Source organism: Pseudomonas sp. AC532, from assembly GCF_979258965.1.
This window is the reverse complement of sequence record NZ_OZ409888.1, coordinates 3,894,104-4,121,482: the sequence shown is the minus strand read 5'-3', so window position 1 is coordinate 4,121,482 and position 227,379 is coordinate 3,894,104. Positions and strand designations below refer to the sequence as shown.

Annotated in this window: 206 protein-coding genes, 1 tRNA gene, 1 other RNA gene and 3 pseudogenes (2 of these 211 only partly in view); 79 read left to right on the top strand and 132 right to left on the bottom strand. The window is 63.9% G+C overall.

The annotated features are described in order from the left end of the window. On the bottom strand, positions 1–157 hold the 5' end (the start) of the coding sequence (tcdA, locus tag ACZ0AV_RS19145) for a tRNA cyclic N6-threonylcarbamoyladenosine(37) synthase TcdA (RefSeq protein WP_499152497.1). It extends 656 nt beyond the left edge of the window; the window shows 157 of its 813 coding nt (coding positions 1–157); it begins with the start codon at positions 155–157; its stop codon lies off the left edge, out of view. Between the two features lie 228 nt (positions 158–385). On the opposite strand from tcdA, the gene ACZ0AV_RS19140 reads away from it, so the two are divergent. The 11 genes from ACZ0AV_RS19140 to ACZ0AV_RS19090 all read left to right on the top strand — a co-directional run bounded on the left by ACZ0AV_RS19140 (position 386) and on the right by ACZ0AV_RS19090 (position 13,169). After that, the gene (locus ACZ0AV_RS19140; RefSeq protein ID WP_499152496.1) at positions 386–2,983 is read left to right on the top strand and encodes a glycosyltransferase; all 2,598 of its coding nucleotides are present in this window, start codon (positions 386–388) and stop codon (positions 2,981–2,983) included. Positions 2,984–3,255: 272 nt separating this feature from the next. Further along, positions 3,256–4,398, top strand: coding sequence for a succinyl-diaminopimelate desuccinylase (dapE, locus tag ACZ0AV_RS19135; protein WP_499152495.1), 1,143 nt, complete (start codon positions 3,256–3,258; stop codon positions 4,396–4,398). Continuing rightward, complete coding sequence (locus ACZ0AV_RS19130) at positions 4,398–5,207, top strand: putative RNA methyltransferase (RefSeq protein WP_499152494.1); 810 nt, start codon at positions 4,398–4,400, stop codon at positions 5,205–5,207. Before dapE ends, ACZ0AV_RS19130 begins: the two co-directional genes overlap by 1 nt. Before the next feature lie 26 nt (positions 5,208–5,233). Further along, positions 5,234–5,605 (top strand): hypothetical protein, encoded by a 372-nt coding sequence (locus ACZ0AV_RS19125; protein ID WP_499152493.1) that lies wholly within the window; start codon positions 5,234–5,236, stop codon positions 5,603–5,605. 1,142 nt (positions 5,606–6,747) lie between these two features. Then, positions 6,748–7,869 carry a Re/Si-specific NAD(P)(+) transhydrogenase subunit alpha gene (locus tag ACZ0AV_RS19120; protein ID WP_499152492.1) on the top strand — a complete coding sequence of 374 codons (1,122 nt, stop codon included), beginning with the start codon at positions 6,748–6,750 and terminating at the stop codon, positions 7,867–7,869. 53 nt (positions 7,870–7,922) lie between these two features. Beyond that, positions 7,923–8,249, top strand: a complete 327-nt coding sequence (locus ACZ0AV_RS19115) for an NAD(P) transhydrogenase subunit alpha part 2 (RefSeq protein WP_070882185.1) — start codon at positions 7,923–7,925, stop codon at positions 8,247–8,249. A 3-nt stretch (positions 8,250–8,252) separates the two neighbouring features. Further along, positions 8,253–9,692 carry an NAD(P)(+) transhydrogenase (Re/Si-specific) subunit beta gene (locus tag ACZ0AV_RS19110; protein ID WP_499152491.1) on the top strand — a complete coding sequence of 480 codons (1,440 nt, stop codon included), beginning with the start codon at positions 8,253–8,255 and terminating at the stop codon, positions 9,690–9,692. 411 nt (positions 9,693–10,103) lie between these two features. After that, positions 10,104–10,316 carry a DUF1127 domain-containing protein gene (locus ACZ0AV_RS19105; RefSeq protein ID WP_499152490.1) on the top strand — a complete coding sequence of 71 codons (213 nt, stop codon included), beginning with the start codon at positions 10,104–10,106 and terminating at the stop codon, positions 10,314–10,316. 193 nt (positions 10,317–10,509) lie between these two features. After that, positions 10,510–10,827 carry a DUF2388 domain-containing protein gene (locus ACZ0AV_RS19100; RefSeq protein WP_499152489.1) on the top strand — a complete coding sequence of 106 codons (318 nt, stop codon included), beginning with the start codon at positions 10,510–10,512 and terminating at the stop codon, positions 10,825–10,827. 75 nt (positions 10,828–10,902) lie between these two features. Further along, the gene (locus tag ACZ0AV_RS19095; protein WP_499152488.1) at positions 10,903–11,223 is read left to right on the top strand and encodes a DUF2388 domain-containing protein; all 321 of its coding nucleotides are present in this window, start codon (positions 10,903–10,905) and stop codon (positions 11,221–11,223) included. Further along, entirely contained in the window at positions 11,220–13,169 is a 1,950-nt protein-coding gene (locus tag ACZ0AV_RS19090; protein ID WP_499152487.1) for a DUF7844 domain-containing protein, read from the top strand. The genes ACZ0AV_RS19095 and ACZ0AV_RS19090 overlap by 4 nt, the downstream gene beginning before the upstream one ends. Before the next feature lie 60 nt (positions 13,170–13,229). Here the strand turns inward: ACZ0AV_RS19090 and ACZ0AV_RS19085 are convergent, their stop codons facing one another. Then, on the bottom strand, positions 13,230–14,579 hold the full coding sequence (locus ACZ0AV_RS19085; protein ID WP_499152486.1) for an ATP-binding protein: 1,350 nt from the start codon (positions 14,577–14,579) through the stop codon (positions 13,230–13,232). Further along, the gene (locus ACZ0AV_RS19080; RefSeq protein ID WP_070882330.1) at positions 14,576–15,241 is read right to left on the bottom strand and encodes a response regulator; all 666 of its coding nucleotides are present in this window, start codon (positions 15,239–15,241) and stop codon (positions 14,576–14,578) included. The genes ACZ0AV_RS19085 and ACZ0AV_RS19080 overlap by 4 nt, the downstream gene beginning before the upstream one ends. 147 nt (positions 15,242–15,388) lie before the next feature. On the opposite strand from ACZ0AV_RS19080, the gene ACZ0AV_RS19075 reads away from it, so the two are divergent. From ACZ0AV_RS19075 to ACZ0AV_RS19065, 3 genes are read left to right on the top strand one after another with little or no spacing between them, the layout of a single operon-like run. Beyond that, positions 15,389–15,655, top strand: a complete 267-nt coding sequence (locus ACZ0AV_RS19075; protein WP_499152485.1) for a PepSY domain-containing protein — start codon at positions 15,389–15,391, stop codon at positions 15,653–15,655. Next, positions 15,655–16,194 carry a cytochrome b/b6 domain-containing protein gene (locus tag ACZ0AV_RS19070; RefSeq protein WP_499152484.1) on the top strand — a complete coding sequence of 180 codons (540 nt, stop codon included), beginning with the start codon at positions 15,655–15,657 and terminating at the stop codon, positions 16,192–16,194. Before ACZ0AV_RS19075 ends, ACZ0AV_RS19070 begins: the two co-directional genes overlap by 1 nt. A gap of 18 nt (positions 16,195–16,212) precedes the next feature. Further along, a complete protein-coding gene (locus ACZ0AV_RS19065) occupies positions 16,213–17,883 on the top strand; it encodes a phosphoethanolamine transferase (RefSeq protein WP_499152483.1) in 1,671 nt (556 codons plus the stop codon). A gap of 35 nt (positions 17,884–17,918) precedes the next feature. Here ACZ0AV_RS19065 and ACZ0AV_RS19060 read toward each other — a convergent pair whose 3' ends face one another. The 3 genes from ACZ0AV_RS19060 to ACZ0AV_RS19050 are packed head-to-tail and all read right to left on the bottom strand — an operon-like array spanning position 17,919 to position 21,427. Next, on the bottom strand, positions 17,919–19,151 hold the full coding sequence (locus ACZ0AV_RS19060) for a nucleoside permease (RefSeq protein WP_499152482.1): 1,233 nt from the start codon (positions 19,149–19,151) through the stop codon (positions 17,919–17,921). Between the two features lie 54 nt (positions 19,152–19,205). Continuing rightward, a complete protein-coding gene (locus tag ACZ0AV_RS19055) occupies positions 19,206–20,264 on the bottom strand; it encodes a sugar phosphate isomerase/epimerase family protein (protein ID WP_499152481.1) in 1,059 nt (352 codons plus the stop codon). After that, entirely contained in the window at positions 20,261–21,427 is a 1,167-nt protein-coding gene (locus tag ACZ0AV_RS19050) for a Gfo/Idh/MocA family protein (protein WP_499152480.1), read from the bottom strand. The genes ACZ0AV_RS19055 and ACZ0AV_RS19050 overlap by 4 nt, the downstream gene beginning before the upstream one ends. Before the next feature lie 167 nt (positions 21,428–21,594). On the opposite strand from ACZ0AV_RS19050, the gene ACZ0AV_RS19045 reads away from it, so the two are divergent. After that, positions 21,595–22,599: a LacI family DNA-binding transcriptional regulator gene (locus ACZ0AV_RS19045; protein WP_499152479.1), complete on the top strand. Its 1,005-nt coding sequence runs from the start codon at positions 21,595–21,597 to the stop codon at positions 22,597–22,599. 39 nt (positions 22,600–22,638) lie between these two features. Here the strand turns inward: ACZ0AV_RS19045 and ACZ0AV_RS19040 are convergent, their stop codons facing one another. Then, the gene (locus ACZ0AV_RS19040) at positions 22,639–23,763 is read right to left on the bottom strand and encodes a metallophosphoesterase (protein WP_499152478.1); all 1,125 of its coding nucleotides are present in this window, start codon (positions 23,761–23,763) and stop codon (positions 22,639–22,641) included. Positions 23,764–24,310: 547 nt separating this feature from the next. Between ACZ0AV_RS19040 and ACZ0AV_RS19035 the strand changes: the two are divergent. After that, positions 24,311–24,487 (top strand): annotated as a pseudogene (locus ACZ0AV_RS19035) (OprD family outer membrane porin); the annotation flags it as partial. Positions 24,488–24,643: 156 nt separating this feature from the next. On the opposite strand, the gene ACZ0AV_RS19030 reads toward ACZ0AV_RS19035, so the two are convergent. The 9 genes and pseudogenes from ACZ0AV_RS19030 to ACZ0AV_RS18990 all read right to left on the bottom strand — a co-directional run bounded on the left by ACZ0AV_RS19030 (position 24,644) and on the right by ACZ0AV_RS18990 (position 31,776). Next, a complete protein-coding gene (locus tag ACZ0AV_RS19030) occupies positions 24,644–24,940 on the bottom strand; it encodes a hypothetical protein (protein ID WP_499152477.1) in 297 nt (98 codons plus the stop codon). Positions 24,941–24,991: 51 nt separating this feature from the next. Continuing rightward, positions 24,992–25,996 (bottom strand): TerC family protein, encoded by a 1,005-nt coding sequence (locus ACZ0AV_RS19025; protein ID WP_499152476.1) that lies wholly within the window; start codon positions 25,994–25,996, stop codon positions 24,992–24,994. 228 nt (positions 25,997–26,224) lie between these two features. Further along, positions 26,225–26,764 carry a nucleotidyltransferase family protein gene (locus tag ACZ0AV_RS19020; RefSeq protein ID WP_499152475.1) on the bottom strand — a complete coding sequence of 180 codons (540 nt, stop codon included), beginning with the start codon at positions 26,762–26,764 and terminating at the stop codon, positions 26,225–26,227. Positions 26,765–26,784: 20 nt separating this feature from the next. Then, complete coding sequence (locus tag ACZ0AV_RS19015) at positions 26,785–27,753, bottom strand: XdhC family protein (protein WP_499152474.1); 969 nt, start codon at positions 27,751–27,753, stop codon at positions 26,785–26,787. Between the two features lie 418 nt (positions 27,754–28,171). Then, on the bottom strand, positions 28,172–28,495 hold the full coding sequence (locus tag ACZ0AV_RS19010) for a hypothetical protein (protein WP_499152473.1): 324 nt from the start codon (positions 28,493–28,495) through the stop codon (positions 28,172–28,174). Between the two features lie 119 nt (positions 28,496–28,614). Next, the gene (locus ACZ0AV_RS19005; protein WP_499152472.1) at positions 28,615–29,001 is read right to left on the bottom strand and encodes a response regulator; all 387 of its coding nucleotides are present in this window, start codon (positions 28,999–29,001) and stop codon (positions 28,615–28,617) included. A gap of 127 nt (positions 29,002–29,128) precedes the next feature. Then, the gene (locus ACZ0AV_RS19000) at positions 29,129–29,836 is read right to left on the bottom strand and encodes a methyl-accepting chemotaxis protein (RefSeq protein WP_499153401.1); all 708 of its coding nucleotides are present in this window, start codon (positions 29,834–29,836) and stop codon (positions 29,129–29,131) included. Positions 29,837–29,989: 153 nt separating this feature from the next. Next, positions 29,990–30,973, bottom strand: a pseudogene (locus ACZ0AV_RS18995) (nitrate- and nitrite sensing domain-containing protein); the annotation flags it as partial. A 398-nt stretch (positions 30,974–31,371) separates the two neighbouring features. Beyond that, positions 31,372–31,776 carry a GFA family protein gene (locus ACZ0AV_RS18990; protein ID WP_499152471.1) on the bottom strand — a complete coding sequence of 135 codons (405 nt, stop codon included), beginning with the start codon at positions 31,774–31,776 and terminating at the stop codon, positions 31,372–31,374. Between the two features lie 89 nt (positions 31,777–31,865). Here ACZ0AV_RS18990 and ACZ0AV_RS18985 point away from each other — a divergent pair, with 89 nt between their 5' ends. The 5 genes from ACZ0AV_RS18985 to ACZ0AV_RS18965 all read left to right on the top strand — a co-directional run bounded on the left by ACZ0AV_RS18985 (position 31,866) and on the right by ACZ0AV_RS18965 (position 38,826). Beyond that, positions 31,866–32,780, top strand: a complete 915-nt coding sequence (locus ACZ0AV_RS18985; protein WP_499152470.1) for an AEC family transporter — start codon at positions 31,866–31,868, stop codon at positions 32,778–32,780. Between the two features lie 307 nt (positions 32,781–33,087). Next, complete coding sequence (locus tag ACZ0AV_RS18980) at positions 33,088–34,392, top strand: CitMHS family transporter (protein WP_499152469.1); 1,305 nt, start codon at positions 33,088–33,090, stop codon at positions 34,390–34,392. 377 nt (positions 34,393–34,769) lie between these two features. Continuing rightward, positions 34,770–35,543 carry a TerC family protein gene (locus ACZ0AV_RS18975; protein ID WP_499152468.1) on the top strand — a complete coding sequence of 258 codons (774 nt, stop codon included), beginning with the start codon at positions 34,770–34,772 and terminating at the stop codon, positions 35,541–35,543. A gap of 245 nt (positions 35,544–35,788) precedes the next feature. Then, complete coding sequence (locus ACZ0AV_RS18970; RefSeq protein ID WP_499152467.1) at positions 35,789–37,432, top strand: Na/Pi cotransporter family protein; 1,644 nt, start codon at positions 35,789–35,791, stop codon at positions 37,430–37,432. Next, the gene (locus ACZ0AV_RS18965) at positions 37,432–38,826 is read left to right on the top strand and encodes a M16 family metallopeptidase (RefSeq protein WP_499152466.1); all 1,395 of its coding nucleotides are present in this window, start codon (positions 37,432–37,434) and stop codon (positions 38,824–38,826) included. Before ACZ0AV_RS18970 ends, ACZ0AV_RS18965 begins: the two co-directional genes overlap by 1 nt. On the opposite strand, the gene ACZ0AV_RS18960 is transcribed toward ACZ0AV_RS18965, so the two are convergent. Next, positions 38,823–39,794 (bottom strand): DMT family transporter, encoded by a 972-nt coding sequence (locus ACZ0AV_RS18960; RefSeq protein ID WP_499152465.1) that lies wholly within the window; start codon positions 39,792–39,794, stop codon positions 38,823–38,825. The genes ACZ0AV_RS18965 and ACZ0AV_RS18960 overlap by 4 nt on opposite strands. Positions 39,795–39,931: 137 nt before the next feature. Between ACZ0AV_RS18960 and ACZ0AV_RS18955 the strand changes: the two genes are divergently transcribed. Next, positions 39,932–40,837, top strand: a complete 906-nt coding sequence (locus ACZ0AV_RS18955) for a LysR family transcriptional regulator (RefSeq protein ID WP_499152464.1) — start codon at positions 39,932–39,934, stop codon at positions 40,835–40,837. A gap of 21 nt (positions 40,838–40,858) precedes the next feature. On the opposite strand, the gene ACZ0AV_RS18950 is transcribed toward ACZ0AV_RS18955, so the two are convergent. The 9 genes from ACZ0AV_RS18950 to ACZ0AV_RS18910 form a co-directional block, all read right to left on the bottom strand. After that, on the bottom strand, positions 40,859–42,034 hold the full coding sequence (locus ACZ0AV_RS18950; protein ID WP_499152463.1) for an L-rhamnonate dehydratase: 1,176 nt from the start codon (positions 42,032–42,034) through the stop codon (positions 40,859–40,861). Positions 42,035–42,542: 508 nt separating this feature from the next. Then, positions 42,543–43,502 (bottom strand): amidohydrolase family protein, encoded by a 960-nt coding sequence (locus ACZ0AV_RS18945; protein WP_499152462.1) that lies wholly within the window; start codon positions 43,500–43,502, stop codon positions 42,543–42,545. A 1-nt stretch (position 43,503) separates the two neighbouring features. Further along, positions 43,504–44,514 (bottom strand): TRAP transporter substrate-binding protein, encoded by a 1,011-nt coding sequence (locus ACZ0AV_RS18940; protein WP_499152461.1) that lies wholly within the window; start codon positions 44,512–44,514, stop codon positions 43,504–43,506. Positions 44,515–44,540: 26 nt separating this feature from the next. After that, entirely contained in the window at positions 44,541–45,470 is a 930-nt protein-coding gene (locus tag ACZ0AV_RS18935) for a YncE family protein (RefSeq protein WP_499152460.1), read from the bottom strand. 49 nt (positions 45,471–45,519) lie between these two features. Beyond that, on the bottom strand, positions 45,520–46,506 hold the full coding sequence (locus ACZ0AV_RS18930; protein WP_499152459.1) for a TRAP transporter substrate-binding protein: 987 nt from the start codon (positions 46,504–46,506) through the stop codon (positions 45,520–45,522). A 32-nt stretch (positions 46,507–46,538) separates the two neighbouring features. Beyond that, positions 46,539–47,819, bottom strand: coding sequence for a TRAP transporter large permease subunit (locus ACZ0AV_RS18925; protein ID WP_499152458.1), 1,281 nt, complete (start codon positions 47,817–47,819; stop codon positions 46,539–46,541). After that, positions 47,816–48,343 (bottom strand): TRAP transporter small permease subunit, encoded by a 528-nt coding sequence (locus tag ACZ0AV_RS18920; protein ID WP_499152457.1) that lies wholly within the window; start codon positions 48,341–48,343, stop codon positions 47,816–47,818. Before ACZ0AV_RS18920 ends, ACZ0AV_RS18925 begins: the two co-directional genes overlap by 4 nt. A gap of 137 nt (positions 48,344–48,480) precedes the next feature. Further along, a complete protein-coding gene (locus ACZ0AV_RS18915) occupies positions 48,481–49,497 on the bottom strand; it encodes a 4-hydroxythreonine-4-phosphate dehydrogenase PdxA (protein ID WP_499152456.1) in 1,017 nt (338 codons plus the stop codon). After that, the gene (locus ACZ0AV_RS18910; protein ID WP_499152455.1) at positions 49,494–49,883 is read right to left on the bottom strand and encodes a hypothetical protein; all 390 of its coding nucleotides are present in this window, start codon (positions 49,881–49,883) and stop codon (positions 49,494–49,496) included. Before ACZ0AV_RS18910 ends, ACZ0AV_RS18915 begins: the two co-directional genes overlap by 4 nt. A gap of 256 nt (positions 49,884–50,139) precedes the next feature. Between ACZ0AV_RS18910 and ACZ0AV_RS18905 the strand changes: the two genes are divergently transcribed. From ACZ0AV_RS18905 to ACZ0AV_RS18875, 7 genes are all read left to right on the top strand, one after another. Further along, a complete protein-coding gene (locus tag ACZ0AV_RS18905) occupies positions 50,140–51,150 on the top strand; it encodes a Bug family tripartite tricarboxylate transporter substrate binding protein (protein ID WP_499152454.1) in 1,011 nt (336 codons plus the stop codon). 65 nt (positions 51,151–51,215) lie between these two features. Further along, entirely contained in the window at positions 51,216–51,746 is a 531-nt protein-coding gene (locus tag ACZ0AV_RS18900) for a tripartite tricarboxylate transporter TctB family protein (RefSeq protein WP_499152453.1), read from the top strand. After that, a complete protein-coding gene (locus ACZ0AV_RS18895; protein ID WP_499152452.1) occupies positions 51,743–53,266 on the top strand; it encodes a tripartite tricarboxylate transporter permease in 1,524 nt (507 codons plus the stop codon). The genes ACZ0AV_RS18900 and ACZ0AV_RS18895 overlap by 4 nt, the downstream gene beginning before the upstream one ends. Positions 53,267–53,378: 112 nt before the next feature. Next, on the top strand, positions 53,379–54,317 hold the full coding sequence (locus ACZ0AV_RS18890) for a LysR family transcriptional regulator (protein WP_499153400.1): 939 nt from the start codon (positions 53,379–53,381) through the stop codon (positions 54,315–54,317). A gap of 153 nt (positions 54,318–54,470) precedes the next feature. Further along, positions 54,471–56,954: a glycerol-3-phosphate 1-O-acyltransferase PlsB gene (gene plsB, locus ACZ0AV_RS18885; RefSeq protein ID WP_499152451.1), complete on the top strand. Its 2,484-nt coding sequence runs from the start codon at positions 54,471–54,473 to the stop codon at positions 56,952–56,954. A 159-nt stretch (positions 56,955–57,113) separates the two neighbouring features. Further along, the gene (locus tag ACZ0AV_RS18880; RefSeq protein ID WP_499152450.1) at positions 57,114–58,139 is read left to right on the top strand and encodes a peptidoglycan-binding domain-containing protein; all 1,026 of its coding nucleotides are present in this window, start codon (positions 57,114–57,116) and stop codon (positions 58,137–58,139) included. 130 nt (positions 58,140–58,269) lie between these two features. Next, positions 58,270–58,947: a DUF4197 domain-containing protein gene (locus tag ACZ0AV_RS18875; RefSeq protein ID WP_499152449.1), complete on the top strand. Its 678-nt coding sequence runs from the start codon at positions 58,270–58,272 to the stop codon at positions 58,945–58,947. 330 nt (positions 58,948–59,277) lie between these two features. Here the strand turns inward: ACZ0AV_RS18875 and ACZ0AV_RS18870 are convergent, their stop codons facing one another. Together ACZ0AV_RS18870 and ACZ0AV_RS18865 are read right to left on the bottom strand one after the other, a co-directional pair. Next, complete coding sequence (locus ACZ0AV_RS18870) at positions 59,278–62,367, bottom strand: efflux RND transporter permease subunit (RefSeq protein WP_499152448.1); 3,090 nt, start codon at positions 62,365–62,367, stop codon at positions 59,278–59,280. A 6-nt stretch (positions 62,368–62,373) separates the two neighbouring features. Further along, on the bottom strand, positions 62,374–63,477 hold the full coding sequence (locus ACZ0AV_RS18865; RefSeq protein WP_499152447.1) for an efflux RND transporter periplasmic adaptor subunit: 1,104 nt from the start codon (positions 63,475–63,477) through the stop codon (positions 62,374–62,376). An 81-nt stretch (positions 63,478–63,558) separates the two neighbouring features. On the opposite strand from ACZ0AV_RS18865, the gene ACZ0AV_RS18860 reads away from it, so the two are divergent. Beyond that, on the top strand, positions 63,559–64,194 hold the full coding sequence (locus tag ACZ0AV_RS18860; RefSeq protein ID WP_499152446.1) for a TetR/AcrR family transcriptional regulator C-terminal domain-containing protein: 636 nt from the start codon (positions 63,559–63,561) through the stop codon (positions 64,192–64,194). 184 nt (positions 64,195–64,378) lie between these two features. Next, positions 64,379–64,771: a GFA family protein gene (locus ACZ0AV_RS18855; protein ID WP_499152445.1), complete on the top strand. Its 393-nt coding sequence runs from the start codon at positions 64,379–64,381 to the stop codon at positions 64,769–64,771. Positions 64,772–64,890: 119 nt separating this feature from the next. Here ACZ0AV_RS18855 and ACZ0AV_RS18850 read toward each other — a convergent pair whose 3' ends face one another. Both ACZ0AV_RS18850 and ACZ0AV_RS18845 read right to left on the bottom strand, forming a co-directional pair. Next, positions 64,891–65,187 carry a hypothetical protein gene (locus ACZ0AV_RS18850; protein ID WP_499152444.1) on the bottom strand — a complete coding sequence of 99 codons (297 nt, stop codon included), beginning with the start codon at positions 65,185–65,187 and terminating at the stop codon, positions 64,891–64,893. A 242-nt stretch (positions 65,188–65,429) separates the two neighbouring features. Further along, positions 65,430–68,414, bottom strand: coding sequence for a PAS domain-containing hybrid sensor histidine kinase/response regulator (locus ACZ0AV_RS18845; RefSeq protein ID WP_499152443.1), 2,985 nt, complete (start codon positions 68,412–68,414; stop codon positions 65,430–65,432). A 267-nt stretch (positions 68,415–68,681) separates the two neighbouring features. On the opposite strand from ACZ0AV_RS18845, the gene ACZ0AV_RS18840 reads away from it, so the two are divergent. The 4 genes from ACZ0AV_RS18840 to ACZ0AV_RS18825 all read left to right on the top strand — a co-directional run bounded on the left by ACZ0AV_RS18840 (position 68,682) and on the right by ACZ0AV_RS18825 (position 73,711). Continuing rightward, positions 68,682–69,191 carry a (2Fe-2S)-binding protein gene (locus ACZ0AV_RS18840; protein ID WP_499152442.1) on the top strand — a complete coding sequence of 170 codons (510 nt, stop codon included), beginning with the start codon at positions 68,682–68,684 and terminating at the stop codon, positions 69,189–69,191. After that, positions 69,188–70,177: an FAD binding domain-containing protein gene (locus ACZ0AV_RS18835; RefSeq protein WP_499152441.1), complete on the top strand. Its 990-nt coding sequence runs from the start codon at positions 69,188–69,190 to the stop codon at positions 70,175–70,177. The genes ACZ0AV_RS18840 and ACZ0AV_RS18835 overlap by 4 nt, the downstream gene beginning before the upstream one ends. After that, complete coding sequence (locus ACZ0AV_RS18830) at positions 70,174–72,369, top strand: xanthine dehydrogenase family protein molybdopterin-binding subunit (RefSeq protein ID WP_499152440.1); 2,196 nt, start codon at positions 70,174–70,176, stop codon at positions 72,367–72,369. Before ACZ0AV_RS18835 ends, ACZ0AV_RS18830 begins: the two co-directional genes overlap by 4 nt. A gap of 265 nt (positions 72,370–72,634) precedes the next feature. Then, positions 72,635–73,711: an ABC transporter substrate-binding protein gene (locus ACZ0AV_RS18825; protein WP_499152439.1), complete on the top strand. Its 1,077-nt coding sequence runs from the start codon at positions 72,635–72,637 to the stop codon at positions 73,709–73,711. A 93-nt stretch (positions 73,712–73,804) separates the two neighbouring features. Here ACZ0AV_RS18825 and ACZ0AV_RS18820 read toward each other — a convergent pair whose 3' ends face one another. Continuing rightward, positions 73,805–75,913, bottom strand: coding sequence for a TonB-dependent siderophore receptor (locus tag ACZ0AV_RS18820; protein ID WP_499152438.1), 2,109 nt, complete (start codon positions 75,911–75,913; stop codon positions 73,805–73,807). 522 nt (positions 75,914–76,435) lie between these two features. Here ACZ0AV_RS18820 and ACZ0AV_RS18815 point away from each other — a divergent pair. Further along, positions 76,436–77,908, top strand: coding sequence for an inorganic phosphate transporter (locus tag ACZ0AV_RS18815; protein ID WP_499152437.1), 1,473 nt, complete (start codon positions 76,436–76,438; stop codon positions 77,906–77,908). 99 nt (positions 77,909–78,007) lie between these two features. Here ACZ0AV_RS18815 and nhaA read toward each other — a convergent pair whose 3' ends face one another. From nhaA to ACZ0AV_RS18790, 5 genes are all read right to left on the bottom strand, one after another. After that, positions 78,008–79,279 (bottom strand): Na+/H+ antiporter NhaA, encoded by a 1,272-nt coding sequence (gene nhaA, locus ACZ0AV_RS18810; RefSeq protein WP_499152436.1) that lies wholly within the window; start codon positions 79,277–79,279, stop codon positions 78,008–78,010. A gap of 372 nt (positions 79,280–79,651) precedes the next feature. Next, a complete protein-coding gene (locus ACZ0AV_RS18805; RefSeq protein WP_499153399.1) occupies positions 79,652–80,119 on the bottom strand; it encodes an arsenate reductase ArsC in 468 nt (155 codons plus the stop codon). 26 nt (positions 80,120–80,145) lie between these two features. Next, on the bottom strand, positions 80,146–81,429 hold the full coding sequence (locus ACZ0AV_RS18800) for an arsenic transporter (protein ID WP_499152435.1): 1,284 nt from the start codon (positions 81,427–81,429) through the stop codon (positions 80,146–80,148). An 18-nt stretch (positions 81,430–81,447) separates the two neighbouring features. Further along, the gene (locus tag ACZ0AV_RS18795; RefSeq protein WP_499152434.1) at positions 81,448–81,804 is read right to left on the bottom strand and encodes a metalloregulator ArsR/SmtB family transcription factor; all 357 of its coding nucleotides are present in this window, start codon (positions 81,802–81,804) and stop codon (positions 81,448–81,450) included. A gap of 124 nt (positions 81,805–81,928) precedes the next feature. After that, positions 81,929–82,453, bottom strand: a complete 525-nt coding sequence (locus ACZ0AV_RS18790; RefSeq protein ID WP_499152433.1) for a nuclear transport factor 2 family protein — start codon at positions 82,451–82,453, stop codon at positions 81,929–81,931. 311 nt (positions 82,454–82,764) lie between these two features. Between ACZ0AV_RS18790 and ACZ0AV_RS18785 the strand changes: the two genes are divergently transcribed. Beyond that, positions 82,765–83,676 carry an AraC family transcriptional regulator gene (locus tag ACZ0AV_RS18785; protein WP_499152432.1) on the top strand — a complete coding sequence of 304 codons (912 nt, stop codon included), beginning with the start codon at positions 82,765–82,767 and terminating at the stop codon, positions 83,674–83,676. Here the strand turns inward: ACZ0AV_RS18785 and ACZ0AV_RS18780 are convergent. After that, positions 83,651–84,505 carry a LysR family transcriptional regulator gene (locus ACZ0AV_RS18780; protein WP_499152431.1) on the bottom strand — a complete coding sequence of 285 codons (855 nt, stop codon included), beginning with the start codon at positions 84,503–84,505 and terminating at the stop codon, positions 83,651–83,653. The two genes, ACZ0AV_RS18785 and ACZ0AV_RS18780, sit on opposite strands and share 26 nt — an antisense overlap. 96 nt (positions 84,506–84,601) lie before the next feature. Between ACZ0AV_RS18780 and ACZ0AV_RS18775 the strand changes: the two genes are divergently transcribed. Beyond that, complete coding sequence (locus ACZ0AV_RS18775; protein ID WP_499152430.1) at positions 84,602–85,513, top strand: DMT family transporter; 912 nt, start codon at positions 84,602–84,604, stop codon at positions 85,511–85,513. A gap of 51 nt (positions 85,514–85,564) precedes the next feature. Here ACZ0AV_RS18775 and ACZ0AV_RS18770 read toward each other — a convergent pair whose 3' ends face one another. Further along, positions 85,565–86,311, bottom strand: coding sequence for a class I SAM-dependent methyltransferase (locus ACZ0AV_RS18770; RefSeq protein WP_499153398.1), 747 nt, complete (start codon positions 86,309–86,311; stop codon positions 85,565–85,567). A 164-nt stretch (positions 86,312–86,475) separates the two neighbouring features. Between ACZ0AV_RS18770 and ACZ0AV_RS18765 the strand changes: the two genes are divergently transcribed. Next, complete coding sequence (locus ACZ0AV_RS18765) at positions 86,476–86,871, top strand: hypothetical protein (RefSeq protein ID WP_499152429.1); 396 nt, start codon at positions 86,476–86,478, stop codon at positions 86,869–86,871. Positions 86,872–86,903: 32 nt separating this feature from the next. Here the strand turns inward: ACZ0AV_RS18765 and ACZ0AV_RS18760 are convergent, their stop codons facing one another. From ACZ0AV_RS18760 to ACZ0AV_RS18730, 7 genes are all read right to left on the bottom strand, one after another. Further along, a complete protein-coding gene (locus tag ACZ0AV_RS18760; protein WP_499152428.1) occupies positions 86,904–87,593 on the bottom strand; it encodes an extensin-like domain-containing protein in 690 nt (229 codons plus the stop codon). Positions 87,594–87,595: 2 nt separating this feature from the next. Next, positions 87,596–88,426: an isocitrate lyase/PEP mutase family protein gene (locus tag ACZ0AV_RS18755; RefSeq protein ID WP_499152427.1), complete on the bottom strand. Its 831-nt coding sequence runs from the start codon at positions 88,424–88,426 to the stop codon at positions 87,596–87,598. Positions 88,427–88,538: 112 nt separating this feature from the next. Beyond that, positions 88,539–88,766: a hypothetical protein gene (locus ACZ0AV_RS18750; protein WP_499152426.1), complete on the bottom strand. Its 228-nt coding sequence runs from the start codon at positions 88,764–88,766 to the stop codon at positions 88,539–88,541. A gap of 206 nt (positions 88,767–88,972) precedes the next feature. Beyond that, a complete protein-coding gene (gene groL / locus ACZ0AV_RS18745; RefSeq protein ID WP_499152425.1) occupies positions 88,973–90,613 on the bottom strand; it encodes a chaperonin GroEL in 1,641 nt (546 codons plus the stop codon). A gap of 48 nt (positions 90,614–90,661) precedes the next feature. Then, positions 90,662–90,955, bottom strand: coding sequence for a co-chaperone GroES (locus ACZ0AV_RS18740; protein ID WP_042554944.1), 294 nt, complete (start codon positions 90,953–90,955; stop codon positions 90,662–90,664). A gap of 271 nt (positions 90,956–91,226) precedes the next feature. Next, entirely contained in the window at positions 91,227–91,691 is a 465-nt protein-coding gene (locus tag ACZ0AV_RS18735) for an FxsA family protein (protein ID WP_499152424.1), read from the bottom strand. A gap of 63 nt (positions 91,692–91,754) precedes the next feature. Continuing rightward, positions 91,755–92,486, bottom strand: a complete 732-nt coding sequence (locus ACZ0AV_RS18730; protein WP_499152423.1) for a HugZ family pyridoxamine 5'-phosphate oxidase — start codon at positions 92,484–92,486, stop codon at positions 91,755–91,757. A 91-nt stretch (positions 92,487–92,577) separates the two neighbouring features. On the opposite strand from ACZ0AV_RS18730, the gene ACZ0AV_RS18725 reads away from it, so the two are divergent. Continuing rightward, positions 92,578–93,336: an SDR family oxidoreductase gene (locus tag ACZ0AV_RS18725; protein ID WP_499152422.1), complete on the top strand. Its 759-nt coding sequence runs from the start codon at positions 92,578–92,580 to the stop codon at positions 93,334–93,336. 77 nt (positions 93,337–93,413) lie between these two features. Here ACZ0AV_RS18725 and ACZ0AV_RS18720 read toward each other — a convergent pair whose 3' ends face one another. Beyond that, positions 93,414–94,418: a DUF481 domain-containing protein gene (locus tag ACZ0AV_RS18720; RefSeq protein WP_499152421.1), complete on the bottom strand. Its 1,005-nt coding sequence runs from the start codon at positions 94,416–94,418 to the stop codon at positions 93,414–93,416. A 155-nt stretch (positions 94,419–94,573) separates the two neighbouring features. Here ACZ0AV_RS18720 and ACZ0AV_RS18715 point away from each other — a divergent pair, with 155 nt between their 5' ends. Both ACZ0AV_RS18715 and ACZ0AV_RS18710 read left to right on the top strand, forming a co-directional pair. Then, positions 94,574–94,942 (top strand): MGMT family protein, encoded by a 369-nt coding sequence (locus tag ACZ0AV_RS18715; RefSeq protein WP_499152420.1) that lies wholly within the window; start codon positions 94,574–94,576, stop codon positions 94,940–94,942. Positions 94,943–95,044: 102 nt separating this feature from the next. Next, the gene (locus ACZ0AV_RS18710) at positions 95,045–96,589 is read left to right on the top strand and encodes an AmpG family muropeptide MFS transporter (RefSeq protein WP_499152419.1); all 1,545 of its coding nucleotides are present in this window, start codon (positions 95,045–95,047) and stop codon (positions 96,587–96,589) included. A 60-nt stretch (positions 96,590–96,649) separates the two neighbouring features. Here the strand turns inward: ACZ0AV_RS18710 and ACZ0AV_RS18705 are convergent, their stop codons facing one another. Both ACZ0AV_RS18705 and ACZ0AV_RS18700 read right to left on the bottom strand, forming a co-directional pair. Beyond that, entirely contained in the window at positions 96,650–97,486 is an 837-nt protein-coding gene (locus ACZ0AV_RS18705) for a mechanosensitive ion channel family protein (protein WP_499152418.1), read from the bottom strand. Positions 97,487–97,598: 112 nt separating this feature from the next. Further along, a complete protein-coding gene (locus ACZ0AV_RS18700) occupies positions 97,599–98,078 on the bottom strand; it encodes a YajQ family cyclic di-GMP-binding protein (protein ID WP_499152417.1) in 480 nt (159 codons plus the stop codon). Positions 98,079–98,357: 279 nt separating this feature from the next. Here ACZ0AV_RS18700 and ACZ0AV_RS18695 point away from each other — a divergent pair, with 279 nt between their 5' ends. The 4 genes from ACZ0AV_RS18695 (at position 98,358) to ACZ0AV_RS18680 (ending at position 102,912) form a co-directional block, all read left to right on the top strand. After that, a complete protein-coding gene (locus tag ACZ0AV_RS18695) occupies positions 98,358–99,320 on the top strand; it encodes a GGDEF domain-containing response regulator (RefSeq protein WP_499152416.1) in 963 nt (320 codons plus the stop codon). After that, a complete protein-coding gene (locus ACZ0AV_RS18690) occupies positions 99,317–100,228 on the top strand; it encodes a putative 2-dehydropantoate 2-reductase (RefSeq protein ID WP_499152415.1) in 912 nt (303 codons plus the stop codon). Before ACZ0AV_RS18695 ends, ACZ0AV_RS18690 begins: the two co-directional genes overlap by 4 nt. Before the next feature lie 84 nt (positions 100,229–100,312). After that, positions 100,313–102,316: an ATP-binding protein gene (locus ACZ0AV_RS18685; RefSeq protein WP_499152414.1), complete on the top strand. Its 2,004-nt coding sequence runs from the start codon at positions 100,313–100,315 to the stop codon at positions 102,314–102,316. A 20-nt stretch (positions 102,317–102,336) separates the two neighbouring features. Beyond that, positions 102,337–102,912, top strand: coding sequence for a cob(I)yrinic acid a,c-diamide adenosyltransferase (locus tag ACZ0AV_RS18680; protein ID WP_499152413.1), 576 nt, complete (start codon positions 102,337–102,339; stop codon positions 102,910–102,912). Here the strand turns inward: ACZ0AV_RS18680 and ACZ0AV_RS18675 are convergent. From ACZ0AV_RS18675 to ACZ0AV_RS18645, 7 genes are all read right to left on the bottom strand, one after another. Next, the gene (locus ACZ0AV_RS18675) at positions 102,902–103,792 is read right to left on the bottom strand and encodes an RluA family pseudouridine synthase (RefSeq protein ID WP_499152412.1); all 891 of its coding nucleotides are present in this window, start codon (positions 103,790–103,792) and stop codon (positions 102,902–102,904) included. The genes ACZ0AV_RS18680 and ACZ0AV_RS18675 overlap by 11 nt on opposite strands. A 20-nt stretch (positions 103,793–103,812) precedes the next feature. Then, complete coding sequence (locus tag ACZ0AV_RS18670) at positions 103,813–104,742, bottom strand: AEC family transporter (protein ID WP_499152411.1); 930 nt, start codon at positions 104,740–104,742, stop codon at positions 103,813–103,815. Between the two features lie 73 nt (positions 104,743–104,815). Further along, entirely contained in the window at positions 104,816–105,760 is a 945-nt protein-coding gene (locus ACZ0AV_RS18665; RefSeq protein WP_499152410.1) for a Nudix family hydrolase, read from the bottom strand. Positions 105,761–105,764: 4 nt separating this feature from the next. Further along, a complete protein-coding gene (locus ACZ0AV_RS18660; protein WP_499152409.1) occupies positions 105,765–106,391 on the bottom strand; it encodes a glutathione S-transferase family protein in 627 nt (208 codons plus the stop codon). A 142-nt stretch (positions 106,392–106,533) separates the two neighbouring features. Then, positions 106,534–107,751, bottom strand: a complete 1,218-nt coding sequence (gene argJ / locus ACZ0AV_RS18655; RefSeq protein WP_499152408.1) for a bifunctional glutamate N-acetyltransferase/amino-acid acetyltransferase ArgJ — start codon at positions 107,749–107,751, stop codon at positions 106,534–106,536. Between the two features lie 105 nt (positions 107,752–107,856). Continuing rightward, complete coding sequence (gene secA, locus ACZ0AV_RS18650; RefSeq protein WP_499152407.1) at positions 107,857–110,592, bottom strand: preprotein translocase subunit SecA; 2,736 nt, start codon at positions 110,590–110,592, stop codon at positions 107,857–107,859. A gap of 169 nt (positions 110,593–110,761) precedes the next feature. Further along, positions 110,762–111,688: a M23 family metallopeptidase gene (locus ACZ0AV_RS18645; protein WP_499152406.1), complete on the bottom strand. Its 927-nt coding sequence runs from the start codon at positions 111,686–111,688 to the stop codon at positions 110,762–110,764. Positions 111,689–111,771: 83 nt separating this feature from the next. On the opposite strand from ACZ0AV_RS18645, the gene ACZ0AV_RS18640 reads away from it, so the two are divergent. Beyond that, complete coding sequence (locus ACZ0AV_RS18640; RefSeq protein ID WP_499152405.1) at positions 111,772–112,230, top strand: DciA family protein; 459 nt, start codon at positions 111,772–111,774, stop codon at positions 112,228–112,230. Positions 112,231–112,409: 179 nt separating this feature from the next. Here ACZ0AV_RS18640 and lpxC read toward each other — a convergent pair whose 3' ends face one another. The 18 genes from lpxC to rsmI all read right to left on the bottom strand — a co-directional run bounded on the left by lpxC (position 112,410) and on the right by rsmI (position 131,780). Then, positions 112,410–113,321 (bottom strand): UDP-3-O-acyl-N-acetylglucosamine deacetylase, encoded by a 912-nt coding sequence (lpxC, locus tag ACZ0AV_RS18635; protein ID WP_499152404.1) that lies wholly within the window; start codon positions 113,319–113,321, stop codon positions 112,410–112,412. A gap of 112 nt (positions 113,322–113,433) precedes the next feature. Then, positions 113,434–114,624 carry a cell division protein FtsZ gene (gene ftsZ / locus ACZ0AV_RS18630; RefSeq protein ID WP_499152403.1) on the bottom strand — a complete coding sequence of 397 codons (1,191 nt, stop codon included), beginning with the start codon at positions 114,622–114,624 and terminating at the stop codon, positions 113,434–113,436. A 79-nt stretch (positions 114,625–114,703) separates the two neighbouring features. Then, a complete protein-coding gene (gene ftsA, locus ACZ0AV_RS18625; protein ID WP_499152402.1) occupies positions 114,704–115,951 on the bottom strand; it encodes a cell division protein FtsA in 1,248 nt (415 codons plus the stop codon). Between the two features lie 22 nt (positions 115,952–115,973). Continuing rightward, positions 115,974–116,834, bottom strand: a complete 861-nt coding sequence (locus ACZ0AV_RS18620) for a cell division protein FtsQ/DivIB (RefSeq protein ID WP_499153397.1) — start codon at positions 116,832–116,834, stop codon at positions 115,974–115,976. Next, positions 116,834–117,784, bottom strand: coding sequence for a D-alanine--D-alanine ligase (locus ACZ0AV_RS18615; RefSeq protein WP_499152401.1), 951 nt, complete (start codon positions 117,782–117,784; stop codon positions 116,834–116,836). Before ACZ0AV_RS18615 ends, ACZ0AV_RS18620 begins: the two co-directional genes overlap by 1 nt. Next, the gene (gene murC, locus ACZ0AV_RS18610; RefSeq protein ID WP_499153396.1) at positions 117,781–119,187 is read right to left on the bottom strand and encodes a UDP-N-acetylmuramate--L-alanine ligase; all 1,407 of its coding nucleotides are present in this window, start codon (positions 119,185–119,187) and stop codon (positions 117,781–117,783) included. Before murC ends, ACZ0AV_RS18615 begins: the two co-directional genes overlap by 4 nt. A gap of 34 nt (positions 119,188–119,221) precedes the next feature. Further along, positions 119,222–120,292, bottom strand: coding sequence for an undecaprenyldiphospho-muramoylpentapeptide beta-N-acetylglucosaminyltransferase (gene murG, locus ACZ0AV_RS18605; protein WP_499152400.1), 1,071 nt, complete (start codon positions 120,290–120,292; stop codon positions 119,222–119,224). Continuing rightward, positions 120,282–121,508: a putative lipid II flippase FtsW gene (gene ftsW / locus ACZ0AV_RS18600; protein WP_499152399.1), complete on the bottom strand. Its 1,227-nt coding sequence runs from the start codon at positions 121,506–121,508 to the stop codon at positions 120,282–120,284. Before ftsW ends, murG begins: the two co-directional genes overlap by 11 nt. Further along, a complete protein-coding gene (gene murD / locus ACZ0AV_RS18595) occupies positions 121,508–122,854 on the bottom strand; it encodes a UDP-N-acetylmuramoyl-L-alanine--D-glutamate ligase (RefSeq protein WP_499152398.1) in 1,347 nt (448 codons plus the stop codon). Before murD ends, ftsW begins: the two co-directional genes overlap by 1 nt. A gap of 7 nt (positions 122,855–122,861) precedes the next feature. After that, positions 122,862–123,944, bottom strand: a complete 1,083-nt coding sequence (mraY, locus tag ACZ0AV_RS18590; RefSeq protein WP_499152397.1) for a phospho-N-acetylmuramoyl-pentapeptide-transferase — start codon at positions 123,942–123,944, stop codon at positions 122,862–122,864. Then, positions 123,945–125,324 carry a UDP-N-acetylmuramoyl-tripeptide--D-alanyl-D-alanine ligase gene (locus ACZ0AV_RS18585; protein WP_499152396.1) on the bottom strand — a complete coding sequence of 460 codons (1,380 nt, stop codon included), beginning with the start codon at positions 125,322–125,324 and terminating at the stop codon, positions 123,945–123,947. Continuing rightward, on the bottom strand, positions 125,317–126,780 hold the full coding sequence (locus tag ACZ0AV_RS18580) for a UDP-N-acetylmuramoyl-L-alanyl-D-glutamate--2,6-diaminopimelate ligase (protein ID WP_499152395.1): 1,464 nt from the start codon (positions 126,778–126,780) through the stop codon (positions 125,317–125,319). Before ACZ0AV_RS18580 ends, ACZ0AV_RS18585 begins: the two co-directional genes overlap by 8 nt. After that, positions 126,780–128,519 (bottom strand): peptidoglycan D,D-transpeptidase FtsI family protein, encoded by a 1,740-nt coding sequence (locus tag ACZ0AV_RS18575; protein ID WP_499153395.1) that lies wholly within the window; start codon positions 128,517–128,519, stop codon positions 126,780–126,782. Before ACZ0AV_RS18575 ends, ACZ0AV_RS18580 begins: the two co-directional genes overlap by 1 nt. After that, complete coding sequence (ftsL, locus tag ACZ0AV_RS18570) at positions 128,519–128,812, bottom strand: cell division protein FtsL (protein WP_499152394.1); 294 nt, start codon at positions 128,810–128,812, stop codon at positions 128,519–128,521. Before ftsL ends, ACZ0AV_RS18575 begins: the two co-directional genes overlap by 1 nt. Beyond that, positions 128,809–129,750, bottom strand: coding sequence for a 16S rRNA (cytosine(1402)-N(4))-methyltransferase RsmH (rsmH, locus tag ACZ0AV_RS18565; RefSeq protein ID WP_499152393.1), 942 nt, complete (start codon positions 129,748–129,750; stop codon positions 128,809–128,811). Before rsmH ends, ftsL begins: the two co-directional genes overlap by 4 nt. Before the next feature lie 2 nt (positions 129,751–129,752). Further along, positions 129,753–130,208 carry a division/cell wall cluster transcriptional repressor MraZ gene (mraZ, locus tag ACZ0AV_RS18560; protein WP_499152392.1) on the bottom strand — a complete coding sequence of 152 codons (456 nt, stop codon included), beginning with the start codon at positions 130,206–130,208 and terminating at the stop codon, positions 129,753–129,755. Between the two features lie 300 nt (positions 130,209–130,508). Further along, positions 130,509–130,866: RNase P RNA component class A (rnpB, locus tag ACZ0AV_RS18555), an RNA gene on the bottom strand. 41 nt (positions 130,867–130,907) lie between these two features. Next, positions 130,908–131,780 (bottom strand): 16S rRNA (cytidine(1402)-2'-O)-methyltransferase, encoded by an 873-nt coding sequence (gene rsmI / locus ACZ0AV_RS18550; RefSeq protein WP_499152391.1) that lies wholly within the window; start codon positions 131,778–131,780, stop codon positions 130,908–130,910. 182 nt (positions 131,781–131,962) lie between these two features. On the opposite strand from rsmI, the gene ACZ0AV_RS18545 reads away from it, so the two are divergent. The 4 genes from ACZ0AV_RS18545 to ACZ0AV_RS18530 all read left to right on the top strand — a co-directional run bounded on the left by ACZ0AV_RS18545 (position 131,963) and on the right by ACZ0AV_RS18530 (position 135,328). Further along, complete coding sequence (locus ACZ0AV_RS18545) at positions 131,963–133,741, top strand: penicillin-binding protein activator (RefSeq protein ID WP_499152390.1); 1,779 nt, start codon at positions 131,963–131,965, stop codon at positions 133,739–133,741. Next, positions 133,738–134,103, top strand: a complete 366-nt coding sequence (locus tag ACZ0AV_RS18540) for a YraN family protein (protein WP_499152389.1) — start codon at positions 133,738–133,740, stop codon at positions 134,101–134,103. The genes ACZ0AV_RS18545 and ACZ0AV_RS18540 overlap by 4 nt, the downstream gene beginning before the upstream one ends. Positions 134,104–134,204: 101 nt before the next feature. Continuing rightward, the gene (locus ACZ0AV_RS18535; protein ID WP_499152388.1) at positions 134,205–134,798 is read left to right on the top strand and encodes a phosphoheptose isomerase; all 594 of its coding nucleotides are present in this window, start codon (positions 134,205–134,207) and stop codon (positions 134,796–134,798) included. Beyond that, positions 134,795–135,328, top strand: coding sequence for a BON domain-containing protein (locus ACZ0AV_RS18530; protein ID WP_499152387.1), 534 nt, complete (start codon positions 134,795–134,797; stop codon positions 135,326–135,328). Before ACZ0AV_RS18535 ends, ACZ0AV_RS18530 begins: the two co-directional genes overlap by 4 nt. 347 nt (positions 135,329–135,675) lie before the next feature. On the opposite strand, the gene pnp is transcribed toward ACZ0AV_RS18530, so the two are convergent. The 14 genes from pnp to rlmE form a co-directional block, all read right to left on the bottom strand. After that, positions 135,676–137,781: a polyribonucleotide nucleotidyltransferase gene (gene pnp / locus ACZ0AV_RS18525; RefSeq protein WP_499152386.1), complete on the bottom strand. Its 2,106-nt coding sequence runs from the start codon at positions 137,779–137,781 to the stop codon at positions 135,676–135,678. A gap of 188 nt (positions 137,782–137,969) precedes the next feature. Next, positions 137,970–138,239 carry a 30S ribosomal protein S15 gene (gene rpsO, locus ACZ0AV_RS18520; protein WP_042554902.1) on the bottom strand — a complete coding sequence of 90 codons (270 nt, stop codon included), beginning with the start codon at positions 138,237–138,239 and terminating at the stop codon, positions 137,970–137,972. 140 nt (positions 138,240–138,379) lie between these two features. Next, on the bottom strand, positions 138,380–139,297 hold the full coding sequence (gene truB / locus ACZ0AV_RS18515; RefSeq protein WP_499152385.1) for a tRNA pseudouridine(55) synthase TruB: 918 nt from the start codon (positions 139,295–139,297) through the stop codon (positions 138,380–138,382). 4 nt (positions 139,298–139,301) lie between these two features. Continuing rightward, positions 139,302–139,709: a 30S ribosome-binding factor RbfA gene (rbfA, locus tag ACZ0AV_RS18510; protein ID WP_499152384.1), complete on the bottom strand. Its 408-nt coding sequence runs from the start codon at positions 139,707–139,709 to the stop codon at positions 139,302–139,304. Between the two features lie 108 nt (positions 139,710–139,817). Continuing rightward, positions 139,818–142,313 carry a translation initiation factor IF-2 gene (gene infB, locus ACZ0AV_RS18505; protein WP_499152383.1) on the bottom strand — a complete coding sequence of 832 codons (2,496 nt, stop codon included), beginning with the start codon at positions 142,311–142,313 and terminating at the stop codon, positions 139,818–139,820. 26 nt (positions 142,314–142,339) lie between these two features. Continuing rightward, the gene (nusA, locus tag ACZ0AV_RS18500; RefSeq protein WP_070882076.1) at positions 142,340–143,821 is read right to left on the bottom strand and encodes a transcription termination factor NusA; all 1,482 of its coding nucleotides are present in this window, start codon (positions 143,819–143,821) and stop codon (positions 142,340–142,342) included. A gap of 66 nt (positions 143,822–143,887) precedes the next feature. Then, positions 143,888–144,346, bottom strand: a complete 459-nt coding sequence (gene rimP, locus ACZ0AV_RS18495) for a ribosome maturation factor RimP (protein ID WP_499153394.1) — start codon at positions 144,344–144,346, stop codon at positions 143,888–143,890. 299 nt (positions 144,347–144,645) lie between these two features. Next, positions 144,646–144,731: transfer RNA gene (locus ACZ0AV_RS18490), tRNA-Leu, on the bottom strand. Between the two features lie 11 nt (positions 144,732–144,742). Further along, complete coding sequence (secG, locus tag ACZ0AV_RS18485; protein ID WP_499152382.1) at positions 144,743–145,129, bottom strand: preprotein translocase subunit SecG; 387 nt, start codon at positions 145,127–145,129, stop codon at positions 144,743–144,745. Between the two features lie 4 nt (positions 145,130–145,133). Beyond that, a complete protein-coding gene (gene tpiA / locus ACZ0AV_RS18480; protein WP_499152381.1) occupies positions 145,134–145,889 on the bottom strand; it encodes a triose-phosphate isomerase in 756 nt (251 codons plus the stop codon). 65 nt (positions 145,890–145,954) lie between these two features. Further along, positions 145,955–147,292: a phosphoglucosamine mutase gene (gene glmM, locus ACZ0AV_RS18475; RefSeq protein WP_499152380.1), complete on the bottom strand. Its 1,338-nt coding sequence runs from the start codon at positions 147,290–147,292 to the stop codon at positions 145,955–145,957. Positions 147,293–147,314: 22 nt separating this feature from the next. Next, the gene (folP, locus tag ACZ0AV_RS18470) at positions 147,315–148,166 is read right to left on the bottom strand and encodes a dihydropteroate synthase (protein ID WP_499152379.1); all 852 of its coding nucleotides are present in this window, start codon (positions 148,164–148,166) and stop codon (positions 147,315–147,317) included. A gap of 8 nt (positions 148,167–148,174) precedes the next feature. Further along, on the bottom strand, positions 148,175–150,091 hold the full coding sequence (gene ftsH, locus ACZ0AV_RS18465) for an ATP-dependent zinc metalloprotease FtsH (protein WP_499152378.1): 1,917 nt from the start codon (positions 150,089–150,091) through the stop codon (positions 148,175–148,177). A gap of 187 nt (positions 150,092–150,278) precedes the next feature. Then, positions 150,279–150,911 (bottom strand): 23S rRNA (uridine(2552)-2'-O)-methyltransferase RlmE, encoded by a 633-nt coding sequence (rlmE, locus tag ACZ0AV_RS18460; RefSeq protein ID WP_499153393.1) that lies wholly within the window; start codon positions 150,909–150,911, stop codon positions 150,279–150,281. Positions 150,912–151,009: 98 nt separating this feature from the next. On the opposite strand from rlmE, the gene yhbY reads away from it, so the two are divergent. Beyond that, a complete protein-coding gene (gene yhbY, locus ACZ0AV_RS18455; protein WP_499152377.1) occupies positions 151,010–151,321 on the top strand; it encodes a ribosome assembly RNA-binding protein YhbY in 312 nt (103 codons plus the stop codon). Positions 151,322–151,330: 9 nt separating this feature from the next. Here yhbY and ACZ0AV_RS18450 read toward each other — a convergent pair whose 3' ends face one another. From ACZ0AV_RS18450 to grpE, 8 genes are all read right to left on the bottom strand, one after another. After that, on the bottom strand, positions 151,331–151,786 hold the full coding sequence (locus ACZ0AV_RS18450) for a DUF4149 domain-containing protein (protein WP_499152376.1): 456 nt from the start codon (positions 151,784–151,786) through the stop codon (positions 151,331–151,333). Beyond that, the gene (gene greA, locus ACZ0AV_RS18445; protein ID WP_499152375.1) at positions 151,764–152,240 is read right to left on the bottom strand and encodes a transcription elongation factor GreA; all 477 of its coding nucleotides are present in this window, start codon (positions 152,238–152,240) and stop codon (positions 151,764–151,766) included. The genes ACZ0AV_RS18450 and greA overlap by 23 nt, the downstream gene beginning before the upstream one ends. Beyond that, entirely contained in the window at positions 152,237–155,458 is a 3,222-nt protein-coding gene (carB, locus tag ACZ0AV_RS18440; protein ID WP_499152374.1) for a carbamoyl-phosphate synthase large subunit, read from the bottom strand. Before carB ends, greA begins: the two co-directional genes overlap by 4 nt. A 173-nt stretch (positions 155,459–155,631) precedes the next feature. Then, positions 155,632–156,768, bottom strand: coding sequence for a glutamine-hydrolyzing carbamoyl-phosphate synthase small subunit (gene carA / locus ACZ0AV_RS18435; RefSeq protein WP_499152373.1), 1,137 nt, complete (start codon positions 156,766–156,768; stop codon positions 155,632–155,634). Positions 156,769–157,089: 321 nt separating this feature from the next. Further along, entirely contained in the window at positions 157,090–157,890 is an 801-nt protein-coding gene (dapB, locus tag ACZ0AV_RS18430) for a 4-hydroxy-tetrahydrodipicolinate reductase (protein WP_499152372.1), read from the bottom strand. Between the two features lie 68 nt (positions 157,891–157,958). Further along, complete coding sequence (gene dnaJ / locus ACZ0AV_RS18425) at positions 157,959–159,086, bottom strand: molecular chaperone DnaJ (protein ID WP_499152371.1); 1,128 nt, start codon at positions 159,084–159,086, stop codon at positions 157,959–157,961. Between the two features lie 123 nt (positions 159,087–159,209). Next, on the bottom strand, positions 159,210–161,129 hold the full coding sequence (dnaK, locus tag ACZ0AV_RS18420; protein WP_499152370.1) for a molecular chaperone DnaK: 1,920 nt from the start codon (positions 161,127–161,129) through the stop codon (positions 159,210–159,212). Between the two features lie 99 nt (positions 161,130–161,228). After that, the gene (gene grpE, locus ACZ0AV_RS18415) at positions 161,229–161,795 is read right to left on the bottom strand and encodes a nucleotide exchange factor GrpE (protein ID WP_499152369.1); all 567 of its coding nucleotides are present in this window, start codon (positions 161,793–161,795) and stop codon (positions 161,229–161,231) included. Positions 161,796–161,973: 178 nt separating this feature from the next. On the opposite strand from grpE, the gene recN reads away from it, so the two are divergent. Continuing rightward, complete coding sequence (gene recN, locus ACZ0AV_RS18410) at positions 161,974–163,647, top strand: DNA repair protein RecN (protein ID WP_499152368.1); 1,674 nt, start codon at positions 161,974–161,976, stop codon at positions 163,645–163,647. A 212-nt stretch (positions 163,648–163,859) separates the two neighbouring features. Here recN and fur read toward each other — a convergent pair whose 3' ends face one another. Then, a complete protein-coding gene (gene fur / locus ACZ0AV_RS18405; protein ID WP_131175373.1) occupies positions 163,860–164,273 on the bottom strand; it encodes a ferric iron uptake transcriptional regulator in 414 nt (137 codons plus the stop codon). Between the two features lie 96 nt (positions 164,274–164,369). Between fur and ACZ0AV_RS18400 the strand changes: the two genes are divergently transcribed. Beyond that, complete coding sequence (locus ACZ0AV_RS18400) at positions 164,370–164,879, top strand: outer membrane protein assembly factor BamE (protein ID WP_499152367.1); 510 nt, start codon at positions 164,370–164,372, stop codon at positions 164,877–164,879. A 106-nt stretch (positions 164,880–164,985) separates the two neighbouring features. Next, positions 164,986–166,406, top strand: a pseudogene (locus ACZ0AV_RS18395) (IS1182 family transposase). A gap of 140 nt (positions 166,407–166,546) precedes the next feature. On the opposite strand, the gene ACZ0AV_RS18390 reads toward ACZ0AV_RS18395, so the two are convergent. Together ACZ0AV_RS18390 and ACZ0AV_RS18385 are read right to left on the bottom strand one after the other, a co-directional pair. Next, positions 166,547–166,873: an RnfH family protein gene (locus tag ACZ0AV_RS18390; RefSeq protein ID WP_499152366.1), complete on the bottom strand. Its 327-nt coding sequence runs from the start codon at positions 166,871–166,873 to the stop codon at positions 166,547–166,549. After that, entirely contained in the window at positions 166,863–167,300 is a 438-nt protein-coding gene (locus tag ACZ0AV_RS18385) for a type II toxin-antitoxin system RatA family toxin (RefSeq protein WP_499152365.1), read from the bottom strand. The genes ACZ0AV_RS18390 and ACZ0AV_RS18385 overlap by 11 nt, the downstream gene beginning before the upstream one ends. 205 nt (positions 167,301–167,505) lie before the next feature. Here ACZ0AV_RS18385 and smpB point away from each other — a divergent pair, with 205 nt between their 5' ends. Continuing rightward, positions 167,506–167,988, top strand: a complete 483-nt coding sequence (gene smpB / locus ACZ0AV_RS18380; protein ID WP_042554876.1) for an SsrA-binding protein SmpB — start codon at positions 167,506–167,508, stop codon at positions 167,986–167,988. 60 nt (positions 167,989–168,048) lie between these two features. On the opposite strand, the gene ACZ0AV_RS18375 is transcribed toward smpB, so the two are convergent. After that, on the bottom strand, positions 168,049–168,831 hold the full coding sequence (locus ACZ0AV_RS18375) for an FCD domain-containing protein (RefSeq protein WP_499152364.1): 783 nt from the start codon (positions 168,829–168,831) through the stop codon (positions 168,049–168,051). 278 nt (positions 168,832–169,109) lie between these two features. On the opposite strand from ACZ0AV_RS18375, the gene ACZ0AV_RS18370 reads away from it, so the two are divergent. The 4 genes from ACZ0AV_RS18370 to ACZ0AV_RS18355 all read left to right on the top strand — a co-directional run bounded on the left by ACZ0AV_RS18370 (position 169,110) and on the right by ACZ0AV_RS18355 (position 174,556). Beyond that, the gene (locus tag ACZ0AV_RS18370; protein ID WP_499152363.1) at positions 169,110–170,804 is read left to right on the top strand and encodes an L-lactate permease; all 1,695 of its coding nucleotides are present in this window, start codon (positions 169,110–169,112) and stop codon (positions 170,802–170,804) included. 83 nt (positions 170,805–170,887) lie between these two features. Beyond that, entirely contained in the window at positions 170,888–172,027 is a 1,140-nt protein-coding gene (lldD, locus tag ACZ0AV_RS18365; RefSeq protein WP_499152362.1) for an FMN-dependent L-lactate dehydrogenase LldD, read from the top strand. 4 nt (positions 172,028–172,031) lie between these two features. Further along, the gene (dld, locus tag ACZ0AV_RS18360) at positions 172,032–173,744 is read left to right on the top strand and encodes a D-lactate dehydrogenase (protein WP_499152361.1); all 1,713 of its coding nucleotides are present in this window, start codon (positions 172,032–172,034) and stop codon (positions 173,742–173,744) included. A 332-nt stretch (positions 173,745–174,076) separates the two neighbouring features. Beyond that, entirely contained in the window at positions 174,077–174,556 is a 480-nt protein-coding gene (locus tag ACZ0AV_RS18355) for an Lrp/AsnC family transcriptional regulator (protein WP_042554872.1), read from the top strand. 71 nt (positions 174,557–174,627) lie between these two features. Here the strand turns inward: ACZ0AV_RS18355 and ACZ0AV_RS18350 are convergent, their stop codons facing one another. Both ACZ0AV_RS18350 and ACZ0AV_RS18345 read right to left on the bottom strand, forming a co-directional pair. Further along, complete coding sequence (locus ACZ0AV_RS18350; protein ID WP_499152360.1) at positions 174,628–175,236, bottom strand: pseudouridine synthase; 609 nt, start codon at positions 175,234–175,236, stop codon at positions 174,628–174,630. A gap of 63 nt (positions 175,237–175,299) precedes the next feature. Then, the gene (locus tag ACZ0AV_RS18345; RefSeq protein ID WP_499152359.1) at positions 175,300–176,226 is read right to left on the bottom strand and encodes a LysR family transcriptional regulator; all 927 of its coding nucleotides are present in this window, start codon (positions 176,224–176,226) and stop codon (positions 175,300–175,302) included. A gap of 133 nt (positions 176,227–176,359) precedes the next feature. Between ACZ0AV_RS18345 and ACZ0AV_RS18340 the strand changes: the two genes are divergently transcribed. Together ACZ0AV_RS18340 and lipA are read left to right on the top strand one after the other, a co-directional pair. Next, the gene (locus tag ACZ0AV_RS18340; protein WP_499152358.1) at positions 176,360–176,764 is read left to right on the top strand and encodes a RidA family protein; all 405 of its coding nucleotides are present in this window, start codon (positions 176,360–176,362) and stop codon (positions 176,762–176,764) included. 153 nt (positions 176,765–176,917) lie between these two features. Beyond that, positions 176,918–177,970: a lipoyl synthase gene (gene lipA / locus ACZ0AV_RS18335; protein WP_499152357.1), complete on the top strand. Its 1,053-nt coding sequence runs from the start codon at positions 176,918–176,920 to the stop codon at positions 177,968–177,970. A 119-nt stretch (positions 177,971–178,089) separates the two neighbouring features. On the opposite strand, the gene lipB is transcribed toward lipA, so the two are convergent. The 11 genes from lipB to ACZ0AV_RS18280 all read right to left on the bottom strand — a co-directional run bounded on the left by lipB (position 178,090) and on the right by ACZ0AV_RS18280 (position 188,286). Further along, positions 178,090–178,716 (bottom strand): lipoyl(octanoyl) transferase LipB, encoded by a 627-nt coding sequence (gene lipB, locus ACZ0AV_RS18330; protein ID WP_499152356.1) that lies wholly within the window; start codon positions 178,714–178,716, stop codon positions 178,090–178,092. After that, entirely contained in the window at positions 178,716–178,994 is a 279-nt protein-coding gene (locus tag ACZ0AV_RS18325) for a DUF493 domain-containing protein (RefSeq protein WP_499152355.1), read from the bottom strand. The genes lipB and ACZ0AV_RS18325 overlap by 1 nt, the downstream gene beginning before the upstream one ends. 63 nt (positions 178,995–179,057) lie before the next feature. Next, positions 179,058–180,233, bottom strand: coding sequence for a D-alanyl-D-alanine carboxypeptidase family protein (locus tag ACZ0AV_RS18320; protein ID WP_499152354.1), 1,176 nt, complete (start codon positions 180,231–180,233; stop codon positions 179,058–179,060). A 149-nt stretch (positions 180,234–180,382) separates the two neighbouring features. Further along, on the bottom strand, positions 180,383–181,402 hold the full coding sequence (locus ACZ0AV_RS18315) for a septal ring lytic transglycosylase RlpA family protein (protein WP_499152353.1): 1,020 nt from the start codon (positions 181,400–181,402) through the stop codon (positions 180,383–180,385). Further along, positions 181,399–182,412: a lytic murein transglycosylase B gene (mltB, locus tag ACZ0AV_RS18310; RefSeq protein ID WP_499152352.1), complete on the bottom strand. Its 1,014-nt coding sequence runs from the start codon at positions 182,410–182,412 to the stop codon at positions 181,399–181,401. The genes ACZ0AV_RS18315 and mltB overlap by 4 nt, the downstream gene beginning before the upstream one ends. Before the next feature lie 17 nt (positions 182,413–182,429). After that, positions 182,430–183,533: a rod shape-determining protein RodA gene (gene rodA / locus ACZ0AV_RS18305; RefSeq protein WP_499153392.1), complete on the bottom strand. Its 1,104-nt coding sequence runs from the start codon at positions 183,531–183,533 to the stop codon at positions 182,430–182,432. Between the two features lie 44 nt (positions 183,534–183,577). Further along, positions 183,578–185,482 (bottom strand): penicillin-binding protein 2, encoded by a 1,905-nt coding sequence (gene mrdA / locus ACZ0AV_RS18300; RefSeq protein ID WP_499152351.1) that lies wholly within the window; start codon positions 185,480–185,482, stop codon positions 183,578–183,580. Positions 185,483–185,494: 12 nt separating this feature from the next. Beyond that, entirely contained in the window at positions 185,495–185,962 is a 468-nt protein-coding gene (gene rlmH / locus ACZ0AV_RS18295; RefSeq protein WP_499152350.1) for a 23S rRNA (pseudouridine(1915)-N(3))-methyltransferase RlmH, read from the bottom strand. 12 nt (positions 185,963–185,974) lie between these two features. Continuing rightward, positions 185,975–186,334: a ribosome silencing factor gene (gene rsfS, locus ACZ0AV_RS18290; RefSeq protein WP_499153391.1), complete on the bottom strand. Its 360-nt coding sequence runs from the start codon at positions 186,332–186,334 to the stop codon at positions 185,975–185,977. Positions 186,335–186,376: 42 nt separating this feature from the next. Beyond that, complete coding sequence (gene nadD, locus ACZ0AV_RS18285; protein ID WP_499152349.1) at positions 186,377–187,021, bottom strand: nicotinate-nucleotide adenylyltransferase; 645 nt, start codon at positions 187,019–187,021, stop codon at positions 186,377–186,379. After that, positions 187,021–188,286 (bottom strand): glutamate-5-semialdehyde dehydrogenase, encoded by a 1,266-nt coding sequence (locus tag ACZ0AV_RS18280; RefSeq protein WP_499152348.1) that lies wholly within the window; start codon positions 188,284–188,286, stop codon positions 187,021–187,023. The genes nadD and ACZ0AV_RS18280 overlap by 1 nt, the downstream gene beginning before the upstream one ends. 276 nt (positions 188,287–188,562) lie before the next feature. Here ACZ0AV_RS18280 and ACZ0AV_RS18275 point away from each other — a divergent pair, with 276 nt between their 5' ends. Continuing rightward, positions 188,563–189,879, top strand: a complete 1,317-nt coding sequence (locus ACZ0AV_RS18275) for a bifunctional DedA family/phosphatase PAP2 family protein (protein ID WP_499152347.1) — start codon at positions 188,563–188,565, stop codon at positions 189,877–189,879. 52 nt (positions 189,880–189,931) lie between these two features. Here the strand turns inward: ACZ0AV_RS18275 and ACZ0AV_RS18270 are convergent, their stop codons facing one another. From ACZ0AV_RS18270 to ACZ0AV_RS18260, 3 genes are read right to left on the bottom strand one after another with little or no spacing between them, the layout of a single operon-like run. Continuing rightward, complete coding sequence (locus ACZ0AV_RS18270) at positions 189,932–190,522, bottom strand: LON peptidase substrate-binding domain-containing protein (RefSeq protein ID WP_499152346.1); 591 nt, start codon at positions 190,520–190,522, stop codon at positions 189,932–189,934. An 8-nt stretch (positions 190,523–190,530) separates the two neighbouring features. Continuing rightward, positions 190,531–191,244, bottom strand: coding sequence for an LrgB family protein (locus tag ACZ0AV_RS18265; protein WP_499152345.1), 714 nt, complete (start codon positions 191,242–191,244; stop codon positions 190,531–190,533). Then, positions 191,244–191,606, bottom strand: coding sequence for a CidA/LrgA family protein (locus tag ACZ0AV_RS18260; protein WP_499152344.1), 363 nt, complete (start codon positions 191,604–191,606; stop codon positions 191,244–191,246). The genes ACZ0AV_RS18265 and ACZ0AV_RS18260 overlap by 1 nt, the downstream gene beginning before the upstream one ends. 193 nt (positions 191,607–191,799) lie before the next feature. Between ACZ0AV_RS18260 and ACZ0AV_RS18255 the strand changes: the two genes are divergently transcribed. Further along, entirely contained in the window at positions 191,800–193,506 is a 1,707-nt protein-coding gene (locus ACZ0AV_RS18255; protein ID WP_499152343.1) for a C13 family peptidase, read from the top strand. Positions 193,507–193,586: 80 nt separating this feature from the next. Next, positions 193,587–194,228, top strand: a complete 642-nt coding sequence (locus ACZ0AV_RS18250; RefSeq protein ID WP_499152342.1) for a Rossmann-fold NAD(P)-binding domain-containing protein — start codon at positions 193,587–193,589, stop codon at positions 194,226–194,228. Between the two features lie 88 nt (positions 194,229–194,316). Here the strand turns inward: ACZ0AV_RS18250 and ACZ0AV_RS18245 are convergent, their stop codons facing one another. Continuing rightward, positions 194,317–195,630 (bottom strand): CitMHS family transporter, encoded by a 1,314-nt coding sequence (locus ACZ0AV_RS18245; protein ID WP_499152341.1) that lies wholly within the window; start codon positions 195,628–195,630, stop codon positions 194,317–194,319. Positions 195,631–195,838: 208 nt separating this feature from the next. Here ACZ0AV_RS18245 and ACZ0AV_RS18240 point away from each other — a divergent pair, with 208 nt between their 5' ends. Then, the gene (locus ACZ0AV_RS18240) at positions 195,839–196,522 is read left to right on the top strand and encodes an SDR family oxidoreductase (RefSeq protein WP_499152340.1); all 684 of its coding nucleotides are present in this window, start codon (positions 195,839–195,841) and stop codon (positions 196,520–196,522) included. 6 nt (positions 196,523–196,528) lie between these two features. Here the strand turns inward: ACZ0AV_RS18240 and ACZ0AV_RS18235 are convergent, their stop codons facing one another. Then, positions 196,529–197,623 (bottom strand): calcium:cation antiporter, encoded by a 1,095-nt coding sequence (locus ACZ0AV_RS18235; protein ID WP_499152339.1) that lies wholly within the window; start codon positions 197,621–197,623, stop codon positions 196,529–196,531. 143 nt (positions 197,624–197,766) lie between these two features. On the opposite strand from ACZ0AV_RS18235, the gene ACZ0AV_RS18230 reads away from it, so the two are divergent. Next, positions 197,767–198,714: an adenosine deaminase gene (locus ACZ0AV_RS18230; RefSeq protein WP_499152338.1), complete on the top strand. Its 948-nt coding sequence runs from the start codon at positions 197,767–197,769 to the stop codon at positions 198,712–198,714. A gap of 96 nt (positions 198,715–198,810) precedes the next feature. Here ACZ0AV_RS18230 and ACZ0AV_RS18225 read toward each other — a convergent pair whose 3' ends face one another. From ACZ0AV_RS18225 to ACZ0AV_RS18210, 4 genes are all read right to left on the bottom strand, one after another. Continuing rightward, the gene (locus ACZ0AV_RS18225; RefSeq protein ID WP_499152337.1) at positions 198,811–199,290 is read right to left on the bottom strand and encodes a copper chaperone PCu(A)C; all 480 of its coding nucleotides are present in this window, start codon (positions 199,288–199,290) and stop codon (positions 198,811–198,813) included. Between the two features lie 57 nt (positions 199,291–199,347). Beyond that, positions 199,348–200,712 carry a PepSY-associated TM helix domain-containing protein gene (locus ACZ0AV_RS18220; protein ID WP_499152336.1) on the bottom strand — a complete coding sequence of 455 codons (1,365 nt, stop codon included), beginning with the start codon at positions 200,710–200,712 and terminating at the stop codon, positions 199,348–199,350. 73 nt (positions 200,713–200,785) lie between these two features. Beyond that, positions 200,786–201,175: a DUF2946 domain-containing protein gene (locus tag ACZ0AV_RS18215; RefSeq protein ID WP_499152335.1), complete on the bottom strand. Its 390-nt coding sequence runs from the start codon at positions 201,173–201,175 to the stop codon at positions 200,786–200,788. 122 nt (positions 201,176–201,297) lie between these two features. After that, the gene (locus ACZ0AV_RS18210) at positions 201,298–202,215 is read right to left on the bottom strand and encodes a LysR family transcriptional regulator (protein WP_499152334.1); all 918 of its coding nucleotides are present in this window, start codon (positions 202,213–202,215) and stop codon (positions 201,298–201,300) included. A gap of 105 nt (positions 202,216–202,320) precedes the next feature. Here ACZ0AV_RS18210 and ACZ0AV_RS18205 point away from each other — a divergent pair, with 105 nt between their 5' ends. Together ACZ0AV_RS18205 and ACZ0AV_RS18200 are read left to right on the top strand one after the other, a co-directional pair. Then, complete coding sequence (locus tag ACZ0AV_RS18205) at positions 202,321–202,608, top strand: putative quinol monooxygenase (protein WP_499152333.1); 288 nt, start codon at positions 202,321–202,323, stop codon at positions 202,606–202,608. 14 nt (positions 202,609–202,622) lie between these two features. Further along, positions 202,623–203,639, top strand: a complete 1,017-nt coding sequence (locus ACZ0AV_RS18200; protein ID WP_499152332.1) for a zinc-binding alcohol dehydrogenase family protein — start codon at positions 202,623–202,625, stop codon at positions 203,637–203,639. Positions 203,640–203,737: 98 nt separating this feature from the next. Here the strand turns inward: ACZ0AV_RS18200 and ACZ0AV_RS18195 are convergent, their stop codons facing one another. The 5 genes from ACZ0AV_RS18195 to ACZ0AV_RS18175 all read right to left on the bottom strand — a co-directional run bounded on the left by ACZ0AV_RS18195 (position 203,738) and on the right by ACZ0AV_RS18175 (position 208,465). Next, on the bottom strand, positions 203,738–204,622 hold the full coding sequence (locus ACZ0AV_RS18195; RefSeq protein ID WP_499152331.1) for a ChaN family lipoprotein: 885 nt from the start codon (positions 204,620–204,622) through the stop codon (positions 203,738–203,740). A gap of 9 nt (positions 204,623–204,631) precedes the next feature. Beyond that, positions 204,632–205,399, bottom strand: coding sequence for a heme ABC transporter ATP-binding protein (locus ACZ0AV_RS18190; protein WP_499152330.1), 768 nt, complete (start codon positions 205,397–205,399; stop codon positions 204,632–204,634). Then, the gene (locus ACZ0AV_RS18185) at positions 205,399–206,436 is read right to left on the bottom strand and encodes a FecCD family ABC transporter permease (protein ID WP_499152329.1); all 1,038 of its coding nucleotides are present in this window, start codon (positions 206,434–206,436) and stop codon (positions 205,399–205,401) included. The genes ACZ0AV_RS18190 and ACZ0AV_RS18185 overlap by 1 nt, the downstream gene beginning before the upstream one ends. Next, the gene (locus ACZ0AV_RS18180) at positions 206,433–207,317 is read right to left on the bottom strand and encodes a heme/hemin ABC transporter substrate-binding protein (RefSeq protein ID WP_499152328.1); all 885 of its coding nucleotides are present in this window, start codon (positions 207,315–207,317) and stop codon (positions 206,433–206,435) included. The genes ACZ0AV_RS18185 and ACZ0AV_RS18180 overlap by 4 nt, the downstream gene beginning before the upstream one ends. Before the next feature lie 68 nt (positions 207,318–207,385). Next, entirely contained in the window at positions 207,386–208,465 is a 1,080-nt protein-coding gene (locus ACZ0AV_RS18175) for a hemin-degrading factor (protein WP_499152327.1), read from the bottom strand. 201 nt (positions 208,466–208,666) lie between these two features. On the opposite strand from ACZ0AV_RS18175, the gene ACZ0AV_RS18170 reads away from it, so the two are divergent. Both ACZ0AV_RS18170 and ACZ0AV_RS18165 read left to right on the top strand, forming a co-directional pair. Next, positions 208,667–210,874, top strand: a complete 2,208-nt coding sequence (locus ACZ0AV_RS18170) for a TonB-dependent hemoglobin/transferrin/lactoferrin family receptor (protein ID WP_499152326.1) — start codon at positions 208,667–208,669, stop codon at positions 210,872–210,874. A gap of 79 nt (positions 210,875–210,953) precedes the next feature. After that, positions 210,954–211,271, top strand: coding sequence for a Rieske (2Fe-2S) protein (locus ACZ0AV_RS18165; RefSeq protein ID WP_499152325.1), 318 nt, complete (start codon positions 210,954–210,956; stop codon positions 211,269–211,271). Positions 211,272–211,374: 103 nt separating this feature from the next. Here ACZ0AV_RS18165 and sfsA read toward each other — a convergent pair whose 3' ends face one another. Both sfsA and ACZ0AV_RS18155 read right to left on the bottom strand, forming a co-directional pair. Beyond that, on the bottom strand, positions 211,375–212,085 hold the full coding sequence (sfsA, locus tag ACZ0AV_RS18160) for a DNA/RNA nuclease SfsA (RefSeq protein ID WP_499152324.1): 711 nt from the start codon (positions 212,083–212,085) through the stop codon (positions 211,375–211,377). Next, positions 212,075–213,256 (bottom strand): pyridoxal phosphate-dependent aminotransferase, encoded by a 1,182-nt coding sequence (locus ACZ0AV_RS18155; protein ID WP_499152323.1) that lies wholly within the window; start codon positions 213,254–213,256, stop codon positions 212,075–212,077. The genes sfsA and ACZ0AV_RS18155 overlap by 11 nt, the downstream gene beginning before the upstream one ends. A gap of 329 nt (positions 213,257–213,585) precedes the next feature. Between ACZ0AV_RS18155 and dksA the strand changes: the two genes are divergently transcribed. The 3 genes from dksA to ACZ0AV_RS18140 all read left to right on the top strand — a co-directional run bounded on the left by dksA (position 213,586) and on the right by ACZ0AV_RS18140 (position 215,705). Then, a complete protein-coding gene (dksA, locus tag ACZ0AV_RS18150) occupies positions 213,586–214,029 on the top strand; it encodes an RNA polymerase-binding protein DksA (protein ID WP_499152322.1) in 444 nt (147 codons plus the stop codon). A gap of 203 nt (positions 214,030–214,232) precedes the next feature. Beyond that, positions 214,233–215,120, top strand: coding sequence for a tRNA glutamyl-Q(34) synthetase GluQRS (gene gluQRS / locus ACZ0AV_RS18145; RefSeq protein ID WP_499152321.1), 888 nt, complete (start codon positions 214,233–214,235; stop codon positions 215,118–215,120). Positions 215,121–215,171: 51 nt separating this feature from the next. Further along, entirely contained in the window at positions 215,172–215,705 is a 534-nt protein-coding gene (locus ACZ0AV_RS18140; protein ID WP_499152320.1) for a hypothetical protein, read from the top strand. Positions 215,706–215,806: 101 nt separating this feature from the next. On the opposite strand, the gene ACZ0AV_RS18135 is transcribed toward ACZ0AV_RS18140, so the two are convergent. Next, positions 215,807–216,697, bottom strand: a complete 891-nt coding sequence (locus ACZ0AV_RS18135; protein ID WP_499152319.1) for a lipase family alpha/beta hydrolase — start codon at positions 216,695–216,697, stop codon at positions 215,807–215,809. Between the two features lie 171 nt (positions 216,698–216,868). On the opposite strand from ACZ0AV_RS18135, the gene ACZ0AV_RS18130 reads away from it, so the two are divergent. Continuing rightward, on the top strand, positions 216,869–217,006 hold the full coding sequence (locus tag ACZ0AV_RS18130; RefSeq protein ID WP_499152318.1) for a hypothetical protein: 138 nt from the start codon (positions 216,869–216,871) through the stop codon (positions 217,004–217,006). 136 nt (positions 217,007–217,142) lie between these two features. Continuing rightward, on the top strand, positions 217,143–217,496 hold the full coding sequence (gene osmE, locus ACZ0AV_RS18125) for an osmotically-inducible lipoprotein OsmE (RefSeq protein WP_499152317.1): 354 nt from the start codon (positions 217,143–217,145) through the stop codon (positions 217,494–217,496). Positions 217,497–217,628: 132 nt separating this feature from the next. Here the strand turns inward: osmE and cysN are convergent, their stop codons facing one another. Together cysN and cysD are read right to left on the bottom strand one after the other, a co-directional pair. Then, positions 217,629–219,524 carry a sulfate adenylyltransferase subunit CysN gene (gene cysN, locus ACZ0AV_RS18120; RefSeq protein ID WP_499152316.1) on the bottom strand — a complete coding sequence of 632 codons (1,896 nt, stop codon included), beginning with the start codon at positions 219,522–219,524 and terminating at the stop codon, positions 217,629–217,631. A gap of 1 nt (position 219,525) precedes the next feature. Further along, positions 219,526–220,443, bottom strand: coding sequence for a sulfate adenylyltransferase subunit CysD (cysD, locus tag ACZ0AV_RS18115; protein ID WP_499152315.1), 918 nt, complete (start codon positions 220,441–220,443; stop codon positions 219,526–219,528). A 385-nt stretch (positions 220,444–220,828) separates the two neighbouring features. Between cysD and ACZ0AV_RS18110 the strand changes: the two genes are divergently transcribed. Further along, positions 220,829–223,522, top strand: a complete 2,694-nt coding sequence (locus ACZ0AV_RS18110; RefSeq protein ID WP_499152314.1) for an autotransporter family protein — start codon at positions 220,829–220,831, stop codon at positions 223,520–223,522. 54 nt (positions 223,523–223,576) lie between these two features. Here the strand turns inward: ACZ0AV_RS18110 and ACZ0AV_RS18105 are convergent, their stop codons facing one another. Continuing rightward, positions 223,577–224,335, bottom strand: a complete 759-nt coding sequence (locus ACZ0AV_RS18105) for a Nif3-like dinuclear metal center hexameric protein (RefSeq protein WP_499152313.1) — start codon at positions 224,333–224,335, stop codon at positions 223,577–223,579. A gap of 108 nt (positions 224,336–224,443) precedes the next feature. Between ACZ0AV_RS18105 and algW the strand changes: the two genes are divergently transcribed. Continuing rightward, positions 224,444–225,589, top strand: coding sequence for a Do family serine endopeptidase AlgW (algW, locus tag ACZ0AV_RS18100; RefSeq protein WP_499152312.1), 1,146 nt, complete (start codon positions 224,444–224,446; stop codon positions 225,587–225,589). A 140-nt stretch (positions 225,590–225,729) separates the two neighbouring features. After that, positions 225,730–227,379 carry the 5' portion of a TonB-dependent siderophore receptor gene (locus ACZ0AV_RS18095; protein WP_499153390.1) on the top strand. 405 nt of this gene lie beyond the right edge of the window, so 1,650 of the gene's 2,055 nt are visible here — the first part of the coding sequence; the start codon lies at positions 225,730–225,732; its stop codon lies beyond the right edge, outside the window.

Below are 227,379 nucleotides of genomic sequence, written 5' to 3'. Positions count from 1 at the left end.
AAATCTCCCCCACGCCGGAGCGCGCCAGCGCCTCGGCCACCCAGGAGCCAACACCACCGATGCCGACCACGGCCACGTGGGCAGCCGCCAGCCGCTGCGCGCCCTCGCGGCCATACAGCCGGGCAATTCCGGCGAAACGCTGTTCATCGAACGACATGGGGTCTCCCTCTAGATCGGCGCGCATTATAGGAAGCCTGGCCGCTCACCCCAAGCACCATCGAGCAGCCGTGCGCCAGCCTGGCCAGCGGCGGTGGCGCTCACGGCGCATGGACCCGAACGGTCGCTCCGGGCTGTGCTATACAGTCATTCAACGACGGAGTAGCATGCGCGCCAACCGGCGCTCGCCGGCCCTCTCCCCGTTCCACCTTTCGGAACCTGACACAGCATGCTTTCGCGCAAGTTCGGCCTCAATCTGATTGTTTTCCTGGCTATTGCTGCCCTGTTCACCGGCATATGGGCGCTCTACAACCGTCCCGTCACGGCACCGGACTGGCCCGAGCAGATTTCCGGTTACTCCTTCTCGCCGTTCCGTCAGGGACAGAGCCCGCAGACGGGCGTCTACCCCAGCGACCAGGAAATGCGTGCGGACCTCGAGCTGCTGTCCAAGCAGACCGACAGCATCCGCACCTACTCGGTGGACGGCGCCCTCGACAAGATCCCCCTGCTCGCCGAGGAATTCGGCCTGCGCGTGACCCTTGGCGTGTGGATCAGCCCCGACGAGGAGCGCAACGAACGGGAAATCACCAAGGCCATCGAGATCGCCAACAACTCGCGCAGCGTGGTGCGCGTGGTGGTGGGCAACGAGGCGCTGTTTCGCCGCGAAGTCACCGTCAAGCAACTGACCGCCTACATGGACCGGGTCCGCTCGGCGGTCAAGGTGCCGGTTACCACCTCCGAACAGTGGCACATCTGGGATGAGTATCCCGAGCTGGCCGACCATGCGGACCTGATCGCCGCGCACGTGCTGCCCTACTGGGAATTCATTCCCATGAAGGACTCCACCCAGTTCACCCTGGACCGCGCCCGGGACCTCAAGAAGCTGTTCCCGAAAAAGCCCCTGCTGCTTTCAGAGGTGGGCTGGCCGAGCAATGGCCGGGTACGCGGCGGCGCCGAAGCGACCCAGGCCGACCAGGCCATCTACCTGCGCACCCTGGTTACCACCCTCAACGCCCAGGGTTACAACTATTTCGTCATCGAAGCCTTCGACCAGCCCTGGAAGGCTGGTGAAGAAGGTTCCGTGGGCGCCTATTGGGGCGTCTACAACCTGGACCGCAACCCCAAGTTCAATTTTGAAGGCCCGGTCGTGGCCATCCCGCAATGGCGCATGCTGGCGGTCGCCTCGGTGGTCATGGCCCTGCTGTCGCTGGCGCTGATGCTCATCGATGGCAGCGCCCTGCACCAGCGCGGTCGTACCTTCCTGACCTTCGTCGCCTTCGCCGGCGGCTCGGCGCTGGTGTGGATCGGCTACGACTACAGCCAGCAGTACAGCACCTGGTTCAGCATGCTGGTCGGCGTGCTGCTCGGCATTGGCGCCATCGGCGTGTTCATCGTGCTGCTCACCGAGGCCCACGAACTGGCCGAGACGGTCTGGACGCAGCGACGGCGGCCGTTCACCCCGGTGGTCGGCGACAGTCATTACCGGCCCAAGGTATCGATCCACGTGCCGTGCTACAACGAACCGCCGGAGATGGTCAAACAGACCCTCGACGCCCTGGCAAACCTCGATTATCCGGATTTCGAAGTCCTGATTATCGACAACAACACCAAGGATCCCGCGGTGTGGGAGCCGGTGCGCGACTATTGCGAAGAGCTCGGCCCGCGCTTCCGCTTCTTCCACGTGGCGCCGCTGCACGGCTTCAAGGGCGGCGCGCTGAACTACATCCTGCCGCATACCGCGCCGGATGCCGAAGTGGTAGCGGTGATCGACTCCGACTACTGCGTCGATCGCAACTGGCTCAAGTACATGGTGCCGCACTTCTCCGATCCGTCGATCGCTGTGGTGCAATCGCCACAGGATTACCGCGATGGCGAGGAAAGCACCTTCAAGAAGCTCTGCTACGCCGAGTACAAGGGCTTCTTCCACATTGGCATGGTGACGCGCAACGACCGCAACGCGATCATCCAGCACGGCACCATGACCATGATCCGCCGTACCGTGATGGACGAGTTGAAATGGGCCGACTGGACCATTTGCGAAGACGCCGAACTGGGCCTGCGCGTGTTCGAGAAGGGTTACTCCGCCGCTTATGCCCATGACAGCTTCGGCAAGGGGCTCATGCCGGACACCTTTATCGACTTTAAAAAGCAGCGTTTCCGCTGGGCCTACGGCGCCATCCAGATCATGAAGGGCCACGCCCGCGAATTGCTGGCCGGCAAGGGCAGCGAACTCAAGCGCGGCCAACGCTATCACTTCGTGGCCGGCTGGCTGCCGTGGGTCGCCGACGGCCTGAACATCTTCTTCACCGCCGGTGCGCTGCTGTGGTCGGCGGCGATGATCATCGTGCCGCAACGGGTCGATCCACCACTGCTGATCTTCGCGATCCCGCCGCTGGCGCTGTTCCTGTTCAAGGTCGGCAAGATCATCTTCCTGTACCAGCGGGCAATGGGCGTCAACCTCAAGGATGCGTTCTGCGCGGCGGTTGCCGGGCTGGCGCTGTCGCACACCATTGCCAAGGCGGTGCTGTACGGCATGTTCACCAAGAGCATTCCGTTCTTCCGCACGCCGAAGATGCGCTCCAGCCACGGCCTGATGGTGGCCCTCGCGGAAGCCCGCGAGGAGGTCTTCATCATGTTGTTGTTGTGGGGCGCCGCAGTGGGCATCGCCATCGTGCAGGGCCTGCCCAGTTACGACGTGAAGTTCTGGGTGATCATGCTGCTGGTACAGTCGCTGCCGTACCTGGCTGCGCTGATCATGGCGCTGCTGTCGTCCAGCCCGAAACCGCTGGAGATTCCAGTGGTGCAGACCGAGGCGGAGAACGCCTGATTCCGGTGAGCGACACGCCAACGGCGGCCAATTGGCCGCCGTTTTCTTTTCGGATTGGTGAGCGGTAACCGCGCAAACAATCCCTGGGTATCGCTTCGCTCAACGCCAGGCTTCGGGGGCGCAGTGCATCGGCTCTTGTATCTGGTCGAGTGAAGCGCCTTTGCCTCTTGCGCCAAAAGGCTGAACGCCTACGAGGCGCGGGCGTTTTGCTTTAAGCTATGCGCCCTTTCCCGCCTGCATTGCTTTACGAGCATGACTTTACCGGAGTTCCCATGACGGCCCTGTCCCCTACCCTCGAGCTCGCCTGCGACCTGATCCGTCGGCCATCCGTGACGCCACTGGATGAAGGCTGCCAGGAACTGATGATGCGCCGGCTCGCTGCGTTGGGTTTCTCCATCGAAGCGATGCGCATCGAGGACGTGGACAATTTCTGGGCCAGCCATGGCAGCCAGGACGGTCCGGTGCTGTGCTTTGCCGGCCACACCGACGTGGTGCCCACCGGCCCGGTGCAAGCCTGGCAGCACGGCCCGTTCGAGGCGCTGATCGACGAACAGGGCATGCTCTGCGGCCGCGGCGCTGCCGACATGAAGGGCAGCCTGGCGTCGATGATCATCGCCGCCGAGCGCTTCGTCGCCGAGTACCCGAACCACAAGGGCCGCATTACCTTCCTGATCACCAGCGACGAAGAAGGCCCGGCCCACCACGGCACCAAGGCGGTGGTCGAACGCCTCGCCGCGCGCAACGAGCGCCTGGACTGGTGCATCGTCGGTGAGCCGTCGAGCACCTCGCTGGTGGGCGACGTGGTGAAGAACGGCCGCCGCGGCTCACTGGGCGCAACCCTTACCGTGCGCGGCATTCAGGGCCACGTGGCTTACCCGCACCTGGCGAAGAACCCGATTCACCTGGCCGCCCCTGCCCTCGCCGAACTGGCGGCCGAGCACTGGGACGAAGGCAACGCGTTCTTCCCGCCGACCAGTTTCCAGATCTCCAACCTGAATGCCGGCACCGGTGCGACCAACGTGATTCCGGGCGAGCTGACCGCGGTCTTCAACTTCCGCTTCTCCACCGAGTCGACGGTCGAGGGCCTGCAGCAGCGGGTCAACACCATCTTCGACAAGCACGGGCTGGACTATCACATCGAATGGGCGCTGTCGGGCCTGCCGTTCCTCACCGAGCCGGGTGCCCTGCTCGATGCGGTCAGCGCCAGCATCCGCAGCGTGACCGGCAGGGAGACCACGCCGAGCACCAGTGGCGGCACGTCGGATGGGCGCTTCATCGCCACCCTCGGCACCCAGGTGGTCGAACTCGGCCCGGTCAACGCGACCATCCACCAGGTCAATGAACGTGTGCTGGCCAGCGATCTCGATGTACTCACCGAGATCTACTACCAGACCCTGGTCAAGCTGCTCGCCTGATGCTCAGTTGCCCGATCTGCCAGGCGCCACTGCAGGCTGTCGACAACGGCGTGGCCTGCCCGGCCAACCACCGCTTCGACCGTGCCCGCCAGGGTTACCTCAATTTACTGCCGGTGCAGCACAAGAACAGCCGTGACCCGGGCGACAACGCGGCCATGGTCGAAGCGCGCCGGCGTTTTCTCGATGGCGGGCACTATGCCCCGCTGGCGGCGCGCCTGGCGCAGTTGGCGGCTGGCTACGCGCCGCAGCAGTGGCTGGATATCGGCTGCGGCGAGGGCTATTACACCGCGCAGATCGCCGAGGCGCTGCCAGAGGCCGACGGCTATGCCCTGGATATCTCCCGCGAAGCGGTGAAGCGCGCCTGCAAACGCGCGCCGCAGCTGAACTGGTTGATCGCCAGCATGGCCCGCGTGCCGCTGGCCGACGCCAGCTGCCAGTTGCTGGCCAGCGTGTTCAGCCCGCTGGACTGGCAGGAAGCCAAACGCCTGCTCGCTCCGGGTGGCGGCCTGCTGCGCATGGGGCCGACGCGCGATCACCTGATGGAGCTGCGCCAGAAGCTCTACGACGAAGTGCGCGATTACGATGACCAGAAACACCTTGAGCTGATACCGCCCGGCATGCGTCTGACGCACAGCGAAACCCTGAGTTTTACGCTGCTGCTCGACACGCCAGAAGCACGCGCCGATCTACTGGCGATGACGCCCCACGGCTGGCGGGCCAGCGCCGAACGCCGTGCTGCGGTGATTGCCGAAAGCTTCGATGTGACCGTCGCCATCCGCTACGATTGGATCGAGCGAGACGCGCATTGAGCGCCCCGAACGAATTGAGGATCCAAATGCGCCAACCGGATATCGAGATCTACCTGAAGGATGCCGATCACCAGGCCATTGCCGCCTGGCTGACCCAGGCCCTTGGCCCTTGCTCCGACTGGCAGCAGAAAGGCCAGACCTTCCAATGCCACGCCGGCGACGTACCGGTGACCTGGCTGCCCAAGGCGGTAGGCAAATGGCACAGCCTGTACCTGGAAAGCGACGCCACCCCCTGGGACGACGACCTGGCCTGCGCCCAGGCGGCCTATGCCGCGCTGGGCGTGGAAGTTCGCTGCGCACCGGGCAGTTGGGAAGAAGAAGAAAGCGATGAGCAGGCCGATCAATGGCTGCGCATCAGCGCCGACGGTGTGCAGGAAATCACCTGGCGCACCGGCTGACCGACCCTACCCTCGCCCAATCCCCTCATCCCACCCAAAGTCGACCCCTCGGCTTTGGGCGCTTTGGCACCCTTTCCTCACACGCTGCCTTGCTCCGCCTCTGCCCCTTCTCTCTTGCCGCCTCGTTGCATGAGCCTGTTCACGATCTTTCAGCTCGATTTCAGTGCTTTACCTGCCAAGTGGCGATAGCAGACGTAGGGTGGATGACGCTCTTTTCATCCACCATTGCGATCGGTGGACGGGTCGGGCCGCGTAGGTGAGGCGTCGTCCACCCTACGACTGTGGGAGCGGGCCATGCCCGCGAAAATAATGGGCATAGCCCATTCCTCCAGAATGAGTCCGCCAGCATTACCGAGTTGCTTGTGCGCTCGGTTCCGCTCTGTCGAGCGGGTTTCTTTTGGCATTGCCCGGATGGCCGGCCCCGCCAAAAGAAACCAAAAGGTCTAGTCCCGACATCCGGCCCCGGCTCCGCCGGGGTTCCCTCGTTCCATCATCGTTTCGGGGGCCGGCCTGGAAGGGCCATCCATGGCCCATCAGGCGGGGGCGCCTAGCCCTCTCGCCGCATCCATGCGGCTCGTCCCCCTGCAAGATGATTCCACTCGGCCTCCTGAAGGGACGATTGGCGTCGTCAGTTGCTTTTGCGCAAGAGAGACACTGCAAAGCCAAAGCAATGATCGTCCGCTTCTGCCTTGTAGCAGCCTCTTATGTCGCCTGGAAAATCGTGAACAGGTTCTAAGCCTGACTTCTTGCCAGAAGAATCAGGCTGACCTCTGGCAACCAGTAGCGAGCAATAAAAACGACTACAAAAATCTCAAAAACGCTGTTTTATGACCCCGTAAATGATTTTTAACGGTGCGACATCGCGCCGCACCACACCCTACAAAAGCTCATCATCTTTTCAGACATTTATTCACGATAGCGACAACTTAAAAGACAATGACAGCCAACTTGTATTATTTACCCGAACAGTTCTGCATGAAAAATAACAATATCTCCGATAACTTGTAGTCATGCGAAATAAACGCTCCATGAATATTGCTTACTGATCCTTTTCCTTTGCAGAATGCGGCCTATCGACTTTAGTCGATACCGTACCTCCGTCGCCCCCGGGTGAATCTGCAACGATCGCAGGAGATGCAAGCGTGCACATTGGTGTTCCCTTCGAAACCCATGCAGGCGAGACGCGGGTTGCCGCAACGCCGGAAACCATCAAGAAGCTGATCGGCCAGGGCCACCAGGTCACCGTCCAGAACGGGGCCGGCATTGCCGCCAGCATTACCGACGCTGCCTATGTAGCCGCCGGCGCCAGCATTGGCGATGCAGCGGCCGCTTTTGCCGCCGCACTGGTGCTCAAGGTGGTCGCACCGGACGACAGCGAACTGGCGCTGATGCAACCCGGCACCGTGCTGGTCGGCATGCTCAATCCGTTCAGCGCGCAGACCATCGAGCGCATCAACGCTCGCGGTGTCACCGCCTTCGCGCTGGAGGCGGCGCCGCGCACGTCCCGCGCCCAGAGCCTCGACGTGCTGTCGTCCCAGGCCAACATCGCCGGCTACAAGGCGGTGCTGCTGGCGGCCAACCATTATCCGCGCTTCATGCCGATGCTGATGACCGCCGCCGGTACGGTGAAAGCCGCTCGGGTATTGATCCTCGGTGCTGGCGTCGCCGGCCTACAGGCCATCGCCACGGCAAAGCGCCTGGGCGCGGTGATCGAGGCCTCCGACGTGCGCCCGGCCGTCAAGGAGCAGATCGAATCCCTCGGTGCCAAGTTCGTCGACGTGCCCTTCGAGACCGATGAGGAGCGCGAATGCGCCGAAGGCGTCGGCGGTTATGCCCGGCCAATGCCAGCCTCGTGGATGGAACGTCAGGCCAGGGCCGTGCACGAACGCGCAAAGCAGGCCGACATCGTTATCACCACTGCACTGATCCCCGGCCGCAAGGCGCCGACGCTGCTGCACGAAGCCACGGTCGCGGACATGAAGCCCGGCTCGGTGGTCGTCGACCTGGCCGCGACTCAGGGCGGCAACTGCCCACTGACCGAGCTGGACAAGGTGGTGGTCAAGCACGGCGTGACGCTGGTCGGCCACGGCAACCTGCCGGCCCTGGTCGCCGCCGATGCCTCGGCGCTGTATGCGCGCAACCTGCTCGACTTTCTCAAGCTGGTGATCGATGCGAACGGCGCCTTCCACCTCGACCTGGAAGACGACATCGTCGCGGCCTGCCTGATGTGCACTGGCGGCGAGATCAAACGCGCCACTAAATGATGATCTCCTCTCCTGAGCGAGAGGGCCAATCACAACAAAAAAGGATCTTCCCGATGGATCTGATTTCCGACGGTATCTACAACCTGATCATCTTCGTGCTGGCCATCTATGTCGGCTACCACGTGGTATGGAACGTCACCCCTGCCCTGCACACGCCGCTGATGGCGGTGACCAACGCGATTTCCGCGATCGTCATCGTCGGCGCCATGCTCGCCGCCGCACTGACCGTCACCCCTTTGGGCAAGACCATGGGCACCCTGGCCGTGGCGCTGGCGGCGGTCAACGTGTTCGGCGGCTTCCTGGTTACCCGGCGCATGCTGGAAATGTTCAAGAAGAAGGCCCCGAAAGCAGCATCGGCTGCCGCACCGGTGGAGAAGTAATCGATGAGCATGAACCTGATCACCCTCCTCTACCTCGTGGCGTCGGTATGCTTCATCCAGGCGCTCAAGGGCCTGTCGCACCCGACCACCTCACGGCGCGGCAATGCCTTCGGCATGATCGGCATGAGCATCGCGGTGCTCACCACCCTCGGCCTGATCTACAAGCTCGGTAGCGACCTGGCGGCGCAAGGTATCGGCTACGTGATTGTCGGCCTGCTGGTCGGCGGCACCGCTGGCTCGATCATGGCCAAGCGGGTGGAGATGACCAAGATGCCGGAACTGGTCGCCTTCATGCACAGCATGATCGGCCTGGCCGCGGTGTTCATTGCCATCGCCGCGGTGGTCGAACCGCAATCGCTGGGCATCGTCGCGGCCATCAGCGATCCGATCCCCCACGGTAATCGCCTGGAACTGTTCCTCGGTGCAGCGATTGGTGCCATCACTTTTTCCGGATCGGTGATCGCCTTTGGCAAGCTGTCGGGAAAATACAGATTCCGCCTGTTCCAAGGCGCGCCCGTACAGTTCGCCGGCCAGCACCTGATCAACCTGGCTGTTGGCCTGACCATCCTCGCACTGGGCCTCTACTTCACCTTCACCGGCAACCTGACCGCGTTCGCTGCCCTGGTGGCGCTGGCCTTCGTCATTGGCGTGCTGATCATCATCCCCATCGGCGGCGCCGACATGCCCGTGGTGGTCTCGATGCTCAACAGCTACTCGGGCTGGGCGGCGGCGGGTATCGGCTTCTCGTTGAACAACTCGATGCTGATCATCGCCGGCAGCCTGGTCGGTTCGAGCGGCGCGATCCTCTCCTACATCATGTGCAAGGCGATGAACCGCTCGTTCTTCAACGTGATTCTCGGCGGTTTCGGTGGTGCGACCGACGCCGGCCCAGCCGCCGCGGGCAGTGGCGAGCAACGGCCGGTCAAATCCGGCTCGGCCGACGATGCGGCGTTTCTGCTCAGTAACGCCGACAGCGTGATCATCGTGCCCGGTTACGGCCTGGCTGTGGCCCGCGCGCAACATGCGTTGAAGGAGCTGACCGAAAAGCTGGCGCACAAGGGGGTGACGGTCAAATACGCCATCCATCCGGTTGCCGGACGCATGCCAGGGCACATGAACGTGTTACTGGCAGAAGCAGAAGTGCCGTACGACCAGGTGTTCGAGATGGAAGACATCAACGCCGAGTTCGGCCAGGCCGACGTGGTGCTCGTGCTGGGCGCCAACGACGTGGTCAACCCGGCGGCGAAGAACGACCCCAAATCGCCCATCGCCGGCATGCCGATCCTTGAAGCCTTCAAGGCCAAGACCATCATCGTCAACAAGCGCTCCATGGCCAGCGGCTATGCCGGCCTGGACAACGAATTGTTCTACCTGGACAAGACCATGATGGTCTTCGGTGACGCCAAGAAGGTTATCGAAGAGATGCTCAAAGCGGTCGAGTGACCGATTCCCGACAAAGAGGCGGCGGGCTTCTGCCTTCGCCTCTTTTTTCATGCCCAACCGCAATTCCTAGCACAGGCCCTGCCAACAGGCACAGCCGAGGGCGTTTCAAACCAAATGCACAAGAAATCAAAATAGGGAGCAACGTAATGACTGCAAACAATTGCAACTGTATCGGTATATAACCGCTAAAAACAGGAGTATTTATAGAGCAAATCACTGCCAAACGCCGCGAGTCACGGCAAATCCACAAACACCGGTACAGTTGCAAGCTAAATTAACGCAACAGTTACGAAGCAACCTATCTAGTACGCAGCTTATTTACTGCAGCTGTGGCTACTGCAAACCCCGCGCGAGGACGAAAATAGGCACCAGAACCTAACCAATCCCGCCAAAAGCGGAAGGATGCACACCATGGAACGTACCCTCAGTTCCGATCTGCTTGTCGACAGCTCGTCCAAATCCGCCACCAGCTTGCCGCTCAACGTGCTGGCCACCCTGCTCCTTTGGCAGCGTCGCATCGTCAGCCGTCGCCAGCTGGCACGCCTCGACCCGCGCCTGCTGGCCGACGCCGGCATCAGCGAAAGCCAGCGTCACGCCGAACTGAGCAAACCGTTCTGGCGCTGATCGCGACCGTAGAGCTTCTCCCGCAAAACCCCGCCGGCATGCAGCGCCAGCGGGGTTTTGTCGTTATGGGGCCGCGTTAATCGAACAGTCACCTGCGTGCAAACAAAGCTACACAAACTGTGCAGGTGTTTTTCTACGCATGCCCGCGGAGCGGTTAGAATGCGCCTTTCCGTGAGCCGTAGAGACCCAGCCCATGCCCCTCGTTCGCACTCTTGCCTTCGTCAGCCTGTTCGGCCTGACCGCCGGCGCTTCCGCCAGCAGCTTCGTGGTGACCACTGACACCCTGGTCGACGCGCTGGCCGGCACCATCGATACCACCATCAATGCGACCTCTTCGGTGGTCGACAACAAGGTGGTGCTGGCTGCCAAGGACGACGCCGCCAGCTTCGTCGCCACCAACGGCGCCGTGCGTGGCGTTCACCTGGAAACCGCGCTGCAGCACATCCGTGAGCGCATGCCCGACGTGCAGGCCAATGATGCGCAACTAGCACAGGCCATCCTCGCGCATTAACCATTCGTCATTGCCGGAACTGCGGCAGGCGTTCCTCGTCCAAGCAGCCAATCAAATCCCATTCGGAGACCGTTCATGAAGCGTCCGTTGTTAGCCGCCACCGCCTCCCTGGCCCTGTTCGCCAGTGCCGTTGAGGCCCAGACCCTGGTGGCCACCAGCAACATCATCGTCCGTGCGCTGGATCGCACCATCGACTTCACCTCGGACACCACCACCTCGATCCGTGACATGAAAGTGGTGATCGAGGCTCGCGACGACGCCGCCAGCTTCGTCGCCAGCGAAGGCGATATCCGTGGTGCCCAGCTGGAGGTCGCCTTTGGCGCGCTGCGCAGCCAGGTCCCCGAGGCCCGGAACGCGTCCGATCAGGTACTCGCAGAAGCCATTCTCGCGCTGTGATGACCGCCCGCGGCTGGCTTCTGTTGCTGACCCTGTTGGTCAGCACGGCCAGCCACGCCCAGTTTCAACTTGCCCTGGACACCTCGGGGCTCAGCAGCGCCGAACGCCAAGCCAGCCAAAGCCTGCTCGACGAAGCCTTGGCGGCGATGCCTCCACGCCTGCGCGACGCCGTGGATCGCGAGGTCACCGTGCGCTGGGTGCCGCTTCCCGAGCAGATCTATGGCCGTGCTGGCCGCTTCAGTGGTGTAGAGCTCAATGCCAACCTGCTGCCCGGCCTTGCCGACGGCAGTGCGGCGAAAGCCGCCACCGGCCGCCCGCACGGCACGGTGCGCCGCGAGCTGCTGGCCACCGTGCTCCATGAAGTGACACACCTTTATGACCGCGGCGCTTTCTGGGGCACTGCGCAGCGCACGCTGCTGCAACGTTGCAAGCGCCAGAACAGCAGCATGGGTGCAGTCGGTTTGCCGGCCGAATGCCGTGGCCAGACCGAACGCCGCTTCACCCTCAGCGATGACCCCCGTCTGCTCGACCTGGCCGGCTGGCCGCAGCGCGTCGGCAGCCGTGGGCAACGCGATCTGCACAACGGTCAGGTGGCACGCAGCCCGGATATCTACGAGCTGAGCAACGCCCGCGAATTCGTTGCGGTGAACATGGAGTACTTTCTCCTCGATCCCGAATACGCCTGCCGCCGCCCTTCCCTGGCGCGCTTGCTCAGTGATCACTTCGGCTGGTCTCCGGCTGCCGCCACGCCCTGCGGCACCGGCTACGCCTACCTCAATGCAGGCCGCGACTTCGACAAGCAGGCGCTGGCCAGCCTCGATCCGGAACGGGTTTACGAGGTCGACTACCTGCTCGCCGAAGCCAACCAGAACATGGCCAGCCGCTGGGGGCACAGCATGCTGCGCCTGGTGATCTGCGCACCCGGCCGACCGCGCGGGCCGGACTGCCGACTGGACCTCGACCAACACCTGGTGCTGTCTTACCGGGCCTTTGTCGGCGATGTGCAACTGTCGAGCTGGGACGGCCTCACCGGCGCCTACCCGTCGCGCCTGTTCGTGTTGCCCCTGGCCCAGGTCATCGAGGAATACACCAAGGTGGAGCTGCGTAGCCTCGCTTCGGTGCCGCTGACGCTGCCCCGCGAGCGGCTCGAACAACTGGTCGCCCGCGCCGTCGAGCAGCACTGGAGCTACGACGGCGACTACTTCTTCGTGTCCAATAACTGCGCGGTGGAAACCCTCAAGCTACTGCGCAGCGGTACCGATCTGCCGCGCCTGCAGGACCTCGACAGCATCACCCCAATCGGCCTGCTGGAAGTCCTCGAAGCCCGTGGCCTGGCCGATGCCAGCATGCTCGAGGACTCCCGCGAGGCCCTGCGCCTGGGTTACCGCTTCGACTCCTTCCGCGATCGCTACCAGGCCATGTTCCAGGTCTTGCAACAGCGTTTGCCGATCCGCCAGCAGCGCGTCGAGGACTGGCTGGAGCAGCCATCCAGTGAACGCCGCCAGTGGTTCGAGAAGGCCGACCTGCGCGCCAGTGCCGCCATGCTGCTGCTCGAGCAGGCGGCCATGCGCCGTCAGCTGCTGCTCTCTCAGGACGAGCTCAAGCAGCGCTACCTGACTGGCCGCGCCGCCAAGGACCCGAACCTGAACAAGGCCGGCGATGCGCTGGAGCAGATTCTTGCCAACACCGGCTTCCTCAGCCGCCCGGCCGAATTGCTCGAGGGCGGCTATGGCCTGCCGCAGCAAGCCGAATGGCAGCGCCTGGAAAGCGAAACGCGCAATCGCCAGCAGCAACTGAGCCTGCTCAGCGCTGACCTCGACCAGGAAGTGCGGCGCCTGCTGGAGCCTCAGCGCCTGGCCGAACTGGAAGCCAACGAGGAAAACCTCAAGCTGCTCGGCGCCCATCTGCGCACGCTGCACAAGGCCAGTGGTGGGCTGCAGCTGTAGCCAGTCCATGGCGGCCCGGCTGGCGACAGGCCAGCCGTGTCGCGGCGCTGGCAAGCGCGCTCAGGGAAATTTCACCACGGCACGAAACCCCTGGGGGCTGGCGTTGCTGAAGCCGATGGAGCCGCCCAGATGGCGCGCGATCGTGCCGACGATGGCCAGCCCAAGCCCTGCGCCTTGGGGATTGCCAGCGCTGTGGAACCGCTCGCCCAGACGCGGCAGGCGTGTTTCCTCGACACCCGGGCCCTGATCGACCACCTGCAGTTGCACACCCTGGCCGACACGGCGCACGCGCACGCTCACCTCGCTGCCGGGGGTCGAAAAGTTCAGCGCGTTGCTGACCAGGTTCTGCAGCATGATCACGATCAGGCCGCGGTCACCCTGGATCACCGCGGTCTCGTCGGCGTCGAGTGCCAGGTCGATGCGCCGGTTCAGCGCCAGGGGTGCCAGGTCGGCCAGTTCCTCGCGCACCACAGCCGTCAGGTCAAGGGATTGCAGGCTCTGCGAAGGCGCTTCCAGGCGCGCCATGGTCAGCAGTTGGCTGGCGATGCGGGTGGCGCGGTGCACGCCCTGCTGCAGGAATGACAACGCTTCATCGCGCTCCTGCACGCTACCGGCCTGCAGCGCGTTGCGCACGTGGATATCGAGAATCGCCAGCGGGGTGCGCAGCTCGTGGGCGGCATCGGCGATAAAACGCCGCTCCCGCTCCAGCAGCGCGCGCAACTGGCTGAGCACGTCATCGAGCGCCAGACGCATCGGCTCCAGCTCCGGCGGCAACGGGCCGGCCGGCAACGGTTCCAGGCTGTGTTCAGGGCGCTCGCGCAGCTGCTGGGCCAGGCGCTGCAGCGGCTGCAAGCCCCAGCCCAGCAGCAACCAGATGAACGCCGCCAGCAGCGGCAGGCAGACCAGGGTCGGCATCAGCGTGTGCTGGAGAATCTGGTGGATCAGGTCCTGGCGCAGGTCCTCGCGTTCGCCAACCCAGATGCGCAGCCCCTGCCCGGCGTCCTCGAGCAGCACACCGCACCACTCCTGGTCATCGAGGAAGAAATCGTGGATGCCTGGCGCTGGCGGAGCAGGCAGCGCGGGAGCCTGCTCTGAGCGTACCAAGAGGGTGCCGTCCTCGGCCCACACCTGGAACGCCAGGTTGATTTCATAGGGGTGCGAGAACACCCCGTCGGCCGAGAGATCAAGGGCGCTGTCCAGTGCCTGCCTGACGAACGGCCAGTCGATCGGCTGGCCGTCCGGCTGTTGCAGCATGCCTTGCAGCACCCGCGCCGCCTGCACCAGTTGGGCATCATAGACCGCCTCGGTCTGCCGATGGCTGTCGCGCAGAGCGAGCAGCACCAGGGCCAGGCTGCCGGCCAGCACCAGGGCGATGGTCGGCGCGAGAATGCGCGTACGGATGGAAATCATGGCGTTCGCTCCACCAGGTAACCGACCCCGCGCACGGTGCGGATGAGGTCGCTGCACAATTTGCGGCGCAGGTTGTGAATCAGCACTTCCAAGGTGTTGCCCGGCCCACTTTCCTGCCAGCCGTAAAGGGCGTTGGCGAGCCGCTCACGGGTGACCACCACGCCAGGGCGGATCAGCAGCTGGTGCAACAGCTGATATTCCATGGGCGTCATCGGCACGCTGCGGCCCTGATAGCGCACCTCCTGGGTAGCCGGGTCAAGGCTCACCCCGGCGAACTCCAACACCGGCTGCGCGCGCCCCTGGCTGCGCCGCAACAGGGCGCGGATACGCGCCTTCAGCTCTTCGGGATCGAAGGGTTTGACCAGGTAATCGTCGGCCCCCGCATCCAGCCCCTGAATGCGGTCTTCCATGGCGTCGCGGGCGGTTAGCACCAGCACCGGCACGGCGTTTTCAGTACGGGCGCGCAACTGGCGCAGCAGCGTCATGCCATCCAGGCGCGGCAGCCCAAGGTCGAGCAGCACCAGGTCGAACTGCTCGCTGCGCAGCGCGTGCGCGGCCTCGACGCCGTCCTCCAGCCAGTCCAGCGTATAACCTTCGCCTCGCAGGGCGACCCGGATACCGCGCGCCAGGGCGCGGTCATCTTCAACCAGCAGGACACGCACGCAACGCACCTCGTCAGAATGGCGGCCGCCATGATGCGCTGCGCGCAGCACGATTGGCAGAGGCAGATGTTACCGACATTTGCCCATTAAGACTTTCCTAAGCTTCGCATCGCAAGGTGATGCTCACCATCACAGGAGAGTCCCACCATGCGCTACATCGCCCTTTTTGCCCTGATGCTCGGCAGCCCTCTGGCCCTGGCCAGCACCGAATGCACCACCGCCGACCGCTCGACCTGGCAGGACCCGGAGAAATTCCAGGCACAGCTCAAGGAGCAGGGTTACGAGATCAGCAAGTTCAAGGTCACCAAAGGCAACTGCTACGAGATCTACGGCTTCGACAAGGACAAGCGCAAGGTCGAGATCTACCACGATCCAGTCTCCGGCAAAGCGGTCAAGACCGAGATCGAAGACTGATGCACGCGGCGACGATACGACTCTGGGATCCCTTGATCCGGCTGTTCCATGTGTCGATAGCTGGAGTCTTCGTCGCCAACTATTTCTTCACCGAGGAAGGTGACGACTGGCACACCTGGCTGGGCTATTACGCCTGCGCCTGGCTGGCCATTCGCCTGGTATGGGGCTTCGTCGGTACGCGCAGCGCGCGCTGGAAAGACTTCTGGCCGACCCGCGCACGCCTGGCCGAGCATCTCGATCACCTGCGCAAAGGCCGGGTCTATCGGCGCCTTGGCCACTCGCCGCTGGGCGCACTGGTCATGCTGCTGATGATGGCGGCCATCGCCACGCTGGGCGTCAGCGGCTTCCTGATGCAGGAAGTGGACGCGCTGTGGGGCGTCGACTGGCCACTCACCCTGCATGGCTGGGCGGCCGATGGCCTGGCCGCGCTGGTCGCCCTGCACGTGGCTGCCGCACTGGTCGAGAGCCTTCACCAGCGCGAGAACCTGCCGCTGTCGATGATCACCGGCAGGCGCCGCGCCCCCTCCGAAGACCGCTGATACCTCAGGAACCCCACCATGCTGCCCGTACGTGCGCGTTTTAGCTCGGGAGCGCTGCGCTCCTGGTTGTCGCTCGTGGCCCTGGCCACCCTCAGCTGCCTGCTGCTGCTCGCCGATGATTTTCTGCAACAGCTGTTCACGCCCAACAACCATGCAGAACTGGAAGCCGGCTATGTCGCCGTGCTCTGGCTGTTCAGCCTCGGGCTTTGGCTGAGCAACCTGCGCTGGCTGAGCCTGGGCATCCTGGCGCTGTTCGCGGTGATGCAACTGATGCAGCTGGCCAACATCAGCTTCTTCGGCGAACCGCTGACCGCCATCGACATCCAGTCGCTGCTCAACGACCCTGGCGAAGTACGCGAAACCGCCGCGCACAGCCTCGCGGGGCATTGGCCGGTGCTGCTTTGCGTGGCCATCCCCTATGGTTTGCTGCTGGCCCTGCATTGGCGCCTGCCAGGGCGCGTCAGCCTGCCGGAAAGCCGCTGGGCGCTGGTGCTGATAGCGGTGGTGCTACTCTCCAAGCCTTACCGCGCCACCTACCGCAACCTCGACTCCTTCGCTGCCAGCCCCAGCCGCAGTGCACTGCACAACAACCTCAACGTGTTCTCTGCCTGGGCCGTGCACCTGGCCTTCAAGCCGGAGGTCGAGCTGCCGCCGACTGTCTACGCCCCCTACGGACTGAGCCCGAGCCTGAGCGGGGCGAAACACGTCTGGCTGGTAGTCGCCGATTCGCTGCGCAGCGATCGCCTCGGCGTATTCGGCTACGGGCGCGACACCACGCCGAAGCTGGCCGCTTACCTGCGCGACCACCCCAGCGCCTTCGCGCGACCCGGCATAGCCGCCGGGGTGGCCACCGACGTCAGCCTGCCGTACCTGATCAACCCGATTCGTGAACCGGGCAAGGACGCGCTGCTGCGCACCGGCGACATCAACCTGTTCCGCTTCGCCAAGCAGGCGGGCTTTCGAACCCACTGGATTTCCTCCCAGGAATCCAAGCTGCTGGCCAACCTGGGCAGCCGCTACCTGGACGTGTCGATCACCCGGGAAGACCACCCGATGCAATTCCTCAAGCGCCAGGATCGTGCCCTGCTCGACGTGCTCGACAACCAGCGCTGGGCCGAGCGCAACTTCGTGGTGCTCAACCTGCGCACCGCGCACCTGCCCTATGCGCAAAACTATCGCCATGAAGCCCAGCCGGCGCCCTGGGTCGACCAGGGGCCGAACGGGCAGAGCAACGCCTATGACAATTCGGTGCATTACCTAGACAGCCTGCTGGCCGAGGTGGTCGCCGACTTCGACCGCCTGGAAGGCGAGCGCTACCTGATCATCACCGGCGATCACGGCCAGCGCCTCGGCGAAGGTGGCCACTGGGGCCACAACGACCTGGTACCGGAAGTCAGCGACGTGCCGGTGATCGTCATTGGCCGCGAGGCGCAGCCGGAAACGATGGCCAGCCTGTCGGCGGAACGCTGGATCAGCCACTACGAGGCCGGCAAATGGCTGGCCGCACGCCTGGGTACGCGTATCGACAACCCCAACCTGCGCCCCAACGAGCACTTCGTGCATGGCAAGCTGCTGTTCACCGACAACTTCATCCAGCGGGTTTGCGAAACGCCCGGCGGTCTCATCCATCACCCGCCGCAGCAACTGAGCATGCTGCTCAAACAACCCCAGGCCCGCTGCGAAGGCTGACCCGCTGGCCGTCTGTAAAACCGAGGCGCCGTCAGTTACCCCCGCGACGCACCGACAGGCCTGGCCGAGGCGCGCTCGCGGAAGGTCAGCAGGAACGCCAGCAGCACGCCGGCCGAGAACACCGCCGGGAACAGCCAGATGCTGCGCCAGTCATGCAGGCCCTCGGCTGCGTAGTGATCGGAGACCACGCCGGCCACCCAGAAGCCGATCAGCATGCCGACGCCGTAGGTAGCCAGGGTGATCAGGCCCTGCGCGGAGCTCTTGATGCTCTCGCCGGCCTTGCCGTCGGTGTAGATCTGCCCGGACACGAAGAAGAAGTCGTAGCACACACCGTGCAGCACGATCCCCGCCACCAGAAAAGCCACCAGCTCACCGCTGTTGCCGTAGGCGAACAGCACATAGCGCAGCGCCCAGGCCGCCATGCCCACCAGCAAGGTCGCCTTGATCCCGAAGCGCTTGATGAACAGCGGCAACAGCAGCATGAACAACACTTCCGACACCTGGCCGAGGGTCATCATGCCGGTCGGGTTGGCGACGCCGATTTCGGTCAGGAACAGGTTGGCGTTCTGGTAATAGAAGGCCAGCGGAATGCAGATCAGGATGGACGCCAGGAAGAAGGTCGCAAAGCCGCGGTCCTTGAGCATCTGCAGGGCATCCAGGCCGAGCAGGCGCTTGATGCCGGTCTGCTGGCCGGGCACCGGCGGGGTGGCCGGCAGGCTGAAGCTGTACAGCCCGAGCAGCAGCGAGGCGATGGCGCAGAGCAGGAAGGTGTTGCGCAGCGCACCCTCGGCGATGGCTTGCTGGGCATCCCAGGCGAACACGAAACTGATCACCAGGCCGGCGACTATCCAACCCAGCGTGCCCCACACCCGCACCCTGGAAAACTGCGCCGCCGGGTCGCTCAACTGCCGGAACGCCACTGCGTTCACCAGCCCGAGCGTCGGCATGTACACCACCATGTAGCAGAGCACCAGCGGATAGAAAGTGGCGAAGTCCTCGGCCCGGTAGAGCTGGTACAGCAGCACGGCGCCGCCCAGGTGCAGTACCGCCAGCAACCGTTCGGCGTTGACGAAGCGGTCGGCGATCAGCCCGACCACGAAGGGCGCCAGAATCGCGCCCCACGACTGGGTCGCGTAGGCCATGCCGATCTGCCCGCCGCTGGCCTCCAGGGTGCGCCCGAGAAAAGTGCCCAGGGTGACGAACCAGCCGCCCCAGATGAAGAACTGGAGAAACATCATCACGCCCAACCTGACAGTCAAAGTGCTCATGTTCTTATCCTTGTTGTTGTTCACGAGACAGCGTTAAAGGGCACCTCTAAAAGTCTATTCGAGGCCAAGCAGCCCTCGGTTGCGCGAGGCGCTGGTGGTAACCCCGGCAAAATCGTCGAAGGCGCGTGCGGCGCGGGTGATCAGGTGGCGCTCGATGAAGCCGGCACCCTCGGCCGCACCCTGGGCCGAGTCCTTGAGGCAGCACTCCCACTCCAGCACCGCCCAGCCCCGGTAGCCGTACTGGGTGAGCTTGCTGAAAATCGCCTTGAAGTCGATCTGCCCATCGCCCAGGGACCGAAAACGCCCTGGCCGATCGACCCACGCCTGGTAGCCGCCATACACCCCGGAACGGGCATCGCCCCGGAACTCCGCATCCTTGACGTGGAACATGCGGATGCGCGGGTGGTAACGGTCGATGAAGCCCAGGTAGTCCATCTGCTGCAGCAGCATGTGGCTGGGGTCGTAAAGAATATGCGCGCGCGGATGATCGCCAACCGCGGCGAGGAAGCGTTCGAAGGTGGCGCCATCGTGCAGGTCTTCGCTGGGGTGCAGCTCGTAGCAGAGGTCGACGCCGGCCTCGTCGAAGGCCTCGAGGATCGGCAGCCAGCGCCGCGCCAGCTCGGCGAAGCCCTCTTCCACCAGGCCTGCCGGGCGCTGTGGCCAAGGATAGAGATAGGGCCAGAGCAGCGCGCCGGAGAAGGTCGCGTGAGCCGCCAGCCCCAGGCGCTGGCTGGCCTGGGCCGCCAGCTTCAACTGGTTGATGGCCCACTCGGTACGCGCCTGCGACCGGCCCCTCAGGTGAGCCGGGGCGAAGTCGTCGAACAGGCTGTCGAACGCCGGGTGCACGGCCACCAGTTGGCCCTGCAGGTGCGTGGACAATTCGCTGATCGCGACGCCGGCCTCGGCGCAGATGCCCTTAAGCTCGTCGCAATAGGTCTGGCTCTCGGCAGCGCGTTGCAAATCGATGCACTGCGGCCCCAGAGTCGGCAACTGGATGCCCTTGTAGCCGAGCGAGGCCGCCCAGTTGGCCTGGTTCTTCAGGTTATCGAACGGTGCGTCGGCGGACAGGAATTGCGCAAGAAAAATGCCCGGCCCACGGATACCAGAAGTCATCGCTGCGCTCCTTCACTGGATGCCAATGCAGTCCACTTGGCCTCACTGGCGTGGCTGGCCAGCGCCGCTTCGATGAACGCCATGCCGCGCATACCCGTCTCGATACCGGGCAGTGCGGCCGCGGCGCTAGGCGAGCCAGCAATCGCCTGGGCAAAATCGCTGTAGAGATTGGCCATGGCCTCCAAATACCCCTCGGGGTGACCGGCAGGTAGGCGAATGCGCTGCAGCGCCTCGTCACACAGCCAGCCATGGTTGGCCCCGGCACGCAGCACGCGCATGGGTTGATCGAGCGGGCGATGGACCAGGCTGTTGGGCTCCTCCTGGCGCCACTCCAGGCCGCCCTTGTCGCCGTAGAGGCGGATCTTCAGTGCATTTTCCTCACCAGCGCACACCTGGCTGGCGAGCAATACGCCGCTGGCACCCTGCTCGGTGAGGAACAGCATGGCGCAATCGTCATCCAGCGCACGGCCGGGCACATGGGTCGCCAGGTGCGCGCAGACACGCTCGATACGCTGACCACTGACGAACTCCGCGAGGCTGAAGGCATGGGTGCCGATGTCGCCGATGCAACCGCCCTGCCCGGCCAATTGCGGGTCGCCGCGCCAGGTCGCCTGCTTGTTGCCCTGGCCGGCGAGGTCGTCACTGAGCCAGCCCTGTGGGTATTCGACGTACAGCTTGCGCACCCGGCCGATCTCGCCGGCCTGCACCATGTGCCGCGCCTGCCAGATCATCGGATACCCCTGGTAGGTGTGAGCGAGGCCATACAGCGCCTGACCGTGTGTCAGTAGTTGCGCCAGCTCGGCGGTCTCGGCGCTGTTCAGCGCCGCCGGTTTTTCACAGAACACGTTGATGCCCGCGCCGATGGCCGCCACGGTGATGGGCGCATGCAGGTGGTTGGGCGTGACGATGGCCAGCAGGTTGATGCGCTGCTGCGCATCGAGTTGCGACTCGCCCTCCAGCAACGCCTGCCAACTGGGGTAAACGCGTTGCGGCGCCAAGCCGCAGGCGCTCCCGGTTTCTTCGTTATTGGCAGGGTCGCGGCTGAAGGCGCCAGCCACCAGGTCGATACCACCGGCCAGGGCGGCCGCCTGGCGATGGACCTGGCCAATGAACGCGCCAGCGCCGCCACCGATCATTCCCAGCCTTACCCGTGAAGCAGGCATTCAAACACTCCGTTTACAATATTTTGTTGATATTTTTTCAATGTAACCGGTTACATTTGAAACTGTATAGACCCCGCACGGGCACCGGTCAAGCGTACGGTGACAGCCGGGTTACGGTAATCTGGCGGCGAATCGGCATCCACTGCCGGCCAGAAAACAGAGGGCGCATGACCAATATTCGCAAGGTTGCCGCATTGGCCGGGGTCTCGGTTGCCACCGTGTCGCGCACCCTGAAAAGCCCGGCTCAGGTCTCACCGGAAACCCGCGAGAAGGTACTCGAGGCCGTGGAGCACGCCGGCTACAAACCCAACCTGATGGCCGTGCAGTTCCGCTCCCAGCGCACCCGCAATCTGGTGGTGCTGGTGCCGGACATCGCCAACACCTTCTTTGCCCAGGTCATCCGCGGCATTCAGGAAGCAGCCAGCGCCGCCGACTATCGGGTGCTGCTGTGCAACACCCTGGGCAACCCGGACACCGAGCGGCAATTTGCCGAGCTGGTGGACGCCAGGCAGGCCGACGGGGTGATTCAGCTGCGTGCCTTCGACCCGTTCGCCCGCGACGATCATCCGCCGCTGGTGAACATCTGCGAGATCGTCGACGACGCGCCCTGGCCCACGGTCAGCCTGAACAACCGTGGCGCCGCACGCACCATGACCGACCACCTGCTGGCCCTGGGGCACCGTCGCATCGGCCTGATCCAGGGGCCGGCAGACAGCCCATTGACCCGCGAGCGTTTTGCCGGCTACCGCGAAGCCCTTGCCGCGGCGGCCATCGAGTTCGATCCCGGCCAGGTGCAATACGGCCGCTACGACTGCCCGTCCGGGCATGCGGCGACGGCGCAGCTGCTGGCCAACGACCAGCGCCCGACAGCGATTTTCTGCGAGAACGACGAGATGGCCATGGGCGCCATTCAGTGCATTCGCCAGGCTGGCCTGCGGGTTCCCGACGACATCTCGGTCGCCGGCTTCGACGACATATCCTTCGCCGCCTTCTGCGATCCACCGCTGACCACCATTGCCCAACCGGCCGCAGCCTTCGGCCAGCACGCGGTGGCGATGTTGCTGGCGCAGCTCGACGGCAGGCGCCTAGCCGAGCATCACCTGATCCTGCCTTTCGAACTGGTCGTGCGGGCCAGCACGGCAGCCCGTTCGCAGCCCCCGGCTCAGCCCTAGCCGCGGCGCCCAGCCCGGCATTCGGAAGAGCACGGTCGCCTACCGTTCGGGTGCACGCAAAGTGATCCGGGTGATCTCCGAGGGCTTACCCAACCGCAACGGGAAGCCATTCCACAACCCGGCGCCATTGCTCACGTACAGGCGCATGTCGCCCACCTTGTACGCGCCAGACACGTACCCTTCGTTGAACGCCTGGGTGACCCAATGCATACCCAGCACCTGCCCGCCGTGGGTGTGACCGGACAGTTGCAGGTCGACGCCCGCCAGGGCATTGCCTGACGCGGCCAGCGGGCGATGGCTGAGCAGGATGACCACCGCCTCGTGCGTCACTCCGGCCAGGGCCGCCCTGACATCCGGCAGCGGCTGGCCGAAACGGGCGGCGGCCGGATCGGTAATGCCGGCGAGCACCAGGCTGGCGCCAGCATCCTCGATGGTCACGTGCTCGTTGAGCAGCATGGGCAGGCCCAGGGATTGGAAGTGCTCCAGCCAGCGCTGGTACTGCGCGTAATACTCGTGGTTGCCGGGGATGGCGTACACGCCAAGCCGTGCGGTGAGGTCGCGCAACGGCTCGACATCCTCGGCACGGGCAGCGACGGTGCCATCGACCAGGTCGCCGGTGATCAGCATCAGATCCGGCTGCAACGCGTTGGCCTTGGCAACCACCGCCTCCATCCACGAACGCTGTAGCAGGCGGCTGGCATGCAGATCAGTGAGCTGCACCAACTGCAGGCCATCCAGTTCGGCTGGCAGTTGCGCCAGCTCGATTTCCACATCACGTACATCCGGTAAACGCACCGCCTGCCAGACGCCAAGCGCCGACAGCGACATGGCAGCCAGGCCAACGCCTACCCGCAACCCAGGTGCATTGACGACACGCCTGACGGCTGGCGCACGAGCGAACAGCAGCGCTGCCGCATCCAGCACCAGAAGAATCAGCCCACTGACGATCACTGCACCGAACGCCCAACCAAGCACCAACAGCACGCCGCCGGGAATTTCCGGTGAGGCCATGCTGCCGAAGAAACGGCGGGTGATCAGGTGGTGCTCGGCAGCCGCCAGAATCAGCACACCGAGGGCGGCCTTGACGGCAAGCGGCCACCGCTGAAGCCCGACCATTCGCCAAAAAACGTACAGGGCTATAAAGCCCGTGACCAGATGGAACACGGTGATCTCGCTCGTTCAGATGGGTAAGTCGGCCGCAGCCCTGCTGTGACAACAGCATCGCCAAAGGGTGCTGCACATGCACAAGCAGGTAAATCACGACCTATCCGTCAGCGGACAGGCCAGTGCGCACTCCAAACGGCGAAAACGCGGAAGATAAAACGTCGGTAATCCTATGGATCCAAGCGTAACGATCATCAATGACAGGGCAACTTTCCGCCCATCACCGATCACCGGCTCATGACCTTCACCTGCAACTTAGCTGAACGTCCATCCGCTTTTTTGCAGGCAAAAAAAACCGCCTCATGGAGAGGCGGAAACCAAAGGATGATGAACTGGAGAGGGTCACCGGCTTCTCTCGAAAGCCCATGACCATGCGTTCATCATTGCGAATGGTAGCGATAAAAGCGGCTCCCTCCCGCATCATTCGCATCGATAGTGATAATCGACTCCTCTGGTTGGCTGGCTATCTGCCGCGCTGATAACTATCGCACGGCCTCGACACTGAAGAGGCCCACGATAATAACGCCTGGCATTCGGGCGCATGATTGAAAAGGACGGCACCGAGCGCGAGCCGTTCAGCCAGGTCGGCTACACCGTACAGAGCGGCGCGGCCAAGGAGCTGTCCCTGCGGCTGCGCAACTCCATCTACCGCTCCAGCAATGCGGTAGGTCCCGACCTCAACGAAACCCGGGCCTTCGTCGAATACCCGATCACCATTCTCTGATGGCGACGGGCGGCGGCAAGCCCTGAACGGCTTGCCGAATGGCTAAAAAAAACGGCGGCCCGTTGGCCGCCGTTTGCGTTGATCACGCTTCGGTAAAAAACTGCCCATGCCGTGGTTGCGCCTTGCCTGCCCAGGCGGGCGGCAGCCGCCGCAGGCTCAGGTTTCCACACCCTCGCTGATCAATTGCGGCATCTCCTGCTCGGTCTCGGGTGCACCGCCGCTCGCCTCGTCTTCGGGCTGGGCGAGCAGTTCGTTGGCCGACTCCTGCACCTGATCGATGTGCTCGTTGAGCACCCTGGCGGTATCGCTGACCGCTTCGCGCGCCAGCGCCTGCACCGCTTGCTCAGCCTGCTCCGTGAGTTTCTGGGCAGACTCTTCGGCGGCTTCACAACCGACCAGGCTCAGGCCGATAACGGCAACCAGGCCCCAGGCGGAAATCAGTGACGTATTCATTGGTTACCTCCTGCATCGTTCAAAGCCCCGGCATGCCGGGGCACAAGGACATCAATTACGGGGGCTTTCGGTGTCGACCACCGGCGGGTCGTTGCGGGTTTTCCACATCGACAGCAGCACACCACCGATCAGCAGGCCGAGCGTGACGCTCAGGGAAATCACCGGCGGGGTCTTGCCGATGATGCCGACCAGGAAGATCTTGCCGCCGATGAACACCAGCACCAACGCCAGGGCGTACTTGAGGTACGCGAAGCGATGGATCATCGCCGCCAGGGCGAAGTACAGCGCGCGCAGACCAAGGATCGCGAAGATGTTCGAGGTATAGACGATGAACGGGTCCTGGGTGATGGCGAAAATCGCCGGCACGCTGTCGATCGCGAACACCAGGTCGGCACACTCGATCAGCACCAGCGCCAGGAACAACGGCGTGGCCCAACGCACCATGCGCCCGTTTTCATCCGGCTGACGGACGAAGAAGCGGCCTTCGTGCAAACGATCGGTGACGCGCATGCGCTTGCGCACGAACTTGATCAGTTTGTTCTCGGACAGGTCGGGGTGGTCATCGACCTTGCTGAACAGCATCTTCACGCCGGTCAGCAGCAGGAAGACGCCGAACACGTAGAGAATCCAGCTGAATTCGGCGATCAGCGCGGCGCCCAGGCCGATCATGATCGCGCGCAGCACGATCACCCCGAGGATGCCCCAGAACAGCACCTCGTGCTGGTACTTACGCGGAATGGCCAGGAAGCTGAAGATCATCGCCATGAGAAACACGTTGTCCATGGACAGCGATTTCTCGATCAGGAAGCCGGTATAGAAATCCATCCCGGAAGCGGCGCCCTTCATGTGCCACACCCACAGACCGAACAGCAGGCCCGCAGTGATGTAGCCGCCGGACAGCAGCAGGCTTTCCTTTACTCCGATTTCGCGATGCTCACGGTGAAGCACCCCGAGGTCGAAGACCAGCAGGCTGATGACGATGGTGATGAAAATGAGCCACAACCAGGTGGCGGTGCCGAGGAACTCGGCCATCAGAAACGGTTCTAGGGTGCTCATAAGCCCCTCCTAAGTCAGAGTTGTACAAACTGCAACTCCGACATGGCAGCTCGATAGCTGTCAGAGGGGCCCGGCGTCACGGGCGCCAATTTATCAGGCGCCGCGCGCCGCTCAATGGTCGCCTGGTTGCAAAGTATTTCAAGAACAGGCGCACGTGCCCGTTAGCTGCTATGGCGCCCCGCCGTGAGTCCACGGCAATCGTTGCGCCTCGTCGGGAAAGGGGCGTCGCTAAGGCCGCTTATCGAGCACGTCCCGCAGCCGCTGCAGGTCGCCGAGGGTATCGATATCCGTGAGGATGCCCACATCGTCGACCTCCAGCTGCACCACCCTTCCCTCGGCCCGGTAGCGCCGTACCACCGAGACCGCGCCCGCCTCGCCACCAAGGGCCGCCAGCTCCGCGAAACAGTCCCGGGCGAACCCGACCGGATGACCGCGACGGCCGGCGCACACCGGCACCGCCACCATCGCGCCTTGCGCCAGCGCCGCTGCCACGCGGCGAATGCTCTCGGCACTCACCAGCGGCAGATCGCCGGGCAACACCAGCCAGCCGGACGCGCCCGCGGTGGCGCGCACGCCTTCGGCAATCGAGTCGGCCATGCCGTCGCCGCAGGCGTGGCGCACCACGTGAACGCCAAGCCCCGAGCGCGCCACCGTGGCCAGCACATGGTCCAGCACCGGTTTGCCCTGAAGGTCGGCATGCAATTTGTTGCAGGTGCCCCCGGACGCCAGGAAACGCGAGCCGCGGCCCGCCGCCAGCACGATCACCACGGGCGCGCCGGGCATCATCCCTACAGGCAGCCGCGGTCGATGCCGTTGGCGACGCGCAGCACATCGGCCATGGTCGCCAGGGCGATTTCCGCCGGTGACTTGCTGCCCAGCTGCAGGCCGATGGGCGCATGAATGCGGGCCATTTCATCAGCCCGCAGCCCTCCCAGGCGGGCCAGACGCTCCAGGCGTTTGCCGCTGGTGCGCTGCGAACCCATGGCACCGATGTAGAAGGCCTCGGTGCGCACGGCCTCGATCAGCGTCAGATCATCCATGCGTGGGTCGTGGGTCAGCGCCAGAATCGCGGTGGCGCGATGGGCGCCCTGCTCGGCCAGGAAACGCGACGGTAGCAACGCGAGTACCTGTACGCCAGGCAGTGCGATCTCGGCCACCACCTCCGGCCGCGGGTCGCAGAGCACCACGTCGTATCCGAGCGACATGGCGAAGCTTGCGCAGAACTCGGCAACCGGAGACCAGCCGGCAAGAATCACCCGCAGCACGGCACCGATCCTGATGGACACCTGCTCATCGCCGCGCTGGATCCGCGCATCGCGCATGCTGCCCGGCCGGCATTGGCTCGCCCCCGTGCCCAGCGGAACATCGCGAACCAGCAGCTCGCCTCCGCCAAGGGCCTGCTCGACCTGCCCCAGCATCGCCTGCGCCTGCTCGCCTGGTACCAGGTACTCGACCAGCACGTCCAGCACGCCGCCACAGGGCAAGGCGCGCGTGGGCGTCAACCCACCCTCACCGTACCGCACGATCTGCGTCCGCATCGGCAACCGGCCAGTGGCCACGCGTTCGAGGAAATCCTCTTCCACGCAACCACCGGACAGCGAGCCGCAAGACTCGCCGGACGGCAACGCCACCAGCATCGCACCCGGCGCGCGCGGCGCAGAGCCGTAGGTAGACAGCACGGTGCATAACCAGATTGGCTGACCCGCTACGAGCCAGGCCAGGGCCTGCTGAACGACCTGCAGGTCAAGTTGCTTCATCACACCACCTTGCTCGCGACGGATACCAGGCAAGGCAACGGCCTGCCTGTCAGGCCGGCGCGTAGAGCACGCGCCGGCGCCCTCCCACGAGAGGAAGGCATTGATCTTTGTAGAGACGAGCCGCGTTTCGGTTCAGTGTTTTTGCGCAGTCATGCAGCCAGCAGAACCGTGGAGACCAACCGGGTATGGCCGACCCGATAGCGACCCAAGAAGATCGGCAAGCGGGTCGACCGGGGCATGGACAGGTGATGTAGTGCGACGCTTTTTGCCGGCTCAACCTCGCACGGGGCCAACCTGCAATGCCAGGTGCCTGGTGCGTTGAATGAGTGCCGCTGGCAGCAGGCGAAGATGACCGCCGCCTGCAGGTGGTGCGCGGCCGGGGCCGAGCAAATCATCACTGCGCCCTGGCAACGGGCGCTTACACGTAGTTCTGACCTGCCGCGCCGCGTGGCAAGCGGTTACGGCCCGGCAGTTGCGCCAGCTTTTGCTGCCATGCGGCACGCACGCTGACAGCCGCCTTCGGCTCGGCCTGACCGGTCATCGTTTTTGCGGTGCGAGCGGCGGCGCGCAGTTGCGCCAGGCTTGGCGTGCGGTTGACCGCCGCGGCAGGGGCAGCCTCCTTCTCCAGCGAACGCAGGCACAGCTTGCAGGAAACCTGTGCCTGGTCCTCGGTAGCGCTGAGGCTCGAACCGGTGCGGCCACAGGCGACCGTGTTCCGGGAAGGGGAATAGTGAATGGCCAACGTGAAATCTCCAGCTGTAAAACGGGGCGGCGATTTTACATACCTGCCACCGTGTCTGGGCAATCACGTCATGCAATCGATGGGAAATGGCCGCCAGCGCCTTGGCAGCAGGGGCACGCTCAGGCCTGCTTGGCGTCAGGCAGAGGCGGTTTGGGGGTCATCGCCGAGCACATGTCGAGCAGTTGGCTGACGGTCCACGGCTTGGGAATCACCGCGACGTTGAGGCCTTCGAAATCGTTGGTTCCCTCGAGAAAGCCGGAGGAGATGATGATCGGCAGATCCGGGAAGCGATCACGAATCAGGTGAGCCAGGAAGATACCGTCGATGTCACCAGGCATGCTGAAGTCGGTCAGGACCATCTGCACCTGGCCGTCACAGCTGGAAAGGAACTCCCAGGCATCGTCGGCGCAGGGAAACGCCTTCACCTGATGACCTTCGTCTTCGAAGATTTCCACGAGCAGCTCGCGGATGGCGCGTTCATCTTCGGCTATGACTATCAGTGGCATTGCATGGACCTGAACAGTAGGGGTGAAGCTCTGACCCACGACCGCGCACAAGATTTCAAAAATATCGTGCGCTGCGACTGGTGGCGGCGCCACCCACCGCAACGGTGGGCAGCGCCAGCATGCGGCATCACTGCACGCGGAAGCGGCTCACCAGTTGCTGCTGGTGTTCGGCGAGGCGCGCCAGTTCCAGGCTGGTGGCTGCGGTCTGTTCGGCGCCGGAGCTGACCTGAATGGCCACGTCGTTGATCTCCACTACGTTGCGGTTGATATCCTCGGCCACCGCGCTCTGCTCTTCGGCCGCCGTGGCGATCTGCATGTTGCGATCATTGATGCCGGCAACGCCCGCGGCAATCGCGCCCAGCAGATCCCCTGCGCGCTCGATGTTGGCAGCGCCTGCGCGGGCCTTGCCGAGCGTTTCCTCCATGGAATGGGTGGCCAGGTCCGAGCCCTTCTGCAGGTTGGCGATCATTTCCTGGATGTTGCCGGTCGACTCCTGGGTCTTTTGCGCCAGCGTACGCACTTCGGAGGCGACCACCGCGAACCCGCGACCATGGTCGCCAGCACGTGCGGCTTCGATAGCGGCGTTGAGGGCCAGCAGGTTGGTCTGGTCGGCGATACCGCGAATCACGTCGAGCACCGTGGAGATCGAGTCGCTCTCGCGCTTCAGGTCGGCGATGATCCGCGCGGTCTCGTCGGCCTGGCTGGACAGCTCGCGGATCACCGTGACGGTGCGCTCGATCTCCTGGCGGCCCTGGGTGGTGCTGAGGTTGACCTGGCGCGACATTTCCGCGGCGTCGCTGGTGCTTTGCGCCACCTCGCGAACCGTGGCGCTCATCTCGTTGATGGCGGTCACCACCAGCTCGGTGCCCTGGCGTTGGCGCTGCAGGCTGTTGCTGGTCTGCAGGGTCACTGCCGAGGACTCTTCCGCGGCCGTGGCGACCTGGGCGGTGGCCGAGCCGATTTCTCGAATGATCTGCGTCAGCTCGCCGGCCATGGTGTTGAGGTTGCGGGTGATCTCGCCAAACTCGTCATTACCCTGGTAGGCGGAACGCGCGGTGAGATCGCGCTTGGAGAGCGCCAGCAAGGCGCCGTTGGCCTGGCTCACGGCGAACTTGATGTTGCTGATGATCAGGTACGACAGCAGGGCCACGACCACCAGCGCCAGCAGCACGCCGATCACCGTCAGCCACAGGACGGTTGCGGCATGGTCGCGTGCCTCGATGGCCAGGGTGCTGACGCTCTGGCCGAGTTCGCTCTCCACTTCACCCATCAGATCGATGCGGCTGGTGGAGGTCTGGAACCAGCTTTCGGACTTCACCCCTAGCGGTTGGCCAAGCGGCGTTTCGAAGGCCAGCTTCTGCAGCCTGGCGACCTCCAGCGCGCTGGGCTGCTGCATTTTGTTGTCGAGTTTGCTCACGAATTCCGCAGAGGCGGCACCGCGGAAACCTTCCGAATAAGCAGAGAATTCGCCGAGGTTGCGGCTGAAGGTGGAGAGCAGGTCGGCGTCGAAGCGATCCTGGTTGAACACCACGCCAAGCATGGCGCGCTCACGGCCCGCCCGCTCCTTCATCTCGATGAACTGGTTGAGAGAGGCCAGCGCACGCGCCAGCGACGGGTCGTCGACACTGCGCTCGAGGGCATGGGTGTAGCCGATCAACGTGCGAATGATGGCGGTGAAGCGAGCGCCTGATTCACGGTTGTTGATTGCCAGCTTGTCGATCTGCCCGCGGGTCGCTTCGAGGCCGTTCAACGCAGCCAGCGCCTCATCGAGTTGCGCCCCGCCCTGACCGGAGAGCGCGCGGGCTTCGGCCAACGCCGTGTCGGTTTGCCCGCGCATGCGCAGCAGAACGTCCTGCATGCTCTTGCCCTGGCTACCGAGAAATACGCCGCTGGCGCCGCGTTCGCGCTGTACCACGGTGATCAACTGGCTGATTTTCTGCGCCGCGGCGCTGGCTTCCTGCGTCCGGTCCATCTCCTGCAGCGTGTGGTAGCTACCCACCACCTGCAGCGCGGCCAACCAGACAAAGCCGAGGACGGGGCAAGCGAGGATCAACAGCAGCTTGAGACTCAAGGGAATGTTTCTGAGCACGGTGTCACACCTATTCATCAGCTTCGCCTGGGAGGCGAAGCGAAAACACTTGGCCTGCGGTCGCGCTTTTAAGGGTGGCGCGTTGGGCAGGGGAAACGCATGGAAATGCGGCACGCGAAAAGCTCTTGGATGCAGCTCGTCATCTGGTGATCGGCGTGGCGTGAGCATTCTTTAGGCGCCTGACGGGTAAATCGTCGGGATCCGGACAGCTCATGTCCCACCCGCGGGCGCGCCACCGATGAGTGCGTAGTTGTGCGCATGAAGCCCCGACAGTGGCTCGCTCAATCGAGTCGTTCCCCGGCTTCTTCAGGCAGGTGCACGTCAACCGCCAGCCACGGCAGCCGGCTCTGCGTCCAGATGTGCCGGTCGGGCGGCGCCTGCTCGGGGTGGTCGAGGGTCGCGATGGTCACGTCCAGCGAGTGCGGGCTCAGGGTCGTGAACAGCGCCATATGGGCGCCGCAGCTCGCGCAGAAATACCGCGTGCAGGTGGCCGACGAGGCGTAACGCGCCGGCTCACCCCGCAGCCAGCTGAAACACGCCAGCGGCACGGTGATCCAGGTGACCAGAATCCCGCCGGTGCTGCGCCGGCAAACCGAACAGTGGCAGTGGGCGATATCGCTCAACGGCGCCTGAAACTGGTAACGCAGCGCGCCGCACTGGCAGCCGCCACTGTGTAGATCATTCATGGTTTCGCTCCTGAATGCCTGACCGTATCGTGCTTGCCTGATCGGCTGGCACTGGCGAAGATGCACGCTCACCACCACCGGGGGCTCCCGTGACCGAATTGCTTCTGGCCCTCTGGCCACTCTTCGCACTGATTGTCGGCGGCTACGTACTGTGTCGTCGAGGCTTTCCCAGTGAAGCCTTCTGGCCCGGCGCCGAACGCCTCAACTACTTCATCCTGTTCCCGGCGCTGCTATTCAACAGCCTGGCCACCGCACCACTGGACAACCCGCAGCTGCCGCGCCTGGCGCTGGCCGTGCTGCTTGGCCTGGGCATCGCCTGGCTGGTCCTGATCATCGCACGCCGCCTGCGCGGCTGGCCGGCGTCCCGTTTCGGCGCCTTCAGCCAGGGCATCCTGCGCTTCAACACCTACCTGGGGCTCGCGGCGGTCGGCAGTCTGTTCGGCCAGCAGGGCCTGACGTTGGCGGCCCTGATGCTGGCGCTGATGGTGCCCACGGTCAACATCCTCTCGGTCTGGTCGCTGACCGCCGAGCGCGGCGTCAGTGCTCGCGGCCTGCTGCTGCCGATCATCCGCAACCCATTGATCCTCGCGTGCCTCGCCGGTGCGCTGTTCAACCTCAGCGGCCTGGGCCTGCCCGGCGGCAGTGACCGCCTGCTGGGCCTGCTCGCGGCCGCGAGCCTGCCCCTGGGCCTGCTGTGTGTCGGCGCAGCGCTGAAGCCGGAACAGCTCCGCGGGGAAATTCCCGCCCTGGCCTGGAACAGCCTGCTGCGTCTGTTGCTAATGCCCCTGCTGGCCTTTGCCGTGGCCTATGTATTACAGCTGCCGCCGATGGAAAGCACCGTGCTGGTGCTGTTCTTCGCACTGCCCACCGCGCCGACCTCCTACGTGCTGACGCGTCAGCTCGGCGGTGACGGAAATCTGATGGCTGGCATCATCACCCTGCAACACCTGTTCGCCGCCGCTTCGCTTGTCGGCATGCTGTATTTGCTGGAGCACATGCTCTAGCCCGCGGCTGCGGCGGGCTCGGCAGCCTGTATCGGCGCTGCCGGCCACCTGTGGATGAGGCCGTTCGGCTTGCTTTGGCGAAAGCTGGCTGAAAGCTTCGTGCTCTAGCATCCGCCTACTGACCGACAAAGATCGGTCGATGAGCTGCCGCCAGAGAGGCCCGCAGCTGCCGTCAACAAGAACAAAACAGGTGATTAACCATGCTTCCCCCCCGTTCCCCACGCCTGCTCCACCCCCTCCGCTCGCCCCGTCGCTAATGCTGACCTCTTTCCTCGCTCAGTAGCCGAATAACGTCCGGAGAATCTTCATGCTGACTTTCCTTGGCTTTGCCATGGTTTCGACTTTCATGTTCCTGATCATGAGCAAGCGCCTGTCGGCGCTGATTGCGCTGATCATCATTCCGATCATCTTCGCCCTGATCGGCGGGTTCGCCGCGCAGATCGGCCCGATGATGCTCGAAGGCATCACCAAGCTCGCGCCAACCGGCGTGATGCTGATGTTCGCGATCCTCTATTTCGCCATCATGATCGACTCGGGCCTGTTCGATCCGCCCGTGCGCCTGATCCTCAAGCTGGTCAAGGGTGACCCGTTGAAGGTCGCCGTAGGCACCGTGGCGCTGGCCCTGATCGTGTCTCTGGATGGCGACGGCTCGACCACCTACATGATCTGCGTCGGCGCCATGCTGCCGCTGTACAGCCGTTTGAAGATGAGCCCGACCATCATGGCCGGTCTGATCATCATGGCCGGCGGCATCATGAACATGACCCCGTGGGGCGGCCCGACCGCTCGCGCAGCCAGTGCCCTGCACGTCGACCCATCGGACGTATTCGTGCCGATGATCCCGGGCATGATCGTCGGCGCCATCGTGCTGTTCGGCGTCGCCTACCTGTACGGCCTGCGTGAGCGCAAGCGCCTGGGCATTCTGCAACTGCCGGAAGGCAAGATCACCCAGGACGAAATCAGCGTTTCGCAGTTCCCGGAAGCACGTCGCCCGAAACTGATCCTGATCAACGCCCTGCTCACCATGGTGTTGATGACCACGCTGATCGCCGGTTTGCTGCCGATGCCGGTGCTGTTCATGATCGCCTTCAGTATCGCGATGATCATCAACTACCCGTGCCTGCAGCAGCAGAAGGACCGCATCTCCGCCCATGCCGGCAACGTGCTGGCGGTGGTCGGCCTGATCTTCGCGGCCGGCATCTTCACCGGCATCCTGACCGGCACCGGCATGGTGGACGCCATGTCCAAGAGCCTGCTGGCCGTGATCCCCGATGCCCTCGGCCCACACCTGGCGGTGATCACCGCGCTGGTGAGCATGCCGTTCACCTTCTTCATGTCCAACGATGCCTTCTACTTCGGCATCCTGCCGGTGCTCAACCAGGCCGCATCGGGTTATGGCATCAGCGCCGTGGAAATGGCCCGCGCCTCGATCGTCGGCCAGCCGGTGCACCTGCTCAGCCCGCTGGTACCTTCGACCTACCTGCTCATCGGCCTGGCGAAGATCGAGTTCGGTGACCTGCAGCGCTTCACCCTGAAATGGGCAATCCTGATCTGCATGGCGATCCTGGCCGCTGCCCTGGTACTTGGGGTGTTCCCGCTATCCGGTAGTTAAAGGGTATGTTGGTGTTTCAGCGCGAGCCGCGTTGCAGCGTGAAATCTCGCCAGGCCGGGCAGCGATCCGGCCAGGCGGAGGGCTTGAAAAGGCAATGCCATTTCAAACCCTCCAACGCGCACGAGGTCACGCACCACCCCACAGCGTCAGGCCCTTTGCGGCGCGACGCGGTGATGCCAGGCGGCTCGTTTGGCCCGTTGAACTTCGCTCCTCGCGTCTTATCATTACGCAATAGAAAGGCCCCCGCCGTACTCGCGATGTAGCGTTAATTCGCCTTGCGCACACATTTTGACGAAATTTTCACATGACTAGCGTTAGAATTCGGCCCCCGGCCGCAGCTAGCGCCAGTCTTTTTTATCACCGTTAAGGAACCTCTAATGGAATGGCTGACCAACCCGGAAATCTGGGTTGCCTTCTTGACTCTGACAGCCCTGGAAATCGTCCTGGGTATCGACAACATCATCATGATCGCCATCCTGGTCAGTCGCATGCCGCCGCACCTGCAGGCGCGCACCCGCTTCTTCGGCCTGGCGCTGGCAATGGTCACGCGCATCCTGCTGCTGCTGTCCATCACCTGGATCATGCGCCTGACCACGGATCTGTTCTTCATCTTCGGCCAGGGCATTTCCGGTCGTGACCTGATCCTGTTCTTCGGCGGCCTGTTCCTGCTCTGGAAAAGCAGCACCGAGATCTACCACGGCCTGGAAGGCGAGGAAGAAAATGCCGACCAGCCCCAGGGCGCGGCCAAGCACTTCATCGGTACCATCATCCAGATCGCGATCATCGACATCGTGTTCTCGCTGGACTCGGTCATCACCGCAGTGGGCATGGTCTCCCATGTGCCGGTCATGGTCGCGGCCATCGTCGTTGCCGTCATCGTCATGATGATCTGTGCCGGTACCATCAGCGACTTCATCGAGAAGCACCCGAGCCTGAAAATTCTCGCGCTGTCGTTCCTGATCGTGGTCGGTACCGTACTGATCGCCGAAAGCTTCGAAGTCCACGTACCGAAGGGCTACGTCTACTTCGCCATGGCCTTCTCCCTGGGCGTGGAAGCGCTGAACATCCGCATGCGCACCGCGCGTCGCCGCGCCGAAGGCAAGGACGACGTGGATCCGGTGAAACTGCGCAAGGACGTTCCTGGGCAGTGATCGGCTGACGCTGATGCAATGAGAGAACGGGGCCTGGAGGCCCCGTTTTTTTTGCCTGTATCGCTCGTAACGCTGGCTGCTCCAGCAGGCGTGAACGCGCACAATGAGGCGGATATTTTCCGCGCCACCCTCGTCGCTACTACAGTTGAATTGACAGTGCCGGCGGCCCCGGGCCACCGCACAGGGCTGTCCGTGGCGGCGGTACCCCAATCCCGGGACCAGTTCGCGTGTCAGGGAGATGCGAGATGTTGACGCTGCTCAATCTGCTTTCCGCCATAGCCCTGCTGATCTGGGGCACGCACATCGTGCGCACCGGCATCCTGCGGGTGTATGGCTCGCAGCTGCGGCGCGTGCTCAGCCACAACGTCGGCAAGCGGCCCATGGCGTTCGTCGCCGGTATCGCCGTCACCGCGCTGGTGCAGAGCAGCAACGCCACGGCGCTGCTGGTCACCTCCTTCGTCGGCCAGGGGCTGATGGCGCTGACCCCGGCGCTGGCGATCATGCTCGGTGCCGATGTCGGCACGGCGCTGATGGCACGGGTGCTGACCTTCGACCTGAGCTGGCTGTCGCCGCTGCTGATCTTCCTCGGCGTGGTGCTCTTCCTGTCACGCAAGCAGACCCGCGCCGGCCAGCTCGGCCGCGTGGCCATCGGCCTGGGCCTGATGGTTCTGGCGCTGCAACTGATAGTCGCGGCTGCCACGCCGATCACCGAAGCCAAGGGCATCCACGTGTTGTTCGCTTCGCTGACCGGCGACCTGCTGCTCGACGCCGTGGTCGGTGCGCTATTCGCGCTGGTGTCCTATTCGAGCCTGGCCGCCGTGCTGTTGACCGCCACACTGACCGGCTCGGGGGTGATCGGACTGCCGGTGGCCATCGGCCTGGTTATTGGCGCCAATATCGGCAGCGGCGTGCTGGCCTTTCTCAATGCCAGCATGCAAAGCCAGGCCGGCCGGCGCGTGGCGCTGGGTAGCCTGCTGTACAAGCTGATCGGCCTGCTGCTGGTGATCCCGGTGCTCGACCCATTGGTGCACTGGCTTGACAGTCTAAAGTGGCATCCGGCGGAACTGGTCATCGGCTTCCACCTGCTCTACAACACCCTGCGCTGCCTGCTGATGCTGCCCACCATCGTTCTCATGGCACGCTTCTGCAACTGGTTGCTGCCCGATCGCCCGGACGTGAACGCCGTGGCCAGGGCCCGTCACCTCGACCCCACGGCCCTGTCCACGCCTAGCCTGGCGCTGTCCAATGCGGTACGCGAAACCCTGCGCATCGGCGACCTGGTAGACAGCATGCTCGGCCACCTGCTCGATGCCCTGCGTGGCAGCCAGCCGATTCTCGGCAAGGACCTGCGCCGCCTCGACGACGACATCGATGCCCTGTTCACCGCGGTAAAGCTCTACCTTGCCCAGGTGCCACAGGCAGACCTGAGCGACGCCGAGCGCCGCCGCTGGGCGGAGATCATCGAGTTCTCCTCGAACCTGGAGCGTGCCGGCGCCATCATCGAACGCATGCTCGGCAAGATCCAGGACGAGAAGACCGCCCAGCGCCACGCTTTCTCGGAAAGCGGCCTGCTGGAGCTCACCGAACTGCATGAACGCCTGCAAGGCAACCTGCGGCTGGGGCTGTCGGTGTTCTTCTCTGCCGACGCCGATGCCGCTCGCCAGCTACTGCGCGAGAAGCGGCGTTTCCGTATCCAGGAGCGCCGACTGACGCATTTACATGTCGAACGTCTGCACAGGCAGGTGGTCAAGAGTCTGGAAACCAGCTCACTGCACCTGGAACTGATCGACGACATGAAACGCCTAAACTCGCTGTTCTGCGCAAGTGCCTACGCTGTACTGGGCAACCATGAAACCGGCGCCCTGCTCGCCGAAGAAGGTGGCGAGTAGTGCGCTGCACCGCCCGCTCACTGGCGCTGCTGCTGGGCCTGTTGCTGTGCAGCCAACTGTGGGCGGCCGACCGCCTGAAGGTCGAAGGCTACCCGCTGGACAACGGCCTGCAGCTGATCCTCAAGCCCACCACCGAGCGCGGCCACGTGTCGATCCGCCTGGTGGTCGGGGTCGGCTTCGACCAGTTCGACTGCGACCACAAGGAGCTGCCGCACCTGCTCGAACACCTCTTGTTCAGCGGCATCGACGACAGCGGCGAAGCCGGGCTGGAAGCGCGCATGCAGGCGCTGGGCGGCGACTGGAACGCCTACACCCGCGACAGTGACACCACCTTCGTGCTGGAAGTACCGGCAGCCAATCAGCGTGCCGCCCTCGACCTGCTGCTCGCCGCGATCTTCAATACCGAGCTGAACCAGGCGCGCATCGAAGCCGCCAGGCGGGTGATCGGCCATGAGAATGGCGAACACCCGGCCGCCTGGCAGCGGTTGCTGGACGTCGCGTCCGGCAACGATGACGCCAGCGAACAACTGGCCGTGGAACTGGGCCTTGCATGTGCAACCCCTCATTCCCTCGACCACCTGGAAGCAGAGGCGCTGGAGCGCCTGCGCAGCGAGTGGTACGTGGCCAACAACATGACCCTGATCATGGTCGGCGACCTCGACCGCCGCCTGCCCGCCTACCTCGAACGGCGCTTCGGCGAACTGCCGCCCGGCCCCATGCCCGAGTTGCGCGAGCTGCCGGAAAGCACCGGCAAGGCCGAACCCGAACGCACGCTGCGCAACGGTCTGGTCGGCGAAACGGCCAAGGTGCACCTGATCTTCGCCGAACCCTGGGTCGGCGAGCTCGACCACGGCACCTGGCAGTTGCTGCGCGATTACCTGCAGTGGGCGGTGTACCGCGAACTGCGCCTCGAACACGGCCTGGCCTATGGGCCGAGCGTCGAGCGCAGCGGCTATGCCAGCGCCAGCTTCTTCAGCATCAACGCCGAAGTGGCGCGCGGCGATGTCGACGAAACCCTGCAACGCTTGCGCGCCCTGCTGCAGGGGCTGGCCCGCGACGGCCTCGACGCGGATACCGTCGAGCGCCTGCGCAACGTCGCCCTCGCCAGGCAGAGCTGGACGGTGCAGGGCAACACCGCGCTTGCCGATTACTACTGGAGCTCGCTCGGTGACTACGAGGACGGCCGCTTCGCCGACCCCGCCAAGCAATTGCGGCAGATCCACACCGCCCAGCTCGACGCCGCACTCAACCTGCTGCTGAAACAGCCGACCTACCAGCGGGTGGAAAAACCGCTGCTCGGCACCCACGGTCTGATCGCCTGCGCCGTCGGGTTCGCACTCTTGGTCTTGCTGGCCATCGGCGGGCTGGTCGGGCTGCTGCGCAGGCGCCCCTAAGCAGCCTTGCGTCTGCTGGGCGCGATGGCCTGCGGTATCCCAGGCGCTGGTCCAGCCCGGCGATTGCTCAGCAGGATGCCGAGGATAACCAGCCCACCGCCCAACACCATTGCCAGGCTCAGACGCTCGCCGAGCAACAGCACCCCCGCCACCACCGCGGTCAGGGGATTGAGCGCGATAAAGGTACCGGCCCGTGTCGCACCGATGCGCTGGATGGCGTCGTAATACATCACATAGGCCGCGGCCGAGCCCAGCACGCCGAGGTACAGCAGGCACGCGGCATCCACCAGGGACAGGCTGCGCAGTGCGGTCATGTTCATCTCGCCCATCCACAGCGCGGTGCCAGTCAGCATCAATGCACCGGCGATCACCGAGTAGCACACGGTGTGCAGCGCGCCGATCGCCTGCACGATGCCCTTGCAAAACACGCTGTACACCACCCAGCTCAGCACGCAGCCGAGGATCAGCGCATCCCCCCGCCACTGCCCCAGGCCTGGGGCAACCTCCAGGGGCGCGCGGGCGAAAATGACCACCCCGGCACCGAGCAGGCACAGCGCAATGCCGAGCATCTGCAACGCGGAAATTCGCTCCCTGAAGAACAGGTACGCGCAGAGCGCCATGACGGCCGGGTTGCTGGCGACGATCAACGAGGCTCTGGAGGCGTCGATATGGCTCAGCCCCGAAAAGAAGAACAAGTTGTAGGCATAGATGCCGGCCAGGCCGAGACCGACGATGTGCAGCGCCTGCGCTCCGCTCACACGGACGAAGCCGCGCCGCGACGCCGCCAGAAAAGCCACCAGTACCGCGGCAGCGAGGATGAAGCGCAGGCTGGCCAGCAGCACCGGGTGGAGGTCGCTGGACATATAGCGGCCGGCAACGAAGGTGCCGCCCCAGAGGATGGAAACCAGTGACAGCTTCAGGTAGGTCAGCATCTCGGGGGAGGCGCGACTCGTAGCGTTTCTGGGCATGAAGGCTCTATCGCAACGGGGGATGGGTGGGCTGCAGATTCCGAGCGCCGAGCAGACGGCGGCAAGCAGCTGGCGCATACTCGTGCAGATGCGCAGTCATAAGGAAATGAGCGATCACTCATGGGCAACCAACCATCATGACCCTCACCCAACTTGAAATCTTCTCCCTGGTAGCGGCCCGTGGCGGCTTCACCTCGGCGGCAGCCCAGCTCGGCATCTCGCAATCCGGGGTTTCCCATGCCATTCGCGCGCTGGAACAGGAGCTGGGCGTGGAGTTGCTGCATCGCCATCAGGGTCACACCGAACTGACCGACATCGGCGTACGCCTGCTGCAACGCGCCCAAGTGATACTCGGCATGGCGGAAACCATGCGCCAGGAAGCGCTGGATGCACGGGGCATGAAACAGGGCACGCTGCGCATCGGCTCCTTCGGCCCGACCGCCTCGATACGCCTGCTGCCAGCCATACTGCAGGCCTATCGGCTGGCCTACCCGGGCATTGAAGTACACGTCGACGAAGGCCCGGATCGGCAGGTGCTGCAGTGGCTGGACGACCGGCGCATCGACGTCGGCTTCGTGGTGCTGCCCGAGGACCGCTTCGACACCTACCCGCTGCTCGAAGACCAGATGGTCGCCCTGCTGCCACGCGACCATCCGCTGACGCGAGAGGCCGCGGTGCCGCTCAAGGCGCTGTGCAGCGATCCGTTCGTGCTGACCGAAGCCGGCTCCAGCGAGATCGTCTCGCGGCTGTTTCTCGCGGCCCGCCTGCAACCCAACATCCGCTACCGCACCTCCCAACTGCTCAGCACTCTGGAGCTGGTCGGGCGTGGCGAGGCGATCGGTATCGTGGCGGCGTCCTCGCTACCGCTCGGTGAAGATGCCTCTTACGTGACGCGCCCGTTGGTACCGGCGAGCCCGCGCCGCGTCGGCCTGGCCGTGGTGGACGCGCGGCAGTCATCGCCCGCCGCCAGGGCTTTCATCGAACTGGCGCAGACCTGCCCGTGGCTCGGCCCACACAAAAAACCCCGGACGAACCGGGGCTGATTGCGAAGCGCCGACTGAGCCTTACTCGATGATGTTGAACTCGCTCAGGTACTCGGTGGAGATCTCCAGGCCCAGGCCGGGCTTGTCGTCATCCAGCTGGATGTAGCCGTTGACCGGCGCCGGCTCGCCCTTGAACACGTAGTAGAACAGCTCGTTGCCGACTTCGACGTCGAACACCGGGAAGAACTCGGCCATCGGCGAGGCGGTGGTCGACATGGTCAGGTGGTAGTTGTGCATCTGCCCAGCGTGGGGGATCACCGGCACCGACCAGGCTTCAGCCAGGGCGTTGATCTTGCGGGCCGCGGTGATGCCGCCGACGCGGTTGGTGTCGTACTGGATCACGTCCACGGCGCGGCGCTCGAGCATGTCCTTGAAGCCGTAAGAGGTGAATTCGTGCTCGCCGCCGGAAATCGGCATGATGCCCATCTTTTTAAGCTCGATATAGCCTTCGATATCGTCGGCGATCACCGGTTCTTCCAGCCAACGCGGCTCGAATTCGGCAAGCTTGGGCAGCATGCGGCGCGCGTATTCGAGGGTCCAGCCCATGTAGCACTCGAGCATGATGTCGACATCCGGGCCAGCCAGTTCACGCAGCGCGCGCACCTGTTCGATGTTGCGGCGCATGCCAGCCGGGCCGTCTTTCGGGCCGTAACCGAAGCGCATCTTCAGCGCGGTGAAGCCCTGGTCGAGGTAGCCCTTGGCCTCTTCGAGGAACAGGTCGAGGTTGTCGTTGGCGTAGAGCTTGGAGGCGTAGGTCCAGATCTTTTCCTTGGTTCGCCCGCCGAGCAGCTTGAACACCGGCTTGCCGACCGCCTTGCCCATGATGTCCCAGATGGCGATGTCGATCGCCGAAATCGCTGCCATGCCGATGCCCTTGCGGCCCCAGGCGTGGCTCTGGCGGTACATCTTCTGCCAGATGTATTCGTTGTCGAACGGATCTTCGCCGATGGCGATGGGCGCCAGGTAGGTGTCGATGATTTCCTTGGCCACACGCGGCGCCAGGGCGCAGTTACCGATGCCGACGAGGCCGTTGTCGGTCTCCACTTCCACCACCAGCCAGCCGTGGAAACGGAACGAGCCCATGGCGTCGCCCTTCTCGAAGAGGATGTCGCTGGCGTTGGTGCAGAAGTGGGCCTGCGGCGGCACGACCTTGCCCTTCCATTCGAAGACGCGGGTACGGATGGATTTTATTTTCATGTTCACAGCTCCTTTCACTACGTAATGGCGATCAGCCGATACGCGCTGCATTCAGCGGCGCGGCTGGGGTGGTTGAGGGACGATTGAGACGGTGGACCGGAAGGGACAGGAGCCGTGGTCGGCTTGTGCGGTGGTCGAGGCCAGTGCCTCTACCGATGGGCTGCATGTCATGGTCATTCCCTTCTTTGCCGGTGATCGCCTTGCGAGGACTCAAGGCGGGCTTCTTATTGGTTTACCGAGACAGCCAGCGCTGCCTGTTGCCGCCGACTCTAGCTAGCGCCTCCGGCGGCGGATAATCACTTATGCGCATTCAGTGATAACCACAGGAAATGCCTTGAGCGAGAAAACCCGTCAGCACGTTATCGGCTCCCGTCCGCCAATGGATTTACCGGGCGAGTCGTCGAATCCTGGGCAAACGCCGCCCCGGCCAGAGCCAATGGCCCGACATGCACAAGGGGAAACCAGCACACAGGCGTCGCCAGCAATCGGGCGCGCACACCGACCAGGGCTAATCCTCCAGCTCGATCCGGTAGAAATCCCTGGCGTTACGCCAGAAGAAGGCATCACGCTGGGTGCTGTCGTAGTCCTCCAATACGGCGTTCATCGCACTGACCAGATCGCCGTAACCGATGCGTAAACCGGCCACCGGGTAATTGCTGGCGAACAGGCAGCGCTCGATGCCGAACAGCGCCAGGGTTTCCTCGATCACGCCGCGGTTGCTCTGCAGCGTCCAGGGCTCATCGCGCAGCCCGAGCTCGGAAATTTTCACACGGACATTCGGCTGCGCCGCCAGCGCCTGCATGCCGCGGCGCCAACCTTCGAGCCCCGCCGCGCTGCGATCCCAGGGAAAACCCATGTGGTTGAGCATGATAGGCACACCGGGAAAGGCCGCAGCGACCTCGGCCGCCTCCTGCAGGTGCCAGTACGGCACGCGCAGATCCCAGGACAGGCCGTGTTTGGCCAGCAGCGCGAAGCCGCGCAGCCAGGCCTCATCCTGCATGCTGCCGGGCTGACCACGCACGCTGGCCGCCAGCTCGGGCCGTGAGGCCGTCACCGGCTTGCTGCGAATACCCCGCAAGAGAGGAAATTCCAGGTGCCGACCGAGAACATCTGCGCACTCCGGGCGGTGGAACCAGACGTGGGCCACCACCGCATTGGGAAACCCGTAGCGTGCATGCTGCTCATGCACCCAGCGGGTTTCCGCGACCTGATCGGCGCGGTCGTGTTCGGCCTCACAGTGCACCGTGGCCAGCACCCGCTGGCCGGCGCTGTCGGCCAGATAATCCTCTGCCAGGTAGTTACGGCGCAGCTTCGCGTAGTCACCGAGGAAGAAGCCGGGGTCGACCTCATCCTGCAGCCAGGGGTAACGATGAGTGTCGAGGTTCCACAGGTGGTGGTGGGCATCGATCAATCGCTGCCCATCCGCTGCATGCGGCAGACCGAGACGCTGGTGCAGGCACTCGGGCATTTCAGTTGGCCTCGCGCACACGCTGCAGTTCGGCCTGCCAGGCCTTCAGGAAGTCGGCGTCGAAACTGCCGCGCACCTGCTCGGTGACGACCTTCGCCTGATCAACGAAACGCTGGCGCTGCTCATCAGTGAGGGTGTTGACCTGCATGCCGGAGGCTTTCAGCTCGGCCAGCTTCTCGCTGTTGGCCTGGCGGGCCAGCTGGCGCTGTTCGGCACGCGCCTGCTCGGCAGCCTTGCGCACCTGAGCGCGCTGGGTGTCGTCGAGCGAATCCCAGGTCTTCCTGCTCATCAGCAACACATAGGCGGTGTAGATGTGTTCGCTGACGGTCAGGTAATCCTGCACTTCGTTATAGCGCTGGGTGGCGATCAGCGAGACGGGATTTTCCTGGCCGTCGATGGCGTGCATCTCCAGCGCGCCGAACACTTCATTGATCGGCATCGGCTGAGCATTGGCGCCCAGGTGATCGAAGAAGGTACGGAAGATCGGGCTTTGTACGGTGCGGATCTTCAAGCCCTTGAGGTCTTCCCATTTCTCGATGGGCCGCTTGCTGTTGGTCAGGTTACGGAAACCGATCTCCCAGAATCCAAGGCCGACCAGGCCCTTCTCTTCCAGCTTGGCCAACAGCTGCTGCCCCATTGGCCCGTCGAGCATGGCGTCCACTTCAGCGGTGGAGTTGAACTGGTACGGCAGATCCAGCACGCCGAAATCCTTGACCAGCCCGACCAGCGTCGGCGCGCCCACCAGTGCGAACTCGACGGTGCCCGCCGGCAGTGCGCCGAGCATCTGCACGTCGTTGCCGATCATCGCCGAGGGGAACACCTTGACGTTCAGTGCACCGTCGCTGCCGGTTTTCAGGTGCTCGGCGAACAGCTTGGCGCCTTGCGGGCCGGGTGCATCGATGGGGTCACCGGCGCTGAGCTTGAAGGTGCGCTCCTGCGCCTGTGCGGCACCGCCCGGCAGCAATAGCGCGAGGCTCAGGGCAGCCACACCGCGAATGAAAAGGTTACTCATGAGGACTCTCCGATGATGACGGGACTTCAGCGCACGATGACCTGCGACACATCCGGCTCGAGCAGCGTGTGGAAGTAGCGCTGGAAGGTGAAGGTCTGCAGATCCAGCATGCCCACGCGCTGATCCTTGAGGGTGACGAACGCCAGGTCACGGGTCGGGTGCAGGCTCATGGCGATGGCGTAGGTGTCCAGCTCGATGCGGTGGATTTCTTCCAGCGCGGTGTTGAACACCGAGATCGAATGCTCCGCGTAGTTGGTCACGTAGAGGCGCTCGTGGCGATCCAGATAGATGCGCGTCGGGTCGGAACCGGTACGGCCGCGATGGGTAACTTCGAGCGTCTCGACATCCACGGCGACGATGCTGTTGTCGCCACGGGTAGCCACGTACAGAGTGCGCTCGTCACGGCTGAAACAGTTGCCCTCGGGCATGCTGCCCGGCTGCACCGGCAGCGGCGCGACGGTGGGGTCCTGCGGTTTCAGCCGGGTGATGGTGTTGCTCAGCAGGTTCAGGGCGAAGGCGGTCTCGCCACTGCGGGTCAGTGCTACCAGATGGCTTTTGTAGCCGCCGGATGGAATCGCCCGATCCGGCACGTTCTTGAGGTGCGGCTGGTCGAAGATCAGCAGGGTCGAGTCGCCTTCGCTGAGCACGTAGAGGCGATCCTGATCATCCATTGCCAGGCCGTGCGGACGACGGAACGGCCAGATGCTCAGGGTGCGCACGTGCTCGCCCTTTTCCAGGTCGATGACGAACACCGAGCAGCCACCCTCGCCTTCGTGACTTGAGGTTTCAATGCCGTAGTGGCCCACATAGGCGAAGCGGTTCTGCGAATCCACCACGAACTCATGGGGGAAATCCGGCAGGCGGATGTGCTTGATCGCGTCGCCAGTCGAGACGTCGTAGAAGCTGAAGGTGTGCGCGCATTTCTGCACCAGTAGAAGAATTTCCTGACTCATCATGTCGATTCCTGAAGGCGGCGCCGAGACGCCGCGAAAGAGTGATTGGCACTCAACGCTGAGCGTCGATGGCCTCGAGCAAATCACTGCCGTGCTGTTTGATGAAGGTTTCGCGCAACGGCGCGGAGACGGCTTTGCGGAAGGCTTCGCGGTCGACGTTCTTCTCGATCTGCATGCCCTTGGCTTCCAGCTCGACGAGGAACTTGCTGTCGTTCTCGGCGTTCATCTTGCGCTGCGAACGGCCGGCGGCGCGTGCCGAATCCACCAGCAGTTTCTGCTGGGCTGCGGGCAGCGCGTCGAACTTCTCCTTGTTCATCACCACGATCAGCGCGGTATAGGCGTGATGGGTCTGCGACAGGTACTTCTGCACTTCGTAGAAGCCCGAAGACCAGGTGATGCTCAGCGGGTGCTCCTGAGCATCCACGGCCTTCATTTCCAGGGCGTTGTAGAGCTCTGCCAGCGGCAGCGGCTGCGGGTTGGCACCCAGCAGGCGAAACGCTTCGATCTGCGACGGGTTGCTGGAGGTGCGGATTTTCAGGCCTTTGACGTCATCCGGCACACGCACCGGTTTGCGCGAGTTGGTGATGTCGCGAAAGCCTACTTCCCAGTAAGCCAGGCCCTTGAGGTTATGGGTTTCCAGGTCGTCGAGCAGCTTCTGACCGATCTCGCCGTCCAGCACGCGGTAGGCGTGGGCGCTGTCGGTAAACACGAACGGCAGGTCGAGTACCGACATGCGCGGGGTCAGGCCGCTGAAGTTGGGCGTACCGGACATTTCCAGTTCGATGGTGCCGCCGCGGACACCGGCGATCATCGCCTGGTCGTTGCCCAGCATGCTGTTGCCGTAGGGACGTACCACCAGCTCCCCGTTGGAGCCATCCTTGATCAACTGGGCGAATTCCTTGGCCGCCACGCTCTGGGTGTCGCTGTCCGAGCCAGCGAAGCCGAAACGCAGGGTGGTCGCCGCATCGGCCCGCCATACAGAGCACGCCAGCAACAACAGGCAGCCACATACACGCAGTTTGTTCTTGTTGTTTTTCATCGTTTCTTCCTTGCAATGAGGTAAACGGAGCGTTACGGGAGGAACCAGCGCATCGGCGTCATCACCAGTGCGGGGAACATGATCAGCGACGAAAGCACCACCAGATGGGCGAACAGGAACGGCATCACACCGCGCATCACGCCATCGAGGGGTACCTTGCCAACGCCGCTCATGACGCTGAGCACGTTGCCGATTGGCGGCGTGATCAAGCCGATGGAAGTGTTGAGGATGAACAGGATGCCGAAGTACACGGGATCGATGCCGGCCATCTTGATCACCGGCATGAACACCGGCGTGAGGATCAGCACGATTGGCATCAGGTCCATGGTGGTGCCAACCAGCAGCACGATCAGCATGATCACCACCAGCAGTAGCTGCGGACGATCGATCAGCGGTTCGAGCAACCCGCTGACCAGCATCGGCAGCTCGGCGATGGTCATCAGCCAGGATGACACCAGCGCTGCGGCCACCAGGAACATCACCACCGCGGTGGTACGCCCGGCATCGAGGAACACCTTGAACAGGTCGCGAAACTTCAGCTCGCGGTAGACGAACAGCGAGATGAACAAGGCGTACATGGCAGCGACAGCGGCGGCTTCGGTTGGCGTGAAGATGCCCAGTTTCAGGCCACCGATGATCAGCACCGGCAGCATCAGCGCCCAGATACCTTCGGTGAACGCCTTGCGCACTTCCGACAGCGGGGCCCTTTCACCACAGGGCAGATCGCTCTTGCGCGCCAGCCACCACCAGGTTGTCCACAACGCCAGGCCCATCATCAGCCCCGGCACGATGCCGGCCATGAACAACTTGGTGATCGACACGCCACCTGCCACACCGAACACCACCAGCGGAATCGACGGCGGAATGACCGGTGCGATGATGCCGCCAGCGGCAATCAGGCCCGCCGAGCGGTTCGGGTCATAGCCGGCCTTGCGCATCATCGGCATCAGCATCGCGGCCACGGCGGCGGTATCCGCCACGGCCGATCCGGACAGCGAGGCCATGACGATGGCTGCGATGATCGCCACGAACCCGAGACCTCCGCGCTTGTGGCCCACCAGCGCCATCGGCAGCGCGACGATGCGCCGCGACAGGCCGCCGGCGTTCATCAGCTCGCCTGCGAGCATGAAGAACGGGATGGCCAGCAGTGGAAAGCTGTCGGCACCACTGACCAGGTTCTGGGCCAGAATCTGCGCGTCGAAGGTATCGAGCTGAATCATCAGCGCGACGCCCGCCAGCAGCAAGGCGAATGCCACGGGAATGCGCATGGCCATGGCGCCCAGCAGGGAGCCGAGGAACACCACGATGGTCATTTCGTCACCTCGGAAATCAGTACTTCTTCTGGGCTCTTGGGCATCACCAGATCCGGCGCGACATGGCGAAACAGCAGCAGGTACAGGCGATTGAGAATGATTGCCGACATCGCCACGCTGCACACCACACCGGCGGCGTACATCAGCCCCAGCGGCAGGCCGGCGACCGGCGACAGGTTGTCCATGTTGATGACCGTCTGCTTGTAGCTGCCGATCAGGAACAGGGCGCAGCAGAACAGCATCAGCAGTTCGGCGATCACCGCGCAGACGCGCTGGCCGAGGGCGGGCAGACGGCGGAACAGCAGGTCGACGCCCAGGTGTGCATTGTCGCGAAGGGCAATCACCGCACCGATGAAGGTCAGCCACACGAACAGGTAGCGCGCGCCCTCGTCGGACAGGGCGATGCCGGAGTTGAAGCCGTAGCGCAGCACCACGTTGAAGAACACCAGGGTGACCATGGTGCCCATGCAGAACACCACGATGCTTTCGAACAGGCGGGACATCAGCAGCGTCAGCAGGCGCATGGCAGATCCTCCGCCTGAGCCCGTACGCCGCGCACAGGGCGGCTCATCGGCAGCCGCGGGGGCTGCCGATCATTGCGGTATGCGATAGCCATGAAAGGCTCCTTGTTATTGTTGTTCTCGGCAACAGCGTGGCGCGATCAGCCGCGCCGGCGGCTCCCCATGCGGCAGGCGATCTCGAAGGCCTGGCGGGTAGCACCGACATTGGCCTTGCCCTGCCCGGCGATATCGAACGCCGTGCCGTGAGCCGGCGTGGTGATGGGGATTGGCAGGCCGCCCTGCACCGTGACGCCGCGGGAGAAGCCCATCAGCTTGATCGCGATCTGGCCCTGGTCGTGGTACATGGTCACCACCGCATCGAAGGCCTGGCTGTCGCCCTGAACCTTGAGAAAGATGGTGTCGCCCGGGTATGGGCCGATGGCCTCGATGCCCTGCTCGCGAGCGCGCTGAACCGCAGGGCCGATGATGTCCAGTTCCTCGCGGCCGAAGCTGCCGTTGTCGCCGTTGTGCGGGTTCAGGCCACAGACGCCGATGCGCGGTTTTTCCAGGCCATTGCGCTTGAGCGCGGTGTCGATCAGGCGAATCGCTTCGATCACCCGATCCTGGCTGAGCATGCCCGGCACTTCGGCCAGCGCGACGTGAGAAGTCACCCTGGACGTCCACAGGTTGTCGAGCACGTTGAATTCGCAGAACGGGCCGTCGAAGCCCAGGTATTCGGCGAACCAGTGCAGCTCATCGCTGTGGCCCATGTCGGCCATGTGCAGAGAGGTCTTGTTCAGTGGCCCGAACAGGATGGCGTCGGTCTTTCCGTCAGCGGTCAGGCGCAGCGCCTGTTTCAGGGTATCGAGGCTGTAGCGGCCGCCAATCACGCTGGCTTCGCTGCGCGGGAACTCGCCCTCGGCGCCGCCGCGAAACGGCAGCAGCAGCGGCGTGTCATCGCTGAACGCCAGCGTGTCGGTCGAGTCGATGAGACGATACGGGAACGACAGCCCGGCGATGTCCATGCCGCGGCGTACCTCTGCTTCATCGGCAATCAGCACCACCTGCGCCTTGCGGCGCACGTCCGGCTCGGACAGCAGGCGGGCGATCAGCTCCGGGCCGATACCGGCCGGGTCACCCAGCACCATGGCGAGACGGGGAAGAGTCGGGTTGCTCATGCGGTTGTCCTCAAGTCAGAAGATGCGTCCGGCAGGCGGATGACATCGGGCACGGTGCGCCGTGCGTTACGGTAGAAAAGCGGGATCTGCGGCCTGTCGATCAGCGTGCGCGCGGCACGCTGCTGGCGGTCCGCGCTGAAAGCGAGTGCACGTGGCGGCCAGACGCAGACCGCCACGACGCTGCAGGCGATCAGCAGCGGCACGGCTGGGCTCACACCCGCTCGTGCCGAGACGACGACAGGCAGCAGCGCATGGTCGATCAGGACGATCACCGTGAAGAGAAAAAGGGTGACGACGATGGGCCAGTATGCCGGGGCAAACCAGCGGTCTGGCGACTGACCCTGGCGTGCCTGCATCGACAGGTCAGAGGATTGGAACTGGGTCATGGGAAGACCTCTGCGTTGTTGTTCTTGTAGTGCCGGGCAGCCATTGGCCGTTGGGCTGAGACAAACTATCGGCCGGCACAACGATAACCGTCTAATCAAAGCTTCTCATACGGACATAGCCTGGGGTTATCGCTGGGCTGATCGAGAACCCATAACCAGGGGCTATCGGAGTATCAGTTATTTTGAGTAGACGCTTATCGATTGGCTTTGCAGACTCGGGGTAACTCATAACAACGACAAAAATGAGGTGCCCCCCATGCACATTGCCCGTATGCGTCATGTTCCTGCCCTGCTGGCGGCCTGCAGCCTGCTCTGCGCGGCCCCGCTCGCCGCCCTGGCAGACTGGAAGCCCGAGAAGAACCTGGAGATCGTCGTCGCGGGTGGCCCTGGTGGCGGTACCGACCAATTGGGTCGGGTGATCCAGTCCGCCATCAGCCAGCACAAGCTGCTCGACGTCAACAGCGTGGTGTTCAACAAGGGTGGCGGCAACGGCGCTGAAGCCTTTCTCGAGATGAAGCTGGCCGATGGCGATGCCCACAAGCTGGTGATTGGCACCAACAACGTCTACCTGCTGCCGCTGGTAGCCAAGCTCGGTTACCAATGGACCGACCTGACCCCGGTCGCCGCCGTGGCCGAAGACGACTTCATTCTGTGGACCTACCAGGGCTCCCCCTGGAAAGACGCTGCCGCCTTCAAGGCTGCCCTGGCCAAAGACGCCGCGAAGATGCGCATCGGCGGCAGCCAGTCCAAGGACGTCGACCAGACCCTGTCGCTGCTGCTTGGCCAGCAGGCCGGCACCAAGATCACCTACATTCCCTTCAAGAGCGGCAGCGAGGCCTCGACCCAGTTGGCCGGCAAACACATCGCCGCCAACTTCAACAACCCGGCGGAAAGCCTCAGCCAATGGCGTGGCGGCCAAGTGGTGCCGCTGTGCGTGTTCAGCCAGCAGCGCATGATCTATACGCAGAAGGTCACCGAGACCCAGTCCTGGGCGGACGTACCGACCTGCAAGGAGCAGGGCCTGGGCATCGAACAGTATCGTTTCCCGCGCACCGTGTTCCTGCCGGGCGGCGTCAGCGACGAGCAGCGCGCGTTCTACGTTGAGCTGATGCGCAAGGTCAGCCAGACGCCCGAATTCAAGGCCTACGTCGAGCGTTCCGCGCTGGCGCCGACCTTCCTGGCGGGCCAGGAACTGGTCGATTACATCGAGAAGGATCGCGAGCGCGTCACTCCCGTGTTCAAGCAAGCCGGCTGGCTGCGCGAGTAATCGCGCCTACCTCGCCCGGAGCCAGACAGGCACCGGGCAGCCCTGCACACCGCGAGGAGACCCTCATGTCCAACACCACGGATACGCCGCTGGTCGCCACCCGCTGGGTGGAAATCGGCCTGGCGCTGTTCACCGCCGCACTTGGCAGCATCGTCATGTTCGGCAGCATCGACATCGGTATCGGCTGGGGCGATAGCGGTCCCGAGGCCGGTTATTTCCCCTTCTATATTGGCTTGCTGATGACCGCAGCCAGCATCGGCAACCTGATCCTGGCACTGCTGCGCAACCCGGTCATGAGTGCGGCCTTCGTCAGCCGCAAGGCCTTCGGCCAGGTGCTGGCAGTGTTCCTGCCAATCGTCCTGTACGTGGTCGCCATGCCGTTCGCTGGCATCTACCTGGCCTCGGCGGTGTTCATCGCCTGGTTCATGTGGCGTGACCGCCAGCGCAGCACGCCGTATGGCCTTCCCATCGTGGCGGCGATTTCCTGCGGCGCTGCGCTGGCCAGCTACCTGATCTTCGCGCTGTGGTTCAAGGTGCCGCTCGACAGCGGTGTGCTGGGTGACCTGGTGGCCGTCGCCGGAGGGCTGCCGCGATGAGCGAAATCGACTCCCTCATGCAGGGCATGGCACTGATCCTTACGCCGCACCACATCGGCCTGATGGTCATCGGCGTGCTGCTCGGCATTCTCGTCGGCGTACTCCCCGGCCTGGGCGCCCCCAACGGGGTCGCTCTGCTCCTGCCGCTGACGTTCACCATGGAGCCGGTGTCGGCAATCATCCTGCTGTCGTGCATGTACTGGGGCGCGCTGTTCGGCGGCTCGATCACCTCGATCCTGTTCAACATTCCGGGCGAACCCTCGTCGGTGGCCACCACCTTCGACGGCTACCCGATGGCCCGCAACGGCCAGGCCGGCGAAGCGCTGACCGCAGCCTTCACCTCGGCACTGCTCGGTGCGCTGGTCGGCGTGCTGCTGCTGACCTTCCTGTCGACGCGCATCGCCGAGTTCGCCATGGCGTTCAGCTCCCCCGAGTTCTTTGCCGTGTACCTGCTGGCGTTCTGCACCTTCATCGGCATGAGCAAGAACCCGCCGCTGAAAACCGTGGTGGCGATGATGATCGGCTTCGCCATGGCTGCCGTCGGCATGGACACCGTGTCCGGCGAGCTGCGCCTGACCTACGACCAACCGTGGCTGCTGTCGGGCCTGAGCTTCGAAGTGGCGGTGATCGGTCTGTTCGGTATCGGCGAGATTCTCTGCACGGTCGAAGAAGGCCTGGTGTTTCGCGGCGAGCGCGCGCGCATCACGCCGATGACCATATTGCGCACCTGGGCCAAGCTGCCGCGCTACTGGCTGACCTGGCTGCGCAGTGCCCTGGTCGGCTGCTGGATGGGCGTTACCCCCGGCGGGCCGACCGCGGCCTCGTTCATGAGCTACAGCCTGGCGCGGCGTTTCTCCAAGAACCGCGACAACTTCGGCAAGGGCGAAATGGAGGGTGTGATCGCCCCGGAAACCGCCGACCACAGCGCCGGCACCAGCGCCCTGCTGCCGATGCTGACATTGGGCATCCCTGGCTCGGCCACCGCCGCAGTGATGCTCGGCGGCCTGATGATCTGGGGCCTGCATCCTGGGCCGACGCTGTTCGTCGAGCAGCACGACTTCGTCTGGGGCCTGATCGCCAGCATGTACCTGGGCAATGTGGTCAGCCTGATCGTGGTATTGGCGACGGTGCCGCTGTTCGCCTCGATCCTGCGCATCCCGTTCTCGATCATCGCACCGATCATCATCATGATCTGCTCGATCGGTGCCTATTCGGTGCACAACTCGATGTTCGACGTCGGCCTGATGCTGATCTTCGGTGCCCTGGGCTACCTGTTCAAGAAGCTCGGCTACCCCATCGCCCCGCTGATTCTCGCCGCGGTGCTGGGCGACAAGGCCGAAGACGCATTTCGCCAGTCGATGCTGTTCTCCGATGGACAATTGTCGATCTTCTGGTCCAACCCGCTGGTTGGCAGCCTGACCACCGCGGCACTGGTGATGCTGTTCTGGCCGCTGCTGGCCCGAGGGCTCAAGGCACTGCTCGGCTTGCGCCAGGCCAGGCAGGCTCGCCATGTCTCGTGATCGCCGCCAGGCCGGGCTGTTTCTGGCCACTGCCACGGGGCGCTCGCTGATGACTGGCGAGCGCCGCGATTTCTTGTCACCCTTGGCCGAGGCCCCCGCCACGAGCCGCGCCATGTCCCGCATTCCTGACGCCAGCATCATCCACAGCCGCCTGCGCCTGCGGCAGCTACGCCTGATGCTGGCCCTGCAGGAGTTCGGCTCGCTGCGCCGCGCCGCCGAGGAGATCGGCATGACCCAACCGGCGGCCACCAAGATGCTCCATGAGGCAGAGAGCCTGCTCGGTGTCGAGCTGTTCGAACGCCTGCCGCGCGGCATGCGTGCCACAGCCTTTGGCGAAACCGCGATTTACTACGCGAAGATGATTTTTGCCGAGCTGTCGGGCATGCGCGAAGAGTTCGCCGCGCTGGAGTCCGGCAACCTCGGGCGGGTCACCATCGGCGCGATTCCGGCGCTGGCCTCGGGCCTGCTGACGCGCACCATTGCCACCCTGAAGCAGAGCCACCCACGGCTTTCCATGAGCATCCAGGTCGATACCAGCGACGTGCTGGTGCAGGCCCTGCAGCAGGATCAGCTGGACGTGGTACTGGGCCGCATTCCCGACGGCGCACGCACCGACGACCTGTTGTTCGACAGCCTCGGCGAGGAAACCCTGTGCGTGATCGCCGGTGCCCAGCACCCCATGGCCGGCGCCGGCAAGCTGACCTGGGCAGAGCTGCAGGACCTCACCTGGGTGCTGCAGCAGCACCCCAGCCCGATGCGCACCATCATCAACCAGGCATTCCACAACGCACGGGTCGACATTCCCAGCAGCATCGTGGAAACCACCTCGATCATGACCCTGTTGTCGCTCCTGCAGCAGACCGACATGATCGGCGTGACCCCGGTCTCGGTGATCAACGATTACCCCGGCAAGCACCTGCTCAAGGTCCTGCCGATCACCTTCGAACCGCGCCTGCCGCCGTACGGCCTGATCACCCGCCGCCACCGTATCCAGTCGTCGGCCATGCAGGCGTTCATCGATGCGGTGAAAGGCGAACACATCAACGAGTGAGTGCGCCAGCAGCCGGGTCCATCACACCGTGGCCGCTGCGCAACCGCGCTTTTCGCAACGAAACGGCAACTTTTACAAGATTTTGCCGACAGGGCGGTGATCCGGCACACTAACGGCCCCGAGCCCAGGCTCGTCGCCGCAGCCAGATCTCGTATGACCCGCTCCCCGCTTCGCCGCCTTGCCTTTGGCACCCTGCGCCGCCTGCTGTATCTGTGGGTTCGCTCGGAAACCATCAACCAGTCGGCTTTCACCCTCAAGCTCGACCGCAGCAAGCCGGTGTTCTACGTGCTGCAGCAGCCATCGGTGAGCGACCTGGCGGTACTCGATCACGAATGCACCAAGACCGGCTTGCCACGCCCGGTGCTGCCGGTCGCGGTGGGCGGGCTGATCGAGCCGGCCGCGTTCTTCTACCTGACACCGGAGCCCGACTGGCTGGGCCGCCAGGACAAGCGCGGCATTTCGCCGACCCTGCAGCGCATGGTCAACGCGCTCGGCGAGAACAGCGCCGAGGAGGCGCAGATCATTCCGGTCAGCGTGTTCTGGGGCCAGTCACCGAACCGCGAGACCAGCGCCTGGAAGCTGCTGTTCGCCGACGGCTGGGCAGTCACCGGCCGGCTGCGCCGGCTGGTCAGTATCGTGATCCTGGGCCGTACCACCCGCGTGCAATTTTCCACACCCATCCAGTTGCGCGAACTGATCGCCCAGAACAAGGGTCAGGAACGCACCCTGCGCATGGTCCAGCGCATCCTGCGGGTGCACTTTCGCAACCAGAAGGCTGCGGTCATCGGGCCCGACGTGTCGCACCGCCGCAACCTGGTCAAGGGCCTGGTACACGGCCCCCAGGTGCGCCAGGCGATAGCCGAGGAAGCCGAGCGCGAGAACATTTCCCCTGCCAAGGCCGAGGCGCTGGCGCTGCGCTACGGCAACGAGATCGCCTCGGACTACACCTACACGGCAATCCGCTTTCTGGAGCTGATCCTGTCGTGGTTCTGGAACAAGATCTACGACGGTATCAAGGTCAACCACATCGAAGGCGTGCAGGACATCGCCCAGGGCCATGAAGTGATCTACGTGCCCTGCCACCGCAGCCATATCGACTACCTGCTGCTGTCCTACCTGCTGTTTCGCAATGGGTTGACGCCACCGCACATCGCCGCCGGCATCAACCTCAACATGCCGATCATCGGCGGCCTGCTGCGCCGCGGCGGCGCCTTCTTCATGCGCCGCACCTTCAAGGGCAACCCGCTGTACACGGCGGTGTTCAATGAATACCTGCACACGCTGGTGAGCAAGGGTTACCCGGTCGAGTACTTCGTCGAGGGCGGCCGCTCACGCACCGGGCGCATGCTCAGGCCAAAGACCGGCATGCTCGCCATCACCCTGCGCAGCTACCTGCAGAGCCATCGCCTGCCGGTGGTGTTCGTGCCGGTGTACATCGGCTACGAGCGCGTGCTGGAGGGCCGCACCTACCTGGGCGAGCTGCGCGGCGCGAGCAAGAAGAAGGAGTCGATCTTCGACATCTTCAAGGTCATCGGCGCACTCAAGCAACGCTTCGGCCACGTGTGGGTCAACTTCGGCGAACCGATCAAGCTCGACGCTTTCCTCGATGCCCAGCAGCCCGGCTGGCGCGAGCAGAGCCTGGGCCCGGACTATCGCCCGGCCTGGCTCAACGAGACCACCAATCGCCTTGGCGAGCGGGTGGTCCAGCGCCTCAACGAAGCAGCGGCGATCAACCCGGTCAACCTGGTGGCGCTGGCGCTGTTGTCGACCAGCAAGCTGGCGCTGGACGAGCGCGGCCTGGTGCGCATTCTCGACCTCTACCAGAGCCTGCTGCGCCGCGTGCCCTACTCACCGCACACCACGCTGCCAGAAGGTGATGGCCTGGCGCTGATCGAATACGTGCGCGACATGCAGCTGCTGTCGGAGCAAAAGGATGCGCTGGGCCGCATCCTGTATCTGGATGAGCAGAACGCCATCCTGATGACCTACTACCGCAACAACGTGCTGCACATCTTCGCCCTGCCCGGCCTGATCGCCAGCTTCTTCCAGAGCAGCGGGCGGATGAGCCGCGAACAGATCCTGCGCTTCGTCCACGCGCTGTATCCGTACCTGCAGGCCGAGCTGTACATCCGCTGGTCGGCGGACGAGCTCGAAGAGGTGGTCGACCAGTGGCTGCAGGCGTTCGTCGAGCGGGGTCTGCTCAAGGTCGAGAACGACCTGTACGTGCGCCCGGCGCCCAGCTCGCGCAATTTCGTGCTGCTGACCCTGCTGTCACGCGCCATCGCCCAGACGCTGCAACGCTTCTACATGGCCAGTGCCCTGCTGCTCAACGCCGGGCAGAACAACATCAGCGCCGAAGAGCTGGAAGACCTGTGCACGGTCATGGCGCAGCGCCTGTCGATTCTGCATGGGCTGAACGCGCCGGAGTATTTCGACAAGAGCCTGTTCCGCCACTTCATCCAGACGCTGCTCGACCAGGGCGTGCTGCGCCAGGACGAGGCCGGCAAACTCAGCCACCACCCGGCCTTCGCCGAACTGGCCGAGGGCGCTGCAAAACGGGTATTGCCAGCGGAAATCCGCCTGTCGATCCGTCAGGTGACCATGGATCGCAGCGAGGAGCTGATCGACGGGCTCTGACCCGCCGGCTATCTCATCGAGGCGCCGAGTGCGCCGGGCGTTATTGAGGTTTGCCGTCACAGCCCCTAAGATGCATCGTTGGGGCCACTTAGGGCAGGGATTTTCGTGCGTTATCACACCATTCTAGGATCACTGGCGATCGTGGTTTCCGGTTGCGCCATGCAACCGTCCGCATCGACCTCTCAAGAAGAAAAGCCGGCGCAACCGGCTGCAGTCGCAGAACAGACCGCCGCCGCACCCGCCAGCGCGCAACCCGCGCCGCAGCCGGTTGCCGCTGCTACGCCCAGCGAGGCGCCCAGCGCTGCGCCGGCCGCCCGCGAGCCCCAGGAATATGAAATCCAGCCCGGCCAGTGCTGGGTGCATGCCCAGGTCAGACCGCGCCCGGTGCAGAGCACCCAGGACGTGGTGGTCAGGGACTCGGTCAACAAGATCACCGTCACCCCGGCCGAACTCGAGAAAGGCTTCAAGCAGGTGGTCACCCGTGAGGGCACCAAGACCTACCGCATCGAGCCGCCGACCTACCGCGTGGTTTCCGAGCAGGTGAAGGTGCGCCCCGAGGTCAAGCGCTACATCGTCGTGCCGGCGGTGTACGAAGACACCCAGCAAACCGTCACCCTCGAAGAATCCAAGACCGTGCTCGACCAGTGTCGCGCCGCCGGCACCCGCTACTCCAGCGGCACCGGTGCCATGTCGTTCTGCGCGCGCCAGGTACCGGCCAAGCAGGAAGTGGTGAAGATCAAGAAGCTGGTTTCGCCAGAAACCGTGCGCGTCGAAACCGACCCGGCCGAGTACAAGAGCGTAACGCGCTGGATCGTCGACAAGCCGGCCCAGGCCGTGGAAGTCACCCTGGACCCGGAATATACCAAGGTCGCCGCCACCGAGGTGGTCAAGCCGGTCGAAGCCAACCAGATCATCGTTCCGGAGGAGAAGCGCCAGCTGCAGGTCACTCGCTTCGAGGGCAGCGCACGTATCGTCTCGCGGCAGACCGTTTGCGATGGCGACATCAACGACAACCTGGTGACCCGCTTGCAGCAGAGCCTGGTCAAACGCGGTTTCGACCCGGGCAGCGTCGACGGCAAGCTCGGCAAGCGCACCCTCAGCGCCCTGACCGAATTCCAGACCGCCAACGGCCTCGCCGTCGGCGCCATCACCCTGGAAAGCCTGACCGCGCTCGAGGTCCAGTAGACCCGTAGCGGCACGCCCGCAACGGGTGTGCCGCGCGCCAGCGTTCACCACCCTCTTCGCGCAACCTTCGCCGAGCGCCGCGCCAGCCTGCTAAGCTCGCTGCATATCTCACCGCTCGAAGGTTACTGCCATGCTCCGCATTCCCGCTCTCGTCGCCGGCCTGCTGCTGTCCGCCAACGTGTTCGCCTTGTCGCTTTCCGACCTTAGCCAGCAGGACGCCAGCGGCGGCCTCAAGGATGCCCTCACCCAGGGCGCCAAGGTGGCCGTGCAGCAGCTTGGCAAGCCGGGTGGTTTCAGCGGCAACCCCGAGGTGCGCATCGAACTGCCGGGCAAACTCGGCAAGGCGGCCAAGACCATGAAGATGATGGGCATGGGCGCCCAGGTCGAGCAACTGGAAACCAGCATGAACAAGGCCGCCGAAGCCGCGGTTCCGCAAGCCCAGGCGCTGCTGGTGGACGCGGTGAAGAAGATGACCGTGCAGGACGCCAAGGGGATTCTCTCCGGCCCGCAGGACTCGGCCACCCAGTACCTGAACAAGAGCAGCCGCGAGCAGATTCGCGCCAGGTTCCTGCCCATCGTCAAGCAGGCCACCGACCAGGTCGGCCTCGCCAAGCAGTACAACAGCTTCGCCAGCCAGGCCGCCACCTTTGGCGTGCTCGATGCCAAGAGCGCGAATATCGAAAGCTACGTGACCGAGCAGGCCCTCGATGGCCTGTTCGAGATGATCGCCAAGCAGGAAGCCGGGATCCGTGAAAACCCGGCCGCCGCTGCCACCAGCCTGGCCAAGAAAGTCTTCGGCGCGCTGTAAGCGGCGAGCTGCAAGAAAAGGGGCTGGCGCGGTGTGCGCCAGCCCCTTTTTTCTGCGTTGCGGGATGGATAAAGCGTCGTCCAGCGTAAGACTGCAATGGCTGAAAAGTAGCGGGAGCAGACGTAGGGTGGATGACGCTCTTTTCATCCACCATTGCGATCGGTGGAAGGGGCGGGCCGCGTAGGTGAGGCGTCGTCCACCCTACGACTGTGGGAGCGGGCCGTGCCCGCGAGTAATCACGGGCATGGCCCGTTCCCACAATGAATCACCGAACGTCTGCTTTTGCCTTATTGCTAGACGTTTGCAGCCCCGAAAATCATGAACAGGCTGTTAACTGTCGCCGGCAGCCTGCACCCTGTCGACCGGCTTGACTCGGAACCATGCCGCATAGAGCGCGGGCAGAAACAGCAGCGTCAAGGCGGTGGCCACCACCAACCCGCCCATGATCGCCACCGCCATCGGCCCGAAGAACACACTGCGTGACAGCGGAATCATCGCCAGCACCGCCGCCAGGGCGGTCAACACGATAGGTCGAAAGCGCCGTACCGTGGCCTCGACGATGGCGGCCCAGGCATCCAGCCCCGCAGCCCTGTCCTGCTCGATCTGATCGACGAGGATCACCGAGTTGCGCATGATCATCCCTGACAACGCGATGGTCCCGAGCATGGCCACGAACCCGAACGGCTGGCCGAACAGCAGCAGGAACAATGTCACGCCGATCAGCCCCAGCGGCGCGGTGAGAAACACCATCGCCGAACGCGAAAAACTCTTGAGCTGCAGCATCAGTAGCGTCAGCACCACCACGATGAACAACGGCACGCCGGCGTTCACCGACGCCTGGCCTTTGGTGGCATCCTCCACGGCACCGCCGACTTCCAGCAGGTAGCCATCGGGGAGCCTGCCGCGGATCTCGTCGAGGGTCGGCAGGATCTGCGCCATCAGCGTCGCTGGTTGCTGCGGGCCGTAGATATCGGCGCGTACGGTTACCGTAGGCAGGCGGTTGCGGTGCCAGATCACGCCTTCCTCGAAGCCGTATTCGAGGGTAGCGATCTGCGCCAGCGCCACGCTCTTGCCGCTGTCGGTAGGCACGGCCAGGCTCGGTAACAGCTGCAGCGCCTGACGCTCGTTCGGGGTGCCGCGCAGAAGGATCTCGATCAGCTCGTTGTCCTCGCGGTAGTCACTGACCGACGAGCCGTTCAGCGCACTGCGCAGAAAGCGCGAGACGTCGGCCGTGCTCACGCCCAGGGCCCGGGCGCGATCCTGATCGATATTCAGGTACACCACCTTGCTCGGCTCTTCCCAGTCCAGGTGCACGTTGACCACGTAGGGGTTGTCGCGCACCTTGTCGGCGACCTGACGGGCCAGCCCGCGCACCTCGTCGATGTACTCGCCGGACACCCGGAACTGCACCGGATAACCAACCGGCGGCCCGTTTTCCAGCCGCGCGACGCGGGTACGCAGGGTCGGGAAGTCGTCGTGCAGCACGCCGATCAGCCAGCTGCGCAGGGCTTCACGGTCCTCGATGGTTTTCGCCAGCACCACGATCTGCGCGAAGCTGGTGGCGGGCAACTGCTGGTCCAGTGGCAGGTAGAAACGCGGTGAGCCGGTACCGACATACGCCACGTAGTTGTCCACGCCCACGTGGCCGGCCAGGCGCTCTTCGAGTTGCCGCACTTGCGCCTCGGTGGCGATCAGCGAGGCGCCCTCGGCCAGCTTGAAATCGACCATCAGCTCCAGCCGCCCCGAGGCTGGAAAGAACTGCTGCGGCACGAAGCGAAACAGCAGGAGGGAGCCGACGAACAGCGCCAGGGTCAGCACGATGACCGTCTTGCGCCAGCGCACGCAGCCATCCACCAGGCGACGAACACGACCGTAGAACGGCGTGGCATAGGGGTCGTGGCCTGCGCCGCCAGGGTGTTTGTGCGCGGCGCGACTGGCCAGGTCCGGCAACAGCCGCGCCCCCAGGTAGGGCACGAACATCACCGCCGCCACCCAGGACATCAGCAACGCGATGGTCACCACCTGGAAGATCGAACGGGTGTATTCACCGGTGCCCGATTGCGCCGTGGCGATCGGCAGGAAGCCCGCGGCAGTGATCAACGTGCCGGTGAGCATCGGGAACGCCGTGCTGGTCCAGGCGAAGCTCGCTGCCTTGAGCCGGTCGTAGCCCTGCTCCATCTTGATCGCCATGATTTCCACGGCAATGATCGCGTCGTCCACCATCAACCCCAGCGCCAGCACCAGGGCGCCGAGGGAAATCTTGTGCAGGCCGATGTTCAGGTAGTACATGGCGGCGAAGGTCATCGCCAGCACCAGCGGAATCGACAGCGCCACCACCAGCCCGGTGCGCAGGCCCAGGGAGAAGAAGCTCACCAGGAGGACGATGATCAGCGCCTCGGTAAGCACCTTGACGAACTCGCCAACGCCCGTCTTAACCGCTGCCGGCTGGTCGGACACCTTGCGTAGCTGCATGCCCGCCGGCAGGTTGTTCTGCAGGCGGGTGAACTCGGTTTCCAACGCCTTGCCGAGCACCAGGATGTCGCCGCCGGGCTTCATCGACACCGCCAGGCCGATGGCGTCCTCGCCCATGAAGCGCATGCGCGGCGCGGGTGGGTCGTTGAAGCCGCGGCTGACCTCGGCCACGTCGCCGATGCGCAAGGTGCGATCGGCCACCCGGATGGGAAAGTCGCGAATCTGCTCGACGCTCTCGAAATTGCCACTGGTGCGCAACTGCACGCGGTCGGAACCGGTCTCGAAGAAGCCCGCCACGGCCATTGCGTTCTGCTGCTCGAGGGCTTGCTGCACGGCGCTGAGCGGCAGGCCAAGGGTAGCCAGTTTGGTATTGGACAGCTCGATCCAGATCTTCTCGTCCTGCAACCCCACCAGCTCGACCTTGCCGACATCCTTGACGCGCTGCAGCTGCAGCTGCACGCGGTCGGCGTAATCCTTGAGCACCGCATAGTCGAAGCCGCTGCCGGTCAGCGCATAGATGTTGCCGAAGGTGGTGCCGAACTCGTCGTTGAAGAACGGCCCCTGGATGCCGCTCGGCAGCGTATGGCGGATGTCGGCGACCTTCTTGCGCAACTGGTACCAGAGCTCGGGAATCTCGGCCGAGTGCATGGAGTCGCGGGCCAGGAAGGTGACCTGCGACTCACCTGGCCGAGAGAACGACACGATACGCTCGTACTCGCCGGTTTCCATGAGCTTCTTCTCGATGCGCTCGGTGACCTGGCGCGCCACCTGTTCGGCGGTGGCGCCCGGCCAGTTGGTCTTCACCACCATGGCCTTGAAGGTGAACGGCGGGTCCTCGCTCTGGCCGAGCTTGCCATAGGACAGGGCACCGACGATGCCCAGCAGCAGCATCAGGTACAGGACGATCTGGCGATGCTGCAGCGCCCAGGCGGAGAGATTGAACGACATCGGCGCTTACTCCTTGGCTGCCAGCGCTACCGCACGGTTGTGCCGGTCGACCGGGCGTACCTGCTGCCCTTCGCGCAACACCTGCACGCCAGCCACCACCACCCAGTCGCTGGCCTGCAGGCCTTCCAGCACGGGCACCTGCTGCTGGCCATAGGGGCCGACGCGCACCGCCGTGCGCTTGAGTGTGGAGCTCTGCGGTTCGACGACCCAGACGTAGGGCTGGCCCTTCTCGGCGGTGAGTGCCGACAGCGGGACGGCCAACGGCACGTCGCCGTTGTGGGCGATGAACACGCGAGCGCTCTGGCCCAGCTCCACCGGGGCATCGAGCTGCTGCAGGGCGATGCGGGCGGCATAGGTGCGCGAACGCGAATCAGCCGCTGGCGACAGCTCGCGTATCTGCCCGGCCAGGCGTTCACCGGGCTGTGACCACAGCTCCACGGCGACCTGCTGACCGATGTCCAGGCTGCCGATCACCTGTTCGGGAAGATCGATCAGCACCTCACGCTCGCCGTCGGCGGCCAGCACGAAGACCGTCTGTCCGGCCGCCACGACCTGCCCGACCTCGGCGCTGCGCTGCACGATCACGCCACTTTGTGGCGCTTTGAGCACCGCATAACCGGCCTGATTGTCTGCCACGTTGAGCTCCGCACGCACCTGACGCAGACGCGCTTCGGCGGCGCGAAAGGTGTTTTCGGCGCTGTCGGCCTGGGATTTGCTGATCATTGCGCGTTGCTGCAGCGTGCGGTAGCGGTCGCGCTCGGCCCGTGCCAACTGCAGATTGGACTCGGCCGACTGTAGCTGGGCACGGGCTGCATCCAGTTGCAGGCGCACGTCCTGGGGATCGAGCTCGGCCAGCGGAGCATCCTTGGCGACGCGCTGCCCCACCTCGACCAGGCGCCTGGTGACCTTGCCGCCGATGCGAAACGCCAGCTGCGGCTCCAGCCGCGCGCGAATCTCGCCGGGATAGCTGGCCACCGTCTCGGCAGCCGGCTGCGGCTGCGCGACCATCGCCGGACGAATGCCCTGCTGCGGCGCCTCCGCCTGGCTGCAGGCGACCAGCAATACGACGAGGCAGACAGGCACAACCCGGGACAGTGCGCGGCGCAGCATGATGAGCGTCCTCTGAGGAACTTTTTAATATTTGTACTGCCCAGTATAGTAACTCGCCCACGGTAAATTGAAACAGCCCCCATGCCTGAACCCTCCTCGCCCCCTGCCAGCCCTGGTCGCCCCAAGGATCCTGCCAAGCGGGCGGCCATTCTCGGCGCTGCCAAGTGCCTGTTCCTGCGTCACGGCTACGCCGGCAGCAGCATGGACGCCATCGCCGCCCACGCGGGTGTGTCCAAGCTGACCGTTTACAGTCACTTCACCGATAAAGAGACGCTGTTCTGCGCGGCCGTGAAGGCCGAGTGCGAGGAACAGTTGCCAGAGCTGCTTTTCGAGTTGCCCGCCGGCGCGCCACTGGAAGGGGTGCTGCTGGAGATTGCGCGGGGCTTCTGTCGCCTGATCAACAGTGCCGAATCCGTCGCACTGCACCGCCTGATGACCAGCCAGGGCGCTCAGGACCCGCAGCTCGCGAAGACGTTCTACGAAGCCGGCCCCCAGCCACTGCTGGCGGAACTGGAGCGGCTGTTGAGCAAGGCAGACAGCAACGGCCACTTGCGCATCGCGTCACCCCAGGTGGCAGCCGATCAGTTCTTCTCACTGCTCAAGGGCTGCGCCAATTTCCGCCTGCTGATCGGCTGCGGCGCGCCACAGAGCGAGGCGCAACAGCAACAGCACGCCCAGGCCGCCGTGCAGACCTTCCTGCGTGCCTATCGGCCCTGAGCGCGCTGCCTCCCGGGCTGCCGAGCGGCCGCCCCCATTGCCCGCCGCCTGCTAGCGTGTTGATCAGGGAAGCGCTGCCGCCAAGCGGATGCCGACTTGCCTGAGCGCAGAGCCATGGGTGCCCGTGGCATGACCAACGCACGCCCGTGATGAACGGCGAAGAAAGGGGATAAGGAGGTACGCGATGGAGCAATTCACCGGCGGCTGCCTGTGCGGCCAGGTTCGTATCGCGGCGTCGGGCCGCCCGTATCGGGTCGGCCTCTGTCACTGCCTCGATTGCCGCAAACACCACGGCGCTCTGTTCTACGCCGCGGCCATCTTTGCCCAGGAGGCCGTGACGATCAGCGGCGACACTCACCAGTACGCCGGGCGCTGCTTCTGCCCGCAGTGTGGCTCCTCGGTATTTGCCCGCAGCGGCGACGAAATCGAAATAAGCCTCGGCGCGCTCGACGCGGCCGACGGGCTGATACCCACCTACGAAAGCTGGACGGTACGCCGTGCAGCCTGGCTGCCGGCCTTTGCGCTCAGGCACCATTACCGGCACGACCGTGATGGCCACGGGCGTCGCGAGGACTGAACCGCGGCCCTGCAAGCCAGTGAAGCATGCCAATCGCGCGGGTTGCGCGAGGCGCGTGACCGCCGGCAAGGCTCGCGCTTCAGGCGCAGGCGTCACTCACTGACGCCTGCTGCCAGCTATCAGGTCTCGTTCGGCTGGCGTTCCTCGGCGTCGGCATCGTCCTGGGCCTGCTCGCCGTCCGGCTCCTGCTCATCCGGCGCGTCGCCCTTGATCCAGGAATTGGTCGCTTCCTGGGCATCATCGATCTGCTTGCTGAACTGCTCTGCCGACTCGCTGAAGGTGTCCTTGGCGATCTGCGAAGCGCTGTTCTTGGCATCTTCCACGGCTTTGTTGGCCGCGTTTTCCGCGGCGTCACAGCCGCTCAACAGGATGATGCTCACGGCGCCGAGCGCCAGGTAACGCATGGGAAGTTTCATACAGGTCTCACTCGATAAAAAGGTCGATACGAAGCGGCCAGGCAGCCCCGAATGGACGCGATTATTGCGGTTGAAAATGTATAAATTTCGTCAAAACCGCCTGGCCAGCAGGCGCCTATTTGTATCCCCATGTTCTGGCCGCTCGGGCCTGCGGCGGCGACAGCCGTAGCGCTGCACAGACCGCAGGCGTCGAACGCCGGGATCAGGCAGGCGCGGCGTGGCGATATCGACAGTGGTCGCCGTCAGGCTTCGGTCTGCCCCTGAGCCTGGAGGCGCAGCAATTCACGCACTCGCGCCACCAGCGTGTCGACCACGAACGGCTTGGTCAGCACCTGCATGCCGGGCGCCAGGTGGCCGTGGCCGATGGCGGCGTTTTCCGCATAGCCAGTGATGAACAGCGTGCGCAGGCCCGGTCGCATCTCACGACCGGCATCGGCGAGCTGCCGGCCGTTCATGCCGCCGGGCAGGCCGACATCGGTGATCAGCAGGTCGAGGTGCACGTCGGAACGCAGGATCTCCAGCCCGACCAGGCTGTCGGCCGCATCCACCACGGTATAGCCCAGGTCGCCGAGCACGTCGGCGAGCAGCATGCGCACGGTCGGCTCGTCGTCCACCACCAGGATGGTTTCACCGGCCTGGCTGATTGCCGTGGAACGACGCACGGCTTCGCTGCGAGCAGGCTTCACGTCGCCGTGATAGCGCGGCAGGTAGATGCACACCGTGGTGCCCAGGCCGAGCTCGGAATAGATGCGCACCTGGCCACCCGACTGCTTGGCGAAGCCATAGATCATCGACAGCCCCAGGCCGGTGCCCTGGCCGATGGGCTTGGTGGTAAAGAACGGGTCGAACGCCTTGGCGATCACTTCCGGGGTCATCCCTGCGCCGGTGTCGGTCACGCTGAGCGCCAGGTACTGGCCTTCCGGCAGGTCATGGGCGCGGGCGGCGTCGCGATCCATCCAGCGGTTGGCGGTTTCGATGGTGATACGCCCGCCATCGGGCATCGCATCGCGGGCATTGATGCACAGGTTGAGCAAGGCGTTTTCCAGCTGGCTGGCGTCGGCGAGCGCGACCCAGACACCTGTCGCCCCAACGGTTTCGACCAGGATGCTGGGGCCGACGGTGCGCTGGATCAGCTCGGTCATGCCGGCCATCAGCTGGTTGATGTCGGTTGGCTGCGGGTCCAGTGTCTGCCGCCGGGAGAACGCCAGCAGGCGGTGCGTCAGCGAAGCCGCGCGCCGGGCCGCACCCTGCGCCGCCACCATGTACCTGTCGATGTCGTTCACCCGCCCCTGGGCGATGCGGATACTCATCATCTCCAACGAGCCCGAGATCCCCGCCAGCAGGTTGTTGAAATCGTGGGCGAGGCCGCCGGTGAGCTGGCCCACCGCTTCCATCTTTTGTGACTGGCGCAGTTTTTCCTCCGCCTGCATCAGCTCCCTGGTGCGCTCGACCACGCGCTGTTCGAGGGTTTCGTTAAGCACCCGCAGCGCGCTGATCGCACGGTCGCGCTCGGCTTCCACGGCGCGGCGCTCCTCGACGTCGATGAGCACACCGGGAAAGCTCTGGACAGCGCCGTCCTCGCCGCGCTGTACTCGGCCGTTGGCCTCGATCCAGTAATACTTGCCATCCGCGCGGCGCACCCGGTACTGCTGGGCGTAGGCGCCGCCGCGCTCGACCGCTTCGTTGACGCCGGCGATCAGCGCCTCGCGGTCGTCGGGGTGAACGTTGCCGACCACCTCGGTGAGGCGCAGGCTGTCGAGATCCTGCGCCGGGTCGAGGCCGAACGCCTGGGCGAAGGCTTCGTCGACCGAGAAATGGTCGCCCTGCATGTCCCAGTGCCAGGTGCCGATGATCGCACCCGCCGCCAATGCCAGCTGGACGCGCTCGACGTTTTCGCGGGCGATGCGTTCGCTGACGCGCAAGCGCTCCTGGGCGTTACGGCGCTCGGTGACATCGTTGAAGAAGATGCCGATTCGTCGCTCCTCGGGCTCACCCACCCGCACCGCGCGCACATCGAACCAGCGCTGAAACGCTTCGGCGTAGTTCTCGAAGTTGGTCGGCTCGCCGGTCTTTGCCACGTGGCCGTACATTTCGAACCAGAAGGCTTCCAGATCCGGGGCGAATTCGGTGACCCACTTGCCACGCAGGTCGACACCGGCCTGGCGCTCGAAGGCGGGGTTGACCTCGACGAACTGGTAATCCACCGGGCGATCGTCCGCATCGAACTTGACCTGGACGATGGCGAACGCCGCCTCGATGGTGTCGAGGATGGTCCGAAAGCGTTCTTCGCTCTTGCGCAGCGCGGTCTCTGCGCTGCGCATGCGGCTCAGGTCGAGCATCGCGCCGATCATGCGCAGCGCACGGCCTTCGGCATTGCGGATGACGTGCCCGCGGTCGAGCACTTCGGCGTACGAGCCATCCTGGCGCTGAAAACGGTAGCCATCGGTCCAGTCGCTTCCGGTGCCGTCGATGACCGCATGGATCGACGCGGTGATGCGCGCCTGGTCATCCGGATGAATACGCGCCATCCACCAGTCGCCGCTGGTTTCGATGTGCGCCAGCGAATAGCCGTAGGCGCCTTCGAGGGCTTCGTTCCAGAGCACCTGGTTGCCGCCCAGGTCCCAGTCCCACACCGCGTCGTTGGTGGCCTTGGCAGCCAGGCGATACCGCTCCTTGGTTTCCTCGATGGCCTGGCTGGCAAGGTGCTCCTCGGTGCGATCACGGAGAATCTTCATGAAACCGAGGTGTTGCCGGTCGTCGCCGTACAGGGGCACCATCTCGCCGGAGGCCCAGAATCGCTGGTCGCCCTTGCGCAGGTGCCAGCGCTCGTCCGCGGCGCGCCCCTCGCGCAGTGCGCAGCCCAGCTCCTGCTCTACCCTGCCGGCGGCACGGTCGGCCGCGGTGAAGAACAGCGCAACGTTCTGGCCACAGGCCTCCTCTGCGCTCCAGCCCATGATGTGGGTCGCGCCCGAGTTCCAGTCGGTGATGATGCCGTCGGCGTCGATAAGGATGATGGCCAGGTCGATGGCGCTTTCGAAGACCGCGCGTTGCCGGGCAGCTCGTCTGGCATGCGCGGTTGACATGCCGCTCGAAGCGGCCGGGCACTGGCCCGATGCGGGTGCCGAGGTGGCGGCGACGCCAGGCGCGAGCGCCGCACGCAGGCGGATCACTTCCGCGACCAGTTGCTCGCGGTCAAGACTGTTCAGATCATTCCCTACACTGCCCATGGTTATCCCTGCTGCCCCACTGCCCGAATACTGGTTAGCACCGCCCTGCTCCCTGGCCCCTTGCGCCGTGACGAACCGACTGCCGGATATTGATCATGACAGCGGGACTTGGTGCCCGAAAGCTTGATCATAAATGCGACGTGCGCCTGGCGGCGACGAAACGCTCATCGGCCGCACCGCTCCTCGTACGACCTGAACGTTTTAAAGAACGGCGACCTCTGAACCGAAACGGACGCATCAGACGTCCCGAATAACCGAGGTTGCCCCATGAACGAAACCAGCACGAACGGCTTCGAGCGCTGCACCATCTCCCTGACCCTCAACGGGTCGCCGGTGCAGGTCGATGTATACCCCTGGATCACCGCCCTGGATCTGCTGCGCGAGCAGCTCGATCTGATCGGCACCAAGAAAGGTTGCGATCACGGGCAATGCGGCGCCTGCACCGTGCTGGTCGACGGCCGCCGGGTGAATGCCTGCCTGACACTCGCCGTGATGCTCGACGGCCATGAACTCACCACCATCGAAGGCCTGGCGAAGGACGGTGAACTGCACCCCATGCAGCGCGCCTTCGTCAAACATGACGCCTTCCAATGCGGCTACTGCACGCCGGGGCAGATCTGCTCCGCGGTCGGCCTGGCAGGCGAAGGCCGGATCGGCGATGCCGCCGACATCCGCGAGCGCATGAGTGGCAACCTGTGCCGCTGCGGTGCCTACACGAACATCCTTGCCGCCATCGAGGAAGCGCTGCCGGACCGTGACACGGAGGTACGCTCATGACCCCGTTCGCCTACAGCAAACCCCGGCACCTCGACGAAGCCCTGCATCTGGCTGGCCCCGGCAGCCAGTTCATCGCGGGCGGCACCAACCTGGTCGACCTGATGAAGGAAAACCTGGTACGCCCGAAACGCCTGATCGACATCAACGCCCTGCCCCTGCGTGACGTGGAGCCGACCGACGACGGTGGCTTGCGCATCGGCGCGCTGGTGAGCAATGCCGACCTGGCCTGGCATCCCCAGATCGAAGCGCGCTATCCGCTGCTCAGCCAGGCGCTGCTGGCGGGCGCCTCGCCGCAGTTGCGCAACATGGCCAGCGTTGGCGGCAACCTGCTGCAGCGCACCCGCTGCCATTACTTCTACGACAGTCAGACGCCCTGCAACAAGCGCGAGCCCGGCAGCGGCTGCCCGGCGCGCAGCGGCCTCAATCGCTACCACGCGCTATTCGGCGCCAGCGAGCACTGCGTAGCGGTGCATCCCTCCGACATGTGCGTGGCCTTGGCCGCGCTCGATGCCCGGGTGCTGGTCGTAGGCCCCCAGGGGCAGCGGTACATCCCCTTCGCCGACTTCCATCGCCTGCCCGGCGATGAGCCGCAGCGCGATACCCAACTGGCCGAGGGTGAGCTGGTGCTGGCCGTCGAGTTGCCAGGCGCGGATTTCTCGACACACAGCAGCTACCTGAAGTTACGCGACCGCGCCTCCTACGCCTTCGCCCTGGTGTCGGTCGCCGCGGCGCTGCAACTCGATGCCGACGGGCGTATCCGCCATGCGCGGCTGGCCCTTGGCGGGGTAGCACACAAGCCGTGGCGCCGCGCGGACGTCGAGCAGAGCCTCGCCGGCCAATTGCCGCAAACCGCGGCCTTCCAGGCGGCTGCCGATCTCATGCTGCAAGGTGCGCAGCCGCTGCAGCACAACGCCTTCAAAGTGGAACTGGCGCGCCGCGCCATCGTCCGTGCGCTGAGCACGGCAGCCAAGGGAGTCGCCCAATGAATGCCTCGACAATGGGCCGTCCGCTCGACCGCGTCGACGGGCCGCTAAAGGTCAGCGGCCAGGCCCGCTACGCCGCCGAATACCCGGCCGACGGTCTGCTGCATGGCAGCGTGGTCTGCAGCCCGATCGCCCGCGGTCGTATCCTCGACATCGACGCCTCCGCGGCCCTGGCGCTACCGGGTGTGGTGGAAGTGCTCAGCCACCTCAATCGCCCACCAATGGCTGCCGACGACGAAAGCTATGAAGACGACGATGCTGCGGACGGCTCGCCGTTTCGCCCGCTGTTCAATGCCCAGGTGATGTACAGCGCGCAGCCGGTTGCCCTGGTGGTCGCGCAGACCCTGGAGCTGGCGCGGCATGCGGCCTCCTGTGTGAAGATTCGCTATGAGGAGCAGCCGCACTGCACCGACCTGCAGCAGCGCCTGGACGATACCCACCCGGCGCCAGCCGAGCTGCCGGAGGCCCGGGGCGATGCCGACGCGGCCTATGCCGCTGCGCCGATCCGTCTGGAGCTGGAATACGAGCTACCCAACGAATACCACAACCCCATGGAGCCCCACGCCTCGACGGTGATCTACCAGGCCGATGGCAGCCTGCTGGTGCACGACAAGACCCAAGGCCCTCAGAACAGCCAGCAGTACCTGTGCAACGCGCTCAAGCTGGAGCCATCGCGGGTGCGCATCCTCTCCTCGTTCGTCGGGGGTGCGTTCGGTTCCGGCCTGCGCCCGCAGTACCAACTGCCGCTGGCGGCCATGGCGGCCCTGAAGCTGCGTCGTTCGGTGCGCGTCACACTGACCCGTCAGCAGATGTTCACCTTCGGCTACCGGCCGCGCACCCTCCAGCGCCTGCGCGTCGGCGCCTCGGCTGACGGTCGCCTGCAGGGCCTGCTGCACGAGGTAATCGGCCAGACCTCGCGCTTCGAGGATTTCACCGAACACGTCGCCGAATGGTCGGGGATGCTCTATCACTGCGACAACCTGCGCCTGAGCTACAGCCTCGCACCGCTGGACATGTACACCCCGCTGGACATGCGTGCCCCGGGCGCGGCCACCGGCCTGTTCGCCCTCGAGTCGGCGATGGACGAACTGGCCTGGGCCGCGCGCATCGACCCCGTGCAACTGCGCCTGCTCAACTACAGCGACCGCAACCAGAACGAGGACAAGCCCTACTCCAGCAAGGAGCTGCGCGCCTGCTACCAGCAGGGTGCCGAGGCGTTCGGCTGGCAACGCCGCAGCGCCGAGCCTCGCAGCATGCGCGACGGCGACCAGTTGATCGGCTGGGGCATGGCCACGGGCGTCTGGGAGGCCATGCAGATGCCCGCCAGCGCCCGCGCCACGCTGGGCGCAGATGGCCGCCTGGTGGTCGCCAGCGCAACCTGCGACATCGGCCCGGGCACCGCCACGGTGATGACCCAGATAGCCGCCGATGCCCTGGGCCTCGACCCCACCCAGGTGGTTTTCAAGCTGGGCGACTCGAGCCTGCCGACGGCGCCGCTGCAGGGCGGCTCCTTTACCGTGTCCTCGGTGGGCAGCGCCGTGCGCCTGGCCTGCCTGGAACTGGCGCAGCGGCTCTGCGATGCCGCCCGCCAGTTGCCCGATGCGCCGTTCACCGATGCCAGCGCGCTGCGCTGCCGCGATGGGCGCATCGAGCAGGCGAACGACAGCAGCCGCGCCGTCGCATTGCGCGATCTGCTCGCCCGTCACGGCAGCCTGGAAGCCGAGGTCGACGCCAAGCCGGGGCAGGCACGCGAGCCGTTCGCCAGCGCCACCCACTCGGCGGTTTTCGTCGAGGTCAGGGTCGACGAGGCGCTGGGCACCGTGAGAGTGACTCGCGTGGTCAGCGCCATCGCCGCCGGGCGAGTGATCAACCCGAAAACCGCGCGCAGCCAGATTCTCGGCGGCGTGGTCTGGGGCGTGGGGATGGCCCTGCATGAGGAGGCGATGATCGATCATCGGCTTGGCCGCTGCATGAACCACAACTTGGCCGAGTACCACATACCGGTGCATGCCGACATGGGGGAGATCGAGGTGATCTTCGTCGAGGAACACGACGAAGTGGTCAACCCGCTGGGCTCCAAGGGTGTGGGTGAAATCGGCATCGTCGGGGTTGCCGCGGCAGTCGCCAACGCGGTGTACCACGCCACCGGCAAACGCATCCGCAGCCTGCCCATCACCCTCGACAAGCTCCTCTGAGCACATGCCGTGGCAGCGCCTTTTGGGGCTCCTGCCACGGCCATCAGATACGCGAACCCAGGCGCCTGTGCCTCGCTCCGCCGCCCTTTGCGCGCAAGCAGCGAGCCCGCCGGGAGTCTTTCTGGCGCTGCCGGCGGGACAACTGAGAATCATTCCCTGTATTCTGCCGCGCTGAATCAGCCCGTCGCGACGGCGGCGCTGCGCCACGACAGAGTGAAACCAGATGCCCCGAAAACCTGCTCCATGGCCAATCCCCCGTATCGCGATGCTGCTTATCGCCTGCCTGTGCTGCAGCGCCGCCTACGCCGAGCCACGGCAAGTCGTCGACGTCCTGGGGCGCAGCGTGACGGCCCAGTTGCCGGCGAAACGGGTGATTCTCGGCTTCAACTTCGAGGACTACATGGCCGTCGGCGGGGACACCGCCTTTGACTCGGTGGTCGGCATCTCCAGAGGCGCCTGGCAAAAGAAGGTACCGCTCAACTGGCAGCTACATGCGGCCCATCGGCCTGCCATCGAGCATCTTGCCGATGTCGGCGAAGTGGAAACCCAGACGTTCTCGGTCGAGAAAGTCCTTACGCTCAACCCCGATCTGGTGGTTCTCACGGACTGGCAATTCCAGGGCCTGCCCGGTGAAGTGGCGCGCCTGGAACAAGCCGGCATCCCGGTGCTGGTCATCGACTACAACGCGCAGACACTGGAGCGCCACATCGCCTCGACCCTGCTGCTGGGTGAGATAACCGGGCAGCAAGCCAGGGCCCGGCAGTTGGCTGATCTGTACACCACGGCCGTGCGCGACGTCGAGAAGCGCATCGCCGATGCACACAGGCCCAAGCCACGCATCTACCTGGAATTCGGCAACATGGGCCCGGCCGAATACTCGTTCACCTACGGCAAGAACATGTGGGGCGCCCTGGCGACGGCTGCCGGCGGCGACAATATCGCCGCGCCCTTCGTGCAGTGGTGGGGGCCGATCAACCCCGAGCAGGTGCTGGTCGCGCAGCCCGAGGTCATCGTCATTTCCGGGCGTGAAGACAACAGCAACCCGACCGCGTTGTCCATGGGCCCCGGCGTGGCGCCCGAGAAGGCGCGCCGCCAGCTGCAGGCATTCGCCACGCGCACGGGCTGGGCAGAGCTGCCTGCGATTCGCGACCGTCGGCTGTATGGCGTGTATCAGGGCGCGTCGCGCAGCCTGGGCGATTTCGCCATGCTGCAGTTCATCGCCAAACAGCTGTACCCAGACCTGTTCGCCGACCTCGACCCGATGGCCAACTACCTGAACTACCACCGCACCTACCTGCCGATAGCGCCGGAAGGCACTTACGCCATCGGCCTCGACGACTGACCTGGCGATGGCCTGCCCACCCGCACGGCCATCGAGCGTTCAACGCCTCCCCGTCAGGCCCGGCCACGCAGCCGGCCTGGCCGGTTGGCCAACTCAGAAGCTGTAGGCGAATCCGGTCTGCACGGTACGCGGCTCGCCCGGATAGGCGTAGGCGTTGAAGGCACCCTCTTCGTAGCCCTTGTTGAACACGTTCCTCACGTCCAGGTTCAGGCGCAGGTGTTCGTTGACCTGGTAGAAGCTGAGCAGGTCGGTGACCGCGTAACGCTCCATGGTGTAGGTCTGCGCAGCCGTCTGGCCGGCGCGATCATCCACGTACTTGAAGTTGGCACCCAGGCCCAGACCACGCAGCGCTCCATCGCGGAACTCGTACACACTGAGCAGGTTGAAGCTGTTGCGCGGGATGTTCGCCTGGCGGGTGCCACGCGGCAGCAGGTTGTCGCGCGTGACCTCGGAATCCGTGTAGGCATAGCCGCCGATCACCCGCCACTCGGGCGTCAAGTCACCTGCCACGTTGATTTCGAAGCCGCGGCTGCGCACTTCGCCAGCGGCGATACGGAAGGTGGAAGTGGGATCCAGTGGGTCGAGCGTGAGCACGTTTTCCTTGGTGACGTGGAATACCGCGGTATCGATGCTCAGCAAACCGTCCAGCGCAGCCCACTTGACCCCCAGTTCGTAGGCTTTGCCCTCCTCCGGGTCGAAACCGCCGCCCAGACGCGACGCGCCGGAGTTGGGCTTGAAGGATTTGGACGCGTTGGCATACACCGCCACGCTGTCGGTGAGGTCATAGATCACCCCGACGCGTGGGGTCACGGCGTTATCGGCCATCTCCCAATCGGCGTTGACCGGTCTGCGGTCATCGTAGTCATGCTCGAAGCGCTCGATACGCACCCCGCCGAGCACCTTCAGGCGCTCGGTAAGGGCGACCTGGTCCTGCACGAAGGCGGCCCAGGTTTTCAGATTCTCGCGGTCATGGGTGGTGATGTTGCCCAGCGCGGGGCGCGGCTGGCCGAGCACCGGGTCGAAGATGTTGATCGGATACGCAGCGGTCGAACGATTGATGATCGACTGGTAATCGTAGTTTTCATATTCCACGCCGGTGATCAGCGTGTGGCCCAGGCCGAAGGTCTCGAAATGCCCGGTCAGGTGCAGTTGCACGTCGTGGTCGGTCCATTCGAGTTTGCGGTAGTTGAAGTTGCGGTTCAGGGTCACGCCATCCGCTGCCACTCCATTGGCCTCGACCGCATTGCCCTTGAGCGAGCCGTCGAGAAACTGATAACCGCCGCTCAATGCCCAGTCGTCGTTGAGCTGATGCTCGAAGCGCAGTTGCACCATGGCATTGTCGTTGTGCAGTTTGTTGTCGCTGCCCTTCTCCCAGTAATAGGTCGAGTGGCTGGGCTGCCCGCGCTGCGTCGGGTAATGGGTCAGGCCCCTGTCCAGCGGGTGATTGTTACGCATGAAGTCACCCTCCAGCACGATGCGCGTAGCGTCCGACACCTGCCAGCTCAGCACCGGTGCGATGCCGTAGCGCTCGCTTTCCACGTCGTCACGAAAGCTGTCGCCGCCCTCGGCCATGACATTCAGCCGATAGGCCAGCCGGCCGCCCTCATCCAGCGGGCCACCGGTGTCGAGCGTGCCGCGACGCAGACCCTGATCGGTGAACTGGCTGCCAACCGTGGTGCGCTGTTCGGCCAGGGGTTGCTTGGTAATCACGTTGAAGGTGCCGCCAGGGTCACCGCGGCCATACAGGGTCGCCGCGGGGCCGCGCAGCACCTCGACGCGTTCCAGGGTGTTGGCATCGGGAGAGTTGGGATAGCCGCGGTTGATCGGAAAGCCGTTGCGATAGAACTCGCCGGTGGTGAAGCCCCGCACCGTGAAAGTGGTCAGCCCCTGGCCGCCAAAGTTGTTTGCGCGCCCCACCCCGCCGGCCTGATCCAGCGCCTGCTGCAGGCGCGTGGCGGAGATGTCGTCGAGCACCTGGCGTGACACCACGCTGACCGACTGCGGCGTCTCGTGCAGCGCGGTGTCGGTGCGCGTGGCACTGGCCGAGCGCGTCGCGCCGTAGCCCTGCACCGGCCCGGTGGCGCTCTCGCCCACGCCCGTGATGACGGAATCGGCAAGTTCGACCGGTGCGGCCAACGCGGTGGCGGAAATACCTGTGCAGCACAGCGACAGCAGGCAGATCGAAGCGTGATTGCGGCGCATGAACATCGAGTCCCAGGCAAAAAGGAGCGCGAGTCTAGTTGAGCCTGGCCAGGCGATCAATCTTATTGATAATCAATTTCAACAGCTCCATTCAGGAAGCCTGCCTGGCATGCCAGCCACCCGAAGCGCCGCTTTCTGCGCGCCCCGAGATATCCACCGCAGCGCTCAGCCAGCGCACCGATCACTCGCGCCTCGCGTCGATCGATCCCAGGCGAGCAGACAGACGGCCGATAAAAATACGGATTTTTTACGTACTCGCGATTGCTTCCGATTCGATTTTCTCGGTAAATCCCGTCACAATTTTCACACAATGAAATAATTCGCGGTGACAGCGGCTCGGCAAGGTACCTGCCGAACCCGCAATCACAACCTTAAGGGCGTCACTCGACGAGCGTTTCAGCTCGCTGTCACAGGCTGCCAAGAATCATGTGGACGTCCAGCAGCATCGTTCTTTTGCGCTTACGCCAACCGTTCCAGGCTTTCTGGAATCAACTGCCCTCAAACAGTCAGACCTAAACCCTCATGTTCGAATTATTCAGCGGGCTCGACGCCTGGTTGGCACTGAGCCTGGGGCTTGCCCTGCTCTTCGTGCTCACCTTCGAATTCATCAACGGCTTCCACGACACAGCCAATGCCGTGGCGACGGTCATCTACACCAAAGCCATGCCGCCCAACCTGGCGGTGGTGATGTCGGGCATCTTCAACTTCTTCGGTGTGCTGCTGGGTGGTGTCGGGGTGGCTTACGCCATCGTGCACCTGCTGCCGGTCGAGCTGCTGATCAACGTCAACACCAGCCACGGCCTGATCATGGTCTTCTCGCTGTTGGCTGCGGCGATCACCTGGAACCTTGGCACCTGGTACTTCGGCATTCCAGCTTCCAGCTCGCACACGCTGATCGGCTCGATTCTCGGTGTGGGCTTGGCCAACGCATTGCTGACCGACATTCCACTCAGCGATGGCGTGAACTGGCAGAAAGCCGGTGATATCGGCCTGTCGCTGATCTTCTCGCCGATCGCCGGCTTCGTCGTCGCTGCCCTGCTGTTCCTGGCGCTCAAGCGCTGGATGCCGACGCCCAAGGTGCACAGCACGCCTGTGACACGCAAGGAAATCAAAGGCAAGAACAAGCCGCCGTTCTGGAACCGCCTGGTATTGATCGTATCGGCCATGGCGGTGAGCTTCGTGCACGGATCCAACGATGGGCAGAAAGGCATCGGCCTGATCATGCTGGTGCTGATCGGCATCGTGCCAGCCAAGTTCGTGCTCGACCTCAACAGCACCACCTACCAGATCGAACGCACCCGCGATGCGGCCATTCACCTGGGCGAGTTCTACCAGCGCAACGCGCCGACCCTGAATGAATTTCTGGCCCTCGGCAAAGTCGGCAACACGGAACTGCCCAGGCAGTTCCGCTGCGATCCGAAACTGACCGAGCCGACCATCGCGGCGCTGCTGCGCAACCTGGACGGCGTCAAGGACTACCACAGCCTGAGCGAAGAGAGCCGTATCGATATCCGCCGCTACCTGCTGTGCCTGGATGACTCGGCGAAGAAGGTCGGCAAGCTGGAAAACCTGCCCGCCCGCGATAAGGCCGACCTCGACAAGCTGCGCAAGGACCTGACCGCAACCACCGAGTACGCGCCTTTCTGGGTGATCATCGCCGTGGCCCTGGCGCTGGGGATCGGCACCATGGTTGGCTGGAAGCGCGTGGTGAAGACCGTTGGCGAAAAGATCGGCAAGCAGGGCATGACCTACGCCCAGGGCATGAGCGCGCAGATCACCGCGGCCTGCGCCATCGGCCTGGCCAACGTCTACAGCCTGCCGGTGTCCACCACCCATGTGCTGTCATCGGGGGTCGCGGGCACCATGGTCGCCAACCGCAGCGGCTTGCAGGGCAGCACCATCAGTAACATCCTGCTGGCCTGGGTGCTCACCCTGCCCACCTCGATGGCCCTGGCAGCTGGCCTGTTCTACGGCGCCACACTGATCTTCGGCTGATCGTCACAGCACACCAGGTGGCCGTTCGGCGGCCACCTGGATGATGACGCGCCTAACGGCGTCGCGCAGCCACCTTTGCACGGCGCCCTGGCGGCCCGATCACATGTGCCTCACGTCGCCGTCCTGGAGAATCTCGGCTTCCTGGGCGCGCTGCTCCTGCAACTGATCGACCGCCTGCGGGGCGAAGCGCAGTATCAGGCAGGCAAGCGTCGCGCTGAGCAGTGAGCCAAGCAGGATGCCGATCTTGGATTGTTCCACCAGCGCCGCAGAGCCGGGGAACGCCAGGCCACTGATGAACAGGCTCATGGTGAAGCCGATGCCGCACAGCATCGACACCGCGTAGATCTGCAGCCAGGTACAGCCACGTGGCTTGGCCGCGAGGCCTGTCTTGACTGCCAGGAGCACGCCGCCGAATACCCCCAGTTGCTTGCCGAGCAGCAGGCCCGCGGCGATACCCAGCGGCAGCGGTGCGAAGACGTCGCTGACGGAAACCCCCGCGAACGACACCCCGGCGTTGGCGAAACCAAACGCCGGCACGATCAGAAAACCCACCCAGGGCGCTATCCCGTGCTCGAGCCGGTGCAGCGGCGAACGCGCGTCGTCCGGCTGGCCAGGTGACGGCAGGTAGGGGATCAGCAGCGCACCGACGACACCGGCGATGGTGGCATGCACGCCAGACAGCAGGGTCACGTACCAGAGCGCCACCAAACCCAGCACATAAGGCCATAACACCATGACGCGCATACGGTTGAGCGCGAACAGGATGCCGATGATCCCAGCTGCGGAAATGAGTGCGGCGACGTTGATGGATGACGTGTAGAAGACCGCAATCACCGCCACCGCGCCCATGTCGTCGATGATCGCCACCGACACCAGCAGCAGCTTCAGGGAAAGCGGCGCATGACGGCCCAGTAGGGCCAGCGCACCGACGGCGAAGGCGATGTCCGTGGCGGCAGGGATCGCCCAGCCGTTGGTCAGTATCGGATCGCCGTTGGTGAGCATCAGGTAGATCAAGGCGGGCACGGCCATGCCCATCAACGCTGGCAGAGCGGGCAGGCGCCGCTGCTCCCAGGAGGACAGGCGTCCATCCACCAGTTCGCGCTTGATCTCCAGGCCGACCAGCAGGAAGAAGATCGCCATGAGCCCGTCATTGATCCACAGGTGCGGTGTCATCGGCCCGAGCTTTTCGCTCAGCACAGGCCCTGCAAAGCCATGCAGAATGTGATGATAGGCCTCTGCCAGGGGGCTGTTGGCGACCACTATGGCGGCGGCGGCGGCGATCATCAGCAGTACGCCGCCTGCCGATTCGCTGGCGAGAAATCGCCTCAGCGCAGACGGTTTGGCAGCAGGTATTGATGACGAAAGAGACATGGCTAAACGCTCCTTGGGCGAATGGAGGACGAGGTATTTCGCGCACGCGACAGGGGCTTCGGAGCGAAAGCCGGACACGAGCAAGCGCTACCGTGGCTGGCAGGCAGACGAGATGTGGGGAAAGGCTTGGCGCAGCACCGATGGCGAGCGATCGGCTCAGGCGATGAATCGAGGGGCAATGGGCAGTACGCGTACATCAGGGCCTCACGGAAAACGACTAATCGTTCTCCGTATAGGGGCCAGCCCCCGGCGCACGCAGCACACGCCATGACTGGATATTACCTGCTCGCGCTGAACGCTTTCAACCCACGCCAGCCTATGTTCCTGCAGGTTTTTCCAGCGGCAGAAAACACCTGAAAAGCGGTTGTGGCGCTAGTGGCCAATTCGATCCAGTTCGCGCTGCAGCGCCTCACGGGTCAACCGATCGAACGGCAGCGCCAGGAAAGCGCGGCAGCGTCGTTCGATTTGCTTCAGCACGGCGGTAAACGCCGCGTCGACCCGTGCTTGATCGCCCGTCACCTCGGAGGGATCGGCAAGCCCCCAGTGGGCCTTCAAGGCCGGCCCGAAATACACGGGGCAGGCTTCACCCGCCGCCCTGTCGCAGACGGTAATGACGATATCCGGCGGCTGCGCTTCGAAGGCCTCGTTACCCTTGCTACTCAGCCCCTCGACGGCAACGCCTGCCTGGCGCAGCGTGTGCAACGTGCGCGGCAGAACCTGGCCCCTCGGGAAGCTGCCCGCGCTGACAGCCTCGAAGCCAGCGGGGGCCAGGTGGTTGAACAGCGCTTCGCAAAGGATGCTGCGGCAGCTATTGGCGGTACACATGAACAGAATCCGCAGAGGTGTTCCTGTCGGCATTGGCAACCTCAAAGGCTCAGGCGCACGGCAAGTGCGCAAAGGGTGATGAACAGGACGGGAAAGGTCAGCAAGGCGCCGACCTTGAGGTAATAGCCCCAGGTAATGCGTATTCCCTTGCGCTGCAGCACGTGCAGCCAAAGCAAGGTGGCCAGGCTGCCGATGGGGGTGATTTTCGGCCCCAGGTCACAGCCGATGACGTTGGCATAGATCATTGCCTCGCGAACCGCTCCGCTACTGGCGCTGGCATCGATGGACAGTGCGCCGATCAGCACACTGGGCATGTTGTTCATCACCGACGACAGCAGCGCCGACAGCAAGCCAGTGCCAAGGGCAGCCGCCCAGAGACCGTGGCCGGCCAGGTAATCGAGAAGCTGGCTGAGGTAACCGGTCAGGCCGGCATTGCTCAGGCCAAAGACCACCAGGTACATCCCCAGGGAAAACACCACGATTTGCCAAGGCGCCTCGCGTAGCACGCGGCGCGTCGAAATGACCCTCCCCCTGGCCGCCACGGCATAGAGGATGGTCGCGCACACCGCCGCGACGGCGCTGACCGGCACGCCCATGGGCTCCAGCACGAACAGGCCGAGCAGAAGCAGGGCCAGTATCCACCAGCCCACCACGAACGTGGTGCGGTCCTGGATGGCCGCAGTCGGGGCTTTGAGGTCCGTCAGCAGATAGATTGCGGGTACATCGCGGCGAAAGTAGAGCCACAGCACCAGCAGCGTGCTGGCGATGCTGACCAGGGTCACCGGCACCATCACCGAGGCGTACTCGGCAAAGCCCAGTTCGAAGAAATCGGCGGAGACGATGTTCACCAGGTTCGACACCACCAGCGGCAGGCTGGCCGTGTCGGCAATGAAGCCTGCCGCCATGACGAATGCCAGCGTGGCCCCCGCCGAGAAACGCAGCGCCACCAGCAGGGAAATGACGATGGGCGTGAGGATCAGGGCCGCGCCGTCGTTGGCGAACAACGCGGATACCGCCGCTCCCAGCAGGACGATGAAGGCGAACAGGCGCCGCCCGCTGCCCCCGGCCCAGCGGGCCACATGCAATGCCGCCCATTCGAAGAAACCGGCCTCGTCCAGCAGCAGGCTGACGACGATGATCGCGATGAAGGTCGCTGTGGCGTTCCATACCACCGCCCAGACGGTGGGAATGTCCTGCAAGGACACCGCCCCCACCGCGAGCGCGAGAGCCGCTCCGATGCTCGCGCTCCAACCGACTCCCAGGCCTTTTGGTTGCCAGATCACCAGCACCAGCGTGAAAACGAAGACCGCCGCAGCCACAAGCATGATGAACCCTCGTTCCGGTCAGCAGCAGGCAGCAGCGCGCTCAGGACGGCCCTGCATGCTCATGAGACGCGCGGTGCTGCCCTGCAACCAGGCGGCATTGGCTACCGCAGTGATGCGCAGCACCTCGCGCAACCACGGTGCCATGTCCGGATCGAGTCGGTAGTAGACCCACTGGCCCTGGCGGCGATCACGCAGCAGGCCGGCGGTACGCAGCTGCGCGAGGTGGCGGCTGACCTTGGACTGGTTGTCCTCGAGGGCGCACATGAGCTCGCAGACGCATAGCTCGCCCTGCTCGGCGATGAGCAGGGTGGCGCGGGCACGGGTTTCGTCAGCCAGGCACTTGAAGGCGTCGGGTGGCGTCAAGAGAGGCTCCATATATGCGGGAAACCGAATATACGGATATTCACATATACAAGGCGCCGTTGCCTAGCCCTTAATGATCCCGAGGCGCGGTGATGACTTTATCGCCCGCTCAATGCATACGGGGCCACCGTGCGCCTCAATTGGCAGCAGCTGCGGGAATGCGCCGCAATACATCGTCGTAGGGCGCCAGATCCAGAAAGGCGGTGACCTCAACCGCCTTGCCGTCGCGCATGTGGAAGATCCACACATAGCTGTTCTCGTAGGCCTGCCCGTCACGCGCCACACCCGCCCCATTCCACTGGATGATGACATGGTCACCATCTGCCCATACCTGCCTGCTGGTCGGCCTGACGGGGGTGGAAAGTCGCGATACGAATGGCCTCACTGCTTCCTCGACAAACCCCTCCCGGCCGCGGTGCACACCCGCCGACGGCCCCGATCCCTTGATGGTCCAGACGACATCGGGCGCCAGCATCTCGCTGAAAAAGGCGCTGCCGCCGGCGGCCCAACGATCGAAGGCCTGGCTGACCAGCGCCCTGTTGTGCGCTTCGTTGTTCTGCTGCGCAGCCGTGCTGGCCGCGACGGGAAAGAGCCCGCTGGCGCCCAGCAGCATGACGGCCAGCACAGCGCAGCGGGTGTTGCGAACGAGGGATGGGTACATGGCTGAAACGCCTCCTGGCGTGGTGATGTCGGGATCGAAGGGGGAGGCCCCGGTGGGGGCTGGCGGGAATCTGTGCGGCCACCCTCAGGCGACGTTCACATGCCCGATCGTCCGATATGACGGAGGTGATCGGTGCACGCGGCGCACATACCTCAGCGCCCTCAAGCACTACGATCTGCCAGCCATTGCGCGTCAGTCTGCCGCCAGGGCCCGTGCACCCTGTAGCAGGATCGTCCTGAGTGCTTGTACGATTGTCCGGGCACGCAAATATCAACGGTTGACGCACGCCCTCCGCGGGCGAGGAGCGAGCAGTGGAATCTCTGGAAAGCCTGGTCGACATCATCAGCCGCCACACGCCGGCAGACGGCCTGCGGCCAACGTCGATAGCGGGAGTCAGCCTGGTACGCTCGGACACACCGACGGTGCCCATGCCGGTCGTCTATGAGCCCACGCTGTGTCTCATCGCCCAGGGGCGTAAACAGGTGGTGGCCGGAACCGTCGCCTACGTCTACGACGCAGCCAACTACCTGGTCGCCTCCGTGGATATCCCGGTAATGGGTTCGGTCATCGAGGCCAGTCCGGCAGCGCCCTACCTGTGCCTGGTGCTCGACCTGGACATGCCGGTACTCAGCGAGCTCGCCCTGCAATACCCGCTCGCCGTCGGCGTAAGCGACCCACCGGCGGCGGGTATCGAGCTCAACGACATCACGCCGGAGCTCCTCGACGCCGTGGTGCGGCTTGCCCGCCTGCTGGATCAGCCCGACGACATCGAGGCCCTGGCACCGCTGATCACCCGCGAGATTCTCTATCGCCTGCTGACCAGCAACGGCGGCAATGGCATGGTGCGGCAGTTGGCCAGGGCCGACAGCCGTCTCCGGCAGATCGCCAGGGCGATCGCCTGGCTGCGCAGCCACTACCGGGAAACCTGCCGGATCGATGACATCGCCGACATCGCGGGGATGAGCCGCTCGACCTTCCACGCCCATTTCAAGGCCGTCACCTCGATGACACCCTTGGAGTTTCGCAGCCAGTTGCGGCTGCAGGAGGCGCGGCGCCTGATGGTTGCCGAAGCCCTCGACGCCGCCGGTGCCGGTTACCGGGTCGGCTACGAAAGCCCCTCGCAGTTCAGCCGGCACTATGCCCGCCTGTTCGGCCTGCCACCAGCCCGGGATGCCAACCGCCTGCGCGGCGCCGCCATCACAAGCGAAAGCGCTGGTGAATAGCCTGGGCGAGCAAGTCGATGGCCTGGTTGCTCGGCGACGAGGCTGAGCGGACGAACACCACCTCGTGCTCGGCGATGGCGGGCAGGTCGTCGAGAATCTGCATGCTCGCGGTCACCCGTGCGCGGTCCATCAGGGTGACCGCCAGGCCCGCCTCGACACACGCGGCGATGGCCTGCCCGGAGGGGCTGTCGAGCACCACTCGCCAGTTGCGTCCGCTTTCCTTGAGCGACGCCAGCATCACGCTGCGGTATGGGCAATCCGCCGCGTGGAGGGCCAGCGGCAGCTCCCCGTCCCACGCGGCTGGGCCGGTGGCAGCACCGACCCAGACAGGGGTGGTGGCGACCAGCACGCGTACGTTCTCGCTGCGTTGCGCCTTGGGCAGGGTCATCACGGCCGCATGCAGGCTGCCGCGCTGCAACTGCTCACGCAGCGTATAGCTGGGTGCGGTCTTAACCTCCAGAACCACATTGGGCCAGGCTGCCGAGAACAGCGGCAGGATGTCGCGGATGACATGCGCCGCATACTCGTCGGGAATCCCCAACTTGACGCGGCCCACCAGGTGCGGCCCGTGCAGGTCCGCGAGCACCCGATCATGGGTGGCGAGCAGGTCGGTGGTCGACACCAGCAAGCGCTTGCCCAGCGCGGTGAGGCCGACGGACTGGTTGTCGCGATCCAGCAGCCGCCCGCCAGCCACTGCCTCCAGGCGCTGGATGTGCACACTGATGGCGGCCGGGCTCTTGTGCAGTTGCTCGGCCGCCGCCTTGAAGCGACCACTGCGCGCCACGGCATGAAAAGTACGCACCAGGTCGATATCGAGAACACCCGTCATGATTCAATAAATCCAAACTACCAGTTGAATGTATTTTGATTTATTAGATTAGTCGGTTTTCGTAGCCTGCGCCTACACCCTGATTACTGGATTGTCATGGCCGGCCTATCGATACTGCGCACCTGGCACACCGCCGTTCCCCTGGTGATACTCGAAGCAGCTCTGGTGATCGCCTGGAGCTCGGGCTTCATTGGCGCGCGCTTTTCGATCGATCATGCGCCGGCCATGCTGGTGGTGTTCTGGCGCTGCGTGCTGGTCACGCTGGCGTTGCTGCCCTGGGTACTTGGCGCCCTGCGCCGTGCCTCGCCGACAGCGCTGCTGCACAACGCCGGCATCGGCTTTCTGGCCATGGCCGGCTACCTCGCCGGCGTCGTGCAGGGGGTGGCCATGGGCGTTCCGGCAGGACTGGTGGCGCTGCTCGCCGACCTGTTGCCGATCGGCGTCGCGCTACTGGCAGCGACGGCATTGCGCCAGCGCCTCGGGTGGGCCACCTGGACCGGCCTGGCACTCGGCCTGGCGGGCGTGGTGCTGGTCACTTCGGATGCCCTGGCATGGGGCAAGGCGCCTCTCTGGGCCTATGGCCTGCCGCTGCTCGGCATGCTCTCGCTGGCCGTGGCCACGCTGTGGCAGAAACGCTCGAACGCCTCGACCTCACTGGATCTGGTCACCAACCTGTGGCTGCAATGCTGCGTGTCCAGCCTGGCCTTCGCGGTGCTTGCCGGGCTGGAGGGCAGCCTGATGCCGGTGCCGTCGAGCGGCTTCGTGCTGAGCGTGCTGTGGACGGCCAGCGTCTCCACCCTCGGCGGCTATGGCCTGTACTGGCTGTGCCTGCGCCGCTCCTCGGCAACCCGTGTCGCCAGCGTGCTGTACCTGAGCCCGGCGGTGACCCTGCTGTGGGCCTGGGCGATGTTCGACGAGCCGCTGTCCTGGCTGATGGCGCTGGGCACGGTCATCTCGGCGCTGGGTATCTGGATGGTGGTGCGCAACGAACCCGCCGAGGGCCGCTAGCGGTCACGGCAACGGGTGAAGAACCGCTAGCGTTGCATGTGCCCTGCCCGCCTAGTTGCCGAGTTTCCTCAGCGGGTAGATGTCGTAGCGGCTGGATTTACCCTCCAACGCGTAGCCGGGCCTGGCACCCTCGATGATCGGCGCCTTGCGCGGGCGCTTGACCACGACGCGGTGGCTGGCCAGCTTCAGGGCTGCGGCAAGGAGCGCCGGAGCGTCCGGGTCGTCTCCCACGAATGGTCGAAACAGGCGCATCTCCTTCTTCACCAGTGCGCTCTTGTCGCGATGGGGAAACATCGGGTCGAGATAGATCACCTGGGGCACCTCGTCCTGCCAGTCGGCCATGAGCGAGATCGCATTGCCTTGCAGCAAGCGCATGCGCGCGACGATGGCCGCCACCTCGGCGTCTGCGGCGGCGCGCTGCAAGCCATCTTCGAGCAGCGCGCCGATCAGGGGTTGGCGCTCGATCAGGCTGAGGGTGCAACCGAGGCTGGCCAGCACGAAGGCATCGCGGCCAAGGCCGGCAGTAGCATCCAGCACGCGCGGGCGAATACCTGGCTGGACACCCACGGCCTTGGCAATCATCTGCCCGGCACCGCCGCCGAACTGACGGCGATGGGCCACCGCACCTTCGACGAAATCCACCCGCACCGGCCCGGGCGCCTGAGGGCCCAGCTCGACCAGTTGCAGGCCGGCATCACCGAGTTGCAGAGCGAACTCGGCCTCCTCGTCCATGGGCAGCCCGAGGCGCTGCGCCCATTGCTGCGCAGCCTGGTACAGATGCGGCCCTAGGGCCTGCATGCGGATGCGCGCGGCGGGCTGTGTTTCAGTCATTGCGGATCGTCCATCGGTGGCAGAAAGGGCGGCTATCGACCTGGGCAGTTTTAGCGCAGCCTCGGGGCTAAACTCGGGCATCGGCCGGCCGATACCCTGGTATGCGATAGTTTGCCAGAGCCAGCCGCTGCATGTTCGACGTCATCTCCCGAATTCCCGGTGCCCCCGGGGTCGCCGCCCAGAAAGCCGGCGCGCCTAGCAGCGCCAGTGCGGCCCTCTACGACCAGATTCTGCGCAGCGTGTTGCTGTCGATGGAGGCGCCAGCGGCCAGCCAGTTGCCCGCGCCGGAACCCGACAACGAGATGCACTGGCGGGACAACCGCACCCTCGAAGACGTCATGATGCAACGCCAGTTCAACTGCTCGGTGAGCGACGTCGACAGCGCCCACTGCCTCGACCAATTGCTGATCCAGGCACGGCCTGGCGGCAACGCGCCCGAGGCCCCCAACCCGCTGCTCGCCGAATCGCTGCAACCCTGGGAGCTGCTGCTTGGGCAACTGGCGTTGCAGCAGCGTCTGGCAGGCTGATCTAGCGAGGCTGACGCCGATTGCCTGCTGCGCTAGCGGCACATCCGAAACATGCCCATGTCCAGGTGGAAGTGGTCGCGGTGCGCCGCGTTGTAGTCCGGGCCCAGGGTGGTGTTGAAACTCTGGCAGGCGGCCTTTTGCACCTGGCGCAGGAACAGCGACTTGTCATCGCTGCCGGGCCAGTCACGCAACACGCTGATCCGCCTGCCATCGGCGAGGCGAAAGCCGACGATGTCCAGGGCATTCGCCGATGCATGCTGGCTGCGCCGCTGGCTGCCGGCGATGGTGCGACAGGCGAAGCTGCCGACGTGATCGACCTGCGTGACACGCTGGCCAAAGCGCTGCTGAGCGATGGGCTGCAGGCCGTGCCGTTCGAACAGGGCGAATGCCGCGGCCACCGGGCAGGTGGCGATGAAGCTGCTGCTCAAGCGCACCTCGCTGCCCTGCACCCGCACGGTGTTGGTCAGCGGGCAATCGGTTGCCGGCGTACTATCGGCCAGCGCCACGTAACGCAGCGACGACGTGTCCAGCACCGTGCGGCACAACGCCGGGTCATCCTGCAGGCGGCGCAGCTTGTAACCGGTCAGCCAGTTCGGTGCATCGCGCAGGTCCAGCGGTGCCCAGGGGTTCCAGCGTGGTGGCACATCGATCCATTGCCGGTACAGCGCCAGCGGGCCACCCACCACGACGAACAGCAGCAGCGCGATCAGGAACTGGCGCATGCTCAGCCGCGGAACAGGTCATTGATGCGGTCGAACGGCAGCGCCTCGTGCGTGGCGCGCAAATCGCCCGAGCCAGCCAGGGAAGTGGCCGCCTGCAGGAAAGCCCCGTACGCCACCCGCGCCAGATTGGAGCCGAGGCTGACGCGCCTCACCCCGAGCGCGGCCAGCTCGTCGAGCGACAGGCGCAGCCCTGGCGAGCCGACCAGGACGTTGACCGGGCGTGGCGCCACGGCCTGCACCACCGCCATGATCTCGTCACGCTGGGTCAGCCCCGGCGCGTAGAGCACGTCGGCGCCAGCCTCGGCGTAGGCGACCAGGCGGCGAATGGTGTCGTCCAGATCCGCGCGGCCGTGCAGGTAGTTCTCTGCTCGCGCGGTCAAGGTGAAGGGAACGTCCAGGCTGCGCACGGCTGCCACCGACGCACGGATGCGCTCCACCGCCCGTTCAAGATCATAGATAGGGGCATCGACGCGCCCGGTGGCGTCTTCGATGGAGCCGCCGACCAGACCGGCCGCTGCCGCCAGGCGCAAGGTCTGCGCGCAGTCCTCGGGGTCGTCGCCGTAGCCGTTTTCCAGATCCGCGGTTACCGGCAGCGCAGTGGCGGCGACGATGTCCCGTGCATTGGCCAGCGCCTCGTCGCGCGACACCGCGCCTTCGCCATCGCGCCGGCCCAGGGAGAACGCCAGGCCCGCACTGGTGGTCGCCAAGGCCTGGAAATCGAGGCTGGCAAGCAGCTTCGCCGAGCCGGCATCCCAGGGGTTGGGCACGACCAGCAGTTCATCCTGATGATGAAGCTGGCGGAAACGTTCACCGAGGCGCTGCTGAATGGACATGCTCGTTCTCCCTGGAGGCTGGCCGACCTGATCGGATCAGCGTGCAGGGTATCGGAGTTTTCCAGCCGGGAAGAAATTCACTGTTTCGCAGAGAGGCGCCACAGGCGCGCCATCAGCCCTGCGAGCGCATGCCCTGGGACAGGCCCAGTACCAACCAGAGCAGGTTCTGGCTGGCCTGCACCTGGGCAGCTGACGTGCTCTTGAGGGCGGGATTGGCGCAGTAGCTGCGCCCGTAGCTACTGACCACGCCATGGCCGGGCTCATACCAGGAAGCCGCAGCGGCCACCGACACGCTGAGGGCAGCGATGAGAAACGCACCTCGCGCCATTTCTAGTTTCATGATCGCAACCTCTTGATCGGGCGGCTAAACGCAGTTCGCTAACACTAGATCAATTAAACGGTTGCAACTTTTATCAAGACGAACGGTAGTCGTTGGTGTCGCGCCACCACCACGCGCAGGGCGCAGGACCCGCCCCAGGCGAATTCACCGCAAAAAAAACCCCGCGACAGGCGCGGGGTGTTTTTCTACAGCAGGTGCCGGGTGGCTTACATCATGCCGCCCATGCCACCCATGCCGCCCATGTCCGGCATGGCCGGGCCGCCTTTGTCGTCAGCCACTTCAGCGATCATCGCTTCGGTGGTGATCATCAGGCTGCCGATGGAAGCAGCAGCTTGCAGCGCGGAACGGGTGACTTTGGCCGGATCGAGAATACCCATCTCGATCATGTCGCCGTACACGCCGGTCGCAGCGTTGTAGCCGTAGTTGCCGGAACCCTGCTTGACCTTGTCGACCACCACGCTCGGCTCGTCGCCGGCGTTGGCCACGATCTGGCGCAGCGGGGCTTCGACAGCACGGCGCAGCAGCGCGATACCGACGTTCTGGTCTTCGTTGTCGCCTTTGAGCTCGGAGATGGCCTGCAGAGCACGCACCAGGGCAACGCCGCCGCCAGGTACCACGCCTTCTTCGACAGCTGCACGGGTGGCGTGCAGGGCGTCTTCAACGCGGGCTTTCTTCTCTTTCATTTCAACTTCGGTACCGGCACCGACCTTGATCACGGCAACACCGCCAGCCAGCTTGGCCAGACGCTCTTGCAGCTTCTCTTTGTCGTAGTCGGAGGTGGTGTCTTCGACCTGCTTGCGAATCTGCGCAACGCGCGACTCGATATCGGTCTGCTGACCGGCGCCGTCGATGATGGTGGTGTTTTCCTTGTTGAGGACAACACGCTTGGCTTGACCCAGGTGCTCCAGGGTGGCGCTTTCCAGGCTCAGGCCGACTTCTTCGGAGATCACGGTACCGCCAGTCAGGATGGCGATGTCCTGCAGCATGGCCTTGCGACGATCACCGAAGCCCGGCGCCTTGACGGCAGCGACCTTGACGATACCGCGCATGTTGTTGACGACCAGGGTCGCCAGCGCTTCGCCTTCGACGTCTTCGGCCACGATCAGCAGCGGACGGCCAGCCTTGGCGACAGCTTCCAGCACCGGCAGCATTTCGCGGATGTTGGAAATCTTCTTGTCGACCAGCAGCAGCAGCGGGCTGTCCAGCTCGGCGACCATGGTGTCCGGCTTGTTGATGAAGTACGGCGACAGGTAGCCGCGGTCGAACTGCATGCCTTCTACGACGGACAGTTCGTTTTCCAGGCCCGAGCCTTCTTCAACGGTGATCACGCCTTCTTTGCCGACTTTTTCCATCGCTTCGGCAATGATCTGGCCGATGGAGTCGTCGGAGTTGGCGGAAATGGTACCGACCTGAGCGATGGCCTTGGTGTCGGCGCACGGCTTGGAGAGGTTCTTCAGCTCTTTGACGATGGCGATGGTGGCCTTGTCGATACCACGCTTCAGATCCATCGGGTTCATGCCGGCAGCGACGGCTTTCAGGCCTTCGTTGACGATGGCCTGAGCCAGAACGGTAGCGGTGGTGGTGCCATCACCGGCAGCGTCGTTGGCCTTGGAGGCAACGTCCTTGACCAGTTGGGCGCCCATGTTCTCGAAGCGATCTTTCAGCTCGATTTCTTTGGCGACGGAAACGCCGTCCTTGGTGATGGTCGGAGCACCGAAGCTCTTCTCCAGCACCACGTTGCGGCCTTTCGGGCCCAGGGTGGCTTTAACGGCATCAGCCAGGACGTTCACACCGGCGAGCATTTTCTTACGGGCGGAGTCGCCGAACTTAACTTCTTTAGCAGCCATGGAAATTGATCCTCAATTCTTGACGGTTAAACGGAGATTCGCGGGAAATCAGGCTTCGACGACAGCGAGGATTTCGTTCTCGCTCATCACCAGCAGGTCTTCGCCGTCGACTTTGACGGTGTTGCTGCCCGAATACGGGCCGAAAACCACTTTGTCACCGACCTTGACGGCCAGCGCGCGGACTTCACCGCTATCCAGAACACGGCCAGTGCCGACAGCAACGATTTCGCCCTGATTCGGCTTTTCTGCAGCCGAACCCGGCAGCACGATACCGCCAGCGGTTTTGGTTTCTTCTTCGCTGCGACGGATCACGACGCGGTCATGCAAAGGACGAAGCTTCATTGTCGATCTCTCCCAATAGTTGTTGACTTCAACCGGTGTTCTCACCGGCAGGATCATGGCGCTGCGCATTACACGTAGCGCCGAAATATGTTTCAGCGCGGAACGCTGAAAAAACCTTGCGGTGACCGCTACATAAGGTCGAACAAGAGCAATTCAAGGGCACGGGCGAAAATTTTTACGCCGCCGGCGCGTTACCGACGCCCGCGCAGAAATGCCGAGCCCCGGGCTGGCATGGCCAGACCGGGGCTCGTTTGCAGCCTGATGCGGGGTATCACTCGCGGCGTTCGTACTCGCCTTCGAGGACGTTCGGCCGACTGGCGCCAGGCCCCGGCTGGCCATTGCGCGCTGCCAGATCGTCCGCGAAGGCACGACGGCGCTCGGCCTGTTCGGCGGCACGGCGACGTACCCGTTCGACCAGCTTGCGGCGCGTGAACGGCAGCAGACACAGCACACCGATCACGTCACTGATGAAACCGGGCAACAGCAACAGGCCGCCGCCGACGGCCATCATCAGGCCCTGCAACACTTCCTGGTCGGGCATCTCGCCGCGGGCCAGCCGCTCGCGAGCACGCCACGCGGTGGTGATGCCGGCAATGCGCAGCATCAGAGCGCCGAAGATCGACGTGGCAATCACCAGCGCGATGGTCGGCAGCACGCCAATGGCACTGCCCACCGAAATCAGCACGGCCAATTCGAAAATCGGGAACAGCAAAAACAACAACATGAATATGCGCATCACGGTTTCCTTTACGGAAGAACGCCTTCCAGTAGGAGGGAAGTATGGGGCCTTGCGCTTAATTCAAGCTGAAGCCTCGAATTGTCCGGGCCAGATATCGGCCCGCGCCAGCTGTACCAAGGCCTCGCGCACCTCCCCGGCAGTGTTACAGGATATTGGAAAAGCCAGCCAGTGCAGGCGTTGCCCGACCCGCAGGTGAAAACCTTCACCGTCGATGCCGACCATCTGCGCGGTCTCCTCGCCAGGCAGGCCGCTCAACGCCAGGTAGTGCGCGATGGCGTCGGCATGGTCGCTGTTCATGTGTTCGAGCATACGCCGTTCGATAGCCCCGGCGAACGGATTGGCCAGTGCCACGTCATCGAGCCAGTGAATCGCCCCGAATCCGCCGATGAATCGCCAACGCACCGGTTCAAGGCGCCAAAAATCGAAGTCGTGGGCGTCATGGTAGCCGCGCGACTCGGGGAAGTATCGGTAATAGCGCTCGGCAGCCGCCTCGATTTCGGCCGCCTCGGCCAGCATCCTTGCCTCGGCCAGCAGCGTCAGCCGCCCCACCGCCTGCACGTCGTCGGCGCCGCGTTCGGCGACCAGCAGCGAACATTTGCCATCGGCCTTGAGGTTGTGGGTGTGCTGCGCAATACGGCTGATCAGGATCAGCGGCCAGCCTTGGGCGTCCAGGCAGTAGGGCACCACCGAACCGAAGGGAAATCCGGGCATGGCCCTGGACTGAGTGGACAGCGCGCCACGGTACTCCCTGAGCAGAAGCTCCCGGGCCTGGCGCTTGGCTTGCACACTCATATCACGACTCCTGATGGACGCAGACAAGTGCCTAGGATAATCGCTACAGTCCTCTTACGGCATCCCGCCATGTGAGTCGAAGGGGATTGGCATGCAACTCGAAGACAAGGTCATCATCATCACCGGCGGCGGCCAGGGGCTCGGCCGGGCCATGGCCGAGTACCTCGCGGAGAAACGCGTGCGCCTGGCACTGGTCGATCTCAATCAGGACAAGCTCGACGACACCGCCGCCGCTTGCCGGGCCCTAGGCGTGCAGGCGCGCACCTACCTGTGCAACGTGGCCAGCGAAGAGCAGGTGACCCAGACCATTGCGCAGATCGCCGAGGATTTCGGCTCGATCAATGGCCTGATCAACAATGCCGGGATCCTGCGCGACGGTTTGACCATCAAGGTCAAGGACGGCGAGATGAGCAAGATGAGCCTGGCCCAGTGGCAGTCGGTGATCGACGTGAACCTGACCGGCGTGTTCCTGTGCACCCGTGAGGTGGCGGCGAAAATGATCGAGCTGCAGAACGAAGGGGCAATCATCAATATTTCCTCGGTTTCGCGTGCCGGCAACATAGGCCAGGCCAACTACTCGGCCGCCAAGGCCGGGGTGGCCGCCGACACCGTGGTCTGGGCGCGCGAACTGGCGCGCTACGGCATTCGGGTGGCCGGCGTGGCGCCGGGCTTCATCGAAACCGACATGGTCGCCAGCATGAAGCCCGAGGCTCTGGAGCGCATGACCGCGGTGATTCCGCTCAAGCGCCTCGGCAAACCGCGGGAAATCGCCCATTCGGTCGCCTACCTGCTGGAAAACGATTACTTCACCGGGCGCATTCTCGAGCTCGACGGTGGCGTGCGTCTGTAGCAGACGGCGCCCATGAAAAAGCCCCGCATCAGGCGACGCATCAGGCGGGGCTTTTTCATGGGGCATGCGTACCGGCGTTACCAGCCCACACCGAAGCCCAGGGTGTAGCGGGTTTCGTCCTTGTCCCCTTCAGAGCCGCTGACCTGATCCTTGGAGGCCTTCATGTTCAGCGACGCCCAATCGGTGACCTTGTAACGCAGGCCCACTTCGGCATCCAGCGCGTAATCGGCGGCGTTGCCCAGGGGCTTGCCGACTTCGCCGGTGCTGAACAGCTCGAAGGTTTTGCCGACCAGATAGCGGTTGTAATCCCAGCGCATGCTGATGGCGTAGAAGTTGTCCTTCTCGCCATTGGCATACTCGTAATCGGAGCGGTTCAGCAGGCTGGCCACGGAGAATGCACCCAGCTCGTTGTCCCAGAACTGGTAACCCGGGCCGGTACCGAGCGTGCGCTGGCGCTCCAGGTCTTCGATCTTGTCGCGCTTGTATTCCAGGCGGCCCTGCCAGAACCACTGCTCGTCCAGAAAGCGGTCCAGGGCGTATTCGGTACCCCAGTTGTCGGTGCTGACCACGTCGTTCCTGAGTTCGCGGTTGTAGTCCACCGTCGCGTTGTGACGCCATTTGCCATGCCGCGCCTGGGTCTTCATGTCGATGTCGTAGTCATCGGTGTCGCTTTCGGCGCGCTTGTAGTCCATCGCCACGTCGACGTTGCCCTTCCACATGAAGTCTTCGACGAAGGGCTTGGGCTTCATGATCTGCTTGATGCTCGCCAGCTCCACGGTCTTCGGCGCATTCCCGTTGGCCAGGGTGACCTTGCCGGCGTCGGCTGCCTGCAGGGACTTGGCGCGTTCCCCGCTGATGTCGTTTTCCTTGACCAGCAGCTCCTGCGTGCTGTCGAGGGTGGCGATCTTCTTCCAGTCCAGCGGAATGGAACCGCCATACTCGGTTTCCAGCAACAGCTTGCCGCCGTCGAGGACCTTGATGGTTCCGGTCAGGCGATCACCGTTCTTCATCCACACGGTATCGGCCAGCAGCGGCGTAGCGGCCGCACTGAGGCTCAGGCACAACAGGGTTCGAGTAAACATAAGCGGGCGCTACAGCTCCGGTTCGCGGTAAAAATCGGGCATTATCCGCATACCCGTCAATTGAGCAAGAAATGACCGACGGAATTCATGTGAGTTCAGGAATGGCAGGCGAAAAAGCCTGTTTGCGCCGAACGTACCTGCCACAGGAGCCTGCCATGCCCTTGCGACATCCGGATGACAGCGCACCACTGGCCGAGGCCGCGCAGCAGGCGCGCCGCGAGGCCCTGTACCTGGTGCTCGCCCAGGTACCGGCCGGCAAGGTGGCCACCTACGGCCAGTTGGCAGCACTCGCCGGCCTTGGCCGCGCTGCCCGCTGGGTGGGCCGCACGCTGAGCCAGCTGCCGGACGGCAGCACGTTGCCCTGGCACCGGGTGGTCGCTGCAGGCGGTCGTCTGAGCCTGGCGGCCGATGCACCAAGCGGCGTTGAACAACGTGCCCGATTGCGCGTCGAAGGGGTGCTATCCCACAATGGCCGGGTGGATATCCGGCGGCATGGCTGGCGCCCACAGGAACCCGAGGCCTGATACCTCGAGGTGACCATGGCGTGGCTGGCTTGCACGACCTGACCCAAGCCCCTAGAGTGCGCCATTTGCTCATGTTCCCTCCCTCCAGGCCGAACCCGTTCAATGCATCGTAAAAGCTGGCGCGACGCGATCGCCGCCTATTCCAGTCCATCGACACTGGTTCTCCTGCTGCTCGGGTTTGCCGCCGGCCTGCCTTACATGCTGGTGTTCTCGACCCTGTCCGTGTGGCTGCGCGAGGCCGGCGTGGCGCGGGAAACCATCGGGTTCGCCAGCCTCATCGGCCTGGCGTACGCGTTCAAGTGGGTGTGGTCGCCGCTGCTCGACCAGTGGCGCCTGCCACTGCTTGGCAAGCTCGGCCGGCGCCGCTCGTGGCTGGTGCTGTCACAAATCCTGATCGCCATCGGCCTGGGCGGCATGGCGCTGTGCGACCCCCATACCCACCTGACCTGGCTGATCGCCCTGGCGGTGCTGGTGGCCTTTGCCTCGGCGACCCAGGACATCGCCGTCGATGCCTATCGCCTGGAGATCGTCGACGACACCCGCCAGGCTGCGCTGGCCGCCAGTTACATGGCCGGTTACCGGGTCGCCGCACTGCTGGCCACCGCTGGCGCGCTCTACGTCGCCGAAGGACTGGGCTCGACCACCCTGCTCTACCAGCACGCCGCCTGGGCCGGCACCTACCTGCTGTTCGCGCTGCTGATGCTGCCGGGCCTGCTCACCAGCCTGTGGATGAAAGAGCCCGACGTGTCGCTGAAAACCCAGCTGGCAGCCGCCAAATACGGTTTCAGCCACCAGATCGCCTCGGTGCTGGTGCTGATCGTCCTGCTGGTCTCGGTGCCGGCCATGTTCACCCAGCTGTACAACACCGACTTTCCCAGCCTGATCACCGGCGAAGCCACCCTGTGGGACCTGCTGCTCGAGGATCGAGCCTTCCTGCGCGCCATTCTCTACACCATCCTCACCTGCCTGTGCCTGTCCACCTTTGGTCGCCGCGGCCTGGCGCCGGTGCTGACGCCGGTCAACGACTTCATCCTGCGTTATCGCTGGCAGGCCCTGCTGCTGCTTGGGCTGATCGCCACCTACCGCATGTCCGACACGGTGATGGGCGTGATGGCCAACGTCTTCTACATCGACCAGGGCTTCACCAAAGACCAGATCGCCAGCGTCAGCAAGCTGTTCGGGCTGGCCATGACCCTGATCGGCGCGGGCGCCGGTGGCCTGCTGATCGTGCGTTTCGGCATCATGCCGATCCTGTTCATCGGTGGCGTGGCCTCGGCGGCCACCAACCTGCTGTTCCTGATGCTGGCCGGCATGGGCACAGACCTGCAGATGCTGATCTTCACCATCTCCGCCGACAATTTCAGCTCCGGCATGGCCACCGCTGCGTTCGTCGCCTACCTGTCGAGCCTGACCAACCTGAAGTTCTCGGCGACCCAGTACGCCCTGCTCAGCTCGATCATGCTGCTGCTGCCGCGCCTGATGGGCGGTTACTCCGGCGTGCTGGTGGAGAAGTATGGCTACGCCGACTTCTTCCTGATCACTGCGCTGATGGGCATCCCGACCCTGATCCTGATCCTGGTGCAATGGCACCGCCATGGCGGCCGGCCGATGGCACAGAGCAGCATGCCGGACACCCCGCAGGACTGACCCACGGACACTAAAAAGCCGACAGATGTCGGCTCTTTAGTGTCCGTATGGAAGCGCCGGTCAGTATTCCTTGCCTGGCTGTACGACCTGGATCATGCGCGGTGCGTGCGCAAGTTCGACATCCCCGGCACGCAGCCGATCACGCACATTTTCATTGAGCATGAAGATCACCGGCCAGTAGTCGCCGGCCGAGGTCCACATGCGCAGCGACAGAATGATCGAGGTCTCGCCCAGGCTCGAAACCACCACCACTGGCGCCGGATCCTGGTGCACGCGCTCGTCCCTGGACAGTTCCAGCAACACCTCGCGGGCCTTCGCCAGATCGGCCTCGTAATCCACCTTCACGTCATACAGCACCTGGCGGGTGGCCTGCCGCGAGTGGTTGGTGATGATGCCGTTGGACAGGGTGCCGTTGGGCACGATCACCACTTTGTTATCGCCGGTGCGCAGCACGGTATGGAAGATCTGGATGTAGTCGACCGAACCGGAAATGCCCTGGGCTTCGATGAAATCGCCAGCCTTGAACGGCCGAAACAACATGATCAGCACCCCGCCGGCGAAATTCGCCAGGCTTCCCTGCAGCGCCAGGCCGATGGCCAGGCCGGCCGCACCGATCACCGCGATGAACGAGGTGGTCTCGACGCCGATCATCGACGCCACGCTGATGATCAGCAGCACCTTCAGGACGATGCTCGCCAGGCTGCCGATGAAACTGCTCAGGGCGCGATCGACCTTGCGGCCATCCATCAGCGCGCTGACCCTGTTGGTCACCTTGCTGATCAGCCACCAGCCGATCAGCAGCGTGAAGATGGCCAGGGTCAGCTTGCCGCTGTACTGCAGCAATACCGGGATCCAGGCCTGCGACATGACGACCAACTGGTCGACGCTCATATCCATCTGGCACTCCTTCTAGCAACGATAGAAACGCCACGGCAGGCCGTGGCGTTCGTAGGGGCAGTCAAAGGTGCGACTGCCGCGGTTTTGCCGGGGTTCCACAAACCCCGGCGCATCAATCGCGGAAGTTGTTGAACTGCAGCGGCATGCCGAATTCCTTGCCGCGCAGCGAAGCGATGCATTCCTGCAGGTCATCGCGCTTCTTGCCGGTCACCCGCACCTGCTCGCCCTGAATGGCGGCCTGCACCTTGAGTTTGGCGTCCTTGATGTGGGCGACGATCTTCTTGGCCAGCTCCTTGTCGATGCCTTCGCGGAACTCCAGTTCCTGCTTGACCACCTTGCCGGAGGCGTAGGCATCCTTGGTTTCCATGCACTGGCTGTCGATCTTGCGCTTGATCAGGCAGGCGCGAATGATCTCGAGCATCTGCTCGAGCATGAAGTCTGCCTCGGCTGTCAGGGTCACGGCCTTGTCCTTGGTCTCGAAGCTGCACTTGCCGCGCAGGTCGAAACGCCGCTCAAGTTCCTTGGCCGCATTGTCCAGGGCGTTGGTGAGTTCGTGTTTATCCAGTTCCGACACCACGTCGAACGAGGGCATGCAATTGCTCCTGTAAAAAAGCGCGATTCTAATGGGATCCGATTCCCGATCAACTGCGCATGGATCTGCGCCACCGCCCGAAAGCGGTCGCCGTGACAGGCCTTGAAGCCTTGCTGAGTTCCAGTTCGCGAGATCGTGAATAAGTTGCCCGCAAATCGCGCGGATGGCTTGACGATAGAATTGGCGCGATCATTATATCCGCTCTCTGATACAGACCGTTCGGCGTTGTATTGGTTACTCCCCTTCCTCGATCCGTTTTCTTGCTTGCGAGTGCCATAAATGCCCAACCCCCATCTCAGTATTCTGGTGGTGGACGACGCCAAGTTCTCCAGCGCCATGATTGGCCGTGCGCTGAGCCAGGCTGGTTATCAGGACGTACGCTTCGCCAGCAGCGCGGCCGAAGCCATCAGTAACCTCGAACAACGTCCTGCCAGCGTGCTGCTGGCCGACTGGCTGATGCCGGAAATGGATGGCCTGGAGCTGACCGGCCGGGTGCGCCAGCTCGATGAGTCGGCCGAGCACTACACCTATATCATCCTGCTCACCGGCAAGGAGGGCGAGAACGTCCTCAACGAGGCCTTTGATCGCGGCGTCGATGACTTCATCAGCAAATCGTCGATGAACGAACAATTGCTGCCACGGGTGTTCGCCGCCGACCGCCTGTGCAATACCCTGCAGCGGCTGCTGCAGGAAAAGACCCTGCTGATACAGAACATCGCCAGCCTGGAGGAACGCAACCTCGTCGACCCGCTGACCGGGCTGGGCAATGAGCGCTACCTCAAGCAGAAACTCGCCGACAGCCTGCGCCAGGTGGAATCGCGCGGCGGCGCCCTGTGCTACCTGCTGCTTGGCCTGCAGGGCGTTGACGAGTTGACCAGCCGCCACGGCGCGGCGTTCTACACCGAGCTGCTGCGTAGCGTGGCGCGGCGCCTGCAACAATTGGTGCGCCCGCTGGACGTGCTGGTGAGCCTCGACGACCGCCACTTCGCGCTGATCACCCTGCTCGACGACCTGCATGAGTGCTCACCGAGCAGCTTCAAGCGCCTGCATGAAGGGCTCAACCTCAAGGCCTTCAAGACCAGTGAAGGCTTCATTTCGCTGAAAGCCGGCATTGCCGTGGTGGGGCTGGACAGCAAGGCCCTGCCGCTGGAGCAGCAGCAACTGCTCGACCTGGCCACCCGCCTGCTGCCCGAAGCCCATGCCAGCGGCCGGGTGACTGCCATGCGCCTGCCGCGCCCGTGAGCTGGCACGTACTTGGCGCAGGCAGCATGGGCAGCCTGTGGGCGGCCCGCCTGTTTCGCGCCGGTGTATCGGTGCAGTTGATCCTGCGTGATGAACAGCGCCTGGCTTCCTACCGCCAGGCCGGGGCGCTGACCCTGGTCGAGAACGGCCGGGCCAACCGCTACCCGATCCAGGCACACAGCCTCGCCGATGACACGCCCATTCAGCGGCTGCTGCTGGCCTGCAAGGCTTATGACGCCGCCAGCGCCGTCGAAGGCGTCGCTCATCGCCTGGTCCCGGGCGCCGAGGTGATCCAGATGCAGAATGGGCTCGGCAGCCAGGACCAGGTGGTCGAGCGCCTGCCGGGCCGCCGCTGCCTGTTCGCCTCCAGCACCGAAGGCGCCTTCCGCGACGGCGACTGGCGCGTGGTGTTCGCCGGCCAGGGTCACACCTGGCTCGGCGATCCGCTCGATGCCACACCACCGAGCTGGCTGAGCGATTTGCAGCAGAGCGCCATTGCCCATACCTGGAGCCCGGACATCGTGTCCCGGCTGTGGCGCAAGCTGGCGCTCAATTGCGCGATCAATCCGCTGACCGTGCTGCATGGCTGCCGCAACGGCGAACTGACGGCGCACCGCAGTGAGGTCGATGACCTGTGTGCTGAGCTGACGGTGCTACTGCGCGGTTGCGCTCAGGTGGCGGCCGCCGACGATCTCCAGACCACGGTCTGGCGGGTGATCGATGCCACGGCGGCCAACTACTCCTCCATGTACCAGGATGTCGCCCAGGGGCGTCGCACCGAGGTCGCCTACCTGCTCGGTTACGCCTGCACAGCCGGCAGCCGTGCCGGGCTGCAGTTGCCTCGCCTGCAGACCGTTCACCAGCGCCTGCTAGCCCACCTGGATGCCCGCGGATTGCCGCGCCACTGATCGACACGCTGGGCTGCCAACGCTTGCGCCGGGGGGTAAACAGGCCCTAACCTGCCCGCTCGCCTGCCACCACGATACAGCCCCATGCGCCTGCGCCACCGCCTCAAGAACCTGCCCGTTGGCCGTAAGCTGCTCGCCGCCCTGCTGGTGCTCCTGACTGCCGTGCTGGTAGTGGCCAACATGACGTTCATCAGCGCCGCCTACTGGATATCTCAGGAAAGCGTCGCCCCACAGGCGCTGCAGACCCTCAGCCGGCTGATCGCCAGCCCGCCCCTGAGCCGTGAGGCGCTGAGCTCGCCCGCAGCGGCCAACGACCTGCTCAGGCGCCTGGACGGCTACGCGCCGTTGCGCGCAGCGGTGATCTACGACGCCAATGGCGACAGCCTGGCGCAACTGCAGCGCGGTGAAAAACTGCAGTTGCCCACGCGGGTCGACGAGCTGGATAGCTGGCGCCTCGGTGAGTTTCGTGCCAACCAACTGGTCGAGCTGCCCCAGGCCGATGCTCCCCCGGGTTACCTGCTGCTGGTCGCCTCTAGCGAACTGCCTGGCGCGTTCTACACCGGCACGGTCACCGCCAGTCTGGTGATCCTTGGCTTCAGCCTGGTGCTGTGGCTGCTGGTGGCGCGGCAGATTCGCCGGCTGGTCACCAGCCCGATCAAACGCCTGGAAGAACTGACCCGCCAGGTGACCCGCGAGGAGAACTATTCGCTGCGCGCCCGGCGTGGCAATCAGGACGAGATCGGCAGCCTGGCCGAGGCCTTCAATACCATGCTGACGCGCATCGAGGCCCGCGAGCAGCAGCTCAAGCGCGCCCGTGACGATTCCGAGGAAGCCTACAATCAGGCCCAGGGCCTGGCCGAGGAAACCCGCCTGTCGAACCGCAAGCTGGAGCTCGAAGTGCAGGTGCGCAGCAAGATCGAGAAAAAGCTCACCGGTTTCCAGAACTACCTCAACAGCATCATCGACTCCATGCCCTCGGCCCTCATCGCCCTCGACGAACAGCTCTACGTGGCGCAGTGGAACAAGGAAGCCAGCGCACTTTCCGGCACCTCCCTGGACGAGGCGGTGAACCAGCCGGTGTTTCTCGCCTTCCCGCCGCTCAAGCCTTACCTCTCCAAGCTCAAGCGCACCGCCGAGCAGCACCGGGTCGAGAAGATCGAACGGGTTACCTGGATTCGCGACGACGAGCCGCACCACTACGCGCTGACCTTCTACCCGTTGATCGGCAGCATAGGCCGTGGTGTGGTAATCCGCATCGACGACATCACTCAGCGCCTGAACCTTGAAGAAATGATGGTGCAGTCGGAGAAAATGCTTTCCGTGGGCGGCCTGGCTGCGGGCATGGCCCACGAGATCAACAACCCGCTGGGCGCCATCCTGCACAACGTGCAGAACATCCGTCGGCGGCTGTCGCCCGAACTGCCACGCAACCAGGAACAGGCCGAAGTGGCTGGCGTCAGCCTGCCGGCCATCGACCAGTACCTGACCGCGCGGGAAATCCCCATGCTGCTCGACGGCATCCAGCAGGCAGGTACCCGCGCCTCGAAGATCGTCACCCACATGCTCAGTTTCAGCCGGCTCAGCAACCGGCAACTGTCGCCATGCCAGTTGCCGGCGCTGATCGACCAGGCGGTGGAGATCGCCAGCAACGACTTCGACCTGACCGAAAGCTTCGACTTCAAGAGCCTGCTCATCCAGCGCGAATTCGATCCGCAGCTCGGGCCGATTCCGGGCATCGCCAACGAACTCGAGCAAGTGCTGCTCAACCTGCTGAAGAATGCCGCCCAGGCCATTCACCTGCGCGATGACGACAGCGTTGCCGGCAAGATCATCCTGCGCACACGCCTGGCGCCGCCCTGGGCCGAGGTGCAGGTGGAAGACAACGGTGTGGGCATCCCGGAGTCGGTGCGCAAGCGCATCTTCGAGCCCTTCTTCACCACCAAGGAGGTCGGCCAGGGCACCGGCCTCGGCCTGTCCGTGTCGTACTTCATCGTCACCAACAACCACAAGGGCCAGATGGAAGTGCATTCGCGCACCGGCCAGGGCACCTGCTTCACCTTGCGCCTGCCCATCGGTATCAGCAACTGAACCAGCGTCTCGGAGACCTCATGGGCTATCGACTGTCGAAAATCTACACACGCACCGGCGATGCCGGGCAAACCGGCCTGGCCGACGGCCGCCGCGTGGCCAAAGACCACCCGCGCATCGAGGCCATCGGCGAGGTGGACACGTTGAACAGCCAGTTGGGCCTGCTGCTCGCCGACCTGCTCGAACAGCAGGCAAGCCACCCGGCGCTTGCCGAACTGATCGAGGTGCTCGCACCCTGCCAGCATCGCCTGTTCGACCTCGGCGGCGAGCTGGCGATGCCGGATTATCAGGCTCTGCAGGCCGTCGAAATCGAACGCCTGGAAGCCGCCATCGATCGCTGGAACGAGGAAGTCGGCCCGCTGACCAACTTCATCCTGCCTGGCGGCTCCCGGCTGATCGCCCAGGCCCACCTGTGCCGCAGCAGTGCGCGCACGGCCGAACGGCGCTGCGGCCAGTTGCATGCCAGCGAGCCGCTGCGTGGCGAGCTACTGGCGTACATCAACCGCCTGTCCGACCTGCTGTTTGTGGCGGCGCGGCTGATCGCCAGGCGCCAGGGCATCGACGAAGTGCTCTGGCAGGCAGCCGCTAAAGGCTGAGGCTGCTCGCGAACCGGCGAAGCTCACCGTTCAGAGGGTCGACGAAAGACAGCCCGCGGGCCAACAATTTCAGCGGCCGGCTGTAATCGTCGGGCTCGCCCTCGGCGCAGCTCACTTCAGGGTAGAACGGGTCATTGAGGATCGCCGCGCCGAGCGCGGCCATGTGCACGCGCAGCTGGTGCTTCTTGCCGGTGACCGGCTCGAGGCCATATAGCCAGCAGTCCGCTCGCCGTTCGATGACCTCAATACGTGTTCTGGTGTTGGCCTCGCCCGGCGCCTCACGCATGCGAAAGAACGGCTCGCCCGCCTCGAAGCGCGTCTCGCGCAGCAACGGAAACTGCAAATCAGGCAACGGCGCTGCCAACGCCTCGTAGCGCTTGTCGATGGCGCGCTCGCGAAACAGTGCCTGGTAGCGCCCGCGGCTCTGCGAGTTGGTGGAGAACAGCACCAGCCCGGCGGTGTGCCGGTCGATGCGGTGCAATGGCACCAGGTCAGGGTTGCCCGTGCGCCTGACGAGGCGCGCCAACAGCGTCTGTTCGACGTAGGCACCCGCTGGCATCACCGACAGGAAATGCGGTTTGTCTGCCACCAGCAGGTGCTCGTCGAGGTGCACAATGGCCTCGTCGAAGGGGATCGGCGGCTCGGCCTGCACCTCGCGAAAATAATGCACGCGCAGGCCGACCCGATAGGGATGGTTGGCGGCAATCGGCGCCCCCTGTGCATCCAGCACGCGCCCACGCGCCATCCGCTCCTGCCAGGTCTCGCGGGAAATCGCCGGGAAGTGCGCACACAGACAGTCGAGCACCGTCGCCCACGTACCTGCCGGCAGGTGCAGGGTACTGGGTTTCATGAGGGTGGCAGGTGAATCAGTCGCGGCCATGCGGGGCTCCGGCACGGTGGTCAAGGGGCGATCAGGTACAGGCAGATCGACAGCGTTACCAGCGACCCCAGGGTCGACAGCAGAATGGTGCCCGATACCTGGGCGCCATCGCGCCGGTAGAACTCGGCCAGCATGAACGGCCCGGTGCCGGTCGGCAATGCGCTGAGCAGCAGCGCGGCATGCGCCCACATCGTCGGCAGGCGGAACACATGAACGGCCAGCAGCCAGGTAAGCAGCGGATGGCCGATCAGTTTAATCAGCACCAGGCCGCTACCCCATTGCCGCGGCCCGGTCTGCCTGTGTGCCAGAAACAGGCCCAGGGCGATCAACGCACAGGGTCCGGTGGCCGCGGCGAGCAGCTTGAGAAACTGGTGCAGCGGCGCAGGCAGGGGCTGCGCCGTAGCGGCCCATAGTGCGCCGAGCAGCGGTGCCATGACGATGGGGTTCTTCAGCAAGGCGACGAGCACCTTGCCGATAGCCCGCAGAACGCTCTTCTCGTTCTGCAGGCCGACCTCGATACACACTACCGCGAGCGCAAACAACACACAGATGACGATAAGGCAGGCGATCAGTGCCGGCTCCATGCCGGCGTCGCCGAATACCAGCAGGCACAACGGGATGCCCATGTAGCCAGTATTGGCGTAGGAGGCGCTGAGCCCCTGCACGCTGGCGTCGGCCAGGCTGCCCGTGCTGCGCAGGCGCCACAACAGCACCGTGGCAAAGATACCCAGGGTGGCGATGCCGTAGGCGAGGATGAAGCCCGGCTGCCAGATCTGCTCCCAAACCGCCGTGGCCATGGCTTCGAAGAGCAGGGCTGGCAGGCACAGCCAGACCACCATGCGGTTGATCTCGGACGCCGCGCTGGCGCCCAGCAAGCCCAATCGTCGGCAAGCGAAACCGGCGAGTATCAGCGCGAAAATCGGCAGGATGACGTTGAAAACCGTGGCCATGGGCCGAAGGACTCTTACCTGAAAAGACCACGCAGGGTAGGTGCTGGCGCCGCTCGGGACAAGCGGCGGCGGCCTACTGTTCGGGCCAGAACGCGCGAATCCCGGCCACCCCCTGAGCGCCGGCTTGCCTGGCCTGCTCCGTGTGCTGCGGGCCGACGCCGCCCAGCAGGTAGCAGGGCTGGTTGAACCCCTGCAACAGCGTGCTGGCCTGCTCCCAGCCCAGCGGCGACGCATTGGGGTGGGTCTGGGTGGCCTGCAGCGGCGACAGAGTGACGAAATCGGCGCCAATCTGGGTGGCCAGCTGCAACTCTTCAGCGCTATGGCACGAGGCGGCCAGCCAGCGGTCCGCAGCCAGCGGACGGCCCTTGGCAGCGTACTTGCGCAGCTGTTCGGCGGTCAGGTGCCAACCCGCAGCGGGGAAGTCGCCAAGCCACTCCAGCGGTCCCTTGAGCATCAGCTGCGCCTTGCCGGCACACAGCCCCTGGATGTCCACTGCCAGGTCACGGTACTGGGCATCGAACATCGCCGGTGCGCGCAGCTGGATGAGGCGCACGCCCCGACCGATCGCCGCACGGATACCGGCCAGCAACGGTGGGCCGTCAAGGTCGTCCGGAGTTATCAGATAGTGATCGGGCAGCCGCGCCGCCGCGATGATCGGCCGGTTGGCTGCCGGAAACTCGTAGTCGCCCAGCTGCCGCGTACTTACCCAGGCCAGCGGCTGGCCTTCGGCGCCGTGTGGCTCGCCGATGAAGCGGCTGACCTCCCAGACGTCGAGCAACACCTGCTTGTCAGGGTAGTCGTGGCGCACCTGGATTAGCGGGCGGGCGCTGTCGAGACGAATGGCCAACTCTTCGTGCAGCTCGCGCGACAATGCGGCCAGCACTGCTTCGCCCTCCTCGACCTTGCCACCCGGGAACTCCCAGAGCCCGCCCTGATGCTTGTCATCGGGCCGCCTGGCAATGAGGATGCGACCGTCCTCACCGCGAATCACCGCCGCTGCTACATGCACGCGTTTCACAGGTTTACTCCTTCAAGGCTGCCTGCAGCCAGCGCTGGAACGCCGGCCACTGAAAAATGGTCTCCACGTAAGCCGCTGCCGCCTCCGGAAGCGCCACGCCATAGCTGCGCAGGCGGCTGGCCACCGGCGCGAAATAGGCATCGGCAATGCTCAACTGGCCAAACAGGTAAGGCCCGCCCTGACCAAACTGCGCGCGGCAATCGGCCCACAGGGCGATGATGCGCTGGATATCGTTCTGCACGTCGGCGGCGATGCTGGCCAGCGGCGCATTGCGCTGCATGTCCATCGGCATGTGACTGCGCAGCGCGCCGAAGCCACTGTGCATTTCGGCACAGGCCGAGCGCGCCATTGCGCGAGCCGCGACGTCACGCGGCCACATGCCGGCCTCGGGGAAACGCTCCGCCAGGTACTCGGCGATGGCCAGGGAATCCCAGATCACCCCGGCATCGTCGGTCTTCAGCACCGGCACCTTGGCGGTCGGTGAATGTGCCAGCAGGCGGGCGTGGGTATCGGCCCGAAACAGCGGCACCAGGATTTCCCGATAGGGCGCGCCGCTGAGCTCGGCGAGCAACCAGCCGCGCAGCGACCAGGACGAGTAGTTCTTGTTGCCTATCAGCAATTCCAGCGGCATGTGCGTCTCCAGCGGTGGGAAGGAACAGAACGACAGCTTCACCGTTGGCACCCGTGAAGGCAAATTCCGCTCGCTCATGGGGCCATGCGCGGGCGGAATAGAGGTGCGGCGATCCGCAGCGGGGATCGCGCGAAGAGTACGATCAGGTGCGGTATTCGGCGTTGATCTTCACATACTCGTGGGACAGGTCGGTGGTCCAGATGGTCTCGCTGCAGGTACCGCGGCCCAGCTCGATGCGGATGGTGATCTCCGCTTCGGCCATCACCGCCGAGCCCTGCTCTTCGGTGTAGCTCGCCGCGCGGCAGCCCTTGCTGGCGATGCACACGTCACCGAGGAACACGTCGATCTTGCTGACGTCCAGCTGTGCCACGCCGGCACGGCCGACGGCCGCGAGGATGCGCCCCCAGTTGGGGTCGGAGGCGAACAGCGCAGTCTTGATCAGCGGCGAATGGGCGACGGCATAACCGACGTCCAGGCACTCCTGGTGCGTCGCACCACCGTTGACCTGCACGGTGACGAACTTGGTCGCGCCTTCGCCATCACGGACGATGGCCTGGGCAACCTCCATGCACACCTCGAATACCGCCTGCTTGAGCGCCGCGAACAGCGCGCCGCTGGCCTGGGTGATTTCCGGCAGCGCCGCCTGGCCGGTGGCGATCAGCATGCAGCAGTCGTTGGTGGAGGTGTCGCCATCGATGGTGATGCGGTTGAACGACTTGTTCGCCGCGTCGCGCAGCAGGTCCTGCAGCACGCCCTGCGCGACCTTGGCATCGGTGGCGATGTAGCCGAGCATGGTGGCCATGTTCGGCTTGATCATGCCGGCGCCCTTGCTGATGCCGGTCACGGTGACCGTCACGCCTTCATGACTGAACTGGCGGCTGGCACCCTTGGGCAAGGTGTCGGTGGTCATGATCCCGGTGGCGGCATCAGCCCAGTTGTCCACGGACAGGTTGTCCAGCGCGGCCTGCAGTGCCCCTTCGATCTTTTCCACCGGCAGTGGCTCACCGATCACGCCGGTGGAGAACGGCAGCACTTCGCTTTCTTCCACGCCAGCCAGGCTGGCCAGGCTGGCGCAGGCGCGCATGGCATTGTGCAGCCCTGCCTCACCCGTGCCGGCGTTGGCGTTGCCGGTGTTGGTCAGCAGGTAGCGGACACTACCGGAGGCGCGCTTCTTGGCCAGAATCACTGGTGCTGCGCAGAACGCGTTGAGGGTGAACACGCCGGCCACGCTGCTGCCTTCGGCGCAGCGCATCACCACCACATCCTTGCGCCCCGGGCGCTTGATGCCGGCTGAGGCAATGCCCAGTTCGAAACCTGGAACCGGGTGCAGGGTAGACAGCGGGCCAAGACCAACAGCCATGGGAAAGCTCCTCGAGGTAGGGGTGATTGCGCAGCGTGTTTGATGCGAAAACGCCGCGAAAGGAAGATCCTTCGCGGCGCTTGGACGTTCAAGGTCTAGCTGGAACTAGCTGAGCTGACCGTGGCAGTGCTTGTACTTCTTGCCGGACCCGCACGGGCACAGCTCGTTGCGGCCGATCTTCTGTTCGGCACGTACCGGTGCGGCCGCGACGGCGACGTCACCTTCCTGGCCTTCGGCCTCAGGCTCCTGCAGCGCGGACACTTCGTCGTGCTGGAACTGCATGCGCTGGGCCAATGCTTCGGCATCGCGACGCAGACGGGCTTCTTCTTCGGCCGGATCTTCGCGGCGTACCTGAACGTGCGACAGCACGCGGATGGCATCGCGCTTGATCGAGTCCAGCAGTTCCTGGAACAGGGTGAACGACTCGCGCTTGTACTCCTGCTTCGGGTTCTTCTGGGCGTAGCCGCGCAGGTGGATGCCGTGACGCAGGTGATCCATGGTCGACAGGTGGTCTTTCCACAGGTCGTCGAGCACGCGCAGCAGGATCTGCTTCTCGAAGGTACGCAGGGCCTCGGCGCTGGCCTGGGTTTCCTTCTCGTTGTAGGCGTCGACCAGCTCCTTGAGGACGCGCTCGCGCAGGGTGTCCTCGTACAGCTTGTCATCGTCGTCGAGCCACTGCTGGATTGGCAGGCGCAGGTTGAACCCGGCGTAGATCGCCTCTTCCAGGCCGGCGATGTCCCACTGCTCGGGCAGCGACTGCGGCGGCATGTGCGCGTTGATGATGTTGTCCAGCACTTCCTTGCGGAAGTCCTCGATGGTCTCGCCAACGTTGTCGGCGGTCAGCAAGGTGTTGCGCATGTGATAGATCACCTTGCGCTGCTCGTTGGCCACGTCGTCGAATTCGAGCAGTTGCTTGCGCATGTCGAAGTTGCGGCCTTCGACCTTGCGCTGCGCCTTCTCGATGGCGTTGGTCACCATGCGGTGTTCGATGGCCTCGCCGGGCTGCATGCCCAGCGCCTTCATGAAATTCTTCACGCGGTCGGAGGCGAAGATGCGCATCAGGCTGTCTTCCAGCGACAGGTAGAAGCGGCTGGAGCCGGCGTCACCCTGGCGACCTGCACGGCCACGCAGCTGGTTGTCGATACGACGCGACTCGTGACGCTCGGAGGCGATCACATGCAGACCGCCGGATTCGAGCACCTGCTGGTGGCGCTTCTGCCAGTCGGCCTTGATCTGAGCGATCTGCTCGTCGGTAGGGTTCTCCAGCGCCGCGACTTCCACTTCCCAGTTGCCGCCCAGCAGGATGTCGGTACCACGACCGGCCATGTTGGTGGCGATGGTCAGCGCGCCCGGGCGACCGGCCTGCGCGATGATCTCGGCTTCCTTCTCGTGGAACTTGGCGTTGAGCACCTTGTGCTCGATGCCTTCCTGTTCCAGCAGGCGCGCCATGTACTCGGACGTCTCGATGGTCGCGGTACCGACCAGCACCGGCCGGCCCTGGGCCTGGCATTCCCTGATGTCGTTGATGATCGCCGCGTACTTCTCTTCCTGGGTCAGGTAGACCAGGTCATTGAAGTCCTTGCGCGAAACCGGCTTGTTGGTCGGGATGACCATCACGTCCAGGCCATAGATCTGGTGGAACTCGAACGCCTCGGTGTCAGCGGTACCGGTCATGCCGGACAGCTTGTTGTAGAGGCGGAAGTAGTTCTGGAAGGTGGTCGAGGCCAGGGTCTGGCTCTCCGCCTGGATGTTCACGCCTTCCTTCGCTTCGATGGCCTGGTGCAGGCCTTCTGACAGGCGACGGCCCTGCATGGTACGGCCGGTGTGCTCGTCGATCAGGATGACCTGACCGTTCTGAACGATGTACTCGACGTTGCGCTGGAACAGCGTGTGCGCACGCAGGCCGGCATACACGTGGGTCAGCAGCCCGAGGTTATGCGCCGAGTAGAGGCTTTCGCCTTCAGCCAGCAGCCCGCTCTGGGTGAGCATGTCCTCGATGAACTGGTGGCCTTCCTCGTTGAGTTCGACCTGACGGCTCTTCTCGTCGACCTTGTAGTGGCCTTCCTGGGTGACCACGCCTTCCTCTTCCTCGATGTGCTGCTTGAGGCGAGGAATCAGCTTGTTGATCTCGGTGTACATCTTCGAGCTGTCTTCGGCCTGGCCGGAGATGATCAGCGGGGTACGGGCTTCGTCAATGAGGATCGAGTCGACTTCGTCGATCACGGCGAAATTCAGCTCGCGCTGGAATTTCTCTTCCACACTGAACGCCATGTTGTCGCGCAGGTAGTCGAAGCCGAACTCGTTGTTGGTGCCGTAGGTGATATCCGCCGCATAGGCGGCGCGCTTCTCGTCCGGCGGCATGAACGGGGTGACGATGCCGACCGACATGCCGAGAAATTCATACAGGGGACGCATCCAGTTGGCGTCACGGCGGGCCAGGTAGTCGTTGACCGTGACCACGTGCACGCCCTTGCCTTCCAGCGCGTTGAGGTAAACGGCCAGGGTGCCCACCAGGGTCTTGCCCTCACCGGTGCGCATCTCGGCGATCTTGCCTTCATGCAGGGTCATGCCGCCGATCAACTGGACGTCGAAGTGACGCATGCCCATCACGCGCTTGCCGGCCTCGCGGGCCACGGCGAAGGCTTCGGGCAGCAATTGGTCCAGGGTTTCGCCTTTGGCCAGGCGGGCCTTGAATTCTTCGGTCTTGGCGCGCAGTTGCTCATCGGAGAGCGCGAGCATCTGCTCCTCGAATGCGTTGACGGCCTGAACCGCCTTGAGCATGCGTTTGACCTCACGCTCGTTCTTGCTTCCAAAGAGTTTTTTCAACAAAGGCGCAAACATATCGACAGGATCTTCCACGCTATGGATGGAGGGCGGCCCCGTGAGTCGCCCATGCAGCCCTCATGGCTGCGTGCGAAGGGGGCATTCTACCCGGAAAAGGACTTGAGGAAAGCGGCGTGATTGGCACAGGGCCATCGACCGATGCCGGGGCGGGCATTGGTCAGCATCCTCATTGCTCGTCGCTGACCCGCGCGATGTAGCTGTGCGGATTGATCAGCTCGCCATTGCGGCTGACCTCGAAGTGCACATGGTTGCCAGTGGAACGGCCGGTACTGCCGACGGTGGCGATGGCCTGCCCACGCTGGACCAGATCGCCGACCTGCACGGTATTGCTGCGGTTGTGTGCATACAGGGTGACATAGCCATCGGCGTGACTGATTTCCACGGTATTGCCGTAGCCGTTGCGGCGCCCGGCGAAGGTCACCACGCCGGCACCGACCGCGACCACGTCGCTGCCCGCCTTGGCCGCGAAATCCACCCCCTTGTGCACGCTGACGCGCCCGGTCAGCGGGTCGATCCGCCGGCCGAACGGGGATGAGACGTAGCCCTGCAGCACGGGGTGCCCGGAGAGCATCACCGCTTCGTCGATACGGCGCTCGGCCAGCAGCTGTTCCAGCACTTCCAGCTGCTGCTCGCGGCTGTCCATGCGCAGCGCCAGTTCGTCCAGCGCGCTCATGAACGGTGGCGGCGCATAAGCGGCGCCGTCGAGCAGCTCCTCTGGCCCGCCCTGGCCGACACCCAGGGAGAAATCGAACTCACTGGCATCCAGCTCCGCCAATTCGGTCAGGCGCTCGCCGAGCGCATCGAGGCGAGTGAGGCGCGCCTGCAGCTCGGCAACGTGCGCGGCAAAGGCGTCGAGCTGACGCTGGGCATCGATGCGCACCGCGCCGACTTCCTCGCGCTGGGCATCGAGCGCCTGCGAGACTTCGAGCGTTTCCGGCACGCTCGCCGATTTGGGAGCCAGCCAGGCGCCTACCAGGGCACCGGTACCGATCGCGACGCCGACCAGCAGCGCCACACCGAACGCCAGCCAGCGCAGATCGAGACTGAGCGAACGCGCGGCGCCGTGGCGTCGGCTAAGAAAAATGATGTGCATGACATCCCCATGTAAAAGGTGGAACCAGAGTGCTCGGCAAGGTTCTGTTAATATGACGGCCCCTACGTCGCAGGCTTCCCGCCATGAGTTTTCGTCCCTTGCCGGCCAAGGCTCCCGCCGCATTGCTGCGCGAGGCGAAGCCGCTCAAAGCCCTGTTCAACCAGGCTCAGCGGATCGATCACCTGCAGCAATTGCTTGAAAGCCAGCTACAACCTGCTGCCCGGGAACACTGTCATGTGGCGTCCTGGCGTGAAGGTTGTCTGCTTCTAATCGTCACCGACGGCCATTGGGCCACCCGGTTGCGGTATCAACAAAGACGCCTGCAGAGGCAATTGCAGGCGCTCGAAACGTTCGCGACCTTAACGAAAATCCTCTTCAAGGTGCAACCTCCGACCGCCGAAAGGCGCCCGCCCGCGCGCCCTTTCGAGCTCTCCGACAGCGCTGCCGACAGCATTCAGGAAACCGCAGCGGGGGTCAGCGACCCGCGTCTTCGCGAAGCCCTGGAGCGCCTTGCAAGCCACCGTCGCCGCAGCGATTCGTAACGCATTCAAGCCTTTACGGCGCCAAAATATGGTCGCCATCAGATTGACAATACAACTCCATTTCGACTGTCTAAAGCGGCGACCGAACGGCGCTCGGCGCTCAGTGCGCAGCGAAAAAGACCTGCATAAAAAAAAGGCCACCCGAGGGTGGCCTTGAAGATTAAAGCAAGGAGAGTGTCTTACATGGCCGCTGCTGGGCGCATGTAGGAAATCGGTGCAGTATCGGCGTCTTCGAATGTCACCACTTCCCAAGCCTCCGGCTGGGCGATCAAAGCGCGCAGCAGGCGGTTGTTCAGGCCGTGGCCGGATTTGTAGCCGCGGAACTCACCGATAAGGCTGTTACCGAGCAGGTAAAGGTCACCAATGGCATCGAGAATCTTGTGCCTGACGAATTCGTCCTCGTAACGCAGGCCGTCTTCGTTGAGCACACCGAACTCGTCCACCACGATGGCGTTGTCCACGCTGCCGCCGCGAGCCAGGTTGTGCGAACGCAAGAATTCGATATCACGCATGAAACCGAACGTGCGGGCACGACTGACTTCCTTGACGAACGAGGTGCTGGAGAAATCCACACTCGCGGTCTTGGTACGGTCATGGAACACCGGGTGATCGAAGTCGATCTCGAAGCTCACCTTGAAGCCTTCGAACGGAACGAAGGTGGCGCGCTTGTCGCCGTCCGTCACGGTCACTTCACGGGTGATGCGGATGAACTTCTTGGGCGCATCCTGCTCTTGCAGACCAGCCGACTGAATCAGGAAAACAAAGGGCCCGGCACTGCCGTCCATGATCGGCACTTCACAGGCAGAGAGCTCGACGTAGGCGTTATCGATGCCCAGGCCAGCCATGGCCGAAAGCAGGTGCTCTACCGTATCCACCTTGACATCACCATTGACCAAGGTCGTCGACATGGTGGTTTCACCGACGTTCAATGCGTGGCCCTTGACCTCTACAACAGGGTTGAGGTCAGTGCGACGAAAGACGATGCCGGTGTCCACCGGAGCCGGCTTCAGGGTGAGGTATACCTTCTCCCCGGAGTGCAGGCCGATACCCGTGGCGCGGATGATGTTCTTCAGGGTGCGTTGTCTGATCATGGGTCTGGCCGCTATTGCGCTGGGTGCGAATTGTTTTCAACAAAGGCTGGCGATGATAGCAGAACCGACCTTTGCTGAACACCAATCACCCTTATGCTCCTGATAGATTCCATCAATCCGCCTGACGACGCAGGAACGCCGGAATGTCCAGGTAATCCAGGTCATCCTGAGGGTTCATTTTCGCCGCAGTGGCCGCGCCGCCGTGGCTCTGACGCTGTACGGTCGGGCGCTCGTAGTCCTTGTAGTTGACGTTCTGCTCGCTGCGCACTGGCGCGGCGACCGGCGCAGCGGCCTGAGCGGCAGCCACCTGCACGGTGTTGTCGACGACCTTGACCGGCTTCTCCATGCGGGCACCGAGACCCGTGGCCACTACGGTCACGTGCAGCTCGTCACGCATGTCCGGGTCGATAACGGTACCGACCTTGACGGTGGCGTGCTCGGAGGCGAATTGTTCGATGATGTTGCCCACGTCGGAGTACTCGCCCAGGGACAGATCCGGGCCCGCGGTGATGTTCACCAGAATGCCGCGAGCGCCCTGCAGATTGACGTCTTCGAGCAGCGGGTTGCGGATTGCCGCTTCGGTGGCTTCACGCGCACGGTTCGGGCCACTGGCGCAGCCGGTGCCCATCATGGCCATGCCCATCTCGCTCATCACGGTCTTCACGTCGGCGAAGTCGACGTTGATCATCCCCGGACGCTTGATGATGTCGGAGATGCCACGCACGGCGCCGGACAGCACGTCATCGGCCTTCGAGAAGGCGGACAGCAGGCTGGCATCCTTGCCCAGGATGGTCAGCAGCTTTTCGTTGGGAATGGTGATCAACGAGTCGACGCTTTCCTGCAGCGCGCGGATGCCTTCATCGGCGATCTGCATGCGCTTGCGGCCTTCGAACGGGAACGGACGGGTCACCACTGCCACGGTGAGGATGCCCATTTCCTTGGCCACTTCGGCGATCACCGGTGCAGCACCGGTACCGGTACCGCCGCCCATGCCGGTGGTGATGAAGACCATGTCGCAGCCCTGAAGCACTTCGGCGATGCGCTCGCGGTCTTCCAGGGCCGCCTGACGGCCAACCTCGGGGTTGGCGCCAGCGCCAAGGCCCTTGGTCACGCCGGTGCCCAGCTGCAGCACGGTGCGTGCTCCAATGTTCTTCAGTGCCTGGGCATCGGTATTGGCGCAGATGAATTCGACGCCTTCGATGTTGCTTTTGGCCATGTGATTGACGGCATTGCCGCCACCACCACCAACACCGATGACCTTGATGACCGCGCTCTGCGGAAGGTTGTCTACGAGTTCAAACATGGTCTCTCTCCTGTACTTTCTAGTTTTAAACGCCTACTGCTGATAGCGCTGCACACGCCCGTGCACGCGCCGCCCAACATTAGAAATTGCCCTGGATCCAGCGTTTCAGCCGCTCCAGTACGGGGGGTTTCGCTTCATCACCGTAGCCACCGTTGCCGGGCATCGGGATGTCGTCGGACTGCTTGCGCAGGCCGTACATCAACAGGCCAACGCCTGTCGAATAGATCGGGTTGCGCACCACGTCGCTGAGGCCTTTGACGCTGTGCGGCATGCCGAGACGCACCGGCATATGGAAGATTTCCTCGGCCAGTTCTATTGCGCCTTCCATCTTCGCTGTGCCACCGGTCATTACGATGCCGGCAGGAATCAGGTCCTCGTAGCCGCTGCGGCGCAGTTCAGCCTGGATCAGGGTGAACAGCTCGTCATAGCGCGGCTCGACCACTTCGGCCAGGGACTGACGCGACAGGTCGCGAGGCGGGCGATCACCGACGCTCGGCACCTTGATGGTCTCGCCGGCACCGGCCAGCTTGGCCAGGGCACAGGCGTAACGGATCTTGATCTCTTCGGCATACTGGGTCGGCGTACGCAGCGCCATGGCGATATCGTTGGTGACCTGGTCGCCAGCAATCGGGATCACCGCGGTGTGACGGATCGCACCTTCGGTGAAGATGCAGATGTCGGTGGTGCCGCCGCCGATGTCGACCAGGCACACGCCCAGCTCCTTCTCGTCGTCGGTCAGCACCGCGTAGGCCGAAGCCAACTGCTCGAGAATGATGTCGTCCACTTCCAGACCGCAACGACGCACGCACTTTTCGATGTTCTGCGCCGCGTTCACCGCGCAGGTCACCACGTGCACCTTGGCTTCCAGGCGCACACCGGACATGCCCAGGGGTTCGCGCACGCCTTCCTGGTTATCGATCACGTAATCCTGGGGCAGCGTATGCAGCACCCGCTGGTCAGCCGGAATGGCCACGGCCTGGGCAGCGTCGAGCACGCGCTCGAGATCGGCATTGCTGACCTCACGGTCGCGAATGGCGACGATGCCATGGCTATTGAGGCTGCGGATATGGTTGCCGGCCACGCCGACGAAAGCCGAGTGGATACGGCAACCCGCCATCAACTGGGCTTCTTCGACCGCGCGCTGGATCGAGGCCACGGTGGACTCGATATTGACCACCACGCCCTTCTTCAGGCCGCGTGACGGATGAGTACCGATGCCGACGATTTCCAGCTGACCATCAGCGGTCACTTCACCTACCAGCGCCACCACCTTGGAGGTGCCGATATCGAGGCCGACGATCATCTTGCCGCTCTGCACGTTTGCCATGAGTCTTGCCTTCTCTCCTGATTCACTGCACCGCAGCGGGTTCGACCGCTACGGGCGCCGGCGGCTCGTGCCACGCCACGGCCAGGCCGTTGGCGTAGCGCAGATCGATCCGCGCGATGTTGTCTTTCTGGTCTTTCAGGGCCTTGCTGTAGATGGCACCGAAACGACGTATTTTTTCCACCAGATGGTCGCGCCCCAGCAGCACTTCGATGCCCTGCCCGGTGGACAGGAACCAGCTGCCGCGCTCACGCAACTCCAGGCGTGCCACGGTGAATCCCATTGGTCGCAGCATCTGGCTCAACACCTGATACTGCTGCATGACTTGTTGCTGAGCCCGCTTGGGGCCGTACAGCTGTGGCAAATTCTCGTAGTGCGCCAGTTCTTTGGGCGCAAAGGCCTGCCCCTGGTTGTTGAGCAGTGCCTCGTCACCCCAGCGGGCGATCGGCAATTGCTCTTCCAGGCGTACCATCACCTGGTCGGGCCACACGCGGCGAACTTCGGCGTGGGCGATCCACGGCATCTGCTCCAGTTCGTGACGCATACCCACAAGGTCGACACTGAAGAAGCTCGCACTCACAAAAGGTTCAATGCGTTGCTGCACCGATTGCTGGCTGATGTAGCTCAGGTCGCCTTCCACGCTGATCTTGGCGATCGGCCGATCGGCGTAAGGCAGCAGGCGCAGCGACAGCTCGTAAGCGCCAAACCCCAGCACCAGCAGCAACACCGGCCAGGTGATGCGCTTGAGCAGGCTGAAATTGGGCCGCGGCATGCGCAGGCTGATGGGCTCCTTCGCCACCAGACGGCTGGCACCGCGCGGCACGGCCTTGCCGCGCATGGGCGCACGGGCCGTACCTGGCTGATGACGCAAGACAGCGCTCATGATTACCCCCGGGCCTCAAGGCTGTCGGCCAGTATCGCCAACACCAGTTGCTGGAAATCCAGGCCGGCGGCCAATGCGGCCATTGGCACCAGGCTGTGATCGGTCATGCCCGGCACGGTATTGACTTCAAGCAGCCAGAAACGCCCCTCGGCGTCCTGCATCACGTCGGCGCGCGCCCAGCCCTGGGTACCGACAGCCTCGCAGGCCCTGGCGGTCAGGGACATGAGCTCGGCTTCCTTGTCGGCATCAAGGCCGCAGGGAACCCGGTATTGAGTGTCGTCCGCCAGGTACTTGGCATCGTAATCGTAGAAACTGTGGGATGTGCCCAGCGCGATGGGCGGCAACACCTGCCCACGCAGCATGGCGATGGTGAATTCCGGCCCCTGGATCCACTGCTCGACCAGCACCTGGCTGTCGTAAACGGCGGCGTCCTGCCAGGCGGCGATCAGCGCCTCGACATCGCCGACCTTGGCCATGCCGATGCTCGAGCCTTCGTGGGCCGGCTTGACGATCAGCGGAAAGCCCAGCTCGGCAGCCGCGCGACGGCAGTCGTCGGCACTCGCCAGCACGGCATGGCGTGGCGTAGGAAGCCCGAGGCTCTGCCACACCTGCTTGGTGCGCAGCTTGTCCATCGCCAACGCCGAGGCCAGGATGCCGCTACCCGTGTAGGGAATGCCGGCGCATTCGAGCAGGCCCTGCATGCTGCCATCTTCACCGCCGCGCCCGTGCAGCACGATGAACGCGCGATCGATCTTCTCGCTGAGCAGACGCGCCAGGAAGTCATCGCCCACATCGATGCCAAAGGCATCCACGCCGGCGCTCTGCAACGCGGACAGCACCGCATTGCCGGACTTCAGCGACACCTCGCGCTCGGCGCTCTTGCCGCCGAACAGCACGGCCACTCGGCCGAACGCCGTGACCGGCAATTGGGATTTCAGGGTATCGGCACTCATTTCCCTTGACCTTGCACGCTGAACAGCGGGCTTTGCAGCAGTTGTGGGGCAACCCCGCCGATGTCGCCGGCACCCTGACACAGCAGGATGTCGCCGGCACGCAGCAGCGGCTTGATCAGTGGCGCAAGCTCCGCGCCACGTTCGACATAAATGGGGTCCAGCTGGCCGCGCTGGCGGATGCTGTGGCACAGCTGGCGGCTGTCGGCACCGGGAATCGGCTCCTCGCCAGCCGGGTAGACTTCCATCAGCAGCAGCACGTTGGCATCGGCCAGTACCTGCACGAAATCGTCGTACAAGTCACGGGTGCGGCTGAAACGGTGCGGCTGGTAGACCATCACCAGGCGCCTCTCCGGCCAACCACCACGTACCGCCTTGATCACTGCTGCGACTTCGCGCGGATGGTGGCCGTAATCATCGACCAGCATCACTTCACCGCCGTCGACCGGCAGTTCGCCATAAACCTGGAAGCGACGGCCGACACCCTGGAACTGCGACAGCCCCTGCAGGATGGCCTCGTCGCTGATGCCCTCATCGGTGGCGATACTGATGGTTGCCAGCGCATTGAGCACGTTGTGATTGCCGGGCATGTTCACCGACACGTCGAGCGGCTCGCAGTCCGGGCGCAGCACCGTGAAGAAGGTCTGCATGCCCTGCTGGCGTACATTGATGGCGCGTACGTCGGCGTCTTCGCTGAAGCCGTAGGTCACGGTCGGGCGGCCTACCTGGGAGAGGATTTCGCGCACCACCGGGTCGTCCACGCAGACCACGGCCAGCCCGTAGAACGGCAGGTTGTGGAGGAACTCGATGAAGGTCTTCTTCAGTTTGTTGAAGTCGCCTTCATAGGTGCTCATGTGGTCCATGTCGATGTTGGTGACCACCGAAACCATGGGCTGCAAGTGCAGGAAGCTGGCGTCGCTTTCGTCGGCTTCGGCGATCAGGTAGCGACTGGTGCCGAGCTGCGCATTGGTGCCGGCGGCGTTGAGACGCCCCCCGATCACGAACGTCGGATCCAGACCGGCGGCAGCGAACACCGAGGCCAGCAGGCTGGTGGTGGTGGTCTTGCCATGGGTGCCGGCCACGGCGATGCCGTGACGGTAGCGCATCAGTTCGGCGAGCATCTCGGCACGCGGCACCACGGGGATACGGCGCTCGAGGGCGGTGGCCACTTCCGGGTTGGAGGTGTTGATGGCGCTGGAGACCACCAGCACGTCGGCGTTCTCGGCGTTCTCGGCACGATGGCCGATGAATATCTGCGCGCCGAAGTTTTCCAGCCGCTCGGTGACCGGCGAGGTCTTCAGGTCGGAGCCGGAGACTTCGTAACCGAGGTTGAGCAGCACTTCGGCAATGCCGCACATGCCGGCGCCGCCGATACCGACGAAATGGATACGGCGGATACGGCGCATGCGCCTTACTTCTGCCTTGACCGCTGCGGGGGACTTAGCCACGGGCCACCTCCAGGCATACATCGACCACGGTACGGGTAGCATCGGGCTTGGCCAGGCGACGTGCCGTGCTGGCCATTTGTTTGAGTCGTTCGGGGTGCATCAAGACCTCGGTCAGCTGCGCTGCCAGCTCGGCAGCGTCAGTGGAGCGTTGTGGCAGAAGGACGGCGGCGCCGTCCTTCGCGAGATAACTGGCGTTGCGCGTCTGGTGATCGTCGATCGCGTGGGGCAACGGCACCAGGAAAGCCGGCAGGCCGGCTGCTGCCAGTTCACTGACGGTGAGCGCGCCGGAGCGGCAGACCACCAGGTCGGCCCAGGCATAGGCGCGGGCCATGTCGCTGATGAACGGCGCGACTTGCGCTTCGACGCCCACAGCGGTGTAACGTTCGCCAGTCACCGTGGCGTGCTGCTTGCCCGCCTGGTGAAAGATTTCCGGACGCAGCTCGGCAGATACCTGCGCCAGCGCCTCCGGCAGCAGTTTGTTCAATGGCTCGGCGCCCAGGCTGCCGCCCAGAATCAGCAGGCGTGGCCGACGACCGGTCAGGGAATCGCGAGGCGTTTCCAGGAACAGCTCTTCGCGTACAGGATTACCGGTGGTGCGGCGCTTGTCCGACGCGGCGAAAGTGTCAGGGAAAGCCTCGCAGACCCGGCTGGCGAATGCCACCAGGCTGCGATTGGCGGTACCGGCCACGGCGTTCTGTTCATGAATGATCAGCGGCACGCCGGCCAGCTTCGCCGCCAGGCCGCCCGGGCCGGTCACGTAGCCGCCCATGCCGAGCACGCAGACCGGCTGCAGCTCACGCACCACCTTGCGGGCCTGCAACAGCGCCTTGATCAACTGCAGCGGCGCCTTGAGGAGCGACAGCGCGCCTTTGCCGCGCAGGCCACTGACGTTGATCAGGTGCAGGGGCAGGCCAGCGGCCGGCACCAGCTCGTTCTCGATACCACGCGGCGTGCCCAGCCAGTGAACGCGATAGCCACGCGCCTGGAATTCGCGCGCGCAGGCCAGCGCCGGGAACACGTGGCCGCCGGTGCCGCCCGCCATGATCAGCACATTACCGGACATGCTGCGCCTCCTTGCCGATGGCTGGCTCGGGGAAATCCGATTCGTCGAACTCGACGTCTTCATTGCCCAGCTGATTGCGCGTCTCCCACTCGATGCGCAGCAGCAGTGCCAGGCTCACACAGCAGATCACCAGCGAGCTGCCGCCGTAGCTGAGGAAAGGCAAGGTCAGCCCTTTGGTCGGCAGCAGGCCGATATTCACCCCGATGTTGATCAGGAACTGACCGATCCACAGAAACGCCAGACCGAAGGCCACGTAGGCACCGAAATACTGCTTGGCGCGTTCCGCCCACAGGCCGATGTACAGCGCCCGCACGCTGACGAACACGAACAGCGCCACGGTCAGCAGCGCGCCTACCAGGCCCAGCTCTTCGGCCAACACCGAGAACACGAAGTCGGTATGCGCTTCCGGCAGGTAGAACTGCTTCTGGATACTGTTGCCCAGGCCGACGCCCAGCCACTCGCCACGGCCGAAAGCAATAAGTGCCTGGGTCAGCTGGTAGCCGGAGCCGTACTGATCGGCCCAGGGGTCGGTGAAGGTGATCAGGCGCTGCAGGCGGTATTCCTGGGTCTGCACCAGCACGAACACCGCACCGACCGCCAGCGCCACCATCAGCGAGAAGCGGAACAGGCCGACACCACCGAGAAACAGCATGGCCATCGCCGAGCCCATCATCACCACGGTAGCGCCGAAGTCCGGCTCCAGCAGCAGCAGGAAGGCCATCGGCAGCAACACCACGAAGGGCTTGAAGAAACCGGCCCAGCTCTCGCGCACCTCTTCCTGGCGGCGAACCAGGTAACCGGCGAGATAGAGCACCACGAACACCTTGGCGATTTCCGAGGGCTGGATGTTGAACGCACCAAAGCCGATCCAGCGCCGCGCACCGTTCACTTCGCGGCCGATACCGGGCACCAGCACCAGTATCAGCAGCACGATGGCCACTAGCAGTAGCAGCCAGCTGTGCCGCTGCCAGGTGGCCAGCGGCACCATCAGCACCACCCCGGCGGCACCAAGGCCGATCACCAGGTACACCAGGTGGCGGATCATGTAGTACAGCGGGCTGCCCGTATTCACGGCAGCCACCTCGGTGGACGCCGAGGAGATCATCACCAGCCCCAGGCCGAGCAGCGCCAGGCAGCCCGCCAGCATGGGGAAATCCATGTCCAGGCCGCGACGGCTGAACAGCGGGGACGGGTAAGGGCGCAGGAAGGACAGCATCAGACGAGCGCCTCCGCGGCCTGGGCGAACAGGCGCCCGCGTTCTTCGAAGTTCTTGAACATGTCGAGGCTCGCACAGGCCGGCGACAGCAGCACCGCATCGCCTGGTTGGGCAATGGCTGCGGCCTGCTCGACGGCAGCCTGCAGGCTGTCGACACGTACGATGTTCACCGTGCCGTCAAGCACCGCGGCCAGCTTGTCGGCGTCACGGCCGAGCAGCACGACGGCGCGACAATGGGCGGCCACCGGTTTGCGCAGGCTGGCGAAGTCGGCGCCCTTGCCGTCACCGCCGGCGATCAGCACCAGTTTGCCGACGATGTCATCGCCCAGGCCTTCGATGGCCGCCAGGGCGGCACCGACGTTGGTGGCTTTGGAGTCGTCGTAGTAGCTCACGCCGGCGCGCTCACTCACCCACTGGCAACGGTGCGGCAGGCCGGTGAAGGCCCTCAGGGTGTCGAGCATGGCTGCCATCGGCAGGCCGACCGCATGACCGAGCGCCAGCGCTGCCAGGGCGTTGGACTGGTTATGAGCACCACGCACCTTCAACTCGCGCACTGGCAGCAGGGCTTCGAACTGATAGGCCAGGCACTTCTCGCCATTCTCCTCGAGCAGGCCGAAACGCTTGAAGTCCGGTTTGCCGAGGCCGAAGCTCAAGCATGGCACCTGGTCGGCAATCATCGGCCGCGACAGCGGGTCGTCGCGGTTCACAACCACCTGCCGAGCACCACGGAAAATCCGGTGCTTGGCCAGGTGATAGGCCGGCAGATCGGCATAGCGATCCATATGGTCTTCGCTGATGTTCAGGCAGGTCGCCACTTCAGCGTTGAGCAATTCGGTGGTTTCCAGCTGGAAGCTGGACAGTTCGATCACATACAGCTCGACGTCATCGGCGAGCAGGTCCAGCGCCGGCGTGCCGAGGTTGCCACCGACGGCGACCCTGCGGCCGGCGGCAGCGGCCATCTCGCCGACCAGGGTGGTCACGGTGCTCTTGGCGTTGGAGCCGGTGATGGCCACGATCGGCGCCTTGGCAGCGCGGGCGAACAGGTCGATGTCGCCGGACAGCTTGGCGCCACGCTTGGCCGCTTCCTGCAGGGCCGGGGTGGCCACGGCCAGGCCCGGGCTGATCAGCAGCTCGCTGGCACGACCGAGAAACTCCACGTCCAGCTCGCCACAACGCACTTCGACCTGCGGGAACTGCTCACGCAAGGTGCTCAGCTCCGGCGGATTGGCACGGGTATCGACCACGGCAAAGCGCACGCCCTGGCGCGCGAGGTAGCGCACCAGGGACATGCCGCTCTTGCCGAGGCCGACAACGATGCGGAATTGGTCGGAAGCGATCAGGCTCATGCTGTCCTCAACGCAGTTTCAAAGTAGCGAGGCCGATCAACACCAGAATGACGGTGATGATCCAGAAACGAACGATGACCCGTGGCTCGGGCCAACCCTTCAACTCGAAATGGTGATGAATCGGTGCCATGCGGAACACCCGCTTGCCGGTCAGCTTGAAGCTGGCGACCTGGATGATCACCGACAGGGTTTCCATCACGAACACGCCGCCCATGATGAACAGCACGATTTCCTGACGCACGATCACGGCAATGGTGCCCAGTGCGGCGCCCAGCGCCAGCGCGCCGACGTCGCCCATGAACACCTGGGCCGGATACGTGTTGAACCACAGGAAGCCCAGCCCCGCACCGATCAACGCGCCGCAGAACACGATCAGTTCGCCGGCACCCGGTACGTAGGGAATCAGCAGGTACTCGGAGAAATTCACGTTGCCCGACAGGTAGCAGAAGATACCCAGGGCACCGCCGACCATCACGGTAGGCAGGATGGCCAGGCCGTCGAGGCCGTCGGTCAGGTTCACCGCGTTGCTGGAGCCGACGATGACGAAGTAGGTCAGGATCACGAAGCCGATGCCCAGCGGGATGCTGACGTCCTTGAGCAGCGGTACGATCAGGGTGGTTTCGATCGGCGTCTGCGCAGTCATATAAAGGAAGGTTGCCGCGCCAAGACCGAACACCGACTGCCAGAAGTACTTCCAGCGGCTCGGCAGGCCGCGCGAGTTCTTCTCGATCACCTTGCGGTAGTCATCGACCCAACCGATGGCGCCGAACAGCAGGGTGACGATCAGCACCACCCATACGTAGCGGTTGCTCAGGTCAGCCCACAGCAGGGTGCTGACCGCGATCGCCGAGAGGATCAGCGCCCCGCCCATGGTCGGCGTACCTTTCTTCGAAAGGTGCGACTGCGGGCCGTCGTTGCGCACCGCCTGGCCGATCTGGCGGATCTGCAGGGTACGGATCATCCACGGGCCCAGGACCAGCGACAAGGTCAGCGCCGTGAGCACGCCGAGAATCCCGCGCAGCGTCAGGTACTGAAAGACCGCGAAGCCCTTGTGGAACTGTTGCAGATACTCTGCCAGCAGCAGCAGCATTTAGTGACTCTCCCCACTATCGCCACACAGCGCGACGACGACGTTTTCCATCGCGGCGCTGCGTGATCCTTTAATTAGAATGGTGCTGTCGCCGTGCTCGGCGCGGACCGCATCGATCAGCGCGGCCTGGTCGGCGAAATGCTGGCCGTTGCCGCCGAACGCCTGCACGGCGTGTTTCATCTGTGGCCCGACCGCGTACAGGACATCGGCCTTGCCGATCGCGTACGCGCCGACTTCACGGTGGCCCTGTTCGGACCAGGCGCCCAGCTCACCGATATCGCCGAGTACCAGCACCTTGCGGCCGGAAAAGCCGGCGAGGATGTCGATGGCCGCGCACATTGAAGCCGGGTTGGCGTTGTAGGTATCGTCGATCACCCGGGCGCCGTTCTGCGCCAGTTGCGCGACGGCACGGCCCTTGACCGGCAAAAGGGTCTCGAGGCCGCTCTTGATGGCCACCAGCGGCACGGACAGGGCATGAGCGGCAGCCGCTGCGGCCAGGGCATTGGCGACGTTGTGCTCACCCAGCAGGTTCAGCTGAATGCGCGCCTGGCCCTCACCGCAATACAGCGTGAATGCCGGGCAACCACGCGGGTCACGGCTCAGCTCGCTGGCATGGAAATCGGCGCTGGCGTCATGCAGCGCGAAGCTCAGCACGCGACGACCGGCCGCACGCTTGACCCAACGCTCAAAGGCCACGTCATCGCGATTGAGAACCGCGACACCACCCTCGCCCAGCCCCTCGAGGATTTCGCCCTTGGCCAGCACGATGTTCTCGGGCCCGCCAAATTCACCCACATGAGCGCTCCCGGCGTTGGTGATAATGGCGACGTGCGGCCGGGTCAGGCCGACGGTGTAGGCGATCTCGCCAATACCTGAAGCGCCAAGCTCGATCACCGCGCCCTTGTGCTCGGGTGCCAGCTCCAGCAGGGTCAGCGGCACGCCGAGCTGGTTATTCAGGTTGCCGCGGGTGGCCAGGACGGTACCGCCGAGTTCCATGAACGCGGCGCGCAGGATGCTGGCGAGCATTTCCTTGACGGTGGTCTTGCCACTGGAGCCGGTCACCGCCGCCAACGGGCCACCGTAGGCTTGGCGATTCAGGGCAGCCAACTGGCCGAGCGCCAGGGCACTGTCGGTGACCACCAGTTGCGGCAGGTCGACATCCGCCACTTCGCGCTCGACCAGCGCTGCCACAGCACCTTTCGCAGCGACCTGGGCCAGGTAGTCATGGCCGTCGAAGCGCGGCCCCGTGAGGGCGATGAACAGTTGGCCGGGGACGATGCTGCGGCTATCGGTGCTGACTGCATCGAATGCGCAATCCGCGCCCGCCAGACGACCACTCAGTGGCCCGGCCACCTCGCTCAAACGCAGTGCCTTAAGCATGTGCCGCCTCCCATGCCGCGAGTGCGCGAGCCGCTTCGTGCAGATCGGAAAATGGCTGACGCACGCCGTCTACTTCCTGGTAATCCTCGTGGCCCTTGCCAGCCAGCACCACCACGTCGCCGACCTGGGCTTCGCCGATCAGTGCAGCGATGGCGAGACCGCGACCGTGCACGAAGCGCACCTGGTCCGCAGCACGGAAGCCGCCACGGATGTCGTCGAAAATCTGCGTCGGCGGCTCGCTGCGCGGGTTGTCATCGGTCACCAGGGTGACATCGGCGAGGCGCTCGACCACTTCGGCCATCAGCGGACGCTTGCCACGGTCACGATCGCCACCACAGCCGAACAGGCACAACAGGCGGCCCGCCACGTGCGGTCGCAAAGCGCTCAGTACCTTTTCCAGCGCGTCCGGGGTGTGGGCGTAATCGACCACCACCAGCGGCGCCTGCTGGCCGCCCAGGCGCTGCATGCGGCCCACCGGGCCTTGCAGGCGCGGCAGGACCTTGAGAATTTCGTCCAGCGGGTAATCCATGGCCACCAGGGCGCCGACCACCGCCAGCAGATTGCTGAGGTTGAAACGGCCCAGCAGCGAACTGCGCAGGCTGCCTTCGCCACGCGGCGTCACCAGGGTGGCACGCACGCCCCGGTCATCGAAATGGATGTCGCGACAGAACAGGTAGGCGCCCTGGTTTTCCAGGCTGTAACCGATCAGCCGCGACTCGCGCGGGTCTTCAGCCAGGCTGCGCCCCGTTGCGTCGTCCAGATTGATCACCCGGCTGCGCAGGCTTGGCCAGGCGAACAGCGCTGACTTGGCGGCTTGGTAGGCCTCCATCGAGCCGTGATAGTCGAGGTGGTCACGCGACAGGTTGGTGAACACCGCCACGTCGAAATCCAGTGCGGCGACACGCCCCTGGTGCAGGCCATGGGAGGAAACTTCCATGGCGATGGCGCGTGCGCCGTTCTTTTTCAACCCAGCCAGGGTCGCCTGTACGCCGATCGGGTCGGGAGTGGTGTGCAGCCCCTGGGCCAGGGAGCCATAGAAACCGTTGCCGAGGGTGCCGACGATGCCGCAGCGTTCGCCGAGCAGGTCCAACGCCTGAGCCAGCAGTTGGCTGACACTGGTCTTGCCGTTGGTGCCGGTGATGCCGACCATGTGCAGACCGCGGCTCGGCTCCCCGTAGAAGCGGCCGGCGATTGCCGACAACTGCCCGGCCAGACCTTTGATGGCGACCAGTTCGGCGCTCTCGGCGGTCATTGGCAACGAGCCGTCGACTTCATAGGCTACGGCGGCAGCACCTCGGGAAATCGCATCGGCGATGTGCACACGGCCGTCCTGACGAGTACCGGGCACGGCCAGGAACAGATCACCCGGGCGTACCTGGCGGCTGTCGAGCGTCAGTTCGCGAATCAGCACGCCGCTGCTCGCCTGAGGCAATAACTGGTTCAATGGCATGGGCATTAGCCGCGCCCTCCATCGCTGGTCGCCGCTGCCGGCGCTTCGACCTTGGCCGCGGCGGCTTCCGGCAGGTTGTCCGGAGTGATGTTCATCAGGCGCAGGCCACCGGCCATGACGCGGCTGAATACCGGCGCCGAGACCAGGCCGCCGTAGTAGCCGCTCTTGCTTGGTTCGTCGATGACCACGGCGATGGCGATGCGCGGATTACTCGCCGGAGCAAAGCCGGCGAACAGGGAACGATAGGAATTGGCCTGATAGCCCTTGGTGCCCGAAGCGGTTTTGCGAGCGGTACCGCTCTTGCCGGCCACGTGATACCCCGGCACCTGGGCGCGGAATACCCCACCCGGCGCTTCGATCACCTGCTGCAGCATGCCCTGCAGGGTGTGGGCGACGTCTTCCGGAATAACCTGCACGCTGTCACGCACGCGGTCGGTACGGGTCAGTGACATCGGCACGCTGCGCCCGCTATTGCCCAGTACCGCATAGGCATGCGCCAGCTGCACGGCAGTCACCGAGAGGCCATAGCCATAGGACAGCGTCGCGGTCTCGGCCTTGCGCCACTCGCGGTGGTTGGGCAGGTTGCCGACACGCTCGCCGGGAAAGCTCAAGCCGGTGTCCTGGCCGAGACCGACCTGTTGCATGACGTCATAAATGGCCGCGCCGCCGATATCGAAGGCGACCTTGCTCATGCCGACGTTACTGGATTTGATGAGGATGCCGGTCAGGTCAAGCACGCCATCCGGCGCGCGTGAGACGTCCTTGATGGTGTAGCGCCCGATCTGCAGCGTACCGCCCTGCACGTCGACCTTGTCGGTCGGCTTCCAGCGCCCGGTTTCCAGCGCGGCGCTCATGGAGAACGGCTTCATGGTCGAGCCCGGCTCGAACACGTCGATCATCGCCCGGTTACGCATCGCGGCCGGTTGCAGGTTGCGGCGGTTGTTCGGGTTATAGGTCGGCTGGTTGACCATGGCGAGGATCTCGCCGGTCTTCACGTCGATCATTACCAGGCTGCCAGCCTTGGCACCGAACTCGACCAGCGCATTGCGCAGTTCGCGGTGTGCCAGGTACTGCAGGCGCAAGTCGATGGACAGCGCCAGCGCCTTGCCGGCCTTGGCATTCTGGGTAACCTGAACGTCGCGGATCAACCGCCCGCGACGATCCTTCAAGACCTGGCGCTTGCCGGGAACGCCGGCCAGCCAGTCTTCGAATGCCAACTCGACGCCTTCGCGGCCACGGTCGTCGATATCGGTGAAGCCGACCATGTGCGCGGTCACTTCACCGGCCGGGTAGAAGCGGCGGAACTCCTCGATCGGATAAACACCCGGGACCTTGAGGTCAAGCACCCGCTGACCCTGCTCGGGGGTCAGCCCGCGGACCAGGTACATGAATTCGCGGTCGGCATTGGCCTGCAGGCGCGCAGCAAAGGCGCTCGGCTCCTGCCCAAGCGCGGCCGCGAGCACCGGCCACTGGGCTTTGCCGGCCTGCAGCTCCTTGCCATTGGCCCACAGCGTGGTAACCGGAGTGCTGACCGCCAGCGGCTCGCCATTGCGATCAGTGATCAGGCCACGGTGCGCCGGAATAGGAATGTGTCGAACGCTGCGGGCGTCGCCATGGGCCTGGAGGAAATCGTGGTCGAAAACGTGCAGCTCGAAAATCCGCGCAGCGATTGCCGCGACCATCAGCGCCAGCAGCAGCATGACCAGGCGGAAGCGCCACGGATAGAGTGCCCCCTCGAGCTTCATCATGGCGCCACCATGCGTACTTCGGCAGCGTCTGGAATGCGCATCTTCAGCTGTTCGCTGGCCAGGGTCTCGATGCGGTTATGGGCTGTCCAGGTGCTTTGCTCGAGGATCAGCCGGCCCCATTCGGCCTGCGCCTTGTCGCGCACGCTGAGCTCGGCATACAGGCTATTGAGCAGTTGGCGATTCCAGTGCGCGCTGTAGGAGACCGCCAGGGCGGAGCCGAGCACGGCAATGAACAGCACCAACATCAGCAGGCTGCCCTTGGGGAAACGCTTGGCCACTACGCCGCTCATCGCAACTTCTCCGCGACACGCATCACGGCGCTACGCGAACGAGGATTGGCCTTGAGCTCGGCCTCCGAGGCGAATTGTGGTTTGCCGATCAGTTTCAGGCGTGGTTCGAAGGCCTTGGGAATGATCGGCAGGTCACGGGGCAGCTTGTCCATTTCGCCCTTGGCGTGCTTGCGCATGAACAGCTTGACGATGCGGTCTTCCAGCGAATGGAAGCTGATCACCACCAGACGGCCGCCGACCTCCAGGTTCTCGAGCGCGGCATCGAGGCCACGTTCCAGATCACCCAGCTCGTTATTGACATGGATGCGCAGCCCTTGAAAGGCACGGGTCGCCGGATTCTTGCCCTTTTCCCAGGCAGGGTTGGCGACGGTGAGCACCTGCGCCAGATCGGCGGTGCGCTCGAACGGCTGCTCGGCGCGGCGCATCACCACCGCTCGCGCCATGCGCCTGGCGAAACGCTCCTCGCCGTATTCCTTGAACACCCGGGCGATTTCTTCCTCGCCTGCGGTGGCGATGAACTGCGCAGCACTGACGCCGCGCGACGGATCCATGCGCATGTCCAAGGGGCCGTCATTGAGAAAGCTGAAGCCACGCTCGGCGTCGTCCAGCTGCGGCGACGACACGCCCAGATCCAGCAACACGCCGCTGACCTGCCCAGCGAGACCGCGGACAGCGAGTTCGTCGGCAAGTTCCGCAAAACTGCGCTGTACAACGACAAAGCGGCCGTCTTCGGCCGCCAGGGTATTTCCAGTCGCGATTGCGAGGGGATCCTTGTCGAATCCCAGCAGGCGACCACCTGGCCCCACCCTTTCGAGGATCAGCCGACTGTGCCCCCCTCGCCCGAACGTGCCGTCCACGTAGCAACCATCCGCGCGCAGCGAAAGGCCGTCGACGGCCTCTTCGAGCAACACGGTGATATGGCGGTAGGTAGAAGTCATGTTCACAGGATCAGGTCACGTAGATCATCGGAAAGGGCACCCGGTTGCTTGATGGCGGCCAGATCGGCATCGGCCACGGCATTCCAGGAGTCTTCATCCCACAGTTGAAATTTGTTTAGCTGGCCCACCAACATCGCGCGCTTGTCCAGATTGGCGTACTCGCGCAACCGCGGCGGAACCAGAAAACGACCACTGCCGTCCAGTTCCAGATCGACGGCATTACCAATCAGCAAGCGCTGCAGACGACGGTTTTCCTCTCTGAAGGAGGCCAGCTCGCGCAGCTTGTTTTCGATGATTTCCCACTCCGGCAGCGGGTAGACACAAAGGCAGGGATCGATGGCATCAATGGTGACGATGAGCTGGCCAGCCGAACGCGACACGAGCTCGTCCCGATACCGGCTAGGCATCGCGAGTCGCCCTTTGGCGTCGAGACTTATGGCGTTAGCTCCGCGAAACACTGTTGCGTTTCCCCTTAATTAGCCATCTGCATCCAAAAAAACCCACTTCACGCCACTTCTCACCACCGGGGCACACTATAGGAACGCGCACACCCCACCGTCAAGGCGCGCCAGAGCGGAAAACTCCTTATAGAACGGAGATTTAGCGAATAAAGGAGAGAGTGGGACAGAGGCCCGGGAGCATAAGGAGGGGTAAAAACAAGCACATACAGGCAGCTGGCTCACAAACTTAATGTAGTTTGTGAGGAGTAAGATTTTTTCGGTCTTAGAAACGAGGGGATGAAGCACAAACGAAAGAAGGTGGAGAGTCGATCTATAAGCCGGGTTCTGTCGAGGACAGTCATTCCTCTACGACGCACATCACTGTACGCCTTTAGCAACCTACCCGGTTCCAGCGCGGGCCACGCCAATGGAACCCTATTTGGTCTTGCTCCGAGTGGGGTTTGCCTAGCCACGGACTGTTACCAGCCGCGCGGTGCGCTCTTACCGCACCTTTTCACCCTTACCGGCGCCGAAGCGCTTAGGCGGTTATTTTCTGTGGCACTTTCCGTAGGCTCACGCCCCCCAGGCATTACCTGGCACTCCGCCCTATGGAGCCCGGACTTTCCTCCCCCACACTTCGCGAACGAAGCACGGCAGCGACTGTCCGATCGACTCTCCGACCGCTAGGGTAACCGCTGGGGGCTGGTGAGAACAAGTTCAAACATCCTGCTGGCGCTCTAACGCGGCCTGATAGAGGAGGTTCTTGCGCACCCCGGTGATCTGCGCCGCCAGGGCTGCCGCGCGCTTGAGCGGCAACTCCGCGAGCAGCAGATCGAGCACCCGCAGCGCCTCGGCGCTCACCGCCGCTTCATCAACGGGCGCCTGCCAGCCCGCGACCAGCACCACGCATTCGCCCCGCTGCTGGTTGGCGTCCGCCGCCACCCAATCACACAACTGTGCGAGCGGCAGCCCTTGCAGCGTCTCGAAGGTCTTCGTCAGTTCGCGTGCCAGCAGCGCTGGGCGATCACCGCCAAAAACGTCGCGCATGTCCTGCAGACATTCGAGTATGCGATGCGGCGCCTCATAGAAGATCAACGTGCGCGGCTCCTCACACACGGCTTCCAGGCGCGTGCGCCGCCCTGCGCTCTTGGCGGGCAGAAAGCCTTCGAACACGAAACGATCGGACGGCAGCCCCGCCGCCGACAAGGCCGCGATCAGCGCGCAGGCGCCCGGCACCGGCACCACCCGAATGCCGGCCGCGCGCGCCTGGCGCACCAGGTGATAACCGGGGTCGGAAATCAGCGGCGTGCCGGCGTCGGAAATCAGCGCCACGTCATCGCCGGCACGCAGGCGCTCGAGAAAGCGACCGCCCTCGTCACGCTCGTTGTGCTCGTGGCAGGCCGCCAGCTGGGTACCGATCCCGAAGTGCTGCATCAGCCGCGCCGAATGCCGGGTGTCTTCAGCGGCGATCAGCGCAACGCTGTTCAGCACCTTCAGCGCACGCGCACTGAGGTCGTCGAGGTTACCGATAGGTGTCGCCACCACGAACAACGTGCCTGTGGCAGAACGGGGAGCTTCACTAGCAGTCACGGCGACGCCTCATCTCATCTTCAAAGGCGCATTGTAACGCGTGGAACTGGAGGATGAACGCGGTCACATCCACAGTGTACGATCGCGCCGACTGCGCACCGCTTAACACCTTCGAGATCGCACAGGCGGCGTGCCTTGGGTACACTTGCTCGTTCATTTGCTCAAGAACCGGAATCGCTTACATGATCGCCTGCCTGCGTCCGCTCTCTGCACTCTGCCTTGCCGGCTTGCTCGTTGCCTGCAGCAGCTCGCCCACCTCCAACCTCGGCGAACTGCCCCGCACACCTCAAGCCAGCCTCGAGCAGATGCTCCAGCAAGCCGGTACCAGCCAGAGCGAAGAAGCCCAGTTGCTGCGTCTTTCCGCCGCCGACCAAGCCTACAGGCAGGGCGATGCGGCACGCGCCAGCAGCATCCTCGCACAGGTCGACCTGCAGACGCTGAAGCCGGCGCAACAGATCTATGCGAGCACCCTGCAGGCCGAGCTGGCACTGACGCGCAACGACGCCAAGGCCGCGCTTGCCGCCCTGGCCCATCCCAGCCTGGAGCGCCTTGGCGAGCTGCCCGTCGAGCAGCAGTCGCGCACCCAGCTGACCCGCGCCAACGCACTCGAGAAAGACGGCCAGATGCTTGCCGCTGCCCGGGAGCGGGTGTTCATCGCCCCGCTGCTCAGTGGCGATGAAGCGCAGCGCAACCAGGACCGTATCTGGAGCCTGGTTTCCAGCCTACCGGCCGAACCGGCACCCGGCGCCGAGGATGCCGACCTGGCCGGCTGGCTGTCGCTGGCCCAGGTCGCCAAGACCGTCGGCACCCTGCAGCAACAGCAGCAGGCCATCGACGACTGGCTGGCCCAGCACCCCAGCCACCCGGCTGCCCAGCAACTGCCAAAGGCGCTGGCCGATCTGCGGGCACTCTCCAGCCAGCCGCTGGAAAAGATCGCCCTGCTGCTGCCTCAGGAAGGGCAACTGGCGGCTGTGTCCCGCGCCCTGCGCGACGGCTTCCTGGCCGCTCATTATCAAGCGCAGCAAGCCGGCGAACAGCCGCCGCAGATCCAACTCTACGACAGCGCCCGGCTGACCTCGCTGGATGACTTCTATCGCCAGGCCCAGGCCGATGGCGTGCAACTTGTGGTCGGCCCGCTGGAGAAAAACCTGGTGACCCAACTGGGCGCTCGCGAGCAGTTGCCGATCACCACGCTAGCCCTCAACTACAGCGAGTCCGGCGCGGAAAGCCCGGACCAGCTGTTCCAGTTCGGCCTCGCCGCGGAAGACGAAGCCCGTGAGGTAGCCCGCCGCGCCTGGGCCGATGGCATGCGCAGCGCCGTGGCACTGGTACCGAAAGGCGACTGGGGCGACCGCGTATTGGAAGCCTTCCGGCAGAGCTGGCTGGCCGCTGGCGGCACCTTCCTGGGCGCCGAGCACATCGACCAGCCGGTGGACATGGCGCGGCAGATCGCCAACCTGTTCCAGCTCAGCGGCAGCGGCTCGGCCGCCGGCACCGCACCTACTCGCCGCCAGGACGTGGACTTCATATTCCTCGCTGCCACGCCGCAGCAGGCCCAGCAGATCAAACCGACCCTGGCCTATCAATACGCCGGCGAAGTGCCGGTGTACGCCACCTCGCACCTGTTCAGCGGCAGCATGAGCGCTGCGCAGTACCGCGATCTGGACGGCATTCGCTTCTGCGAAACACCCTGGCTGCTGGATGCCAATGACCCGCTGCGCCAACAGGTCAATACGCAATGGCCCCAGGCCGGAGGTAGCCTGGGCCGCCTGTATGCCATGGGTGTCGACGCCTTCCGCCTGGCGCCGCGCCTGGGCCAGCTCAAGGCACTGCCCGACAGCCGTATCGACGGCCTTTCCGGCAGCCTGAGCCTGAACGCCACCCAGCGTGTCGAACGCCAGCTACCCTGGGCCGAGTTCCGCGGCGGCCAGGTTCAGCGCCTGCCCGACACCCCGCTTTGAGCGACGACCCGCGGCACGCCAGCGGGCGGGAGGCTGAAGCCCTCGCTCGCGCGCATCTCGAAGGCTGCGGTCTGAAGCTCATCACCCAGAACTGGCGCGGCCAGCGCGGCGAACTCGATCTGGTCATGCTTGATGGCGATACAGTAGTATTCGCCGAAGTGCGCTACCGCAAGCACAGTGCCTGGGGTGGCGCACTGGAAAGCGTCGACAGGCGCAAGCGGGACAAGCTGATTGCCACCGCCACGCAGTTTCTGCAGCAGGAGAAGCGCTGGGCCAAACATCCCTGTCGTTTCGATGTCATAGCCCTGGGCCATGGCAAACCCGCACCACTGGAGTGGATCAGGAACGCCTTCGACAGCTGAACGCTCGGCGTGCTGCCCATCCTGGGGCATCGCCATTTTCAACGACAGCGCTGCGCCCGATCCGGCCTGGCGTACCGTTACAGTCAAGGTCAAACATCCACATGGATATGCAAGCCCGTATTCGCCAGCTGTTCCAAGCCAGCATCGAAGCCAAGCACCACGCGATGGAGGTGTTGCCGCCGTTCATCGAACATGCCAGCCAGGTGATGGTTCAGGCCCTGCTCAGCGAAGGCAAGATTCTCTCGTGCGGCAACGGCGGCTCGGCTGGGGACGCCCAGCATTTTTCCTCGGAACTGCTCAACCGCTTCGAACGCGAACGCCCGAGCCTGCCCGCTATCGCGCTGACCACCGACAGCTCGACCATCACCTCGATCGCCAACGATTACAGCTACAACGAAGTATTCTCCAAGCAGATTCGTGCACTGGGCCAGCCCGGCGACGTGTTGCTGGCGATCTCCACCAGCGGCAACTCGGCCAACGTGATCCAGGCCATCCAGGCCGCCCATGATCGGGAAATGACCGTGGTTGCCCTGACCGGCCGTGACGGCGGCGGCATGGCATCGCTGCTGCTGCCCGAAGATGTGGAAATTCGCGTGCCGTCGAAAGTGACGGCGCGCATTCAGGAAGTCCATTTGCTGGCCATCCACTGCTTGTGCGACCTTATCGACAGTCAACTGTTTGGGAGTGAAGAATGACCCGTTCACCACTGATCCTCGCCGCGCTGGCAATCACACTGATCCTCGGCGGTTGCGGCGGCCGTAGCATCGGCAACAAGATCGACGACCAGTTCGTCGGTCCCGACGTCGCCAATGCCATCACCCGCGCCCACGCCGACCTGGCAAGCCCCACCTCGCGTATCGTGGTGACCAGCTACAACGGTGTGGTGCTGATCGCCGGCCAGACCCCGCGCGCCGACCTCAAGAGCACGGCCGAACAGGCCGCGCGCCGCGTGCAGGGCGTGCGCAAAGTGCATAACGAGCTTCAGGTCCAGCAGCCCAACTCGCTCCTGGCGCGCAGCAACGACTCGCTGCTGACCACCAAGGTCAAGACCCAGATGCTCGCCGACAGCGGCGTGCCGGGCAGCCGCATCAAGGTCGTCACCGAGAACGGCATCGTCTATCTGCTCGGCGTGGTCAGCCGTCAGGAAGCCAATGCCGCGAGCAACGTGGTGCAGAGCACATCGGGCGTACAGAAGATCATCAAACTGTTCCAGTACACCGACTGATCGCTAGCGCTTCAACGAAACGCCAGCCAGGCAGCCGCCGGACTGGCGTTTTTTTTGCTCGCCATGCCGTACCTGACGGTTGCATCAGGACAGTGCCGAATCACTCCCCTGCCCACCTGCTGCAAGGCACTGTCGTGGGCGTAACCGCCTTCACCCACCGGCGCACTGGTGACGCACCGCTGCGCGGGCAGGATGCTCGGGCTGGCTCAATCGGCACGTATCGACAGCGCCACGGGTAGGCGCCTGCATGACCCGATCCGCGAGCCACACGGCCCCAAACAGCAGGCAATAAAAAGCCAGTCAGGTCACCCTGACTGGCTCTCGTGTAGCAGCGGCGTTAGCCCGGGTCAGACACCCGAAGCCTTGGCAGCGGCGACGTCCTTGATGGACAGTTTGATGCGGCCGCGGTTGTCGACGTCCAGTACCAGCACTTCAACTTCCTCGCCTTCCTTGAGGATGTCGGTGACCTTCTCCACGCGCGCATCGCTGAGCATGGAGATGTGCACCAGACCGTCCTTGCCCGGCAGGATGTTGACGAAGGCGCCAAAGTCGACAATACGCTCGACCTTGCCGACGTAGATCTTGCCGATCTCGGCTTCCGCGGTGATGCTCAGCACGCGCTGGCGCGCGGCTTCTGCAGCGTCCTTGGTCTCGCCGAAGATCTTGATCGAGCCGTCGTCTTCGATATCGATCGACGCCTTGGTTTCTTCGCAGATGGCGCGGATGGTGGCGCCGCCCTTGCCGATGACGTCGCGAATCTTGTCCTGGTCGATCTTCATGGCGATCATGGTCGGCGCATTGGCCGACAGTTCGCTACGCGATTGAGCAATGACCTGATTCATCTGGCCGAGGATATTCAGGCGCGCTTCCAGGGCCTGGCCCAGAGCGATTTCCATGATTTCTTCGGTGATGCCCTGGATCTTGATGTCCATCTGCAGTGCGGTGACGCCATTGGCGGTACCGGCAACCTTGAAGTCCATATCGCCCAGGTGGTCTTCGTCACCGAGGATGTCGGTCAGAACGGCGAATTTCTCGCCTTCTTTAACCAGACCCATGGCGATACCAGCCACCGGCGCCTTCATCGGCACACCAGCGTCCATCAGCGCCAGGGAAGCACCGCAAACGGAGGCCATGGAGCTGGAACCGTTGGACTCGGTGATTTCCGATACCACGCGGATGGTGTACGGGAACACGTCGGCAGCCGGCAGCATGGCCTGCACCGAACGGCGAGCCAGACGGCCGTGACCGATTTCGCGGCGACCAGTGGCGCCCATGCGGCCACACTCACCCACCGAGTACGGCGGGAAGTTGTAGTGCAGCATGAAGGGGTCTTTACGCTCACCTTCGAGCGTATCGAGCAGCTGTGCGTCACGGGCGGTACCGAGGGTAGCCACGACCAGCGCCTGGGTTTCGCCACGGGTGAACAGGGCCGAGCCGTGGGTCTTGTCCAGCACCCCGACTTCGATGTTCAGGCCACGCACGGTACGGGTGTCACGGCCATCGATACGCGGCTTGCCGTTGACGATGTTCTCGCGCACGGTGCGGTATTCGATTTCGCCGAAGGCGTCTTTCACTTCACCAGCAGAAGGCTGGCCTTCTTCACCGGAGAACCTGGCGACTACCTGATCTTTCAGCTCGCCCAGGCGCGCGTAGCGGTCCTGCTTGATGATGATGGTGTAGGCCTGGGAAATCGCATCGCCGAATTCGCTGCGGATAGCCGACAGCAGCGCGGTGTTTTCCGCTTTTGGTTGCCAGTCCCACGTCGGCTTGGCGGCTTCGGCAGCCAGCTCGGTCACGGCCTGGATCACGGCCTGGAATTCGTCGTGGGCGAACAGCACGGCGCCCAGCATCTGGTCTTCGGTCAGCTCCTTGGCTTCCGACTCGACCATCAGCACGGCGTCTTTGGTACCGGCCACGACCATGTCCAGGCTGGAAGCCTTGAGCTGCTCGTAGTTCGGGTTCAGCAGGTAGCCGGTTTCCGGGTGGAAGGCAACGCGCGCGGCACCGATCGGGCCGTTGAACGGGATACCGGAGATCGCCAGGGCAGCTGAGGTACCGATCATCGCAGCGATGTCCGGATCGGTTTTCTTGCTGGTCGAAACGACGGTACAGATAACCTGCACTTCGTTCTGGAAGCCTTCTGGGAACAGCGGACGGATCGGGCGATCGATCAGGCGCGAGGTCAGGGTTTCCTTCTCGCTCGGACGCGCTTCACGCTTGAAGAAGCCACCAGGGATCTTGCCGGCTGCGTAGGTCTTTTCCTGATAGTGAACCGACAGCGGGAAGAAGCCCTTGCTTGGGTCGGCGTTCTTGGCGCCGGTGACGGCGACCAGCACGGTGACATCGTTGTCAACGGTGACCAGCACAGCGCCGGAGGCTTGACGGGCGATACGGCCAGTCTCGAGGGTGACGGTCGACTGACCGAACTGAAATGTCTTGATTACCGGGTTCACGGTGTTTTCCTTCTCTCTGTTGCCTTTGGGGAAACGGTTTCTTGCGAATTCGTGGGCAGTGGCTTCGGGAGTCGGCCCGAATCTGTCCAAGCGGGTAAAGCCATAAAACGGGTAAAGCATAAACGCAAAAGCTGGAAGCAGGGCGAGCCCACTTCCAGCTTTTGCGGTCAACGGCGCATAAGCATTGCTTAGCGACGCAGACCCAGGCGACCGATCAGGGCGCTGTAACGGCTGGTGTCTTTACCCTTCAGGTAATCCAGCAGCTTGCGGCGCTGGTTGACCATACGGATCAGGCCACGACGCGAGTGGTGGTCTTTGCCGTTGGCCTTGAAGTGGCCTTGCAGCTTGTTGATGTTAGCGGACAGCAGAGCAACCTGAACTTCCGGGCTACCGGTATCGCCTTCGGCTTGCTTGTAGTCATTAACGATCTGAGCTTTTTCTTCAACGCTGAGTGCCATGTGGGCATCCTCTCATCTGGAGACCGTCGCGAACGGCGATCTCAATAGGCCGGGAATCGCTTCCCGTGTTTTAAAAGGAGCAATGACCGTGCCTATTGACAGCCACCCTCGATACGAGCCGCCGGAGCGGCTCGCCACGGTCACACGGACCGAATCAGACGACGCGGCGCAATGCGCCCGTCTTCGCTCACTTCACCGATACCGATGAAGCGACCGTTGTGATCTTGTACCCGCACCATGCCGAACTTCGGCGCATCCGACGCGCGGACGGGCTGCCCTTGCAGCCAATAGAACGAGCTGTGCTCCGAGAAACTCAGCAGCGGCCAGTGCTCCAGCCCACTGTCGACTGGCTGCAGGAAGCGATCTACAGCTTCGTTGCCGCCATCGGCGTGCACCTGTTCCAGTTCTTCCAGGGTAACGGTCTGTACCAGGCCGAACGGTCCGGCCTTGACCCGACGCAGCTCGGCGACATGCGCGCCACAACCCAGAAGGTGACCAATATCCTCGACCAGCGTACGAATATAGGTACCTTTGCTGCAATCTACCGCCAGGCTCGCCTTGTCGGCAGCGCAGCTCAGTAGCTCCAGGCGCGCAATAGTAACAGAACGCGCCTCGCGCTCCACTACTTCTCCTGCCCGGGCCAGTTTGTACAGCGGCTGACCGTCACGCTTGAGGGCCGAATACATCGGTGGAATCTGGCTGATGTCACCGCGAAACCGCGGCAGCAGCGCCTCGATATCGGCTGCGCCGACGTTTACCTCACGGCGCTCGAGCACCTCACCTTCGGCGTCTGCCGTGGTGGTGGTGACACCCAGTTGCATGACCGTCTCGTAACCCTTGTCGGCATCGAGCAGGTACTGGGAGAACTTGGTCGCCTCGCCGAAGCACAGCGGCAGCACGCCGGTTGCCAGCGGGTCGAGGCTGCCGGTATGCCCAGCCTTCTCGGCATTGAGCAGCCAGCGCACTTTCTGCAGCGCGGCGTTGGAGCTGAAGCCTTTCGGCTTGTCGAGCAGGATGATGCCGTCGACCTTGCGACGGATACGCTTTACCTGGGCCACGGGCTTACTCCTTGGCTTCGGTATCGGTGTCACCGTGCTTGCTGTCCTCGGTCACCGCACGCTCGATGAGCGCGGACAACTGAGCACCGCGAATCACGCTCTCGTCATAATGAAAGCGCAGGTTCGGTACGCTGCGCAGCTTCATCGCCTTGCCGAGCTGCATGCGCAGGAAACCGCTGGCATCGTTGAGCACCTTGAGGCTCTGCACCACAGGGTCGACACCCTCTTCAGGCTCGGCGCCCATGATGGTGACGAACACCTTGGCATGGCTGGCGTCACGGCTGACATCCACCGCCGTGACGGTTACCAGGCCACCCAGGCGCGGATCTTTGACTTCGGTGCGAATCAGCTGCGCCAGCTCGCGTTGAATCTGGTCGCCGATGCGCTGGGCACGGCTATAGTCTTTTGCCATCTTGCTACCTTCCACTCGCCTCGACGCCTGCAAAAGCATCGGGCTCAAAAGCGGCAAACGCCCGGCCGCGCGAATGCGGGGCCGGGCGCTGCGTGTTGCGACTCGCGATTACAGGCTGCGAGCCACCTGGACTTTCTCGAACACTTCGATCTTGTCGCCGACCTTGACGTCGTTGTAGCTCTTCACCGCGATACCGCATTCCATGCCGTTACGCACTTCAGCCATATCGTCCTTGAAGCGACGCAGGGATTCCAGCTCGCCTTCGAAGATCACCACGTCGTCGCGCAGTACACGGATCGGGCGGTTACGGAACACCGTACCTTCCACCACCATACAACCGGCGACCGCGCCGAACTTCGGCGAACGGAACACGTCACGCACTTCGGCGATGCCGAGAATGTTCTCGCGCACGTCACTGCCGAGCATACCGGTGAGCGCCTTCTTGACGTCCTCGATGATGTCGTAGATGACGTTGTAGTAACGCATGTCCAGGCCTTCCTGCTCGACGATCTTCCGGGCGCCCGCATCGGCACGGACGTTGAAACCGAACAGTACGGCATTGGAAGCCAGTGCCAGGTTGGCGTCAGACTCGGTGATACCACCGACACCGCCACCGACGACGCGCACTTGCACTTCATCGTTACCCAGGCCGCCGAGCGAGCCCTGCAGCGCTTCCAGCGAACCACGGACGTCGGATTTGAGGACGATGTTGAGCGTCTTCTTCTCTTCCTGGCCCATGTTCTCGAAGATGTTTTCCAGCTTGCCTGCGTGAGCGCGCGCCAACTTCACTTCGCGGAACTTGCCCTGACGGAACAGCGCCACTTCGCGGGCTTTCTTCTCGTCAGCGACGACGGTCATGTCATCACCGGCTTCCGGCGTGCCATCGAGGCCGAGAATCTCGACCGGGATCGCCGGACCGGCTTCCTTGATCGACTTGCCATTCTCGTCGAGCATGGCGCGAATACGGCCATAGTTCGAACCGACCAGCACCATGTCGCCCTGACGCAGCGTACCGTCCTGAACCAGCACGGTCGCGACCGGGCCACGGCCCTTGTCCAGACGGGACTCGACCACCACACCCCGGCCCGGGGCCGATGGGGTTGCCTTGAGTTCCAGAACTTCGGCCTGCAGCAGCACGGCTTCGAGCAGCTCGTCGACACCGGTACCGACCTTGGCCGAGACAGGTACGAACGGCGTGTCACCGCCCCACTCTTCCGACGTCACGCCGTGTACCGACAACTCACTACGGATGCGATCGAGATCAGCGCCCGGCTTGTCGATCTTGTTCACCGCAACTACCAGCGGCACGCCAGCAGCCACAGCGTGCTGAACGGCTTCGATGGTCTGCGGCATCACGCCGTCGTCCGCCGCAACCACCAAGATCACGATATCGGTGGCCTTGGCACCACGAGCACGCATTGCGGTAAACGCGGCGTGACCTGGGGTGTCGAGGAAGGTCACCATGCCGCGCTCGGTTTCCACGTGGTAGGCGCCGATGTGCTGGGTGATACCACCCGCTTCACCAGAGGCCACCTTGGCACGACGGATATAGTCGAGCAGCGAGGTCTTGCCGTGGTCGACGTGACCCATGACGGTCACCACCGGCGCACGGGAGAAGGTCTCACCTTCGAACTTCAGCGATTCGGCCAGGGAATCTTCCAGCGCCGTATCACTGACCAGGGTCACCTTGTGGCCCAGTTCCTCAGCAACCAGTTGGGCAGTTTCCTGATCCAGTACCTGGTTGATGGTGGCCGGGGTACCCAGCTTGAACATGAACTTGATGATTTCAGCAGCCTTGACCGACATCTGCTGGGCGAGGTCGCCCACGGTGATGGTCTCGCCGATCTTCACTTCGCGCACGATAGGGCCGGTCGGGCTCTGGAAACCGTGAACGTTGCGCTTCTTCAGCTTGGCCTTGCCACGACCACCACGACGGAAGCCATCGCTTTCTTCGTCGGTGGTACGCGGAGCGACACGCGGAGCAGGCGCCTTTTCCTTGACGGTCGGGCGGTGCTGGGTGGTCTTGCGATCCCCACCACGGCGATCGGCGTCGTCGTTGCGCGCCTTGTCCGGGCGACGCGGCTCGTCCTTCTTGCGATCATCGGCAGCAGGCGCTGCGACGGCGGCAATGCTCGGTGCGGGGGCAACGGCATCGACCACGGCAGGCTGTTCGGCGGCTGCCGAGGACGGCTGACGCTTGGCTTCTTCTTCGGCCTTGCGCTTGGCTTCTTCCTCGGCCTTCAGGCGAACGGCTTCCGCCGCGGCGCGCTGCTCATCGAGCGCACGCTGCTTCTCGGCTTCGATCTCTTCGTTGCTGCGCTCGACAAAGGTCTTCTTCTTGCGCACTTCAACGCTGATGGTCTTGCTGCCAGCGACCCGCAGGGTGCTGGTGGTCTTGCGCTGCAAGGTAATCTTGCGCGGCGCGTCGGCTTTCTTCTCGCCGTGGCTGCTCTTCAGATGAGCAAGCAGGGCCTGCTTCTCGTTATCGGTGACAACTTGCTCGGCACTGCTGTGCGGCAAACCCGCCTCTCGCATCTGCTGCAGCAGGCGCTCTACCGGTGTGTCGACCACTTGGGCCAGTTCTTTCACCGTGACTTGCGTCATGCACTTCTCTCCTCAGGCCGTAAAACTTACTCGAACCAGTGGGCTCGGGCGGCCATGATCAGCTTGCCGGCACGCTCTTCGTCGATGCCGTCGATGTCGAGCAGGTCGTCAATAGACTGCTCGGCCAGGTCTTCGCGGGTAACCACACCGCGCACTGCCAGTTCCTGCGCCAGGCCTTTGTCCATACCCTCGAGTTCGAGGAGGTCTTCGGCCGGCTGGGCGTCTGCCAGTTTTTCTTCTGTGGCGATGGCTTTGGTCAGCAAACGATCCTTGGCGCGGGAGCGCAGTTCGTTGACGATTTCTTCGTCGAAACCGTCGATGCTGAGCATCTCTTCCATCGGCACGTAAGCGATTTCTTCCAGGCTGGTAAAGCCTTCTTCGACCAGCACCTGGGCCAGTTCTTCGTCGACTTCCAGCTCGTCGATGAAGCCCTGCAGGATGTCGCCGGTCTCTGCCTGCTGCTTGGCCTGGATGTCCGCTTCGGTCATCACGTTCAGCGTCCAGCCGGTCAGTTGACTGGCCAGGCGAACGTTCTGACCACCACGGCCAATCGCTTGCGCCAGGTTGTCTTCGCCTACGGCGATGTCCATGGCATGGGCATCCTCGTCAACGATGATCGCCGCGACTTCAGCCGGCGACATGGCGTTGATGACGAACTGCGCCGGGTTGTCGTCCCACAGCACGATGTCCACGCGCTCGCCGACCAACTCACCGGAAACCGCCTGTACGCGCGAACCGCGCATACCGATGCAGGCACCCTGCGGGTCGATACGCTTGTCCTTGGAACGCACCGCGATCTTGGCCCGCGAGCCTGGATCACGGGAAGCGGCCTTGACCTCGATGAGGCCTTCGGCGATTTCCGGCACTTCGATGCGGAACAGCTCGATCAGCATTTCCGGCGCAGTACGCGACAGGATCAGCTGAGGGCCGCGGTTCTCGGTGCGGATTTCCTTGAGCAGCGCACGCAGGCGCACGCCAACCCGGAAAGTCTCACGCGGAATGATGTCCTCGCGAGCCAGCAGCGCTTCGGCGTTGGCACCCAGGTCGACGATGACATTGTCGCGGGTAACCTTTTTCACGGTGCCGGCGATGATCTCGCCGAGACGCTCGCGGTAAGCTTCAACGACCTGGGCACGCTCGGCCTCGCGCACTTTCTGCACGATAACCTGCTTGGCGGTCTGCGCAGCGATACGGCCGAACTCGATAGAGTCGATTTTCTCTTCGAGCACATCACCGACCTTGGCGCTGGCTTCGACAGCGCGTGGCATATCGGTAGTCACCTGATGCGCCGGATCATCGAAGTCTTCCTCCTCGACGACCGTCCAGCAACGAAAGGTCTCATAGCTGCCGCTCTGGCGATTGATCGCCACGCGCAACTCGACTTCGTCTTCAAAACGTTTCTTGGTCGCTGTGGCCAGCGCCAACTCGAGCGCCTCGAAAATCACAGCGGCCGGTACACCCTTTTCATTGGATACCGACTCAACAACCAGCAGTACTTCTTTGCTCATCGTACGCCTCGCCTTTCGCAATCCATTGGGATCCACGCATTCCGCGAATCCCGCGGGATCCGTGTCTCAATCAAACCGGGGGATAATGTTGGCCTTGTCGATCAGATCGATCGGCAAAAGGAACTCGTGGTCATCCACCTGCACCACCACGTCCTCCTCCTCCACACCACGGAGCAGACCCTGAAAGTTGCGGCGCCCTTCGAACGGCGAGCGCAACTTGATTTTTACCTGCTCGCCGGCGTGACTGGCGAACTGAGCCAACGTGAACAGCGGCCGATCCATGCCTGGCGACGACACCTCCAGGGTGTACTCCGCCGCGATGGGGTCCTCGACATCGAGAACACCGCTGATCTGCCGACTGACCTTCTCGCAATCGTCGATAAGAATGCCGTTGGCGTGATCGATATAGATACGTAGCAGCGAATGCCGCCCCTGAGACAGGAACTCGATACCCCAGCACTCGTAGCCAAGCGCCTCGACCACCGGGGCCACCAAGGCCTGCAACTGTTCTAGCTTGCTCGACACCTGAACCCCTCGCGCATGCTGTGCAAATGAAAAATGGGCGAAACGCCCATCCATAAAACCGTCCGTGCGACGGCAAATCTGTCATCCAGCTAGCAAAAAGCCCCTTGAAAGGGGCTCCGCTACAACTGGATGCGGGGACTGGGTTGGCCAGCGACCTCGGGCCATGAGCCCGACGAGCTACCGGACCGTTCCAATCCCGGTGCAAAACTGGGAGCGGATTATACGGCCGAAGCACACCACGGGTCAACCAACCCCCCAGAAACAGAAAAGCCCGCATGCTGCGGGCTCTCCTGTTCAATTGGTACCGAGAAGGGGACTCGAACCCCTACAGCCTATGGCCACTACCACCTCAAGGTAGCGTGTCTACCAATTCCACCACCTCGGCAAATGTAACGTTTACTGCGCTTCAGGTGCTTGAGGTACGTCTTGCTCACCCGAAGTTGGCGCTTGCTGTTGCTCAAGCACCGGTACATCTTCAGCAGGTTTATTCTCCTGCGGCGCTTCCATCACCGCCGGATCAGGCAAGCCAGCCTGGCCTAGCGTATCAGCTTTTTGATTAGCAAAGAACGCTAACCCCAAGCTGGTAATGAAAAAAGCGGTGGCGAGTATAGCAGTAACTCGACTCAGAAAGGTAGTGGTTCCTTGACTACCGAATACGGTATTCGAAGCACCAGCACCAAACGAAGCACCTGCATCGGCACCTTTACCCTGCTGCAGCAGAACCAGCACAACCACACCGATCGCGCCCAGCAGATGAAGAACCACAACGACTGTTTCCAGCATATTCTTAGTTTCCTGCAGCGCGACAGATCGCACCGAACTCATCCGCATTCAGAGAGGCTCCGCCCACAAGCCCCCCATCGATATCTGGCATGCCGAATAACTCGGCTGCATTGGCGGCCTTGACACTGCCGCCATAAAGAATTCTCAAAGCACCTGCAACATCTGCATCTTTGCCAGCGACCCGAGCACGAATCGCCGCATGCACGTCCTGAGCCTGCTCGGGCGACGCCGTCAGCCCGGTACCAATGGCCCAGACTGGCTCGTATGCCACAACAGCACCAGACAGAGCAGCAACACCCAGGGCGTCGATCACACTGTCAAGCTGACGCTCGACGACTGCAAGCGTCTCCCCCGCCTCCCGCTGCTCCAGGGTTTCCCCCACGCAGAGAACCGGAACGAGGCCGGCAACCTGAGCCGCCGCGAACTTGCGAACGACCTGCTCGTCACTATCACCAAGGATCAGGCGACGCTCGGAATGACCGACCAGTACAAGCTTGCAACCGGCATCGCGCAATTGCTCGCTCGACACCTCTCCGGTCAACGCCCCCTGCCCCGCCTCGACTGCACAGTCTTGCGCGCCAATCGACACGACAACACCGCCAAGCCCCTCGACAACCTGACCGAGGTGAACACTGACAGGGAACACGACAACATCGACATCAGCAGGCAACACCTGCCGATTCAGACCACCGATCAGCTCTGCGACACTGGCGCGGGTACCGTGCATTTTCCAGTTACCAGCAACCATTGGGCGGCGCATGCTTTACCTCGTTGGTCAAAGAGGGCGCAGATGTTACCCAACCGCTTGTGGGCTGGCAAGCCGAATCAGACACAGACTCGAGAGACAACCTCAGCCAATTCATTGGCATAGCCTCGCACCTGGGCTTCATCCTCGCCTTCCACCATCACCCGTACCAGCGGCTCGGTGCCGGACTTGCGCAACAGCACCCGGCCGCGCCCGGCCATGCGCTCGGTCACGCTGTCACTGGCAGCCTTCACATCCGGATGCTTGAGCGGATCGACACCACCGCCAAAACGCACATTAATCAGCACCTGCGGGCACTTGCGCAAACCCTGACGCGCCTCGGCCAGGCTTTGCCCGCGCCGCCGTATGGCAAGCAAAACCTGCAGTGCAGCAACGATCGCATCACCGGTGGTGACATGCTGGAAGCACACCAGGTGACCGGAATTCTCGCCGCCCAACTGCCAGCCGCGCTCCAACAGTTCGGCGATCACATAGCGATCACCGACGTTGGCCCGCACGAAGGGGATCTGCAGTTCGCCCAGCGCAAGCTCCAGCCCGAGATTGCTCATCAGCGTGCCGACCACACCACCTTGCAGTTTGCCGCGCGCCTGGAGATCACGGGCGATGATGAACAGCAGCTCGTCGCCATCGACCACAGCACCGGTGTGATCGACCATCAGCACGCGGTCCGCATCGCCATCGAAGGCAATGCCCAGGTCCGCCTGGCGCGCCACCACTTCGGCCTGCAGGTTTTCGACGTGCGTCGAGCCGCAGTCGGCATTGATATTCAACCCATTGGGCTGCGCCGAAAGCACCGAAACCTCGGCGCCGAGCTCCTGAAACACCGCAGGCGCGACCTTGTAGGCAGCACCATGGGCACAATCGAGCACGATCTTCAGGCCAGCGAAATCGGTGCTGGTCGGCACGCTGCTCTTGCAGAACTCGATGTAGCGCCCCGCCGCGTCATTGATCCGCGACACCTTGCCCAACTGCTCGGACTCGACCACCGTCATCGGTGCGTCGAGCAACTCTTCGATCATCAGCTCGAGCTCATCCGGCAGCTTGGTGCCCTGCCCGGAAAAGAACTTGATGCCGTTGTCATGGTGAGGATTGTGCGAGGCACTGATGACGATTCCGGCCTCGGCGTGAAAGGTACGCGTCAGGTAGGCGATAGCGGGGGTGGGCATCGGCCCCAGCAGCATGACGTCCGCGCCGGCAGCGGAAAGCCCGGCCTCCAGCGCAGACTCGAACATGTAGCCGGAGATGCGTGTGTCCTTGCCGATCAGAATCCGGCACTTGCCCTGCTTGCGAAAAGCCATTCCCGCCGCCCAGCCGAGCTTGAGCATGAAATCCGGGGTGATCGGGTAATGCCCGACGCGACCACGAATCCCGTCGGTACCAAAATACTTGCGACTCAAACGACAACTCCTTTTTTATCAGTTACTGCGCCGCTTCGACCGCGGCGACCATGCGTACCACGTCGACGGTTTCCGCCACATCGTGAACGCGCAGAATGCTGGCGCCCTTGGCAACCGCCAGTGCCGCCAGGGCCAGACTGCCATACAGGCGCCCGTCGACCTCGCGACCCAACACGGCGCCAATCATACTCTTGCGGGAAACGCCGACCAGCAGCGGCAGACCAAACGCCTGCAGCGCAGGCATGCGCCGGAACAGACTGAGATTATGCTCCAGCGTCTTGGCAAAACCGAACCCCGGATCCAGCACGATGCGCTCTGCCGCTATGCCAGCGGCCTCGCAGACTGCCAGACGCTCGCGCAGGAAATCCGCCACGGCATCGAGCACATCGTCGTAGTGCGGGCTTTGCTGCATGGTCGTGGGCTCGCCACGCATGTGCATCAAGCAAACCGGCAGCCCAGTAGCGGCGGCAGCCTGTAGCGCGCCATCGCGCTGCAACGAGCGCACATCATTGATCAGCCCGGCGCCCAACCTGGCGGACTCGCGAATCACCTGCGGCGTGGAGGTGTCCACGGAAATGATCACATCCAGCTCGGCGGCGATGGCCTCCACCACGGGCGCCACGCGAGCGAGCTCCTCGTCCACGGAAACGGCCTGGGCGCCAGGCCGCGTGGACTCACCACCCACATCGATGAGCGTCGCGCCTGCCCGCACCATGCTTTCGGCATGCCGCAACGCCGCATCGCGCATCGCGAAGCGGCCGCCGTCGGAAAAGGAGTCGGGGGTGACGTTGAGGATGCCCATCACCCGAGGATGGGTCAAATCAAGAAACCGGCTGCCACAAGGCAGCCGGTTCAGGGGTATCGCACGAGACATGAAAAGCCTTACAGCTCGGCAGCAGGGCCGCCGATTGGTTTTTCGGGACGATCGGCCTCGTCGGACTTGGCGATCGGGGTACCGGCATCGTTACCACCGCCGGTCCAGTCACGCGGCTCGCGCGGGGGGCGGCCACTCATGATGTCGTCGATCTGATCGGCATCGATGGTCTCGTACTTCATCAGGGCCTCAGCCATGGCGTCGAGCTTGTCGCGGTTCTCTTCGAGCAAACGCTTGGCGGTGTCATAGCAGTGATCGATGATGCTGCGAACTTCCAGATCGATCAGCTTGGCAGTCTCGCCGGAGATGTTGCTGCTCTGCCCGCTACCGCCACGGCCCAGGAAGACTTCGCCCTCTTCTTCCGCGTACATCAGCGGGCCGAGCTTCTCGGACAGGCCCCACTTGGTGACCATGTTTCGGGCTATCTGGCTGGCACGCATGATGTCATTGGACGCGCCGGTCGTGACTCCGTCGAAGCCCAGGGTCATTTCCTCGGCGATACGACCGCCATACAGCGAGCAGATCTGACTGATAAGCGCCCGCTTGGACAGGCTGTAGCGATCTTCTTCCGGCAGGAACATGGTCACGCCCAGGGCACGGCCACGCGGAATGATCGACACCTTGTAGACCGGATCGTGCTCGGGCACCAGGCGGCCGACGATGGCGTGACCCGCCTCGTGGAACGCCGTGTTGAGCTTCTCTTTGTCCGACATGACCATGGTCTTGCGCTCGGCACCCATCATGATCTTGTCTTTGGCGAGTTCGAACTCCTTCATCTCGACGACGCGCTTGCCGGAGCGAGCGGCGAACAGCGAGGCCTCGTTGACCAGGTTGGCCAGGTCGGCACCGGAGAAGCCGGGCGTACCACGGGCGATAACCGCCGCCTTGACGTCTTCGCCCATCGGCACCTTGCGCATGTGCACATTGAGAATCTGCTCGCGGCCGCGGATGTCCGGCAGGCCAACCACCACCTGACGGTCGAAACGGCCCGGACGCAGCAGCGCAGGGTCGAGCACGTCAGGGCGGTTGGTCGCGGCAATGACGATGATGCCGTCATTCATTTCGAAGCCGTCCATCTCGACCAGCAGCTGGTTGAGGGTCTGCTCGCGCTCGTCGTGACCACCACCCATGCCGGCACCACGATGGCGGCCAACCGCGTCGATCTCGTCGATGAAGATAATGCAGGGTGCGTGCTTCTTGGCCTGCTCGAACATGTCACGGACGCGGGACGCACCGACACCCACGAACATTTCCACGAAGTCGGAGCCGGAAATGGTGAAGAACGGCACCTTCGCCTCGCCGGCCACGGCCTTGGCGAGCAGCGTCTTGCCGGTACCCGGCGAACCAACCATCAGCACACCGCGAGGGATACGGCCGCCAAGGCGCTGGAACTTGCCCGGGTCACGCAGGAACTCGACCAGCTCGCTGACCTCTTCCTTGGCCTCGTCGCAACCGGCAACATCGGCGAAGGTGGTCTTGACCTGGTCTTCGGAAAGCAGGCGCGCCTTGCTCTTGCCGAAGCTCATGGGCCCGCCCTTGCCGCCGGCACCACCCTGCATCTGGCGCATGAAGAACATGAACACGGCGATGATCACCAGGATCGGGAAGCTGGCGACCAGCAACTGCGTCCAGATGCTCTGCTGTTCAGGCTGCTTGCCAACGATCTCGACGTTGTTGTCCATCAGGTCCTTGATCAGGCCATTGTCCTGAATCGCCGGGCGCACGGTCTCGAATGAGGAACCGTCGGAACGCATGCCGCTGATGATGTAGCCATCGACGGTGACGCGCTTGACCCCACCATCCTGAACCTGCTGGATGAACTCCGAGTAATTGAGCTTGTTGGTCTCGCTCGGGCTGGAGAAATTGTTCATCACCGTAACCAGGACGGCGGCGATGATCAGCCACAGGATCAGATTCTTTGCCATGTCGTTCAATTAGCTACCCTCTGAAGCAGGCCTCTTGCCGAAGCGTGCCTCGCATGACGACCAGTTATATACCGATCTAACTTACTACAAACGCTCGCTCGTGGCTGACACCGTCTGTAACCCTTTATGAGACATCTGCCCTTTACGATGCGCGTATCGGCTTGGACTGACAACCAGACCTTTGGTTTTACTCTTCGCGCGGGCCTTTGAAGCCTCGCGCCAGCATGTACTGCTCGCGAGAGCGACCGCGTGACGACAGCGGCTTGCGCATCTGCACCTTTTCGAACAGACCGCGCACCTGCTTGTGGTACTCGTCGAAGCCTTCACCCTGGAAAATCTTGATCAGGTAATCGCCGCCCGGACGCAAAACCCGGGTGGCCAGATCCAACGCCAGCTCGCACAGGTACATCGCGCGCGGCTGATCCGACTCCCTGACTCCACTCATATTGGGGGCCATATCGGAAATCACAAGGTCTACCGGGTGATCGCCGATCGCTTCGAGGATGCGTGCAAACACTTCATCGTCGGTGAAGTCGCCCTGGATGAAGGTGACGTCCGGAATACTGTCCATCTCGAGGATGTCCGAGGCGATCAGCCGGCCCTTGTCGCCGATGACCCGACTGGTGACCTGCGACCAGCCGCCCGGCGCAGCGCCGAGGTCGACCACGGTGATGCCGGGACGCAGGATGCGATCCTTCTCCTGCACCTCCAGCAGCTTGTAACTGGCACGTGAACGGTAGCCGTCCCTTTGCGCCATTTTGACGTATGGATCGTCGAAATGTTCTTTCAGCCAACGCTGGCTGGTTTTGGAACGGGCCACACAACACCTCGGAAGAACAAAAATGAATAACTGGGCGGTCTGCAAGCAGCTCGGTTAAAATAGCTCGCTTTCCCAGATCAAGACGCAGGGTTCAGATTATGCCGCTCACTCAAGAGCAGAAGAAACAGTTCAAATCTATCGGCCACCACCTGAAACCGGTATTGATCGTTGCCGACAACGGTGTTACCGAAGGCGTACTGGCGGAGCTGGAGCGCGCCCTCAACGACCACGAACTGATCAAGATTCAGTTGCGCATCACCGAACGCGAAAGCCGCCTGGCCGTGATCGACGAGCTGTGCAAGACCAGCAAGGCCGAGCTGGCGCAGGTGATCGGCAAGATGGCCCTGCTCTATCGCAAGAACCCCAAGGCCAACCGCAACCTGTCGAACATCAGCCGCCACCAGGGCTGAGCTTTCGCGTCAGCCGGCCACCGGGTCGGCTGGCGCAAGCTTGCAGGGCAAGGGCTGCAGCACCAGCAGCAGGCCGAAAAACGCCAGCAGCAGGTAACTGAACAACTGCCAGCGTAGCGCATCCGGCCATAGCACGAGCGACGCCAACAGGCTCAGACTGATAGCCAGCACCGTAAGCAGTAACTGCCCGCGGCGCTCACGCCACAATGCCGACAGGCGCCGCAGGCGGACCAGCAAGGCCGCCTGGATCGATACGCAGAGCACGGTGATAAGCACCATCTGCGGCATCAGCGCGCCGGCAATTTCCTCGATCAGCAGCGGTGCCAGCCCGACGCGATAAAGCCCCGGCAGTACCATGAATTGCAGGATCCAGACGCCGCCGACCCAGAGGGTCTGCAGCAGCGTCCAGAAACCTGCGGCCATGTCGGGCCTGGCAGCCCGATCAGACGTGACGAACTTCGACAATCTCGTACTCGATCAGACCGCTTGGCGTATTGACGGCGACCACGTCGCCCTCATCCTTGCCGATCAGGGCACGGGCGATGGGCGAGCCGACGGAAATCTTGCCCTGCTTGATATCGGCCTCGTCTTCACCAACGATCCGATAGGACACGCTTTCGTCAGTTTCGACGTTGGCGATTTCCACCGTGGTGCCGAAGATCACCTTGCCGGTATGCGCAATGGTAGTGACATCGATCACCACTGCATTCTGCAGACGGCCTTCGATATCTCGTACACGCGCCTCGACCATACCTTGCTGCTCGCGGGCGGCGTGGTATTCGGCGTTTTCCTTGAGGTCACCCAGCTCGCGCGCGGTACCGATATCCTGGCTGAGTTTTGGCCGAACCACCTTGGTCAGGTGGGCCAGCTCCTCTTCGAGGGCGCGAGCGCCCTCAACGGTCATGGGGTACTTGATCATGCCTTGATTCCTGCGTGCAGATCCTGCAGACGGCGGACGGTCTTCTCGGGACCGAACTTGAGCGCCTCGCAGATCGCCTGCCCCGCCGCGATGGTGGTGGTGCAGTAGATCTTGTGCTGCAGAGCGTTACGACGAATGGAGTAGGAGTCAGCGATGGACTGACGCCCTTCGGTGGTGTTGATGATCAGGGTGACTTCGTCGTTCTTGATCATGTCGACCACGTGCGGACGACCTTCGGTCACCTTGTTCACGCGGCGCACCGGCAAGCCGGCCGCCTCGATCACCTTGGCCGTGCCAGAGGTGGCGACGACTTCGAAGCCCAGGCTGATCAGATCGCGGGCAACCTGCTCGGCCAGCGGCTTGTCGTCGTCTCGCACGCTGATGAACGCGCAACCGGAGTTGGGCAGAATCTCGCTGGCACCCAGCTGAGCCTTGGCGAAGGCCTCGCCAAAGGTATCGCCCACACCCATCACTTCGCCGGTGGACTTCATCTCCGGGCCGAGGATCGGGTCCACGCCCGGGAACTTGTTGAACGGGAATACCGCTTCTTTAACGCTGAAGAACGGCGGAATGATTTCCTGGGTAAAGCCCACTTCGGCCAGGGTCTTGCCGGCCATCACACGGGCCGCAACCTTGGCCAGCGACTCGCCGATGCACTTCGAGACGAACGGCACGGTACGCGAGGCGCGCGGGTTCACTTCGATGACGAAGATGTCCTCACCCTGCACGGCCATCTGCACGTTCATCAGGCCGACCACGTTGAGCTCCAGGGCCATCTTCTTGACCTGGTCGCGGATCTCGTCCTGGATGTGCGCCGGCAGCGAATACGGCGGCAGCGAGCACGCCGAGTCACCGGAGTGCACACCAGCTTGTTCGATGTGCTGCATGATCGCGCCGATCACCACGGTCTCACCGTCGCTGACCGCGTCGATATCGACTTCGATGGCGCAGTTGAGAAAGCGGTCGAGCAGCACCGGGCTGTCGTTGGAGACCTTCACCGCTTCGCGCATGTAGCGCCTGAGTTCTTCTTCCTGGTAGACGATTTCCATCGCCCGTCCGCCCAGTACGTAGGACGGACGCACGACCATCGGATAACCGATTGTCTTGGACAGAGCCAGGGCTTCCTCCTCGCTGCGCGCAGTGGCGTTGGCAGGCTGGCGCAGGCCGAGGCGCTGGACCATCTGCTGGAAACGCTCACGATCTTCGGCGCGGTCGATGGCATCCGGGCTGGTGCCGATGATGGGCACGCCGGCCTCTTCCAGGGCGCGGCACAGCTTCAGCGGGGTTTGCCCGCCGTACTGGACGATCACACCCTTGGGCTGCTCGACGCGGACGATTTCCAGCACGTCTTCCAGGGTCACCGGTTCGAAGTACAGGCGGTCGGAGGTGTCGTAATCGGTGGAGACGGTTTCCGGGTTGCAGTTGACCATGATGGTCTCGTAACCGTCTTCACGCATGGCCAGCGCAGCATGCACGCAGCAATAGTCGAACTCGATGCCCTGGCCGATGCGGTTCGGCCCGCCACCGAGGATCATGATCTTGTCTCGGCTGCTCGGGTTGGCCTCGCACTCTTCCTCGTAGGTCGAGTACATGTAGGCGGTATCGGTCGCGAACTCGGCGGCGCAAGTGTCCACACGCTTGTAGACCGGCAGCACCTTGAGCTTGTGACGGTGGCTGCGCAGGTTCTTCTCGGTAACGCCGAGCAGTGCAGCCAGGCGCGCATCGGAAAAGCCCTTGCGCTTGAGGCTGAACATCAGGTCACGGTCGATGGCCGACAGGCCCAGGGTCTTGATGCGCTGCTCGTCCTTGATGAGATCCTCGATCTGCACCAGGAACCACTCGTCGATGCGAGTCAGCTCGAAGACCTCCTCGACGGTCTTGCCGGCACGGAAGGCATCGCCCACGTACCAGATGCGGTCGGCGCCCGGCACGATCAGCTCGCGCTTGAGGGTGCTTTCAGCTTCCGGATCAGCCGGATCGAGCTTCGGATCGAAACCAGATACACCAACTTCCAGGCCACGCAACGCTTTCTGCAGGGACTCCTGGAAGGTCCGGCCGATGGCCATGACCTCGCCGACGGATTTCATCTGGGTGGTCAGGCGGGCGTCGGCCTTGGGGAATTTCTCGAAGGCGAAACGCGGGATCTTGGTCACCACGTAGTCGATGGCCGGCTCGAACGACGCCGGGGTGCGCCCGCCGGTGATATCGTTGGAGAGCTCATCGAGGGTGTAACCCACCGCCAGCTTGGCGGCGATCTTGGCGATAGGAAAACCGGTGGCCTTGGAGGCCAGTGCCGAGGAACGCGACACACGCGGGTTCATCTCGATGACCACCATGCGGCCGGTGTTCGGGCAGATGCCGAACTGCACGTTGGAGCCGCCGGTTTCCACGCCGATCTCGCGCAGCACCGCCAGGGAGGCGTTACGCAGGATCTGGTATTCCTTGTCGGTCAGGGTCTGGGCCGGTGCGACGGTGATCGAGTCACCGGTGTGCACGCCCATCGGATCGAAGTTTTCGATGGCACAGACGATGATGCAGTTGTCCTTCTTGTCGCGGACCACCTCCATCTCGTATTCCTTCCAGCCGATCAGCGACTCGTCGATCAGCAGCTCGCTGGTCGGCGACAGGTCCAGACCACGGGCGCAGATTTCCTCGAACTCTTCACGGTTGTAGGCGATGCCGCCACCCGTGCCACCCATGGTGAAGGACGGACGGATGATGCACGGGAAGCCGACCTTCTCGAGCACGCCGTAGGCTTCCTCCATGCTGTGGGCAATGCCCGATACCGGGCAGGCCAGGCCGATGTCCTTCATCGCCTTGTCGAAACGCGAACGGTCTTCGGCCTTGTCGATGGTGTCGGCATTGGCGCCGATCATCTCGACGCCGAATTTCTCCAGCACGCCGTGGCGCTCCAGATCCAGGGCGCAGTTCAGTGCAGTCTGGCCACCCATGGTCGGCAGCAGCGCGTCGGGGCGCTCCTTCTCGATGATCTTGGCCACGGTGGCCCATTTGATCGGCTCGATGTAGGTGGCGTCGGCCATCGACGGGTCGGTCATGATGGTGGCCGGATTGGAGTTCACCAGGATGACGCGAAAGCCTTCCTCGCGCAGGGCCTTGCAGGCCTGGGCGCCGGAATAGTCGAACTCGCACGCCTGGCCGATGACGATGGGGCCGGCGCCGAGGATCAGGATACTTTTGATGTCTGTACGTTTTGGCATTTTATCTCTCGAATCCTAAGGTCAGTCGGCGAGTCATCTTCAAAGCTACTGCGCGCTATCAGGGCTGCGTTGCGCGGTACTCAGTTGCTTGCCGTACTGACACATGTACTGTCTCGTCGTTGCGTGCCGGGCGCCTTGCCCGACAGCGCTCGCTACGCTTCCAGACGACTCGTCTATTTGCGCTTGGCCATGGCTTCGATGAAGCGATCGAACAGTGGGGCGACATCATTCGGACCCGGGCTGGCCTCGGGGTGTCCCTGGAAGCTGAAGGCGTCCTTATCGGTACGCTCGATGCCCTGCAGGGTGCCGTCGAACAGCGACTTGTGGATCGCGCGCAGGTTGCCCGGCAGGCTGCTCTCGTCCACCGCGAACCCGTGGTTCTGGCTGGTGATCATCACCACGCCGGTGTCGAGATCCTGAACCGGATGGTTGGCACCGTGGTGCCCGGTGCCCATCTTCACGGTCTTGGCGCCGGACGCCAGGGCCAGCAACTGGTGGCCAAGGCAGATGCCGAAGACCGGCGTATCGGTTTCCAGCACATCCTTGATGGCCTGGATCGCGTAGTCGCACGGCTCGGGGTCGCCAGGGCCGTTGGACAGGAACACGCCATCGGGATTGAGCGACAGTACATCCTTGGCGGGGGTTTGCGCCGGCACCACGGTGATGCGGCAACCGCGTGCAACCAGCATGCGCAGGATGTTCAGCTTGACGCCATAGTCGTAGGCGACCACGTGGTAGGGCAGCTCGCTGGCGGCGATCTCGGGATGGCTATCATCTTTCAAATCCCACACGCTGGAGCGCCACTCGTAGCGCTCGGTGCAGCTGACTTCCTTGGCGAGATCCATGCCTTTCAGGCCTGGGAAGCCGCGTGCCAGTTCGAGGGCTTTTTCCTCGGTGGCGTCTGCGCCAACCAGGATGCAGCCATTCTGCGAACCCTTCTCGCGCAGGATGCGGGTCAGGCGCCGGGTGTCGATACCGGCGATGGCGACGGTGCCGTTTTCCTTGAGGTAATCCTGCAAGGATTGCTTGTTACGCCAGTTGCTGGCGGTCAGCGGCAGGTCACGAATGATCAAACCGGCTGCCCAGACGCGATTGGATTCGGCGTCTTCCGGCGTGGTGCCGGTATTGCCGATGTGCGGATAGGTCAGGGTGACGATCTGTTGGGCATAGGAAGGATCGGTGAGGATTTCCTGATAGCCGGTCATGGCGGTGTTGAACACCACTTCCCCGATAGTCTGGCCATCGGCCCCGATGGCCTCGCCGCGAAAAATGCTGCCGTCAGCAAGGGCGAGTATGGCTGGCTTACTCAAGAAGACCTCCCGTAGATCGTGGAGCAAACGCAGATTGTAAAAAAGCGGGATGACGTGTGAAGGTCATCCCGCTTTTTTGATTGATTCATTCTGCGCAACTTTTAGTGGACACACTAAAGAGAGAAGCTTACAGGAAAGCTGATTTTTTCGAAAGTTATGTGCGGGCAAAAATCGTAAATCCGCTCCACTGCCCTCCCGGGCCCGCGATCAGCGGCAGCGCCACGGCGCGAATGCCACGAAATAGCGCCGTCACCAGGCGGCCGACGCGGCAGCGGCGCCCTGTCACCAGCACGCGCCTGCAACCGGCCGCCAGCGGCGCGATCAGTTCAGACCGAGCACGTCCTGCATGTCATACAGCCCGGCGGCGCGACCGTCCAGCCAGGTGGCCGCGCGCACGGCGCCCTTGGCGAAGGTCATGCGGCTGGAAGCCTTGTGGGTGATCTCCACACGCTCGCCGTCAGCAGCGAACAGCACGGTGTGATCGCCAACCACGTCGCCGGCCCGCACCGTGGCGAACCCGATGGTTTCGCGGGCGCGGGCGCCGGTCTGGCCTTCACGACCGTAGACCGCAACCTTGTCGAGATCGCGCCCCAGCGCGTTGGCAACCACTTCGCCCATGCGCAGTGCGGTGCCAGACGGCGCGTCGACCTTGTGGCGGTGATGGGCTTCGAGGACTTCGATATCCACGTCGTCACCCAGCACCCGAGCTGCGGTATCGAGCAGCTTGAGGCACAGGTTCACGCCCACACTGAAATTGGCGGCGAAGACGATGGAAACGTCCTGGCCCGCCTCGCTCAGCAACTGCTTCTCGGCGGCGCTGAAGCCGGTGGTGCCAATCACCATGGCCTTGCCGGCCCGGCGGCAGATTTCCAGGTTGCTCAGCGTCACCGAAGGGTGAGTGAAGTCGATCAGCACGTCGAACTGATCGAGCACGCTTTCCAGGTCACCGGCAAGCGCAACGCCCAGCCTGCCAACCCCCGCCAGCTCGCCCGCGTCGGCGCCAAGCAGGGTGCTTTCCGGGCGCGCCACCGCGGCACCGAGGCTAACGCCTTCGGCATGATGCACCGCTTCGATCAGGTTCTTGCCCATGCGCCCGGCGGCGCCTGTGACTGCAATACGCATATGCATGACTCCAAAGTGCAAACGGCGGACTGCCGGCCGAAGCCAGCAACCCGCCGCAGGGTGCTGCGTTAAAGGTCGCCGAAGAAGCGCTTGACGCCTTCGAACCAGCCATTGGCCTTGGGCGAGTGCGAGCTGTTGCCTGCCAGGGACTGACGAAACTCTTCGAGCAGCTCACGCTGGCGACGATCCAGGTTGACCGGTGTTTCCACCGCTACCTTGCACATCAGGTCGCCTGCACCACCACCGCGTACCGGCGCCACACCCTTGCCACGCAAGCGGAACAGCTTGCCGGTCTGGGTGCCCTCCGGGATCTTCAGTTTGACCCTACCGTCGAGGGTCGGTACTTCCAGTTCGCCACCCAACGCCGCATCGGCGAAGCTGATCGGCACTTCGCAGTACAGGTGCTTGCCGTCGCGCTGGAAGATCGCGTGCTCGCGCACATTGACCACCACGTACAGATCGCCCGCCGGGCCACCCATGGTGCCAGCCTCGCCTTCGCCGGTAAGCCGAATGCGGTCGCCGGTATCGACGCCTGCCGGCACCTTGACCGACAGCGTCTTGTGCTCTTCGACACGGCCATGGCCGTGGCAGGAGCCGCACGGGTCGGTGATCATCTTGCCGCTGCCATGGCAGCGCGGGCAGGTTTGCTGCACCGAGAAGAAGCCCTGCTGCATGCGCACCTGGCCGATGCCGCCGCAGGTGGTACAGGTCACCGGGCTGGTGCCCTTCTTGGCGCCGGAGCCTTCGCAGACCTTGCAATTGACCAGGGTCGGCACACGGATGGTCACCGTGGTGCCACGCACCGCCTCTTCGAGATCCAGCTCAAGGGTGTAACGCAGGTCGCTGCCGCGCTGTGCGCCACCGCGCTGACCGCCGCGCTGGCCGCCGAAGAAATCGCTGAATACGTCGCCGAAGATGTCGGAGAAGTTGGCGCTGCCGCCACCAAAGCCGCCACCACCGCCCATCTGCGGGTCAACGCCCGCATGACCGTACTGATCGTAAGCGCTGCGCTTGCCCGCATCGGACAGCACTTCGTAGGCTTCGTTGGCCTCCTTGAAGGCGTCTTCGGCAGCCTTGTCGCCGGGGTTGCGATCGGGGTGATGCTTCATCGCCAGGCGACGGTAAGCCTTCTTCAGCTCCGCCTCGCTGGCACCGCGCTCGACCCCGAGCACTTCGTAGTAGTCACGTTTAGACATGGGTTTCTAACACTCTTGAAATTCGTACCGTCCAGACACACCAACGCGGGAGCAAGCCCCCGCGCGGCGGATCGCCCTATCGCACGGCTGTGCGGCAGGGCGCAAACACAGGCAAGCCGGGGCTTACTTGTTGTCCTTGACTTCCTCGAACTCGGCGTCGACCACGTCGTCCGCAGAGCCTTTGGTTTCACCGGCATCCGCCGCACCGGCAGCACCTGGCTGCGGCTGCTCGGCATACATTTTCTGCGCCAGCGGCGTGGTCGCTTCGGACAGGGCGTTCATCTTGGCTTCGATGGCTGCCTTGTCGTCGCCCTTCACGGCCGCTTCCAACTCGCCCAAAGCGGTTTCGATGGTGGCTTTCTCTTCCGCAGTGGCCTTGTCACCCGCTTCGGTGAGCATCTTGCGAGTGGCGTGAACCAGCTGGTCGCCCTGGTTACGGGTAGTGGCCAGTTCTTCGAACTTGCGATCCTCCTCGGCGTTGGCCTCGGCGTCACGCACCATGCGCTCGATTTCGTCATCGGACAGACCGGAGTTGGCCTTGATCACGATGGACTGGGTCTTGCCAGTCGCCTTGTCCTTCGCACCTACGTGCAGGATGCCGTTGGCATCGATATCGAAGGTCACTTCGATCTGCGGCACGCCACGCGGAGCCGGCGGGATCTCGGCCAGGTCGAACTTGCCTAGGGATTTGTTCTGACCAGCCTGCTTGCGCTCACCCTGCAGCACATGAATGGTCACGGCGCTCTGGTTGTCATCGGCAGTGGAGAACACCTGCGACTTCTTGGTCGGGATGGTGGTGTTCTTTTCGATCAACGCGGTCATCACGCCACCCATGGTTTCGATACCCAGGGTCAGCGGCGAAACGTCCAGCAGCAGCACGTCCTTGACGTCGCCAGCCAGTACCGCGCCCTGGATGGCAGCACCCATGGCAACCGCTTCGTCCGGGTTGACGTCCTTGCGAGCTTCTTTACCGAAGAACTCGGTAACCAGCTTCTGCACCAGCGGCATACGGGTCTGACCGCCGACCAGGATCACGTCGTTGATCGCACCAACGTCGATACCGGCATCTTTCAGCGCGATGCGGCACGGCTCGATGGTGCGCTGCACCAGATCCTCGACCAACGACTCCAGTTTGGCGCGGGAAATCTTCACATTCAGGTGCTTCGGACCGGTGGCATCTGCAGTGATGTACGGCAGGTTGACGTCGGTCTGCTGGCTCGAGGACAGCTCGATCTTGGCCTTTTCGGCAGCTTCCTTCAGGCGCTGCATGGCCAGCGGGTCGCCCTTGAGGTTCATGCCGGTTTCTTTCTTGAACTCGTCGACGAGGTAGTCGATCAGGCGGATGTCGAAGTCCTCACCACCCAGGAAGGTGTCGCCATTGGTGGCCAGTACTTCGAACTGGTGCTCGCCATCGACTTCAGCGATTTCGATGACCGACACGTCGAAGGTACCGCCGCCCAGGTCATAGACGATCACGGTATGGTCGCCCTTGGCCTTGTCCATGCCGTAGGCCAGCGCAGCCGCGGTCGGCTCGTTGATGATGCGCTTGACGTCCAGACCGGCAATGCGGCCGGCATCCTTGGTGGCCTGACGCTGGCTGTCGTTGAAGTAGGCCGGCACGGTAATGACCGCTTCGGTGACCGCTTCGCCGAGGTAGTCTTCGGCGGTCTTCTTCATCTTCTTGAGGATTTCGGCCGAGATCTGCGGCGGCGCCATCTTCTGGCCATTGACTTCGACCCAGGCGTCACCGTTGTCCGCCTTGGCGATCTTGTACGGGACCATCTGGATGTCTTTCTGCACGACTTCTTCGTCGAAACGACGGCCGATCAGGCGCTTTACCGCGTACAGGGTGTTGTGCGGGTTGGTCACCGCCTGACGCTTGGCGGACTGGCCAACCAGGATCTCGCCATCGTTGGCGTAAGCGATGATCGACGGCGTGGTACGAGCGCCTTCGGCGTTCTCGATGACTTTGACATTGCCGTTTTCAAGAATGGAGACGCAGGAGTTGGTAGTCCCCAGGTCGATACCGATAATTTTGCCCATTTCACTCTCCCGAAACTTTGATATATCCGCAGCGTTGTCGTGACCGCTGCGGTAGCACTAATACGCTTGACTCAATAAATGGGGGCTCGCCCGCCGATTTCAAGCCTGCTCGTCGATGGACGGCGGCGTCTCGGCCGGCGCCTTGCTGACCACGACCATGGCCGGGCGCAGCAGGCGACCGTTGAGCATGTAGCCCTTCTGGAACACCTTGAGCACGCTGTTGGGCTCGACATGGGTGCTTTCCTGCAGGGCCATGGCCTGGTGATGCTCCGGGTTGAACGGCGCACCATGCGGGTCGATGGCTTCCAACTGGTGACGCTTGAGCGTGTCGAGCAGCAATTTGAGCGTCAGCTCCATGCCCTCGCGCACCGCCTTGATCGCCTCGTCGTCGGCACTGGACAGCTCGAGACCACGTTCGAGGCTATCGACCACCGGCAACAAGTCATTGGCGAACTTCTCGAGGGCGAACTTGTGCGCCTTCTCGACATCCTGCTCAGCGCGGCGGCGCACGTTCTGCAGATCGGCAGCCATGCGCAGCGACTGATCCTGCGCAGTCGCCAGTTGCTCTTCCAGCGTTTGCACGCGAGCAGCCAGGTCTTCACCCGGCGCAGCGTCATGCGCTTCGGCCTCGGGAGTCTGCGGATCCAGGTTCTGTTCGTCAGCCATGCATTTCTCCTCTGAATAATTCGACGAGCCTCAACTCGCGCGTCTGCCGCCTATATAAGGACGATTCGTAGGGTTTCAAGGGGCACAGCCACTTCCATACGTCGCCAAGCAGAGAGGATTGCCAGCCACGAACGAAACACTGTATAAATAACCAGACAAAATTCTGGGAGGCCCTGCCATGCTGGTGCACCTGTCCGTACACAACTACGCCATCGTCGAACACCTCGATCTGGAACTGGATCGCGGCATGAGCGTCATCAGCGGCGAAACCGGCGCTGGCAAGTCGATCATGCTCGATGCCCTCGGCCTGACCCTGGGCGACCGCGCGGACAGCGGCGTGGTACGCCCCGGTGCCGACAAGGCCGACATCCTCGCCAGCTTCGACCTCGGCGACATTCCCGAAGCCTACAGCTGGCTCGCCGAACGCGACCTGGGCACTGACGGCCCGTGCATCCTGCGCCGCGTGATCACTGCCGAAGGCCGGTCGCGTGGCTACATCAACGGCACGCCCTGCCCCCTCGGCGATCTCAAGGCGCTCGGCGAGCTGCTGATCGACATCCACAGCCAGCACGAACACCAGTCGCTGCTCAAGGTCGACACCCACCGACGCCTGCTCGATGAATACGCGGGCGCGCAGGAACTGGCCCGCCAGGTACAACTGGCTGCGCAGCGCTGGAAACAGACCCGCAGCGAGCTCGAACGCCTCGCCTCGCAAGGCGACGAGCAGCGCGCCCGTCATCAGTTGCTCAGCTATCAGCTCGAAGAACTGGAAAATCTGGGCCTTGGCGAGAACGAGCTGGAACAGCTCGAGCAGGATCACAAGGCCCTGACCAATGCCGAGGGCCTGCTTGCCGCTTGCCGTCAGGTCATCGAGCAATGCAGCGAGAGCGACGCCGGCAACGTACTCTCGGCCCTGACCAGCAGCCTGAGCCGACTCAGTGGCGTGCAGGGCCAACCGGGGCCGCTCAACGAAGCCGCCAACCTGCTGGCCAGCGCGCAGATTCAGGTCGAGGAAGCCGTCGGCGAACTGAACCGTTTTCTCGATCATTTCGAGGCCGACCCACAGCGCCAGCAGCAACTCGAAGAGCGCCTGGACACCATCTATACCCTGGCGCGCAAACACCGCATTCACCCCAGCGAGTTGCCAGCCATGCAACAGCAGCTGTTCGACGAGCTGGAAGGCCTGAATGCCGATGACCAGGCCACCGAGCGCCTCGGCGAAGAGCTGGCCGCTTACGGCCGCCATTATCAGGAAAAAGCGGCCGACCTGAGCGCCCGCCGGCAGAAGGCAGCAGGCAAGCTGAGCAAGGCAGTGGAAAAGGAAATGCAGCTGCTGGGCATGCCCGGCGGGCGCTTCAGCATTCAGTTGCAGGAGAACCCGAGCAGCGAACCCAACGTCAACGGCCTTGAGCAGGTCGAGTTTCTGGTCAGCGCCAACCCCGGCCAGCCGATCAAGGCGCTGGCCAAGGTGGCGTCGGGTGGTGAACTGTCGCGCATCAGCCTGGCGATCCAGGTGATCACCGCACAGACATCGCGAGTACCGACCCTGGTATTCGACGAAGTCGACGTTGGCATCGGCGGTCCGACTGCCGAAGTCGTCGGTCAGTTACTACGGCGTCTCGGCGAGCGCGGCCAGGTGCTGACGGTCACCCACCTGCCGCAGGTTGCCGCGCAGGGTCACCAGCACCTGTTCGTGCACAAGGTGCGCGGCAACAACGCCACGCGCACCGCCGTCAGCAAACTGAGCGACGCCCAACGGGTGGAAGAGATCGCCCGCATGCTAGGCGGCATCGACCTTACCGAGGAATCCCTGGCTCACGCACGCAAGCTGGTCAGCAACGCCCAGGCCTAGCATTCGCAACAGGTTGTTACAGGCATGAAAAAGGCGACCCAAGCAGGCCATGCGAAAACGTAGCGAGCGAAGGTCAGGCAAGGCAAAAACCGGCGAAAAGCGCAGTTTACGAATTGTAAATGAGCATTTTGAGCTGGTTTTTAACGCCGCCTGACCGAGCGCAGTAGTTTTCACACAGCCTGCAAGGTCGCCTTTTTCAATGCGGGCTCCAGTTACTGCTTGGCGCCCGTGGTGCGTACGTACAACACCAGATTGTGATCCACCAGCTCAAAGCCGTGTTCACGCACGATTTCCTTCTGGCGCTTCTCGATTTCGGCATCGAAAAACTCGATCACGTCACCGGTGTCCACGCACACCATATGATCGTGGTGACCACCGTCGGCCAATTCGAACACGGCATGGCCGCCATCGAAGTTGTGGCGCACCACCAGGCCGGCAGCTTCGAACTGGGTCAGAACCCGGTACACAGTAGCCAGACCAACGTCTTCACCCGCCTCCATCAGCGACTTGTAGACATCTTCTGCGCTCATGTGGCGCTGTTCGGCAGAGTCGAGCATCTGCAGGATTTTGACCCGCGGCAGGGTCACTTTCAGGCCAGCTTTGCGGAGTTCGCTATTTTCAACCATGGTCTGCTTTCTCGCGGAAGCGCTTCGCAGCTTCCCTTATTGCGGGTATGATCGGGGTTTACGTTGCCCAGCCAAGATAGTGGAAGACGCCCACCGATGCAAAAAACCAAACTCCTGCTGACCAGCCTCATGTTCATGGGGCTCATCGCACTCGCCGGCTGCTCATTCCCCGGGGTTTATAAAATCGACATCCAACAGGGCAATGTCGTCACGCAGGACATGATAGACCAGTTGAGGCCGGGAATGACCCGACGCCAAGTGCGGTTTATCATGGGTAACCCCCTGCTGACCGACACCTTCCATGCCAACCGCTGGGATTATCTGTACAGCATGCAGGCCGGCGGCAGCCAGCGCCAGCAGGAGCGCGTCAGCGTGGTATTCAACGGCGAAGACCAACTGGTCGGCCTGTCCGGCGACTTCATGCCGGGCGTCAGCCGTGACGATGCCATTCTCGGCCGCGATGGCGCGCCGCAGACCGCACCGACCCAGCAGCAGGAAGAGCCCGCGGCTCCCGGCTCGCTGCTCGAGGAAATCCAGCGCGACGTGGACAATGTCGAGACCGTTCCGGTACCGACCCCGGAGCCCCTGGAAACCTCACCGCAGTAAATACGCGGTATCAAAAAGCCCCGCAATTCAGACTGTGTGAAAACCTAGCAGTTTGAGAGCAAGCTGAAGACAATGCCTCCATCAGTCGATGGGGGCATTGTCGTTTATGGGCTACATCCAGGGCGAAGGTCTTCAGCAAAGCAGCCTGTTTCCTCCCACATTGGAGGAGCTGGTACCGGAGGATCATCTGGTACGGGTGATCGAGGCCTATGTTGCTCGTCTGGATCTGCAGGCTCTGGGTTTCAGCAAGGCCGAGCCGCTCAAGACTGGACGTCCTGGCTATGATCCGGCGGATCTACTCAAGCTTTATCTATACGGTTACTTCCAGCGCATCCGCTCCTCCCGGCGGCTGGAAGCCGAGTGCCAACGCAATGTCGAGGTGATGTGGCTGCTGGGCCGATTGGCACCGGATTTCAAGACCATTGCCGATTTTCGCAAGGACAACAGTGCTGCTTTTCAGGCGACCTGCCGCACCTTCGTCCAGTTCTGTCGCCAGGTGGGACTGATCAGCGGGCAACTCGTGGCCATTGATGGCAGCAAGTTTCAGGCGGTCGCGTCGCAACGCAAGCATCTGAGCCTGACGAAGCTCAAGCGCCAACAAGCCAAGCTGGAGGCGCAGATCGCCCGTTATCTGGCAGAACTGGACGAGGCTGACCGCAGTGAGGCGGCTGAAGTGGTTGATCGCAGTGCGGTCAAGGCTGCGCTGCAGCACCTGGAGAGCCGACATGCCGATAACCTGACAGCCCAGGCGTTGATGGAGGTACAGGGGCTGGATCAGTTCGTCGTGGGTGAGGACGAGGCCCGCATGATGCGTACCCACCAGGGGGCTCGCGTGGCTTATAACGTGCAAAGCGCGGTAGATGGCGAGCATGGGCTGATCTTGCATCATGCCGTCACTCAGGACGGCAGCGAAACCAGCAACTGGAACCTATGGCCAAGGCCGCCCAGGCGATTCTGGCGCAGGACGAGCTGAGGGTTACAGCCGATGCCGGCTACTCCAATGGTGAGCAGTTTCAAGCGTGTGATGATGCTGGGATTACGGCCTATGTGCCGGAGAATCGAGGCATAAATAACAAAGGCGGCGACACGCCGCTATTCGATCGCAGCGCCTTCACCTACGACGCAGAAAACGACCAATACCAATGCCCAGCGGGCCAATGGCTACCACTCAAACAGGTCGGTGGCCTACAACGTATCTATGCTGCGCAAGTTGACTGCGTGGGCTGTCCATTGAAATCACGCTGCACGAAGGCCAAGCGCCGATACGTGACTCGGCATGTCCATGAAGCCGCATTCGAGCGCATGTATCAGCGGATGCAGGCGCATCCAGAGATGATGGTCAGGCGCCGATCCATCGTCGAACATCCCTTCGGCAACCTGAAGCAATGGATTTTGGGTAATGGTCGCCTCCTGCTCCGACAACTGCAGGGAGCACGTACGGAAATGGCCCTGGCGGTCAACGCCTACAACCTGAAACGAGCCATCAATGTGCTGGGTGCCCGTCGGTTGATCGAGCTATTGGGATAAGTCCCGTCTTCCATTTCCAAACATCAAAAACGCCAACGCCCCGAACCAGTCAGGGCGTTGGATTTGCCTATCGTCAGTGCGTTTTCACACGCTCTGAATTGCGGGGCTTTTTCATGGCTGCGGTTCATGTTGCCCCGCGCTTAGCGCCGAGCGTTGCCTGAAGCCCTTGCACGCTCGGCTGCCTGGGCAGCCCGGCGCTTGCGCACATCCTTGGGGTCCGCCAGCAACGGCCGGTAGACCTCTACCCGATCGCCATCCTCGAGTAGCCGGGTTTCGGGCGCGGACAGCGCCTTGCCGAAAATACCCAGCGGCGCGCCGGCGAGATCGATACCGGGAAAATCACCCTGCAAGCCGGACTGCAGGGCTGCGTCACGTGCCGTACTGCCTGCCGGCAATTGCAGCGTTTTAAGCACCTGTCGGTCGACCGTGGCACACACCACCTCAACCGACACACCCTCACTGACCATGGAGTTCCTTGGCGCGCTGGCAGAACGCATCGACCATGGTATTGGCTGCCTGATTGAACAGTGGGCCAAGGGTCGCGCGCACGATAGAGCCGGCATAGTCGAAGGTCAGGTCGAGGCTGATCTTGCAGGCCTTGTCACCAAGCGCCTTGAAGGTCCACTGGCCATGCAGATGCTCGAATGGCCCGTTTTCCAGATTGAGTTCGATGGACTGGCCCGGCACCAACACGTTGCGCGTGGTGAAGCGCTGGCTCAAGCCGGCCTTGGCCACCTCCAGGCTGGCGAGCATGTGCGTGTCACTGACTTCGATGACCTCGCTCGAGGCGCACCAGGGCAGAAACTCCGGGTAGCGTGCCACATCGTTGACCAGGTCATACAGGGCCTGCGCCGGGTAGGGCAAAAGGGCCGAGCGTTGAATGTGAGTACTCATAACGATAGGGTTTCCACGGTTGGCGACATCGCGGTGCCGCGATGCTGCAGGGCGATGCGACATGCAAACGGCATCGACCACAAGACGAGAAGTGCCCACATTGTCGGGGATTCACCCCGAGGGCTCAAGCGCACCGCTGCCGCAGCGGCATTTCGCATGCGCATGCATGGCGCAGCGTCGTCATACTCCATATAATGCGCCGCCTATGGCTAAACAAACGAAACATCCACAAGGCAGCATCGCGCAGAACAAGAAGGCGATGCACGATTACTTCGTCGAGTCCCGCTTCGAGGCCGGGCTGGCTCTGGCCGGCTGGGAAGTGAAAAGTCTGCGCGCCGGCAAGGCCCAACTGGTTGACAGCTACGTGCTGCTCAAGGACGACGAAGCCTGGCTGATGGGTTGCCACATCACGCCGCTGAAAACCGCCAGCACCCACGTCATCGCCGACCCGACGCGTACGCGAAAGCTGCTGCTGAACAAGCGCGAGCTGGAAAAGCTGTTCGGTTCCGTGCAACAGAAGGGCTACACCTGCGTGGCCCTGTCGCTGTACTGGAAACAGCATCTGGTTAAATGCGAAATCGCCCTGGCCAAGGGCAAGAAGGATTTCGACAAGCGCCACACCGAGAAAGAGCGCGACGCCGACCGCGAAGTGCAGCGCGCCATGCGCAGCAAAGGCAAGGACGAGTAAGCCTCGCCGGCCTGTCCCGCTGCAGGCCTTTACCTTGCTATAACTAGCCGACAGCCAACCTCAGGCTTTGGAACCCACCGTCTTGCCTCGACGCTGTGCGCGCAGCTCGCGGACTTCCTGCTGCATGGCGCCAGCCAGAACCTCCTGCACATAGTCGATGTGCTGGTTGGACAGCCCTCGCGCTTCTTCGGCCCGCCCTTCGATGATTGCCTCGTACAGCGCCCGATGCTGCGCATTGAGCATGCTGCGGGTTTCGCCGCGCAGGGCATACATGCCACCGATGTTGGTCACCACATTGCGCTTGAGCAGGTCGAACAGGCCGCGAATGGTGTGCAGCAGCACCGCATTGTGGCTGGCCTCGGCAATCGCCAGATGGAAATTGGCGTCGGCCGCCCCCTCCTCCGCACGAGTCACTTCACCGGCGCGCCCGTAACAGTCCTGCAGCTTGTCGAACGCTTCGCCCAAGCGCTGGCGATCTCGATCCGTCGCGCGCAGCGCAGCGTAGTACGCACAGGATCCCTCGAGGGTATGCCGGAATTCGAGGAGGTCGCGCTGCACATCGCTGTTGTTCTCCAGCAGGTGTAACAGCGGATCACTGAACGTGGAGCCGACGCTTTCGCAAACATAGGTGCCGCCACCCTGGCGGCTGAGCAGCAGCCCCTTGGCGACCAGCTTCTGGATCGCTTCACGCAACGAGGGCCGAGACACGCCGAACTGCTCGGCCAGAACGCGCTCCGCGGGCAAACGCTCACCGGCCTTGAGCGTGCCTTCGAGAATCATGGTTTCGACCTGCCCGGCGATATCGTCCGACAAACGCCGCTGACGCACCTGACCCACTTCCATCGCCACCACCCCATTCGAATAAGCCAAGCCCATGGGCGGCGCAGCGCCGCCTGGAAGAAGCGCGACATTCTACGACCAAAGTCTGGATGAGGCGATTTGACAGCCATTTACCGGACCTTTTAACCTGTCGATCACCACCTGTAAATTGGTCTTACCAATTTACCTTACAACAACAATAACCCATTGAGGTCACGCATGACGCCTCGCCAGGCCACGCCGCAGCTCCCCAATCTTTTCGCTATGCGCTCTGCGCGCCGCTACGGGGAGTGACTGCCACCATGTCCACCGGAATTCTCGCGTTACTGGCTTTTTCCCCAATTCTTCTGGCTGCACTCCTGCTCGTTGGCCTGCGCTGGCCGGCCAAGCGCGCCATGCCACTGGTCTACCTGGTAACCGCAGCGATAGGTCTGTTTGCCTGGGACATGAGCTTCAACCGGGTGATGGCCTCCACGCTGCAAGGTTTGCTGATTACCGTGGGTGTGCTGTGGATCATTTTCGGCGCCATCCTGCTGCTCAATACGCTCAAGCACTCAGGCGGCATCCTCGCCATTCGCTCGGGCTTCGCCACCATCAGCCCGGACCGTCGCATCCAGACGATCATCATCGCCTGGCTGTTCGGCTGTTTTATCGAAGGTGCTTCCGGTTTCGGCACGCCGGCCGCAGTTGCCGCACCGCTGCTGGTCGCCATCGGTTTTCCCGCCATGGCGGCCGTTTTGATGGGCATGCTGGTACAGAGCACGCCGGTTTCCTTCGGAGCGGTCGGCACGCCGATAATCGTTGGTGTAAACACCGGGCTGGATACCGCCACCATCGGCGCACAACTGGTCGAGAATGGTTCGTCGTGGCCGCAGTTCCTGCAACTGATCACCAGCCAGGTAGCGATCATCCACGCGCTGGTCGGCGTGGTTATGCCGGTGTTCATGGTGATGATGCTGACCCGCTTCTTCGGTCAGAAAAAAAGCTGGAAGGAGGGTCTGGAGGCGCTGCCCTTCGCACTCTTTGCCGGTCTCGCCTTCGTGCTGCCCTACGCGGCGACCGGTGTGCTGCTGGGTCCTGAATTTCCTTCGCTGATCGGTGGCTTGGTGGGGTTGGCCATCGTTACCAGCGCTGCCCGCTACGGGTTTCTGGTGCCTAAGAAGACCTGGGATTTCGCCCCGGCAGACAAGTGGCCGAGCGAATGGCTGGGCAGCGTGGAAATCAATCTGGACAACCTGACGGCCAAATCGATGAGCGCAGTGCGCGCCTGGTTTCCCTACGTACTGGTCGGCGCTCTGCTGGTCATCAGCCGGGTTTTCCCATCAGTTGGCAACGCCCTCAAGGCGGTTGTGGTGAATTTACCCGACCTGCTCGGTGAGGTCGGCGTGGGCGCCAACTTCCAGCCGCTGTACCTGCCGGGCGGCATTCTGGTTGCGGTCGCGCTGGCGACATTCTTCCTGCACGGCATGAAAGTGCGCGAGCTGAGCGCGGCGGTTAGGGAATCCTCCAGCGTCCTGCTCAGCGCCGGTTTCGTTCTGCTGTTCACCGTGCCGATGGTGCGCATCCTGATCAATTCCGGTGTGAATGGCGCCGAGCTGGCCAGCATGCCGATCCTCATGGCTCGCTGGGTAGCCGACAGCGTAGGTGACGTGTACCCGCTGCTGGCTCCGAGCATCGGCGCACTGGGCGCGTTCATTGCCGGCTCGAACACCGTCAGCAACATGATGTTCAGCCAGTTCCAGTTTGGCGTAGCCAGCAGCCTGGGTATTTCCAGTGCGCTGATCGTCGCGGTGCAGGCGATAGGCGCAGCAGCCGGCAACATGGTGGCGATTCATAACGTGGTCGCCGCTTCGGCCACTGTCGGGCTGCTTGGCCGTGAAGGAAGTATCCTGCGCAAGACCATCTGGCCGACGCTGTATTACGTGATCTTTACTGGTGTGATCGCACTGATCGCCATTTACCTGCTGGGTATCAGCGACCCACTGGTTGGCGTGTAACGACAATTCGCCAATGCGCCTCGGCACTGCCGGGGCGCTGCCGTACAAAAGTCCCCTACTCTTTTCTGCCCCGGGATGAGCCCATGATCATTTCTGCCTCCACCGACTACCGCGCCGCAGCGCAACGTCGCCTGCCGCCGTTCCTGTTTCACTACATCGATGGCGGCGCCTATGCGGAGTACACGCTCAAGCGCAACGTCGACGACCTCGCCAGCATCGCCTTGCGCCAGCGTGTGCTGCGCAACATGTCCGAACTGAGCCTGGAAACCCGACTGTTCGGCGAGACCCTGGCGATGCCGGTGGCGCTGGCTCCGGTTGGTCTCACCGGCATGTACGCGCGCCGCGGCGAAGTGCAGGCCGCCAAGGCGGCTGCGGACAAGGGCATTCCGTTCACGCTGTCCACGGTCTCGGTGTGCCCCATCGAAGAAGTGGCCCCGGCGATCAGCCGGCCCATGTGGTTCCAGCTTTACGTACTGAAAGACCGCGGTTTCATGAAGAACGCCCTGGAGCGCGCCAGGGCCGCTGGCGTTACCACCCTGGTGTTCACGGTCGACATGCCAACGCCCGGCGCTCGCTACCGTGACGCCCACTCGGGCATGAGCGGCGCCAACGCTGCGCTGCGCCGCATGCTGCAAGCCTTCACACACCCGGCCTGGGCCTTGGACGTGGGCCTGCTGGGCAAGCCCCATGACCTCGGCAACATCTCCGCCTATCGCGGCCACCCGACCGGCCTGGCGGACTACATCGGTTGGCTGGGCGCCAATTTCGACCCCTCTATTTCCTGGAAGGATTTGGAGTGGATACGCGACTTCTGGGACGGACCGATGGTGATCAAGGGCATCCTCGATCCCGAAGACGCCCGCGACGCGGTCAGGTTTGGCGCCGACGGCATCGTGGTGTCCAACCATGGTGGCCGTCAGCTCGACGGCGTGCTGTCCAGCGCCCGTGCGCTGCCGGCGATAGCCGACGCGGTGAAGGGTGACCTGAAAATTCTTGCCGACTCGGGCATTCGCAGCGGCCTGGACGTGGTACGCATGATCGCCTTGGGCGCCGACACGGTGATGCTCGGCCGTGCCTTCATTTACGCGCTGGCCGCCGCTGGCGGTGCCGGCGTAAGCAACCTGCTGAGCCTGATCGAGAAGGAAATGCGCGTGGCCATGGTGCTGACCGGAGCCAAATCCATTGCCGAGATCAGCGCTGAGTCGCTGGTTCGGGAGCGCTGAGGCCATGACCGTGATAAGCCGCGACGCGCTGCTGGCGACCCTGCGTGATGCCGTGGGCAGCGAACATGTGCTGACCGACGAGCAGCGCACCCGCCGTTTTCGCAAGGGCCACCGCACCGGCGACGGTGGCGTACTGGCGGTGGTGCGGCCCGGCACGCTACTGGAGCAGTGGCGCGTGCTGCGAGCGGCTGTCGCTGCGGACCGCATCGTCATCATGCAGGCGGCCAACACAGGCCTCACTGGTGGCTCGACGCCGAATGGTGATGACTACGACCGCGAGGTCGTGCTGATCAGCACCCTGCGCATCACCGGCGTACAGTTGATCAACGATGGCGAGCAGGTGGTATGCCTGCCCGGCGCCACGCTGGATCGCCTGGAACAGGCACTGGCGCCACTTGGTCGCGAGCCGCACTCGGTCATCGGCTCATCCTGCATCGGCGCATCGGTACTGGGCGGTGTGTGCAACAACTCGGGAGGCTCACTGGTGCGCCGCGGCCCGGCCTACACCGAGCTGGCGCTGTACGCGCAAGTGCGGGAAGACGGCACCCTGGAGCTGATCAATCACCTGGGCATTGATCTGGGCAATAGCCCTGAGGAAATCCTCACTCGCCTGCAGCGCGGCGACTACAGCCCGTTCCAGGTCAGCAACGAAGGCACCGGCAAAGCCTCGGACGGCAGCTACGCCGAATACGTACGCGACGTTGATGCCGACACACCGGCGCGCTTCAACGCCGACCCGTCACGGCTGTTCGAAGCGTCCGGATCGGCCGGCAAGTTGTGCCTGTTCGCCGTGCGCCTGGATACCTTTCGCAAAGAGCCGAGCACCGTCTTCTATATCGGCAGCAACGACCCGCATGATCTCACCGAGGTGCGCCGTCACCTGCTCAGCCAGTTGCCCAGCCTGCCGATTGCCGGGGAGTACATCCACCGCACTGCCTTCGACATCGGCGAGCGATACGGCAAGGACACCTTTCTGGTCATCGACAGGTTCGGCACTGCCAAGGTGCCGGCAGCCTTCGCGCTGAAAAGCCGCGTCGATGGTTTCTTCGAGCGCTTTGGCCTGCGCGGCGTCAGCGACCGCGCCATTCAGTTGCTGATGAACCTGCTGCCCAGCCATTTGCCGCAGCGTATGCGCCAGTACCGTGACCGCTTCGAGCATCACCTGCTGGTTCGCGTCGCCAACGACAGCCTGGAGCAGACCCGGACCTTCCTGAATGATTTTTTCGGAGAGCGCAGCAGCGGCGCATTTTTCGAGTGCGATGCCGACGAAGGTCGCAGGGCATTCCTGCATCGCTTCGCCATCGCGGGTGCAGCGATTCGCTACCGCGAGGCGCATCGTCGCGAGGTCGAGGATATCCTCGCGCTGGATATCGCTCTGCGTCGCAACGACCGCGACTGGGTCGAGACGCTGCCGCCTGCGATGGAGCAGCAGATCATTCACAAGCTGTACTACGGGCACTTCTTCTGCCACGTGTTCCATCAGGATTACATCGTCAAAAAGGGTGTCGATCCGATCGCCATGGAACATGCCATGTGGACGCTGCTCGACGAGCGCCGCGCCGAATACCCGGCCGAGCACAACGTCGGCCACCTGTATGTCGCCAAGCCGGCACTTGCCGATTTCTACCGCGAACTGGACCCGACCAACGCCTTCAACCCTGGCATCGGCCATACCTCGAAGAACAAACATTGGAACTCGTGCTGCGGCGACCACTGAAGCGAAGCGTGCCTCACAACGAACAAAGGGGAGACCTCTCGGCCTCCCCTTTCGTAGATGTCCTGTGCCGGCAATTCTGTCGCCGCTTTCCTCGCCCGCCTGGTTGGGCAGTGCGGACCCGGGTGCCGTGACGACCCGGTGGGGTCGGCGGCGCCAGCTCTCCTGATTGGGCGAGCCGGGTGGACGTGTCGTCCGGGCCTTGAAACTGAGGTAAAGCTTACGCCCGGCGCCGCGACGAGATATTGCAAATATTGCTCAGCAAAGCATCTCTTGCGCAATTTTATACCAATGATTCATCATTCAGCGCAATCAAACCATACTTAAGCCGGATCATGAACAAACTCGACCGTTACGACCTGAACATTCTTGCCGAATTGCAACGCGACGCGACCCTCTCCAACCAGGACCTGGCCGAGCGTATCGGCCTGTCGCCCTCGCCCTGCTCGCGACGGGTCAAGCAGTTGGAAGACGACGGCTACATCGTCCAGCAAGTCGCCCTGCTGGACCGCAAGAAACTTGGCCTGAGCCTGACCGCCTACGTACTGATCGGCATGGACCGCCACACACCCGAGCGCTTCGAACACTTTCAGGAAGAAATCCGCAAGTGCCCGGAGGTGCTGGAATGCTGCCTGGTGACCGGGATGGACGCCGACTACCAGCTCAAGGTGGTGGTGCCGGACATGGATCACTACCAGAAGCTGCTGCTCGGCACCCTGACGCGCATCGATGGGGTTTCCAGCGTGCGCTCCAGTTTCGTGCTGCAGCAGATTCTTTCCAGCACGCAATTGCCACTCCAGCACCTGCGCAGCTAAACCCGACGAAAAGCGCTGATTAGCTGCGAAGCGCCGGCCCGCTGGAAGGCCAGATCACGGATGGCGCCCGTCTACTTCAGGGTGGGCGGCACATCGCGCCATTCGCCCGGCTGCAGGCCGTCCAGCTGCCATGGGCCGATCCGCACCCGCACCAGCCGCAAGGTAGGTAACCCCACCGCAGCAGTCATGCGCCGTACCTGGCGGTTACGCCCTTCGCGGATCACCAGTTCCAGCCAGGCCGTCGGGATGCTTTTGCGAAAGCGCACCGGCGGGTTGCGCGGCCACAGCGCGGGCTCGTCGAGCAGCCGCGCCTCGGCGGGCAGGGTCGGGCCGTCGTTGAGCTGCACACCGGCACACAATTGCTGCACCTGCTCGGCCGTCGGCTCTCCCTCGACCTGCACCCAGTAGGTCTTGGCCAATTTGTGCCTGGGGTCGGCGATACGCGCCTGCAAGTGTCCGTCATTGGTAAGCAGCAGCAGACCTTCACTGTCGCGATCCAGTCGGCCAGCCGGGTACACGGCGGTCACCGGGACGAAATCCTTGAGCGTGGCGCGCCCCTGGTCGTCATTGAACTGGGTAAGCACGTCGAACGGCTTGTTGAGCACGATCAGGCGCGGCTCGGCAGGCGCCGCTTTGGCAGCTCGAAACGGTCGTGGCGCAGGGCGAGCGGGTCGGGACATGCGGCTAAGCCAATGAAAAACGGGACGCGCAGTTTAACGCCTTTGCCGACGACAACCAGCCACTCAGCGCCCGCTGCGATCGATGATCGGCGCGTGCTCCGCCATCAGCTCCACTACCCAGTCGATGAACACCCGCAGCTTCGCACTGACGTGACGGTTCGGCGGGTAGGCGATGTACATCGGCATCGGCTCGAACTGCCAATCCTCGAACACCTCGACCAGCTCGCCGCGCCGCACATGCGGCAACGACATGTAATGGGGCAGCCAGAGCGCGCCCAGTCCGGCGAGACCTGCAGCCAGGTAGGCGTTGCCGTCGTCGACCACCAGCATATGCCGGCCACGCACCTCGACGCGCTCACCGTCACGGCACATGGCGTAGGGAAACACGTTGCCTGCCTTGCCCCACTGAAAGCCGACGATGCGGTGGTCGCTGCCGGCGAGCTGCTGCGGATGCTCCGGGATGCCGGCGCGTTGCAGGTAGCCCGGCGCGGCATACACGCCAGACTGCAGGTCACCAATGCGGCGCGCCATCAATGACTGATCAGTAATCTCGCCGCCGCGGATCACGCAGTCGACATTCTCGCTCAGCAGGTCGACGAGACGATCGCTGACCCCCAGCGCCAGCTGGATATCCGGGTAGCGCGCATGAAACCTGGGCAACGCGGGCACCAGAATCATCCGCGCGAACGGGCTGGGTACATCCACCCGCAGCCGCCCGCGCGGCTTGCTGGAGGCGTCCGACAGGCTGGTTTCAGCGTCATCCATATCCGCCAGCAGGCGCAGCACGCGCTCGTAATAGGCCGCGCCATCCGCGGTCACGCTGACCCTGCGCGTGGTGCGATTGAGCAGCTTCACGCGCAGTCGCGCCTCCAACTGCTGCACCTGCTGGGTCACGGTGGCTTTGCTGATCTGCAGGGTGTCGGCCGCCTTGGTGAAGCTGCCGCTTTCGACCACGCGAGCGAATGCCCGCATCGCTTCGAATCTATCCATGTAGTGGAACCCGACCGTTGATTGTTCGCAATTCCCGAACAGTGTTGCCGGTGCCAGCCGGTTTTTCCAGCCAGCCGCCCTTCCTATAGTGGCCTCACCACTACCCGGGTCGACCTGACCCACAGGAGGCAACATGAATAATCGCGATGTAGTTTTCCCGGCAGGCCGTCAGGCGCTTTACGAGCGCAACCGTTACTCGCCGGCCGTTCGCTCCAATGGCTTGCTGTTCGTCTCGGGCCAGGTTGGCAGCCACCCTGACGGCTCGCCCGAGGCGGATCTGCAAGGCCAGGTCCGCCTGGCCTTCGAAAACCTCAATGCAGTGCTCAAGGCCGCCGATTGCACCTTCGACGACGTGGTCGACGTGACGGTGTTCATCGTCAACCCCGAAACGCACTTCGAAACCATCTGGCAGGTGGTGCCCGAGTATTGGGGGGACGCGCCACACCCGAACATCACCTGCGTGGGCGTAACCTGGCTGTACGGTTTTCAGTTCGAGATCAAGGTGATTGCCAAGCTGCCGGAAGTGGCGGTGAAGTGATCCACTGAAACGCCTCGCGGGCAGTGGCGGCGGGCAAGGGGGCGGCAGCGCGCACACACGGTGAGCCTCGTACAAACACCTCTGTGATACACTGCGCGGCGGCCACAAGCTCCCCATCCGCCACCGCAGCCCCTACCGGAGCCGAGATTTTCGATGTCCGATACTGCCTCGCCCAAACCCGTTGCCAGCGGCGACAAATTCCGTACCGTCCAGGGTATTACCGCGATCAAGGACGGCCAGAAGCGCCGCGCCTCGAGCGAGCCCCAGGTTTACGAACCCAAGCCCAGCTGGTTGCGAGTCAAGGCACCGGGCGGCAGTCGTTTCGAAGCGGTCAAACGCAACGTCAGCGAACACCGCCTGAGCACCGTTTGCCAGGAATCCCACTGCCCGAACATGGGCGAGTGCTGGTCCAACGGCACGGCCACCATCATGCTGATGGGCTCGGTCTGCACCCGGGCGTGCCGCTTTTGCGCGGTCGATACCGGCAACCCGAATGGCTGGCTGGACAAGGAAGAGCCGCAGAACACCGCCAAATCGGTGGAGCTGATGGCGCTGCGTTACATCGTGCTGACCTCGGTGGACCGCGACGACCTGCCAGACGGCGGCGCCGCTCACTACGCAGCGTGCGTGCAGGCGATCAAGGCCAATACCCCGCAAGTGGTGGTCGAAGCGCTGACGCCGGACTTCGACGGCGATCTCGAGGCCATCGAACGCGTGGTGGATTCGGGCCTCGAAGTGTTCGCCCAGAACGTCGAGACCGTCAATCGCCTCACCCGTGAGGTGCGCGACCCGCGCGCTGGCTACCGCAAGACCCTCGACGTGCTGGCCCACGCCAAGCGCCATCGCCCGGACGTACTGACCAAGACCAGCCTGATGCTGGGCCTGGGCGAAACCGACGACGAGGTGTTCGAGGCCATGGAGGACATGCGCGCCGTGGGCGTGGATATCCTGACCCTGGGCCAGTACCTGCAGCCAACCCGCAATCACCTGAAGGTGCAGCGCTGGGTGAGCCCGGACGAATTCAACCGCTTTCGTGACATCGGCCTGAAGATGGGCTTCATGGAAGTGGCGGCCGGCCCGCTGGTGCGTTCCAGCTACCGCGCCGACAAGGTGTTCGAGAAGAACAACCTGGGCCTCGCCGCGCCGGTTGCAGTTCCGGGGCAGCAACTCGACACCAGCCTGATTCCGGCGCTGAACGTCAACTGATCACCCGGGTATCGCTGCGCTCAACGCCAGGCTACAAAAGCGAGCCTGGCCAACCGTAGCCTGCGGTTGAGCGCAGCGATACCCAGGAACAGCTGCGCTCCAGTAAAGCCACAACAGCCTTACTGCCCATACCCCAACCGCTGACGAAGAGCCTGCTCAAGGCGCTCGGCAACCTCGTCGAAACGCGGCGGCGCGTCCAACTGATCCCTGAGCTGGGTCATCTTCAAGCCGGCATAGCCGCATGGATTGATGCGCTGGAACGGGCGCATATCCATATCGACGTTGAGCGCCAGGCCATGAAAAGAGCAGCCGCGGCGCACCCGCAGCCCCAGCGAGGCGATCTTGTCGCCCTTCACGTATACGCCGGGGGCGTCGGCTTTCGGTGCGGCATCGACGCCATAGCTCGCCAGCACCTCGACCAGACACTGCTCCATGGCCGTGACCAGTTCGCGTACACCCAGCCCCAGGCGACGCAGATCGAGCAGCAGATAGGCCACCAGTTGGCCCGGGCCGTGGTAGGTCACCTGCCCGCCGCGCTCCACCTGAATCACCGGAATGTCACCGGGCGCCAGCAAGTGCTCGGGCTTGCCGGCCTGGCCCTGGGTGAACACCTGCGGGTGCTGCAGCAACCAGATTTCGTCAGGCGTCGCATCATCGCGTTCGGCTGTCAGGGTGCGCATCGCCTCCAGGGTCGGCAGGTACTCCACGACCCCGAGATGCCGCACGACAAGGTCAGCTGCAGCCACTACAGCACCATCTGCACGCGGCCGGTGGCACGCAGGTCGAGGTGGATCGCTTCGAGCTGTTCGACGCCCGTGGCGGTGATCAGCACCTGCACGGATACGAAGCGGCCCTTGCTGCTGTCACGGCTGACCAGCGTGCCGGCATCCAGGTCCGGCGCATGCCGCTGGATCACCTCGACCACCATCTCGGCAAAGCCGTCGCCGGCCTCTCCGATCACCTTGATCGGGTAGTTCTTGCAGGGAAATTCGATTTTCGGAGCTTGTACGTCGGTATCGGTCATCGCTGATATTCCAAAGCAAAACGCCCTCGGGTCGAGGGCGCTCATCGCATGGTTGACGGGGCGTTAGTTGAACAGCCCGTAGAAGAACAACCGAATGCTATCCCACAGGCTGCGGAAGAAGCCACCCTCCTCGACGGCCTCCAGCGCTACCAGATCGGCGCTGTGCACCACCTGGTCGCCCATTTTCACCTCTACCTTGCCGATCACGTCGCCTTGCGCGATCGGAGCGGTGATCTGCGGGTTGAGGGTCATGCTGGCCGCCAGCTTCTCCAGCTGGCCCTTCGGCAGCGTCAGGGTCAGGTCCTGAGCCAGACCGGCCTTGACCTGCGGCACCTGGCCTTTCCACACCGGCGCCTGGGTCAGTTCGGTGCCCTTCTGGTAGAAGGTGCGGGTTTCGAAGAAACGGAAACCGTACGTCAGCAGCTTCTGGGTTTCGGCCGCGCGAGCGCGCTCGCTGTCGGTGCCGAATACCGAGGTGATCATCCGTGCGCCATCGCGGACAGCCGAGGCCACCAGACAGAAACCGGCTTCGTTGGTGTGGCCGGTCTTCAGGCCGTCGACGGTACGATCACGCCACAGCAGCAGATTGCGGTTGGGCTGCTTGATGTTGTTCCAGAGGAACTCTTTCTGCGAATAGATGGCGTAGTGCTCGGCATCTTCGTTGATGATCGCGCGGGCCAGGATCGCCATGTCGTGGGCACTGGAATAGTGCTCCGGATGCGGCAGGCCGGTAGCGTTCATGAAGTGGCTGTTCTTCATGCCCAGGCGTTCGGCGGTGGCGTTCATCATGTCGGCAAAGGCGTCCTCGCTGCCGGCGATGTGCTCGGCGATGGCGATGCTGGCGTCGTTGCCGGACTGAATGATGATGCCGTGCAGCAGGTCGTCGACCGTGGCCTGGCTGTTCACCGGCAGGAACATGGTAGAGCCACCGGAAGCGGCACCACCGGTGCGCCACGCGTGCTCGCTGATGGTCACCATGTCCTGCTCGCCGATCTTGCCGTTGCGAATTTCCAGGGTAGCGATGTAGGCGGTCATCAGCTTGGTCAGGCTGGCCGGCGGCAGGCGCTCGTCACCGTTGTTCTCGATCAGGATGTTGCCGCTGGCACCATCCATCAGCACGTAAGACTTGGCTGCCAACTGCGGCGGAGCCGGCAGCGGCGCCTGGTTGGCCCAGGCGCTGGATGCACCGAGGAGCAGAAGTGACAGGAAGATGCGTTGCGCGAAACTGGTGATATTCATCCGTCTCTCTAGGTCGCTGATGGTAAAACAGGCCCTTGCGGGCACAGTATGAAATGCCACTGCCGCGCGGTGGCGGCGATTCACTGCTTAGTCAGGCGGCCGGCCGATAAGTTGCCGGCGCCGAGAGGCCGCTGCCGCGCAGCGCCCTCTCAGTCTGCCTTGACCAGAGTCGCTTGCCCGAGATTGGCGACACGAATGCTGTCACGCACCCGGTCAGCCTCGCCCTGGCTGTTGATCGGGCCCAGTCGCACGCGGTGCAGTATCTGCTGGTTGCGCACTACCGAGTTGATGAACACCGGCGCAGTCACCGACTCGCTCAACTTGGCCTTGAGAAGCTCCGCAGCGTCGGGATTGGCGAAGGCTCCCACTTGGAGATACAGGCCAGACGCTGCGGCTGAATCGTTTTTTTTTGAGTCGATCTGCACCGGCACGGTGACGCCGGCGTGCTGCTGCGGTGGCGGCGAATACTGTTGCGCCGGCGCATTGGCCAGCTTCAGCTGTTCCATCTGCGCGGGCTGCACCTTGGCCATCTGCGGCTGCTTGATCATCATCGGCACCGGGCGCCCCTGCTGGGCCCACCATTCGGTGGGGTCGATGCCTTCGACGCGCACCTGGGCCGTGCCCTTCTCGGCGTAGCCGAGCTTCTTGGCGGCGGCGAAGGACAGGTCGATGATGCGGTCCGAATAGAACGGGCCACGGTCGTTGACCCGCAGGATCGCGCTCTTGCCGTTTTCCAGGTTGGTGACCCGCACGTAGCTGGGCAGCGGCAGGGTCTTGTGGGCGGCCGTCATGCCGTACAGATCGTAGGCTTCACCGTTGGCGGTGGCCTGGCCGTGGAACTTGGTGCCGTACCACGAGGCCGGACCAGTCGCGGTGTAGCGGCGCGCATCGGAGATCGGGTAGTACTGTTTGCCGAACACCACATACGGGCTGGCCTTCACCGGGCCGTAATGCGGCATGGGAATGGCGTCCTGGATCTTCGAGACATCCACGTCCCACCAGGGCGCGCCGTCCTTGTGCGGACGGTCGAAATCACCCGGGCCGGAAAGCGGGCCAGCGGCTCCGGCCTGGGTCGGCGACGAACTGGTCGGCGCCCGGCTGGAAGTACAGCTGGCCAGCAGCAGTACCGCGATGCCGCACGCGGCCAGTTTGAACGGCAAACCCGTCATTGATTGGCACCTCGAGCCTGCACCAGCAACTCGGATAACTGGTTGACCGCCATGGCGTACATCACGCTGCGATTATAGCGGGTGATCACGTAGAAGTTCGGTTGCCCGATCCAGTACTCGGCACCCTCGGCGCCCTCGAGGCGGAACGCGGTCACCGGCAGATCATCGGCCAGCACGTCGTTGCTCGACCAGCCCAGGGCGCGCAATTCACCCACGTTCTTTTCCGGGTCGAGGCCGGCGCTCAGGCCCTGGTCGGCCTGATCACCCTTGACCGTGGCCAGGCTCGCTACCGGCTGGCCCGGCTGCCAGTTGTGGCGTTTGAAGTAGCTGGCCACGCTGCCGATGGCGTCGGTCGGGTCGCTCCAGATATTGATGTGGCCGTCGCCGTCGAAATCCACGGCATAGGCGCGGAAGCTGCTCGGCATGAACTGAGGCAGGCCCATGGCGCCGGCGTAGGAGCCTTTCAGGCTGGCCGGGTCGACCTGCTCTTCACGGGTCAGCATGAGGAACTCGCGCAACTCCTTGCGGAAGAACGGCGCACGTGGCGGGTAGTCGAACGCCAGGGTGGACAGCGCATCGATCACCCGATAGTTGCCGGTATTGCCGCCGTAGGAGGTCTCGACGCCGATGATGGCGACGATGATCTCGGCCGGCACGCCATATTCCTGCTCGGCACGGGCCAACGCTTCGGCATGCTCGTTCCAGAACGCCACGCCCTTGTTGATGCGCGCATCGGTAATGAAGATCGGGCGGTATTCCTTCCACGGCTTGACCCGCTCGGCCGGGCGCGAAATGGCGTCGAGGATCGCCTGCTTGCGCTCCACGCCGTTGAACAGGGTACTCAGCTGCTCGCCGGCAAACCCGTAGTCACGGGTCATCTCGGTGATGAATTCGCCGACCTGCGGCGAATTGACGTATTCGTTGGCGGCCATCGCCTGTGGTGCACCGAACAGGCCGGCGACCGCCAGCCAATGTGCATGTCGTGCGGCCCAGCCACGCAAAATCTGCATTGAATTCATAACCCCAATCAAGCCTGAGCAATCCACTTACGGTGCGTGTGGATGGACATCAGAATTCCGAAACCCGACAACAACGTAATCAACGACGTGCCGCCATAACTGATGAACGGCAGCGGCACACCCACTACCGGCAACAACCCACTGACCATGCCGATATTGATGAACACATAGACAAAGAAGGTCATGGTCAAACCACCGGCGAGCAGCTTACCGAACAGCGTCTGCGCTTGCACGGTAATCACCAGCCCCCGTGCAATCAACAGAATGTACAAAAGCAGCAACAGACAGACACCAATCAGGCCGAATTCTTCGGCCAGGACCGCAATGATAAAGTCCGTGTGGCTTTCCGGCAAAAAGTCCAGGTGCGACTGGGTGCCCATCAGCCAGCCCTTGCCGAACACCCCACCGGAACCGATCGCCGCCTTGGACTGGATGATGTTCCAGCCGGCGCCGAGCGGATCGCTCTCCGGATTGATGAAGGTCAGCACTCGGCGCTTCTGGTAATCGTGCATGACGAAGAACCACATCGCCACGGCGATAGGTGCGACGGCCGCGACGGCGCCAGCGATCCAGCGCCACTGCAGCCCGCCGATGAACAGCACGAAGGCACCGGAGGCGAGGATCAGCAGCGAGGTGCCGAGGTCCGGCTGCAGCAGGATCAGCACGAACGGCGTGACCACCAGCCCCAGGCTGACCGCGACATGCTTGAGGCTCGGCGGCAGCGTGCGCTTGGACAGGTACCAGGCCATGGTCGCCGGCATCAGGATCTTCATGAATTCCGACGGTTGGAAACGAATCACGCCGGGAATGTTGATCCAGCGCGTGGCGCCCATGGCGTTGTGACCCATGACATCGACCACCACCAGCAGCGCCACCCCACACAGATAGCCAAGCGGCACCCAGCGCGCCATGAAGCGCGGCTCGAACTGGGCGATCACCACCATCGCCACCAGGCCGATGCCGAAGGAACTGGCCTGCTTGGCCAACAGATCGAGGTTCTTGCCGCTGGCCGAATAGAGGATGAACAGGCTGCCGGTCGCGAGTAGCAGCAATAACAGGAGCAGGATGCCGTCGATGTGCAGACGCTGCAGCAGGCTGGAGCGACGGCGCAGAACATCGTCGGTGGACAGTGTGCGATCGAAGCTACCGGTCAGGCTCATGGGTGCTTCACCTCTGCGTTGAGCGGCGCCGTGGCACCTGGCGTGGCGTACTCGGCCTTGAGTTGGCCGTTCTCGTCGAGCAGCCAGGCATCCATCACCTGTTTGACTACCGGGGCGCCGACGCCGGAGCCGGATTCACCGTTTTCGACCATCACTGCCACGACGATCTGCGGGTTGTCCGCCGGCGCGAAACCGACGAACAGGGCGTGGTCACGGTGGCGTTCCTGCACCTTGCTGCGGTCGTACTTCTCGCCCTGCTTGATCGCCACCACCTGGGCGGTACCGCTCTTGCCGGCAATCCGGTAGGCCGCTGCATCGCCGACCTTGCGCGCCGTACCGCGGGCGCCGTGCATCACAGCTTCCATGCCGAGGCGTGCGTAATCCCAGGCCTTGGGATCGCGCAGCACGATATCCGGAATCGGGTCAGGATCAGGGGGCAGGCTGCCGTCGATGGTCCTGGCCAGGTGCGGGCGAATCCACTTGCCCTTGGTGGCCATCAGCGCGGTGGCCTGGGCCAGTTGCAGCGGCGTGGCCTGCATATAGCCCTGGCCGATACCGAGGATCAGCGTCTCGCCCGGATACCAGGGCTGGCGATAGCGCGCGCGTTTCCAGTCCCGCGAGGGCATCAGGCCGGCGGTTTCCTCGAACATGTCCAGGGACACCCGCTGGCCCAGGCCGAACCGGGTCATGTAATCATGCAGGCGGTCGATGCCCATCTTGTGGGCCAGGTCGTAGAAGTAGGTGTCGTTGGATCGCATGATCGCCAGGTTGAGATCCACCCAGCCGTCACCCGTGCGGTTCCAGTTGCGGTACTTGTGGCTGTGGTTGGCCAATTGGTAGAAGCCCGGGTCGAATACCCGCGACGTCGGGGTGATCACCCCGGCATCCAGGCCGGCCACCGCGACCATTGGCTTGATGGTCGAACCCGGCGGATACAGGCCCCGCAGCACGCGGTTATAGAGCGGCCGGTCAATCGAGTCACGCAGCTCGGCATAGGCCTTGAAGCTGATCCCGGTGACGAAGGGGTTGGGGTCGAAGCTCGGCTGGCTGACCATCGCCAGCACCTCGCCGGTCGACGGCTGGATCGCCACCACCGCCCCGCGCCGCCCACCAAGCGCCTGCTCGGCGACTTCCTGCAGGTGCACGTCGAGGGTCAGCATCACGTCCTTGCCGGGCAGCGGGTCAGTACGATTGAGCACACGCAGCACGCGCCCGCGGGCGTTGGTTTCGACTTCTTCATAACCAACCTTGCCGTGCAACTGATCCTCGTAGAAACGCTCGATGCCAGTCTTGCCGATATGGTGCGTGCCGCTGTACTCGACCGGGTCGAGCTCCTTGAGCTCGCGTTCGTTGATGCGCCCCACATAGCCGACCGAATGGGCGAAATGCTCGCGCTGCGGGTAGTGACGCACCAGCTGCGCCACCACCTCGACGCCCGGCAGGCGGAACTGGTTCACCGCCAGCCGGGCGATCTGCTCTTCGCTGAGTTCGAACAGCACCGGCACCGGCTCGAACGGCCGCCGACCCTGGCGCACACGGCGCTCGAACAGCTCGCGGTCATCGGCGGTGAGTTCAAGCACCTCGACGATCACGTCGAGCACCTGCTCCCAGTCACCGGCACGCTCGCGGGTCAGGCTGAGGCTGAAGCTGGGCCGGTTGTCGGCGATGATCACCCCGTTGCGGTCGTAGATCAGCCCGCGGTTGGGCGGGATCGGCTGCACGTGGATGCGGTTGTTCTCCGCCAGCGTCGAGTGGTACTCGTACTGGATCACCTGCAGGTAGTACATGCGGGCGATCAGCACCAGAGTCAGCGCCAGAAACACCACGCCACCGACCATCGCACGCTTGCGGATGAGGCGCGCGTCCTTCTCGTGGTCTTTTAGGCGGATCGGCTGGGGCATCGGGGCGGCTGACTACTTGTGGTAAGGGTGACCGGACAAGACTGTCCAGGCACGATAGATCTGTTCGCCAACCAGTATCCGTACCAGCGGGTGAGGCAAGGTGAGGGGCGACAACGACCAGCGCTGCTCGCTACGCGCCTGGACTTCCGGCGCAAGCCCCTCGGGGCCGCCAACCATCAGGTTGACGGTGCGTGCATCCAGCCGCCATTTGTCGAGCTCGACAGCCAGCTGCTCGGTGCTCCAGGGTCGCCCTTCGACTTCCAGGGTGACGATGCGTTCCCCGGGCTGCACCTTGGCCAGCATGGCCTCGCCTTCCTGGCGGATCATCCGCGCCACGTCGGCATTCTTGCCCCGCGTGGTCAGGGGAATTTCCACCAGTTCCAGGGACAGCTCGGCGGGCATGCGCTTGGCGTACTCCTGCCAACCATCCTCGACCCAGCGCGGCATGCGCGAGCCCACGGCGATCAGTTTGATGCGCACGACAGGCAGGCCTTATTCGCGCTCGCCGCCCTGCTGGGCACGGCTCTGCTCGGCACCTTGCCACAGCCGCTCCAGGTCATAGAACTGGCGCGCGGTCGGCAGCATCACGTGAACGACGATATCGCCCAGGTCGAGCAGTGCCCATTCGCCGCTGTCCAGGCCTTCGCTGCCGATTGGCCGCACGCCCTGTTCCTTGGTCTTTTCCAGCACGTTGTCGACCAGCGACTTGACGTGACGGCTGGAGGTGCCGCTGGCGATCACCATGAAATCGGTGATGCTGGTCTTTTCACGCACGTCGATGGTGGTGATGTCCTGGGCCTTGATCTCTTCCAGTGCAGCGATGGCCAGCTTGACCAGGTCTTCACTGTGCAGGGTTTGCTTCGTCATAACTAACTCGTTTGCCTCGTGTTCGATTCACCCACGGTACAGTCCATGGGCGTTGATATAAGCCAGCACCGCGTCGGGCACCAGAAAGCGCGCCGATCGGTCGTTCGCCAGCAGCGAACGGATCTGGGTGGCAGACACCGCAAGCGGCGTCTGCCAGATGAAGGAAATCTGTCCCGCTGGACCCTGGAGCGCCAGGGGGTCAGCGATATTGCGTGCCGCCAGCAGGTCGCGCAGTGATTCGCACGCCTCGCTGTCGGCATCCGGGCGCTGCAACACCAGAATGTGGCAGTGGCGCAGCAACTCGTCCCAACGGTGCCAGGTCGGCAGGCCACAAAAGGCATCCCATCCCAGAATCAAAAACAGCTGATCATCCGCTGCCATTTCGCCCCGCAACGACTCCAGGGTGTCGATGCTGTAGGACGGCTTGTCGCGGCGTAGCTCACGGTCGTCCACGCGCAGCGACGGCAATCCCGACACTGCCTGCTCGACCATGGCCAGGCGATCCTGCGCACTGACCTGCGGCGTTTCGCGGTGCGGTGGACGCGCGCTGGGGATCAGTCGCAGCTCGTCCAGCCCCATGAACTCGACCACCTCCAGCGCACCGCGCAAGTGGCCGATATGCACCGGATCGAAGGTACCGCCCAACAACCCGATGCGCTTGCGGCTCGCCATCAGGTGCGCACGTGCCCGTCGCCGAACACCACGTACTTCTCGCTGGTCAGCCCCAACAGGCCGACGGGCCCGCGAGCATGCAGCTTGTCGGTGGAAATACCGATTTCCGCCCCCAGGCCGTATTCGAAACCATCGGCGAAACGCGTGGAGGCGTTGACCATCACCGAACTGGAATCCACCTCGGTCAAGAAGCGCCGGGCGTCGCTGAAGTTTTCCGTGACGATCGCATCGGTGTGCTGCGAGCCGTAGGTGTTGATGTGTTCGATGGCCGCGTCCAGCGAGTCAACCACGCGAATCGCCAGGATCGGCGCGTTGTACTCGGCGTACCAGTCGTCTTCGCTGGCCTCCAGCACGTCGCGGCCCAGCAGCGCGCGAGTCTGCGCGTCACCACGCAGCTCCACGCCCTTGTCGCGGTAGATGGCGGCCAGCGGCGGCAGCACGCGCGCGGCAATATCGGCATGCACCAACAGGGTTTCCATGGTGTTGCACGGCGAGTAGCGCTGCGTCTTCGAGTTGTCGCAAACGCGGATGGCCTTGTCGAGGTCGGCGGCGATGTCGACATAGACGTGGCAAACACCATCCAAATGCTTGATGACCGGCACCTTGGCATCACGGCTGATGCGCTCGATCAGGCCCTTGCCGCCACGCGGCACGATCACGTCGACGAACTCCGGCAAGGTGATCAGCGCGCCAACCGCGGCCCGGTCGGTGGTTTCCACGACCTGCACCGCACTCGCCGGCAAACCGGCTCCGGCCAGACCTGCCTGGATGCAGCGGGCGATGGCCTGGTTGGAATGAATGGCTTCGGAGCCGCCACGCAGGATGGTGGCGTTACCGGACTTCAGGCACAGGCTGGCAGCATCGATGGTTACGTTGGGCCGCGACTCGTAGATGATGCCGATCACGCCCAGCGGTACGCGCATCTTGCCGACCTGGATCCCTGATGGCAGGTAGCGCATGCCTTGAATTTCGCCGATCGGATCCGGCAGCGTGGCAACCTGACGCAGCCCCTCGATCATGCTGTCGATGATCTTCGGGGTCAGCGCCAGGCGATCGACCATGGCCGGCTCCAGACCGCTGGCCCGCGCAGCGGCCAGGTCCAGTTCATTGGCGGCAGTCAGGTCGCTGCGGGCCGCATCCAGCGCATCGGCAGCGGCTTGCAGGGCCTGGTTCTTCTGCGCAGTGCTGGCCCGCGCGAGCACGCGCGAAGCCTGGCGGGCGGCGCGGCCCAGGCGGGTCATGTAGTCAAGCACGGACTCGGTCATGGCAACTCAGGTCTGGCAGTTGGAAAAAGTTGCTGATTATAGCGGTCATGCCGTCCCACGCACAGCGGCGCCGGGCAGATGGTCGTGAAAGCCTTGTAACCGACGGTACAACTTCGCCTCGCCCGCGCGGCCAGGCACTGGCGCCAACGCGGTGGCTTGTTGCTATGATCGCGGGCGCGCGAGCGGCCAGACCTGGCACACAGGCAAAGGAACCGTGTTTGCAGTGACGGGTCGAAGGCTGCGATTTCCCACTATTCATTATTAAGGTGTCCGTTCATGGGCCAATGGCTCGATAGTCTGACGACCTGGCTCGCGGCCAACCCCGAGTGGCTGGGCCTGGCGATTTTTCTGATCGCCTGCATCGAATGCTTGGCCATTGCCGGCATCGTCGTGCCCGGTACGGTGTTGCTGTTCGCCGTCGGCGTCATGGCCGGCAACGGCGCGCTGAGCCTATGGGAAACCCTGGCGCTGGCGTACTTCGGCGGCCTCCTCGGAGACGCCATCTCCTATGGACTGGGCCGCTACTTTCACCAGGACATCGGCCGCCTGCCGGGGCTGCGCAGCCACCCGCAATGGCTTGAGGGTGCGAAGAACTATTTCGAGCGCTACGGCGTTGCCAGCTTGTTGCTGGGCCGCTATATCGGCCCGCTGCGGCCGATGCTGCCGATGGTTGCTGGCATGCTAAACATGCCGCTGGCCCGTTTCATCGCCGTGAGCATGCTGGCGGCCGCGGGCTGGGCGGTCGCCTATCTGGTGCCCGGCTGGGCCGCAGGCGCCGCCCTGCGCCTGCCGCTGCCGCCGGGCTTCTGGCCACAGGCGGCCGTGGTCGCGGGGGGCCTGGCGCTATTGGTGGTACTCACGGCCCAGAGCAGCCTGCGCGAACAGCGCCACGCCAGCCTGATCGCCGGCGGCCTCGGCGCGATCCTGCTGCTCGCCCTGTTCATCGGCTGGCCGTACCTGATCCAGCTGGATGAGGGCCTGATCAAAGTCATTCAGGAAGGCCGCGACCCGCGCTCCGACCATATCGCCGTGTTGATCACCCACTTCGGTGATTTCGACGTGCAACTGGCGGTCGCCGCCCTGCTCTGCGTACTGCTGCTCGTGACCCGCAAGTGGCAGGCACTGTTGTTTTCGGTCGGCGCGATGCTCAGCACGGCGCTGGCCAACGGTGCCCTCAAGGGATTGTTCGAACGGGCGCGCCCGGATGTGTTACTCGAGCCGCTGCACACCTACAGTTTCCCCAGCGGCCACAGCTCGGCGGCCTTCGCCTTCTTCCTGACCCTGGCTGTGCTCGCCGGCCGCGGCTTGCCGGCGCGCCTGCGGCTGACCTGGATTCTGCTGGCGTGCCTGCCGGCCTTCGCCATCGCGGTGTCGCGGGTCTACCTCGGCGTGCACTGGCCGAGCGACATCATCGCCGGCGCGCTGCTGGCCAGCAGCCTGTGCGCCTTGAGCCTGGCGATGATGCAGCGCTTCGCATCGCTGCCACCGCTGTCGGCGAAGGTCTGGTGGATGATCCTGCCGAGCAGCGCCTTGCTGCTGACCACCATGGTGCTGCTGCGCATGTCGGAAGGCGTGGAGATCTACCGCTACTGACCCGGCAGGCGACGGCCCGGCACGCCGAGCCGAGCGAGGCTTCGTGTGCCGCTCAGGTCGCGCCGTCGCCCTGTAACTGCTCGACCAGCTCCTGGAGCATGGCCAGGCGCACGGCGGCGTCGGGCTCGGCCAGCAGGGCGACCTTCTGCTCGGCAGCGAACGGCAGCAGGTAGGCGAGCTTGTCGGCCAGCTCGGCCTGGCTATCGGCACTGCCACCCATGTCCAGGCTGGCTACCATCGGGTGCTCGGCCAGTGCCTCAAGCAACGCCAGCAGGTCCGCATGGCGCTCATCCAGCGGCTGTTCAGGCGCGCCTTCCAGCCACTCGACCTGAGCGAGCGTCAGTTTGTCCGGCAACACCTGCGCCTGCTTGACGCGCAACCGCCGGCCGCCCTGCACGCGAATACCCAGCAGGCCGTTGGGGCGCTGCTGGAAGTCGGTGATCAGCGCCTCGCAGCCGGTCTGCGCGATGCGCTCGGCAGCATCGCCCACTTCGGCACCCTCCACGATGCACACCACCCCGAAGCCTTCGCCCTGCTTCATGCAGCGGCTGATCATGTCCAGGTAGCGCGCCTCGAAAATCTGCAGGTCCAGCACGCAGCCGGGAAACAGGACGGTGTGCAGTGGGAATAGAGGTAGGGTCATTGCGATTCTCAATTCAGGAAGACGATAGCCAGCGGCAGGAGAATGGCGGTGAACACGCCCATCAGGCTCATGGCCAGGGCCGCGAAGGCGCCGCACTCCTCGCTCTCTTGCATGGCGCGCGAGGTACCCACCGCATGGGCGGTCATGCCCAGCGCCATGCCCATCGCCGCGTGGTGACGCACGCCACACCAGCGCAGCAGCGACGGCCCGATGATCGCGCCGAGCACCCCGGTGATCATCACGAACACCGCTGCCAACGCTGCCAGCCCGCCGATCTGGCTGGCCACCAGCATGGCGATCGGCGAGGTCACCGACTTGGGCGCCATGCTCATCAGCATGTTGTGTTCGGCACCGAGCAGCCAGGCCAGCGCGACGCCGAGCACGGTCGCCACCACCCCGGCGACCAGCAATGTCAGCACCGTGGGCCAGAACACCTGGCGAATGCGCCGCAGGTTGAGGAACAGCGGCACCGCCAGGGCCACGGTGGCCGGACCGAGGAAGAGGGTCAGCGCCTCGGCGCTGCGCTGGTAGTGGGCGAAGGTCAGCCCGCAGAGCAGCAGGATGGCGATCACCAGCAGGGTCGATACCAGCACCGGCTGCAGGAATACCCAGCGGGTCCTGTCATAGGCGGCGATCGCCAGTTGATAGGCGCCCAGGGTAATGCCGGCACCGAACAACGGATGATGGGTGACGGCCATCCAGGCGCCGTGCCAGTCGAGCATCACCCTTCGCCCCGGCGACGCGCCTGGCGCTCAATCAGCTTTTGCATCATCCAGCCCGCGAATACCAAGGACAGGATCAGCGACAGCACCAGGGCGCCGATCACCGCCCAGAAATCGGCAACGATCGCCTCGGCGTACGCCATCACGCCCACCGCCGGCGGTACCAGCAGCAGAGGCAGGTATTTGAGCAGGCCACTGGCGGCCTGCTGGATCGGCTCGTCGACCTGACCGCGACAGAGCAGACCCACCAGCAGGAGCAGCATGCCGAGGATCGGCCCTGGCAACATCGGCAAAAACAGCGCATTGACCGCCGTGCCAAGCAGTTGGCACAGGACCAGCCAGAACAGGCCACGAAGCAGCATGCAGACTCCCCTCGAACGTCGTGCGGCGCGCCCGGTTGGAGGCACGGCCTTACAAGGCGGCCATTATAGGCAGGTAAGAGCGGCGCCCGGAACGCCACCTGCACTTCGCCGCCGCGCGCGAACCGGCTGCCTGGGCGTAGCCAGACGCTTGCGGCATACTGCCGGCATCGCTCATCCGACCTGGACGTCCCGCATGTTTCGCCTCGCGCCCCTGGCCCTGATTTTGTCCCTCGCTGCCTGCGGCCAAAGCATGCCGTTGCTGCCTGCCGACGCCATCCTGCCGGACGGTTCGCGCTATCACGGCGAGGTGGTGGACGGCCTGCTGCAGGGTGAAGGTCGCCTCGACTATGCCGACGGCGGCTGGTTCGTCGGCCACTTCCTCGACGGCCAGCGCCACGGCGCCGGTGAATGGCACGGCGCCAATGGCGAGCACTATGTCGGCGCGTTCGCGGCGGGCAGCTTTTCCGGCCAGGGCACGCTGAAAATGGCCGATGGCAGCCATTACAGTGGCGGCTTTGCCAAGGGGCGCTTCAGCGGCGAAGGGATGCTGGAAGAAGCCGGCCAGACCTACCGCGGGCAATTTCGCGACGGTCGCTTCCACGGTTTCGGCACCCTGGAGCAGACCGATGGCAGCCGCTTTCAGGGCCATTTCGTGAAGGGCCTGCCGGATGGCCAGGGCGTTCGCGAGGACGAGCTCGGCAACCGGCTGTCCGGCCATTTCGTCGGCGGCCAGCTCAAAGGTGCCGGCAACTACCGCGGCAGCGACGGTGACAGTTACGACGGCGAACTGCAGGACAGCCTGTTCCATGGCCAGGGCCGCTACCAGAGCGCCGCGGGCGAAACCTGGAGCGGTACCTTCGTGGCCGGTGCACTCACCGGCAAAGGCGACTACACCGGCAGCGACGGCAGCCGCTACAGCGGGCAGTTCCGGGACTGGCGCTATCAGGGCGAAGGTCTCCTGCAACAGGCCGACGGCAGTCGCTACCAGGGCCATTTCGCCAATGGCCGCTTCCATGGCGAGGGCACCCTGGCGCTGGCCGACGGCACGCGCCAGTCCGGCACCTGGCAACGCGGCCTGCGCGTGCGTGACGAGCATGGCAAGGCACTGCCCGACCCGCTGGAAATCGGCTTGCTGAAACAGGGCGAATTGCTCGGCCAGGCCATCGCAGCCCTGCCGTCCTCGACGCCGCGCCCGGAACTCTACGCCCTCACCCTGGCCGGCGACGGCAAGCAGAGCGTGTTCCTGCGTGAGGCCGACTACGTTGCCAACCTGCTCGGCGAACGCTTCGCCGCCCATGGCCGTATCACCCTGGCCAACCACCGCGACCACCTGGCCGACCGGCCACTGGCGACCCGCGAGAACCTGCGCCGCGCGGTACAGGCCATCGCCGAGCGCAGCGGGCCGGAGGACCTGGTGTTCATCTACCTGACCAGCCATGGCTCGCGGACCCACGAACTGAACCTGGATCAACCACGCCTGCAACTGGCCGATCTGCCCGCTGACGAGCTGGCCAGCCTGCTGCAGCCACTTGCCGACCGTCACAAGGTGATGGTGATCTCCGCCTGCTATTCCGGCGGTTTCATTCCCGCACTCAAGGACGACAAGACCTTGCTGATGACCGCCGCACGCGCCGACCGGGTGTCGTTCGGCTGTTCCGAGGAGGCCGACTTCACCTATTTCGGCCGCGCGCTGTTCGCCGAGGCGCTGCAGCAGACCGACGACCTGCAGCGCGCCTTCGAACAGGCCAGTGCGGCAGTCGCCCAGCGCGAGCAGGCCGACGGGTTCGAGCCCTCAGAGCCACAGATATGGGCGCCGCCTGCGGTACTGGCACGCTGGAATGCCCTGCGCGCGGCATCAAGCGCAGCGGCCTTGAACGATAGACCGGGCGCGGCTCTCTAAACGGGGTCGCGAGCCAGGTCACCGCACGCAGGTGCCTTGCGTACCCTGCTCAAGAATCAAACAGCAGTCGAGGATCGACCATGTACCTGACCCCCCAGCACATTCTTCTGGCTGGCGCCTCCGGGATGACCGGCGAACACCTGCTCGACAGGCTGCTCAACGAACCTACCGTCGAGCGCGTGCTGGCCCCGAGTCGCAAGCCATTGGCCGAACACCCGCACCTGGAAAATCCGCTCGGCGAACTCCTCGACCTGCTGCCGGGCCTTCAGGGGCCGGTGAATACCGCGTTCTGCTGCCTGGGCAGCACCATCAAGCAGGCCGGCTCCCAGGATGCGTTTCGCCTGGTCGACCATGACCTGGTACTGGCGTTCGCCGCCCGTGCCCGGGAGCTGGGCGCACGCCACCTGCTGGTCGTCAGCGCGATTGGCGCCGACCCGCGCTCCTCGGTGTTCTACAACCGTATCAAGGGCGAAACCGAGGAAGCGCTCAAGGCCCAGGGCTGGCCGCAGCTGACTCTGGCCCGGCCATCGCTGCTGCTCGGCCCGCGCAACGAGTTCCGCCTCGGCGAACGCCTGGCCGCGCCCTTCATGCGCTGGCTACCGGGCAAGCACCGCGCCATCGACGTGACCGCCCTGGCTCGCGCGCTGTGGCGCCTGGCGCTGGAGGAAGATCAAGGCCTGCGAGTGGTCGAGTCCGACCAACTGCGCCGCCTCGGTCGCTGAATACCCCTGGCTTGGAGCGCCCGAACGGGCGGCCAACCGAAGGTGCAGCGGGCCGGTCGGGGCCGTTGCGCCCCCGGCCGGCAGTGTTTCAGAACAGGCCAAGCACCCAGGCTACGCCGAACAGCACCAGCGAGAAGCCCCACATCCACCAGAACGAATAGCGGATGTGCTTGCCCATCTCCAGCCTGGCCAGGCCAAGTGCCAGCCACAGCGCGGGTGAGAAGGGGCTGATGAAGGTACCGATGATGTTGCCGATCATCAGCGCGTAGACCACGCTCGGCGCCGCTACGCCATGGTTCTCGACCACTTCCATTACCACTGGCAGCAGGCCGAAGTAATAGGCGTCGGTGTTAAGCAGGAACTCCATCGGGAACCCAAAGATGCCCAGGATGATGTGCAACTGGCCAACCATGCTGGCCGGCAGCACCCGAACCAGGTCCTGCGCAATGGAGGTGAGCATGCCAGTGCCGGCGAGAATGCCCAGCATCGAACCCGCCGCAAGAATGATCATGCCCATTCCCAGCGCCGCCGCCGAGTGGGCCGCAATACGCTGCATCTGCAACTTGCCATCGGGGTAGTTGATCAGCAACGCCAGGCTCAGACCGATCATGAACACATAGCCAGCCGGCAGCACGCCGGTGAACAGCGCCACCAGCACCAGCAGGAACACACCGGCGTTGACCCACATCCGCCCGGGGCGTTCGAGCGCCAGCTCCTCGGCACTGATCTCGCCCGGCTTGCCGACGTGATCCACCTCACCGTCGTCCACCACGGTGCCGCCGGTTGCGGCGATCCGACGCTGCTCGCGCCAGCCCAGCAAGGCAGCCAGTGCCACCAGCAACACCACACCGACGCCCTGTACGGCCAGCAGTGGCCGCCACAGCTCGGTCACGTCCAGCCCGGTGACCGCCGCCGAGCGACCCAGCGGGCCTGCCCAGGGCACCATGTTGAGGATACCGGCGCCGGTGGCCAGCAGCATCAGCATCAGGTAGGGGCTCATGCGCAACTGCTTGTACAAGGGCAGCAAGGCAGGGATGGTCAGCAGGAAAGTGGTGGCGCCTGCACCATCGAGGTGAGCCAGCATGCCGATGATCGCGGTCGCGACTGCCACGGCGATGACGTTGCCACGGGTCAGCTTGACCATGAAGCCGATGATCGGCCGAAACAGGCCGGTGTCCTGCAGCACGCCGAAGAAGGTGATGGCGAAAATGAACATGGTGGCGATGGCCATGACTCGGCCGACGCCATCGGTAAAGAATCCGGAAATTTCTTCGGCGCCAAAACCGGCACAAAGCGCGCCCAGCAGAGGTACCACGATCAACGGAAGTACGGGCGACATGCGCCCGCTCAGCAGCAGCACCACCAGGCAGAAAATGGTCAACAAGCCAATCAGGGTCAGCAAACCGGAGGTCTCCTATTCTTCTTGTGAGGATCGCTATACACGACACGAGCGCGGCATCCTAAAGCGCCAACCTTTCACCAACCTTTACCGTCGAGCGTCGTAAGCCCATGTTTTGTCAGTGAATGTGTAACCTGCAGGACTATTTCAGGCGCCTATGAACGCCACGCTTGCTAAGCTGCAAGCCCTGAAATCGCTCGGAGTTTTCGCCATGCCCCACATGACCGCTTTAATCATCGGTGCTTCGCGCGGCATCGGCCTGGGCCTGGTACGTCAGCTGCACGCCAATGGCTGGCAGGTCACTGCCACGGTGCGCGACCCGGTCCGCGCCACCGCTCTGCAGGCGCTGCGGGGCGTGAGCATCGAGTCGCTGGATATCGACGATGCCGCCGCGCTGGGCGCGCTGGAGCAACGCCTGGATGGTCAGGTGTTTGATCTGCTGTTCGTCAACGCCGGCATTCTCGGCCCGAGCCATCAATCCGCTGCGGCGGCCACCGCCGAGGAACTGGGCCAGCTGTTCATGACCAACGTGGCGGCGCCGATTCGCCTGGCAGAGCGCCTGGTCGGCCAGTTGCGCCCGAACACTGGTGTGCTGGCGTTCATGAGCTCGGCGCTGGGTAGCGTGGCCAATCCGGAAGGCAACAACCTGGCGCTGTACAAGGCCAGCAAGGCAGCGCTCAACTCGCTGACCAACAGCTTCGTCTGTGAATTGCCGGAACCGCGCCCGACCGTGCTGTCGTTGCACCCAGGCTGGGTGAAGACCGACATGGGCGGAGATGGCGCGATGGTCGAAGTGGCCGACAGCTGCCGTGGCCTGGTCGAGCAGGTCGAGCGCTTTGCCGGCCAGGGCGGCCACCACTTCGTCGATTACCAGGGCCAGCGCGTCGCCTGGTAAGCCGGCTTACAACCCGAGCATCGCCAGCATGATGAAGGTGGCGAACAGCACGAAGTGGGTCATGCCCTCGATGGCATTGGTCTCACCGTCATTGAGGTTGATGGCGCAGACGATCAGGGTGATGAACACCATCACCGTCTGCACCGGGGTCATGGCCATCTGGAACGGCTGGCCGCTGTACAGGGCCATGGCCTCCATCACCGGCACGGTCAGGATCACCGTCGACAGCGACGCGCCGAGGGCGATGTTGACCACCGACTGCATGCGGTTGGCCAGCGCCGCCCGCAGCGCGGTGAGGATTTCCGGTGCGGCGGAAATGCCCGCCACCACGATGGCGGTCAGCACCGGAGGCGCGCCGGTGCCTCGCAGACCGACATCCAGCGCCTGGGACATCACCTCGGCGAGCACGCCGATCACCACCACGCCAAACACCAGCACGCCGATCGACCAGCCGACATTGACCTGTTCCTCGCCCCCCCCGTGCTCTTCACCGCCACGTTTTTTCTTCTCCGGGTAGGCGTAGCTGAAGAAGTAACTGTGCGGGCCGACCTGCATGCGCAGGAACACGGCATACAGCACCAGCATGGCGCCGATGGTGAACATCGAATACGCCTTCCAGTCCGCCTCCGGGATGAATTCGGGCACCACCATGGAGATGCCCATGGCGGTAAGGATCATCACGCTGTAGCTACGCGCGGAATCGTCGTTGTAGGACTGTTCGCCGTGCTTGAGCCCGCCCATCAGCGCGGCTAGCCCGAGGATGCCGTTGATGTCGAGCATCACCGCCGAATAGATGGTGTCGCGAACCAGGGTCGGCGATGCCTCGTTGCTCATCATGATCGCCAGGATCACCACCTCGACCAGCACCGCCGAGAGGGTGAGGATCATGGTGCCGTAGGGGTCACCGACGCGTTCTGCCAGTTGCTCGGCATGATGAGCGACCCGCAGCGACGCGCAGACGATGGAGCCGATCAGCGCGATTGCACCCATTAGCGCGACGCTCTGGCCATGCCCCAGCAGCGCATGCTCCATCGGCAGCGCGATGACCGCGGCGAGTACCGCCAGCAGCAGCCAGTATTCCTGCTTGATGGCACCTAACATGGGGGGTTCCTTGCAGAAAGACCTCGATCCTGCTCGGACTGCAACATCCGGTAAATAATTCATACCATCTGGGCACTGCAGCCGCAGCCCTGGCCGCATGCGGGTAAACTGACGGCTTACGTCTGCTGAACGAGATTGCCCCCATGTACGACTGGCTCAACGCCCTGCCCAAGGCCGAACTGCACCTGCACCTCGAAGGCTCGCTGGAGCCTGAGCTGCTCTTCGCACTGGCCGAGCGCAACCACATCGCCCTGCCCTGGAACGATGTCGAGGCGCTGCGCGCGGCCTATGCCTTCAACAATCTGCAGGAATTCCTCGACCTGTATTACCGCGGCGCCGACGTGCTGCGCACCGAGCAGGATTTCTACGACCTGACGTGGGCCTACCTGCTCAAGTGCAAGGCGCAGAACGTGGTGCACACCGAGCCGTTCTTCGACCCGCAGACCCACACCGACCGAGGCATTCCCTTCGAGGTGGTGCTGCGCGGCATCCAGCAGGCGCTGCTGGATGGCGAAAAACAGCTGGGCATCAGCCATGGGCTGATCCTCGCCTTCCTGCGTCACCTGCCCGAAGAGCAGGCCTTCCAGACCCTGGAGCAGGCCATGCCGTTTCGCGATGCCTTCATCGGCGTCGGCCTGGACAGTTCCGAACAGGGCTTTCCGCCGCGGCTGTTCGAACGGGTGTTCGCCAAGGCCCGCAGCGAAGGTTTGCATGCCGTGGCGCACGCTGGCGAGGAAGGCCCACCCGCGTACATCTGGGAGGCGCTGGATCTGCTCAAGGTCGTGCGTATCGACCACGGCGTGCGCGCCAGCGAAGACGAGCGCCTGATGCAGCGCATCATCGACGAACAGATTCCGCTGACCGTCTGCCCGCTGTCGAATACCAAGCTCTGCGTGTTCGAGCACATGGGCCAGCACAACATCCTCGACATGCTCGAGCGCGGCGTGAAGGTCACCGTCAACTCGGATGACCCGGCCTACTTCGGCGGTTACGTCACCGAAAACTTCGCGGCTCTGCACCAGGGCCTGGGCATGAGCGAAGAGCAGGCCAGGCGCCTGGCGCAGAACAGCCTGGATGCGCGGTTGGTGTGAGGGCCTGTAGCCAGGCGTCGAGGGAGGCAAATCCCGGGTCGGCCAATCCCTGGGTATCGCTTCGCTCAACTCAGGCTACGTTTTGGGCCCGCTGGGTCAGTGACCCTGGTGCTCATGCCCGCCTTCGGCGGCCGGCTCATCCTTCTGCACGGCGACCTCAACCTGCACCTTGCCGGCCTTTTCGAAGGTCAGGGTCAGCGGGAAGCGCTCGCCCTCCCTGGCCTGCTGCTTCAGGTTGAACAACATCACGTGGTAACCCATGGGCGCGAACTTCACTTCGCCGCCGGCGGGAATCAGCACGTTTTGCACCTGCTGCATCTTCATCATGCCGCCCACGTGGGCATGCTCGTGAATCTCCGCCTTGCCGGCCACCGGCGTTTCGACGGTGAGCAGGCGGTCATCGGCGTCGCCCTTGTTGTGCACGACGAAATAGGCGGCAGCGGTCGGCGCCACCGGCGGCATTTCCCGCGACCAGGGATGCTCGATATGCAACTCACCGGCGTCGTATTCATGGGCGTTGGCCAGCAGGCTGGTGCCCAGCAGTACGGCAGCAATTACGATTTTCTTCAGGTACATGGTTGCACTCCAGAAACGAATGAAGGTTGAAGCCGCGCCAAACGGCGCGGCCGGAAATCAGGCCGTGCGCCGCATACCGATGCGCGACAGCACGAAGAAATCAATCAGCCAGATCAGCAGCAGCGAGGCGCCGACCAGCGGGAATAGCACGCCCAGGCCGATCATGATCGCCACGCCGACCTTCCAGCGCGGCAGGTCATGGCGCAGCGGCGGCACGCCCAGGCGGCCACTGGGGCGGCGCTTCCACCACATGATCAGGCCGCTGACGGAACTGAGCAGAATCAACAGGCACACGACGAAAATGAACAGTTGGTGCGGCAGGCCGTAGAGCTTGCCCTGATGCAGCATCACACCACTTTCCACGGTGCGGGCCACGAGGCCGTAATCGCGCCAGCGTACATCGGCCAGCACGGCGGCGCTGTACTGGTCGATGTGCAGGGTGGCGTCGTTGCGCGGGTCGTCGGCGAACACCGCGATGGTGTAAACACCCGTGGGCGTGGTGGGAAAGGTGATGCTGTAGCCCGGATGCACACCGCGATCGCTGGCGATATCGACCACCTGCTGCAGGCCCACGGTCGGGCTGGCGGTGGAGGCCGGCATGGCGCCGCCGTTGTGCGCCGCGTGCGGATCGGACTCGGGCAGCGGGGTATTCTCAAGTGCCCAGGGCACGGTCTGCTTGTGGCTCTGGTTGAGCTCGCCGACCTGGCGCTCCGAGGTCGGCACCTTGTCCCACATGGCTGCCGGAAAGTGATTCCAGGCGCCGGCGAACTGCTTGCCCCAAAAGCCCGTCCAGGTCATGCCGGTGAGCAGCATGAACAGCAACAGCAAGGCGCCCCAGAAACCGGTCACTGCATGCACATCGCGCCAGAACAACCGGCCACGGGCCGACAACCGCGGCCACAACACGCCCGCCCTGCTGTTGCCCCGCGGCCACCAGAGATACAGGCCAGAGACCACCAGCACCACTGCCCAGCCGGCCGCCAGTTCGATCAGGCGATCGCCCGGCGTACCGATCAGCAGGTCGGCGTGCACCGCCCGCGCCAACGCCTGCAGATTGTAGTGGGCATCCTGGGTGCCGAGGATGGCGCCGCTGTAGGGGTCGAGGAATACAGTGCGAGTGCGCTCGCCAACCCCGACGACAAACTGCGCGCTGTGGTCGGCGTCCACCGGAGGCAGGTACTGGCTGACACTGCCCTGCGGGTACACCGCCTGGACCCGACCGAGCATTTCATCGGCAGTCAGCGAAGGGCCGCTGGCCTCGACCTGCAGCAGGTCGGCGTACATCAGCTGGTCGAGCTGCGGTTTGAACAGGTAGATGATGCCGGTCAGCGACAGCATGATCAGAAACGGAATGACGAACAGGCCAGCGTAGAAATGCCAGCGCCAGGCCAGGTTGTAGAAGGATGGAGTCGAGTTTTTCATCGTGAGCCCGATCTGTGCATAGTGAACTGCCGCCTCGGCAAGGAACGCGGCAGGCAATGTCAGCGAAACGAGGTCAGGCGATGAAGGGTGACGCGCGGGGATTGGCGGAAGGCCAGAGGTATCGCACCGCCGCACCGGGTTCGGCGCAAGGCCGGGGGTTGCCCGGGCGAATGCGTGGTGCCAGGCCCAACAGGCCAAAGAAGGCAGCCAGCGCCAGGGCGACGAAGGTGGAGCACAGCGGGCAGCCCGGGCCAGTCGACGGCATCGGCATTCCCGCGTCGACGCCGCTCATGCCCATGCTGCCATTGCCGCTGGCATCGAGAGCGCAGTAGCCGCCGTCCATCCCGCTGAGCTGCAGGCCGGTCATCTGCCCGTGGCCGATGGCACAGGCGAACGCGCTGAACAGGACGCTGAAATACAGCACCCAGGCGAGCAACGAGCGATCGGAGCGGGACAGGTTCATGGACGGCGATTCTAGGGGCTATGGCTCATCAGGTACTGCGGTGGATTGCCGCAGCCCGGTACGGGTTCAGGTTGTATCACGAGCGGCAGGTGGCGGAACCCTCTGCGCACGCAGGACGGCGTTCAGCGAGCCCAGGGCGCCTGCGCCAGCAACTCGGCACAGCGCGCCTGCACGAACTCGCGTAGCAGGTGCACGGGTTTGCTCAATTGCTCGCGGTGGGCGCAGATCAGATTGAGCGGCGTCGGCTCGCCCAGCACCGCGGGCAGCAGAATCTTCAAGCGCCCGGCCTGCACGTCACCAGCCACGTCCAGCCAGGACTTGTACACCACGCCGGCACCGGCAACCGCCCAGCGCCGCACCACGTCGGCGTCGTCACTGAGCCGGTCGCCGGCCACCTGCAGGCTGTGTTCGCCATCGGCCGCGTGGAACCGCCAGCGCTCATAGGCGCGCCCGCCGAGCATGTAGATCAGGCAATTGTGCTCGCGCAGGTCGCTGATCTGCTGCGGCTCGCCACGGGCCTGCAGGTAAGCAGGCGCGGCACACAGCACGCGGCGGTTGCCGGGTGCCACGGGCAACGCCACCAGGCTGGAATCTTCCGGGGCGCCATAGCGCAGGGCGATGTCCACCGGCTCGCGAAACAGATCGGTCACCCGGTCGCCGAGCAGCAGGCGCAACTGTACCTGCGGATGGCTGTGCATGAAGCTGTCGAGCCAAGGCAGCAGGGTGTTACGCCCGAAGTCGGAGGGCGCCGACAGTTGTAGCGGGCCGCTGAGCGCGGATCGGCTGCCGGCCAGTTGCTGGCGCCCGGCCTCCAGGCTCTGCAGCACCTGGCGGGCATGCACCAGGTAGGCTTCACCTTCGGCCGTCAGGCGCAGGCTGCGAGTCGAACGGGCAAACAGGCGCACCTGCAACGCCTGCTCCAGGCGTTTCAGCGCCGCACTGGCCACTGCGGGCGAGATATCGAGCAGCCGCGCGGCCGCCGACAGGCTGCCGACTTCAGCAGTGCGCACGAATACCTGCAGATCATCCAGACGCAACACAGCGGCTCACTTTCAAAAAAATATTGAAAGAGACTCTACTTGCACGCTGTTTTTCTCGCCACGCAAATAAACGAGCATGGGCTCACCTTATAGCGGAGCCTCACCATGACCCTGACACTGGTCGCCACCATCACCGCCCTCAGCGGCCAGGCCGACACCGTCGAAGCCGGACTGCGCCAACTGGTCAGTGCCAGCCGTGCCGAAGCCGGCTGCCTGCAATACGACCTGCATCGTCACCAGGACGATACCGATGTATTCGTGATGATCGAGCAGTGGCAGGACAGCGCCGCCCTCGCCTTTCATCAGGCCACCGATCATTACCGCCACTTCAAGACCACCTGCGGCGACGCGCTGCTGGGTGTCGCCTTGCAACCCCTGAACCGTATCGCCTGATTCCGAGGAAACCCATGAAAGCCGTCGCCTACCACCAGTCACTGCCCATCGATAACCCGCAGGCCCTGCAGGACGTCCAGCTGGATGCGCCGACAGCCGGCTCGCGTGACCTGCTCGTCGAGATCAGGGCCATCTCCGTCAACCCGGTGGACACCAAGATCCGCCGCAACGTCGCCCCGGAAGCCGGCCAGGCCAAGGTGCTCGGCTGGGATGCCGCCGGCGTGGTCAAGGCAATCGGCAGCGACGTCACGCTGTTCAAGGTGGGCGACGAGGTGTCCTATGCGGGCGCCATCAACCGCGCGGGCGCCAACAGCGAGTTGCACGTGGTGGATGAGCGCATCGTCGGTCGCAAGCCACGCAGCCTGCCGTTCGCCGAAGCCGCGGCCATGCCACTGACCGCGATCACCGCCTGGGAGCTGCTGTTCGACCGCCTGCAGGTGGCCGACGGCACGGCCGACCAGGGCCAGAGCCTGCTGGTCGTCGGTGCGGCCGGCGGCGTCGGCTCGATGCTCGTGCAACTGGCGCGGCAGCTCACCGGCCTGACCGTGATCGGCACCGCCTCGCGGCCAGAGACCAAAGCCTGGGTACGCGAGTTGGGCGCCCACCACGTCATCGATCACAGCCTGCCGCTGAGCGAGGAACTGGCGCGCCTCGGCATCGCCCACGTCACCCATGTGGCCAGCCTGACGCAGACCGACCAGCACTATGACCAGTTGATCGAAGCCCTGGCGCCGCAGGGCCGCCTGGCGCTGATCGACGATCCGGTGCAGCCGCTGGACGTGATGAAGCTCAAGCGCAAGAGCATTTCCCTGCACTGGGAGCTGATGTTCACTCGCTCGCTGTTCGAAACCCCGGACATGCTCGAACAGCACCGCCTGCTCAACCGCGTCGCCGATCTGGTGGATGCCGGCACCCTGAAAACCACCCTGGGCGAACATTTTGGCACCATCAACGCCGAGAACCTGCGCCGCGCCCACGCGCTGCTGGAGAGCGGCACCGCCAAAGGCAAGATCGTGCTCGAAGGCTTCTGACCGAGCCCGCCCCCGTAGGTGGATGACGCTGTTTTCATCCACCCCCGCGGTTAACCATCGGTGGACGGACAAAGCGTCGTCCACCTGCAAGGGGGTGGCTAGCGCAATCGCGCGCAGTGATCCTCGGCCGGCAAGGCGGCGGTGTACCAGACGTAGTCCGCCTGCTTCGCCGTCACCGGCTTGCCGACTTCCGAGAGGATCAGCACCTGCACGCCGCCCGCGCCTCCCAGATCAGCGAGGTGCAGCGGCACGCCAAGGTCGCGGCGCACGTGATAGGCGCCAGCCAGCAGCATTGCCGGCTTGGGTGCGGCGACCAGGCGCTCGGCCATGCGCCGATCACGTTGTTGCTGCACCGCCAACATCGCAGGTAACTGGCTGATCGGCAGCTTGTCGCAATGGGCCTCGCGAATGTGTGCCAGCAACGGTTCGCGCACCGTGGCGGCCGTCGAGGCCTTGCCCGACAGGGCGGGCGGCTGGCGATAGATGGCCATGATCTCGGCGCGGTCGAGATTCGCCGCGCGCAACCCGTAATCCTGGGCCAGGGCATGGCGCACGAGCGGACCATAGAGCGCCCAGGGCCAACCATTGGTCCACTCCAGCGCCTTGGCGAGGTCATCGATCTGCCGGCCTTCACGCAGCTGCATCGCCACGTCGTCGGCCTGCGGTTGCTGGCTCGAGGCGAGCATTTCCAGCAGCAGGCTGCCCTGCTCGCGACGTTGCTCCAGTGCACGCAACAGCCACAACTGCAGCGCATGGTGATCGGTATTGTCATGCTGTTCGCCAACCAGCACCTGCGGCGCCCCGGCCAGCCGCTCGACCAGTTGTTCGGGCGTGAGCCGTTCGCCACTGTGCAGGTCGTGAATCTGACCCAGCTCGGCATGCGCGCGCCCCTCGGGGCTTTGCCAGGCGGGCACGGGGGCCAGCGCTGGCTGGCTCTGACAAGCGCCGAGCATCAGCACGGCACACAACAGGAGGTTTCGCATGGGGGCTCCTCAGCGGGCAACGATGAGTGGGTGGCCGCGCTCGGGGTGCTGCTGCACCAGCACCTCGAGGCCGAATACCGCGTGCAGCGGCTCGGCGCGCAGCACCTCGGCGGGCGTGCCACTGCCATGGGCCCGCCCGTTGTGCAGCAGCAACAGCCGGTCGCAATAGCGCGCGGCCAGGTTCAGGTCATGCAGGATCACCATCACCGCTGCGCCCTGTTCGGCAAAGCGCCGCACGGCCTGCAGCGTGGTGTGCTGGTGCAGCGGGTCGAGCATCGAGGTGGGTTCGTCGAGCAGCAGCGTCTGCTGCGCGCCACCCGGCCACAACTGCGCGAGCACGCGCGCCAGATGCACACGCTGGCGTTCGCCGCCGGACAACTCCAGGTAGCTGCGCTCGGCCAGGTGACCGGCATCGGCGGCCTGCAGCGCGTCGCGAACGATCTGCGCGTCGCGCGCCCGCCCGGTGTCGTGGGGCATGCGCCCCATCATCACCACATCGCGAACCGCGAAGGCAAAGCTCAGCGACGAGCTTTGTGGCAGCACCGCCAGGCGCCGCGCGCGCTCCACGCCCTGCCAGTCGCCAAGCAGCCGGTCGCCGAACCACACCTCGCCGCTGGCCGGGCTCAGCTCACCGCACAGGGCACCCAGCAGCGTGCTTTTGCCTGCGCCGTTCGGGCCGAGTACGCCGAGCACTTGGCCGGGCTGCAACTGCAGGTCGATGTCGGCAAGCACTCGCTTGTCGCCCCGCGAGACGGATAACCGATGCGCACGAAGCATCAGGTGCGCCCCCGCAGCAGCAGATACAGAAAGAATGGCGCGCCGATCAGCGCGGTGACGATACCGATGGGCAATTCGGCCGGCGACAGGATCAGCCGCGCGAACAGGTCGGCGAGCAGCAACAGGCTGGCACCGGCCAGTGCCGAGGCCGGCAGCAGCACCCGGTGATCCGGCCCGACCAGCAGGCGCACCAGGTGCGGCACCACCAGGCCGATGAAGCCGATCATGCCGGCCGCGGCCACCGCCGCGCCGACACCCAGCGCGGTGCAGAACACCAGTTCGCGCTTCAGGCGCTCGACCGCAACGCCCAGGTGGCGCGCCTCGGATTCGCCGAGCAGCAGGGCATTCAGCGCCAGAGCTCGACGCGGCAACCACAGCGCCACGGCCAGCGTGACCAGTAGCAGCGGCCACAGCCGAGCGTAGCTGGCACCATTGAGGCTGCCGAGGTTCCAGAAGGTCAGGGTGCGCAAGGTGGCGTCATCGGCCAGGTAGGTGAACAGCCCGATACAGGCGAAGGCCAGCGCATTGAGAGCGATGCCGGCGAGCAGCATGGTGGTCACGCTGGTCTGGCCGTTGCGACGCCCCAGGCGATAGACCAGTGCGGTCACCGTCAGGCCGCCGAGAAAGGCGCACAGCGACAGCAGATAAGGCGCGAACAGCTCGGGAACGCCGCCCAGCGCCGCTCCACCGACAATCGCGACAGCCGCCCCAAGCGCAGCGCCGCTGGACACGCCGATCAGCCCGGGATCGGCCAGCGGGTTGCGAAACAGCCCCTGCATCGCCACCCCACACAGCGCCAGCACGGCGCCGACGGCCAGGCCCAGCAAGGTGCGCGGCATGCGGATCTGGCCGAGGATCAGCTCGGCCTGCTGCAACCCCTGGCCGTCCAGCGGCAAGCCTGTCAGGCGCAGCGCTGCCTGCAGGGTATCGCCCAGCGGCAGGCTGACCGGGCCGAGCGCCAGCGACAGCCATAATGCGAGCGCGAGCAGCAGGCCCAGCGCGATGAACAGAGAGCGGGGGCTGATTACCGGTTTCATGGGGTAGCGGCAGGAAGCGGCGCGCGCCCAGGATAGAAGGCCGCGGACAGTGCGATGAGCCCCGCCGGTACACGCGGACCGAGACCGCCGACCAGCAGGGTCGGGTCGATCGCCACCAGGCGCCCTTCCCGTCCGGCCTTGGTCGCTGCCAGGGCCGGGTTCTGCCTGAGCAGCGCCTGCCTGGCTTCGTCACCGCTCAACCGGCGATCGGCGAAAATCACCACCTCCGGGTCCAGCGCCAGCAACGCTTCGGTAGACAACGCCTTGTAGCCATCGTGGGTGGTCAGGTTGCGGCCGCCCGCGCGCTCGATCATCCATGCCGCTGCGGTGTCCTGGCCGCCAGCCATGGGGCTGCTGCCGGCATGGCCGAGCAACAACAGCACGGTCGGTGCCGCGACCTCGGCCTGTGCCTTGGCGACCCAGCCGGCCTGCTCCCCCAGGCGCGCCTGATAATCGCTGAATACCCGTTCGGCGCGTTCCGGATCACCCAGCAAGGCGCCAATGCGTTTGAGGTTGCCGTGCAGCGCCTGCAGATCGGCAGCCGCCGACAATGCCTCGACCCTCACGCCTGCGGCTGCCAGTTGCGCCAGCACCGGCGGCGGCCCCATTTCCTCGGTGCCGAGCAGCACGTCAGGGCGCAGGGCCAGAATGCCTTCGGCGGCCAGCTGGCGCTGGTAGCCCACGCTCGGCAGTTTCTGCAGAGCGGCCGGGTGCTGGCTGGTGGTGTCGACGCCGACCAGCTTGCCTTCACCTCCCAGCGCCACCACCCATTCACTGAGCGAGCCCCCTGCGCTGACCCAGCGCTGGGGCGGGCTGTGGGCACTCGCCAGCGGCGGCAGCAGGCTGGCGAGCAGGGCAAACAGGACAAGGGGGCGGGTCATGGATCAGGCTCCGAAACGATCGGGAAAGGTATCAGGCAGGCTGATTAGGGCTGCCAGTTTAGCCGCAGTCACGCCGGCTGCGGCCCTGGGGCTCGCAGCGCTGGCGTCTCTTCGGCCAGGCGACGCCAGTCGTCGCGCTCCGGCACGCCGGGCTTACGCGCGCCGAAGAGCTGCAGGATCAGCTCGCCGCCGGCATCGAAGGCTTCCCAACTGGTGATCACCCCGTCGCTGCTCGGCTTGCGTACCCGCCACAGCTCCCGGATATCGTGGGCCTTGAGGTGCAGGTTGAACTGCGGGTCGAGCACGTTGAACCATTCACCCATCCAGCGCAGGTTGCTGACCGGCCCGGTGTGGATCTGGATACAGTGGCGATTGCCAACGAACACCATGATCGGCACCTCGACCGCCGCCGCTCGCTCGAATAGCCCCGGCAGCGCATCGGGCGCAAGCGCCTCGGCCCACTCGCGGCCCGCCAGGCGCAAGGCCTGGGTACGGGTGGCACCGTGGCTCTTGAGCAGGGCGAAGAAGTGGTGGGTGTCCTTGAGGGTCGACCAACCGACGCGCAGGGCGGCGGTATCGATCTGCTCGTCCGCGCGCTCCGGCGCTGGCACGGCAAGCGCTTGCAGGTCGAGCTCGGCGCTCTGCCGCGGGGCGCGAAAACGCTCGACCAGAGGCTCCCAGGCTGCCACTTCACTGTGCTCGGTGAGGTACACCTTGTGCACCGCCACTCCCTGCTGATCGAACACCTGGACGCTGCGCATCACGCCGCGCGGGCCCGTCTCCTCGACAGCGAACACGCTGGCCCAGCCGCCCAGGAACAGACGCAGGTCGATATCGGCGGAGACCACCAGGCCCATCTGGCCGTTACCAGTCACCGTCACGTCGCGATAGATGCCCTTGCGCTCATGCACGCAGGACGCGTTGCGGGTCAGCGCCATCACCTGGCCCAGTTCGCCAAGCTCCGGCAACAGCGATGCCCACTCGGGGCGCAGGCGCACGGTGTCGATGGCAAGCCGGCTGGCGGTCAGCTCCGCCTCGCTGACGCCCATCTGCTCCGCCGCATCCCGGGCGCGCAGGTGCGGTTGCTCGGCACGCAGTATCTGCCACGAGGCATACAGGCTGTCGGTAGCTACCGGTCGTTCGCTCATTGTTTCAACTCCCTCAACGTCACGCTGGCCATACCTGGAAACCTGGACCTGCAAGAGTAAATGCGCAGATTCGCGGGTGGTACCAGGCAAACATTAAATCATCTTAATTGTCACAACATCTCATTTACAAACGATAATCACTAGCATTAAATGCGCCGTCGCTGCCCCACCCTTGCTGCCGACATGACCAAGGAGAACCGCATGTCGTCCTTCGCTCCCCTCCCGCTCCGCCCCTGCCTTGCCATGCTGCTGCTCGGCCCTAGCCTCGTCCACGCAGCCCCGGCGCTGCAGCTGGAGAAGACCACCATCAGTGCCACACGTACCGAGCAGAGCACCCACAGCGTGCCGAGCACCGTATCGGTACTCGACCAGCAGGACATCGACCGCAAGACCGTCAAGAACATCAAGGATCTGGTGCGTTACGAACCGGGCGTGTCGGTCAGCGGTACTGGCAGCCGCTTCGGCCTGGCCGGGTTCACCATTCGTGGCATTGGCGGCAACCGCATTCTCACCCAGGTGGATGGCGTGCCGATGCCGGACGCCTTTGCCTTCGGCCCATTCCTCGATGCGCGCCGCAACTACGTCGACCCGGACACGCTCAAGCGCGTCGAGATCATCCGCGGCCCGGCCAGCTCGCTGTACGGCAGTGATGCCATCGGCGGCGCCGTCAGCTTCTTCACCAAGGACGCCGGCGATTACCTGCAGCCCGGTGACGATGCCCATGCACGCTTCAAGACCGGCTATGACGGCGCCGACGACAGCTGGTCGCGCAGCGCAACCTTCGCCGGCCGCCAGGGTTCACTGGATGGCCTGCTGCACCTGGGGCGGCGTGACGGCCAGGCACTCGACACCCACGGCGGCCAAGGCGGGATCGGCGCCAGCCGCGAAGAGGCCAACCATCAGGACTACACGGCCAACAACCTGCTCGCCAAGCTCGGCTGGAACTACCTCGACGACGACCGTCTGCAACTGACTTACGAGCGCTACGAAGACGATGCCGATACCCGGGTACTCAGTGAATACAGCCCTACGGCCACGGTGCGGACATCCGATGCCACCGACAACACGGATCGCCAGCGCGTCAGCCTGCAACACACGTTCGCCCTGGCAACGCCGATCAGCGACCATGCCGAGTGGCAACTGAGCTATCAGCAAAGCCAGATTCGCCAGCGCACCTACCAGCAGCGTTTCAGCGGCGGCAGCCTGCGTGAACGCAGCCGCGACTCGACCTATCAGGAAGACCTCTGGGCCTTCAACGCCAAGCTCGACAAAGCATTCGAAACCGGCCCGGCCAGCCACCTGCTGATCTACGGGCTGGATCTCAAACACCAGGAAAGCAGCGACCTGCGCAGAGGCCGTGAAGCATTCGCGAGCAACGGTCTGCCGGTTCCGGCAATCCCCGGCGATGAAACCTTCCCGCTCAGCGACTTCCCGGACCCGACCTCGACCGAATACGCATTCTTCATTCAGGACAACATCGAGATCGGTCGCTGGACGCTGCTGCCCGGCCTGCGCTACGACCACTACGAGATGAAACCGAAAGTCACGCAGCACTATCTGAACAGCCAACCGATCAACCGCAACCCCGCTGACTACCGCGACGAAGCCATCTCGCCCAAGCTCGGCGTCAGCTATCAGCTCGATGAAGCGCACAGCGTTTACGGTCAGTACGCCGCCGGTTTCCGGGCGCCGAATGCGGTGGATATCTTCGGCGAGTTCATCAACTTCGCCCGTAACTACCAGACCATCGCCAACCCGAGCCTCAAACCGGAAACCAGTGACAGTTACGAGATTGGCGTGCGTGGCCAGTACCAGACCGGCGCCTTTGGCGTGGCGCTGTTCTACAACCGCTATGACGATTTCATCGAACAGGTGACGCTGGCCAGCGACCCGACGGGCGCGGGGCGTATGACCTTCCAGTATCAGAACCTGGATCGGGTCACCATTCGCGGCGCGGAAGCACGCGGCGAACTGTTCCTGGACAGCTTCGGCATGCCCGCTGGCAGCCGTCTGCGCAGCGCCATTGCCTATGCGCGCGGCAAGGACGCAGCCAGCGGCCAGCCAATCAACAGTGTCGACCCGCTCAAGGCGGTGCTCGGGCTGGGCTACGACGCCCCGAGCGGTGGGTTTGGTGGCGAACTTACCTGGACGGTTGCCGCCGCCAAGGAACGTGTCGACCACACCCAGATCGCCAATCAATTCGAGCCATCGGGCTACGGCACCCTCGACCTCAGCGCCTACTGGAACATCGGCTCGGGTATCGCGGTGAATGCCGGCCTGTTCAACCTGACTGACAAACAGTACTGGCAATGGGGCGACGTGCGCAGCCTTACCGAGAACAGTTCGGGCCTGGGCCGCTACGCCCAGCCCGGTCGCCACGCGGCATTCAATGTGGTGTGGGAAATCTGATTGCATCGCGCACGGATGCGCGCCCTCTTCCATCACCAGGCCAATGCGGGATAATCCCCGCTCTGACCTGGAGATACCGATGATTCGTTTGTGCGCCCCGCATGAGCTCGCCGAAGCTCACAGCCGGGGCTTTGTCATTGATGAGCTGCAATTGTTTGCCGTGCGCAAGGACGGCGACGTGTTCGTGTACCGCAACCGCTGCCCGCACCGTGGCGTGGCGCTTGAATGGCAGGCCGACCAGTTTCTCGACCCCAGCGCCAGCCTGATCCGCTGCGCCCGGCATGGCGCGCTGTTCCTGATCGAATCCGGTGAGTGCGTGGCAGGGCCTTGCGAAGGCGATGCGCTGCAGGTGATCAGCAGCAAAGAAGACGCGGATGGGATCTGGGTCGATCTGTAGAGCAACCTGGGTATCGCTTCGCTCAACGCCAGGCTACAGAAGCATGCCGGCGGGACGCGGCCCCGTAGCCTGGGTGGAGCGCAGCGATACCCGGGAACGGTCTCTACGTCAGCAACACATCCAGCCGCCTTGCCACCTCGATGCCCTGCGGGGAGATATCCACGCCATAGGCCAGCACCTCCACACCCGCCTGCACGGCATCCCTCAACGCCGCCGCGTAGGCAGGGTCGATTTCCTCGGCCGCACGCACCGCCTCGATACCTGACAGGTTGACGCAATACAGCTGCACGGCGCGCGCACCGCTGCGCGCCAACGCCGCAAGCTCGCGCAGGTGTTTGGCGCCGCGCTCGGTGCGCGCATCGGGAAAGGCGGCCACCGCGCTGTCGGCAAAGCCCAGGGTGACGCTCTTCACTTCGACGAAGGCCACGCCGCTGGCGTATTCCAGGCAGAAATCCACCCGGCTGCGCTCCACGCCATATGGCACCTCGCGGCGCAGTGCGCTAAAACCGGCCAGCTCGCTGATCAGCCCGGCATGCAGTGCCTCTTCGATCAGGCCGTTGGCGCGCGCCGTGTTGATGCAGGCCAGGCGATCATGAGGTGTTGCACCGATCTCCCAGGTACCCGGCAGCTTGCGCTTGGGATCACTGGAACGGCTGAACCAGATCCGGCAGCCCTCGCTCATGCAATTGAGCATCGAGCCCGTGTTGGGGCAGTGGATGGTCAGCCGTTCGCCGGAGGCGGTTTCGATATCGGCGAGAAAGCGCTTGTAACGACGCAGCAAGCGGGCCTCTTCGAGGGGCGGATCAAACTGCATCGGGCGTCCAGTTCTTCAGGCCGCGGGCGATCCGCACAACCGCTTCTTCGAGACGCGGCAGGCTCTGCGTGTAGGCGAAACGCACGTGATGTGCAGATTGATGACGACCGAAATCCAGGCCAGGGGTGAATGCAACGTGCTCGGTTTCCAGGAAGTGCTGGCAGAAACCGTAGGCATCGCCACCGAAGGCGCGGATATCGGCATACAGATAGAAGGCGCCCTGAGGCTCGACGGCAATCCCGAACCCCAGTTCGCGCAGCGCCGGCAGCAGAAAATCACGGCGCTCGGCAAACGCCGCGCGGCGCTCTTCCAGGATGGCCAGGGTCTGCGGCTCGAAACAGGCCAGCGCCGCATGCTGGGCCATGCTTGGCGCACTGATATAGAGGTTCTGCGCCAGCTTCTCCAGGTCACCCACCGCCTGCGCGGGCGCCACCAGCCAGCCCAGGCGCCAGCCGGTCATGCCGAAGTATTTGGAGAAACTGTTGAGCACGAAAGCCTCGTCATCGACCTCCAGCACGCTGCTGGCATCCACGCCGTAGGTCAGGCCGTGGTAGATCTCATCGACCACCAGGTGACCACCGCGCGCTTTCAGCGCCTGCGACAACCCGGCCAGCTCCTGGGCATGCAACAGCGTACCGGTAGGGTTGGCGGGCGAAGCCAGCAGGGCGCCGACGCTGTCGGCATTCCAGTGCTCGGCGACCGCCTGCGGGGTCAACTGGTAGCGCTCTGCGGGGCCGACCGGCACCAGGTGCGCGGCGCCCTCCACCAGGCGCAGGAAGTGACGGTTGCAGGGGTAACCCGGGTCGGCCAGCAACCAGTGCTTGCCGGGGTCGACCAACAGGCTGGCGGCCAGCAGCAGGGCGCCGGAACCGCCAGGGGTAATCAGGATGCGCTGCGGGTCGATGTCCAGCCGGTAGCGTTGTGCGTAAAAGCCGGCAATCGCCTCGCGCAGGGCTGGCAGACCACGCGCCGCGGTGTAACGTGTGTGGCCCGCTGCCAGGGCCGCCTGCCCCGCGGCGACAATGGGCGCAGCGGTGGTGAAATCCGGCTCGCCGATCTCCAGGTGAATGACATCATGGCCGTCGGCCTGCAGCTCATTGGCCCGCGCCAGCAGGGCCATGACATGGAAGGGTTCGATCGCGCGACTGCGGGCGCTGTAGAGCTGGGCCATTGGATATGCCTTGGGAAACCCGATAAAGGTGGAATTCTATCAGGACGGCTCTGTCATACCGTGCCAATGAGGGAGAGAAACACCTGTTTACACTGCGACTGCACAGGCCGTTCGGCAGATAGACTGAGGCCCGGAGCGCCTACCGATGTCCGTGATAAAGCGGGCGCAGACGCTCTATCGAAGCAAGACGCCCAACCACGGCATCCGGGAGTGGCGCGGCTTGAGTCGATCTGGTAAGTTCGCCGGCTTGCAGTCGCAGGGCCGTTATTGTAAACGGCACGGAAACATTCCCTGCGCAGTGGATTAGAGAGAGTGAGAGGCGGTCATCCATGCCCATCAAAGCAAAAGCAACAAACGGCCAATTGATTCGTGGCTTCGAACCCTATAAGGAAACCAAGGGCGAGGAGTACATGAGCGAGGCGATGCGCGCCCACTTCACCAGCATCCTGAACAAATGGAAGCTGGAGCTGATGCAGGAAGTCGATCGTACCGTGCACCACATGCAGGACGAGGCAGCCAACTTCCCGGATCCGGCAGACCGTGCCAGCCAGGAAGAAGAATTCAGCCTGGAACTGCGTGCCCGTGATCGTGAGCGCAAGCTGATCAAGAAGATCGACGAAACGCTGCAGCTGATCGAAGACGAAGACTACGGCTGGTGCGATTCCTGTGGCGTCGAGATCGGCATTCGCCGCCTCGAAGCCCGCCCCACCGCCACCCTGTGCATCGACTGCAAGACCCTGGCGGAAATCAAGGAAAAACAGGTCGGCTCCTGAGTCGACTGAACGGGGCGCCCGGCAGGCCGTTTGAAAACGTAGCGAGCGAAGGACAGGCAAGGCAAAAAACCGGCGAAAAGCGCAATTTACGCAGCGTAAATGAGCATTTTGAGCTGGTTTTTAATGTCGCATGACCGAGCGCAGTAGTTTTCACGCAGCCTGTCAGGCGCCCCGTTTCGTTTCCCCCTCCGTAATACGCCCTCATGCCCAGCTCACCCTACGTCGGTCGCTTCGCCCCTACGCCCAGTGGCTACCTGCACTTCGGCTCGCTGGTGGCTGCCCTCGCCTCCTACCTCGATGCCCGCGCCGTCGGCGGCCGCTGGCTGCTGCGCATGGAAGACCTCGATCCGCCCCGCGAAGTACCGGGCGCGCAGGCCGCCATCCTGCAGACGCTGGAGCGCTATGGCCTGCATTGGGACGGTGAGCTGGTTCGCCAGAGCGAACGCCATGCCGATTACGAGGCGCTGGTACAACGTCTGTTCGATCAGGGCCTGGCCTACGCCTGCACCTGTTCGCGCAAGCAGCTCGAAGGCAGCGGCGGCATCTATCCCGGCCATTGCGGTAACGCCGGCCACGGGCGTCACGACGCCGCCATCCGCCTGCGCGCTCCACAACTGACCTACCGCTTCACCGACCGGGTGCAGGGCGAGTACAGCCAGCACCTGGGCCGTGAGGTGGGCGATTTCGTCATCTGCCGTCGTGACGGCCTGTACGCGTATCAGCTCGCGGTCGTACTCGACGACGCCTGGCAAGGCATCAACAGTGTGGTCCGCGGCGCCGACCTGCTCGACTCGACCCCGCGTCAGCTCTACCTGCAGGAACTGCTCGGGCTGCCCCAGCCGCGTTACCTGCATGTGCCGCTGATCATCCAGCCGGATGGCCACAAGCTCGGCAAATCCTACCGTTCGCCGCCCCTGCCCGATGACCAGGTCACGCCCCTGCTGCTGCGCGCCCTGCGCGCGCTCGGCCAGCACGCGCCAGGCGAGCTCGACGACGCCAGCACCGAAGAATTGCTGCTCTGGGGCGCACGCCATTGGGACGCCGAGCGCATCCCGCGGGTGCGCAGCCTGGCGGAAAGTCAGTTGCGCTGATCGCCGCTAACGGGCAGCCTTGCGACCCCAACTCAGGATCAGGAATCTGCCATGCACGCCCAGCTCGAAGAACTCATCGGAAAAATCAGCTCGGGCTGCCTGCCGCAGGACGAAATCACCCGCATCGCCACCGAGGCGGCCCAGGCGTACGCGGACCCGTCGGCCTTTCTGGCTGCCAACCCGGACATCAACTACGACGACAGCTTTCCCATCCCCCTGGGCGAGTGGATGGTGGTCGGCAACCTGCCAGAGACGGTGCTGTTCCAGGCCGACAGCTACGACGAGCTGTTTCGCCAGATCACCAGCTCGTTCGGCCCCGAAGTGAGTTTCGTGCTCACCGCCAAGCAATTGCACAAGGTCGAACCGCTCAAGGCCCTGAACCGCATCCAGGTGCAGCTCAGCAGCCTGTCCAAGGAAACCCAGGGCTATGTGCTGGTCGACTTCAGCGAGCCGCTGGACGACGAACTGCAAGCGGTGCTGGTGTACACCACCGACCTGCCGCGGGTACTGGAGCTGGCGGTGCAGGTCGGCATCTATGCGGCGCCGGCCTACGAGGCACTGAAGGCGGCGCAGGCCGAGCAGTGAGTCTGTCTCGAGCCTAGTTTTTTGCATCACGGCCCAGGGGAATCCCTGGGTATCGCTGCGCTCAACCCAGGCTACGCGTCCACCGTCATGGGCCGCGAGAATTACAGCCCGGCGTCGTGCAAGCGACGCAGGTGTTCGATATACAGGCTGACCGGATTGACGCCCTGGCCTGCACGGCCGAAATGCTGGTTGACGATGTCCAGGTGATCCAGTGGGTAATCGTCGCGGATCACCTTGCCCAGGTGAGAGCTGACACGGCCCACCATGCCGTCGCATTGCCCGGCCTCGCGCACGAAGGTGCGGGCGAAGCGCCGGCAGAACCAGTTCGACGGGTCACGCCGGTTGCCACCCTGGTCAGTGATTCCAGGCTGCAGCGTGCCGGACCAGGAGTAATAACGCACGCCATTGACCTCCTCCGGCCCTTCCTCGCCCCAGACCCTGGGCAGGCCCTGTGGATACTGGTGGTTGAAGATGCCGACACCCTCGGTGGTCAGCGAACGATGGGCGGCGGTGGCATTGATCGGCAGGCTCGCGCCGCGAGCGCCGCTGTCCAGTAACCTGATCACCCAGGCCAGGCCATGCACGGCCCCTTGCAGCAGCTTGCCGCGCAAGCTGCGCGGCCCGGCGGTGCGTTCGATATGGTCGGCCAGTTCCGAGCCCTGATTCGGCCCGGCCAGGGACGTTACCGAGGCGACCCATTCAGGCCGATGCGCGGCCGCATAACGACACACCAATGCACCCTGGCTGTGACCGAGAAGGTGGACTTTTTCAGCGCCGCTACGGCGCCGCGCTTCGGCGATCTGCAGCAGTAACTGCTCACCACGCAGCTCGGTGGCGTGAACCGGCGACAAGCGCGCCGGGTAGACATCCACACCCTGATTGCGCAGGGCGGTGACGATGCCGTACCAGTAATCGAAGCCCAGCAGGCTGACGAAACCCAGGAATCCAGGAACCAGCACCAGTGGATACTTGGGAACAGCACGATGACCCATTTCAGTCTCCATGGAGGAACGCCACCTGGCCAGAGCCGGCAACAAGCAAGCGTAAGGGAAAGCACATCATGATTGTCGATGGCCACTATCAAGCCAGTCGACTTCAACCCTGACTGCCTCGGCCCTAGCATGGTTCCGTGAAACACCGAATGCGGAAAACGAGGTGCAACCATGAAAGCCCTGACCATCGCCCTGCTCCTGAGCCTGATGAGCGCCAACGTGCTGGCATTGCCCAGCCGCAACCCGGCGCCCATCCTCGGTGAGCTGGTGGACAACAGCCAGCAGCAACAGCCCTACGCCGACCGGTAGCCCTGGATGAAGGCTGCAGGCGCACCCGGCAGTGCCTGCACGTCACGCCAGAGCGAGGCGTGATGATTTAGGACGAACTTATCCCGACCCGCCGCGCTCGAAAAAATGGTCTGGTTCATTACAAGGGAAAACCACCATGTTCAAGCAAAGTCTCGGCGCCGCAGCCGTTCTGGCCGTCCTTACCGGTTGTGCAGGTAAGCCTGAGAACCCGGTCGACCACATCACCTATCGCAACGAGCCGCTGGTCAAGCAGGTCGAGAAGGACATGAGCAAATCGACCGTACTGGAGCTGGGTGGCCCACCCTCCTCGGAGATGACCCGTACGCTTCTGCCGGGCACCTGCAACAACTACGTCCTCAACCGTGACGGCAAAGAGCAGCCCTACTACGTCGCCTTCAACTCGGCCGATCGCGTTGAAAGCAAAGGCTTCCTGACTTGCGAGCAGATGGAAATCAACGAGCGCGAACGCGCTCGTGGTAAAGGCATCTGATTGCAAGCAGCCGGTAATAAAAATGCCCGCCTCCAAGGAGAGCGGGCATTTTTTTATATCCACCAAAACCTGCTATGACCTCGTGAGCCAGAGCGCTGCGAGGACTAAGCGCCAGCTGATCATCAGTAGGTTTTAGATAGCGCCGCGGCTGCGCAGTACTGCCAGCACCTGCTTGACGCCCTCGTCCAGCGACAGGCTCTGGGTATCGAGCACCAGGTCGGCATCGAGCGGCACATCGTACGGGAAAGACTCGCCCGGGATGTTGTCGCCGCCTGCAGCGTAGAGCCCCTGCGGGTCACGCTCGGCACACACCTGTGGCGAGGCCTGCACGTACACCGTTATCAGCCGCTCGGCCCCGATCAGCGCTTTGGCCTGCTCGCGGCCTTCGGCATCCGGTGCCACGAAGGCGGCCAGGGTCAGCAAGCCAGCCTCGTTGAACTGCCGCGCCACGTGAGCGGCGCGCCGCCAGTTCTCGGTACGCCCGGCGCGATCCTGCGCCAGCCCCTTGTTCAGGTCATGGCGCAGGTTCTGGCCATCGAGTACATACACGGCGCGGCCCATGTCGAACAGCTTGCGCTCCAGCGCATAAGCCAGGGTGCTCTTGCCAGCGCCAGACAGGCCGCTGAACAGCACCGTGGCCGGCTGCTGGCCGAAGCGCGAAGCACGCTCGGCAGTGGAAACGTGGCCGGACTCGCTGTGATGCCCCGAACCCGACACGCGCGCGTCGGCGATGATCATGCCGGCGCCGACGGTGCCATTGGTGAGGCGGTCGATGATGATGAACGCGCCCGTGGTGCGGTTGTGTTCGTAGCCGTCCAGGGCAATCGACGCATCGAGGGCAATCTTGACCTTACCGATTTCATTGAGCTGCAAACTGCTCGCCGCGCCTTCCTCCAGGGTGTTCACGTCCACCCGGTGAGCGATGCTCGCGATGGAGCCCGGCACGTAGCTGGTAGCGCGTTTGATGTCGTATTTCTTGCCCGGCAGCATCGGCTCTTCGGCCATCCACACCAGCATGGCGTCGAAGCTGTCGACTACCTGTGGGCGGTTGTCGGCATGCACCAGCATGTCGCCGCGCGACACGTCGATCTCGTCTTCCAGGGTCAGGGTAATGGCCTGGCCCGGGCCGGCCTGCTCCAGCTCGCCTTCATAGGTGACGATGGACTTGACCTTGCTGCCCTTGCCCGACGGCAGGGCGATGACCTCGTCGCCCTTGCGCACGATGCCGCTCGCCAGGGTCCCGGCGAAGCCGCGGAAGTTCAGGTTCGGACGGTTGACGTACTGCACCGGGAAACGCAGGTCATCGAAGTTGCGGTCGCCCGCCACTTCCACGGTCTCGAGAATTTCCATCAGCGACTGGCCGCTGTACCACGGCGAGCGCTCGGACTTGTTGACCACGTTGTCGCCCTTGAGCGCCGACATCGGCACGAAGAACAGCGAGGTGGGCTTGAGATTGATCTTGTCGGCGAACGACAGGTAGTCGGCCTTGATCTGCTCGAACACGCCTTGGTCGAAGTCCTTGAGGTCCATCTTGTTGATGGCGACGACGATGTGCTTGATACCCAGCAGCGAGGCGATGAAGCTGTGGCGCTTGGTTTGCGTCTGCACGCCGTAACGGGCGTCGATCAGGATGATCGCCAGGTCGCAGGTCGAGGCACCGGTAGCCATGTTGCGCGTGTACTGCTCATGGCCGGGGGTATCGGCAATGATGAACTTGCGCCTGGCGGTGGAGAAGTACCGGTAGGCCACGTCGATGGTGATGCCCTGCTCGCGCTCGGCCTGCAGGCCGTCGACCAACAGCGCCAGGTCGACTTCCTCGCCGGTGGTGCCGCTCTTCTTCGAGTCGCGGGTGATGGCTTCCAGGTGATCTTCGTAGATCATCTTGGAGTCGTGCAGCAGGCGCCCGATCAGGGTGCTCTTGCCGTCATCGACATTGCCGCAGGTGAGGAAGCGCAACAGTTCCTTGCGCTCGTGTTGCGCCAGGTAGGCGTGGATGTCTTCGCTGATCAGTTCGGATTGGTGCGACATATCAAAAGTACCCCTGACGTTTTTTCTCTTCCATGGAACCGGCACCGTCGTGATCGATCACGCGGCCCTGACGCTCGGAAGTTCGGGTCAGCAGCATTTCCTGGATGATGTCGGTCAGGCTGGTCGCATCGGACTCCACCGCGCCGGTCAGCGGGTAGCAGCCGAGGGTCCGGAAACGCACCTTGCGCTTCTGGATGCGCGCTTTTTCGTCATCGGAGAGGTGCTCGAGGATGCGCTCGTCGTCGATCATGATCAGCGTGCCGTTCTTCTCGATGACATCGCGCTCGGCGGCGAAGTACAGCGGCACGATGGGGATCTGCTCGAGGTAGATGTACTGCCAGATGTCCAGCTCGGTCCAGTTGGACAGCGGGAATACACGGATCGACTCGCCCTTCTTGACCTTGCCGTTGTAGACGTTCCACAGCTCGGGGCGCTGGTTCTTGGGGTCCCAGCGGTGCTTGCTGTCGCGGAACGAATAGACGCGCTCCTTGGCGCGGGACTTCTCCTCGTCACGGCGCGCGCCGCCGAAGGCCGCATCGAAACCATGCTTGTCGAGCGCCTGCTTGAGGCCCTCGGTCTTCATGATGTCGGTGTGCTTGGCACTGCCGTGGGTGAACGGGTTGATGTTCTGCGCCACGCCATCGGGATTGATATGGGTGATCAGGTCCAGGCCCATCTCCTCGACCATCTTGTCGCGGAAGCGGTACATCTCCTGGAACTTCCAGCGCGTATCCACGTGCATCACCGGAAACGGCAGCTTGCCAGGAAAGAACGCCTTGCGCGCCAGATGCAGCATCACGGCGGAATCCTTGCCGATGGAATAGAGCATCACCGGGTTATCGAATTCGGCGGCCACTTCACGAATGATGTGGATGCTTTCCGCCTCGAGCTGTTTCAAGTGCGTCAGTTTGTCGAGCATGGCTACTCACGGGATCACGAAATGTTTATTCAGGCCGGCGGGCCTTGGACGAGCGCGCACTCTAGCACAGCGCCTGCTTCTATTCAGGGAGGCCGTTAGATCGAAACGATCTAGCGTTATAGCTGTGAATTTGGGCTAGCGGACAGGCTTGCGGCCCAGGGCAGGCCGAACAGGATGGAGGCATTTGTACAGGTTGACGGAACTACGCTAATTGCCACGTCGTCAATGAACCCTGCGAAACAGTTCGCAGAGCTGGCCATGCATGCTTGATCGTTACACGAACGGAAATCAGCATGCGCCCGCATCAATCCCGTCTGCTGAAAAGCGAGTGCTCGCTCGCAGTCAAACCAGGGTGTTTCACGCTGTTGTGCTCAAGGAGAGCCAAATGTCATCCACACCGCTAACCCGCTCCGTACTTGCCCTCGCCATCACCACTGCCAGCCTTTGCGCTCACGCAGAAACCTACCAGATCGAAAACGGCCCCAGGACCTGGAGCAATCAGACGATTGCCGATGGCCTGGCCATTTCAGGTGTACTCGCGACGACAGAAAATGCCGTCACCCTGACCGGCAATACCGCTGTGCAGGGCGACCTCGACCTCAGCGCCGATATCACGACCACCGCCGCAAATGCGACTGCAGTAGTGATCGACAACACGCAACTCGTCGGCGGTATTACCAACAGCGGTGCACTCAAGGTCACCGCGATCGACGCACTTACCGGCGGTTCGAATACCCCGGCAGGTATGGGCCTGAACTCGGTCACGGCAGGCGGTGGCCTGAAGAACAGCGGCAACATCGAGGTGAACAGCCTCGATCACGCCGACGGCATTCGGATCGGCTCCAGCACATTGACCGGCACGGTCGGCAATGACGGCGTCATCTCGGTCAGCGGCGACAATATTCACGGTATCGCTGCTTATGCGGGTGCCGAACTGGGGGGCCTGAACAATACCGGCTCCATCACGGTCCGCGGCATCACCGCGCCGGGCGATGCGAGCAACCTCAGCGAGGCTGAAGGCATCACTGTCGACACCAGCATCGTCAGGGGCGGCCTGAACAACAGCGGTGACATTACCGTCAACGCGTACGAAGCAAGCGGGATTGCCGTGCATGCCTACGAGGGACGCGCGGATCTGGCGCGTATCAACGGCGACCTGACCAACAGCGGCAACATAGCGGTCACGTCGGTAGGCGGCCAGGGTAGTAGCGCAGCGGGAATCGTGATTTCCCACGCCGAGATCGCTGGTGAGCTGAACAACAGCGGCACCATTATCGCCACGGGGGCCGATTCCGCAGGCATCTATGTCGATGGTGCACGGCTCGAAGGCAATATCGTCAACAGCGGAACCATCAGCGGCGGTCGTGTCGGCATCTACCTGAACCGCCCCAGCGATCCATCACTCTTCCCGGCGATTCAGCACAACGGCGGCCTGATCGAAGGTGGCGAATACGCGATTTTCTCCGAAGGTACGGATGCCTCCAGCCTGAATCTGGCCGGCGGTACCCTCAAAGGAAACCTCTCCGGGGTTGCCTACATCAACGTCAGCGGCAGCGCGGTTTTCGACGGCAGCTACATCAATGCCCTGCAATACGGCGGCGTGGACATGAACAATGCACAGGACAGCCCCTTGGGCAGGGCCGGCCACCTGACGCTGATTCAACCCCATGTCATCCTCGATGGCTTCCTCGAAATGAACGGAGGCACGGTGCTTCAGTTGAACCTCAGCGAGGCGACCGACCCGAACCGCGCCATCGTCACCGTGCGCGACGATGCCTATTTTGCCCCCACCAGCAGCATCGCCCTGCGTCCGACCTCCGAAGCATTCCGCGCGTCTCGCAAGGAATACACGCTCGTCCACGCCGGCGTACTCGAGTATGACGGTGCGGGTCCGCGGGTGGTCAGCAGTTCACCGCTACTGACCGTCAATTCGTCGCGCCTCACCAATACCGATATCCTCGCCACCGTCAGCACGGTATCCGACCAGCAAGCCGGCGAGATCCTCGAGCAGGCCGGTAGCAGCTCCAACGCCAGCCGTGCATTCCAGCCGTTCTACGCAAACATCATGGGCCAACTGGACAGCAGCGACCCGGTCTTCCAGGCATTCGCCAACGCCGACGAAGCCCAGCTCGCAGCCCTGAGCGAGCAGCTCACACCGCAAGTTGACGGCGCCGCGCAAGCGGCAGCGAGAGCGGCGCAAAGCCTGGTAAGCGGCGCGGTAACCTCGCGTACGTCGGCGCTGCGCGGTGCGTCCTCGGGTTCCGCCTTCAGCGACAGCGGCTTCTGGGTGCAGGGTCACGACAGCGACCTGCGCCAGGGACGCCGCAGCGGCATCGCCGGTTACGACGCCGACAGCCGAGGCCTGAGCCTGGGTATCGATGGCAAGGTGAACGAGCAGTGGACGCTGGGCGCCGCCTACAGCACCCTCGACACCAGGGTGAGCGGGCGCAACGGCAACAAGAGCGACATCGACAGCCAGGTGCTGACGCTCTACTCGAGCGTCGAGCAAGGCCCGGTGTTCGTCGACGCCAGCGTGAGCTACGGCTTCAACGACAACACCAGCAAGCGCACGATTGCCGGCACCCGGGCCAAGGGCGAGTTCGACAGCCAGTCGCTGGCGCTGAACCTGGAGGCGGGCTACGGCCTGCATGCCAACGGCATCACCCTTGAGCCACGCGTTGCAACACGCTACAGCCGCCTGGACATCGACAGCTACCGTGAAAAAGGTTCTTCGGCAGCACTGGCAGTGAGCAGCCAACGTTACGAGACCATCGAGCTCGGCGCGGGTGCACGTCTGGCCAGCCAGTTCTCCGTCGGCCAGGGCACGCTGGAGCCGGAGCTGAAGCTGATGGCCTATCACGACTTCGCCGCCGATCAAGCCACCAGCACCTCAAGCTTCGTGCTTGGCGGTTCGTCATTCGTAACCCACGGCGCCAGCCCGGCGCGCGACAGCTACGAGGCAAGCCTGGGCGTCAACTACCGCGTCGGCGCGCTGAGCCTCGGTGCCGGCTACGAGCACATCGGCCGCTCGGGCTTCGATGCCGATACCCTGCGCGCCAAGGTTCGTTACGACTTCTGATCCTGCCTCAAAACGGCGACCGGGCCTGCCGCCCGGTCGCCATCCTTCCAAGCCCTAGATCGGGTTCGGACAATCGATGAACAAGTGCTCGATGGCGAAGCGGCGGCTCAGGTAATCCCCTAACGCCTGCACGCCGTAACGCTCGGTGGCGTGATGGCCGGCCGCGATGAAGCTGATGCCGTTCTCGCGGGCGCTGTGGTAGGTCTGCTCGGAGGCTTCTCCGGTCAGATAAAGATCGACCCCCGCGGCGATGGCCTGATCGATGTAACCCTGGCCGCCCCCCGTGCACCAGCCAATGCGGCTGATCATCCCGTCGCCTTCTACCAGCAACGGTTCGCGCCCCAGCACCTCGTGCACGCGCCGGGCGAAATCTCGCGCGCTGACGGGTTGTGCGAGCGAGCCTATCAGACCGACGGTGCGCGGGTTGTCAGGCTCCAGCGGCCCCTCGACGGTGATATCCAGCTGCCTGGCCAACTGCACGTTGTTGCCCACATCGGCGTGTACATCCAGCGGCAGATGATAGGCCAGCAGGCTGATGTCGTTGGCCAGCAGGGTTTTCAGGCGTCGCTGCTTCATGCCGGTGATACAGGCATTCTCGCCCTTCCAGAAATAGCCATGATGCACCAGCAGCACGTCCGCACGGGCCTCGACGGCGGCCTCGATCTGCGCCAGGCTGGCGGTCACACCGCTGACGATGCGCTGCACCTGCGGCCGGCCTTCGACCTGCAGGCCGTTGGGGCAGTAATCGCTTATCCGCGAGGCGCCCAGGTAACGTTCGGTGTCCTCCACCAGGGTCGTCAGAGCAATGGCCATACTGTTTCCTCATGAGCTGTCGCGAACCGCTGCTTTCTTGGCGCGGTTCTCTATAATGGCGCACCTTAAGGGCCCGATCAGGGCCTCGCAACCCTCAGGATTGGATCGATGCTCAAGGCCCTGCGTTTTTTCGGCTGGCCACTACTGGTCGGCGTTCTGGTGTCGCTGCTGATCATGCAGCAGTACCCGCAACTGGTGGGCCTGCCGATGCAAGACGTGCAACTGCGCCAGGCGCCCGTCTACGCCAGCGCGCAGGAAGGGCCGGCCTCCTACGCCGCCGCAGTGAGCACCGCGTCGCCTGCGGTGGCCAACCTGTACACCACCAAGTACGTTGGCAAATCCAATCACCCGCTGCTCGACGATCCGCAGTTCCGCAAGTTCTACGGTGAAAACCTGCCGGGCCAGCGGCGCATGGAATCGAGCCTGGGCTCGGCGGTGATCATGAGCCCGGAAGGCTATCTGCTGACCAACAACCACGTGACCGCCAATGCGGACCAGATCGTCGTGGCCCTCAAGGATGGTCGGGAGACGCTGGCACGCGTGATCGGCAGTGATCCGGAAACCGATCTCGCGGTGTTGAAGATCGACCTCAAGGACCTGCCGTCCATGACCCTGGGCCGCTCGGACAACATCCGGATCGGCGATGTGGCGTTGGCCATCGGCAACCCGTTCGGGGTCGGCCAGACGGTGACCATGGGCATCATCAGCGCCACCGGGCGCAACCAGCTGGGCCTCAATACCTACGAGGACTTCATCCAGACCGACGCGGCCATCAACCCAGGCAACTCCGGAGGCGCGTTGGTCGACGCCTACGGCAATCTGGTGGGCATCAACACGGCGATCTTTTCCAAATCCGGCGGTTCGCAGGGCATCGGCTTCGCCATTCCGGTGAAGCTGGCGATGGAGGTGATGCAGGCGATCATCGAACATGGCCAGGTCATTCGTGGCTGGCTGGGACTCGAGGTGCAACCGCTGACCCCGGAACTGGCCGAGTCCTTCGGCCTCGAAGGCCGCCAGGGCATCATCGTCGCCGGCATCTACCGCAATGGCCCGGCGCAGAAAGCCGGCCTGCAACCCAACGACCTGATTCTCAAGATCGACGGCGAACCTGCCGGCGATGCCCGCCGCTCGATGAACCAGGTCGCCCGTGCCAAGCCTGGCGAGACCATCCGCATCGAGGTAATGCGCAACGGCAAGATGATGGAACTCAGCGCCGAAATCGGCGTGCGCCCTCCCGTCGCCACCAGCAACTAAGCAGACCCACTCGCGATTTCGCGCACGCGAGTGTTGCAGTATGGCAGCATTAAAATGTAATGTTATTACATAAATAACATCTGCCAAGGATCTGCATCTTGCGTCGCTCCCTCGCCCTGCTTTCCAGCTTTCCGCTCAGCCTGCTGAGCCTCTCCTGCTACGCCGAGAACGCCGATACGCTGCTGCTCGACGAAAGCGTGATCAGCGCCGAGCACCGGCAGGAGGCCGCCGACGGCCCAGTTCAGGGCTACCGCGCCACCCGCTCGGCAACCGCCACGCGCACCGACACCGACATCCGCGACACGCCGCAAAGCATCCAGGTGGTGCCGGCTCAGGTGCTCAAGGACCTCAACACCACCCGCATCGACCGCGCCCTGGATTTCGCCGGCGGCGTGGCGCGGCAGAACAACTTCGGTGGCCTGACCTTTCTCAACTACAGCGTGCGGGGCTTCACCACCGGTGAGCTGTACAAGAACGGCTTCGCGATCAACCGCGGCAGCTACAGCTCGCCGGATACCTCCAGCATCGAGCGCATCGAAGTGCTCAAGGGCCCGGCGGCCAGCCTCTACGGCCGCGGCGATCCGGGCGGGCTGGTCAACATCGTCAGCAAACGCCCGCAGGACGAAGCCTTCACCAGCCTGTCGTTCAGTGCCGGCAGTTGGGATCGCTACCGCAGCAGCCTGGACGTCAATACGCCACTGACCGAGGACGGCAGCCTGCTGTCGCGGGTCAACATGGCCGTCGAGGATAACGGCAGTTTCCGCGATCATGTCGGCAGCGAGCGGCGCATCGTCAGCCCGTCGCTGAGCTGGCAGCTGTCTCCCGATACCCGGCTGATGCTGGACGCCGAGTTCTCGCGTACCGAGTCGGTGTTCGACCGCGGCATCCCGGCGGTCAATGGCCAGCTGGGCTCGGTGAAGCGCTCGACCTTTCTCGGCGAGCCCAACGACGGCGAGATCCGCAACGACAACCAGACCCTCGACGTGGCGCTCGAGCACTACCTCAACGACGCCTGGAAGCTGCGTCTGGCCAACCACTACACCCAGGGCACGCTGCAGGGAAACAGTTCGGAACCCCAGGCGCTGGTCGGTACCACCATCACCCGTTTCTATCGCCAGCGCGACTTCGAATGGAACGACAACATCACCCAGGCCGAACTGCACGGCGATTTCGAGCTCGCCGGCTGGCAGCATCAGACGCTGATCGGCCTGGAATACGAAAACTACCGCAACAGCCAGAAGTACCCGCAGAGCGCCACGCTGGCAAGCTATGGCCTGGACATCTACAACCCGGTCTACGGCCAGCCGAAGCCGCCCCTGACCCGCGCCAACGATTTCCACGAACGCACGCAAAGCTACGCACTCAATCTGCAGGACCAGATCGCCTTTACCGATCGCTTGCGCGGCCTGGTCGGCGTACGCCTGGAGCACATCGAACAGACGGCGCTGAACCGCACCACCGGCGTCAGCAACGGCCAGGAAAAGGACGTCGCCACGCCGCGTCTCGGCCTGCTCTATCAACTGACCCCGCAGGTCGGCGTGTTCGCCAATGCCTCCACCTCGTTCAAGCCCAACAGCATCGGTACCCAGGGCCAGGTGTACAAGCCGGAAAAGGGCCTGGGGTACGAAACCGGGGTGAAACTCGACCTGCTTGATGGCCGCCTTGGCGCGACCATCGCCCTGTTCCGGATCGACAAGGAAAACGTCATCACCACCGATGCCCTGGGTGACAGCGTTGCGGCCGGCGAGGCGCGCAGCCAGGGCCTGGACATGCAGGTCAGCGGACAACTG

Coding starts and splice junctions, on each gene's coding strand:
- ACZ0AV_RS18835 (WP_499152441.1), top strand. CDS start 69,188: ATGACCCCGTTCGCCTACAGCAAACCCCGGCACCTCGACGAAGCCCTG.
- ACZ0AV_RS18930 (WP_499152459.1), bottom strand. CDS start 46,506: ATGAAAAACAACAAGAACAAACTGCGTGTATGTGGCTGCCTGTTGTTG.
- ACZ0AV_RS18845 (WP_499152443.1), bottom strand. CDS start 68,414: ATGGGCAGTGTAGGGAATGATCTGAACAGTCTTGACCGCGAGCAACTG.
- groL (WP_499152425.1), bottom strand. CDS start 90,613: ATGGCTGCTAAAGAAGTTAAGTTCGGCGACTCCGCCCGTAAGAAAATG.
- mltB (WP_499152352.1), bottom strand. CDS start 182,412: ATGCAGATTTTGCGTGGCTGGGCCGCACGACATGCACATTGGCTGGCG.
- ACZ0AV_RS18780 (WP_499152431.1), bottom strand. CDS start 84,505: ATGACGGGTGTTCTCGATATCGACCTGGTGCGTACTTTTCATGCCGTG.
- ACZ0AV_RS18220 (WP_499152336.1), bottom strand. CDS start 200,712: ATGAAAAACTCGACTCCATCCTTCTACAACCTGGCCTGGCGCTGGCAT.
- ACZ0AV_RS19065 (WP_499152483.1), top strand. CDS start 16,213: ATGCTGCCCGTACGTGCGCGTTTTAGCTCGGGAGCGCTGCGCTCCTGG.
- nusA (WP_070882076.1), bottom strand. CDS start 143,821: ATGAGCAAAGAAGTACTGCTGGTTGTTGAGTCGGTATCCAATGAAAAG.
- ACZ0AV_RS18775 (WP_499152430.1), top strand. CDS start 84,602: ATGGCCGGCCTATCGATACTGCGCACCTGGCACACCGCCGTTCCCCTG.
- ACZ0AV_RS19140 (WP_499152496.1), top strand. CDS start 386: ATGCTTTCGCGCAAGTTCGGCCTCAATCTGATTGTTTTCCTGGCTATT.
- ACZ0AV_RS19050 (WP_499152480.1), bottom strand. CDS start 21,427: ATGCCTGCTTCACGGGTAAGGCTGGGAATGATCGGTGGCGGCGCTGGC.
- ACZ0AV_RS18950 (WP_499152463.1), bottom strand. CDS start 42,034: ATGAAAATAAAATCCATCCGTACCCGCGTCTTCGAATGGAAGGGCAAG.
- gluQRS (WP_499152321.1), top strand. CDS start 214,233: ATGCCCAGCTCACCCTACGTCGGTCGCTTCGCCCCTACGCCCAGTGGC.
- ACZ0AV_RS18795 (WP_499152434.1), bottom strand. CDS start 81,804: ATGGAGCCTCTCTTGACGCCACCCGACGCCTTCAAGTGCCTGGCTGAC.
- grpE (WP_499152369.1), bottom strand. CDS start 161,795: ATGGCTGACGAACAGAACCTGGATCCGCAGACTCCCGAGGCCGAAGCG.
- rsmH (WP_499152393.1), bottom strand. CDS start 129,750: ATGACTTCTACCTACCGCCATATCACCGTGTTGCTCGAAGAGGCCGTC.
- ACZ0AV_RS19015 (WP_499152474.1), bottom strand. CDS start 27,753: ATGAAGCAACTTGACCTGCAGGTCGTTCAGCAGGCCCTGGCCTGGCTC.
- ACZ0AV_RS18260 (WP_499152344.1), bottom strand. CDS start 191,606: ATGCTGCTTCGTGGCCTGTTCTGGCTGGTCCTGTGCCAACTGCTTGGC.
- ACZ0AV_RS18925 (WP_499152458.1), bottom strand. CDS start 47,819: ATGACCATCGTGGTGTTCCTCGGCTCCCTGCTGGGCGCCATGGCCATG.
- ACZ0AV_RS19025 (WP_499152476.1), bottom strand. CDS start 25,996: ATGAGCACCCTAGAACCGTTTCTGATGGCCGAGTTCCTCGGCACCGCC.
- ACZ0AV_RS18700 (WP_499152417.1), bottom strand. CDS start 98,078: ATGCCCTCGTTCGACGTGGTGTCGGAACTGGATAAACACGAACTCACC.
- dksA (WP_499152322.1), top strand. CDS start 213,586: ATGCCCATCAAAGCAAAAGCAACAAACGGCCAATTGATTCGTGGCTTC.
- ACZ0AV_RS18615 (WP_499152401.1), bottom strand. CDS start 117,784: ATGAGTGCCGATACCCTGAAATCCCAATTGCCGGTCACGGCGTTCGGC.
- ACZ0AV_RS18770 (WP_499153398.1), bottom strand. CDS start 86,311: ATGCAGGCCCTAGGGCCGCATCTGTACCAGGCTGCGCAGCAATGGGCG.
- ACZ0AV_RS18765 (WP_499152429.1), top strand. CDS start 86,476: ATGTTCGACGTCATCTCCCGAATTCCCGGTGCCCCCGGGGTCGCCGCC.
- ACZ0AV_RS18390 (WP_499152366.1), bottom strand. CDS start 166,873: ATGGTCAGTGAGGGTGTGTCGGTTGAGGTGGTGTGTGCCACGGTCGAC.
- ACZ0AV_RS18370 (WP_499152363.1), top strand. CDS start 169,110: ATGTCCACCGGAATTCTCGCGTTACTGGCTTTTTCCCCAATTCTTCTG.
- ACZ0AV_RS18575 (WP_499153395.1), bottom strand. CDS start 128,519: ATGAAGCTCGAGGGGGCACTCTATCCGTGGCGCTTCCGCCTGGTCATG.
- ACZ0AV_RS18670 (WP_499152411.1), bottom strand. CDS start 104,742: ATGGCCACGGTTTTCAACGTCATCCTGCCGATTTTCGCGCTGATACTC.
- ACZ0AV_RS18355 (WP_042554872.1), top strand. CDS start 174,077: ATGAACAAACTCGACCGTTACGACCTGAACATTCTTGCCGAATTGCAA.
- ACZ0AV_RS18875 (WP_499152449.1), top strand. CDS start 58,270: ATGCTCCGCATTCCCGCTCTCGTCGCCGGCCTGCTGCTGTCCGCCAAC.
- ACZ0AV_RS18165 (WP_499152325.1), top strand. CDS start 210,954: ATGATTCGTTTGTGCGCCCCGCATGAGCTCGCCGAAGCTCACAGCCGG.
- ACZ0AV_RS18920 (WP_499152457.1), bottom strand. CDS start 48,343: ATGCGCCTGCTGACGCTGCTGATGTCCCGCCTGTTCGAAAGCATCGTG.
- ACZ0AV_RS18350 (WP_499152360.1), bottom strand. CDS start 175,236: ATGTCCCGACCCGCTCGCCCTGCGCCACGACCGTTTCGAGCTGCCAAA.
- ACZ0AV_RS18180 (WP_499152328.1), bottom strand. CDS start 207,317: ATGACCCGCCCCCTTGTCCTGTTTGCCCTGCTCGCCAGCCTGCTGCCG.
- ACZ0AV_RS18280 (WP_499152348.1), bottom strand. CDS start 188,286: ATGACCGAGTCCGTGCTTGACTACATGACCCGCCTGGGCCGCGCCGCC.
- ACZ0AV_RS18530 (WP_499152387.1), top strand. CDS start 134,795: ATGACCCGTTCACCACTGATCCTCGCCGCGCTGGCAATCACACTGATC.
- ACZ0AV_RS18755 (WP_499152427.1), bottom strand. CDS start 88,426: ATGTCCATTCAGCAGCGCCTCGGTGAACGTTTCCGCCAGCTTCATCAT.
- ACZ0AV_RS18855 (WP_499152445.1), top strand. CDS start 64,379: ATGGAGCAATTCACCGGCGGCTGCCTGTGCGGCCAGGTTCGTATCGCG.
- ACZ0AV_RS18215 (WP_499152335.1), bottom strand. CDS start 201,175: ATGAACCTGTCCCGCTCCGATCGCTCGTTGCTCGCCTGGGTGCTGTAT.
- ACZ0AV_RS18860 (WP_499152446.1), top strand. CDS start 63,559: ATGCCTGAACCCTCCTCGCCCCCTGCCAGCCCTGGTCGCCCCAAGGAT.
- ACZ0AV_RS19005 (WP_499152472.1), bottom strand. CDS start 29,001: ATGCCACTGATAGTCATAGCCGAAGATGAACGCGCCATCCGCGAGCTG.
- ACZ0AV_RS18585 (WP_499152396.1), bottom strand. CDS start 125,324: ATGCTTAAGGCACTGCGTTTGAGCGAGGTGGCCGGGCCACTGAGTGGT.
- ACZ0AV_RS18675 (WP_499152412.1), bottom strand. CDS start 103,792: ATGGCCGCGACTGATTCACCTGCCACCCTCATGAAACCCAGTACCCTG.
- nhaA (WP_499152436.1), bottom strand. CDS start 79,279: ATGTCTCTTTCGTCATCAATACCTGCTGCCAAACCGTCTGCGCTGAGG.
- ACZ0AV_RS18135 (WP_499152319.1), bottom strand. CDS start 216,697: ATGGGTCATCGTGCTGTTCCCAAGTATCCACTGGTGCTGGTTCCTGGA.
- ACZ0AV_RS18735 (WP_499152424.1), bottom strand. CDS start 91,691: ATGCGCATATTCATGTTGTTGTTTTTGCTGTTCCCGATTTTCGAATTG.
- mraY (WP_499152397.1), bottom strand. CDS start 123,944: ATGCTGCTGCTGCTGGCAGAGTATCTGCAACAGTTCCACAAGGGCTTC.
- ACZ0AV_RS19085 (WP_499152486.1), bottom strand. CDS start 14,579: ATGATTTCCATCCGTACGCGCATTCTCGCGCCGACCATCGCCCTGGTG.
- ACZ0AV_RS18900 (WP_499152453.1), top strand. CDS start 51,216: ATGTCCAACACCACGGATACGCCGCTGGTCGCCACCCGCTGGGTGGAA.
- lldD (WP_499152362.1), top strand. CDS start 170,888: ATGATCATTTCTGCCTCCACCGACTACCGCGCCGCAGCGCAACGTCGC.
- tpiA (WP_499152381.1), bottom strand. CDS start 145,889: ATGCGCCGCCCAATGGTTGCTGGTAACTGGAAAATGCACGGTACCCGC.
- dapE (WP_499152495.1), top strand. CDS start 3,256: ATGACGGCCCTGTCCCCTACCCTCGAGCTCGCCTGCGACCTGATCCGT.
- ACZ0AV_RS18910 (WP_499152455.1), bottom strand. CDS start 49,883: ATGACCCAGTTCCAATCCTCTGACCTGTCGATGCAGGCACGCCAGGGT.
- murG (WP_499152400.1), bottom strand. CDS start 120,292: ATGTCCGGTAATGTGCTGATCATGGCGGGCGGCACCGGCGGCCACGTG.
- infB (WP_499152383.1), bottom strand. CDS start 142,313: ATGACGCAAGTCACGGTGAAAGAACTGGCCCAAGTGGTCGACACACCG.
- ACZ0AV_RS18130 (WP_499152318.1), top strand. CDS start 216,869: ATGAAAGCCCTGACCATCGCCCTGCTCCTGAGCCTGATGAGCGCCAAC.
- ACZ0AV_RS18225 (WP_499152337.1), bottom strand. CDS start 199,290: ATGTACCTGAAGAAAATCGTAATTGCTGCCGTACTGCTGGGCACCAGC.
- ACZ0AV_RS18235 (WP_499152339.1), bottom strand. CDS start 197,623: ATGTTAGGTGCCATCAAGCAGGAATACTGGCTGCTGCTGGCGGTACTC.
- ACZ0AV_RS18975 (WP_499152468.1), top strand. CDS start 34,770: ATGGAATGGCTGACCAACCCGGAAATCTGGGTTGCCTTCTTGACTCTG.
- ACZ0AV_RS19030 (WP_499152477.1), bottom strand. CDS start 24,940: ATGAATACGTCACTGATTTCCGCCTGGGGCCTGGTTGCCGTTATCGGC.
- smpB (WP_042554876.1), top strand. CDS start 167,506: ATGGCTAAACAAACGAAACATCCACAAGGCAGCATCGCGCAGAACAAG.
- ACZ0AV_RS18105 (WP_499152313.1), bottom strand. CDS start 224,335: ATGGCCATTGCTCTGACGACCCTGGTGGAGGACACCGAACGTTACCTG.
- mrdA (WP_499152351.1), bottom strand. CDS start 185,482: ATGCCCCAGCCGATCCGCCTAAAAGACCACGAGAAGGACGCGCGCCTC.
- ACZ0AV_RS18255 (WP_499152343.1), top strand. CDS start 191,800: ATGTTTCGCCTCGCGCCCCTGGCCCTGATTTTGTCCCTCGCTGCCTGC.
- ACZ0AV_RS19110 (WP_499152491.1), top strand. CDS start 8,253: ATGAGCATGAACCTGATCACCCTCCTCTACCTCGTGGCGTCGGTATGC.
- ACZ0AV_RS18320 (WP_499152354.1), bottom strand. CDS start 180,233: ATGAATATCACCAGTTTCGCGCAACGCATCTTCCTGTCACTTCTGCTC.
- plsB (WP_499152451.1), top strand. CDS start 54,471: ATGACCCGCTCCCCGCTTCGCCGCCTTGCCTTTGGCACCCTGCGCCGC.
- ACZ0AV_RS18870 (WP_499152448.1), bottom strand. CDS start 62,367: ATGTCGTTCAATCTCTCCGCCTGGGCGCTGCAGCATCGCCAGATCGTC.
- ACZ0AV_RS19125 (WP_499152493.1), top strand. CDS start 5,234: ATGCGCCAACCGGATATCGAGATCTACCTGAAGGATGCCGATCACCAG.
- ACZ0AV_RS18680 (WP_499152413.1), top strand. CDS start 102,337: ATGGGCTATCGACTGTCGAAAATCTACACACGCACCGGCGATGCCGGG.
- murC (WP_499153396.1), bottom strand. CDS start 119,187: ATGCGCCGTATCCGCCGTATCCATTTCGTCGGTATCGGCGGCGCCGGC.
- ACZ0AV_RS19055 (WP_499152481.1), bottom strand. CDS start 20,264: ATGACTTCTGGTATCCGTGGGCCGGGCATTTTTCTTGCGCAATTCCTG.
- ACZ0AV_RS18705 (WP_499152418.1), bottom strand. CDS start 97,486: ATGGATATGAGCGTCGACCAGTTGGTCGTCATGTCGCAGGCCTGGATC.
- ACZ0AV_RS18940 (WP_499152461.1), bottom strand. CDS start 44,514: ATGAGTAACCTTTTCATTCGCGGTGTGGCTGCCCTGAGCCTCGCGCTA.
- ACZ0AV_RS18830 (WP_499152440.1), top strand. CDS start 70,174: ATGAATGCCTCGACAATGGGCCGTCCGCTCGACCGCGTCGACGGGCCG.
- ACZ0AV_RS18880 (WP_499152450.1), top strand. CDS start 57,114: ATGCAACCGTCCGCATCGACCTCTCAAGAAGAAAAGCCGGCGCAACCG.
- ACZ0AV_RS18185 (WP_499152329.1), bottom strand. CDS start 206,436: ATGAAACCGGTAATCAGCCCCCGCTCTCTGTTCATCGCGCTGGGCCTG.
- ACZ0AV_RS18155 (WP_499152323.1), bottom strand. CDS start 213,256: ATGGCCCAGCTCTACAGCGCCCGCAGTCGCGCGATCGAACCCTTCCAT.
- ACZ0AV_RS18820 (WP_499152438.1), bottom strand. CDS start 75,913: ATGCGCCGCAATCACGCTTCGATCTGCCTGCTGTCGCTGTGCTGCACA.
- ACZ0AV_RS18740 (WP_042554944.1), bottom strand. CDS start 90,955: ATGAAGCTTCGTCCTTTGCATGACCGCGTCGTGATCCGTCGCAGCGAA.
- ACZ0AV_RS18250 (WP_499152342.1), top strand. CDS start 193,587: ATGTACCTGACCCCCCAGCACATTCTTCTGGCTGGCGCCTCCGGGATG.
- rpsO (WP_042554902.1), bottom strand. CDS start 138,239: ATGGCACTCAGCGTTGAAGAAAAAGCTCAGATCGTTAATGACTACAAG.
- ACZ0AV_RS18110 (WP_499152314.1), top strand. CDS start 220,829: ATGTCATCCACACCGCTAACCCGCTCCGTACTTGCCCTCGCCATCACC.
- ACZ0AV_RS18825 (WP_499152439.1), top strand. CDS start 72,635: ATGCTGCTTATCGCCTGCCTGTGCTGCAGCGCCGCCTACGCCGAGCCA.
- ACZ0AV_RS18970 (WP_499152467.1), top strand. CDS start 35,789: ATGTTGACGCTGCTCAATCTGCTTTCCGCCATAGCCCTGCTGATCTGG.
- ACZ0AV_RS19075 (WP_499152485.1), top strand. CDS start 15,389: ATGCGCTACATCGCCCTTTTTGCCCTGATGCTCGGCAGCCCTCTGGCC.
- ACZ0AV_RS18960 (WP_499152465.1), bottom strand. CDS start 39,794: ATGCCCAGAAACGCTACGAGTCGCGCCTCCCCCGAGATGCTGACCTAC.
- ACZ0AV_RS18640 (WP_499152405.1), top strand. CDS start 111,772: ATGAGTTTTCGTCCCTTGCCGGCCAAGGCTCCCGCCGCATTGCTGCGC.
- ACZ0AV_RS18240 (WP_499152340.1), top strand. CDS start 195,839: ATGCCCCACATGACCGCTTTAATCATCGGTGCTTCGCGCGGCATCGGC.
- folP (WP_499152379.1), bottom strand. CDS start 148,166: ATGTCTCGTGCGATACCCCTGAACCGGCTGCCTTGTGGCAGCCGGTTT.
- ACZ0AV_RS18890 (WP_499153400.1), top strand. CDS start 53,379: ATGTCCCGCATTCCTGACGCCAGCATCATCCACAGCCGCCTGCGCCTG.
- ACZ0AV_RS18990 (WP_499152471.1), bottom strand. CDS start 31,776: ATGAATGATCTACACAGTGGCGGCTGCCAGTGCGGCGCGCTGCGTTAC.
- ACZ0AV_RS18790 (WP_499152433.1), bottom strand. CDS start 82,453: ATGTACCCATCCCTCGTTCGCAACACCCGCTGCGCTGTGCTGGCCGTC.
- ftsZ (WP_499152403.1), bottom strand. CDS start 114,624: ATGTTTGAACTCGTAGACAACCTTCCGCAGAGCGCGGTCATCAAGGTC.
- ACZ0AV_RS19060 (WP_499152482.1), bottom strand. CDS start 19,151: ATGAGCACTTTGACTGTCAGGTTGGGCGTGATGATGTTTCTCCAGTTC.
- greA (WP_499152375.1), bottom strand. CDS start 152,240: ATGATCAAGTACCCCATGACCGTTGAGGGCGCTCGCGCCCTCGAAGAG.
- secA (WP_499152407.1), bottom strand. CDS start 110,592: ATGTTTGCGCCTTTGTTGAAAAAACTCTTTGGAAGCAAGAACGAGCGT.
- ACZ0AV_RS18315 (WP_499152353.1), bottom strand. CDS start 181,402: ATGACGGGTTTGCCGTTCAAACTGGCCGCGTGCGGCATCGCGGTACTG.
- ACZ0AV_RS18695 (WP_499152416.1), top strand. CDS start 98,358: ATGCCCAACCCCCATCTCAGTATTCTGGTGGTGGACGACGCCAAGTTC.
- nadD (WP_499152349.1), bottom strand. CDS start 187,021: ATGGCGAGCCGCAAGCGCATCGGGTTGTTGGGCGGTACCTTCGATCCG.
- murD (WP_499152398.1), bottom strand. CDS start 122,854: ATGAGCCTGATCGCTTCCGACCAATTCCGCATCGTTGTCGGCCTCGGC.
- dld (WP_499152361.1), top strand. CDS start 172,032: ATGACCGTGATAAGCCGCGACGCGCTGCTGGCGACCCTGCGTGATGCC.
- ACZ0AV_RS18750 (WP_499152426.1), bottom strand. CDS start 88,766: ATGAAACTAGAAATGGCGCGAGGTGCGTTTCTCATCGCTGCCCTCAGC.
- ACZ0AV_RS18170 (WP_499152326.1), top strand. CDS start 208,667: ATGTCGTCCTTCGCTCCCCTCCCGCTCCGCCCCTGCCTTGCCATGCTG.
- ACZ0AV_RS19070 (WP_499152484.1), top strand. CDS start 15,655: ATGCACGCGGCGACGATACGACTCTGGGATCCCTTGATCCGGCTGTTC.
- ftsH (WP_499152378.1), bottom strand. CDS start 150,091: ATGGCAAAGAATCTGATCCTGTGGCTGATCATCGCCGCCGTCCTGGTT.
- ACZ0AV_RS18935 (WP_499152460.1), bottom strand. CDS start 45,470: ATGATGAGTCAGGAAATTCTTCTACTGGTGCAGAAATGCGCGCACACC.
- lipA (WP_499152357.1), top strand. CDS start 176,918: ATGTCCGATACTGCCTCGCCCAAACCCGTTGCCAGCGGCGACAAATTC.
- ACZ0AV_RS19105 (WP_499152490.1), top strand. CDS start 10,104: ATGGAACGTACCCTCAGTTCCGATCTGCTTGTCGACAGCTCGTCCAAA.
- ACZ0AV_RS18205 (WP_499152333.1), top strand. CDS start 202,321: ATGACCCTGACACTGGTCGCCACCATCACCGCCCTCAGCGGCCAGGCC.
- ACZ0AV_RS18325 (WP_499152355.1), bottom strand. CDS start 178,994: ATGACCGATACCGACGTACAAGCTCCGAAAATCGAATTTCCCTGCAAG.
- lpxC (WP_499152404.1), bottom strand. CDS start 113,321: ATGATCAGACAACGCACCCTGAAGAACATCATCCGCGCCACGGGTATC.
- ACZ0AV_RS18535 (WP_499152388.1), top strand. CDS start 134,205: ATGGATATGCAAGCCCGTATTCGCCAGCTGTTCCAAGCCAGCATCGAA.
- ACZ0AV_RS18275 (WP_499152347.1), top strand. CDS start 188,563: ATGGGCCAATGGCTCGATAGTCTGACGACCTGGCTCGCGGCCAACCCC.
- ACZ0AV_RS18660 (WP_499152409.1), bottom strand. CDS start 106,391: ATGCCGCTGGAATTGCTGATAGGCAACAAGAACTACTCGTCCTGGTCG.
- ACZ0AV_RS18730 (WP_499152423.1), bottom strand. CDS start 92,486: ATGAGTGTGCAAGCCAAGCGCCAGGCCCGGGAGCTTCTGCTCAGGGAG.
- ACZ0AV_RS19095 (WP_499152488.1), top strand. CDS start 10,903: ATGAAGCGTCCGTTGTTAGCCGCCACCGCCTCCCTGGCCCTGTTCGCC.
- osmE (WP_499152317.1), top strand. CDS start 217,143: ATGTTCAAGCAAAGTCTCGGCGCCGCAGCCGTTCTGGCCGTCCTTACC.
- ACZ0AV_RS18760 (WP_499152428.1), bottom strand. CDS start 87,593: ATGCGCCAGTTCCTGATCGCGCTGCTGCTGTTCGTCGTGGTGGGTGGC.
- ACZ0AV_RS18945 (WP_499152462.1), bottom strand. CDS start 43,502: ATGCCCGAGTGCCTGCACCAGCGTCTCGGTCTGCCGCATGCAGCGGAT.
- ftsW (WP_499152399.1), bottom strand. CDS start 121,508: ATGCTGTCCTTCCTGCGCCCTTACCCGTCCCCGCTGTTCAGCCGTCGC.
- carB (WP_499152374.1), bottom strand. CDS start 155,458: ATGCCAAAACGTACAGACATCAAAAGTATCCTGATCCTCGGCGCCGGC.
- ACZ0AV_RS19045 (WP_499152479.1), top strand. CDS start 21,595: ATGACCAATATTCGCAAGGTTGCCGCATTGGCCGGGGTCTCGGTTGCC.
- dnaJ (WP_499152371.1), bottom strand. CDS start 159,086: ATGTCTAAACGTGACTACTACGAAGTGCTCGGGGTCGAGCGCGGTGCC.
- secG (WP_499152382.1), bottom strand. CDS start 145,129: ATGCTGGAAACAGTCGTTGTGGTTCTTCATCTGCTGGGCGCGATCGGT.
- cysN (WP_499152316.1), bottom strand. CDS start 219,524: ATGTCGCACCAATCCGAACTGATCAGCGAAGACATCCACGCCTACCTG.
- yhbY (WP_499152377.1), top strand. CDS start 151,010: ATGCCGCTCACTCAAGAGCAGAAGAAACAGTTCAAATCTATCGGCCAC.
- ACZ0AV_RS18715 (WP_499152420.1), top strand. CDS start 94,574: ATGCCCTTGCGACATCCGGATGACAGCGCACCACTGGCCGAGGCCGCG.
- algW (WP_499152312.1), top strand. CDS start 224,444: ATGCTCAAGGCCCTGCGTTTTTTCGGCTGGCCACTACTGGTCGGCGTT.
- ftsA (WP_499152402.1), bottom strand. CDS start 115,951: ATGGCAAACGTGCAGAGCGGCAAGATGATCGTCGGCCTCGATATCGGC.
- dnaK (WP_499152370.1), bottom strand. CDS start 161,129: ATGGGCAAAATTATCGGTATCGACCTGGGGACTACCAACTCCTGCGTC.
- ACZ0AV_RS18545 (WP_499152390.1), top strand. CDS start 131,963: ATGATCGCCTGCCTGCGTCCGCTCTCTGCACTCTGCCTTGCCGGCTTG.
- ACZ0AV_RS18190 (WP_499152330.1), bottom strand. CDS start 205,399: ATGCTTCGTGCGCATCGGTTATCCGTCTCGCGGGGCGACAAGCGAGTG.
- ACZ0AV_RS18195 (WP_499152331.1), bottom strand. CDS start 204,622: ATGCGAAACCTCCTGTTGTGTGCCGTGCTGATGCTCGGCGCTTGTCAG.
- ACZ0AV_RS18265 (WP_499152345.1), bottom strand. CDS start 191,244: ATGCTCGACTGGCACGGCGCCTGGATGGCCGTCACCCATCATCCGTTG.
- rbfA (WP_499152384.1), bottom strand. CDS start 139,709: ATGGCAAAAGACTATAGCCGTGCCCAGCGCATCGGCGACCAGATTCAA.
- ACZ0AV_RS19130 (WP_499152494.1), top strand. CDS start 4,398: ATGCTCAGTTGCCCGATCTGCCAGGCGCCACTGCAGGCTGTCGACAAC.
- ACZ0AV_RS18955 (WP_499152464.1), top strand. CDS start 39,932: ATGACCCTCACCCAACTTGAAATCTTCTCCCTGGTAGCGGCCCGTGGC.
- ACZ0AV_RS18905 (WP_499152454.1), top strand. CDS start 50,140: ATGCACATTGCCCGTATGCGTCATGTTCCTGCCCTGCTGGCGGCCTGC.
- ACZ0AV_RS18400 (WP_499152367.1), top strand. CDS start 164,370: ATGCAAAAAACCAAACTCCTGCTGACCAGCCTCATGTTCATGGGGCTC.
- ACZ0AV_RS18375 (WP_499152364.1), bottom strand. CDS start 168,831: ATGGAAGTGGGTCAGGTGCGTCAGCGGCGTTTGTCGGACGATATCGCC.
- ACZ0AV_RS18800 (WP_499152435.1), bottom strand. CDS start 81,429: ATGCTTGTGGCTGCGGCGGTCTTCGTTTTCACGCTGGTGCTGGTGATC.
- ACZ0AV_RS19100 (WP_499152489.1), top strand. CDS start 10,510: ATGCCCCTCGTTCGCACTCTTGCCTTCGTCAGCCTGTTCGGCCTGACC.
- ACZ0AV_RS18840 (WP_499152442.1), top strand. CDS start 68,682: ATGAACGAAACCAGCACGAACGGCTTCGAGCGCTGCACCATCTCCCTG.
- ACZ0AV_RS18175 (WP_499152327.1), bottom strand. CDS start 208,465: ATGAGCGAACGACCGGTAGCTACCGACAGCCTGTATGCCTCGTGGCAG.
- ACZ0AV_RS18815 (WP_499152437.1), top strand. CDS start 76,436: ATGTTCGAATTATTCAGCGGGCTCGACGCCTGGTTGGCACTGAGCCTG.
- ftsL (WP_499152394.1), bottom strand. CDS start 128,812: ATGAGCGGCGTAGTGGCCAAGCGTTTCCCCAAGGGCAGCCTGCTGATG.
- ACZ0AV_RS18895 (WP_499152452.1), top strand. CDS start 51,743: ATGAGCGAAATCGACTCCCTCATGCAGGGCATGGCACTGATCCTTACG.
- ACZ0AV_RS18725 (WP_499152422.1), top strand. CDS start 92,578: ATGCAACTCGAAGACAAGGTCATCATCATCACCGGCGGCGGCCAGGGG.
- ACZ0AV_RS18710 (WP_499152419.1), top strand. CDS start 95,045: ATGCATCGTAAAAGCTGGCGCGACGCGATCGCCGCCTATTCCAGTCCA.
- dapB (WP_499152372.1), bottom strand. CDS start 157,890: ATGCGTATTGCAGTCACAGGCGCCGCCGGGCGCATGGGCAAGAACCTG.
- cysD (WP_499152315.1), bottom strand. CDS start 220,443: ATGCTCGACAAACTGACGCACTTGAAACAGCTCGAGGCGGAAAGCATC.
- ACZ0AV_RS18340 (WP_499152358.1), top strand. CDS start 176,360: ATGAATAATCGCGATGTAGTTTTCCCGGCAGGCCGTCAGGCGCTTTAC.
- argJ (WP_499152408.1), bottom strand. CDS start 107,751: ATGGCTGTTGGTCTTGGCCCGCTGTCTACCCTGCACCCGGTTCCAGGT.
- fur (WP_131175373.1), bottom strand. CDS start 164,273: ATGGTTGAAAATAGCGAACTCCGCAAAGCTGGCCTGAAAGTGACCCTG.
- ACZ0AV_RS18865 (WP_499152447.1), bottom strand. CDS start 63,477: ATGCTGCGCCGCGCACTGTCCCGGGTTGTGCCTGTCTGCCTCGTCGTA.
- recN (WP_499152368.1), top strand. CDS start 161,974: ATGCTGGTGCACCTGTCCGTACACAACTACGCCATCGTCGAACACCTC.
- ACZ0AV_RS18200 (WP_499152332.1), top strand. CDS start 202,623: ATGAAAGCCGTCGCCTACCACCAGTCACTGCCCATCGATAACCCGCAG.
- ACZ0AV_RS19115 (WP_070882185.1), top strand. CDS start 7,923: ATGGATCTGATTTCCGACGGTATCTACAACCTGATCATCTTCGTGCTG.
- ACZ0AV_RS18850 (WP_499152444.1), bottom strand. CDS start 65,187: ATGAAACTTCCCATGCGTTACCTGGCGCTCGGCGCCGTGAGCATCATC.
- ACZ0AV_RS18270 (WP_499152346.1), bottom strand. CDS start 190,522: ATGACCCTACCTCTATTCCCACTGCACACCGTCCTGTTTCCCGGCTGC.
- ACZ0AV_RS18685 (WP_499152414.1), top strand. CDS start 100,313: ATGCGCCTGCGCCACCGCCTCAAGAACCTGCCCGTTGGCCGTAAGCTG.
- sfsA (WP_499152324.1), bottom strand. CDS start 212,085: ATGCAGTTTGATCCGCCCCTCGAAGAGGCCCGCTTGCTGCGTCGTTAC.
- ACZ0AV_RS18385 (WP_499152365.1), bottom strand. CDS start 167,300: ATGAGTACTCACATTCAACGCTCGGCCCTTTTGCCCTACCCGGCGCAG.
- ACZ0AV_RS19000 (WP_499153401.1), bottom strand. CDS start 29,836: ATGAGCGCCACGGTTCGCGAGGTGGCGCAAAGCACCAGCGACGCCGCG.
- ACZ0AV_RS18645 (WP_499152406.1), bottom strand. CDS start 111,688: ATGCACATCATTTTTCTTAGCCGACGCCACGGCGCCGCGCGTTCGCTC.
- ACZ0AV_RS18140 (WP_499152320.1), top strand. CDS start 215,172: ATGCACGCCCAGCTCGAAGAACTCATCGGAAAAATCAGCTCGGGCTGC.
- ACZ0AV_RS18230 (WP_499152338.1), top strand. CDS start 197,767: ATGTACGACTGGCTCAACGCCCTGCCCAAGGCCGAACTGCACCTGCAC.
- ACZ0AV_RS18720 (WP_499152421.1), bottom strand. CDS start 94,418: ATGTTTACTCGAACCCTGTTGTGCCTGAGCCTCAGTGCGGCCGCTACG.
- ACZ0AV_RS18980 (WP_499152469.1), top strand. CDS start 33,088: ATGCTGACTTTCCTTGGCTTTGCCATGGTTTCGACTTTCATGTTCCTG.
- ACZ0AV_RS18915 (WP_499152456.1), bottom strand. CDS start 49,497: ATGAGCAACCCGACTCTTCCCCGTCTCGCCATGGTGCTGGGTGACCCG.
- ACZ0AV_RS18345 (WP_499152359.1), bottom strand. CDS start 176,226: ATGGATAGATTCGAAGCGATGCGGGCATTCGCTCGCGTGGTCGAAAGC.
- ACZ0AV_RS18580 (WP_499152395.1), bottom strand. CDS start 126,780: ATGCCCATGCCATTGAACCAGTTATTGCCTCAGGCGAGCAGCGGCGTG.